The 230686-nt window shown below is 60.4% G+C and carries 197 protein-coding genes, 6 pseudogenes and 1 riboswitch; of the genes and pseudogenes, 95 read left to right on the top strand and 108 right to left on the bottom strand.

Annotated features, from left to right (window positions below; all coding sequences use genetic code 11):
- Positions 1–65 precede the first annotated feature (65 nt).
- The 3 genes from AB4N84_RS27160 (at position 66) to AB4N84_RS27150 (ending at position 3873) form a co-directional block, all read left to right on the top strand.
- Entirely contained in the window at positions 66–671 is a 606-nt protein-coding gene (locus AB4N84_RS27160) for an FMN-dependent NADH-azoreductase (protein WP_460044062.1), read from the top strand.
- A gap of 418 nt (positions 672–1089) precedes the next feature.
- Positions 1090–2130: an alpha/beta hydrolase family protein gene (locus tag AB4N84_RS27155; protein ID WP_460044061.1), complete on the top strand. Its 1041-nt coding sequence runs from the start codon at positions 1090–1092 to the stop codon at positions 2128–2130.
- A gap of 389 nt (positions 2131–2519) precedes the next feature.
- A protein-coding gene (locus AB4N84_RS27150; protein ID WP_460044060.1) for an IS3 family transposase occupies positions 2520–3873 on the top strand; the annotation gives its coding sequence in 2 pieces (ribosomal slippage) (positions 2520–2983 and positions 2982–3873; 1356 coding nt in all).
- 290 nt (positions 3874–4163) lie between these two features.
- Here AB4N84_RS27150 and AB4N84_RS27145 read toward each other — a convergent pair.
- From AB4N84_RS27145 to AB4N84_RS27120, 6 genes are all read right to left on the bottom strand, one after another.
- Positions 4164–5033 carry a TIGR03915 family putative DNA repair protein gene (locus tag AB4N84_RS27145; RefSeq protein WP_460044059.1) on the bottom strand — a complete coding sequence of 290 codons (870 nt, stop codon included), beginning with the start codon at positions 5031–5033 and terminating at the stop codon, positions 4164–4166.
- Positions 5030–6250 carry a putative DNA modification/repair radical SAM protein gene (locus AB4N84_RS27140; RefSeq protein ID WP_460044058.1) on the bottom strand — a complete coding sequence of 407 codons (1221 nt, stop codon included), beginning with the start codon at positions 6248–6250 and terminating at the stop codon, positions 5030–5032. The genes AB4N84_RS27145 and AB4N84_RS27140 overlap by 4 nt, the downstream gene beginning before the upstream one ends.
- Positions 6251–6374: 124 nt before the next feature.
- Positions 6375–7022 (bottom strand): HAD family hydrolase, encoded by a 648-nt coding sequence (locus tag AB4N84_RS27135; RefSeq protein WP_460044057.1) that lies wholly within the window; start codon positions 7020–7022, stop codon positions 6375–6377.
- Positions 7023–7173: 151 nt separating this feature from the next.
- A complete protein-coding gene (locus AB4N84_RS27130) occupies positions 7174–8127 on the bottom strand; it encodes a 2-hydroxyacid dehydrogenase (protein WP_460044056.1) in 954 nt (317 codons plus the stop codon).
- A 76-nt stretch (positions 8128–8203) separates the two neighbouring features.
- The gene (locus AB4N84_RS27125; RefSeq protein WP_460044055.1) at positions 8204–9607 is read right to left on the bottom strand and encodes a sodium:solute symporter family protein; all 1404 of its coding nucleotides are present in this window, start codon (positions 9605–9607) and stop codon (positions 8204–8206) included.
- A gap of 504 nt (positions 9608–10111) precedes the next feature.
- On the bottom strand, positions 10112–10663 hold the full coding sequence (locus AB4N84_RS27120; RefSeq protein ID WP_074756778.1) for a cysteine hydrolase family protein: 552 nt from the start codon (positions 10661–10663) through the stop codon (positions 10112–10114).
- Positions 10664–10789: 126 nt separating this feature from the next.
- On the opposite strand from AB4N84_RS27120, the gene AB4N84_RS27115 reads away from it, so the two are divergent.
- The 13 genes from AB4N84_RS27115 to AB4N84_RS27055 all read left to right on the top strand — a co-directional run bounded on the left by AB4N84_RS27115 (position 10790) and on the right by AB4N84_RS27055 (position 24405).
- Positions 10790–11914, top strand: coding sequence for a DUF1615 domain-containing protein (locus AB4N84_RS27115; protein WP_460044053.1), 1125 nt, complete (start codon positions 10790–10792; stop codon positions 11912–11914).
- A gap of 123 nt (positions 11915–12037) precedes the next feature.
- Positions 12038–12259 carry a hypothetical protein gene (locus tag AB4N84_RS27110; RefSeq protein ID WP_460044052.1) on the top strand — a complete coding sequence of 74 codons (222 nt, stop codon included), beginning with the start codon at positions 12038–12040 and terminating at the stop codon, positions 12257–12259.
- A 132-nt stretch (positions 12260–12391) separates the two neighbouring features.
- Positions 12392–12916: a hypothetical protein gene (locus AB4N84_RS27105; protein ID WP_074756861.1), complete on the top strand. Its 525-nt coding sequence runs from the start codon at positions 12392–12394 to the stop codon at positions 12914–12916.
- A gap of 171 nt (positions 12917–13087) precedes the next feature.
- Positions 13088–13363: a DUF1652 domain-containing protein gene (locus tag AB4N84_RS27100; protein ID WP_460044050.1), complete on the top strand. Its 276-nt coding sequence runs from the start codon at positions 13088–13090 to the stop codon at positions 13361–13363.
- 261 nt (positions 13364–13624) lie between these two features.
- The gene (locus AB4N84_RS27095; RefSeq protein ID WP_460044048.1) at positions 13625–14479 is read left to right on the top strand and encodes an STAS domain-containing protein; all 855 of its coding nucleotides are present in this window, start codon (positions 13625–13627) and stop codon (positions 14477–14479) included.
- A 4-nt stretch (positions 14480–14483) separates the two neighbouring features.
- Complete coding sequence (locus tag AB4N84_RS27090) at positions 14484–14846, top strand: STAS domain-containing protein (protein ID WP_062381930.1); 363 nt, start codon at positions 14484–14486, stop codon at positions 14844–14846.
- Positions 14843–15247 (top strand): anti-sigma regulatory factor, encoded by a 405-nt coding sequence (locus tag AB4N84_RS27085; RefSeq protein ID WP_074756768.1) that lies wholly within the window; start codon positions 14843–14845, stop codon positions 15245–15247. The genes AB4N84_RS27090 and AB4N84_RS27085 overlap by 4 nt, the downstream gene beginning before the upstream one ends.
- Positions 15238–16251, top strand: a complete 1014-nt coding sequence (locus AB4N84_RS27080) for an ATP-binding protein (protein ID WP_460044047.1) — start codon at positions 15238–15240, stop codon at positions 16249–16251. Before AB4N84_RS27085 ends, AB4N84_RS27080 begins: the two co-directional genes overlap by 10 nt.
- Positions 16244–17119 carry a sensor histidine kinase gene (locus AB4N84_RS27075; protein ID WP_074756766.1) on the top strand — a complete coding sequence of 292 codons (876 nt, stop codon included), beginning with the start codon at positions 16244–16246 and terminating at the stop codon, positions 17117–17119. Before AB4N84_RS27080 ends, AB4N84_RS27075 begins: the two co-directional genes overlap by 8 nt.
- Positions 17109–19049, top strand: a complete 1941-nt coding sequence (locus AB4N84_RS27070) for a response regulator (protein WP_460044046.1) — start codon at positions 17109–17111, stop codon at positions 19047–19049. The genes AB4N84_RS27075 and AB4N84_RS27070 overlap by 11 nt, the downstream gene beginning before the upstream one ends.
- 147 nt (positions 19050–19196) lie before the next feature.
- Entirely contained in the window at positions 19197–21452 is a 2256-nt protein-coding gene (locus tag AB4N84_RS27065) for an ATP-binding protein (protein WP_460044045.1), read from the top strand.
- Positions 21453–21471: 19 nt separating this feature from the next.
- Positions 21472–21933 carry a response regulator gene (locus AB4N84_RS27060; RefSeq protein ID WP_074756760.1) on the top strand — a complete coding sequence of 154 codons (462 nt, stop codon included), beginning with the start codon at positions 21472–21474 and terminating at the stop codon, positions 21931–21933.
- Positions 21934–22011: 78 nt separating this feature from the next.
- Positions 22012–24405: a response regulator gene (locus AB4N84_RS27055; protein WP_460044044.1), complete on the top strand. Its 2394-nt coding sequence runs from the start codon at positions 22012–22014 to the stop codon at positions 24403–24405.
- A gap of 2005 nt (positions 24406–26410) precedes the next feature.
- Here AB4N84_RS27055 and AB4N84_RS27050 read toward each other — a convergent pair.
- From AB4N84_RS27050 to AB4N84_RS27040, 3 genes are all read right to left on the bottom strand, one after another.
- A complete protein-coding gene (locus AB4N84_RS27050; RefSeq protein WP_074756756.1) occupies positions 26411–26752 on the bottom strand; it encodes an FKBP-type peptidyl-prolyl cis-trans isomerase in 342 nt (113 codons plus the stop codon).
- A 223-nt stretch (positions 26753–26975) separates the two neighbouring features.
- Positions 26976–28559, bottom strand: coding sequence for an aldehyde dehydrogenase (NADP(+)) (locus tag AB4N84_RS27045; RefSeq protein ID WP_460044043.1), 1584 nt, complete (start codon positions 28557–28559; stop codon positions 26976–26978).
- 257 nt (positions 28560–28816) lie between these two features.
- Positions 28817–29923 (bottom strand): Gfo/Idh/MocA family protein, encoded by a 1107-nt coding sequence (locus tag AB4N84_RS27040; protein ID WP_460044042.1) that lies wholly within the window; start codon positions 29921–29923, stop codon positions 28817–28819.
- Positions 29924–30113: 190 nt separating this feature from the next.
- Between AB4N84_RS27040 and AB4N84_RS27035 the strand changes: the two genes are divergently transcribed.
- Positions 30114–30566 carry a carboxymuconolactone decarboxylase family protein gene (locus AB4N84_RS27035; RefSeq protein ID WP_460044041.1) on the top strand — a complete coding sequence of 151 codons (453 nt, stop codon included), beginning with the start codon at positions 30114–30116 and terminating at the stop codon, positions 30564–30566.
- A 28-nt stretch (positions 30567–30594) separates the two neighbouring features.
- Here AB4N84_RS27035 and pdxR read toward each other — a convergent pair whose 3' ends face one another.
- Positions 30595–32028, bottom strand: coding sequence for a MocR-like pyridoxine biosynthesis transcription factor PdxR (gene pdxR / locus AB4N84_RS27030; protein ID WP_460044040.1), 1434 nt, complete (start codon positions 32026–32028; stop codon positions 30595–30597).
- A gap of 213 nt (positions 32029–32241) precedes the next feature.
- Between pdxR and AB4N84_RS27025 the strand changes: the two genes are divergently transcribed.
- The 7 genes from AB4N84_RS27025 to mnmH all read left to right on the top strand — a co-directional run bounded on the left by AB4N84_RS27025 (position 32242) and on the right by mnmH (position 40066).
- Positions 32242–32682 (top strand): carboxymuconolactone decarboxylase family protein, encoded by a 441-nt coding sequence (locus tag AB4N84_RS27025; protein WP_074756746.1) that lies wholly within the window; start codon positions 32242–32244, stop codon positions 32680–32682.
- Positions 32683–32822: 140 nt separating this feature from the next.
- The gene (locus AB4N84_RS27020; protein WP_074756744.1) at positions 32823–33470 is read left to right on the top strand and encodes a LysE family translocator; all 648 of its coding nucleotides are present in this window, start codon (positions 32823–32825) and stop codon (positions 33468–33470) included.
- Between the two features lie 288 nt (positions 33471–33758).
- Positions 33759–35828 (top strand): maltose alpha-D-glucosyltransferase, encoded by a 2070-nt coding sequence (gene treS, locus AB4N84_RS27015; protein WP_460044039.1) that lies wholly within the window; start codon positions 33759–33761, stop codon positions 35826–35828.
- 71 nt (positions 35829–35899) lie between these two features.
- Positions 35900–36970 (top strand): MFS transporter, encoded by a 1071-nt coding sequence (locus tag AB4N84_RS27010; RefSeq protein ID WP_460047160.1) that lies wholly within the window; start codon positions 35900–35902, stop codon positions 36968–36970.
- 112 nt (positions 36971–37082) lie between these two features.
- Complete coding sequence (locus AB4N84_RS27005; RefSeq protein ID WP_074756738.1) at positions 37083–37739, top strand: ATPase; 657 nt, start codon at positions 37083–37085, stop codon at positions 37737–37739.
- 192 nt (positions 37740–37931) lie between these two features.
- On the top strand, positions 37932–38966 hold the full coding sequence (gene selD / locus AB4N84_RS27000; protein WP_460044038.1) for a selenide, water dikinase SelD: 1035 nt from the start codon (positions 37932–37934) through the stop codon (positions 38964–38966).
- A complete protein-coding gene (mnmH, locus tag AB4N84_RS26995) occupies positions 38966–40066 on the top strand; it encodes a tRNA 2-selenouridine(34) synthase MnmH (RefSeq protein WP_460044036.1) in 1101 nt (366 codons plus the stop codon). The genes selD and mnmH overlap by 1 nt, the downstream gene beginning before the upstream one ends.
- Positions 40067–40287: 221 nt before the next feature.
- Here the strand turns inward: mnmH and AB4N84_RS26990 are convergent, their stop codons facing one another.
- From AB4N84_RS26990 to AB4N84_RS26945, 10 genes are all read right to left on the bottom strand, one after another.
- Positions 40288–41343, bottom strand: a complete 1056-nt coding sequence (locus AB4N84_RS26990; protein WP_460044035.1) for a permease — start codon at positions 41341–41343, stop codon at positions 40288–40290.
- 142 nt (positions 41344–41485) lie between these two features.
- Positions 41486–43084, bottom strand: coding sequence for an ABC transporter ATP-binding protein (locus tag AB4N84_RS26985; protein ID WP_460044034.1), 1599 nt, complete (start codon positions 43082–43084; stop codon positions 41486–41488).
- A gap of 9 nt (positions 43085–43093) precedes the next feature.
- Positions 43094–44116, bottom strand: coding sequence for an ABC transporter permease (locus AB4N84_RS26980; protein ID WP_460044032.1), 1023 nt, complete (start codon positions 44114–44116; stop codon positions 43094–43096).
- Positions 44116–45186 (bottom strand): microcin C ABC transporter permease YejB, encoded by a 1071-nt coding sequence (locus AB4N84_RS26975; protein ID WP_460044031.1) that lies wholly within the window; start codon positions 45184–45186, stop codon positions 44116–44118. The genes AB4N84_RS26980 and AB4N84_RS26975 overlap by 1 nt, the downstream gene beginning before the upstream one ends.
- Position 45187: 1 nt before the next feature.
- Entirely contained in the window at positions 45188–47029 is a 1842-nt protein-coding gene (locus AB4N84_RS26970) for an extracellular solute-binding protein (protein ID WP_460047159.1), read from the bottom strand.
- A gap of 247 nt (positions 47030–47276) precedes the next feature.
- Positions 47277–50009, bottom strand: a complete 2733-nt coding sequence (locus tag AB4N84_RS26965) for a TonB-dependent receptor (RefSeq protein ID WP_460044029.1) — start codon at positions 50007–50009, stop codon at positions 47277–47279.
- Positions 50010–50207: 198 nt separating this feature from the next.
- A complete protein-coding gene (locus AB4N84_RS26960) occupies positions 50208–50609 on the bottom strand; it encodes an ExbD/TolR family protein (protein WP_074756720.1) in 402 nt (133 codons plus the stop codon).
- Positions 50609–51316 (bottom strand): MotA/TolQ/ExbB proton channel family protein, encoded by a 708-nt coding sequence (locus tag AB4N84_RS26955; protein WP_460044028.1) that lies wholly within the window; start codon positions 51314–51316, stop codon positions 50609–50611. Before AB4N84_RS26955 ends, AB4N84_RS26960 begins: the two co-directional genes overlap by 1 nt.
- Before the next feature lie 50 nt (positions 51317–51366).
- A complete protein-coding gene (locus tag AB4N84_RS26950; RefSeq protein ID WP_460044026.1) occupies positions 51367–52194 on the bottom strand; it encodes an energy transducer TonB in 828 nt (275 codons plus the stop codon).
- A 792-nt stretch (positions 52195–52986) separates the two neighbouring features.
- Positions 52987–53133 (bottom strand): hypothetical protein, encoded by a 147-nt coding sequence (locus AB4N84_RS26945; protein ID WP_460044024.1) that lies wholly within the window; start codon positions 53131–53133, stop codon positions 52987–52989.
- Positions 53134–53430: 297 nt separating this feature from the next.
- On the opposite strand from AB4N84_RS26945, the gene AB4N84_RS26940 reads away from it, so the two are divergent.
- Positions 53431–54540 carry a DUF2817 domain-containing protein gene (locus tag AB4N84_RS26940; RefSeq protein WP_460044023.1) on the top strand — a complete coding sequence of 370 codons (1110 nt, stop codon included), beginning with the start codon at positions 53431–53433 and terminating at the stop codon, positions 54538–54540.
- Positions 54541–54583: 43 nt separating this feature from the next.
- Here AB4N84_RS26940 and AB4N84_RS26935 read toward each other — a convergent pair whose 3' ends face one another.
- The 3 genes from AB4N84_RS26935 to AB4N84_RS26925 form a co-directional block, all read right to left on the bottom strand.
- A complete protein-coding gene (locus AB4N84_RS26935) occupies positions 54584–55387 on the bottom strand; it encodes an NAD-dependent protein deacetylase (RefSeq protein WP_244165904.1) in 804 nt (267 codons plus the stop codon).
- 243 nt (positions 55388–55630) lie between these two features.
- Positions 55631–56038, bottom strand: a complete 408-nt coding sequence (locus tag AB4N84_RS26930) for a VOC family protein (RefSeq protein ID WP_460044022.1) — start codon at positions 56036–56038, stop codon at positions 55631–55633.
- Between the two features lie 43 nt (positions 56039–56081).
- Positions 56082–56849, bottom strand: a complete 768-nt coding sequence (locus tag AB4N84_RS26925; protein WP_074756714.1) for an MBL fold metallo-hydrolase — start codon at positions 56847–56849, stop codon at positions 56082–56084.
- Positions 56850–57107: 258 nt separating this feature from the next.
- On the opposite strand from AB4N84_RS26925, the gene AB4N84_RS26920 reads away from it, so the two are divergent.
- Positions 57108–58127 (top strand): branched-chain amino acid aminotransferase, encoded by a 1020-nt coding sequence (locus AB4N84_RS26920; protein ID WP_074756712.1) that lies wholly within the window; start codon positions 57108–57110, stop codon positions 58125–58127.
- A 136-nt stretch (positions 58128–58263) separates the two neighbouring features.
- Here AB4N84_RS26920 and AB4N84_RS26915 read toward each other — a convergent pair whose 3' ends face one another.
- On the bottom strand, positions 58264–59484 hold the full coding sequence (locus AB4N84_RS26915) for an MFS transporter (protein WP_460044020.1): 1221 nt from the start codon (positions 59482–59484) through the stop codon (positions 58264–58266).
- Between the two features lie 223 nt (positions 59485–59707).
- On the opposite strand from AB4N84_RS26915, the gene AB4N84_RS26910 reads away from it, so the two are divergent.
- Positions 59708–60958, top strand: a complete 1251-nt coding sequence (locus tag AB4N84_RS26910) for a serine hydrolase domain-containing protein (RefSeq protein ID WP_460044019.1) — start codon at positions 59708–59710, stop codon at positions 60956–60958.
- 50 nt (positions 60959–61008) lie between these two features.
- On the opposite strand, the gene gloA (AB4N84_RS26905) is transcribed toward AB4N84_RS26910, so the two are convergent.
- From gloA (AB4N84_RS26905) to AB4N84_RS26895, 3 genes are all read right to left on the bottom strand, one after another.
- On the bottom strand, positions 61009–61536 hold the full coding sequence (gloA, locus tag AB4N84_RS26905) for a lactoylglutathione lyase (protein ID WP_460044018.1): 528 nt from the start codon (positions 61534–61536) through the stop codon (positions 61009–61011).
- Positions 61537–61768: 232 nt separating this feature from the next.
- Entirely contained in the window at positions 61769–62347 is a 579-nt protein-coding gene (locus AB4N84_RS26900; protein WP_460047158.1) for a DUF1349 domain-containing protein, read from the bottom strand.
- Positions 62348–62486: 139 nt separating this feature from the next.
- Complete coding sequence (locus tag AB4N84_RS26895; RefSeq protein ID WP_460044017.1) at positions 62487–63425, bottom strand: LysR family transcriptional regulator; 939 nt, start codon at positions 63423–63425, stop codon at positions 62487–62489.
- Positions 63426–63593: 168 nt separating this feature from the next.
- On the opposite strand from AB4N84_RS26895, the gene AB4N84_RS26890 reads away from it, so the two are divergent.
- The 11 genes from AB4N84_RS26890 (at position 63594) to AB4N84_RS26840 (ending at position 74152) form a co-directional block, all read left to right on the top strand.
- The gene (locus AB4N84_RS26890; protein ID WP_460044015.1) at positions 63594–64928 is read left to right on the top strand and encodes a cation:dicarboxylate symporter family transporter; all 1335 of its coding nucleotides are present in this window, start codon (positions 63594–63596) and stop codon (positions 64926–64928) included.
- Positions 64929–64940: 12 nt separating this feature from the next.
- Positions 64941–65519, top strand: coding sequence for a carboxymuconolactone decarboxylase family protein (locus AB4N84_RS26885; protein ID WP_460044013.1), 579 nt, complete (start codon positions 64941–64943; stop codon positions 65517–65519).
- A complete protein-coding gene (locus AB4N84_RS26880; RefSeq protein ID WP_460044012.1) occupies positions 65512–66330 on the top strand; it encodes an SDR family NAD(P)-dependent oxidoreductase in 819 nt (272 codons plus the stop codon). Before AB4N84_RS26885 ends, AB4N84_RS26880 begins: the two co-directional genes overlap by 8 nt.
- Before the next feature lie 59 nt (positions 66331–66389).
- Positions 66390–67334 carry an amidohydrolase family protein gene (locus AB4N84_RS26875; RefSeq protein ID WP_460044011.1) on the top strand — a complete coding sequence of 315 codons (945 nt, stop codon included), beginning with the start codon at positions 66390–66392 and terminating at the stop codon, positions 67332–67334.
- Positions 67335–67361: 27 nt separating this feature from the next.
- The gene (locus tag AB4N84_RS26870; protein WP_460044010.1) at positions 67362–68297 is read left to right on the top strand and encodes an SMP-30/gluconolactonase/LRE family protein; all 936 of its coding nucleotides are present in this window, start codon (positions 67362–67364) and stop codon (positions 68295–68297) included.
- A 95-nt stretch (positions 68298–68392) separates the two neighbouring features.
- The gene (locus AB4N84_RS26865) at positions 68393–69115 is read left to right on the top strand and encodes a substrate-binding domain-containing protein (protein ID WP_460044009.1); all 723 of its coding nucleotides are present in this window, start codon (positions 68393–68395) and stop codon (positions 69113–69115) included.
- A gap of 16 nt (positions 69116–69131) precedes the next feature.
- The gene (locus AB4N84_RS26860; RefSeq protein ID WP_460044008.1) at positions 69132–70013 is read left to right on the top strand and encodes an alpha/beta fold hydrolase; all 882 of its coding nucleotides are present in this window, start codon (positions 69132–69134) and stop codon (positions 70011–70013) included.
- A 146-nt stretch (positions 70014–70159) separates the two neighbouring features.
- On the top strand, positions 70160–71038 hold the full coding sequence (locus tag AB4N84_RS26855) for an alpha/beta fold hydrolase (protein WP_460044007.1): 879 nt from the start codon (positions 70160–70162) through the stop codon (positions 71036–71038).
- A 160-nt stretch (positions 71039–71198) separates the two neighbouring features.
- Positions 71199–71810, top strand: coding sequence for a hypothetical protein (locus AB4N84_RS26850; RefSeq protein ID WP_460044006.1), 612 nt, complete (start codon positions 71199–71201; stop codon positions 71808–71810).
- Positions 71811–72011: 201 nt separating this feature from the next.
- Positions 72012–72572 (top strand): tat (twin-arginine translocation) pathway signal sequence, encoded by a 561-nt coding sequence (locus AB4N84_RS26845; RefSeq protein WP_460044005.1) that lies wholly within the window; start codon positions 72012–72014, stop codon positions 72570–72572.
- Positions 72573–72583: 11 nt separating this feature from the next.
- Positions 72584–74152 carry a GMC family oxidoreductase gene (locus AB4N84_RS26840; RefSeq protein ID WP_460044004.1) on the top strand — a complete coding sequence of 523 codons (1569 nt, stop codon included), beginning with the start codon at positions 72584–72586 and terminating at the stop codon, positions 74150–74152.
- 74 nt (positions 74153–74226) lie between these two features.
- Here AB4N84_RS26840 and AB4N84_RS26835 read toward each other — a convergent pair whose 3' ends face one another.
- The 6 genes from AB4N84_RS26835 to AB4N84_RS26810 form a co-directional block, all read right to left on the bottom strand.
- Positions 74227–74697, bottom strand: coding sequence for a DoxX family protein (locus AB4N84_RS26835; protein ID WP_074756681.1), 471 nt, complete (start codon positions 74695–74697; stop codon positions 74227–74229).
- A gap of 52 nt (positions 74698–74749) precedes the next feature.
- Positions 74750–75505, bottom strand: a complete 756-nt coding sequence (locus AB4N84_RS26830) for an HvfC/BufC family peptide modification chaperone (RefSeq protein ID WP_460044003.1) — start codon at positions 75503–75505, stop codon at positions 74750–74752.
- A complete protein-coding gene (bufB, locus tag AB4N84_RS26825) occupies positions 75490–76332 on the bottom strand; it encodes an MNIO family bufferin maturase (RefSeq protein WP_460044002.1) in 843 nt (280 codons plus the stop codon). Before bufB ends, AB4N84_RS26830 begins: the two co-directional genes overlap by 16 nt.
- Before the next feature lie 69 nt (positions 76333–76401).
- Entirely contained in the window at positions 76402–76671 is a 270-nt protein-coding gene (locus AB4N84_RS26820) for a BufA1 family periplasmic bufferin-type metallophore (protein WP_074756675.1), read from the bottom strand.
- A gap of 188 nt (positions 76672–76859) precedes the next feature.
- Positions 76860–77291: a hypothetical protein gene (locus AB4N84_RS26815; protein ID WP_460044000.1), complete on the bottom strand. Its 432-nt coding sequence runs from the start codon at positions 77289–77291 to the stop codon at positions 76860–76862.
- Between the two features lie 56 nt (positions 77292–77347).
- Positions 77348–78253, bottom strand: a complete 906-nt coding sequence (locus AB4N84_RS26810) for a LysR family transcriptional regulator (RefSeq protein ID WP_460043999.1) — start codon at positions 78251–78253, stop codon at positions 77348–77350.
- Between the two features lie 124 nt (positions 78254–78377).
- On the opposite strand from AB4N84_RS26810, the gene AB4N84_RS26805 reads away from it, so the two are divergent.
- Complete coding sequence (locus tag AB4N84_RS26805; RefSeq protein WP_460043997.1) at positions 78378–79136, top strand: SDR family NAD(P)-dependent oxidoreductase; 759 nt, start codon at positions 78378–78380, stop codon at positions 79134–79136.
- 39 nt (positions 79137–79175) lie between these two features.
- Here the strand turns inward: AB4N84_RS26805 and AB4N84_RS26800 are convergent, their stop codons facing one another.
- The 3 genes from AB4N84_RS26800 to AB4N84_RS26790 all read right to left on the bottom strand — a co-directional run bounded on the left by AB4N84_RS26800 (position 79176) and on the right by AB4N84_RS26790 (position 81659).
- The gene (locus AB4N84_RS26800; RefSeq protein ID WP_460043996.1) at positions 79176–80105 is read right to left on the bottom strand and encodes an AEC family transporter; all 930 of its coding nucleotides are present in this window, start codon (positions 80103–80105) and stop codon (positions 79176–79178) included.
- A 188-nt stretch (positions 80106–80293) separates the two neighbouring features.
- Positions 80294–80602, bottom strand: coding sequence for an RcnB family protein (locus AB4N84_RS26795; protein WP_460043995.1), 309 nt, complete (start codon positions 80600–80602; stop codon positions 80294–80296).
- Between the two features lie 199 nt (positions 80603–80801).
- Positions 80802–81659, bottom strand: a complete 858-nt coding sequence (locus AB4N84_RS26790) for an SDR family oxidoreductase (RefSeq protein WP_460043993.1) — start codon at positions 81657–81659, stop codon at positions 80802–80804.
- 84 nt (positions 81660–81743) lie between these two features.
- Between AB4N84_RS26790 and AB4N84_RS26785 the strand changes: the two genes are divergently transcribed.
- Positions 81744–82166 carry a winged helix-turn-helix transcriptional regulator gene (locus AB4N84_RS26785; protein ID WP_460043992.1) on the top strand — a complete coding sequence of 141 codons (423 nt, stop codon included), beginning with the start codon at positions 81744–81746 and terminating at the stop codon, positions 82164–82166.
- 79 nt (positions 82167–82245) lie between these two features.
- Here AB4N84_RS26785 and AB4N84_RS26780 read toward each other — a convergent pair whose 3' ends face one another.
- From AB4N84_RS26780 to AB4N84_RS26735, 10 genes are all read right to left on the bottom strand, one after another.
- The gene (locus AB4N84_RS26780; RefSeq protein WP_460043990.1) at positions 82246–83187 is read right to left on the bottom strand and encodes a carbohydrate kinase family protein; all 942 of its coding nucleotides are present in this window, start codon (positions 83185–83187) and stop codon (positions 82246–82248) included.
- A gap of 23 nt (positions 83188–83210) precedes the next feature.
- Positions 83211–84692, bottom strand: coding sequence for a xylulokinase (gene xylB / locus AB4N84_RS26775; RefSeq protein ID WP_460043989.1), 1482 nt, complete (start codon positions 84690–84692; stop codon positions 83211–83213).
- A 21-nt stretch (positions 84693–84713) separates the two neighbouring features.
- Positions 84714–86213 (bottom strand): mannitol dehydrogenase family protein, encoded by a 1500-nt coding sequence (locus AB4N84_RS26770; RefSeq protein WP_074756659.1) that lies wholly within the window; start codon positions 86211–86213, stop codon positions 84714–84716.
- Positions 86214–86247: 34 nt separating this feature from the next.
- A complete protein-coding gene (locus AB4N84_RS26765) occupies positions 86248–87351 on the bottom strand; it encodes an ABC transporter ATP-binding protein (RefSeq protein ID WP_074756657.1) in 1104 nt (367 codons plus the stop codon).
- A 174-nt stretch (positions 87352–87525) separates the two neighbouring features.
- Positions 87526–88359 carry a carbohydrate ABC transporter permease gene (locus AB4N84_RS26760; RefSeq protein WP_074756655.1) on the bottom strand — a complete coding sequence of 278 codons (834 nt, stop codon included), beginning with the start codon at positions 88357–88359 and terminating at the stop codon, positions 87526–87528.
- A 10-nt stretch (positions 88360–88369) separates the two neighbouring features.
- Positions 88370–89302 (bottom strand): carbohydrate ABC transporter permease, encoded by a 933-nt coding sequence (locus AB4N84_RS26755; RefSeq protein ID WP_460043987.1) that lies wholly within the window; start codon positions 89300–89302, stop codon positions 88370–88372.
- A gap of 78 nt (positions 89303–89380) precedes the next feature.
- Entirely contained in the window at positions 89381–90703 is a 1323-nt protein-coding gene (locus AB4N84_RS26750; protein ID WP_074756651.1) for an ABC transporter substrate-binding protein, read from the bottom strand.
- Between the two features lie 242 nt (positions 90704–90945).
- Complete coding sequence (locus AB4N84_RS26745) at positions 90946–91851, bottom strand: AraC family transcriptional regulator (RefSeq protein ID WP_460043986.1); 906 nt, start codon at positions 91849–91851, stop codon at positions 90946–90948.
- A 74-nt stretch (positions 91852–91925) separates the two neighbouring features.
- A complete protein-coding gene (locus AB4N84_RS26740; protein WP_074756646.1) occupies positions 91926–92246 on the bottom strand; it encodes a helix-turn-helix domain-containing protein in 321 nt (106 codons plus the stop codon).
- 84 nt (positions 92247–92330) lie between these two features.
- Positions 92331–92543, bottom strand: a complete 213-nt coding sequence (locus AB4N84_RS26735; protein WP_460043985.1) for a type II toxin-antitoxin system RelE/ParE family toxin — start codon at positions 92541–92543, stop codon at positions 92331–92333.
- A 178-nt stretch (positions 92544–92721) separates the two neighbouring features.
- On the opposite strand from AB4N84_RS26735, the gene cobF reads away from it, so the two are divergent.
- Positions 92722–93483, top strand: a complete 762-nt coding sequence (gene cobF / locus AB4N84_RS26730) for a precorrin-6A synthase (deacetylating) (RefSeq protein WP_460043983.1) — start codon at positions 92722–92724, stop codon at positions 93481–93483.
- Positions 93484–93505: 22 nt separating this feature from the next.
- On the opposite strand, the gene AB4N84_RS26725 is transcribed toward cobF, so the two are convergent.
- A complete protein-coding gene (locus AB4N84_RS26725; RefSeq protein ID WP_460043982.1) occupies positions 93506–94810 on the bottom strand; it encodes a glycosyltransferase in 1305 nt (434 codons plus the stop codon).
- Positions 94800–95162 carry a response regulator gene (locus tag AB4N84_RS26720; protein ID WP_074756638.1) on the bottom strand — a complete coding sequence of 121 codons (363 nt, stop codon included), beginning with the start codon at positions 95160–95162 and terminating at the stop codon, positions 94800–94802. The genes AB4N84_RS26725 and AB4N84_RS26720 overlap by 11 nt, the downstream gene beginning before the upstream one ends.
- A gap of 285 nt (positions 95163–95447) precedes the next feature.
- Here AB4N84_RS26720 and AB4N84_RS26715 point away from each other — a divergent pair, with 285 nt between their 5' ends.
- The 5 genes from AB4N84_RS26715 to AB4N84_RS26695 all read left to right on the top strand — a co-directional run bounded on the left by AB4N84_RS26715 (position 95448) and on the right by AB4N84_RS26695 (position 102149).
- Complete coding sequence (locus AB4N84_RS26715) at positions 95448–98945, top strand: response regulator (RefSeq protein ID WP_460043981.1); 3498 nt, start codon at positions 95448–95450, stop codon at positions 98943–98945.
- Between the two features lie 48 nt (positions 98946–98993).
- Positions 98994–99815, top strand: a complete 822-nt coding sequence (locus tag AB4N84_RS26710; RefSeq protein WP_460043980.1) for a CheR family methyltransferase — start codon at positions 98994–98996, stop codon at positions 99813–99815.
- Positions 99812–100429 carry a chemotaxis protein CheB gene (locus AB4N84_RS26705; RefSeq protein ID WP_074756632.1) on the top strand — a complete coding sequence of 206 codons (618 nt, stop codon included), beginning with the start codon at positions 99812–99814 and terminating at the stop codon, positions 100427–100429. Before AB4N84_RS26710 ends, AB4N84_RS26705 begins: the two co-directional genes overlap by 4 nt.
- Positions 100423–101604, top strand: a complete 1182-nt coding sequence (locus AB4N84_RS26700; RefSeq protein WP_074756630.1) for a hybrid sensor histidine kinase/response regulator — start codon at positions 100423–100425, stop codon at positions 101602–101604. The genes AB4N84_RS26705 and AB4N84_RS26700 overlap by 7 nt, the downstream gene beginning before the upstream one ends.
- A 167-nt stretch (positions 101605–101771) precedes the next feature.
- Complete coding sequence (locus tag AB4N84_RS26695; RefSeq protein ID WP_062381871.1) at positions 101772–102149, top strand: response regulator; 378 nt, start codon at positions 101772–101774, stop codon at positions 102147–102149.
- Between the two features lie 137 nt (positions 102150–102286).
- On the opposite strand, the gene AB4N84_RS26690 is transcribed toward AB4N84_RS26695, so the two are convergent.
- Together AB4N84_RS26690 and AB4N84_RS26685 are read right to left on the bottom strand one after the other, a co-directional pair.
- Positions 102287–104317: a response regulator gene (locus AB4N84_RS26690; protein ID WP_074756628.1), complete on the bottom strand. Its 2031-nt coding sequence runs from the start codon at positions 104315–104317 to the stop codon at positions 102287–102289.
- Positions 104314–105797 (bottom strand): annotated as a pseudogene (locus tag AB4N84_RS26685) (ATPase domain-containing protein). The gene AB4N84_RS26690 and the pseudogene AB4N84_RS26685 overlap by 4 nt, the downstream one beginning before the upstream one ends.
- A gap of 281 nt (positions 105798–106078) precedes the next feature.
- On the opposite strand from AB4N84_RS26685, the gene AB4N84_RS26680 reads away from it, so the two are divergent.
- Together AB4N84_RS26680 and nudC are read left to right on the top strand one after the other, a co-directional pair.
- Positions 106079–106891 carry a crotonase/enoyl-CoA hydratase family protein gene (locus AB4N84_RS26680; RefSeq protein WP_460043978.1) on the top strand — a complete coding sequence of 271 codons (813 nt, stop codon included), beginning with the start codon at positions 106079–106081 and terminating at the stop codon, positions 106889–106891.
- 92 nt (positions 106892–106983) lie between these two features.
- On the top strand, positions 106984–107832 hold the full coding sequence (gene nudC, locus AB4N84_RS26675) for an NAD(+) diphosphatase (RefSeq protein ID WP_460043977.1): 849 nt from the start codon (positions 106984–106986) through the stop codon (positions 107830–107832).
- Here nudC and AB4N84_RS26670 read toward each other — a convergent pair.
- The 6 genes from AB4N84_RS26670 to AB4N84_RS26645 form a co-directional block, all read right to left on the bottom strand.
- On the bottom strand, positions 107788–108567 hold the full coding sequence (locus tag AB4N84_RS26670) for a TSUP family transporter (RefSeq protein WP_074756620.1): 780 nt from the start codon (positions 108565–108567) through the stop codon (positions 107788–107790). The two genes, nudC and AB4N84_RS26670, sit on opposite strands and share 45 nt — an antisense overlap.
- 252 nt (positions 108568–108819) lie before the next feature.
- The gene (locus AB4N84_RS26665; protein ID WP_460043976.1) at positions 108820–109959 is read right to left on the bottom strand and encodes a Gfo/Idh/MocA family protein; all 1140 of its coding nucleotides are present in this window, start codon (positions 109957–109959) and stop codon (positions 108820–108822) included.
- Positions 109960–110440: 481 nt separating this feature from the next.
- Entirely contained in the window at positions 110441–111208 is a 768-nt protein-coding gene (locus AB4N84_RS26660; RefSeq protein ID WP_074756617.1) for an SDR family oxidoreductase, read from the bottom strand.
- A gap of 39 nt (positions 111209–111247) precedes the next feature.
- A complete protein-coding gene (locus AB4N84_RS26655; protein ID WP_460043975.1) occupies positions 111248–112315 on the bottom strand; it encodes a phosphotransferase family protein in 1068 nt (355 codons plus the stop codon).
- Between the two features lie 226 nt (positions 112316–112541).
- Entirely contained in the window at positions 112542–112856 is a 315-nt protein-coding gene (locus AB4N84_RS26650; RefSeq protein ID WP_074756613.1) for an SCP2 sterol-binding domain-containing protein, read from the bottom strand.
- 57 nt (positions 112857–112913) lie between these two features.
- Entirely contained in the window at positions 112914–113624 is a 711-nt protein-coding gene (locus AB4N84_RS26645; RefSeq protein WP_460043974.1) for a histidine phosphatase family protein, read from the bottom strand.
- A gap of 232 nt (positions 113625–113856) precedes the next feature.
- Here AB4N84_RS26645 and sohB point away from each other — a divergent pair, with 232 nt between their 5' ends.
- Positions 113857–114879, top strand: coding sequence for a protease SohB (gene sohB, locus AB4N84_RS26640; protein WP_460043973.1), 1023 nt, complete (start codon positions 113857–113859; stop codon positions 114877–114879).
- A 232-nt stretch (positions 114880–115111) separates the two neighbouring features.
- Here sohB and AB4N84_RS26635 read toward each other — a convergent pair whose 3' ends face one another.
- Both AB4N84_RS26635 and AB4N84_RS26630 read right to left on the bottom strand, forming a co-directional pair.
- Entirely contained in the window at positions 115112–115606 is a 495-nt protein-coding gene (locus AB4N84_RS26635; protein ID WP_074756607.1) for a DUF934 domain-containing protein, read from the bottom strand.
- Positions 115590–117248 (bottom strand): nitrite/sulfite reductase, encoded by a 1659-nt coding sequence (locus tag AB4N84_RS26630; RefSeq protein ID WP_460043972.1) that lies wholly within the window; start codon positions 117246–117248, stop codon positions 115590–115592. Before AB4N84_RS26630 ends, AB4N84_RS26635 begins: the two co-directional genes overlap by 17 nt.
- A 557-nt stretch (positions 117249–117805) precedes the next feature.
- Here AB4N84_RS26630 and AB4N84_RS26625 point away from each other — a divergent pair.
- Complete coding sequence (locus AB4N84_RS26625) at positions 117806–118894, top strand: ABC transporter substrate-binding protein (protein ID WP_460043971.1); 1089 nt, start codon at positions 117806–117808, stop codon at positions 118892–118894.
- 1 nt (position 118895) lies between these two features.
- Here the strand turns inward: AB4N84_RS26625 and AB4N84_RS26620 are convergent, their stop codons facing one another.
- Positions 118896–119138, bottom strand: coding sequence for a DUF2970 domain-containing protein (locus tag AB4N84_RS26620; protein WP_460043970.1), 243 nt, complete (start codon positions 119136–119138; stop codon positions 118896–118898).
- A 109-nt stretch (positions 119139–119247) separates the two neighbouring features.
- On the bottom strand, positions 119248–119943 hold the full coding sequence (locus AB4N84_RS26615; protein ID WP_346830554.1) for a pirin family protein: 696 nt from the start codon (positions 119941–119943) through the stop codon (positions 119248–119250).
- 278 nt (positions 119944–120221) lie between these two features.
- Between AB4N84_RS26615 and AB4N84_RS26610 the strand changes: the two genes are divergently transcribed.
- The gene (locus AB4N84_RS26610; protein ID WP_460043969.1) at positions 120222–122768 is read left to right on the top strand and encodes a UvrD-helicase domain-containing protein; all 2547 of its coding nucleotides are present in this window, start codon (positions 120222–120224) and stop codon (positions 122766–122768) included.
- A 77-nt stretch (positions 122769–122845) separates the two neighbouring features.
- Here AB4N84_RS26610 and AB4N84_RS26605 read toward each other — a convergent pair.
- From AB4N84_RS26605 to AB4N84_RS26580, 6 genes and pseudogenes are all read right to left on the bottom strand, one after another.
- Positions 122846–123559: pseudogene (locus AB4N84_RS26605) on the bottom strand (ABC transporter ATP-binding protein); the annotation flags it as partial.
- 104 nt (positions 123560–123663) lie between these two features.
- Positions 123664–124686 (bottom strand): FecCD family ABC transporter permease, encoded by a 1023-nt coding sequence (locus AB4N84_RS26600; protein WP_074756597.1) that lies wholly within the window; start codon positions 124684–124686, stop codon positions 123664–123666.
- Between the two features lie 5 nt (positions 124687–124691).
- Positions 124692–125705: an ABC transporter substrate-binding protein gene (locus tag AB4N84_RS26595; protein ID WP_074756595.1), complete on the bottom strand. Its 1014-nt coding sequence runs from the start codon at positions 125703–125705 to the stop codon at positions 124692–124694.
- A gap of 142 nt (positions 125706–125847) precedes the next feature.
- Positions 125848–126045, bottom strand: a riboswitch (cobalamin riboswitch).
- A 52-nt stretch (positions 126046–126097) separates the two neighbouring features.
- Complete coding sequence (locus AB4N84_RS26590; protein WP_460043967.1) at positions 126098–126826, bottom strand: aspartate/glutamate racemase family protein; 729 nt, start codon at positions 126824–126826, stop codon at positions 126098–126100.
- A 23-nt stretch (positions 126827–126849) separates the two neighbouring features.
- Positions 126850–128358, bottom strand: coding sequence for an NCS1 family nucleobase:cation symporter-1 (locus AB4N84_RS26585; RefSeq protein WP_460043965.1), 1509 nt, complete (start codon positions 128356–128358; stop codon positions 126850–126852).
- Between the two features lie 211 nt (positions 128359–128569).
- Positions 128570–129565, bottom strand: coding sequence for an aldo/keto reductase (locus AB4N84_RS26580; RefSeq protein WP_460043964.1), 996 nt, complete (start codon positions 129563–129565; stop codon positions 128570–128572).
- 228 nt (positions 129566–129793) lie between these two features.
- Here AB4N84_RS26580 and AB4N84_RS26575 point away from each other — a divergent pair, with 228 nt between their 5' ends.
- Together AB4N84_RS26575 and AB4N84_RS26570 are read left to right on the top strand one after the other, a co-directional pair.
- Positions 129794–130351, top strand: coding sequence for an ATP-dependent Clp protease proteolytic subunit (locus AB4N84_RS26575; RefSeq protein WP_074756589.1), 558 nt, complete (start codon positions 129794–129796; stop codon positions 130349–130351).
- A gap of 57 nt (positions 130352–130408) precedes the next feature.
- Complete coding sequence (locus AB4N84_RS26570) at positions 130409–130585, top strand: hypothetical protein (RefSeq protein WP_460043963.1); 177 nt, start codon at positions 130409–130411, stop codon at positions 130583–130585.
- Between the two features lie 64 nt (positions 130586–130649).
- Here the strand turns inward: AB4N84_RS26570 and AB4N84_RS26565 are convergent, their stop codons facing one another.
- The 4 genes from AB4N84_RS26565 to AB4N84_RS26550 form a co-directional block, all read right to left on the bottom strand.
- A complete protein-coding gene (locus AB4N84_RS26565; protein WP_074756587.1) occupies positions 130650–130850 on the bottom strand; it encodes a con-10 family general stress protein in 201 nt (66 codons plus the stop codon).
- 142 nt (positions 130851–130992) lie between these two features.
- Entirely contained in the window at positions 130993–131595 is a 603-nt protein-coding gene (locus AB4N84_RS26560; protein WP_460043962.1) for an SAM-dependent methyltransferase, read from the bottom strand.
- A complete protein-coding gene (locus AB4N84_RS26555; protein ID WP_460043961.1) occupies positions 131592–132353 on the bottom strand; it encodes a PIG-L deacetylase family protein in 762 nt (253 codons plus the stop codon). The genes AB4N84_RS26560 and AB4N84_RS26555 overlap by 4 nt, the downstream gene beginning before the upstream one ends.
- Positions 132350–133381 carry an acyl-CoA dehydrogenase family protein gene (locus AB4N84_RS26550; RefSeq protein ID WP_460043960.1) on the bottom strand — a complete coding sequence of 344 codons (1032 nt, stop codon included), beginning with the start codon at positions 133379–133381 and terminating at the stop codon, positions 132350–132352. Before AB4N84_RS26550 ends, AB4N84_RS26555 begins: the two co-directional genes overlap by 4 nt.
- Positions 133382–133639: 258 nt before the next feature.
- Here AB4N84_RS26550 and AB4N84_RS26545 point away from each other — a divergent pair, with 258 nt between their 5' ends.
- From AB4N84_RS26545 to AB4N84_RS26535, 3 genes are all read left to right on the top strand, one after another.
- Positions 133640–134017 carry a DUF2946 family protein gene (locus tag AB4N84_RS26545; RefSeq protein WP_074756579.1) on the top strand — a complete coding sequence of 126 codons (378 nt, stop codon included), beginning with the start codon at positions 133640–133642 and terminating at the stop codon, positions 134015–134017.
- 137 nt (positions 134018–134154) lie between these two features.
- Positions 134155–134763: an SCO family protein gene (locus AB4N84_RS26540; RefSeq protein ID WP_074756577.1), complete on the top strand. Its 609-nt coding sequence runs from the start codon at positions 134155–134157 to the stop codon at positions 134761–134763.
- The gene (locus AB4N84_RS26535; RefSeq protein WP_460043958.1) at positions 134763–135248 is read left to right on the top strand and encodes a copper chaperone PCu(A)C; all 486 of its coding nucleotides are present in this window, start codon (positions 134763–134765) and stop codon (positions 135246–135248) included. Before AB4N84_RS26540 ends, AB4N84_RS26535 begins: the two co-directional genes overlap by 1 nt.
- A 381-nt stretch (positions 135249–135629) precedes the next feature.
- Here the strand turns inward: AB4N84_RS26535 and AB4N84_RS26530 are convergent, their stop codons facing one another.
- The 4 genes from AB4N84_RS26530 to AB4N84_RS26515 form a co-directional block, all read right to left on the bottom strand.
- The gene (locus AB4N84_RS26530) at positions 135630–136904 is read right to left on the bottom strand and encodes an Nramp family divalent metal transporter (RefSeq protein WP_460047157.1); all 1275 of its coding nucleotides are present in this window, start codon (positions 136902–136904) and stop codon (positions 135630–135632) included.
- Between the two features lie 166 nt (positions 136905–137070).
- Positions 137071–137736: a glycosyltransferase family 2 protein gene (locus AB4N84_RS26525; protein WP_460043957.1), complete on the bottom strand. Its 666-nt coding sequence runs from the start codon at positions 137734–137736 to the stop codon at positions 137071–137073.
- 308 nt (positions 137737–138044) lie between these two features.
- Positions 138045–138608, bottom strand: a complete 564-nt coding sequence (locus tag AB4N84_RS26520) for a type 1 glutamine amidotransferase domain-containing protein (protein WP_460043955.1) — start codon at positions 138606–138608, stop codon at positions 138045–138047.
- A 141-nt stretch (positions 138609–138749) separates the two neighbouring features.
- Positions 138750–139085: a hypothetical protein gene (locus AB4N84_RS26515; protein WP_460043954.1), complete on the bottom strand. Its 336-nt coding sequence runs from the start codon at positions 139083–139085 to the stop codon at positions 138750–138752.
- A 501-nt stretch (positions 139086–139586) separates the two neighbouring features.
- Between AB4N84_RS26515 and AB4N84_RS26510 the strand changes: the two genes are divergently transcribed.
- The 9 genes from AB4N84_RS26510 (at position 139587) to AB4N84_RS26470 (ending at position 149458) form a co-directional block, all read left to right on the top strand.
- Positions 139587–140285 (top strand): hypothetical protein, encoded by a 699-nt coding sequence (locus AB4N84_RS26510; RefSeq protein ID WP_460043953.1) that lies wholly within the window; start codon positions 139587–139589, stop codon positions 140283–140285.
- Between the two features lie 465 nt (positions 140286–140750).
- Positions 140751–143576, top strand: coding sequence for a multicopper oxidase domain-containing protein (locus tag AB4N84_RS26505; RefSeq protein ID WP_460047156.1), 2826 nt, complete (start codon positions 140751–140753; stop codon positions 143574–143576).
- Between the two features lie 38 nt (positions 143577–143614).
- Positions 143615–144649: an SCO family protein gene (locus AB4N84_RS26500; protein ID WP_460047155.1), complete on the top strand. Its 1035-nt coding sequence runs from the start codon at positions 143615–143617 to the stop codon at positions 144647–144649.
- Between the two features lie 301 nt (positions 144650–144950).
- The gene (locus AB4N84_RS26495) at positions 144951–146033 is read left to right on the top strand and encodes a glycoside hydrolase family 3 N-terminal domain-containing protein (RefSeq protein WP_460043951.1); all 1083 of its coding nucleotides are present in this window, start codon (positions 144951–144953) and stop codon (positions 146031–146033) included.
- Between the two features lie 101 nt (positions 146034–146134).
- Complete coding sequence (locus AB4N84_RS26490; protein WP_460043949.1) at positions 146135–146542, top strand: hypothetical protein; 408 nt, start codon at positions 146135–146137, stop codon at positions 146540–146542.
- A gap of 94 nt (positions 146543–146636) precedes the next feature.
- Positions 146637–147401, top strand: coding sequence for a trans-aconitate 2-methyltransferase (gene tam / locus AB4N84_RS26485; RefSeq protein ID WP_460043948.1), 765 nt, complete (start codon positions 146637–146639; stop codon positions 147399–147401).
- A gap of 12 nt (positions 147402–147413) precedes the next feature.
- Positions 147414–147917, top strand: a complete 504-nt coding sequence (locus tag AB4N84_RS26480; protein ID WP_074756556.1) for a cupin domain-containing protein — start codon at positions 147414–147416, stop codon at positions 147915–147917.
- Positions 147918–148058: 141 nt separating this feature from the next.
- A complete protein-coding gene (locus tag AB4N84_RS26475) occupies positions 148059–148844 on the top strand; it encodes a sulfite exporter TauE/SafE family protein (RefSeq protein ID WP_074756554.1) in 786 nt (261 codons plus the stop codon).
- 41 nt (positions 148845–148885) lie between these two features.
- Complete coding sequence (locus AB4N84_RS26470; protein WP_460043947.1) at positions 148886–149458, top strand: GNAT family N-acetyltransferase; 573 nt, start codon at positions 148886–148888, stop codon at positions 149456–149458.
- A gap of 74 nt (positions 149459–149532) precedes the next feature.
- Here the strand turns inward: AB4N84_RS26470 and AB4N84_RS26465 are convergent, their stop codons facing one another.
- On the bottom strand, positions 149533–149862 hold the full coding sequence (locus AB4N84_RS26465) for a hypothetical protein (RefSeq protein ID WP_074756550.1): 330 nt from the start codon (positions 149860–149862) through the stop codon (positions 149533–149535).
- A gap of 652 nt (positions 149863–150514) precedes the next feature.
- Here AB4N84_RS26465 and AB4N84_RS26460 point away from each other — a divergent pair.
- Positions 150515–151498, top strand: a complete 984-nt coding sequence (locus AB4N84_RS26460) for a threo-3-hydroxy-L-aspartate ammonia-lyase (RefSeq protein ID WP_167362100.1) — start codon at positions 150515–150517, stop codon at positions 151496–151498.
- 73 nt (positions 151499–151571) lie between these two features.
- On the opposite strand, the gene tcuC is transcribed toward AB4N84_RS26460, so the two are convergent.
- The 4 genes from tcuC to AB4N84_RS26440 form a co-directional block, all read right to left on the bottom strand.
- Positions 151572–152873: a tricarballylate/proton symporter TcuC gene (gene tcuC, locus AB4N84_RS26455; RefSeq protein WP_460043945.1), complete on the bottom strand. Its 1302-nt coding sequence runs from the start codon at positions 152871–152873 to the stop codon at positions 151572–151574.
- 55 nt (positions 152874–152928) lie between these two features.
- Positions 152929–154086, bottom strand: a complete 1158-nt coding sequence (gene tcuB, locus AB4N84_RS26450; RefSeq protein WP_460043943.1) for a tricarballylate utilization 4Fe-4S protein TcuB — start codon at positions 154084–154086, stop codon at positions 152929–152931.
- Positions 154073–155527, bottom strand: a complete 1455-nt coding sequence (gene tcuA, locus AB4N84_RS26445; RefSeq protein WP_460043942.1) for an FAD-dependent tricarballylate dehydrogenase TcuA — start codon at positions 155525–155527, stop codon at positions 154073–154075. The genes tcuB and tcuA overlap by 14 nt, the downstream gene beginning before the upstream one ends.
- A 1010-nt stretch (positions 155528–156537) precedes the next feature.
- Positions 156538–157467 (bottom strand): LysR family transcriptional regulator, encoded by a 930-nt coding sequence (locus AB4N84_RS26440; protein WP_460043941.1) that lies wholly within the window; start codon positions 157465–157467, stop codon positions 156538–156540.
- Positions 157468–157704: 237 nt separating this feature from the next.
- Here AB4N84_RS26440 and AB4N84_RS26435 point away from each other — a divergent pair.
- Positions 157705–158532, top strand: a pseudogene (locus AB4N84_RS26435) (methyl-accepting chemotaxis protein); the annotation flags it as partial.
- A 165-nt stretch (positions 158533–158697) separates the two neighbouring features.
- Positions 158698–159090, top strand: coding sequence for a PDC sensor domain-containing protein (locus AB4N84_RS26430; RefSeq protein WP_460047154.1), 393 nt, complete (start codon positions 158698–158700; stop codon positions 159088–159090).
- 199 nt (positions 159091–159289) lie between these two features.
- On the opposite strand, the gene glgX is transcribed toward AB4N84_RS26430, so the two are convergent.
- The 6 genes from glgX to glgA all read right to left on the bottom strand — a co-directional run bounded on the left by glgX (position 159290) and on the right by glgA (position 170391).
- Complete coding sequence (glgX, locus tag AB4N84_RS26425; RefSeq protein WP_460043939.1) at positions 159290–161476, bottom strand: glycogen debranching protein GlgX; 2187 nt, start codon at positions 161474–161476, stop codon at positions 159290–159292.
- A 187-nt stretch (positions 161477–161663) separates the two neighbouring features.
- Entirely contained in the window at positions 161664–162092 is a 429-nt protein-coding gene (locus AB4N84_RS26420) for a DUF2934 domain-containing protein (RefSeq protein ID WP_460043938.1), read from the bottom strand.
- A 17-nt stretch (positions 162093–162109) separates the two neighbouring features.
- Positions 162110–164908 carry a malto-oligosyltrehalose synthase gene (locus tag AB4N84_RS26415; RefSeq protein ID WP_460043937.1) on the bottom strand — a complete coding sequence of 933 codons (2799 nt, stop codon included), beginning with the start codon at positions 164906–164908 and terminating at the stop codon, positions 162110–162112.
- On the bottom strand, positions 164905–166974 hold the full coding sequence (gene malQ / locus AB4N84_RS26410) for a 4-alpha-glucanotransferase (protein ID WP_460043935.1): 2070 nt from the start codon (positions 166972–166974) through the stop codon (positions 164905–164907). The genes AB4N84_RS26415 and malQ overlap by 4 nt, the downstream gene beginning before the upstream one ends.
- Positions 166964–168778, bottom strand: a complete 1815-nt coding sequence (treZ, locus tag AB4N84_RS26405; protein WP_460043934.1) for a malto-oligosyltrehalose trehalohydrolase — start codon at positions 168776–168778, stop codon at positions 166964–166966. The genes malQ and treZ overlap by 11 nt, the downstream gene beginning before the upstream one ends.
- Before the next feature lie 26 nt (positions 168779–168804).
- Positions 168805–170391 carry a glycogen synthase GlgA gene (gene glgA, locus AB4N84_RS26400; protein WP_460043932.1) on the bottom strand — a complete coding sequence of 529 codons (1587 nt, stop codon included), beginning with the start codon at positions 170389–170391 and terminating at the stop codon, positions 168805–168807.
- Between the two features lie 601 nt (positions 170392–170992).
- Here glgA and AB4N84_RS26395 point away from each other — a divergent pair.
- Both AB4N84_RS26395 and AB4N84_RS26390 read left to right on the top strand, forming a co-directional pair.
- Positions 170993–171484 (top strand): GNAT family N-acetyltransferase, encoded by a 492-nt coding sequence (locus AB4N84_RS26395; RefSeq protein ID WP_074750290.1) that lies wholly within the window; start codon positions 170993–170995, stop codon positions 171482–171484.
- Between the two features lie 462 nt (positions 171485–171946).
- Positions 171947–173494: a TerC family protein gene (locus AB4N84_RS26390; RefSeq protein ID WP_460043931.1), complete on the top strand. Its 1548-nt coding sequence runs from the start codon at positions 171947–171949 to the stop codon at positions 173492–173494.
- A gap of 127 nt (positions 173495–173621) precedes the next feature.
- Here AB4N84_RS26390 and AB4N84_RS26385 read toward each other — a convergent pair whose 3' ends face one another.
- Entirely contained in the window at positions 173622–175367 is a 1746-nt protein-coding gene (locus AB4N84_RS26385) for a phosphoethanolamine transferase CptA (protein ID WP_074750294.1), read from the bottom strand.
- Positions 175368–175715: 348 nt separating this feature from the next.
- Positions 175716–175889 (bottom strand): DUF6026 family protein, encoded by a 174-nt coding sequence (locus tag AB4N84_RS26380; protein ID WP_167362028.1) that lies wholly within the window; start codon positions 175887–175889, stop codon positions 175716–175718.
- Between the two features lie 314 nt (positions 175890–176203).
- Between AB4N84_RS26380 and gnd the strand changes: the two genes are divergently transcribed.
- The 4 genes from gnd (at position 176204) to AB4N84_RS26360 (ending at position 181529) form a co-directional block, all read left to right on the top strand.
- Positions 176204–177181: a phosphogluconate dehydrogenase (NAD(+)-dependent, decarboxylating) gene (gene gnd, locus AB4N84_RS26375; protein ID WP_460043929.1), complete on the top strand. Its 978-nt coding sequence runs from the start codon at positions 176204–176206 to the stop codon at positions 177179–177181.
- The gene (gene zwf / locus AB4N84_RS26370; protein WP_460043927.1) at positions 177181–178704 is read left to right on the top strand and encodes a glucose-6-phosphate dehydrogenase; all 1524 of its coding nucleotides are present in this window, start codon (positions 177181–177183) and stop codon (positions 178702–178704) included. Before gnd ends, zwf begins: the two co-directional genes overlap by 1 nt.
- Positions 178701–179519 (top strand): Cof-type HAD-IIB family hydrolase, encoded by an 819-nt coding sequence (locus tag AB4N84_RS26365; RefSeq protein ID WP_074750300.1) that lies wholly within the window; start codon positions 178701–178703, stop codon positions 179517–179519. The genes zwf and AB4N84_RS26365 overlap by 4 nt, the downstream gene beginning before the upstream one ends.
- Before the next feature lie 195 nt (positions 179520–179714).
- A complete protein-coding gene (locus AB4N84_RS26360) occupies positions 179715–181529 on the top strand; it encodes a glycoside hydrolase family 15 protein (RefSeq protein WP_460043925.1) in 1815 nt (604 codons plus the stop codon).
- 128 nt (positions 181530–181657) lie between these two features.
- Here AB4N84_RS26360 and alkB read toward each other — a convergent pair whose 3' ends face one another.
- The 3 genes from alkB to AB4N84_RS26345 all read right to left on the bottom strand — a co-directional run bounded on the left by alkB (position 181658) and on the right by AB4N84_RS26345 (position 182929).
- Positions 181658–182335 (bottom strand): DNA oxidative demethylase AlkB, encoded by a 678-nt coding sequence (gene alkB, locus AB4N84_RS26355; protein ID WP_460047153.1) that lies wholly within the window; start codon positions 182333–182335, stop codon positions 181658–181660.
- Between the two features lie 29 nt (positions 182336–182364).
- On the bottom strand, positions 182365–182544 hold the full coding sequence (locus AB4N84_RS26350; protein WP_074750304.1) for a hypothetical protein: 180 nt from the start codon (positions 182542–182544) through the stop codon (positions 182365–182367).
- Positions 182545–182623: 79 nt separating this feature from the next.
- Positions 182624–182929: a DUF1883 domain-containing protein gene (locus AB4N84_RS26345; RefSeq protein WP_074750306.1), complete on the bottom strand. Its 306-nt coding sequence runs from the start codon at positions 182927–182929 to the stop codon at positions 182624–182626.
- Between the two features lie 169 nt (positions 182930–183098).
- On the opposite strand from AB4N84_RS26345, the gene AB4N84_RS26340 reads away from it, so the two are divergent.
- Entirely contained in the window at positions 183099–183455 is a 357-nt protein-coding gene (locus tag AB4N84_RS26340) for a hypothetical protein (RefSeq protein WP_074750308.1), read from the top strand.
- A 29-nt stretch (positions 183456–183484) separates the two neighbouring features.
- Here AB4N84_RS26340 and AB4N84_RS26335 read toward each other — a convergent pair whose 3' ends face one another.
- Entirely contained in the window at positions 183485–183766 is a 282-nt protein-coding gene (locus AB4N84_RS26335) for a hypothetical protein (protein WP_074750310.1), read from the bottom strand.
- A 149-nt stretch (positions 183767–183915) separates the two neighbouring features.
- A complete protein-coding gene (locus tag AB4N84_RS26330; protein WP_074750312.1) occupies positions 183916–184095 on the bottom strand; it encodes a hypothetical protein in 180 nt (59 codons plus the stop codon).
- 358 nt (positions 184096–184453) lie between these two features.
- Here AB4N84_RS26330 and galU point away from each other — a divergent pair, with 358 nt between their 5' ends.
- The 3 genes and pseudogenes from galU to AB4N84_RS26315 all read left to right on the top strand — a co-directional run.
- Positions 184454–185296: a UTP--glucose-1-phosphate uridylyltransferase GalU gene (galU, locus tag AB4N84_RS26325; RefSeq protein ID WP_074750314.1), complete on the top strand. Its 843-nt coding sequence runs from the start codon at positions 184454–184456 to the stop codon at positions 185294–185296.
- 137 nt (positions 185297–185433) lie between these two features.
- The gene (gorA, locus tag AB4N84_RS26320) at positions 185434–186789 is read left to right on the top strand and encodes a glutathione-disulfide reductase (RefSeq protein ID WP_460043924.1); all 1356 of its coding nucleotides are present in this window, start codon (positions 185434–185436) and stop codon (positions 186787–186789) included.
- Between the two features lie 170 nt (positions 186790–186959).
- Positions 186960–188612: pseudogene (locus AB4N84_RS26315) on the top strand (hybrid sensor histidine kinase/response regulator); the annotation flags it as partial.
- On the opposite strand, the gene AB4N84_RS26310 reads toward AB4N84_RS26315, so the two are convergent.
- Positions 188609–189325, bottom strand: a complete 717-nt coding sequence (locus AB4N84_RS26310) for a DNA-binding protein (protein ID WP_460043923.1) — start codon at positions 189323–189325, stop codon at positions 188609–188611. The pseudogene AB4N84_RS26315 and the gene AB4N84_RS26310 overlap by 4 nt on opposite strands.
- Positions 189326–189674: 349 nt before the next feature.
- Between AB4N84_RS26310 and ahpC the strand changes: the two genes are divergently transcribed.
- Both ahpC and ahpF read left to right on the top strand, forming a co-directional pair.
- Positions 189675–190238, top strand: coding sequence for an alkyl hydroperoxide reductase subunit C (gene ahpC / locus AB4N84_RS26305; protein ID WP_062381274.1), 564 nt, complete (start codon positions 189675–189677; stop codon positions 190236–190238).
- A 138-nt stretch (positions 190239–190376) separates the two neighbouring features.
- The gene (ahpF, locus tag AB4N84_RS26300; RefSeq protein ID WP_460043922.1) at positions 190377–191939 is read left to right on the top strand and encodes an alkyl hydroperoxide reductase subunit F; all 1563 of its coding nucleotides are present in this window, start codon (positions 190377–190379) and stop codon (positions 191937–191939) included.
- A 159-nt stretch (positions 191940–192098) separates the two neighbouring features.
- On the opposite strand, the gene gloA (AB4N84_RS26295) is transcribed toward ahpF, so the two are convergent.
- Positions 192099–192620, bottom strand: coding sequence for a lactoylglutathione lyase (gene gloA / locus AB4N84_RS26295; RefSeq protein WP_074750322.1), 522 nt, complete (start codon positions 192618–192620; stop codon positions 192099–192101).
- Between the two features lie 109 nt (positions 192621–192729).
- Between gloA (AB4N84_RS26295) and AB4N84_RS26290 the strand changes: the two are divergent.
- Positions 192730–193321 (top strand): annotated as a pseudogene (locus AB4N84_RS26290) (DUF4946 domain-containing protein); the annotation flags it as partial.
- A 455-nt stretch (positions 193322–193776) separates the two neighbouring features.
- On the opposite strand, the gene AB4N84_RS26285 reads toward AB4N84_RS26290, so the two are convergent.
- The 6 genes from AB4N84_RS26285 to AB4N84_RS26260 form a co-directional block, all read right to left on the bottom strand.
- On the bottom strand, positions 193777–194139 hold the full coding sequence (locus AB4N84_RS26285; RefSeq protein ID WP_074750326.1) for a histone-like nucleoid-structuring protein, MvaT/MvaU family: 363 nt from the start codon (positions 194137–194139) through the stop codon (positions 193777–193779).
- 368 nt (positions 194140–194507) lie between these two features.
- On the bottom strand, positions 194508–195605 hold the full coding sequence (locus AB4N84_RS26280) for a tetratricopeptide repeat protein (RefSeq protein WP_460043920.1): 1098 nt from the start codon (positions 195603–195605) through the stop codon (positions 194508–194510).
- 156 nt (positions 195606–195761) lie between these two features.
- A complete protein-coding gene (locus AB4N84_RS26275) occupies positions 195762–197159 on the bottom strand; it encodes an efflux transporter outer membrane subunit (protein WP_074750330.1) in 1398 nt (465 codons plus the stop codon).
- Complete coding sequence (locus AB4N84_RS26270) at positions 197159–200350, bottom strand: efflux RND transporter permease subunit (protein ID WP_460043919.1); 3192 nt, start codon at positions 200348–200350, stop codon at positions 197159–197161. The genes AB4N84_RS26275 and AB4N84_RS26270 overlap by 1 nt, the downstream gene beginning before the upstream one ends.
- 12 nt (positions 200351–200362) lie before the next feature.
- Complete coding sequence (mexE, locus tag AB4N84_RS26265; protein ID WP_074750334.1) at positions 200363–201607, bottom strand: multidrug efflux RND transporter periplasmic adaptor subunit MexE; 1245 nt, start codon at positions 201605–201607, stop codon at positions 200363–200365.
- Between the two features lie 132 nt (positions 201608–201739).
- Positions 201740–202657 (bottom strand): LysR family transcriptional regulator, encoded by a 918-nt coding sequence (locus tag AB4N84_RS26260; protein WP_460043917.1) that lies wholly within the window; start codon positions 202655–202657, stop codon positions 201740–201742.
- A gap of 472 nt (positions 202658–203129) precedes the next feature.
- On the opposite strand from AB4N84_RS26260, the gene AB4N84_RS26255 reads away from it, so the two are divergent.
- The 8 genes from AB4N84_RS26255 to AB4N84_RS26220 all read left to right on the top strand — a co-directional run bounded on the left by AB4N84_RS26255 (position 203130) and on the right by AB4N84_RS26220 (position 213476).
- Positions 203130–204152, top strand: coding sequence for a zinc-dependent alcohol dehydrogenase family protein (locus AB4N84_RS26255; protein ID WP_074750375.1), 1023 nt, complete (start codon positions 203130–203132; stop codon positions 204150–204152).
- Between the two features lie 668 nt (positions 204153–204820).
- Positions 204821–206326 (top strand): hypothetical protein, encoded by a 1506-nt coding sequence (locus AB4N84_RS26250; RefSeq protein WP_460043916.1) that lies wholly within the window; start codon positions 204821–204823, stop codon positions 206324–206326.
- A gap of 102 nt (positions 206327–206428) precedes the next feature.
- A complete protein-coding gene (locus AB4N84_RS26245; RefSeq protein ID WP_460043915.1) occupies positions 206429–207826 on the top strand; it encodes an aminotransferase class I/II-fold pyridoxal phosphate-dependent enzyme in 1398 nt (465 codons plus the stop codon).
- 142 nt (positions 207827–207968) lie between these two features.
- Positions 207969–210257: an ATP-dependent DNA helicase gene (locus tag AB4N84_RS26240; protein WP_460047152.1), complete on the top strand. Its 2289-nt coding sequence runs from the start codon at positions 207969–207971 to the stop codon at positions 210255–210257.
- 173 nt (positions 210258–210430) lie between these two features.
- Entirely contained in the window at positions 210431–212077 is a 1647-nt protein-coding gene (gene pgm, locus AB4N84_RS26235; RefSeq protein WP_460043913.1) for a phosphoglucomutase (alpha-D-glucose-1,6-bisphosphate-dependent), read from the top strand.
- 201 nt (positions 212078–212278) lie between these two features.
- Positions 212279–212542: a DUF6021 family protein gene (locus tag AB4N84_RS26230; RefSeq protein WP_074750382.1), complete on the top strand. Its 264-nt coding sequence runs from the start codon at positions 212279–212281 to the stop codon at positions 212540–212542.
- A 172-nt stretch (positions 212543–212714) separates the two neighbouring features.
- On the top strand, positions 212715–213050 hold the full coding sequence (locus AB4N84_RS26225; protein ID WP_460043912.1) for a glycine zipper domain-containing protein: 336 nt from the start codon (positions 212715–212717) through the stop codon (positions 213048–213050).
- 225 nt (positions 213051–213275) lie between these two features.
- Entirely contained in the window at positions 213276–213476 is a 201-nt protein-coding gene (locus tag AB4N84_RS26220; protein WP_074750385.1) for a DUF2934 domain-containing protein, read from the top strand.
- Between the two features lie 60 nt (positions 213477–213536).
- Here the strand turns inward: AB4N84_RS26220 and AB4N84_RS26215 are convergent, their stop codons facing one another.
- The 3 genes from AB4N84_RS26215 to mltA all read right to left on the bottom strand — a co-directional run bounded on the left by AB4N84_RS26215 (position 213537) and on the right by mltA (position 216629).
- Positions 213537–213992, bottom strand: coding sequence for a MarR family winged helix-turn-helix transcriptional regulator (locus AB4N84_RS26215; RefSeq protein WP_208605133.1), 456 nt, complete (start codon positions 213990–213992; stop codon positions 213537–213539).
- A gap of 157 nt (positions 213993–214149) precedes the next feature.
- Entirely contained in the window at positions 214150–215364 is a 1215-nt protein-coding gene (locus AB4N84_RS26210; RefSeq protein ID WP_460043910.1) for an MFS transporter, read from the bottom strand.
- A gap of 107 nt (positions 215365–215471) precedes the next feature.
- Positions 215472–216629, bottom strand: a complete 1158-nt coding sequence (gene mltA / locus AB4N84_RS26205; RefSeq protein WP_460047151.1) for a murein transglycosylase A — start codon at positions 216627–216629, stop codon at positions 215472–215474.
- Between the two features lie 284 nt (positions 216630–216913).
- On the opposite strand from mltA, the gene AB4N84_RS26200 reads away from it, so the two are divergent.
- The 3 genes and pseudogenes from AB4N84_RS26200 to AB4N84_RS26190 all read left to right on the top strand — a co-directional run bounded on the left by AB4N84_RS26200 (position 216914) and on the right by AB4N84_RS26190 (position 219725).
- Positions 216914–217600, top strand: a complete 687-nt coding sequence (locus tag AB4N84_RS26200) for a hypothetical protein (RefSeq protein ID WP_425262196.1) — start codon at positions 216914–216916, stop codon at positions 217598–217600.
- Positions 217601–217730: 130 nt separating this feature from the next.
- A pseudogene (locus AB4N84_RS26195) lies at positions 217731–218804 on the top strand (cache domain-containing protein); the annotation flags it as partial.
- A gap of 75 nt (positions 218805–218879) precedes the next feature.
- Positions 218880–219725, top strand: coding sequence for a methyl-accepting chemotaxis protein (locus AB4N84_RS26190; protein ID WP_425262198.1), 846 nt, complete (start codon positions 218880–218882; stop codon positions 219723–219725).
- A 127-nt stretch (positions 219726–219852) separates the two neighbouring features.
- Here AB4N84_RS26190 and AB4N84_RS26185 read toward each other — a convergent pair whose 3' ends face one another.
- The 5 genes from AB4N84_RS26185 to ppnN all read right to left on the bottom strand — a co-directional run bounded on the left by AB4N84_RS26185 (position 219853) and on the right by ppnN (position 228057).
- Entirely contained in the window at positions 219853–220299 is a 447-nt protein-coding gene (locus AB4N84_RS26185; protein ID WP_460043908.1) for a CBS domain-containing protein, read from the bottom strand.
- Between the two features lie 163 nt (positions 220300–220462).
- A complete protein-coding gene (locus AB4N84_RS26180) occupies positions 220463–220909 on the bottom strand; it encodes a type III secretion system chaperone (RefSeq protein WP_074750396.1) in 447 nt (148 codons plus the stop codon).
- A 53-nt stretch (positions 220910–220962) separates the two neighbouring features.
- Positions 220963–225834, bottom strand: coding sequence for an AvrE-family type 3 secretion system effector (locus AB4N84_RS26175; protein ID WP_460043906.1), 4872 nt, complete (start codon positions 225832–225834; stop codon positions 220963–220965).
- Between the two features lie 82 nt (positions 225835–225916).
- Positions 225917–226510: an N-acetyltransferase family protein gene (locus tag AB4N84_RS26170; RefSeq protein ID WP_460043904.1), complete on the bottom strand. Its 594-nt coding sequence runs from the start codon at positions 226508–226510 to the stop codon at positions 225917–225919.
- A 173-nt stretch (positions 226511–226683) separates the two neighbouring features.
- A complete protein-coding gene (ppnN, locus tag AB4N84_RS26165) occupies positions 226684–228057 on the bottom strand; it encodes a nucleotide 5'-monophosphate nucleosidase PpnN (protein ID WP_074750405.1) in 1374 nt (457 codons plus the stop codon).
- 376 nt (positions 228058–228433) lie between these two features.
- Between ppnN and AB4N84_RS26160 the strand changes: the two genes are divergently transcribed.
- From AB4N84_RS26160 to AB4N84_RS26150, 3 genes are all read left to right on the top strand, one after another.
- Positions 228434–228961 (top strand): sterol desaturase family protein, encoded by a 528-nt coding sequence (locus AB4N84_RS26160; RefSeq protein ID WP_460043902.1) that lies wholly within the window; start codon positions 228434–228436, stop codon positions 228959–228961.
- A gap of 73 nt (positions 228962–229034) precedes the next feature.
- Positions 229035–229823, top strand: coding sequence for an SDR family oxidoreductase (locus AB4N84_RS26155; RefSeq protein ID WP_460043900.1), 789 nt, complete (start codon positions 229035–229037; stop codon positions 229821–229823).
- 133 nt (positions 229824–229956) lie between these two features.
- On the top strand, positions 229957–230676 hold the full coding sequence (locus AB4N84_RS26150; RefSeq protein WP_074750409.1) for a dienelactone hydrolase family protein: 720 nt from the start codon (positions 229957–229959) through the stop codon (positions 230674–230676).
- The last annotated feature ends 10 nt before the right edge of the window (positions 230677–230686 follow it).

Below are 230686 nucleotides of genomic sequence, written 5' to 3'. Positions count from 1 at the left end.
TAGCTTCCAAGGTAGGATTATCCCAATTGATCGCCAAGCGGCGATTCTCACTTGGGAAGCACGTTATGAAACTCTTGCACATCGATTCCAGCATCCTTGGCGACCACTCCGCTTCGCGCCAACTGAGCCGCAGCGTCGTTCATTCGTTCACCGCGACCCAACCGGACACGCAGGTTGTTTACCGTGACCTGGCCAACGATGCCCTGAGCCACTTCTCCGGCGCCACCCTGGCTGCCGCACGCACTCCGGCCGAAGGCCGTGACGCGGCGCAGACGCTGGAAGTGGAAACCAACGAAGCCACGCTGGAAGAATTCCTGTCGTCCGACGTCGTGGTCATCGGTGCTCCGATGTACAACTTCACCATTCCTAGCCAGCTGAAGGCGTGGATCGATCGCATCACCGTTGCCGGTCGCACGTTCCGTTACACCGAAACCGGTCCGGAAGGCCTGTGCAAGGCCAAGAAAGTGGTGATCGTTTCCACCGCAGGCGGTCTGCATCAGGGTCAGCCGACCAGCGTCGGTCACGAAGACCTGCTCAAGGTGCTGTTCGGTTTCATCGGCGTGACCGACCTGCAGTTCGTGTTCGCCCACGGCCTGGCTTACGGTGACGAGCCGCGCGCCAACGCCATGACCGCTGCACAGAAACACATCGAAGAAACCCTGTTTGCCTGATTGCCGGTCTGAGCGCTGTTAAGCGGTAAGCGCTCTTCGCCACCCGCTGAACGCGTTCTTCGAGCGACAAAAAGCCCCATCGCCCAAGGCCCCACGCCAAAAGGTGACGGGGCTTTCGTCGTTATGGGGCCTTTTGAAGCGTAGTGTTCAGCCTGGCGACAGCCTTTGCGCTTTCTTTGCGCGTAACCTTCAACGGATCGCAGTAAAATCGCCGCAGATTCGGCCACGACTCCCTTTGATTCGGCCAACGCCCTTTAATTTTCTGAGCTTGGCCCGCCTTGTGCACTATTGATCTAAGAACGGCTCTGAATGTTATCGATACTGATGTGTCAGATGGCTACAGGCAGCGTTTCACAAGGACCTCAGGCCACAGGCGTCTGAATCGGAAAAACGGATTGGCAAGGTGAGGGGCATTGCAATGATGCGTCTTTGTGCAGTGATGGTAATTAGCCTGTTAGGTAGCCTGCTTTCGGTGCAGGCCAGTGAACGGGAGACCTGGAGCGTAGGCTTTCACGAGCTGACCTTCCTTGATCCGCTGGATTCGCGGCCCATGCACGCCTACGCTTTTTATCCCTCGACCGACGACGAGAGGGTCACCCGCGTTCAGGGTTATCCCATCGAGGCGACCGAAGACGCGAAAATTGCCATGGGGCGTTTTCCGCTGCTGATGCTGTCCCACGGCAACACCGGCACACCCTTGGCGCAACACGACCTGGCGACTTCATTGGCTCGCAAGGGCTTTGTCGTGGTCGCCGTGTTCCATCCCGGCGATAACTACCTCGATCACAGTCGCCTCGGTAGCTTGAGCAATCTGTACGGGCGACCGCTGCAGATCTCCGAAGCCATCAGCGCGGCGTTGCTCGATCCGATGCTTTCTCCGTACATCAGCGCTCGACGTGTGGGTGTCATCGGCTACTCGGCGGGCGGCGAGACGGCGTTGATTCTGGCGGGCGCGCAGCCTGACCTGCAGCGTTTGCGGCATTACTGCACACAACGCCCTCAGGATCGCGACGCCTGTAAGACTCAGGGCGAACTGGTGGCTGACCGTGACGACCTGCACGCGCAAGCCGACCCTCGCGTTGGCGCATTGATGCTGATGGCGCCACTGGGTTTGATGTTTGGTCGCCATACCCTGGCCGACGTTCATGTGCCGGTGCTGCTGTATAGCGGTGACGGCGATGAACTGCTCGCCATCGACAAGAACGCTGAGGCGTTGGCGCGCAAATTACCCGATGTGTCGGACTTCAAACTGTTGGCCGGTGCCGGGCACTTTGTTTTCATGGCGCCTTGTGATGACGAACAACGTGCCACGCAACCGGTGTTGTGCACCGACGCCATCGGTGTCGATCGTGAGGACATTCACCGCAACCTGAGCAGCGAGGCGGTGCGGTTTTTTGGTACGGCGTTAGGCACACCGATCAGTACGGCTGGCATGCAGACGGCTGTGCATCGGCAGTAGGTCCTGCTGATGCAGCTTTGATTGGCGCACCCAGGCGTTTGATGTTGCTGACAGTCCTGTTGCAGATCGCGGGGAAGATGGAGCGCCACGCAGGGAAGCTCCCACGTCCTCCGGCGCCGCAGAGCGCGATCTGGCTTTTGATCTTCATACCGCAGCAGTCCAGACACCACAAAACGCGACTTGGGTGCAGGCTGAACGCATGCGATGCGGAGTGGGCCGAGCGGCATGGATGCCGCGAGAGCGCTGCTAGGACATGGATGTCCGTTAAGCGCGGGCCCACGGAGCGTCGCCGGAGTGAAGGAACTCCGACGAAGGAGGAGCCCAACCGGGAGCATAGACCTGAACTGACCCCCGAAAGTTGGACACCCAGTCCAACCGAGGGAACAGCCATGACGAAGTACGATCCAGCCTTCAAACTCAAACTGGTTAAACAATGCCTGGCCGGCAGCAGCACCAACGGGGTTGCAGTCAAAAATGGTATCGGTCATTCCATCCTGCAGCGCTGGGTGCGCAGCTATCAGCAACACGGTCTGCCCGGCCTTGCGAGGCAGTACAGCCGCTATGACGCCCAGTTCAAACTCAGTGTTCTACAGCGCATTGAGCAGGATGGATTGTCGGACCAGCAAGCCGCCATTCTCTTTGGCATCCGCGGGCAAAACAGCATCGGGGAATGGAAGAGGCTGTACCATGCCGGAGGTATCAATGCGCTGAAGCCGCATCGGGAGAGAGAGCCTGCCATGCCCCAAAAACCATCTGAAAAAGCTGTACAGCCTTGCCCTGGCGATGACGAGCGTACTCGCCAGGAACTGCTCGATGAGCTGGGTTACCTGCGAGCGGAGAATGCCTACTTAAAAAGCTCGATGCCTTGATCCGGGAGCAGAATGCAGCGCGAGCCAAAAAGCGCACATAATCCAGGGATTGAGGCATGAGCATTCGATGCAATGGCTGTTGCGTGCTGCCGGCTTGGCCCACAGCACGTTCTACTATCAGGCCAAGGCCGTTGCCCGCGATAAACACGCCGGGCTCAAGGCTCACGTGCGACGCATCTATGAGCAGCACAAGGGACGTTACGGCTATCGCCGTATCACCGCGGTCCTGAGACAGATAGGCGAACATGCCAATCACAAGACGGTACAGCGGTTGATGCAGATGATGGGGCTCAAGTCGTTGGTCAGGATCAAGAAATATCGCTCCTACAAAGGCCCGGAGGGCGAGACAGCGCCTAATCGGTTGGCGCGCCAATTCAAGGCCGACCTTCCCGACCAAAAATGGGTGACCGATGTCACCGAGTTCAAGGTCAACGGGCAAAAGCTTTACCTGTCACCAGTACTGGATCTTTGTACCCGGGAGATCGTGGCTTACCAGACCAGCAGGCGGCCGGTGTTTGAGCTGGTGTCAAAAATGCTGGAGAAGGCTCTGGCACGACTGGGGCCAGAGCAGACTCCTTTGCTGCACTCGGACCAGGGGTGGCAGTATCGTCAGGTTAATTACCGGCATCGGCTGGCCCAAAAAGGCCTTCAACAAAGCATGTCGCGTAAAGGGAACTGCTATGACAACGCTGTGATGGAGCGCTTCTTCGGCACTCTGAAGAGCGAGTTTTTTTACCTTGAGCGCTTCGACACCGTTGAGCAATTAGAAGCCGGGCTCGACGAGTACATCCATTACTACAACCACGAGCGGATCAGCATGAAGCTCAACGGCCTCAGTCCGGTACAATTTCGAAGCCAGATAATGAGTCTGTAATTTGTCCAACTTTCGGGGGTCAGTTCAGACCCTTGGTTACTTGGGGTCTTTTCAAGTAACCCGCCGAAGGCGGAACAGTTTGGCCGTTAGGACAAACCCAACCATCAGCGTCACCCCAATAGTGGAAATGCACACCTTGCAAGGCCGCCTTGCCGACGATAAAACCCTGCGACTCGGAAGTAACAACTCGACCACGTTCTTCAGATTGGGTGAAAGTCTCCACCAGATTACTCGCAGGCCAAATGCTCGCAGTCAGCGGCCCAACCGCAAAAACTCGCAAGCCTGTTCGATCAATGCCCCGACCGAATCACTTTCCCGCGCCGCTCGGCGATCTGCCGGGCCTGGCCGTCGCGCTGTTTGCCGGTGCGCGCTTCGCTGATCAGCGCAGGGATCAGTGGGCCTTCTGGCAAGTTCTTCCAGAATCGCGTCGGCAGGTGGCCTTGCATGACCTTCGGGTTCAGCCGCGCGGGGTTGAAGATGTGGCTGTAATAGGTCAGCCAGAGTTCGCCGTGCGGGTCATCGGCATTGCGCGCCAGTGACTGCCACGCAGCGGGGCACTGGCGTTTGTGGATCAAGCGCTCTCCGTCATAGAACACGCCATCCTTGGGCGTCGCGATCATCCAGCGATGCTTGCCCATTCGGCCGACGAAGTGCTGACTGGCGCTGTGCAGGATATCGTGGGCAGGCTCATGCCAGGCCACGTACTCGGGCAGCTTCTGTGTCTCCAGCAGCGCCGCCTTGACCTCAAGGTCCTTGCCCACGTTGCAGGGCGGCAGGGCGACAAAACGCAGGAAGGCATGCAGGTGATGCGCCTCGCGGCTGACTTGCTTGAGCCGACGGTGCACTTCGCTGCCCAGTTTGTCGCCCGCCAACATGGCCGTCCGGTCACCATGGCTCACTCGCCACAGCACTTCGTACAACAGGCTCCAGCGCTGATCGCCGCAATACTGCGCAGCGTTTTGCAGCAGCTCCAGCAGTTCGAGCGGGACGCGCGCCTGGAAGGGGCCGTTGTGTGGCGGATAGTGATCGTCGCTGGCAAACAGGTCGGCGTCCTCTTTAACGCTCCAGCTCACCTGATCCGGATCGATCTGATGGCTCAACAGCCAGCGGGCTTGCTGGCGCCAGGTCTCGAACAGGTCGTCGCAATCGAGAACGATCATGCCCACAGCGCCATTTGCTGAGGTTGTGGTCGATCGCGCAATTGCTCGCGCAACGCGATGCTGGACGTGTCTGCCTGACGCGGGTGGTAATCGCTGGTGATGATGAACGGCCTGGCTTTGGCCAACACGCAGCGCAAGCGCGTCAGGTCCTCGTACCGGATGCGCCGCTGACGACGCAATTCCACCAGCCGTTTGGTGGTGCGAATCCCGATGCCGGGAATGCGCGCGATCATGGCAGGCTCGGCGCAGTTCAAGTCGAGGGGAAACACATCCCGGTGTTCGAGCGCCCAGGCCAGTTTCGGGTCGATGTCCAGCGCCAGATGCCCGGGTCCGTCCAGCAGTTCCTTGGCGTTGTAGCCATAACTGCGCAGCAGAAAGTCGGCCTGGTACAGCCGGTGCTCGCGTAACAGCGGCGGCGCAGCCAGCGGCACGCTTTTCGGGCTGTTGGGGATCGGGCTGAAGGCCGAGTAATACACCCGCTTGAGACGAAAATCGCCGTACAGCGATTCGGCAGTGTGCAGCAGCGTGCTGTCGTCCGTCTCGTCGGCGCCGACGATCATCTGGGTGCTTTGCCCGGCGGGCGTGAAACGCGGCGCTCTCGGCTCGTTGAGCACGGTCTGCTGTCCGGTGTAGATGGTCTGCATCGCCTGCTTGATCGAGCCCATTTCCTTTTCCGGCGCCAGGGTTTGCAGGCCTAGCTGAGTTGCCAGTTCGATGTTGACGCTCAGGCGATCGGCATAACGGCCGGCTTCTTCGATGAGAGCAGGGTCGGCTTCGGGGATGGTCTTGAGGTGAATGTAGCCCCGGAATTCGTGTTCTTCGCGCAGCAGCTTCGCCACCCGCACCAGCTGTTCCATGGTGTAGTCGGCCGACCGGATGATGCCGGAGCTGAGGAACAGGCCGCTGACGCAGTTGCGGCGGTAGAAGTCCAGGGTCAACGTGACGACTTCTTCCGGGCTGAATCGTGCACGGGGGACGTCGCTGGAGCGGCGATTAATGCAGTACTGGCAGTCGTACAGGCAAAAGTTGGTCAGCAGGATTTTCAATAGCGAGACGCAGCGTCCGTCGGGGGTATAGCTGTGGCAAATGCCCATGCCGTTGGTAGAGCCGATACCGGACTTGCCCTCGGAACTGCGCTTGGGTGCGGCACTGCTGGCGCAGGAAGCGTCGTACTTGGCCGCGTCAGCGAGGATGCTCAGCTTGTCGATCAGCTGCATGGGAATTCTCGATACTGTTTTTATATACAGTATCGAGATGTTGCGCGATGAACAAGGGCCGAATGAATAGATAAGGGTGGAGGGTTACACCCGGGCATGAGCGGCAACCCATCCTGCGTCACGCCTAACTGATGCGTTGCACCAGATCCTTCAGTTCGCCGAAATTCTTCACCCGGTGAAAGTTTGCGTGGTCCAGGAATGCAGAGAAGTCAGTGTCGTGGCCATAGCCGGCAACCTGTGCTCCGGCACCTAAACCCGCCTGAACGCCGGGCACGCTGTCTTCGACCAGCAGGCATTCTTCGGGTTTCAGGCCGAGCAGGTCAGCGGCGTGTTCGATGAGGATCGGCGACGGCTTCCAGGCGTCCACTTCGTAGGCGCTGACGATCAAACCGTGAAACACGTCCAGCAAGCCCACGGTGCTCAGGCAGGTTTCGATCTTGCTGCGCGGGCCATTGGACGCCACGCATTTGGGCAGCGACAACCCGCGGACAAATTCCACGGCGCCCGGCATTTCCTCAAGACGTTCCTGCAGCAAGGGCAGGGTCCGCGCTCTGAAGGTGTTGACGATTTCGCTGTTGGGCAGCCACGGGTATTCGCGGCATAACCCTTCCATGCACAGGGCGAACTGCACGCCGCGAAAGCGTTCCAGCACCTGTTCGAGGCTCAATGAAACCTGATGGTCTTCCAGGATGTCGCGCAGAAGCCCGGCAGCGAGTCGCTCGCTGTCCACCAGGGTTCCGTCACAGTCAAAAATGACGCCGGCAATGTTCAAACAGGATTCTCCCGAGTTGCGTGATCGTGTTTGGGGCGGTTCGACCGGCATTATCCAGAAAAGTTGAGAAAGGGATGTGAAGACTGACCTACGGTCGCAAGAAGCGCGCCGAACGACAACGCCGTTCGGCGCGCTTCCCGCGACGTCCAGGTTAAAGCTGAACGGGCGTGACGAGTGAGCCGTCAGCGAAGTAGGCGCTGACGTTGGCGAACACCAGATCGGCCATGGCCTGGCGCGTTTCGTAGGTGCCGCTGCCGATGTGCGGCGTCAGCACGACGCTGTCCAGCGACATCAGTTCGGCGGGCACATTCGGCTCGTCTTCGAACACGTCCAGGCCCGCGCCTGCAATCTCCGATTCCAGCAACGATGCCACCAGGGCTTTTTCGTCGACCACCGAACCGCGTGCCACGTTGATCAGGTAGGACTTCGGCCCCAGGGCCCTGAGTACGTCACGGTTGATCAGGTGCTGGGTGTCGGGACCGCCGGGCACGATGACGATCAGGTAGTCCGACGCCCGCGCCAGTTCCTGCAAGTCGGCGTAGTGGGTGTAGTCCACGTCAGCGTACGGCGCGCCGCGACGGAAATAGGCAATGTTCATGTCGAATGCTGCGGCACGCTTGGCGATGGTCTTGCCGATCTTGCCCAGGCCGACGATGCCGCAGGTTTTACCGCACAGGTCGTTGCCCAGCGGAAATTTACCCGAGGTCCACTGGCCTGCACGCACGAACCGCTCGGCCTGGCTGATGCGCCGCGAAACGCACAGCATCAGCGCCATCGCCGTTTCGGCAACGGCATTGTTCAGCACGTCGGGCGTATTGCTCAGCTGGATGCCGCGGCGGGCCAGGTAGGCTGTGTCGACGGCGTCGTAGCCGACGCCGAAGCTGTTGACGACTTGCAGGTTCGGCAGGCGGTCCAGCAGGGCGTTGTCGGTGCCGTACACGCCGCTGGTGATCACGCCTCGGACCTTGTCGCCATGCTCGGCGGCCCAGGCGTCGAGGTCCTTGATTTCCCAGCGGTTGTGGACGGTGAAATCGCGATCCAGGTTCTGCGTCAATGCCGCATGCATCGGCCCCCAAACCAGTACGTCGGCTTTCTTGTCGCTCATGTTTCCTCCTTGCGGCGCACCGTCGATCAGTCGAGGTCACGCCTTTTTTTACACGGCTTTGACTGACGGATTCGCTTCAGCCGTTCTTGTTTAACACAGGTTGTGCGTCGCAACGCCCGGTTTTGAGCAGTTCGGCGATGGCCATGGTGAGCAGGGGCGCGAACAACGCGAAGTACGAGCTGTCGATTCCGAAAGGGTTGCCCGCCAGAAACCAGCCGATGGTCGAGAACACCGACAGAATCACCCCGGCCAGCGCGCCACGACCGGTGCCGAATTTCGGTGCGTAGAAACACATCAGCACGATCACGGCCAGGGTGGCGCGCAGGGCTTTGCCCAAGAACGCGATCAGCAGGATCTTGTCGGCGTACAGCGCCAGGATCAACGGCAGGAAACCGATGACGATGATGGCCAGACGGATGAAGATCACCGATTTGCGATCGTTCTTTTCCTTGTTGAAGAAGGGGTCGTAGAAGTCCTTCATCGCCAGCGTGGCGGAGGCCAGGGTGTTGGCCGAGATACCGCCGAACAGCGCACCGGCCAGACCGATCACCACCAGGCTCGCCGAGAAGGTCGGCATGTGCGCGATGAGGGCAGGAAATGCGTCGATGGACTTGATGCCTGGGTAAAGGTAGGCGCTGCACATGCCGATGCCCGCCGCCATCAGGCCGAAGGGGATCATCAGGGATGAAACATAGAAGCACGCGCGTTTGGCGGTTTTTTCGTCCTTGGTGCTGACCAGGGCTTGAATCACGTACTGGGTCGCGAAGATCGAGCCGATACCGCCGATCATCCAGGCAAAGATCTGGCCCCAGCCCACGCCTGTGAAGTCGAACATGGTCGCAGGCAGCCTGGCTTGCATGGCCCCGATGCCGCCGGTGGCATTCAGGGCGAACGCCAGCGCGAGCACAATGCCGATGTACTTGATGACCGCGTGCACGAAGTTGGTGTAGACCACCGAGCGCATGCCACCGACGCTGACGTAGAACACCGTAATGACCCCGACCAGCAGGATCGCCAGGGTCTTGTCGATGTTCAGCACCGCTGCCAGCACGGCGCCGCCGCTGGCATACAGCGCGACGGAGACGATGCTCAGGGCGCAAATCGTCAGCACCGAGGCCGCGTAGCGCGTGCCTTGGCCGTAGTTCTGCGCGAGGATGCCGGAGATGGTGTTGAGGCCGGTGTCACGGTATTTCTTGGCGAGCACCAATGCCAGCAGCAAGAAGCCCAGGGACAACGCAACCAGGTTCCAGGCAGCGGAGATACCGGCTTCGAAGCCTTTTTGCGCCGTGCCGATGCTCACCGAGCTGCCGATGAACTCCGAGAGCAGCAGGGCGCCGATCAGGAAGGGTGGAAAGCTGCGTCCGCCGCCGGTGAATCCGTCACTGCTCTTGGCGTGTTTACGCACGCTGTAGCCAATGTAGGACATGACGATGAAGTAGCCCGCGGTCAGGCAAAGGATGATTGTTATTCTTGGGTCCATGTTCTCTCCGTCCCCTGGTGGCAGGGTGCGTGGTCTGGTGTGTCGAGCATGTGCGTGGCGTGATCAAGTGTCTGTTATCAGACAAGATGGTCAAATTTCGGGTGCAGGCGTTGGTGTCCCGGTGAAGCTACTGCGAACTTCGGGCGCGGCTGGAAGGGGAGATGTTGAACAAAGAAGCCGCGTATACGGCGGGGTATGGGCAAGGGCGTGTCTGTGTGTTCATTGTTATTAGAGGCTCGTGATCAACGTTGGAAGGCAACTCAATACGAATGCTTTCTTATACGTCATCGTACAACACAGGGCAATCGCACGCGTGCGCGTTTGCTAATCAAGTGCCGGTGATCTGTGCGAAAAGACGCCAGGCGTTGGCGGGTTCATCAAGGATTGGACGCTTTGAGGCGATTGCAGGACCTGCGGGTATTCAGGTGCTGACGAGCGCGGTGGGTCAGCGAACAAATCGCGACTGAACCACCGCCTTCGCGAGCACGCTTCTTATGCGTGCGCTTACTGTCCGTTCAAAAGCGTTTCGGTTGATATCACTTCGGCATAGGCAAACCCCAGCGCTGACATGAACGCTGCATGCACCTGTGCGGCCGGCACCGTGGTGCCACTGAACTCAAGATCTCGGCTGGCGCAGGCGTCATGAATGACCCTGACCGTGTACCCCATGTCTGCCGCTGCACGGGTGGTGGCGTCGATGCACATGTGGCTCATCGAACCGATCACTACCAACGCCTCGACACCTTCCTTATCCAGCAGCGCTTTAAGGCCCGTGTCCCGGAACGAATTGGGGTAGTGCTTGAGGATGACGGGCTCTTGCCCCTGGTTCATAACCTTGGGGTGCAGCTTCGCGCCTTCGGAATTCGGCGTGAAGAACGGCGCATCGTCCCGGGTGAACTCGTGACGGATATGGACTACAAGGCCGTTGCTGTCCCGTGTGGCCTGAATGATCCTTGCCGCGTTGTCGGCAGCGGCATCGGCTCCGACCAGAGGCCATTTGCCCCCTGGGAAGTAGTCGTTCTGGATATCGACTACGATGAGCGCTGATTTGGACATGTCTGCTTCCTCGATTGGGGTGGAGTGGGTGTGGGGTCCAGTATTGACCCTGTTCGTGGCTGATGCATGAGTCACTCTATTCTCGACGTTGTCCAACCCGGCAACTTACCTTGCGAAGGAGCGGCCATGCCTGCGAACGGATTCACCCGCCACGCCACGGCGTTTATCACGGTCACCTTGCTGGCAGTGCTCGCCGGTTGTGGCACCCAGCGAGGCCAGACGTCGCCGCCGCCACCTCCGGAGCTGGTGCGCAGCGAGATCGTGCGGCTGTTGCCAGCGGGCGCGTCAGATCGACAGGGATGGGCACAGGACATCTATACCGCGTTTGAGACGCAGAAGATTGATCCCACGGTCGAGCACCTCTGTTCAGTGGTGGCGGTGACCGAGCAGGAATCGAATTTTCGGGTCGACCCGGTCGTGCCGGGCATGGGCAAGATCGCCCAGGACGAAATCGATCGTCGGGCCAGCAAGGCGCATATTCCCAACCTGGTGGTGCGCAGTGCGCTGGACATCCGGTCACCCACCGGCAAGACCTATAACCAGCGATTGAGCCTGGCACGCACCGAAAAAGACCTCAGCGCGATTTTTGACGACTTTATCGGCATGGTGCCTTTGGGGCGAACGTTGTTCGGTCAGTTCAATCCGGTGCACACGGCCGGACCGATGCAAGTCAGTATCGAGTTCGCCGAGCGTCAGGCGCAGGGTTACCCCTATCCGGTTGAAGGCTCGATTCGACACGAGGTGTTCAGTCGGCGAGGCGGTATGTACTTCGGTATCGCCCACCTGTTGGGGTATCCGGTCAGCTATGACAAACCGATCTACCGGTTTGCCGATTTCAACGCCGGTTGGTACGCCAGCCGCAATGCAGCCTTTCAAAGCGCGGTGGCGCGTGTGTCGGGCAAGCGACTGGCACTGGATGGTGACCTGATCAGCTACGGCTTTGGGCCGTCGTTGGGGCAAACCGAGTTGGCGGTCCGCAGCTTGCACACGCAACTGGGCATGCGCAACCCGACGATCCGCAGCCAGCTGGAGAAGGGCGAAACCCTCGCGTTCGAGGACACCGACCTCTATAAACAGGTGTTTGCCCTCGCGGACAAGGCCGCAGGCAAACCGCTGCCGCGCGCGATTCTGCCGGGTATCGTGCTGGAGAGTCCGAAGATCACCCGCAAGCTCACGACGGCCTGGTTTGCCCAGCGCGTTGAAGAGCGCCGAGTGCGCTGCATGACGCGGGCGTCGGGCAAACTCAGGTAGCGGCAGTCGTCAAGGGCTCGACGCCGCACATGACCGCTGGTCCAAATCTCGGCACCCCTTGGCGCTGCGCGTCTCGAACCTGTAACCGCCCTGTGCATCAGGGCCTTTACAGCAGAGGTGCCTATGCCAGTCGATTCTGAATTCCCCACCAGCGTCCCGCCCGTCACGCCGACGTCTCCTGCTGAAGCCGACCTGGATCCGGATGCCATGGATGACGAAGACTTTCGCGAAGAGCAGCAACGCGAGGAAGAAAAGCAGCAGCGTCCGGTGGATTGGGACGAGCCGCCTTCGGACGAAGTACCGCCTGCCGATGAACCCACTCCGCTTTCCGACGACTTGCGCTAGCACGATGCTGTCGGCGGCCGGAGCAGGGTGAATGCCTTGTCTTCGGCTTTTTTGAGTCATTTTTTCAAGGAACCACTGGTTTTGAGTCCCGACCCCGTTATTCCCACCATCATTACGAGCAGTCAGGGTGGCGTGCCCGTTACGGACACTCAGTCGGCTGAACAGGCTGCTGAGGCACTTTTGTTCGGATCCCCCAAGGACCGTCTGGATTTCTACCGCAAGGAAATCCAGTACGAAACCGCCATTCTTTCTAACCGAACAAACGCCTATCTCTCTGCCCAGTCCTTTCTGGTGATCGCGTTCGCCTCATCAATGGCCAACCTCAACCCGGAGTGGGGCAAGTTGTTCACGCTGGTGGTGCCGCCTTTTCTCACGCTGCTGGGCATGATCAGCTCGATGCATGCGTGGCCTGGGATCCGCGCTGCGTACGAGATCATCGACCACTGGCATTTCAAGCAAAGCCAGTTGTTGCACAGCCAGCCTGCGATGGGGCTCGCTTACGATGATTCGCCGCTGTTCTGTGAGCATGAGTCAAGCGAGAAGGGCTATCGCAAATCGCTGTTGTTTTCCATGCGTACGCCTTGGCTGTTCAGCGTGTTCTGGTTTCTGCTCGGGGCATTTTCCATCTATGCGCAAACCACTGACATGGCGTTTTGAGCCAGCCCGTTCCATTTGCAGACGCCTCTGGCATCCGGGTGAAGTGTGACTCAGCGCACATCGGTATCACGATGGGCGCAGGGGATTGCGAGGCGTGACTACACTGGTTTATCGGTCAGGTGTCAGACGGGCAGGCGGGTGCCCGGCTCCGCTCTACATGGAGGTGGTGGAATGCTGTTTACCCCTGAACTGCGCAGGACCCTGGAAAGTGCGTTCCTGCCACTGGCGTGTGAGTGCACGCTGATGCCAGGCGGTGCGCTGATGGTGAAAATCTTTGACCCCCAGACCGGCACGGTGGCCATGCAGGTCGAAAACGTGGCCATTGCCAACGTGACGACCGTCCGCGGCGTCGCGGAACTGGTGGCCGAACTGCGTTACGACCTGCGAACCTGTGTCACGCCTTTCGGTTCGACCCCGGCCTTCTTCGGGGCCTCTCGAGGGGCGTGAGCCCCAGGCGTCGGGTCGAAAGCGCTCCCCTCTAAATTATCTACACTCTCGACGGAACCTTTGCCGAGCGGTGATGTTAACTTGACACCAAGGGTGGCGGGCAGGTATTTCGTCTCCATCCTTTGGCGTTAAAAAGCGCTTTGCATTTAACAGGTTAGGGACTGCCCTTCATCGTGGAGGCACTGCCTGACCCGTTCTCTGGTGTCTGCCCTCGCCGGATCACCACCGTACCGGCGTCTAAAAAATTCAGGAGCCAACCTCATGGCAGTACTGCAGCAAACCACCGTCGACGCCCTGCGCCGTTCCGAAGCCCAATTGTCCGCCCGTTGGCTCGCGGACCTCGAAGCCAGCGGCGCCACGCGCAATCTGAAGGCCGAAGACCTTCATCAGCAGGCGTCGGAGTTTCTGCGTTTGCTGACCGCCGTACTGGAAAAGGGCGGTACGCACAGCATCACGACGGCTGAATGGGACGAGACCCGTCAGTTTCTGGAGAAGCTTTCCCATCAACGTGCATTGGCCGGACAGGACTCGCAGCAGACCGCCCATTTTATCTTTGCGCTCAAAGGCCCGTTGTTCACCCTGTTGCAGCATGCATATGCCGAGCAGCCTGCGTTGCTCGCCGAACAGCTCTGGGAAATCTCCCAACTGCTGGACACCTTGGGCATGCACACCATCCGCACCTTTCAGAAGTCCCGCGAATCGGTGATCAAGCGTCAACAGGAAGAGCTGCTGGAGCTGTCCACGCCCGTGGTCAAACTGTGGGACGGCGTGCTCGCCTTGCCAATGATCGGCACCCTCGACTCTCAGCGCACCCAAGTGGTGATGGAGTCTTTGTTGCAACGCATCGTCGACACCGGCTCGGAAATCGCGATTATCGACATCACGGGCGTGCCCACCGTCGATACGCTGGTGGCCCAGCATCTGCTCAAGACCGTGACCGCGATCCGCCTGATGGGTGCCGACTGCATTATCAGCGGCGTGCGTCCGCAGATTGCGCAAACCATCGTTCACCTGGGGCTGGACCTTCAGGGGGTCGTGACCAAGGCCAACCTGGCCGACGCGCTGGCGTTGGCGCTGCGCCGTCTGGGTCTGACGGTCTCCAAGGCTGCGGTATAAGGCCATGGAGCGCATTCCAATCCTGCAAATGGGCGACTTTCTGCTGGTCACCATTCAAGTCGACATGCATGACCAACTGGCGCTGACGCTGCAGGACGACCTGTCTGAGCGGATCAGCAAAACCTCTGCACGGGGCGTACTGATCGACATCTCGGCGCTGGACATGGTCGACTCGTTCATCGGTCGAATGATCGGCATGATTTCGGGCCTGTCGCGCATCATGGATGCCGAGACCGTCCTGGTCGGCATGCAGCCGGCGGTCGCGATCACGCTGGTGGAATTGGGCATGACGCTGCCAGGGGTCAGCACGGCGCTGAATGTCGAGCGTGGCATGACGCTGTTGCGTGAGCGGGCCTATTCCCAATGAACGTGCGCAGCAGCGGCACACAAGGCATTCATATCGAGCAGGATGTAGTGCTGGCACGGCAGCTGGCGCGCAAACTGTCGCAAGAATGTGGCATGCGCCTGATCGATCTGACCAAGCTGGTGACGGCGGTCAGCGAACTGGCCCGCAACACCATGACCTATGGCCGTGGCGGCGACATGGACTGGCAAATCATCGAGGACGGCGCGCGCACCGGTTTGCGCCTGACGTTTCGTGATGAAGGTCCCGGCATTCCCGACCTGAAACTGGCGATGACGGACGGCTGGACGTCGGGCGGCGGTTTGGGCCTGGGCCTGACCGGGGCCAAGCGACTGGTCGATGACTTCGAGCTGGAGACGGCGCCCGGCGCGGGCACTCGGGTGACGATCTGCAAATGGACCTGAGATTGCACAGCAGCCTGACGCACGTGTTGCCCATTGAGGACAGCAGCCAGGTAGGTTTCGCCCGTCGAACCGCGCAGAAACTGGCGGAGCAGTCGGGCTTCGATGCCACGGACGCCGGTCGCGTGGCTTTGGTGGTCACCGAAGTCGCCAGCAATATCCTCAAGCATGCCAGCAATGGCGAGCTGCACCTGCGTGTGCTGCCGGGCAGTGCCTCGGGCATTGAGGTCATCGCGATTGATCGCGGCAAGGGTTTCGATCTGCAGGACTGCATGGCCGACGGATTCTCCACGCGCGGCACGCAAGGTATCGGCTTGGGTTCGATGCTGCGCCAGGCGCAGGTGTTCGACGTGCACACCGACGCCAGTGGCACCGTATTGCTGACGCGCTTTTACCCCCGTGGGGCCACGATCAAGGACCTGCGCGTGGGCGTGACCCAGCACTCCCTGCACGACGATCCGGCCTGTGGCGACGTTTGGGAACTGGCAATCAAGGGTTCGCACGTGAGCATCCTGATGATTGACGGCCTTGGCCATGGCCCGGAGGCCGAAGACGCGGCCAAAGCCGGCGCCACGGCGTTCAATCGCGAGCCCTTCGCCGACCCGGGCGTATTGCTGGAAGAAATTCACCACGACATGCGCGGGACCCGCGGCGGCGCGGTTGCGGTGACGCAATTCAATGCCGAACAGGACCGGTTGCGCTTTATCGGCATCGGTAACATCGGCGCCACGCTGATCGGCGAGGACAAGCCTCGCGGCCTGGCGTCGCACCCCGGCATCGTCGGCCTGCAGTACCGGAAGGTCCCGGTGGTCGACTACGCTGAGTGCACCGGCAAGCTGTTGATCCTGTACAGCGACGGGCTGCAATCGCGATGGAATCTTCGCGACTATCCAGGTCTGATGTACCGACACCCGGCGATTATCGCGGCCGTGCTGCATCGCGATTTTTGCCGGGGCAGGGATGACGTAACGGTACTGGTGATTGCTCTGGAGACGCTTGATGACTGACAACGCTGTCCACGGTGCCCCTGAGGCATGCGCGGAGCTTTTGCAACTGCGAGAGGAGTCGGCCGCGCTGCGTGCCGAACTTGATGAAACCAATCAGGGTGTTCTGGCGCTCTACGCAGAACTCGACATGCAGGCAGAGCAGTTGCGTCAGGCGTCAGATCTGAAAAGCCGGTTTCTCTCGTACATGAGCCACGAGTTTCGCACGCCGCTGGGTTCGATACTGAGTATCGCCAGCCTGCTGACGGATGAGCTCGACGGCCCCCTCAGCCCGGAGCAGCACAAGCAGGTCGCGTTCGTCCGAACCGCCGCCCGCGAGCTGAGCGACATGGTTGATGATCTGCTTGATCTGGCGAAGATCGAGGCGGGGCGCATCAGCATCTCGGCGGCGTGGTTCGACATGTTTGACCTGTTCTCCGCCTTGCGCGGCATGTTTCGACCGATTGTCGACACCTCGGCAGTGGACCTGATTTTCGAAGAGCCGATAGGGTTGCCCCGGCTCTACACCGACGACAAGAAGCTCGCGCAGATCCTGCGTAACTTCATTTCCAACTCCCTGAAATTCACTCAGCGCGGCGAGGTCCGAATTTCCGCCCGTCTGGAAGGTGAACACGCGGTGCGCTTCGCGGTGACGGACACCGGGATCGGCATTCCAGCCGAGCTTCACGGTACGCTGTTCGAAGACTTCGCGCAGGTCGACTCCCCGCTGCAAAAGCGCCTGCGGGGCACGGGGTTGGGGTTGTCGCTGTGTAAACGATTCGCTGAGCTGCTGGGTGGCACGGTGGGTATGGAAAGCCAGCCTGGCGTCGGTTCGACGTTCTTTGTGGTCATCCCCCTCGCCTTGGCGCAGGAGCACGTTGATGAAAGCTGAAACCCGGTTGCTGATCGTCGACGACAACGCCGCGACGCGCTACGCGTTGCGGCGGCGAATGGAGCGCCATGGGTTCACAGTGCTGGAAGCGGGAACCGCCACCGAAGGCCTGGACCTGATCGCCGAGCAGATTCCGGATGCCTTGATCCTCGACGTCAATTTGCCCGACATGAGCGGTTTCGACGTCGTCCGCCAGTTACGCGCCGAGCCTCGTACGGCGTTGTTGCCTGTGGTTCACGTGTCGGCGGCGTCGATTCAGACCGGCGACATCGTCACGGGGCTTGAGGCGGGCGCCGATGCCTATCTGGTGCATCCGGTAGACCCCGATGTCCTGCTCGCCACCCTTCGAACACTGTTGCGCGTGCGCGATACCGAATTCGCCCTGCGCGACAGCGAGAACCGTTTCCGCGAAATTTTTGTCAACGTGTCGGCGCCTATTGGCGTGATGGACGGCCAGTTGAAAGTGCATGAGTGCAACCATGCCTTTGCGCGTCTGATCGCTCAGAGTTTCACCGAAAGTTCGGTGCTGTCGTGCTTTGCAGAGGATCAGGACTCTGTGATCGCGGGTTTGCGTGAGGCGCTGGTGTCGGGAGAGCGCTGGAAGGGCACGCTAAGCATGCGGGTCAAAGGCGACGTGCGGGAGACGGAATGGCAGGTCTCGCCGTACCGCGCGACCGGGTTGAGCCTGGTGTTCATCGAGGACGTCACCGAGCACCGGCGCCGCGAACAGTCGCATCTACTGCAGTTGGATTCGGTCAATACCCAGCTGGCGCACGAGGTCGCGGAGCGCGCCAGAACCGAGCAGCAGTTACTTCAAGCGCAAAAAATGGACGCCCTCGGCAAGCTCACGGGCGGCATCGCACACGATTTCAACAACCTGTTGACCGGCATTGTCACCGGACTCGAATTGATCAAGAAGCGCACCGAAGACGCGCGGCCCGAGAAAGTCCTGGCCTATGCCGACGCCGCGCTGGCTTCGGCCAGGAGTGCGGCGACGCTGACCCATCGATTGTTGGCATTCGCACGGCAGCAACCGCTGGATACGCGCCCCATCGACGTGAACCAGAACGTACGCTCACTGGAGGACCTGATCAGCCGGACCGTGGGTAAACGCATCGGGCTGACGCTTGAGCTGACGTCGCGCAGTGCCGTGGCGTTGGTCGATTCCGGACAGCTGGAGAGTTCGGTGCTGAACCTGGTCATCAACGCGCGCGATGCGTTGCCTGAAGGCGGCAATATCTGGATCAGCACCTACGAGGCTTATTCTCAGGGTAACGCTCGCCTGGAGGACGGCCCCTATATTGCGCTGACGGTGCGTGACGACGGGGTCGGTATTGAGCATCACCTGATCGACAAGGTATTCGACCCGTTCTTCACCACCAAGCCGATCGGTGAAGGCACGGGGCTGGGGCTTTCCACCATCTACGGCTTTGCGCGCCAGACCGGCGGCGATGTGCACATCCGCAGCGTCGTGGGGCACGGGACTGAGGTCACATTGATGTTGCCGGCTGCCGCCGACCAAACGGTGGCGCCGCAGCGTGTGCAGCAAAGTGTCGAACTTGGCGCCGGCGAGCATGTCCTTATTGTCGAGGACACGGCGTCGGTCCGTATGTTCGTCAATGAAGTCCTGACCGACTCGGGTTACCGCTGTACGCAGGCCGGCGACGTGATGACCGCGCTGTCGATGCTAGAACATGACACGTCCATCGATCTGCTGCTGACAGACGTTGGCATGCCGATGATGAACGGCCGGGAGCTGGCGCAGCGCGCGCGTGGCTGGCGTGCGGAGTTGCCAGTGCTGTTCATGACCGGCTACGCGGAAAATGCCCTTAACCGGCAACACTTTCTTGGGGAAGGCATGGACATGATCATCAAGCCTTTTCAGATGATTGAATTCCTCGACAAGGTCAGAAAGATGCTGGATGGCTGACCCGTAAACCTGAAAAACAGCGCAAGGCGTACATACGAATGCGTAACTTTTGTTAACCTGCACGCCAATTCATTCGGTGCCGTCCATCGGGCACACACCTCCGGCGATTGTTTGCAAGACTCGCCGGCGGGTGAAGGAGATCCAGTTTTGACCCTCAGCCAGGAACTTCACCAGAGCGCAATCGACAACTGCGCCCGTGAGCCGATCAAGATTCCAGGCAGTATTCAGCCTCAAGGCTTCTTGCTGGTCATCGATGAAGCGACGATGACCATCGGGCAGGTCAGTGCCAACGTCACCCATTGGCTGGGGCTGGCGCCCGAGACGCTGATCGGTGCGCCACTGACGCGGGTGTTCGACGATTGCCAGCATCTGCTGGCTCGGCTGGCTGCGCTGCCCGAGGACGACCAGAACCCGTTCCATGTGGGCGATGTCCGCTTTCTGGAAGGTGGTCGTGCAGGCTTGCCGACGGCAATGATGGTTCACCGGCATGATCAGGTCCTGATTGCCGAGTTCGAGCCCTCCAGCGACATGACGTCTGCGTATGGCAACGTTTATCCGTTGATGCGCACGTTCATCAGCCAGATGGAAGAGTCCGAAAGCATCGACGCGCTCTGCCAGCGTTCTGCGTCTGAAGTCAAACGCATCACCGGTTTTGGCCGGGTGAAGGCGTACCGGTTCGACGCTGACGGCAACGGATGGGTGAACGCCGAGATCGCCGACGCGGACTATCCGAGTTATCTGGGGCTGAGTTTTCCGGCGTCCGACATTCCGTCGCAGGCGAGGGCGCTGTATCTGGCAAACCGCATTCGCGTCATTGAGGACGCGAACTATCAGCCGTCGCCCCTGGTCCCGGTCAATAACCCGGTCACCGGCGCGCCGCTTGACCTGAGTTTCGCGACGCTGCGCAGTGTATCGCCCGTGCATTTGCAGTACATGCGCAACATGCAGACCCTTGCCTCGATGTCGATCTCTATCGTGGTGCGTGGGCAGTTGTGGGGGTTGATTTCCTGCCACCACGCGACGCCTCGCTCGGTGAGTTTCCAGACCCGCACTGCCTGCGAGTTGCTGGGCAGCGTGTTGTCTCTGCAGATCGAAACCAAAGAAGCGCAGGCCAGGACCCAGCGAATGCTCAGCCTGCGCCGGCAGATCGTGCAGATGCTCGCCGCGATGGCGGACCTGGACAGCGTGATCGGTGGCCTGCGCTCACTGCCTGACGTGCTGTTGGCGTTTGTCGATGCCACCGGTGCCGCGGTGATTTCCGAATCCACGGTGGATGTGTACGGCGAAACGCCAGACCGCGAAGAAATCAAGGCGCTGACCCAATGGCTCAGTCAGCGGGAGACTCACGAGGTGTTTCAGTCCGATAACGTCGGCCGCGACATTCCCGAGTTACCCCAGCTTGCCCAGTCGGTCAGCGGCGTGCTGGCCATGGCGATCTCCGAGCTGCATTCCAATTACATCATCTGGTTCCGCCCGGAGCAGACCCGCGTGGTGAACTGGGCCGGTAAACCGGAAAAAGCCGTCAGCGACGACGGATCCCTCAGCCCGCGTCACAGCTTTGCACAGTGGCAGGAAACCGTTCGCGGATACTCCCGCCCTTGGGACGATCTGGACACCGAAGGCGTGGTGGAATTACGCGCGGCGGTGCTGGGTATCGTGCTGCGTAAGGCCGAGGAAATGGCCTCCCTGGCTGAGGAACTGAAAAAATCCAACAAGGAACTCGAAGCCTTCTCCTACAGCGTGTCCCATGACTTGCGAGCGCCGTTGCGGCATATCGCCGGTTACGCCGAACTGTTGGGGGATATCGAGGGCAGCAAGTTGTCCGACCGTGGGGTGCGTTTCCTGGAAAACATTGGCGAGTCGGCACGTTTCGCCGGCACGCTGGTGGACAACCTGCTGAGCTTTTCACAGATGGGCCGCTCGGCCATGCGTTACTCGCAGGTGGATCTGAACGCGATGGTCGACGCCATCCGCAAGGAAATGCAGCCCGATTACGAGGGTCGTGATCTGCGATGGTCGGTCCCTGAACCCTTGCCGGTGGTGATCGCTGATGCGGCGTTTTTGCATCTGGCGATGCGCAATCTGTTGTCCAATGCCATCAAGTACACCCGAAACCAGACCGCTGCCGTGATTGAGATCGGCAGCTACGAGGAAGACGGCAAGGTGGTGGTGTATATCCGTGACAACGGTGTGGGCTTCGATATGAATTACGCCGGCAAGCTGTTCGGTGTGTTCCAGCGCCTGCATCGCATGGAGGAGTTCGAAGGCACCGGCATTGGGCTTGCGAGCGTGCGCCGTATCATCGAACGGCACGACGGTTCGGTGTGGGCAAACAGCCAGTTGGGGCAAGGAGCCACATTTTACTTTGCGCTGCCCAAGCGCAGTCTCACCGTAACCCTTTGAGTGTCCGAGGAGACGCCCAATGTTAAAACCCATTCTTCTGGTGGAAGACAATCCCAACGATCTTGAGCTGACCCTGGTCGCTCTCGAACGTAGCCAGTTGGCCAATGAAGTGATCGTCCTGCGTGACGGCGCCGAGGCGCTGGATTACCTCTTTCGGCGAAATCAGTACCAGGACCGTGCGGCGGGTAACCCGGCGGTGCTTTTGCTCGACCTGAAACTGCCCAAGCTTGACGGCCTGGAAGTGCTCAAGGCAATTCGCGAAAGCGACGACCTGCGCAGTATTCCCGTGGTGATGCTGACCTCTTCGCGTGAAGAACCCGATTTGCAACGCGCGTATTCGCTGGGAGTGAACGCTTACGTCGTCAAACCGGTCGAATTCAAGGAATTCGTCTCGGCAATCTCCGATCTCGGGGTTTTCTGGGCCGTTCTCAATGAGCCGCCGCCAGGCTCCCTGCGATTGGCACGCCGCCCAGGCTCTTGATTCAAGCGCTCCGTTGGCCTGTGCTGTGCTGCTTCGGGCTGACGGCGCAGGCCTTTTTGAAATGAACGACGACTATTCATGCCGCTATCGCTGCTCAAATTGCTTCTGGTTGAAGACAGTCCGCATGATGCCGAACTGACGCTGCTCACACTGGAAAACAGTGGGCTCAAAATCGACGCCACCCTGGTCTACAACCATCAGGACGTGGAACGGGAGTTGCTGGCTCAGCATTTTGATCTGATTCTCAGTGACTACCTGCTTCCCGGATCTTCCGGGCCCGAAGTGCTCAATTGCGCGTTGCGCCTGGCGCCGCAAACCCCGTTCATTTTCCTTTCCGGGATTTTCGGCGAACAGCATGCCGTCGAGATGATGCGCATGGGCGCCATCGACTACGTCCTCAAGCAAAACCTGAAAATGCTGCCCAAGGCGGTCGTCCGTGCTGTCTCCGAGGTGCGTGAGCGGGAAAAGCGTCGGCGGGCTGAAGAGACTCTGCAGGATGCCGAGGTGCGAGCGCATTTGGCGATCGATGCCGCCGACATGGGCGTCTGGACCTACGATCCTGCAACCGACACGCTGCTGTGGGATGAGCGCTGCAAGACCCTTTACGGATTGCCCGCCGATGCCCAGGTCAGCATGGCGTTCATGTTTGCCCGCTGTCATCCCGATGACCGTGATCTTTTACAGAGCAAGGTCGCCGCAGCGCTCGCGGCGGACACCGGTTTTCAGATCGAACACCGGCTGCATGTGGAAGGCGATGGCGAGCGCTGGGTCTTTTCCAACGGCCGCTCGTTATTCGAAGACGGTAAATGCGTGCGCTTTACCGGCGTCATGCAGGACATCAGCGAGCGCAAGCAGGCGACTCAGGCACTGCACCAGCTCAACGAAATTCTGGGTGAGCGGGTGGTGCAGCGTACCCGTGAGCGTGACCGCACCTGGGAGCTTTCACGTGAATTGCTCGGGGTGTTCAGCTTCGATCTGACGCCTATTGCGCTCAATCCGGCCTGGGAGGCGACGCTGGGCTGGACGCGGGCAGAGTTCACCGAGCACAGCCTGGGCGAGTTGATTCATCTGGACGATCTGGAGGCGACCCTGCGTGAAACCGCCAGCGTCTCCAAAGGCAATGTCACGACGCGTTTCGTCAACCGCATGCGCCACGCCGAAGGCGGCTATCGCTGGTTGTCCTGGACCATCGTACCGGACGAAGGGCTGATGTATGCCGCCGTGCGCGACATTACCAGCGAGCGGGCGGTGGTCGATGAACTGGCCGCCACCAATAAGCGTTTGCGTGATCAGATCCGCGAGCGTGAGCGGGTCGAAGCGGCGCTTCAGCAGATGCAGCGGCTGGAAGTGGTCGGGCAGCTCACGGCAGGGGTCGCTCACGACTTCAATAACTTGCTGACCGTGATTCTCACGAGCGCCAACTTCCTCGGCCGTGATCTGGAAAAAGGCGTGTTCACCAAGTCGCCCCAACGGTTGCAGAACATCCGCGAAGCCGGCGAACGTGGCGCCAAGCTGACCAGCCAGTTGCTGTCGTTCTCACGGCGGCAGCGTCTGGAGCCGGTCGCGCTGAACCTCAACGACACCATCGGCGGCATGCGCGAGTTGTTGGGACGTGCGCTGGGGGGCAGCGTTTGGGTCGAAACACAACTGGCTGACGATCTGTGGAGCGCGCTGGTCGATCCGACGCAGACCGAAATGATCATCCTCAATCTGGCGATCAACGCCCGTGACGCCATGGCGCAAGGCGGACAACTGCACCTGAGTACCGGCAACGAGATTATCTATCGCCTGCCGCAACGGCCTGAAGATCCGGATCCCGGCGCTTACGTGGTGCTGTCGGTCACCGACACCGGCTGCGGTATGAGCGAAGAGGTGCTGGCCAAGGCGTTTGAACCGTTCTTCACCACCAAGGCGGTGGGGAAGGGTTCGGGGCTGGGCTTGGCGCAGGTCTTCGGTTTTGCCAAGCAATCCGGCGGTGGCGTACGCATCGACACCGCCGAGAATGCCGGCACCACCATCAAGGTGTATCTACCCAGCATCGCCCGGTCCCCGACGCCTGCTGCCACCCTCTCTGACTTGCCCGGCCATGCAGACGCGGACGATCTGCACCGCACCATTCTGCTGGTGGACGACGACCCGGATGTGCGCTCCGTGACTGCCATGATGCTCAGTTCGTTTGGTTACGCGGTGGTGGAAGCCGAGAACGGCAGCGACGCGTTGAAACAGATTGATGGGAGCATTGATCTGGTGCTGACCGACTTCGCCATGCCGAACATGACCGGTGCCGAGCTGGCCGACATCGTCCGACGCGATCACCCTGAATTGCCGGTCATGTTCATCACCGGCTTCGCGGATATCGACATCCTCGAGGTCGATCAACAGTTGATCGTGCAGAAGCCGTACAAGGAAGAGGAACTGGCAAGGAAGCTGGCGAATATATTGATGAAGGCCGGAGCAGGCGCCGTGTCTTAGGTGCAGCCGCACAGGGCCGCCAGCAATCTGATGTCCGCCGCGAAGGGTATGTGCAACGCGATATTTTTGGGGGACTCTTAGCTGTGTTGAAGCATGCCACAGAGCTTGGGTGCAACGCAGGACCTGTGGGAGACGTCCGAGGTTACGAGGGCAGCGAATGCGGCGTGTCAGTCACCGATGATGTAACTGTCCCACTGCATTCGCCACTGTCGTAACCTCCAGCAGCTCCTACAGGTCTTGCGGCGGTCATGACACCTAGGCCTGCCCGATCTGGGCGGGAGACTTCCAGCTGTGTGATGAGTGCCACAGAGCTTGGCTGCAACGCGATACTCTCGGCAACTTCCAGCGGCTTGATGTCCGCCGCGAAGCATGGTTGCAACGCAGGCCCTGTAGGAGACGTCCGAGGTTACGAGGGCAGCGAAAGCGGCGTGTCAGCCACCGCCGATGTACCTGTCCCACCGCATTCGCCACTGTCGTAACCTCCAGCAGCTCCTACAGGTCTTGCGACAGTCTGACACCTTGGTCTGCCCGATCCGGGCGGGAGACTTCCAGCTGTTTGAGGCATGCCACAGAGCTTGGCTGCAACGTAGGCCCTGTGGGAGACGTCCGAGGTTACGAGGGCAGCGAAAGCGGCGTGTCGGTCACCGCCGATGTACCTGTCCCACCGCATTCGCCACTGTCGTAACCTCCAGCAGCTCCTACAGGTCTTGCGGCGGTCATGACACCTAGGCCTGCCCGATCTGGGCGGGAGACTTCCAGCTGTTTGATGAGTGCCACAGAGCTTGGCTGCAACGCGATACTCTCGGCAACTTCCAGCGGCTTGATGTCCGCCGCGAAGCATGGTTGCAACGCAGGCCCTGTAGGAGACGTCCGAGGTTACGAGGGCAGCGAAAGCGGTGTATCAGTCACCGATGATGTAACTGTCCCACCGCATTCGCCACTGTCGTAACCTCCAGCAGCTCCTACAGGTCTTGCGGCGGTCATGACACCTAGGCCTGCCCGATCTGGGCGGGAGACTTCCAGCTGTTTGAGGCATGCCAAGAGCTCGGGTGCAACGTAGGCCCTGTAGGAGACGTCCGAGGTTACGAGGGCAGCGAACGCGGCGTGTCGGTCACCGCCGATGTACCTGTCCCACCGCATTCGCCACTGTCGTAACCTCCAGCAGCTCCCACAGGTCTTGCGACAGTCTGACACCTTGGTCTGCCCGATCTGGGCGGGAGACTTGCAGCTGTTTGAGGCATGCCACAGAGCTTGGGTGCAACGCAGGACCTGTAGGAGACGTCCGAGGTTACGAGGGCAGCGAATGCGGTGTGTCGGTCACCGCCGGTGTACCTGTCCCACCGCATTCGCCACTGTCGTAACCTCCAGCAGCTCCTACAGGTTTTGCGGCAGTCATGACACCTTGGTCCGCCCGATCTCGGCGGGAGACTTGCAGCTGTTTGAGGCATGCCACAGAGCTTGGCTGCAACGCAGGCCCTGTAGGAGACGTCCGAGGTTACGAGGGCAGCGAAAGCGGCGTGTCGGTCACCGCTGATGTACCTGTCCCACCGCATTCGCCACTGTCGTAACCTCCAGTAGCTCCTACAGGTCTCGCGGCAGTCAGGACACCTTGGTCTGCCCGATCTGGGCGGGAGACTTCCAACTGTTTGAGGCGCGCCACAGAGCTCGGGTGCAACGCAGGCCCTGTGGGAGACGTCCGAGGTTACGAGGGCAGCGAAAGCGGTGTATCAGTCACCGATGATGTAACTGTCCCACCGCATTCGCCACTGTCGTAACCTCCAGCAGCTCCTACAGGTCTTGCGGCAGCCATAACACCTTGGTCTGCCCGATCCGGGCGGAAGACTTCCAGCTGTTTGAGGCATGCCAAGAGCTCGGGTGCAACGCAGGCCCTGTAGGAGACGTCCGAGGTTACGAGGGCAGCGAATGCGGCGTGTCGGTCACCGACGTTGTACCTGTCCCACCGCATTCGCCACTGTCATCAACGTCAGCAGCTTTCCAACGGTCCTCAGTCATCCCGCGTCAGCACTTCCAGGAGTTCGATTTCGAACGTGAGGTCCGAATGCGGCTTGATGTGTGCGCCCATCGAGCGTTCGCCGTAAGCCAGGTGCGATGGCACCTTCAGTTGACGCTTGCCGCCGACTTTCATGCCCATGAGGCCGATGTCCCATCCCTTGATGACGCGACCGGTTCCGATCACGCACTGGAAGGGTTTGCCTCGGTCCCAGGACGAGTCGAACACGGTGCCGTCTTCCAGCGTGCCGGTGTACTGGGTGGTGATCAGCGCGCCTTTGACCGCCGCTTTGCCGGTGCCTTCCAACAGGTCGATGATCTGTAATTCTTCGTTCATGGCTAAATCCGTTACCGCGTGAGTGAGCTGGCGACGATGCTAAAGGCGCTCTCCGTGACTGGCAATGCCTGGTCGCAGCCACCCCTGCTCACGGGCAGGGAATTCATTCACGAGACGAAGGTTCATCCACTGCAGCGATATCACCCGATGATGATCACCGAATAAAAAACGGCGCGTCCTCTGCAGGACGCGCCGTTTTTCGTTTCAGCGGATCAAGACCTCATCATGCGATGACGTCGCTGCTCCACTCGCCATTCACCAAGCGCTTGAGGCCCAGCGGGTTGGCGTTTTGCAGGGCAGCCGGCAGCAGGCTGTCCGGGTAGTTCTGGTAGCAGACCGGGCGCAGGAAGCGATCGATCGCCAGCGTGCCGACCGAAGTGCCACGCGCATCGGAGGTTGCCGGGTACGGACCGCCGTGAACCATGGCGTCAGAGACCTCGACGCCGGTCGGGTAGCCGTTGACCAGAATGCGGCCCACTTTCTCTTCCAGCACCGGAACCAGCCATTGGTATTTCTGCAGGTCGGCGGTTTCACCGATCAGGGTCGCTGTCAGTTGACCGCGCAGGGCCAGCAGCGCGGCGTTCAGTTCAGCGTCGTCAGCCACTTCGATCAGCAGCGTGGTCGGGCCGAAGACTTCTTCCTGCAACAGCTCGTCACCGTTGAGCAGCATGCTCACGTCAGCCTTGAACAGCTGCGCCTGCGCCTGACGGCCTTCCTGCGGCTTGCCCGCCAAGTGAGTGACGCTCGGATGCGCCATCAGCTTCTGAACGCCTTTGCTGTAGCTGCGCAGACCGCCCTCGTTGAGCATGGTCTGCGGCGCTTGGCCACCCATGTGCTCTTGCAACTGCTCGGTGAACGCGGTCAGGGCAGGGGAGCGAATGCCGATGACCACGCCCGGGTTGGTGCAGAACTGGCCGGCACCCATGACCACCGAAGCCGCCAGCTCGCCCGCGATCGCAGCGCCACGGGCCGACAGCGCGCCTGGCAACAAGACAACCGGGTTGATGCTGGACATCTCGGCGAAGACCGGGATGGGCTCAGGACGCGCGGCGGCCAGTTTGCACAGCGCGTCGCCGCCGTGCAGCGAACCGGTGAAGCCTACGGCTTTGATGGCCGGGTGCTTGACCAGACCTTCACCGACACCGCTGCCGAAGATCATGTTAAACACGCCTTTAGGCATGCCGGTTTTTTCAGCGGCGCGAACGATGGCCTGACCGACCAGATCCGCGGTCGCCATGTGGCCGCTGTGCGCTTTGACCACGACCGGGCAACCGGCGGCCAGTGCCGACGCGGTGTCACCACCGGCGGTGGAGAACGCCAGCGGGAAGTTACTGGCGCCAAACACGGCAATCGGACCGACGCCGATGCGTTGTTGACGCAGGTCAACGCGCGGCAGCGGCTTGCGATCAGGCAGTGCCAGGTCGATACGCGCACCCAGGAAATCCCCGCGACGCAGGATTTTCGCGAACAGGCGCATCTGGCCGCTGGTACGACCGCGCTCACCCTGGATACGACCGGCCGGCAGCGCCGTTTCCTGGCAAACGAGGGCAACGAAGTCATCACCCATTGCGTCGAGTTCGTCGGCGATGGCGTCAAGGAACTCTGCACGGCGCGCCGGGCTCAGCTGGCGGAATTCAGCGAAGGCTTCTTTGGCCGCCAGGGCCGCAGCGTCGATTTCGCCGTCAGTGGCTTGGTGAAAGGTGTAGGGCAGGGCTTCGCCAGTGGTGGCATCGAGGCTCTTGTGGCGTGCTTCGCCGAGCCCGCTGCGGGCGCCGCCGATAAAGTTCTGGCCGAGAACGGTAGGCATCTGCTTCTCCTGTTATTTTTGGGTCGAAACGATCAGGCAACGCGCCTGACAGGGAATCTCTGGACGTGCATGAAGCAAAGCGACGATAGCCCAAGGGTTATCGAATGTTGACAGACATCATACAACTGCATGTTTTTACCCGCAAGGCGTGGACTGTCCGCAAAACCACGCGTGTCGATAGGGGAGCGAACTTGCTTGCGAACACCTCTTCACGCAGCTTACTCAGCGCGCAAGTGCTCCCCACCGTAAACGTTTACTTACGCGTTAGGCTCATCGGTATTGATATACGGCGGCACCTTGGCCAGCGGCAGGCGGCGTGCCTGCTCGATGCCGATGCCCGGACGTTCAGGCAATGGCTCAAGCTTTTGCGGTTTGCCGGTGAGCAACGCACGCTCGACGGCCTCGACCACGCGGACATCGCGCCAACCTTCGTCGCCATCGGGCTCCGGTTCGCGGTTTTGCAGGATGCAGTCGGAAAAGTATTGCGTCTCGCCGCCAAACTGATCGACGACCGAATGGCTGTGTTCGGTGGTGGTGCCATCAATGATCGCGCGGTAGGTGATCGCCACGCCCTTGCCAAAGCCGAAGCAGGGCGATGCCTCAAACTCACCCCGCGTGCCAATCAGCTGAAAGCGCTCCGTGGAGGGCAGGCTGTAGCTGACGGTAAAGGTGGCCAGGCGTTCTTCGGCGAAGCGCAGGGTAACGTTGACGGTGTCGAACGTGTTGATTTCACGGCCCGGCGTCTTGATACCCACCGCGTGGACTTCCAAAGGCTCGGCGGCGAACAGGTTACGCACGGCGTTGATCGGGTACGGCCCCATGTCGGCGACCGGGCCGGCATCGAAACCACTCTGCATGCGGTGATTGGCGGGGTCGGTGGTCTGCGCAAACGTCGCCGTGAACAGCCGTAGGTCGCCGATATCGCCGGCCCTGACACGACTGATCATCTCCACTGTGCCCGGCTCGAAGTGCAGTCGGTAAGCGACCATCAATTTTGCGCCCGAGCGTTTGGCCGCTTCGGCAATGGCCAGGCAGTCTTCCTCGTTGCTCGCCATCGGTTTCTCAAGCAGCACATGGATGCCGGCTTCGAGCGCAGGCACCGCGAATTCGCGGTGACGAAAATTCGGCGTTGCCAGGTAGATCGCATCGATCTCGCCCGACGTCAGCAGTGTCTGAAACTCGTCATAGTGATAGCTCTTGAGGTCATACAGCGCGGCGAGTTCGTCGGCTTTCACCGGGTCACCGGTGACCAGCGCGGTCATCACCGAATTGTCGGTCTGCTCTAGTCCGGGCATGAAAGCGCCCTGAGAGATCCAGCCCCCGGCGACCACCGCGTAGCGAACCTTGCCGTTTGAGTCAGGCATGTGAAAAGCCTCCTTTATTCAGCGGACGAAGTGTCCGGCGCCTCTGTAGTCGGCAGGCGAGCGCCGCGGAAGTTCCCTTTCACCGCGTACCGAGGGGCAATGGCCACTTGATCTTTTCCGGTATTGGCTATTGGGACAAGACGCGTGCGGCGCATAAGCTGGCGGTCTGTCTTTGACAACGAGTGTCGCCATGCGCACCCCAATAGACCGTCCCCGCCTCGACTCTCCCTCGGTTTCTCCGGTTGCGATCAAGGCCATGCTAGCGCTGGAGCAGGCGGTGAATCGGCTGCCCCTTGAGCCGTCGCTGGTTGCGTTGGTCAAGGTGCGTGCGTCGCAGCTCAACGGGTGTGCCTGGTCGGTGGACCGTTACACCCACGAGGCGAGTTTGCAGGGCGAATCCGAGCGCAAGCTTTACGCAGTGGCGCTGTGGCGGGAGTCGCCTTTGTTCAGCGAGCGTGAGCGGGCGGCCCTGGGCTGGACCGAAAGCGTTACTGGCATCGCCCGCAGCCATGCCCCGGATGCCGATTACGCCTGGTTGTCGACTCAGTTCATTGAAAGTGAACGCGTGGACCTGACGCTGCTGATTTCGACGGTCAACAGCTGGAACCGATTGAGGATCAGTTTCGGACAGGGCCTGGAGTGACGACACGCTGACAAAATAAGGCTGGCCCTCATGCGATCTGAGTCAGCACATCGCGCAGCCGGTCCAGCGCCGGATCGATGTCCAGGGTTTCGATTGCACCAAACCCGAGAATCAGGCCGTCCCGTGGCGCAGCGTCGGTGAAGAACCCGGTCAGCGGATACAGCCCGATCTCGACCTTGCGCGCCAGTTCAACCAACAACGGCACATTGATCGGCACTTTGAACATGACCGCCATGTGGAACCCGGCGGTCGATGGAATCGCCTCCATCCATGGCGACAGATCTCCGGCAAATCGGGCCAGAATCCGGTCGCGACGGCCGGCGTAAATGGAGTGGCAGCGGCGAATGTGTTTGTTCAACAGGCCTTCGCTGATGAACTTGGTCAGTGCCCATTGCGGCAACGTGCTGGTATGCCAGTCGGTCAGTTGCTTGGCCTTGATGACGGCTTCACGAATGGCCTCCGGCAACACGGCATAACCCAGTCGCAACTCCGGCAACAAGGTTTTGGAGAAGGTGCCGACATAGGCCACGACACCGAATTGATCCATGCTCTGCAGGGAGTCGGTCGGCCGGCCTTCGTAGCGAAACTCGCTGTCGTAATCGTCTTCGATGATGATCGCGCCGATGCGACTGGCCTTGTGCAGCAGGGCCTCGCGGCGTGCAAGGCTCATGGGCATGCCCAACGGCATCTGGTGCGACGGCGTGACGTAGATCGCATGGGTGTTTTCGGGAATCTGCTCAACGACGATGCCTTCGCTGTCCACCGGGACGCTGACCACCTCAGCGCCTTGCGCCGCGAACAATTGGCGCGCCGGTGTGTAACCGGGGTCTTCCATGGCCACGGTGCAACCCGGTTCGATCAGCACCCTGGCGATCAAGTCGAGCGCCTGTTGCGCGCCGTTGCACACCACAATGTCGTCGGCCGTGCATTTCACCCCACGGGCAAACGCAATGTGACCCGCGATAGCACTGCGCAAAGCCGGCAAGCCTTCTGGCTGACTGTAAAAACCCCGGGCTTGACTCATCTGGCGCAACGCATATTGCGTGCAGCGTCGCCACTCGTCGTGGGGGAACTGAGTCTTGGCGGTGGCGCCGCCGATAAAGTCGCAACGCAGCGTGCCTTCCAGCGTCGGGTGACGCAGTGGCAGCGAGATGTCCTGCCATTTGCTTATCCGCGTCGCGCTGGCGAGTTGTGAGGTGGTCTGGCGGCGCTGGGTCGGCGCGTTCAGCGCGTTGACGAACGTGCCGCTGCCGATTTTGCCGACCAGGTAGTTCTCATAGGTGAGACGGCTGTAGGTGTCTGAAATGGTCTTGCGCGACAGGCCCAGTTGCGCGGCGAGGAGACGACTGGGCGGCAGTTGTACCCCGGCGGCCAGACGCCCTGATTCGATGTTGTCGCGTAACTGCTCATACAACTGGTTCGCCAGGTCTTTGCGGCCTTGAATGACGATATGAAGTTCCACGACCGGCTCCCGAACGAGATGAGCGACGTTGGCCCACGATCTGGAATTCTAGTCAGCCGCCGTCAAAGCGGTATAGCTGCGCATTCAAAAAAGCCAGGATTGGTCTCCTGTGCGGGGGCATTGGTCAGGTGAAAACAACCGGGATTGGCCGTCGCGTGGAGCAGGGCAGGCGGTTAACGTTGAGGCTCCGAGCACCCGAATGAAGGCCGCCCCGTGGAACCTCGCCTGGACTATTACACCGCCTCGCCCGAGGCGCTCAAGGCAATCATGCTGCTGGAAGCGGCCAACTTCGACTTGTGTGTTGAAAAGGGCCTGATGGAGCTGATCAAACTTCGGGTGTCGCAACTCAACGACTGTGCGTTCTGTGCCGACATGCATGCGACGCAAGCGCGCAAGAACGGTGAGAGCCCGCGCCGCCTGCACAGTCTGGTGGTGTGGCGGACTTGCAGCCTGTTCACCGAGCGCGAACGTGCGGCGTTGGCGTGGTGCGATGCGGTGACGATGCTGGATCAGCCTTCCATGCGGGATGCGCTGTATGAGCAACTCTGCGCGCATTTCAACGAGCGCGAAGTGGTCGATCTGACGGTGGGCATCGCGACGATCAATTGCTGGAATCGGATTGCCGTCAGTTTTCGCAAACAGCCGACGGTTTAAGCGTTGATGTTGCGGGCAGGGTTCGGTCGGTAATCCTGACCTTCGCGACAACCTGGCCATCGGCAAAATCATTCAATCCCGCTATCCTGCGCGCTGTTTTTAAATCGCACCCACACAACAGCTTTCGACGGATATCAAACATGGAGTTCACCAGCGGCTTTTTGCTGAGCCTTTCCCTGTGCCTGGACATCGGCGTCGCCAACATCGCAATGATCACGCTCGCCATGCAGCGCGGGTATCTGCAAGGGTTCTGGCTGGGGTTGGGGACCTGCTTTGGCGATCTGTTCTACGCGATTCTGGCGCTGGCCGGGATGACGGTATTGTTGCAATACGAGTGGGTGCGGTGGGCGCTTTGGCTTGGCGGCTCGGTGCTGCTGATGGGTTTCGCCGTGAAGATGGTGATGTCGGCGTTGAGCAGTCACAGCGGGCTGGTGATGGCCAATGACGTCGACAATCGTTCAGGGCTCAGGGAGTTTTCGCGAGGGGTGTTTTTGGCGGTGTCCTCGCCGACTGCGATCCTGTGGTTTGCCGCCGTGGGTGGGACGTTGATCTCGCGGGCGGGTGGGCATGGCAGTCTGAGCACGGCGTTGTTTCTGTCAGGCTTTTTCAGTGCGGGTGTGGCGTGGTGTGTGTTTATCTGTTTCGCGGCCAGTCATGGCGGGCGGCTGCTGGGTGACAAGCTGTTGAAGGTGTCCTATTGGGTGTCGGCGGCGATTTTCTGTTATTTCGCGGTGTATGTGATTTTTTCGGGGTATCAGGAGTTTATCGTTAACGCGGCGCGGTATTGAGGTTGGGCTTTTTCGTGTTGGTAGGGCTTGCTTGTGAGTGGGGTGGCGTTCCACCTTGCCCGCGATCTGCCGGGAACCGGCAGTAAGATCTGTGCATGCGCAGTATCAGGCATTCCCGAGTCACCCCATCCCCGCAGGCAGCCCCTCATTTCCGTTCTTCATGCAACGTTTACGTCGGTCAACGCTCATAGACATAAGCAACGGCGTAGACAGGATCGTCCCGACCGCGCGCGTGAGCGCCTGGGGCGACCTCTCCAAACCTCATTTGAAGACGGAACCCTGGACCCTATGACCACACCGGACAAGCAGTACGTGGAATGGCTGGTTGAGCAGTCGATGCTCAACGCCGCAAAGCAACGCGCCAAACTTTATGGTGGCCAGGGTCGTCTCTGGCAACGGCCTTATGCACTGGCCCGGCCGCGAGATGCATCCGCCATTGCATCGGTGTGGTTCACCGCGTATCCGGCGTCGATCATCACCCGTGAAGGCGGTTCGGTGCTGGAAGCGCTGGGCGATGAAACGCTGTGGCACGCCTTGTCCGAAATCGGCATTCAAGGCATCCATAACGGTCCGCTCAAGGCCTCGGGTGGCCTCAAGGGTCGGCAGCGTACGCCGAGCATTGACGGCAACTTCGACCGCATCAGTTTCGAAGTGGATGGCGACCTGGGCACCGACGCGCAATTCCTCAACCTGAGCCGTATCGCCGCCGCGCATAACGCGGTGATCGTCGATGACGTGATCCCGTCTCACACCGGTAAAGGCGCGGATTTCCGACTGGCCGAACTCGCCTACGAGGAATACCCGGGCCTGTACCACATGGTCGAAATCAAGGAAGAGGACTGGCCACTGCTGCCCGAAGTCCCGGCCGGGCGCGATGCGATCAACCTGCCACCCGCGACCGTTGACGCATTGCGCGACAAGCATTACATCGTCGGTCAGTTGCAGCGGGTGATTTTCTTCGAGCCGGGCGTGAAAGAGACCGACTGGAGCACCACACCGGTGATCACGGGGGTGGACGGCAAAGCGCGGCGATGGGTGTATTTGCATTACTTCAAGGAAGGTCAGCCTTCGTTGAACTGGCTGGATCCCAGCTTCGCTGCTCAACAGATGATCATCGGCGACGCCCTGCACGCGATCGACGTCATGGGCGCGCGGGTGCTGCGTCTGGATGCCAACGGCTTCCTGGGCGTTGAACGCAAGGCCGAAGGCACCGCCTGGTCCGAGAGCCATCCGTTGTCGATTACCGGTAACCAGCTGCTGGCAGGCGCGATTCGCAAGGCGGGTGGTTTCAGCTTCCAGGAGCTGAACCTGACTATCGACGACATCGCTGCCATGTCTCACGGCGGTGCTGACCTGTCTTATGACTTCATCACCCGTCCGGCTTATCAGCACGCGCTGCTGACGGGCCGGACTGAGTTCCTGCGCCTGATGCTGCGCCAGGTACATGACTTCGGCATTGATCCGGCGTCACTGATTCACGCGCTGCAGAACCATGACGAGCTGACCCTGGAACTGGTGCATTTCTGGACCCTGCACGCCCACGATCAGTACCTGTACATGGGCCAGACCTTTCCGGGCAACATCCTGCGTGAGCACATCCGTGAGGAAATGTACGAGCGCCTTGCCGGCGAGCACGCGCCGTACAACCTCAAGTTCGTGACTAACGGCGTGTCCTGCACCACCGCCAGCATCATTACCGCTGCGCTGGGCATCCGTGATCTGGACAGCATCACGGCGAAAGATATCGACACCATCAAACATATCCACCTGCTGCTGGTGATGTTCAACGCCATGCAACCGGGTGTCTTTGCCCTGTCGGGCTGGGACCTGGTGGGCGCCTTGCCGCTGCCTGCCGAGCAAGTGGCGCACTTGATGGGGGATGGCGATACGCGCTGGATTCACCGTGGCGCTTACGACCTGGTGGACATGGACCCTGAGGCCGATGTCTCCACAGGCGGCATGCCGCGGGCCAAAACGCTGTACGGCAGCCTCGTGGAGCAACTGCAAAGCCCGGACTCCTTCGCCTCGCAGTTGAAGAAAATACTCGCCGTGCGCCGGGCATACGACATCGCTGCCAGTCGGCAGATCCTGATTCCCGATGTCGAGCATCCAGGCCTGCTGATCATGGTGCACGAGCTGCCCGCCGGGAAAGGCACCCAGATCACCGCGCTTAACTTCAGCGCTGAAGCCATCGTTGAAACCCTGCACCTGCCCGGCATTGCTCCGGGCCCGGTGGTGGACATCATCAACGAGCGTGTCGAAGGCGATCTGACGGAGGAGGGCGAGTTCACCATTACCCTCGACGCCTATGAAGGCCTGGCATTGCGGGTGGTGAGCATGGCCTCGCCGATGATGTAACCGTGCAAGCCGTGAACGCCCCGACGCTTGTCCACCTCTGGAGTTACCGCCTGACCTTCCTGCTCTCCGGCATGTCGTTGGGCGCCTGGGCGCCACTGGTGCCGTTTGCCCGTGAGCGGGCAGGGCTCGACGAGGCTCAACTCGGGTTGCTGCTGTTGTGCTTTGGCCTGGGCTCCATGCTGGCGATGCCGCTGGCGGGGGCGCTGACCACCCACAAGGGCTGTCGGTTCGTGTCGCTGATCGGTGGGGCGTTGATCTGCAGCATGTTGCCCCTGTTGGCGACGCTTTCATCCTTCACCGCACTGGCAATGACGTTGGCGCTGTTCGGCGCGGGACTGGGCAGCATCGACGTCGCGATGAACGTGCAAGGGCTGATGGTCGAGCGTGACCATCGTCGCCCGCTGATGTCCGGATTTCATGGCTTGTTCAGTCTCGGCGGCATTGCCAGTGCGCTGTTGATGAGCGTCTTGCTGTGGGGCGGTGCGTCGCCGCTGTTCGCGGTTTCGGTCGTCGTGGCGATCGTCGGCGGATTGCTGCTCTGGCATGCCCGGCATTTGCTGCCGTATGGCGCCGACGACCCCGCAGCGCCTTTTGCCTGGCCGTCTGCCAAGGTGCTGGCGGTGGGCGTGCTCTGTTTCATTGCGTTGCTGGTCGAAGGGGCGGTGCTCGACTGGAGCGCCGTGTTTCTCAACCGGGCCCATCAGATTGACCTGTCGGTCGCCGGGAGCGCCTACGCGGTGTTCTCCCTGACCATGGCCGCCGGGCGTTTCTCTGGGGACGCGCTGCGAAAACGGTTTGGCGCTGTGTCGCTGCTGATCGGCGGCGGGTTACTGGTCATGGTCGGTTTTGCCATGGCGGTGCTGTTGCAGCCGTGGCCGTTGTTCCTGTTGGGTTTTGCGCTGATCGGACTCGGGCTGGCGAACGCGTTCCCCGTTTATTGCTCGGTGGTCGGCGCGCAGACTGCGATGCCGGCCGGGCTGGCAATCGCGGTCATCACCGGTATCGGTTATTGCGGCATCCTGCTGGGGCCCGCCCTGATCGGTTTCGTTGCTCACCTCATCGGGCTTCGCGACGCCTTGTTGTGTGTCGGCGTGCTGATGTTGGCGCAAGTCCTGAGCGCACGCCGCGTCGCCAGGCCCTGATCCCACTATTGCTTTGATCAATGTTCAACATTGATCGGCTCAAGTTCTGCTTTTTCCTCCAGAGGCTCAGCATGGCGGCACGCCTACTGAGCCTCCCCTTGGAGAAAGCCGAATGAATCTTCGAATTGTTGCCCTGTTGACACTGGTCGCCGCCCTGGCCGGTTGTGCCGTTCCTGGCGCTCCGCGCTATTCCGATGCGCCTGACGGGCCGTTTCGAGCTTCTGCGGTGACCTCCAGCGTAGCGCTCAAGCATACCCAGACCGTTGGGGTGATTTTCACTGAGAACACCGTGGCCAATCTGGCCTACATGGCGCGCTACAACGCCACGGCGCAAGACGGCCTGGCCGCCAAACTGACGGACAGCCGCATCACTGAGGCCTACGTGAACAGCTCGGACCCTGAGCTGGCGATCAACTGGTTCGCCCAGTCGCTGGAGAAACAGTTCGCGACCGTCGATTTCTACGAAAACCTGGACGACGTCCTGGCCGCCCGGCCTGATGTGATCGTGTTGCTCGACACCCGCAGCAAGCTGGTGACCGAGCGCAGTTCGGACGTTCAGGCCAGCATCTCTGCCGAGTTTTTCGACGGTGATTTCAAGTTCATCGGCAAGGCTGAAGGCAGCGACGCCAAGTCGATGTCGCCGATCTGGAGCCACACCAAACGTGCTCCCGAAATTGCCGCCGACATTAATCAGCAGCGTCAGGTGCAGATCAATGCGTTGCAGAAGTTCGACGCCTCGCTGGAATCGCTGATCAAGGCCGAGTCCTGATTCGTGACAAATCCACGGTAGAAGCGCCCTTGCCGCGATCACGATGGGTCCTGTGACTGATTCGTCACAGGACCCATCGTGATCGCGGCAAGGGCGCTCCTACAGGTCGATGCAGATCCCGACCATCCACCCGAAGCACCAACGCGCCCCGGCTCTGGTAGACTTCAGCGCCTTGAATCCAAGGGGCCTCCTATGAACGACACCGTTCGTCTTACCCAATACAGTCACGGCGCCGGGTGCGGCTGCAAGATTTCGCCCAAAGTCCTGGAAACCATTCTCGCCGGCAGTGGCGCACAGAACCTCGACCCGCGTCTGTGGGTCGGTAACGCCTCGCGTGACGACGCTGCTGTCTACGCCATCGATGACCAAAAGGGCGTGGTCTCCACCACCGACTTCTTCATGCCCATCGTCGACGACCCGTTCGATTTCGGCCGTATCGCGGCCACCAACGCCATCAGCGACATCTACGCCATGGGCGGTGACCCGTTGATGGCGATCGCCATTCTCGGCTGGCCGGTCAACGTGCTGGCCCCCGAAATCGCCCGAGAGGTGATCCGCGGCGGCCGCGCAGTGTGTGACGCTGCGGGTATTCCATTGGCAGGCGGTCACTCCATTGACGCACCCGAGCCGATCTTTGGCCTGGCCGTCACCGGCCTTGTCGAAAAGCGCTTCATGAAGCGTAACGACACCGCCACCGTGGGCTGCAAGCTGTTCCTCACCAAGCCGCTGGGCATCGGCATTCTGACCACCGCCGAGAAGAAAGGCCTGCTGCGCGACGAAGACGTGGGCCTGGCCCGCGACGTGATGTGCACCCTGAACAAACCCGGCAGCCGCTTTTCCAGGCTGGCAGGCGTCACGGCCATGACGGATGTCACCGGATTCGGCTTGTTGGGGCATCTGGTGGAAATGGCCGATGGCAGCCAGCTGACCGCACGCTTGAATGCCGCCGCAGTGCCGCGCCTGGGCAGTGTCGATTTCTACATCGAGCAGGACTGCATTCCCGGCGGCACGCACCGCAACTACGACAGCTACGGCGAACGTATCGGCGCGCTGACCGAAGCACAGAAACTGCTGCTCTGTGACCCGCAAACCAGTGGCGGGCTGCTGATCGCGGTCGAGCCGTCCGAGGAGGCCGCGTTCCTGGCCATGGCCGTTGAGCTGGGCTTGAGCCTGTCGCCGATTGGCGAACTGGTCGAGCGACAGCGGCTCGCCGTCGAGGTGTCTTGATGCGCGACAACAGCGCCCACTTTCGCGACATCTTTCTCCACGACATCCCGATGATGGACGTGCGCGCCCCGGTGGAATTCGTCAAGGGCGCGTTTCCGGGCGTGATCAACCTGCCGCTGATGAACGATGTCGAGCGGCAGAAGGTCGGCACCAGCTACAAGCAGGAAGGGCAGCAGGCGGCCATCGAGCTCGGCCACCAACTGGTGTCCGGCGAGCTAAAGCAAGCGCGCATCGAAGCGTGGGCGGCCTTTGCCAACGAGCACCCGGAAGGCTTTTTGTACTGTTTTCGGGGTGGACTGCGTTCGCAGATCACCCAGCAATGGCTCAAGACCGAGGCGGGTATTCAGTACCCGCGCATCATCGGCGGCTACAAGGCCATGCGTAACTTCCTGATCGGGGTTACGGAGCAAGCCGTCGCCGAGTGCGATTTCGTGCTGATTGGCGGCCTGACCGGGACCGGCAAGACCGAAGTGCTGCAGCAACTGGACAACGCGCTGGACCTGGAAGGCCTCGCCAATCATCGTGGCTCAAGCTTCGGCAAACACGCGACGCCGCAGCCGGGGCAGATCGATTTCGAAAACCAGCTCGCCATCGACATTCTGAAGAAGCGCGCCACACACCTGCATCAGTTCGTGATCGAGGATGAAGGCCGGATCGTCGGCAGTCGTGCGGTCCCGCTGGAGCTGTACCGGATCATGCAGGCTGCGCCGCTGGTGTGGCTGGAAGACAGCTTCGAAGGCCGGGTCGAGCGGATTCTCAAGGATTACGTGATCGACTTGTGTGCCGAGTTCATTGAGGTGCAGGGTGTCGAAACGGGCTTCGCAGGCTATGCCGAACGCCTGAAACAGAGCCTGTCGAGCATCGTGCGCCGCCTGGGCGGAGAGCGTTATCAGCGGCTCTCAGCGATCATGGACAGTGCGCTGGAAGAGCAGGCGCGCAGCGGCGACGTTGATCAACACCGGGCCTGGATCAGCGCCATGTTGAGCGAATACTACGACCCGATGTACGTCCATCAGCGCGACAGCAAGAACCCGCGCATCGAATTCGCCGGTGAGCAAGCGGCGGTGGTGGAGTACCTGAGGCACAGAGCGGCTCGGTAACCTGCCGATCTGTAAGGCGGTCGAGGTTCCTGTTGGGCAATGATATGCCCTGTGGGAGCGAATTCATTCGCGAGAGGCCAGTACGGTCGACACGCATTCGTGGCCTGAACCACCGCTTCACGAATGAATTCGCGCCCACAGTCCGGGCTGGGTGTAACACAAGTACCTGGGCCAGACCGCCGCACTTAAAGACAGTCTGGACGCAGGTCCTGCGTCCACTTTTACAACACCGCAGCCCCAATCAAGCCGCTGACGACGCCTACCACCATGGTCAGCACGCCCACCGTCACCAGCACTTTGCTGTCGAAGGATTTACGCAGCATCAGCAGCGACGGCAGGCTCACGCTCGGCAGGGTCATGAGCAAGGCCACGGCCGGTGCGGTGCCCAGGCCGAGCGTCATCAGGGTCTGCACGATCGGGATTTCGGCGGCGGTCGGGATCACGAACAGCGTGCCGACGATGGCCAGCGGCACCAGCCACAGCAGGCTGTTGCCCATCGCGCCATCCACATGCGGGAACAGCCACACGCGGGCAGCCCCCAGTACCAGCACGGCCACGATGTAGATCGGGATGGTGGTCCAGAACAGTTGCCAGATTGTCTTGCCCCAACGGCTCAGCAGGCTGCCTTGCTCCGGCGCTTTCGCTTCAACCACGGCTTCCACGGCCGGTTCCGGCAATGCTTCGGGCCGTGAAATACGTTGCGCCACCAGCGAAACGCCGATCACCAGCACAATGCCCGCCACCAGGCGCAACGCGGTGAAACCCCAGCCCAGCACGAAGCCCATGAACACCAGCGTCGCCGGGTTGAGCACCGGGTTGGCGATCCAGAACGCCAACGCCGCGCCTACCGAGACGTTCTGCTTTCGCATACCCGCCGCGACCGGCGCCGCGCAGCAACTGCACATCATGCCGGGCAGGGCGAACAGGCCGCCGCGTACGGTAGAGCCCAGGCCGGCACGACCGAACATGCGCAGCAGCCAGTCACGCGGGATCAGCACTTGCAGCAGCGAACCCAGGATCACCGCCAGCACGGCCGCTTTCCAGATCGCCAGGAAATACACCTGAGCGTAAGCCAGCGCAGCGGCCCACGGGTTGGCGGGGTTGTCGTTGATGATCGAGCCGCCAATGTTGTGCGTATCGGCAGCGACGAAGGACTTCAGGTAATACGGCGACCATTTGACGTAGTACAGACCGATGGCGGCCACCAGCAGAAACACCAGAGGTTTCCACCAGAATGACCAGCCACGGCGTTCAGTGGCGAGTGGGAGTGTGGACATGAGGGGCACCGAGGCAAGAAAACAGGGGCGCGATGATACGCTTTCGCAAACCAGTGTAGTAGCTGTTGCAGGGTGTGTCGGGTATGCACAGCAGCGTTCTGCCAGACTGAGGCAACCGATCAGCGTCAACAGACTCAACGTGTCAGCCTCCGAATACCAATCCCGACGCTTTCAGCAACTCCTGCGTATAGGGCTGCTGCGGATGAGCGAATATCTGCCGGGAGGAACCTTGTTCCACGACCTTGCCGTCCTTGATCACGATCAGGTCGTGGGCCAGGGCATGGACCACGGCCAGGTCATGGCTGATGAACAGGTAGGTCAAGCCGTGGCGGATCTGCAAATCCCTCAGCAAGGCGACAATCTGCTTCTGCACGGTGCGATCCAGAGCCGAGGTCGGTTCGTCCAGCAGGATCAGGTCCGGCTCCAGCACCAGCGCGCGGGCAATGGAAATGCGCTGGCGTTGCCCGCCGGAAAACTCATGGGGATAGCGATGACGCGTTTCCGGATCCAGACCGACTTCGCGCAACACCCGAATGACCGTTTCTTCGCGCGTCTGCGGCGTGCCGATGCCGTGCGTCAACAAGCCCTCGGCGATGATCTGCTGAACGGTCATCCTCGGACTGAGGCTGCCGAACGGGTCCTGAAACACCACCTGCAAGCGTTTACGCAGCGGGCGCATCAGGTTCTGGCTGTGCAGGCTGAGTTCCTTGTTGCCGAAGCGAATCCCGCCTTCGGAGTCGATCAGTCGCAGGATCGCTTGCCCGAGTGTGGATTTGCCCGACCCTGATTCGCCGACGATCCCCAGCGTCTTGCCTTTGACCAGCTCGAAACTGACACCGTCCACGGCCTTGATGTACTGCCGCTCGCGGCTGAACAGCGGCTTGGGCAGTGGAAACCAGACCTTCAGTTCATCCACCGAGAGCAGCGTTTGCGCGTGCACGCTGGGCACGGGCTCGCCGTCCGGCTCGGCATTGATCAGCAACCGGCTGTATTCATGCTGAGGGTGGCTGAACAGGGTTTGACAGTCCGCCTGTTCGACGATTTCGCCAGCACGCATCACGCAGACCCGCTGCGCGATGCGCCTGACCAGATTGAGGTCGTGGCTGATCAGCAGCAATGACATCCCCAGTCGAGCCTGCAACGACTTCAGCAACTCGAGGATTTTCACCTGCACGGTCACGTCCAGGGCGGTGGTGGGTTCGTCAGCGATCAGCAGGTCGGGCTCGTTGGCCAGCGCCATGGCAATCATCACCCGTTGCCGTTGACCGCCGGACAACTGATGGGGATAAGCTTTGAGCCGATGCTGTGGGTGGTGGATGCCGACCAGCTCCAGCAATTCAAGCGTTCGCGCACGCGCCGCCTTGCCTTTGAGGCCTTTGTGCATCGCGAGGATTTCACCGATCTGTTTTTCCACCGTGTGCAGCGGGTTGAGCGAGGTCATCGGCTCCTGAAAGATCATGGCGATCCGGTTGCCGCGCAGGCCGCGTAACTGGCTGTCGCTGGCATGCACCAGATCGATGCCGTTGTACCAGATGTTGCCTTGCGTGGTGACGGTCTTCTTCGGCAACAGGCGCAGGATCGAGTGGGCCGTCACCGACTTGCCCGATCCTGATTCACCCACCAGTGCCAGGCATTCACCCCGGAGGATGCTCAGGTCGATGGCGTGGACCACCTCGGTGCCATTGAAGGCCACTCGCAGCTGGCGGATCTCGATCAGGCTCTCATGTTTAGCGTCGTTCAAGGTCGCACCTCAGGTTCTGGGATCGAAAGCGTCACGGCAGGCTTCGCCGATGAACACCAGCAGCGAAAGAATCAGCGCCAGCGAACAGAACGCTGTCAGGCCCAGCCACGGCGCCTGCAAATTGCGCTTGGCCTGGCCGATCAGTTCGCCCAGCGATGCGCTGCCCGCCGGCATGCCGAAGCCCAGGAAGTCCAGCGCGGTCAGGGTGGCAATGGCCCCGGTGACGATAAAGGGCAGGTAGGTGAGGGTGCTGGTCATGGCGTTGGGCAGGATGTGTCGCAGCAGCAGGGCGCTGTCGGTCAGGCCCAACGCGCGAGCGGCTTTGACGTACTCCAGATTGCGTCCGCGCAGGCATTCGGCGCGCACCACGTCGACCAGCGCCAGCCAGGAGAACAGCGCCATGATGCCCAACAACCATCCGAAACTCGGCTCGACGAAACCGGACAAAATGATCAGCAGGTACAGCACCGGAAGCCCCGACCAGATTTCCTGCAAGCGCTGGCCGATCAAGTCCGCCATTCCGCCGTAATAGCCCTGAATCGCGCCGGCGAACACGCCGATCACCGTGCTGATGGCGGTCAGCAACAAGGCAAACAGAATCGACACCCGCGTGCCGAACAACACCCGTGCCATCACATCGCGTGCCTGATCGTCGGTGCCCAGCCAGTTGCGTGCGCTCGGTGGGCTGGGCGAGGGGGCCTTGAGGTCATAGTTGATGGTGTCGTAGCTGAACGGGATCGGCGCCCAGAGCATCCAGCCGCCTTGGGATTGAATGAGGTTGCGCACGTAATCGCTGGCGTAGTCCGGCTCGAAGGGCAGTTCGCCGCCGAAATCGGTTTCCACGTACTGATGCAGCGTCGGGTAATAAAGGTTGCCCTGGTAACTGACGATCAGCGGCCGGTCGTTGGCAATCAGTTCGCCGCACAGGCAGATCAGCAGCAGGGCCATGAAGATCCACAATGACCACCAGCCACGCCGGTTGGCCTTGAAAAGCGCCATCCGGCGTCGGCTTTGCGGTGAAAATTCGAACATCAGGCGCTCCTCGCGGAAAAGTCGATGCGTGGGTCGACCAGGGTGTAGCAAAGGTCGCCCACCAGCTTGATCAGCAGGCCGAACAGGGTGAACAGGAACAGCGTGCCGAACACCACCGGGTAGTCGCGGGACACGGCGGCCTCGTAGCTCATGCGGCCGATGCCATCGAGGCCGAAGATGGTCTCGATCAACAGGGATCCTGCGAAGAACACGTCGATCAACGCCTGGGGAATCCCGGCCACTACCAGCAGCATCGCGTTGCGGAACACATGCCCGTACAACACCCGGTTTTCGCTCAGGCCTTTGGCCCGCGCGGTGACCACGTACTGGCGGCTGATCTCGTTGAGAAAGCTGTTTTTGGTGAGGATGGTCAGGGTGGCGAATCCGCCGATCACCAACGCACTGACGGGCAACACCAGGTGCCACAGGTAGTCGCGCAGCTTGCCGAAGGTCGAGAGGCTGTCGAAGTCGTCCGACACCAGCCCTTGCGCCGGAAACCAGCTCAGGTAGCTGCCGCCGGCGAACACCACGATCAGCAGGATCGCGAACAGAAAGGCCGGAATGGCGTAGCCGATGATGATCATCGTGCTGCTCCAGACATCGAACCGGCTGCCGTGGTGCACGGCCTTGCGGATGCCCAGCGGGATGGAAATCAGGTAGGTGATCAGCGTCGCCCACAGGCCCAGCGACAGGGTCACCGGCAGTTTCTGGGCAATCAGGCCAGTCACCGTCGCGCCGCGAAAGAAGCTGCTGCCAAAATCCAGCTGTGCGTAGTGGGTCAGCATCAGCCACAGGCGTTCGTGCATCGGCTTGTCGAAACCGTACTGGTGCTTGATCGCCTCCACCAGCGCCGGATCCAGCCCCTGCGAGCTGCGGCTGACGCTGCCGCTGGCGGCGACTTCACCACCGCCCCCGCCAATCCCGGCGTGGGTACTCAGCCCCTGGACCCGCGCAATGGCCTGTTCCACCGGGCCACCGGGCGCGGCCTGCACGATGAGAAAGTTGACCACCAGAATGCACAGCAGGGTGGGAATGATCAGCAACAGGCGACGCAGTGCGTAAGTCAGCATCTCAACGCCCCTCGTTCTGAATAGCGGACGCGGATGGCGCGCTGGTTTGGGGTGCAAGGCGCGCGGCCATGGCCTCGTTGGTCAGGGCCACCGGGCTGACTTCCCACCAACTGTCCAGCCCGACGTCATAGATCGGCTCTACCTTCGGCCGGCCAAACCGGTTGGCAAACACCACGGGCGTGCCTTGGGAGTAATAATTCGGAATCATGTAGAAGCCCCACAGCAGCACCCGGTCCAGCGCACGTGCGTAATGCAGCATGTCGTTGCGGCTGTTGGCGGCCACCAGCCGGTCGATGAGCGTGTCCACCGCCGGATTGCGCAGCACCATGGCGTTGGAGCTGCCGACCTGCCGCGCGCTCTGGGAGCCGAACAGGTTGTACAGTTCGCGACCGGGCGAGAGGATCGGATTGCCGTTGTTGGGCAGCGTGACCACGATCATGTCGTAGTCCCGCGCGTTCAGACGGTTGATGTATTGCGCTGAATCGACGAGGCGAAAGTTCAGGGTGATGCCGATTTGCGCCAACACACGCTTGTAGGGCAGCACCAGGCGGTCGAAACCGCCCTGGCCGTCGAGAAAGGTGAATGTCAGCGGCTGGCCTGCCGCATTGACCAAACGGTTGTTCTTGGGATGCCAGCCAGCCTCGGCCAGCAACTTCAGCGCCTTCATTTGCTTGTCACGGATGTAGCCGCTGCCGTCGGTTTTCGGGGCTTGCCAGACCTGGGTAAACACTTCGTCGGGGACCTGTCCGCGCAGCGGCTCGAGGATGTTCAGTTCTTGCGCATCTGGCAGCGCGGTGGCGGCCATCTCGCTCTTGGGGAAATAGGTCTGCTCGCGCACATAAAAGTTGCGCATGATCTGCCCGTTGACCCACTCGAAATCCCAGAGCATGGCCAGCGCCTCGCGCACGCGGCGGTCCTGAAACATCGGCTTGTCGAGGTTGAACACGAACCCTTGCCCGGCAACCGGGCGCCGTTTGGCCAGGATGGTTTTTTGCAGGCGGCCGTCGAGCAGCGCGGGCGCGGTGTAGCCGACCACGTAACCGGAGGATGAAAATTCGCGGTTGTAATCGAAGCTGCCGGCCTGAACCAGCTGCCGGGCGACGTCGGTGTCGCCGTAGAAATTCACGGTCAGGGTGTCGAAGTTGTACAACCCGCGGCTGACCGGCAAGTCTTTGGCCCACCAGTCTTTAACGCGCTGGAAACTGACACTGCGCCCGGCGTCGACGCGGGACACGCGGTATGGCCCGCTGCCCAACGGCGGCTCGAAACCGCCGCCTTTGGTGAAGTCGCGGGTTTTCCACCAATGTTCGGGAAGAATGCGCATGCTCGCCAGGTCCAGCGCGAGGGTGCGATTGAGGGTGTTCTTGAAGTCGAAACGGATCTGGCCAGGGGCTTCGATCACCACGTCCTTGACGTCGCCGTACAACGGCCGGTAGCTGAAGCTGCCTTGCGTGATCAGGGTCTGGTAGGTGTAACGCACATCCTCGGCGGTGATCGGCGTCCCGTCATCGAAGCGCGCCTTGGGATTCAAGTAGAAACGCACCCACAGGTTATCGGGGTCGCGTTCCAGCTTTTGCGCGACCAGTCCGTACACGGTGTAGGGTTCGTCGAGTGAGCGATACGCCAATGGCGCGTAGACCCAGGTGTCGATCTGGCTCACGGAAATCCCCTGATCCACATAGGGCGTCAGGTAGTTGTACTGGCCGATCTCCTCGGCCGCGCGGCTCATCGACCCGCCTTTGGGCGCGTAAGGATCGACGTAATCGAAATGGGTGAAGTCGGCCGGGTATTTCGGCGGTTCGCCGTACACGGTCAGGGCATGCGCGGGGGCGGCAATGGCCATCGGCACGCCGGACAGCAGCGAGATGAAAAACACCACGGTGTAGAGCAACGCGATGCCGGGCAGCAGGCGTCGCAACGAAAGGGGGAGGCGCACATGTTCGGACAATCCTTGGTTTGCAGGTCGACGCACGTCCAGCGCTGGAAAAAATCCCCCGGCCGGGGAAGGTGGACGAGACCTGAAAGCCGGGGGCGCGATTTCGCAGAAGTACCCTGACGCGCCGGAGCATGAGCGCGTCAGGGGCGGTCACTTAGAAGTGGTACGTGGCGCGGGCGAACAAGGTACGGCCCAGCGGGTCGGCGTAACGCGGGTCATAGCCGGACTGGAAGTTGTAGGCCTGGTTGGTGAACGGCGGATCGCGATCAAAGAGGTTTCTCACGCCGGCGTCGATGTCCAGCACCTTCTCGAAGGTATGCCCGACCGACAGGTCCCACAGCGAGTACGACGGCACGGTGCCGTTGGTGCTGCGGTCATAGTCGTTGTAACCGCTGGTGAAGCGGTTGGTCAGGGACGCGCGGCTGTCGCCCAGGTTCCAGGTGGCCACCAACACGTGTTTCCAGCGCGCGATCACGCCGTCGCCCTGGAAGTCGCCGACCTTGTCGGTGTACGGGCCGTTAATGGTGTTCTGGAAGTCATAGCGATCCACGTAGGTGCCGGTCAGACCGACGCCGAACTGCCCGTATGGCGTGTTCGGGAAACGGTAGTCCAGTGTCACGTCGACGCCGCTGGTCTTGACGATGCCCAGGTTGGAGTTGCCGGTCACGATATTGGCGATGGAGCCGTCGGCGTTGCGGATGATGCGGTCGCCGTAAAGGTCCGACTGGTTGAACACGGTCGATTCAGGGAACGACTGAATCTGGTTGGAGATGTGAATCCACCAGAAATCCAGCCCCATCGACAGGTTGTTGATCGGCTGATAGACGAAGCCCAGTGTGACGTTGCGGGCTTTTTCCGGCGCCAGGTTGGCGTTGCCGCCGCTCAGGTTCAGGAACTGCTGGTTACAGTCGCGACCGGTCTGCCCGCCAGGCTGCACAGTGCCGCCAGCGCAGAGGGTCGGGTCGTCGTAGTAACCCTGGCTGTAGCTCAGGCTCTGCGGGGCATACAGCTCATACAGCGACGGCGCGCGGAAGCCTTCGCTGTAGGCGCCGCGCATCACCAGTTCCTTGAACGGCTGGAAGCGGAACGAGTATTTCGGGTTGGTGGTGCTGCCGAAGTCACTGTACTTGTCGTGGCGCACGGCGGCGGTCAGTTCCAGGCTGTCGAGCACCGGCACGTTCAGCTCGGCGTATTCGGCCTTGACGCTGCGGTCGCCGGACACGCTGCCGGCCGAATCCAGACCCAGGCTGCTGATGTCGTCGACGAAAGCCTCGTAGTCCTGATGCAGCTTCTCTTTGCGGTATTCGCCGCCCAGCGCCAGGCCGGCCTGGCCTGCACCGAACCAGTCGCCGATCTCGCGGCTGACTTTGCCGTCTAATCCGTACACGCGACCGACCGCGCTTGAGTACTGGCCGTGGTAGGCCGCGTTTTCGATGTATTGCTGACCCGCTGCCGATTGCGGGCCGAACGGATTGAGCAGTCCGCTGGCCAGACCGGCCCGGAGCGCCGCATCACTGACGTAGCCCGAGGTGACCGAGGACAGCACCTTGTTCTGGTTGTAGTTGGCGCCGACGTTGTAGTCCCAGCCGCCGACGGTGCCGTCGAAGGTCAACAGCAAGCGCTGGCTGGTGTTCTGGTCTTTGCTGCCACGCGGACCTGCCGCAGTTTCGCGCCAGGCAGTGTCCACCGGCTGGGTCGGGTCCAGGGCGAAGTTGGTCGGGGCCGGGGTGATGCCGTTGCCCGGGTAGTAAGGCGAGGTGGGGTCGATACTCAGGTCGGTCAGCGGCGCAGGGCCGATGCTGGTGGCGTTGTTGTTACGCGCCCAGAAGTATTCGAGGCTGACATTGTGGTCCTCCGCCAGCTTGCCGGTCGCACGGCCGAAAAAGGAAGTCTTCTCGGTTTGCGGCATCAGGTCGATGTACTCACGGGTACTGAACCGGCAGACGCCGTCGACGCCCACCAGACTTGGGCCGGCGCAGTTCGGACCGAGGGGGTTGGCGCTGTTGTCGCCTTGATAATAGTTGCCGGGAAAGGCGGTGCCGGACGTCTGATTAAGGCCGCGTCCCGGTACGTAATCCTTGTCGAAAGAACGGTCGTTGGCGTCCAGGTTCTGCTGCTTGTTGTAGTTGAACACACCCATCACGTTGAAACGGTCTTCGTCCAGATCTCCGAAGCCCCAACTGGCGCTCATGTCCTTGCTGGCGCCGCCACCGCTGGCGGTCGGCGTGTCGCCGCCCAGGCTCAGGGTGCCGTCGGTCATGGACTTCTTGGTGATGAAGTTGATGACGCCACCGATGGCGTCGGTGCCGTACAGCGCAGAGGCGCCGTCGCGCAAGACTTCAATCCGGTCGATGGCGGCAAACGGAATCATGTTCAGGTCGATGGCGCTGCCGTTCGGCGTGCCGACACCCGACAGCGCATTGTTGGCCAGACGACGGCCATTGAGCAGCACCAGGGTCTTGTTGGCGCCGATGCCGCGCATGTCGGCATAGGACGCACCGCCGGTGGACGCGCCGACCGAGCCTGCGCTGTTCATCATCGACTGGCTGCCGGTGATGCGCTGCACCATCTGTTCGGTGGTGGTCACGCCCTGTTTTTTCAGCTCGTCAGCACGCAGGATCGTCACCGGCACGGCGGTCTCGGCATCGGCGCGACGAATCGCCGAGCCGGTCACTTCCAACCGTTTGAGCTGGGTGGTTGCGGGCACTGCGGCGGCAGCCGGAACGGCGGCCTCGCTGGCCGGTGCTGCCTCGACGGCGGTATCGGTGCTGTCCGCCGCGTGTGCCGTGCTCATGCCCACGGCGAGCGCGCAGATCAACGCGCGCGGGTGCCGTCGTACTGCAACAACAAGAGGCTTGAGGGTAAAACCAGGAAAACTCATCAGCATGGTAATTTCCGACTTATTCCAGATGTTATTGAAATGGCCTTGTGAGCCCTCGTTGCTCCGACGCGGTTGTGGCGGTCGGGAAATCCGTTTTTCAAGCAAGCCGCTCCCCTCCATGGCAAAACCACGGACGGCCGTTACATCGGGAGTTGGGTGCGAAGGGCTGCGTTCGGACGCAGCCCTCAGGTCATGGCGCGTTGATCATTTGGAGGTCATCACCGAAATCTTCGTGATCCCCGAGCGCTCGATCGACGCCATGGCCTTGGCCACCTGGCCGTAGTTGACGCTGGTGTCCGCCTGCAATTGCACGCGCACTTCAGGGTCCTTGGCCTTGACGTCCTTGAGGCTGATCTCCAGTGACTCCGGGGCAATCTCGGATTTGGCGAGGTAGAACTTGCCGTCCTGATCGACGCTGACCACCACCGGATCCTTCTTCTCGGCGGGTGCCACGGCGTCGGTTTTCGGCAGGTTGACCTTGATCGCGTTGGTCATCAGCGGCGCGGTGACAATAAACACCACCAGCAGCACGAGCATCACGTCCACCAGCGGCGTGACGTTCATCTCGCTGAGCACTTCATCGCTGTCTTGAGTGGAGAAAGACATCAGCTCGCCTCCCGCACGGACTGGCCGTGCTTGTGGGCGATGGGCTGACGGCTGACAGCGAAGGCGCTGCGTTGCGCGAGCGAGTCGAAGTCATGGGCGAAGTCGTCCATGTCGGCCACGGCCAGCTTCAGGCGCCGCAGGAAAAAGTTGTAAATCAGCACCGCGGGTACCGCGACTGCGATGCCGACGCCGGTGGCGATCAGCGCATGGCCAATGGGACCCGCCACGGTTTCCAGGCTGGCCGAACCGCTGGCGCCGATGCTTTGCAGCGCTTCCATGATCCCCCAGACCGTGCCGAACAGACCGATGAAGGGCGCGGTGCTGCCGATACTGGCGAGGATGGCCTGACCGGCTTCCAGCGCGCGGCGCTCTTTCTGAATCTGTTGGCGCAGGTTGCGTTCCAGACGGTCCGAGCGGTTGATGGTGTGGGCCAGTTGCTGAGTGGTGCGCGGCGATTCGTCGACCGCCATGGCTTCGAAGCCACTGTTGGCAATACGTGCCAGCGAGCCTGGGTATTGGGTGGCGTGTTCGGCAGCGGTGAGCAGGTCCGGTGCTGTCCAGAAGGCTTTGGTGAACTGTTTGTTCTGGGTTTTCAACTTCAGGTACTGCGCAGATTTGATCAGCAGCAGTCCCCAGCTCAACACCGAGAACACCACCAGTGCCCAGAGCACGCCAGGGACAATCATGGAAGAGAGCGATTCGTTCATGGTTACACCTCACCAGCTATTTAAGAGTTGTCAGTCGTTTGCCTGCCGGGTCATTCCGGCAACTTGAAATCGATGGTCTGGGTCGCGAAGCCTTCAATCGGTGTATCGCCGCGCTTGGCCGGAACAAACTTCCAGTTGCGCACCGTTTCCACTGCCGCATCGTCGAGCACTTGCTTGCCGCTGGACTTGGTCACCTCGACACTGCCGGCGCGGCCGTTGGGCAGCACTTTGATGCGCAGAATCACGCGACCTTCCATGCCTTTACGCAGTGCCGCGCCGGGGTATTCCGGTGGCGGGTTGCCCAGGCTGGCCAGCCCTGAAATCGCTGCCGACTCCTTGACCGGTGCCGCTGGAGCAGCAGGTGCCGCGGGTGCGGGCGTCGGTGACGGAGCCGGCGGCGCTGGCGTGCTCGGTGCGGCGGGCACGGGGGGCGCGGGCGGCGTTGGCTTTTTCACCGGCTCCGGCTTTTTCACCGGTTTGGGCTTCTCGACCTTGGGCTTTTCAACGGGCTTGGGTGGCGGCTTGACCGCGTCCAAATCTTCCACCGGTTGCTCCGGTTCAGGTGGCGGCGGCGGTGGTGGAGGTGGCGGCGGTTCGGGCGGCGGAGGCTCCGGTGTGGGCGGCGTTGGGCTGCTCAACTCGACCGTCATCTCGGGCACTTGCGGCGCAACTTCCGGAACGTCGGCTTTCGCTGTTTGCATGTACCACCAGATGGCCCCGTGAATAAGGACCGAAGCGGCAATCAATAACAACACCTGTGGCCGGTTCAATCCGCCAGGGCGTGAAGTGTTTTCCGTGAAAGGAATACTCGGCCAGACCCCGGAAAGTTCTTCCGGGGACGGCTCGGGCAAGGCTTTCATGTTTACCGCGTCGTTCATTAAAGCTCCCTCGGGTCATTGAAGGGCAATAAGGTTCCGTTCAAACATTTCGTGAATGTTCGAATCCCTGATGCTTGCACTTTCATGAGGCGCAAAACACCCGTGAGCAGACAGAGGTGCGTCAGCTCTTTATCGGAAGTGAGGGTGCAGAGTGGGTTATGGAGACGACATGGATATTCCCTGTTTTCTTGTTGTGTACCTGGATGTACAGCGATGTGTCTGCGTCACTACAGAGGTTCAATAGCAACCGCTATGCCAGCAGAGCCCTCTGCAATGGGGTTTTTGGCCCATTCGGCGCAGATGTCGCATTACTGTAATTTTTTATCGATTCTACGATTAAAGCGTTAGCGAACAACGGTGAACCTTTGGAACCAAGGTTAACGTTGGCGCGAGTGCGTCCGCCGAGCCAGGCGAATACTGTTCGCGAAAGCCCGTATTTATATAAACGGCCGGCGGTGCACCAAACTCGGTAATTGAGGTTCGAATTGGTGCGTGAAGGTTTAACTGTGCATGGTGAACGTCCAGGTTAAAGGTGACTGTAGGGTCATTTAATTATCGAGTGTCTTTTTAACGGGTGAGCAAGAGTGTCCATCGGTAAGTGATGGCTATTTAATGTGTGTGCCGTTTCTTATACGGGAATGTCCCGTTTATATAATTGAGAAGTGTGTGATCGTTAGTGTCTTTTCCATCATCAAGAGCTGGAGTGGATTATCACGATTAACGGACAGCAAAAAATAAAGGAATGGCCCGCGTGAAAACGCGACCGCTCCGGGTGTTGTAAGAATTAAAAAATCAGACGCTGAACAAGGAAGGTTCGACGACGAGGTGACGCACCTGCGGCGAGGTGCACAGGACGGCTTGAAACAGAGCAACGGGCACCGACGGGAACGGCAGGGTGTGGCGGGGTGTGGCGCAAGACAGCAGGGACAGGTCAGACACGAATCGAATTCCTTATCGACGGACGACAAACGGCGGGTTTGCGTCCTGCACTGTTAATGGACAGGGTGCTGTCCTTTTCCTGCACGTTGGTGCGTGTTGCGCACCGATTGGCAGCGTAGACTCACGGCTTTGTGGGGCGTTTGGGTCTATTGGTGGTACTGGCGTTCCACTTGTGAAATACCTTGAAAGAAATGTGCCAAAAAGCTGTCCTTTTGTAACAATTTTGATGCGGCGGTCGATTGACAGCGTTCACGCCTGCATCGACTGCCCATGTTCCTGAGTCTTGAGAGGGTCCTGATGAGCCAGTTTTTTCCTGAGCAGCCCGGTTACCGTCAACTGCGTGAACGTTTTCTGAAGGCTGCGAGCGGTGTGGGTGCGGCACTGAGTGAATACCCGCATCCGCTTCAGGGGCCGTTCGGCGAAGCGTTGTTCACCGACGTGGCCTGGATCGGTGCACCGGATGCCAGCAAGGTGCTGGTGGCGTTAAGCGGCACACATGGCGTGGAGGGGTATTACGGTTCCGACTGTCAGAGTCGCTGGCTGGAAAGCTTGAAGGGCCGCACGCTGCCTGAAGGCGTGGCGGTGCTGATGATTCACCTGATCAACCCGTGGGGCACTGCGTGGATGCGCCGCGTCAACGAAGACAATCTCGACCAGAACCGCAATTACCTGGATTTCAGCCAGCCGCTGCCTGACAACCGTGCCTACCACGATGTGCATGCCTTTTATAGCTGCGAGCAACTGCGCGGGCCGCAGCGTGATCAGGTCGACGCGCGGTTCAACGCCGCTGTCGCGCAGCGGGGCTGGTCAGGCTTGATGTCGGTGGTGGAAGCCGGGCAATACGCGTTTGCGGACGGGCTGTTCTATGGCGGGACTGGGCCGAGCTGGTCGAACCGGACGTTGCGCGCCATTGTCGACAAACACCTGAGCGGCGTCGAGGTGGCGGCGTGCTTCGACCTCCACACAGGGGCGGGGGATTACGGTCATCCGATGCTGATGAGCATTGTGGAGTCAGCCTATCCCGCGCTCGCCGATGCACAAGCGCTGTTCGGTCCGTGGCTGTTCACCCTGATTACAGGGGCCAATCAGGTCAGTGAGACCGGTGTGGCAGCGACTTCCACGGGTTACACCTCACAGATGCTGCTGGACGCATTGCCGGGTGTTCATCTGATGCCGTTTGTCATCGAGTGCGGGACCTACGCCGGCGAGATCGTGCATGGGCATCTGCGTGACGATCACTGGTTGCACCTTCACGGCGACCCGCTGGACGCAACCGGTCGCGCGATCAAGCAAGGGTTGCTGGAGCAGTTTTACCCCGCCGACCCGGACTGGCAGGAAGTGGTGTGGGTGAGGACGCGGCAGATCTGGGAGAAGGCGCTGGCCGCGCTGCCGGGCATCGCACGCTGAGGCTTTGCAGGCGCACGCTGGGTCTGGGTGGAGTCCGCGCCGCTCAGGCCAGCCCGTCAACGAGGCGCTGGGTCAGTGCTGGCAGCAACACCTCGCACGACGCCCCGATTTTCAGATCCAGCAGATCATCCGCGCGGGTTTTGCCCAGGTTGATGGCGATCAGCGGTTTGCCCTGATCGGCGACGGCGCGGCACAAGCGAAACGCCGAATACGCCATTAGCGACGAGCCGACCACCAGCAGCCCCTCGGCCTGTTCGACCCGGGCCATGGCTTTGGCGGCGGTGGGCGGCGCGACGTTTTCCCCGAAGAACACCACGTCCGGCTTCATTCTCTCACCACCGCAGTGCGGGCAATGTGGGACCTGGAAGCGTTCTTCAAAGGCCGGCTCAAGAAGGGTGTCCCCGTCGGGCGCCTGAATGGCGTCGACACCGGCGAGGTAGGGATTGTGTTCCAGCAGCGTGACCTGAACGAGGTCGCGCTCGGTGCGCTGCCGACAGTCCAGGCACAGCACCCAGTGCAGGCTGCCGTGCAGTTCGACCACATCATGGCTGCCGGCCTGATCGTGCAGGGTGTCGACATTCTGGGTAATCACGCCGCTGATGATGCCGTGACGTTGCAGCGTGGCCAGCGCTTCATGCGCGGCGTTAGGCTGAGCGGCGCGCACCCGTGGCCAGCCGAGCATGGCGCGGGCCCAATAACGCCGGCGTGCCTCGGGGGCGTTGAGGAATTCCTGGAACATCATCGGTTGCCGACCGCGACGCACACCGTCGCTGTCGCGATAGTCAGGGATGCCGGAAGAGGTGCTGATGCCCGCGCCCGTCAGGGCGACGAATGAACGCTCGTTCATCCAGTGCAGCAGGGATTTGACATCGGTGTGGGCAAAGGTATCGGACATGCACAGGTCCTCGTGAAAGCGGCGGTGCGCCGATACTAAACGAGGTGGGTGATTTGTGCTTTGAGCGAATGCGCGGTCTTGCGATTGAAATCGACCCTGTGGGAGTTTGCTCGCGAAGGCGTCGGCCCAGTGACGGTGAAGTCGACTGACATGCTGTTTTCCTGAACAAGCTCGCTCTTGCAGGCCATCCGGTGTTCACCAGATCGGCGCTGCCTCACGAAACTGCACCACATTGCCCTCCGGATCGAAGCCGTCACACGCCACAAAACCTCGGGCGGCGAACTGGGTGCCAGGCGCATCGATCTGGCCACCCAGCGCAGCGGCAGCGGTCCGGGCGTCGGCCAGTCGGGCGACGGGAAACACCAGCTTGGTCGGCAGATCGACCCGCCGTTCGGGGGGCGTGGTGATGTTCAGGCGGTCGGCGACGTTTTTTGGGATGCCATGGATGACCAGTTGATAGGTGGCCGATTCCAGCACGATCAACCGGGTCTCCGTGACCGTCTGCGTCATGCCGACCACCTCTCGGTAAAAGGCCGCGACCCGTGGCAGGTCTTTGGCGAACAGCACGGCGCCGTGTTTGGGCAGGTCAAGGGGTGTGGTCATGGTTCTTCCTTGAAGGTGAACGTTGGGCGCGCGGGAGGCGCATTCAGTCGAATTTTTTCAAGTAGCCGTCTGCCAGCTCGATCAACCGTTCGCGGCCGAAGCTCTTGCAATGCCCGCCATGCACCACCCGGGCGGGGAGTGCTCGCAGGCGTCGCATGGTGCGTACGTAGTCCTCGACTGAGGAGTGGACGAGGTTGTCCAGCAGTTCGCCATCGTAAATGGCATCGCCGGAAAACAGCGTTTGGGTCGATGCCTCCCACAAGCCGATGCTGCCCGGTGAATGGCCGGGCAGGTGCAGCACCTCGAAATGGCGATTACCCAAGTCCACGACATCACCTTCTTCCAGCGTGCGTGTGACGTGGGCGGCCTGGATCTTCCAGCTGTTCAAGTCGTAGTCGGGTGAGGGCAGGGCGCTGATGATCGGCCCCAGCCGCTCGCCGCCCAGGGTCGCGAGGCTGAAGTCGTTTGGGTCGAAGTCGGGCTCGACCAACGTGAAATAGCCGTCCGACCCGCGCAGGCCATCGGCTTCGGCGCTGTGAACCAGGCACTGATCGAACTCATGGTGACAGCCGACGTGGTCCAGATGCACATGACTGGCCACCGCACTGATGCGCTGGCCGAAGAGGTTCTTCGCGGCCTCGCGCAGGCTGCAGATGCCCATGCCGGTGTCGACCACGACATCCTGATCGCGCCCGCGAATGTGCCAGATATTGCAGCGCAACCACGGGGTGACATGGGGTTCGGTGATCAGCGTGATGGCGTCGTCGATCTTCTCGAGCGAATACCACTGGTCTGCGACTTTTCTCAGCATGGCGCGTGCCTCGGTCCCGGTGAAAGAGGAGAACCGCCGTCAGCGTCGCAGGTTGTCCGGTTTTTTTGAACCACCTTGGCGGGTCTTTGGCGGTTCTTTTTAAGGTCGTGTGCGTTGGAGGCGGTTTGTCGGGCAAAAAATCAGTAATATGGCGCAACATCGGTGTAGGCCAGTCCTGTGCCGGGCCTTCACGACCATATTGATGAAACACCAGCCCCCGCCAACGCCGGGCGCGCTGGTCAGGAAATAGAGGGTGTCATGGGTAACGAGAGCATTAATTGGGACAAGCTGGGTTTCGACTACATCAAGACCGACAAACGCTTCCTGTCCACCTGGCGTGATGGCCAGTGGGAAAAGGGCACCCTGACCGAAGACAATGTGCTGCACATCAGCGAAGGCTCGACCGCGCTGCACTATGGTCAGCAGTGCTTCGAGGGCCTGAAGGCCTATCGCGCCAAAGACGGTTCGATCAACCTGTTCCGCCCGGACCAGAACGCCGCGCGCATGCAACGCAGCTGCACGCGTCTGCTGATGCCACACGTACCGACCGACATGTTCATCGAAGCGTGCAAGGACGTGGTGCGTGCCAACGAGCGCTTCATTCCTCCCTACGGCACCGGCGGCGCCCTGTACCTGCGTCCGTTCGTGATCGGTGTGGGCGACAACATCGGCGTGCGGGCTGCCCCTGAATTCATTTTTTCGGTGTTCTGCATTCCGGTCGGCCCTTACTTCAAGGGCGGCATGAAACCACACAACTTCGTGATCTCCAGCTACGACCGCGCCGCCCCTCAGGGCACCGGTGCGGCCAAGGTCGGCGGCAACTACGCCGCGAGCATGATGCCGGGCGCCGAAGCCAAGAAGAACGGCTTTGCCGACGCGATCTACCTCGACCCGCTGACCCACTCGAAAATCGAAGAAGTCGGTTCGGCCAACTTCTTCGGCATCACGCATGATGACCAGTTCATCACGCCGAAATCGCCGTCGGTGCTGCCAGGCATCACTCGCCTGTCGTTGATCGAACTGGCGGAGAGCCGTCTGGGCCTGAAAGTCACCGAAGGCGAAGTCTTCATCGACAAGCTGGATCAGTTCAAGGAAGCGGGGGCGTGCGGTACCGCCGCAGTGATCACCCCGATCGGCGGGATCAGCTACCAGAACAAGCTGCACGTGTTCCACAGCGAGACCGAAGTCGGTCCGGTGACCCAGCGCCTGTACAAGGAACTGACCGGCATCCAGTTCGGCGAGATCGAAGGCCCGGCGGGTTGGGTCGTCAAGGTCTGAACCTGACCGAAGCGAACGCTTAATAAAACCACCGCCTTATGGCGGTGGTTTTGTTTGGGTGGCGTTAGCGGTTTGCTCATGCGGTCGGGGCGCGCAGGTGCAGTGTGGGGACTGCACGTAGGTACATTACGCGCGGTCAACCTTCGAGAGGCCGTGCAGAGACCGCATTACGCCGCCACACCAGCCGCCCCACGGTAATCAACCAGTTCACCACCGCCACGCCCAGCAAGATCGTCAGCATCACTGACATCCCGTTCTCGACGATCACCTTGCCCGCCAGCAAGGGAAAACCGAACACTCCGATGAAGTACGCCAGGCTGAACAACAACAGCGACTGGGTCGTTTTGCCCGCGGGGGCTTCGTTGGCCGCCAGGCCGTTGATCACCGAATAGGTCAGGCCGTATCCGACGCCCAGCACGATCGCGGCCAACAGATAGCCAAGGCTGCTGGCGACGACGTACTGAAACATCAGCATCGAGACGACGATCAGCCCTGACAGCAGACACGCCATGACGTAGGGATCGCGTCTGACGACGATGCCGGCCACCAGCATCCGCCCGGCAATCGCGGCGCTCATGAAACCGATGAAAAACAGTGAGTAATCCAGTGAGTGGTCATGTGCGTAGCGGGTCTGGAAGCTCGACAGCCCGCCGAAGATGGCACCGCCCAGCCCGACCATTACAATCGCGAACATCGCTTTGGAGCGCAGTACCGCGACCGCACCTGTCAGCGAAAGCTTCGACGCCACGGCGCCCGACCGGTCAGGCAGTCGGTTGAGGTCGCCTGCCAGACGCCAGAACAGCATCACCCCGACCACGCTTGCCAGGGCTGACATGAAAAATGCCGAGGAAACGGGCAGCCCCGATTGAGTGGCCAGCCGCCCCAGCAGCGGTGCGGACCCGATCCCGCTCATCATGCTGCCGGACAACAACGCGAAGTAACGGGCGCGCTGGGCGGGTTCGACGATCATCGCCACGATGATCGGGCCCAAGGTGTAGAACACGCCCCAGCCAACCCCGAGCACCAGGCCAAACAGCATCATCAGGTGCAGGTGGTTCGCACTGACGGCAAAGCCGATGTTGGCGATGACCAGCGCGATGCCGCAAAGCGCAATCGAGCGCGCAGCGCCCAGGCGGTCGCACAAATGGCCTGAAAACACCACGGCGATGAAGGTGCTGATCATGGCCGCCGAAATGACAGAACCTGCATCCTTTTCATTACCGCCGTGGTTGCTGATCAGCAGTGCTAGCAGGAACGTCGAGCCATACGCCATCGAGAGCAGGTAACTGGCAAGGCAGAACAGGCTGAACAATCGCGGTGAAGGCTTGGCAGTCTGGTGGGTGATGGGGGCGGTCATGTGCAGTCCGTTGTGTGAGAAAGGCATGTTCAAGAAAAACGACGCCAGTGTGAAAGGCATCGACATTGCGTCGCGTACAGGATTTCACACCTCAGGTTCTGCAAACGCTTAACTGACGGTGGGGTGGATTGCTAGCCAGTGGACTATGGTTCAAGCGGGCAGAAGTCCCGACCTCGCAACAACGTCAATAAACAAGAAGGTCAATTAAGAAGAAGGAAGCTTTATGTTCACACGCGCTGTTTCTCGTCCCTTTCAGCGACTCAAACCGCTGACCCTTTCCTTGAGCCTGCTCGCGACAGGCACCGTTTCGGGTGTCTGGGCCGCAGATGCCGAATACCCCCATGCCCATGAAGCCATCGGCACCGTCGAGCAAATCTACGACGGTGCCATGTTGCCGGACCTGGCCGTAAGCACCTATCGCAACATTGACCGGCTGTTCCCGACCCACACCATCAAGGCCGGCGGTCACCCGTATACATTGCCCAAATCCGACAAGCAGTTGGGCAACGTGCATTTCACGTATGAAGGCAAGCAGTACGACCTGTATGATTACGTCGCGCTGGACAGTGTGACCGCGATGCTGGTGATCAAGGACGGCAAGATCGCCTACGAAACCTATCAGCGCGGCAACACCGAGAAAACCCGCTGGATGTCGATGTCGGTCGCCAAGTCCATCACCTCGACCCTGGCTGCCGCCGCCATTCATGACGGCCTGATCAAAGGCCTCGACGCGCAGGTGGTCGACTACGTGCCGGAACTCAAGGGCAGCGCGTATGAGGGTGTGACCGTGCGCGATGTGCTGATGATGTCATCAGGGGTGAAATGGAACGAGACCTACACGGATCCGAAGTCAGACCGTCGCGCGTTGCTCAATGCGCAGATTTCACAGAAGCCGCGGTCGGCCGTGGCGCTGATGGCCAAACTGCCCAGAGCCGCGGAACCCGGCACGGTGAACAACTACAGCACCGGTGAAACACAGATCCTGGGCGAAATCGTGCGTGGCGCGGTGAAGATGCCGCTGGCCGATTACCTGTCGCAGAAGATCTGGCAGCCGTATGGCATGGAAAGCGACGCCAAATGGTGGCTGGATTCCACGAACGGCGTGGAGATTGGCGGCAGTGGCATCAGCGCCACGCTTCGCGATTACGGTCGGTTCGGCTTGTTCTTCATGAATAACGGCAAGGTTGACGGGAAATCGATCTTGCCGGAGGGCTGGGTCAAGGAAGCCACAATGCCGACGACGCTAAAGGGCGGCAAAAAGCTGGATTACGGCTACATGTGGTGGACCGCCTGGACCGATCCGTCGAAGAAGGACGGCGCTTACGCGGCGGTGGGCATCCAGGGGCAGAACATCTACGTCAACCCGGCCAACAACGTGGTGATCGTCACGTTTGGCGCGCAGCCCAAGCCGGTCGACAAAGAACCCATTGACCCGATGGTGTTCTTCGATGCGGTGGTCGCCGAGCTGAAATAGCCGTTCAGCGGACCGGAGCCGCCCGGATCAGGGCGGCTTTTACCAGACGGTTACTGACCCAGGTTGCCGAGCAGGTCAGCCTGGACGATCTCGATCCAGTACGCGTCCGGATCGGCGATGAACGCCACGTGCTTCATGCCTTTGTCCAGCCGTTTGACGAAGGGCACGCCAAGGCCTTCGAACCGTACGCAGGCGGCTTCGATGTCCGGGACCGAGAAGCAGATGTGGCCGAACCCGCGAGGGTCCTTGTTGCCATTGTGGTACTGCGAGTCATCGCTTTCCGTGCCCCAGTTATGCGTGAGTTCCAGCACCGATTCGCGGCTGAAGGTATGGCTCATGCGCGCCGACGTTTCGTCCGGCACCTCACCGCCTTTGGTCATCGCCAGAAACAGCAGCGAGAACTTCGCCTCGGGAAAATCCACCTTGCGCAGCAGCCGCATGCCCAACACTCGGGTGTAGAAATCCAGCGAACGCTCGGGATCCTTGACCCGCAACATGGTGTGGTTGAACACGTAATCCTGGGTGACGGCATCAGGCGTCAGGCAGACACCGGGTTGAGATTCGCTGACGAAGGACATGGCAGGCTGCTCGTAGTGAGTGGTCTTGCAGTGTAGTCAACCTGCTTCGCGGGCGGGTAATACCGGATTACTACGGTTTTTCAGAGGCTACGCATGACCCTATAGGAGCCGTCGGAGGTTACGACGGTCGCCATGGCGGTGCGTCAGACAGAACGCATTCGCGGCCGTCGTAACCTACGATGGCTCCTACAACGATCGCTGTCGACTGGAGCGTCGCATCACCACCGATTGGCTAGCTCAAATCATGCAGGTCTCGTCCGAGAGGCTGGTTCAGCGACCATTCAGAAAACCTTACTTTCAAACCCTGCCGCTGCGGTGTGCAGCACATGGGTCCAACCGTATAGCTTTCTGCCCTTGGAAATGGGGCAAGCCTGAGCAAGGGCCAAGTCTTGCCATCTGTTGAATATTGCAAGCGCAGCACACCCTCGGAAACGGTCAGACGAAGCCAAAAATCGTTTGGGTCGCCCGAAAAGCCGCTGGGTGCCCAGTCTGACTTGCCCTGGGTCAGTACGCTGCAGATCATTGGGCTTCCATCGTTATGCTCTATCCCGGCTTTGAGCCAGGTGTGCTCATTGAGCCTGACCATGATTCCCGCTTGATCATAAAGCTCGCGAAAATCGGCGTTGACTCTGACCTGGGCGGTAAAATCTCCAGCGGTTTCGAATCCCAGGAAATGTCCGCTATCTCGAACGAACCCGTAATGAGTTTCGCGCCAAAAATCGGTTTGGAAATCAGTGACAACCTCTAAAGAATCGTCAGACAGGCGTTGGCAAAGGCCTGGTTTATTCAGCCAACTGGCCGCTTGCCAAATGGACACTTCAACGTCCTGAGTGACCGCTGCAATCTGCTTTTTACACACCGTGCTACCTCACCATTGATTAGCTGAATCCTGCGTTGAGCCCCCGTTTTCCTCTGCGCTGGACCGGGGACAATCTGGTCGGTCAAAAAACCTATTGGCTTGCGTCGCGAACGAGCCAGTGGGTCGCGTCCGCCCAGGCACCAACGGTGACCAACTCCTCCAGGGTTTCCAGTACGATTTTTTCCCAACTCAGCGCCAGACGGCTCAACCGACGGTCCTTGAGAGTCGTCATGGAAACGGTGGATCGAATGCCAGGACGCTCAATAGGATGTCCTACCAAAAGGCCTTTAGAAATGTCTTCCTGCACTGCCGCGTGGGCAATGATTGAATAACCCATCCCCTCAGAGACCAGCTTCTTGGTCAGGCTGACGCTATCGACCTCAAATATGATGTTCAGCTGCAAGCCATTTTGGACGGCAACCTGCTCTACAAGCCGACGATTGCTGTGAGGTAAGCCTGGCAATATCAACGGATATTCCGAGAGCGCACCGATTCGCACGCTTCGAGAGACTTCTTCTGGTGGGCCGACCAATATCATGCGCTCACTGAAGAGCGGTCTCACATCGAACGCTTCCAAAAGCGGCTGGTTATAGACAAGGGCGACTTCAATTCGTCCGGAAAGTAACCATTCCTGCAGAGAGGTACTCTGGCCTTCCAACGCATGCAACGACGCTTTCGGCCAGCGCTCTCGAAACCGGCGAATCAGCTGCGGCCCCACCGTTGCTCCAATGGACGGAGGCAACCCGATTGCGAGGTGGCCGCGCTCTTCAATCGCGCTATTGCGGACATGATCGGTCGTTTCTTCCATGTATCGCAGCATCACTTCTGCACGCTCGAGAAGCCTGGAACCGGCCGCAGTCAGCTCGACGCCTCGACCATGACGGTTAAATAGCTCTACCTGGAGTTGCTCCTCCAGTTTCGCAATCTGCCGACTCAGCGCAGGTTGCGCGATAAACAGCTCTCTGGCAGCCCTGCTGAATCCACCCGCGTGCGCGACTTTTACAAATGAACGTAGCTCTCTTATGTCCATCACAGGACTCCCATGCCTTTTAAGCATAGCTTTTTATCAAAATAAGGTTTTTGCGCCTAGCTCTGCTTTTTTCTATGCTCCTGACAAATACCTCGCCTGTTCGCAAGTTGCCACCGCGACAGACGAAATCACAAGAACAATGACGCCCTCCAAGGGCGAGGAAACGCCATGAATCAGTTGAAGAAACTGCATGTGCAAGTGCTCATCGCACTCGTCGCTGCGATCATCCTCGGCTTCGCCGCCCCGCAATGGGCCATCGCCATGAAGCCCATCGGACAAGCATTCATTGCACTGCTGAAAATGATGCTCGCGCCCATCGTGTTCGTCACGCTCGTACACGGCCTGACCCACGTTCAGGACATGCGCAAGCTCGGACGCATGGGGATAAAGTCGCTCCTGTACTTCGAGGTTGTCAGCACCATCGCGATGATCGTTGGCTTTGTTCTGGTGAACGTCGTCCAGCCAGGCGTCGGCCTGCATGCGACAGGCATGAATGAGTCTGCAGAAGCCGTTAAAGCCACCTCGGCGGCGGGCAGTGTGTCGATGGTTTCGTATCTGCTTAGCCTGATTCCTCATACCCTCGTAGACGCTTTCGCTAAAGGCGATATCGTCCAGGTGTTGCTGATCTCGGTGCTGGCCGGCATTGCCATCAATCGTGTCTGCGGACAGGACTCGGTCGCCGTTCGAGCGATAGGCGAAGCCCAGGACATTCTGTTCAAAATGCTCAGTTTCATCATGAAGCTTGCCCCGCTCGGAGCATTTGGCGCGATGGCTGCGGCCATTGGCAGCTATGGCGGTGACACGCTTCTCTACCTCTTGAAGCTGATCGCGGTTTACTACGCAGCGTCGCTGTTCTTCGTTTTCGGCGTGCTGGGTACGATCAGTTGGTCAATCGGTCTTCCATTCGGCAGCGTTCTTCGCCTTATCAGAGAAGAGATCCTCCTGGTCTTCGGAACGGCATCCGGAGAGGTGGCATTCCCACGCCTGGTGGAGAAGCTCAAGCGCAGCGGCTGCGATGAAGTCGTGGTGGGTTTCGTGCTGCCAGCGGGCTACAGCTTCAACCTGGACGGCACAGCCATCTACATGGCCATCGCCGTCGGCTTTATCGCTCAAGCCACCGACACACCTTTTTCGCTGTGGCAACAGCTTGGGCTCCTGGCAATCCTCAGCGTGACGTCCAAAGGGGGCACCACCGTCGCCGGCGGCGCATTCATCAAGCTCGCTGCAACCCTCCAGTCCGTGCAAACCCTGCCTCTCAGCGGCCTTGGGCTGCTGTTCGGTATTGACCGAATCATGGCAACTGCCACAGCCCTCACCAACATCGTTGGCAACACCATCGCCGTGTTCGCAATTGCCCGATGGGAAGGTGCCTTCGACCCCAAAGCCTTTGAGCGTGAGACCGGCCGCACTCCATCGCGAACCCTTCTGCGTCCTTCACCAGACGCCATTACTCGTGAAGGCGCCATCGAGGCGACCCGCAAACCTCAATCTCAGAACTCCTGACAGGAATAAGTCATGAATCGACTTTTGCCAATCGATCCGCAGCAAATGAGTGATGCCCAGCGGTTGGTTTATGACCGCATTGCAAACGGACCCCGCAAAGGTGTACGCGGCCCTCTTGCGATATGGCTGCATCGCCCGCAGCTCGCGGAGTGCTCCCAGGCACTGGGACGTTATTGCCGGTATGACAGCAGCCTGGAGCCGCGTCTCTCTGAACTCGCGATCCTGCTCATGGGTCGCCACTGGCTGGCTGAGTACGAATGGGCCGCGCACAAGCCATTTGCGTTAGAGGCCGGCCTGGCCCCAGAGATCATCGACGCGATCCGGGAGGGGGTTGAGCCTGCATTCAAAAAAGCAGATGAGGTGTTGGTGTACCGCTTTATTCGCGAACTCCATGCCCAGCGCGGCATCAGCGACGCACTCTACAGCGAGTTCACGAACCTGTTGGGCAATGACGCCATCGTCGACCTGGTGGGTATTGCCGGGTACTACACCCTCATTTCCATGACCATCAAGGTGTTCGAGGTTCCACCTCCGGCAGGCGCCGCCCCCGAACTCCCTACTCACTTAAGCGAAGGAATTTCCCATGACTGATACGCTTCCAACCAGTGATCGCCTGAAGGGCAAAGTCGCTATCGTGACCGGCGCAGGCTGTGTGGGCGCAGGCTGGGGCAACGGGCGCGCCGTTGCAGTCTTGTTCGCCTCTTCTGGCGCAAAGGTGTTCGCAGTGGATCGAAACCTGGATGCGATGGAAGAGACGTTAGGGCGCATTCGGGAATTTGGGGGGGAGGTCACCTCTTATGCCTGCGACGTCACTGACAGCCACGCCGTCGCTGCCATGGTTGCGGCCTGCAAAGAGACGTACGGCCAGGTAGACATTCTGGTGAACAACGTCGGGGGCTCTGCTGCAGGGGGGGCGGTCGCCCTGACCGAAGACAAGTTCGATGCCCAGATTGCGCTCAATCTCAAGAGTGTTTTCCTGACCTGCAAGCACGTACTGCCGATCATGGAGGCGCAGGGGAGTGGATCGATCATCAACACCGCTTCAACGTCCGGCATTCGCTTCACCGGCTCGGCACAGGTTGCATACGCCGCGAGCAAGGCCGGTGTTATTCATCTATCCAAGGTCACTGCAGTCGAATACGCCCCGAAAGGCATTCGCGTGAACACCGTTATCCCTGGCCAGCTGCACACCCCGATGGTTGAAGTGCGCCTTGCGGGGCAACGCACCGGCGGCGATGTCAGCAAGCTCCTCGATTCTCGCCTCGCGCGGATCCCGCTGGGTTTCATGGGGGACGGTCGCGATACCGCATTTGCTGCGCTTTATCTGGCCAGCGACGAGTCCCGTTTTGTCACTGGAACCGAGATCGTTGTGGACGGCGGCATGAGCGCTCGTTGCGACTGATACGCCCGGGGCTTCGCACGCCGTTGCCCTCGTCCCTATAAGAATAAGAGTGAAGCACCATGGATGAACTGTCCTCCAGCCAGGCGGCGCGCCGCCTGTTTATCAAGCAGACCGCAGTGGCTGCCGCAGGCGTTGGCTTGCTCGGCGGCGCGGTGAAAGAGTCCCTCGGAGCTACTATGTCTACTCCCTCCAACTTAACGGGTATGTGGGATTGCCATACGCATATCTACGGCCCGTGGGAACAGTTCCCGCTACCGGCGAACGCCGCGTACACCCCACAACCGGCTCCATTTTCCGAATTGCTGGCCCTGCATAAACGTCTGGGCATCAGTCAGGGCGTGCTGGTACAGGCTGCCCCTTATGGTACAGATCATTCCGCAATCCTGGCCGCAATCAAAAGCAGCGGTGGACGCTATCGCGGTGTAGGGATCATTGATGACCACACCACCGACGACCAACTCCAGTTGTTGCACGACGGTGGCCTGAGGGGGATCCGCTTCAACCTGATGGGACACCTTCCTGGGGCCCGGGATCCGATCAAGCTTCGCCGAATGGCTGAACGGGTTGCGCCACTGGGATGGCACGTGCTCGTGCATGGCGAAATAAAGGGCCTGATGCCGTTTCTGCAGGCTTGGCAAGATCTCGACACACCGCTGGTGATCGATCACATGGCCCGGCCGGACTTCACCAAGCCTGTGGACAATGACGTGCTGTCTGCACTTGAGACTGAGCTCGGGCGACCGAACCGTTGGATCAAACTCTCCGGTATTGATCGGGCGATGCAAGGCGCGCCAGGGCCATGGCCACACGCAATGGATCAAGTCAGGACGCTGCTCGATTGCGCGCCTGATCGGGCGATCTGGGGTTCAGACTGGCCTCATCCAAATATCAAGGGCCCGGTCCCCGACGACGCTCAGTTGATGGAATTCATCCTGCAGGTGTGCGGCACACCTGCCTTGCAGAAAGCAGTCATGGTCGACAACCCGGCTCGCCTCTACGCCTGATTACGTTTGATCTGAAAGGGGTAAGTAATGGACGAAATCAGTTGGCGTCCAAGCACCCGCGTGCCCGATCCACGGGTACGCGTGCTTGATTCGAGGTTCGAACACTACCGGCTGCCCCACGCCAAAGTGGAGCGCCTGGGCACAGGAATGCGGTGGGCAGAAGGCCCCGCCTGGTTTGGAGACGGTCGTTATGCCTTGCTCACCGATCTGCCGAACGACCGAATAATGCGTTGGGATGAAGTGACCGGCGCCATGAGTACGTTCAGGCAGCCCTCTAACCAGGCAAACGGGATGACCCGAGACCGCCAGGGCCGTCTGATTGTCTGTGAGCACGGGGGGCGCAGAGTCACACGCACAGAGTATGACGGCAGCATCACCGTGTTGGCCGACAGCTATGCAGGCAAGCCTTTGAACTCCCCGAATGACGTCGTAGTGAGGTCTGACGACAGTGTGTGGTTCACCGATCCACCCTTCGGCCTGGTCAGTGATTACATGGGTCAACAAGGGACTCCATCGCTGCCAGCCAACCTCTACCGAATTGACTCCACCGGGACTGTCCAGTGCATCGCCGAGGATCTGGAAGGCCCTAACGGACTCGCGTTTTCACCCAATGAAAAAACCCTCTACCTGGTCGAGTCCAGAGCTCGACCGCGCCGGATCGTTGCATACGACGTTGATCGCCTGGGCGAGGTCAGCAATCGTCGCGTCCTGATTGATGCCGGCGAGGGGCTGCCTGACGGGCTGCGTATAGACGTTGACGGCAACCTTTGGTGCGGTTGGGGCGCCCCCGACGCAGCGCTCGACGGTGTGAGGGTCTTTGCACCTGATGGCACTGCAATCGGTCATATCGAGCTGCCCGAGCGGTGCGCCAACCTGTGCTTCGGCGGCCCTCGAAATAACCGGCTGCTGATGGCCTCCACGACCTCTCTTTATTCGTTGTTCGTCAACACTCGCGGCGCCTGAAAACGCCCCGCCATGAAGGAAGCACTATGAAAAAAACAACATCCGCGCCCCTTTTACTGTCGACTGGCCTGGCCAGCCTGCTGACATTCACCCAGGTGGCCGACGCCACCGAATTGAAGATCATCGCCAGCGGTGCCCTCAGAGGTGCGATGGCTGCGCTGCAACCGGCATACGAAAAGGCCAGTGGTAATACGTTGTCTATCAGTTGGGGCCCGTCCATGGGCGAGTCTCCAGAGTCGATTCCCCAGCGCATTAAGCATAAAGAACCCATGGACCTGGCCGTCATGGCCGATGAGACCCTTGAGCTGCTCGCTCCATCGGGCGCGTTTGATATGGCGACACGCCGGGAGATTGCCGATTCGCGGATTGGTGTCGGCGTACCTCACGGCAAACCTAAACCGGATATCTCGACCGTTGCCGCGCTGAAATCGGCTTTGCTTAACGCTGACAAGATCGCTTACTCCCAAGGCGCGAGCGGCGTCTTCATCAGGACCGAGCTCTTCAAGCAGCTAGGCATTTCCGATCAGGTCAAAGGCAAAACGGTTGAAGTTGAAGGGAAGGAGCTTGTAGGAACAGCGCTGGCCCGGGGTGAAGCCGACATCGGCATGCAGCAGGTGAGTGAGCTGAAGGTTACACCTGGCGTGGACTATCTGGGCCCGCTTCCCGACGCAGTTCAAAAGGTCAGCCGCTTCTGTGCGGCCGTCGCCGGGCAATCACCGAACTCAAAACCTGCCAAGGAATTCATTGCCTTTCTTAATAGCGACGAAGCCCGCGAACTGCTCGTGAAAAGCGGCCTTGAACCTGCCAAATCTCACTAAACCGAGGAACATGACAATGAAAAAAATCTCACGTTTTCTGTTTGCTGCAACCTTGAGCCTGACCGCTGCCGTTGCGTTGGCGGGTACTCCAGTCAAGCAAGAGGTTGTCCGCTACGACAATGTCCAGATCGAGGTCAATTCACAAGGTAAAGGGCCGATCATCGTAATGCTCCCCTCGTTGGGCCGTTCCGGTCGTGACTACGATCAAGTCGCCAACTATCTGCAAGCGGATGGTTTCCGGGTAGTGCGCCCGGAACCCCGCGGCATTGGTCAGAGCAAAGGCCCGATGGAAAATCTCTCGGTGCATGATTTCGCGAAGGACGTGGCAGCGGTCGTTGAACACGAAAATAAAGGGCCGGTGGTTGTAGTAGGGCACGCGTGGGGCAACTTCCCCGCTCGCATGCTCGCTGCCGACCGCCCTGACCTGGTGCGTGGCGTCGTGCTGGCCGCTGCATCGGCGGGGAAGGTGCCACCTGGATCAACGGAAAAACCGATCAATGCGGAAATGCGCCAGGCAATCGATGGCGCCGGTGACCTGAGTCTCAGCAAGGAGCAACGTCTGATCTATCTGCGCAAAGCGTTCTTTGCACCTGGCAACGACCCGGCCGTGTGGCTGAACGGCTGGCATGACGAAACTCATGAAGCTGAGTCCCACGCCCGTAATACCACGCCGGTCGATGATTACTTTGCAGCCGGCACCGTTCCTATTCTGGATTTGCAAGGTGAGGCAGATACCGTGGCGCCTCGACGGTTCTCTGGTGTGCTGAAAAGCATGCTGGGTGATCGGGTGCAGATCGTGGTGCTCAAAGATGCTGGGCATGCCATGGCGCCTGAGCAACCCAAGGCGATGGCCGATGCCATCGCAACCTTCGCTAAAACGCAGTACGCCAAGCAGTAATTCCACCTTGGTTCAGGACAGGTAGCCACTGCTGCCTGTCCTGTCGATGAACGCGTATTTGTACTCAAGCTGATGTCGGCGGTGCAGGGCACTCCAGTCGTTAGCCGATTCATTTCTCTCTTGAACAAAAACAACAAGGTCCACGCATGCGTTTGAATCCGGCTTTACCTATATTGATGCTTTCTGGTTTGTTCGCTATCAGCTGTTCAGCGGAGGAAGCTCCTGTGGTTCGAATGATCACTGCTGAAAAAGGGGACGTTCACATTGAGGCGTTTGATCAAGGTAGCGGTAATGTGATCGTGATTCTGCCCTCAAAGGGCCGGGGCGCTCATGACTATGATCGCGTAGCCAGCTTCCTTGCTGATGACGGTTACAGGGTCATCCGACCTGAACCGAGAGGTGTGAACGGCAGCAGCGCACCCATGGAGAATCCAACGCTGCATGACTTCGCAGCCGACGTCGCGTTGATCATGGATAAGGCGCATACCGGGCCGGCAATCGTGGTGGGGCACGCCTGGGGCAGCCAGCCCGCACGTGTCCTGGCGGTAGACCGACCGGATTTAGTGAAAGGAATCGTGCTGGCAGCGGCTTCCATCGGCAAGCTCCCGCCAGGCTCATCGGAAAAGCCTTATGGGCGGATGATCGAAGCGATCAAAGGCGCAGGCGACTATTCACTCCCTGAAGCAAAGAGGATCGCTTACCTGCAGGAAGCTTTTTTTGCGCCTGGCAATGACCCAAGAGCCTGGCTGACCGGATGGTACGACAAGACACACAAAGCTCAGGATCATGCGCGTGATTCCACCCCCGTCGAGAGCTATTGGTCAGGCGGCAACAGCGTCCCCATTCTTGATCTTCAGGGTCAGCACGATGCCGTCGTGCTGCCGAATATTTTGAAGCCAATGCTGGGTGATCGGGTTGAGCACAAAGTCATTGCAGGCGCTGGCCACGCCATGGCACCTGAGCGCCCTAAGGAAATGGCAGATGCTATTGCTGCGTTTGCGAAAAGGGTGAACGAGCCGCGCTGAAGGTCGTCGCTCACACCATCACCACCTGTTTCACCGCACGGCTCAGGACGTTCGTATAGTCGCGCGCAAAAGCCCAAATACGCTTCTCCCCCGGACACGGTCTACGCCCTGTCTGCTGCCGGGGAGAAGCGCAGGGCCTGGCACACATCCGAGTTTGAACATGACCCATTCGCCTGATCGTCTCCAGGAAATTCCACAAAGCGCAGCGCTACTGCTGGTGTTGCTGGAACCTCCTGCTCCGCTGGAGGAGGAGTTCAATGACAGGTATGACTTTGAACACTTCCCTCAAAGGATGGGGGTGCCGGGATTCGTCAGTGGAGAACGGTGGGTTGCAATCGCCGGCTGGCCTCGATACCTGGCGCGTTATAAGTTGAGGGATTTCGGCGTGTTCGATTCGCCTGATTATTTGGCGATCTCGGGCTCGAACAACAGTCCCTGGAGCAAGCGTGTTCTCCCAAGAACCCTTGGAAGGCAACGACTTGCTCTGGAGGTGTTTTCTCAAAAAGCGACCCATCTGAATGCCACCTGTCTCTGCCTCATCATGTGGACGCTTGATGACGCGGGGCATTTTGAAGGGTTTCTGCAGCAAGCCCTCACCAGGGTCGAATCGTTAACGGGCGTGACGGAAACTCAATGGTGCAGAAGCGAAAAGCAAGTGGTGGGCGTGCTCGGTTTTGATCACATCATCACTCAGCAGGACCTAACCCTTCTTTCCCGAGTTGAAGGCGCGGGCACCCTGATGATCAACATCTACATTCGCTACCAACGCTGACCCTTAACCCGCCGAGTGACAGGCAGCCAGGGGCCGCTTCGGCTCCGCGTGGAGCCCAGGCACACGCCACGTGATTGTAACCGGGTCTGCGCTGCGCTCTTATAGCGACGTAGTAGCTCGCTATTACCTTTCCGCCGATGGCACTACTACTATCCAGTGAGGTTGACTGCACCGACAAAAAAAATAAGAAGGACAAAAGCCATGACAGACCTGAAGCTCGATCGTCGCCGCTTTTTGCAAGGAAGCGGCGGACTGCTCCTGGGAACCCTGCTGTTTGGTTCCGGACCTATTGCATTGCTTGCTCCAAGCCGGACCTGGGCGTTGGAGATGAACACGCTGGACAGCGCCACCGGCAGCAGGCTGTTGCTGGTCATCCGTCGCATATTCCCTCATGACACCATGGAAGACGCGGTTTATGCGTTTTCCGTCAAAGCCCTCGATGAGAAGGCCTCCCAGGACCCGAGCGTCGCCGACACCCTGAAAAAAGGGCTGGCCGATCTCGACCAGCGTGCCGGCGGCGACTGGAGCAAGTTGCCCGAAGACAAGCAGGTCGGGTTTCTCAAAGACATTCAATCCGACCCTTTCTTCGCGCTGGTTCGCGGTGTCTCCGTCAACAGCCTGTACAGCAACGAACTGGCCTACAAACACTTCGGTTATGAAGGCGCTTCCTTCCCCAAAGGCGGCTACATCCATCGCGGTTTCAACGACCTGAAATGGTTGCCGAACCCGCCTGTCGATGCCAGCCCGAATGTCCCTGCCTGAGGAGCGCAATCATGACGACCTACAACTTTGACGACGATTCAGTGGTGGTAATCATCGGCTCCGGCGCGGGCGGCGGAACCCTGGCAAACGAGCTGTGCCAGAAGGGCGTGCCGGTGGTGCTGCTGGAAGCGGGGGCGCGGCAATCGCCGGGCACGTTCATCAACGACGAATGGCCTTCGTTTGCACAGCTGGCATGGGGCGACACCCGCACCACGTCAGGCAGCTGGCGCGTGGCGAAGGATTTTCCGAATCTGCCGGCCTGGATCTGCAAGACAGTAGGCGGGACGACCACGCACTGGGCGGGCGCGAGCCTGCGCTTTCAGGAACACGAGTTTCGTGCGCTGGATACCTACGGCAAAGTCGAGGGCGCCAACCTGCTGAACTGGCCTGTCACCCTGGCGGAACTCGAGCCGTACTACGCCCGTGCCGAAGACAAGATGGGCGTGACCCGCACCAACAACATCGAAGGTCTGCCGGGCAACAACAACTTCAAAGTGATGTACAACGGCGCGCAGAAGATGGGTTACAAGGAGTGCTCGACCGGGCACATGGCGATCAACAGCGCACCGCGTGCCGGGCGCGCCGGCTGTCAGCAACTGGGCTTTTGTTTCCAGGGTTGCAAGATGGGCGCGAAATGGTCGACGCTCTACACCGAAATCCCCGCCGCCGAAGCCACCGGCAAGCTGGAACTGCGGGCCCAGTGCCACGTCGCTAAGATCGAGCACGACGACAAGGGGCGGGCGAGTGCGGTGGTGTATTTCGACGCGCAGGGCAAGGAGCAGCGCCAGAAGGCGAGGGTGGTCGCGGTGGCCGGTAACTCCATCGAAACCCCGCGATTGCTGCTCAATTCGTCCAGCAGTCAGTTTCCGAATGGTCTGGCCAACGGTTCGGGGATGGTCGGCAAACACTACATGCGTCACACCACGGGCAGCGTTTTCGCCTCGTTTAACGAGGAGGTCCACTTTTATCGCGGCACGATCATGGCCGGGCTCATCGGTGATGAGATTCATCACAAGCCCGATCGCGGGTTTGTGGGCGGTTACGAGATGGAAACCGTCTCCTTGGGGCCATCGTTTCTGGCGGCGTTTTTCAACCCCGGCGCATGGGGCCGGGAGTTCACCGATGTCATGGAGCAGTACAGCAAGCTGGCGGCGATGTGGATCGTGGGCGAGGACATGCCCCAGGAGAGCAACCGCATTACCCTCAATGACAGCGTCAAAGACAAGTACGGCTTGCCGGTGCCCAACGTGCATTACGACGATCACCCCAACGATTTGGCCATGCGCGAGCATGCGTTCAAGCAGGGTGAGGCGTTGTATTCGTCGGTCGGCGCCGTCAAGACGTTTCGGGTGCCGCCGTACCCGTCGACGCACAACCTGGGCACGTGCCGCATGAGTGAAAAGGCGAAGGACGGGGTGTGCAACAAGCATGGGCAGAGCCATGAAATCCCCAACCTGTTCATCTCCGACGGCAGCCAGTTCACCACCAGCGCCGGAGAAAACCCGACGCTGACCATTGTGACGCTGGCGATCCGGCAGGCGGAGTTCATTGCGCAGGCGCTGAAGACCCGGGCGGTCTGAGTTTGCTTCAGCCCCCGTTTTCGCGGGCGTGCTCTGGGTCGCAGAGCACGCCCGCGCCTTTAACGGGCGCTGTACTACTTGATCCCCAGTCTGTGGTCCAGCGACAGTTTGCCCGCGCCCTTGGCGATGATAATCAGCAGCAGTCCTGCCCAAGTCAGGTGCGTGGCCCAGGCATCGGGGTAGACGAACACCTCGATCACGGTGGTCATGCCTAGTAGCGCAAACGCCGACAACCGTGAAAACAAGCCCAAGATCAGCAGCACTGGAAACAGATGCTCGGCATAGGCCGCCATGTGCGCGGCGATTTCCGGGGGCACCAGCGGCAGTTTGTATTCGGTGCGGAACAGCTCGTAGGTGCTGTCGGTGATGGTCAGAAAACCTTCCACCTTGGTCCGGCCGGACATCAGGAACACGCCAGCAATGGCAAAGCGTGCCACCAGTGACAGCAACGAATCGTTGATCAGCAGGTGCAGGCGGTCTGCGGCACGGCCCCAGATGGCGCGCAGGGATTTATGCCCCGCATAGTCGGTGCGTACGGTGTCCATGGTGTTCTCCATTTGCCCTTGGGTAAGGGCTTTCAGGTTCGGGGGTGGGCCGTCAGGCAGGCTCGTTTGTTGTAAACGCGTCGGCGCCGACCAGCCGTGTCATCAGGTCAAGCATGTCCAGCGACGGCTCGACCTCGGTCGCCTGTTGCGCGGCGTGCTCCAGCGGTGCACCCGCTTTGCAGGCATCGAGAAAGGCACATTCGCCGACCGTCAGCGCGTGCCAGGTGACGACACCGCCACTGCGGACCAGCAGCGCGCCTTCGCCGTGCCAGGCAAGGTCTTCGGGCATCGGAACCTGTTCGCGGTTGTGCCGCCAGATCGTGAAGACCGGTTGCTCGGCAAACCAAAGCCATTGCGCGGCACGACGGGGTTTGAGCACGAGCGTGGCCAACTCTTCAGGCGCCAGACTGGCAAGGCGGGTGACATCGACACCGGGTTCTTCATGGGCGGTATGGCACTGGTTCCACAGCAGATCGAGCCGCGCGACGTTGCCGAGATAGGGCATCTGCTGCGCGTGTTCGAAGCGGTCGAGAAACGCGGGAAATCCGCTGCCGTGGTACACCAGCCGCGCATCGACCGGCGGCGCGTGACGTGCGTGAATCGCAGCCGCCGCCAGAAACCATTCGCTGCCTACCAGACGCTCCACCGTAGGGAAGTTGGCTTGCAAAGCGTCCACGGCGCCCTTCATCACCGTGTTGCGGTACACCGAAAAACCAGGCTGGTCGGTGAGCAGGGTGAGGCTGTCCGCTTCGGGGTTGTACAACGCCTCGACGAAGAGGTCCTGAAAATCGGTCAGAGACGGTTGCATGACAGACCCTCCAGCAGGGTTTGAGCACGGTCGCGTTCCAGCAACAGCTCACCGAACGCAGGGATATGGTCGTCCCGTTCGATCAGTGTCGGCCGTGGGCCCACGCGCTGAATCAAGCGCTGGTACAAGGCCCAGACGGGCTCTGCCACCGGGGCGTCGTGGGAATCGATCAGCAAGCCAGCACCTCCAGGGTCGGTGCTGTGCCCGGCCAGATGAATTTCCATAATGGCGTCGCCGGGAAATCCGTCGACGTAGGCGTTGGCGTCATAGCCCATGTTGTGGGCGCTGAGAAACACGTTGTTGATGTCCAGCAACAGGCCGCAGCCGGTGCGCGCGCTCAGTTCGGCGAGAAACTCAGTCTCGCTGAACGCGTGACCTTCAAGCTGCACGTAGTGACTCGGGTTCTCGACGGCGATGCGCCGCTGGAGAACGTCTTGCGTGCGCTGAATGTTGTCGGCAATCCGCTGCAGGGCGTGCTCGGTGCGAGGGAAGGGCAGCAGATCGGGATGGTACTGACCCCGCCAGGTGGACCAGGCGAGGTGTTCGGAAACAAGGGCTGGCTGAACGCGGTCGGCAAGTGCCTTGAGCCGCTGCAGGTGTTCGACATCGGGCGGACAATCGGCCGCCAGGGACAGTGACACACCGTGCAGTGACAGCGGGTGACGGCTGCCAATCGTTTCCAGCCATGCCAGGCGCGGGCCGCCGTCGATCATGTAGTTTTCCGGATGGACTTCAAACCACACACCCTTGGCAGCGCAGTCGAACGCGGCTTCGTAGTGGTCGGCCTTGAGGCCCAGTCCGGCACCCAGTGTGAGTGATGTGTTCATGATCGACGCCTGCCCTTGCGATGGTGTTGACGGTATTGCTTCGCGCGTTCGCTTTCGCGAGCGCTCGAACTACATCGAGGTCAGCGAGCCCATGCCGTGTGGGGTTTTGATCGAGGTGCAGGTGCCGGCTGGAACGTTCTTCCAGGCGTTGGTCTGGTAGTCGGTCTTGGCGGTGCCTGCGCAGGTTGTGCCAGCGCCAGCCTTGCAATCGTTCTTGCCGGCCATGGCCACGCCGTAGCATTTTTCCATGGCAGGAGCGGCCATCTTTTCAGCGGCCATTGCGCCGGAAGCCATGGAAGCGAAAGCCAGAGCAGCGGCAGCGAGTTTGATGTTGTTCATGTTGTTTCTCCAATTACCTTGATTGAGGGTGGTCGCAGCACCGGCGTTTAAGTGACGCTGTGCATCTGATCCGAAAGGTAGTTCGCTGGAGAAACGAAGACGGTTACAGCAGGTTGCAAATATTTTTTTTAAGCAAAAAAAGCGTTCCTGGTGATATCCCCGAAACGTGGTGACGCACTGCGCTCAGCTCACCATATGGGATTATCCGGGCGCTTGCTGAAAAGCTTGTAGGCAATGTAGGCCATTTGCAGCCCCATTAGCATGAACAGTACGCCAGCAAGGGCGCAGTAACCGTGGGTCTGGATGAAATCCATGAGCATTCCCAATATTCGATGGGAGCGCCTGCCAGGTTCGCACAATCCGCTGGTGATAAAGGCAACGCCCTGCCAGATCATGCATCCCCCTGTCACAAGGATAATAACGCTCATGCCTTGGCGTTTGCCTTTGTCCTGACGTGAACCTTGGGTGAAATAGGCGTGATACCAAATCAGTGCAAGGCCCGAAAATACGAGGTTGAATGGCACCAAAAAACCAATGTCCGGGAGTAATAACTCACGCAGAAAGAGACTGTTCACCACTCCGGTTGTACCTACCAGCATGAAAAGAAAAAACCATCTCACGCGTCCTCCCTCCATTGAGATGACAAAGGCGTGGATCATAGCCCACGGCAGAGGTATTACCGCACCACGCCATATTCCACCAGCAGGCCTTCCATCCAGTCCATGAACACCCGGCAACGTTGCGGCAAGTGGCGGCGATGGGCGTAGAGCAGCGAGACGGGCATCGGTGCCGGTCGGTAGTCGGGCAGGATCTCTACCAGGCCGCCCCGTTGCAGTTGATGTGCCTTGGACAAAAGCGGCGACTGGACGATGCCCAGTCCGCCGAGGCAGGCGGCTTCGTAGGCTTCAACGTTGTTCACCTTGACGCTGCTGGGCATGGCGATGCGATGGTCCTTGCCGTCGCGGTGGTATTCGAACATCGCGTTGCCTGCGCCGAAGGCGCTGACGTAATCGATCAACAGGTGCTGCTGCAGGTCTTCCAGCGTGTGTGGCACGCCATAACGCTCGGCGTAGCCTGCGCTGACGCAATTGATCATGTTGAAGTGGCCGACGTTGCGCGCGACCAACGAGGTGTCAGGCAGCTCGCCCACGCGTATGACGCAATCGAAGCCCTCGCGCACGAGGTCGACGCGGCGGTCGGTGCTGCTGATTTCCATTTCAATGAGGGGATGCCGGTCGATGAACTCCCTCAGGCGTGGCAGCACCAGCCTGCGTGCCATGGCAGTGGGCATGTCGACCCGCAGGCGCCCGCTGAGCGCCGCATTGTCCTGGCGAAACAGGCTTTCGACTTCGTCCATCTGCGCCAGCAGGTCTTTGCTGCGCTCATACAGCACCTGACCGTCCGGGGTGGTTTGCACCTTGCGGGTGGTGCGCAGCAACAGGCGTGTATTCATCAGTTGCTCAAGGGCACGAATCTGCTCGGACACACTGGAGCGGGGCAGGCCGAGTGCGTCACTGGCCAGGGTGAAGCTTGAAAGCTCGGCCACGCGAACGAAGGTCTTCAGCAGTTCGAGTTTGTTCATCGGCATCACCCTCGATTGTTCGTCTGTGACGATCAGTCATTTCGTTAGGTGGGCGTTTATCAATGCCCGATCGAACAATACTCTGCTCCTCACTGACTGAACACAGCCAATCGAGGAAACACCGATGAGCAACAAGATCGCGATTATCACTGGCGCCAGCCGTGGCCTGGGCAAGAGCACCGCGCTGCATTTGGCCAGACAGGGCATCGACATCATTGGCACCTACCGCAGCCGTGAAGACGAAGCGCGCAGCGTTGTCGCCGAGATTGAGGCGCTGGGCGGCAAGGCCAGGATGCTGCAACTGGACGTTGGCGACAGCGGTGGGTTCGAGACCTTTGCCACGCAGGTGTCGGCGCTGCTCAGTGAGTATTTCAAAGCGGAACGTTTTCACTACCTGGTGAACAACGCGGGTATCGGCCTGTACGCCAGTTGTGCTGAAACCACCGAGGCACAGTTCGATCAATTGATGAACGTGCACTTCAAAGGCCCGTTCTTCCTGACCCAGAAACTGCTGCCACTGATCGCCGATAGCGGTCGCATCGTTAACCTGTCGTCGGGTCTGGCGCGCTTCTCGCCAATCGGCTACGCCGCCTACGCCTCGATGAAAGGCGCTGTTGAGGTCTGGACACGTTATTTGGCCAACGAGCTGGGTCCTCGAGGCATTACGGTGAACGCATTGGCCCCTGGCGCCATCGAGACCGATTTCGGCGGCGGCACCGTGCGCGATAACAAAGACGTCAACGCCTGGGTGGCCGCGAACACTGCGATGAAACGCGCCGGTTTGCCTGATGACATCGGAGCGGCGATTGCGATGCTGCTGAGCGACGGCGGGCGCTGGATCACGGCGCAACGCATCGAGGCGTCTGGCGGGATGTTCGTGTGAGCTGACGGCAATTTCGTCTCGCGTGGGGACGTCTGAGGTCTAGCCGTTGATGTAATAGATGCACAACGACAAGGTCACCAGCGAGCCCAGGGTTGAGATCAGGATCGTGCTGGACACCACCGACGCTTCGCGTTTGTAGAATTCGGCCAACATGAAAGGGCCGGTGCCGGTGGGCAGCGCGCTGAGCAGCAGCGCGGAGTTGGCCCACAATGGCGGCAGGTGAAAAACGTGAAACGCCAGGACCCAGGTCAGCAGGGGATGGGCGATCAACTTGATCAGCACCAACAGGCTCGTGCCATGGCGCGGGCCTTGGTGTTTGTGGGCCAGAAACAGACCGAGGGAAATCAGCGCGCACGGCGTCGTTGCCGCGCCCAACAGGCTGAGAAACTTGTCCAGTGCCCCGGGCAGCGGCATGCCAGTCGAGGCCCAGCACGCCCCGAGAATAGGCGACACCACCAGCGGATTTTTCGCCAGCGCCTTCAGCACTTTGAGGACGATGCGATGCACCTGCGCTTCGCTTTGCAAGCCGATCTCGATGCACACCAGCGCAATGCCGAACAGCACGCAGACCACCAGCAGCGAGGCGATCAAGGCCGGTTCGAGGCCGTTGTGCCCAAGCACCATCACACACAGCGGGATGCCGATGTAGCCCGTGTTGGCGTAGGAAGCGCTCAGTGCGTCAATGCTGGCGTCGGCAAAGTGCCCGGCTTTCTTGCGCCGGATGAGCAGGGTGATGACGAACATCGCCATCGTGGAAAGAGTGAACACCGCCACGAACCCGGGGTGCCAGATCTGTTCCCAAGTGGCGGTTGCGGTTGCCGTGAACAGCAAGGCGGGCAGGCACAGCCAGACCACCATCCGGTTGATTTCGGACGCGGCAGTCGGGCCCAGACGATTGGTGCGGCGGCAGAGGTAGCCCACCAGAATCAAGGCGAAGATCGGCAACAGGACATTTAAAACGGATGACATCGGATCTCGGCCCTTGGTGTTTGACGGCAACACGCTGAAACAAGCGGCAAAGATTAAGGTCGGAAATCGTTAGCGTCCAACCTTTCTTGCCTGATGGGCGTCGATTTAATTGGCGCGGAGCCTTGGTCCAGAGCGCTCGGCGTAAGAGGCGGGCAGGGTGCCCGAATGATGTCGGGCACCCAGAAGGCCTATTTCTTGACGGGGATGATGTCGGTGATCTGGCCGTTGGTGGTTTGCACTTCGACGTATTTGTCGTTGATGCGCACCCATTGGCTTTGCTTGGAAGGCTCTTTCAGACCTTTGGCCTTCCAGTCCTTGATGGCGGCGTCAGGACGCTGGAATTTTTCCGGCGCGCGGTCACCCTTTTCGAGATCGCGCAGGTTGTCCTTGGAGGATTGAACAGTCTGCGCAGGTGCGTCTTCGGCCTGCACCGCGAAACTGGCGAGTGAAACACAGCCCAGAATCGTCAGACCGGCGATGAGCGATTTGTTTTTCATTCGAAGCTCCTTATCCAGTGCGTAATGCGCTGTTCACAACCTCCGACCTTGCCAGGCGTGAATCATTCCGTGGTTTACAACGGTGTCGCAGGCACACATGACCCTGTGGGAGCGAATTCATTCGCGAAGCGCTGGTGAATCTGGCCCGTCTTTCTCGCCTGCACGCTCCCGCGAATGACTTCGCCCCACAGGGCAGGTATCAGCTCTGCAAAGCGGCGGCCACGCTCACGGCCAACGGTGTCGTCGCCCGGCCGAGCAGTTTGCTCAACTGGCGCCCGTCGTCGAACAACGCGCCCTTGGCCGCTGCCGCATCGGAGTTGGCCAGCAACTGCGCCACGAACTCCGGCAGGCCGGCCTGCAACAGCGCTGTCTTGTAGCCAGCCTCCGGCAGATCGGTGTAGACCACCGGTTTGCCTGACTGACGACTCACCTGCGCTGCGAACTCCGCAAGGCTATAGGATTCGTCGCCCGCGAGCTCATAGACACGGCCGACCTGATCGTCACGGGAGGTCAATACGGCCACCGCAGCGTCGGCATAGTCAGCGCGCGCCGCCGAACTGATTCGCCCGTCGCCAGCGCTGCCGAAATGCGCGCCGTGGGCGAGGTCTCCCGCAATGCCAGCGGTGTAGTTTTCGTGGTACCAGCCGTTGCGCAACACCACGCCAGGGACGCCTGAGGCGGCGAGCGCCACTTCGGTCTGGCGGTGCTCTTCGGCCAACCCCAACAGTGACGTGTCGGCGTGCAGCACGCTGGTGTACGCCAGCAGTTCAACCCCGGCGCGCTGCGCCGCGTCGATCACGGCCTGATGTTGAGCGACGCGCTGGCCGACTTCGCTGGATGAAATCAACAGAATCTTTTTCGCGCCCGCAAACGCGGCCTCCAGCGTGGCGGGTTGTGCGTAATCGGCCTGGCGGACCTGTACGCCCTTGGCCGCCAGGTCTGCGGCTTTTTCAGGGCTGCGCACCGCTGCGACAATCTCTGACGCAGGGACTTTTTGCAGCAGTCGATCAATGACGAGGCGGCCAAGCTGGCCCGATGCACCGGTAACGACAATCATGATGATTTCCTGCAGACAATGAATGTGCGATCAGCATAGACATCATGCTAACCTTTCGTAAGTACGCACAAAAAGGTAAGTGTCATGAACGATATTTCCAGCCCGTCGGCGGAGAATGTTTCGCTGCTTGAGCGCATTCGCATGGGCGAAATCCTGGCGCGCGATTGCCCCTCGCGGGAAGTCCTCAACCATGTGTGCAGCCGGTGGGGCGTGTTGGTGTTGGTGGTGCTGCTCGATGGCATGCACCGCTTCAGTGAACTGCGACGCAAGATCGGCGGGGTCAGCGAAAAGATGCTCTCGCAAACCCTGCAAAGCCTTGAACAGGACGGGTTCGTTGATCGCAAAGCGCTGCCGGTGGTCCCGCCTCACGTCGAATACCGGCTCACACAGCTGGGTGAAGAAGTGGCGATGCAGGTGAACGGGTTGACCACCTGGATCGAACAGAACCTGCTGCGCATCATGGACGCACGACAGGCCCGCACGACGACGGCGGCTGAAGACTCATAACGTCGCAGCGAGATCGATGGCGGCTGTTTTTGCAGCGTGACGCGATCACGACGACCTTACGACATCCGCGCGCGTGATTTTATAGAACCACCTGATCCCGGTACGGCAAATCCGGTCCCACCCGTGTGCAGGTCACCGCTGCGGCCGCTACGGCAAAGTCGAGCATCTGCGTCAGCGTTTCGCGGTCCAGCGACGGCAGGCTGGCCGGGGTGTCAAGTCCACGCTCGGTGAGGTACGTGATCAGCGCCGCCTGAAAGGTATCGCCGGCGCCCACAGTGTCGGCGGTTTTCACTTCGCGGGCCGGGACGGACCAGGTGCCCAACTCGCGGGTGAAAACCGTCGCACCCTGACGACCCCGGGTCATGATCACCAACTGGCAATTGTTCTTGAGCCAGCCCTTGGCGACGGTTTCGGCGTCGATGTCGGGGTACAGCAGGTGCAGGTCCTCATCGCTGACTTTGATCAGGTGCGCGTGCTCGGCGAATTTCGACACCTGACTGCGCCACAGCTCGATGCTCGGTGCCGGATTCAGGCGTACGTTGGGGTCGAAGGTGATCAGGCGTTTGCCGCATTCGCGTCGCACCAGCGTGAGCAGGGCATCGGCCACCGGCTGCACCACCAGCGAGAACGAACCGACATGCAGGCCGCGCACTCTGTCGTCCAAAACAGGGAGGTGCTCCACGGTCAGCAACCGGTCGGCGCAACTGTCGCCACGGAAGCTGTACTGCGGCGAGCCATCGGCACCCACGGCGACCATCGACAGCGTCGTCGGGGCGTCGAAGTGAATGAGGAAGTCGCCACGCACGCCTTCTTCTTCAAGCACGGTCGCCAGACGCTTGCCCAGATAGTCGGTGGACAGGCCGGCAAAGAAACCGGCTTCCACGCCCAGCCGGCGAAGGCCCACGGCAACGTTGAAGGGTGAGCCGCCCGCGACGGCCTGGTAGCCGATGCGGTTGCTCTTTGCATCGACGTCCGGCTGACTGAAAAAGTCGAACAGTGCTTCGCCACAAACCAGGTACATAGGTGCTCCATAAAGGGCGTTCGTTAAACGCCCTGCAATTGATTGCGGTAGTGCTGATAAACCTGTTGATACGCTGCCACGTGCTCGGCCACTGGCAGGGTTTCGCTCTCGGGGTCCAGGCTCACGCAACGCTCACTCAGGGCGTGCAGTGAATCGCCGGTGCCCTGGGCGTGCGAATGACACCAGGCGGCCTGGATCGCAGCGCCCAGTGCCGCGGCTTCGGTGCCCGTGGTGCAGACAACCGGGGTGTCCATGATGTCGGCGACGATCTGCCGCCAGATCGCGCTCTTGGCGCCGCCGCCGATCAGGCGGATGTTGGCGCTTTTGATGCCGCTGTCGCGCAGCAGGTCCAGGCCGTAGCGCAGCCCGAAGGTCGTGCCCTCGACCACAGCGCGGCACAGGTTGGCCTGATTCAGGTTGGTGCTGTCCAGCCCAAGAATGCTGCCGGTGGCATGGGGCAGGGCCGGCACACGCTCGCCATTGAGGAAGGGCAGCATGAGCACGCCCTGTGCGCCGATGGGCGAGGACGCGATGGCGGCGTTGAACGCACCGATGTCCAGCGCAAACAGCTCGCGGATGGCGCTGGTGGCGTTGGTCAGGTTCATGGTGCAGATCAGCGGCAACCAGCCACCCGACGACGAACAGAACGTCGCCACCGACGGTTGCGCACTGACGTTGGCTTCATCGGCAAACGCGTACACCGTACCCGAGGAGCCCAGGCTCATGGTGATCGAACCCGGGGCAATGTTGCCGGTGCCGATAGCGCCCATCATGTTGTCGCCGCCGCCGCTGGACACAATGGCGTTGGGGTTGATGCCCAGACGTTCGGCAATCGCCGGCAGAATCGTGCCGACCGCCTCATGGGCTTCCAGCAATTGAGGCAAGGCGTTGACCAGGCGGCCTGTCGGGTCAATGTGTTGCAGGATGTCGAGGTCCCATTCGCGGGTGCGGACGTTGAAATAGCCCGTGCCCGAAGCATCACCGAACTCGCTGCAGCAGCGGCCGGTCAGCCAGTAATTCAGGAAATCGTGAGGCAGCAGGATCTTGTCGATACGCGCAAACAGCTCGGGGAACTGCTCCTTGGTCCAGAGCAGTTTCGACACGGTGTAGCCCGGCGCGATGGCAATACCCAGGCGCTCCAGCGAACCCGCTTCGCCACCCAGGTAGTCCAGCAGACGGTCGTTTTCCGGTGCCGACTCGGTGTCACACCACAGTTTGGCCGGGCGCAACACATGGCCGAGCTCGTCGATCATCACCAGCCCGTGTTGCTGGCCGGACACGCCGATGCCCTGAATCTCGGCACCGGAAATGCCGGCCTGCGCCAGCGCGGCGGCGGTGGCCTGCTCGAACGCGTTGAGCCATTCCTGCACGTCCTGCTCGCGGCGCCCGTTGGCACCGCTGATCATGTGATGCGCGCCCGAGCCTTCGCCCAGGACCTTGCCGCTGACGGCGTCAAGGACGATTGCCTTGGTGCCCTGGGTGCCGCAATCGATGCCAAGAAACATGTTCACCTCTTCCCTATGCGCTCAGACGGTTTTCGCTAACAGGTTTTCCAGGGTTTTGCTGACGCCCAGTTGCTTCAGGCTGTTCAGGTTGTGCTCGAACGATGCCACGAATTCAGCGGATTTCGGAATCGCCGCGCCAAAGATTTCTTCGACCTCCAACAGGCGTTGCGTGACCAGTACGTCATCGGCCACCAGCGCCTTGCAGAAGTCCGCGCGCGGGTCGACCACCTTGTATTCAACGCCGTTCTCGCCCTTGAAGTCGCGGTTCTTGTTGCCTTGCAGGTACAAGGCCCAAGCCGCAACCACCAGCGAGGCACGGTCCATGTTGCCGCCGTCAACGATCAAACGGTTGAGGGTCGGCACGGTGAACTTGGGAAACTTCGACGAGCCGTCGGAGCACACCCGCTCCAGTTGATCTTCGATGGCCTTGTTGGAGAACCGGTCGATCAGCGTCTGCTTGTAGTCGGTCAGATCGATGCCCGGAACCGGCGCCAGTTGCGGGGTGACGTCCAGGTCCATGTAGGTGCGGATGTAGTCAACAAACAAAGGGTCGTTCATGGTTTCGTGAACGAAGCGATAGCCCTTCAACGCACCCAGGTACGTCAGGGCGAGGTGGCTGCCGTTGAGCAGCTTGATCTTCATGTCTTCGTAAGGCGTCACGTCGTCGGTGAACTGCACGCCGACTTTTTCCCAGGCAGGGCGGCCGTTGACGAACGTGTCCTCCAGCACCCATTGCACGAACGGTTCGCAGACCACTGGCCAGGCGTCATCGATGCCTTTTTTGTCGTGCAGTTGCAGGCGGTGCGCCGTGCTGGTCATCGGTGTGATGCGGTCGACCATGGCGTTGGGGAAGCTGACGTTTTCGGCGATCCAGTCATGCAATTCGGCATCGCGCTGTTTGGCGAACGCCAGCAGCGCCTTGCGGGTCACGGCGCCGTTATGCGGCAGGTTATCGCAGGACATCAACGTGAACGCCGGGGTGCCTTCGGCGCGGCGTCGGCTCAAAGCGGCGCAGAGATAACCGAACACGGTTTTCGGTGTGGCCGGGTGCTGCAGGTCGTGCTGGATCTGCGGCAGGTGACTCATGAACTCGCCGGTGCTGTCGTCGATGCAGTAACCGCCTTCGGTGATGGTCAGCGAAACGATACGAATCTCGGGGCTGGCGAGCTTGTCGATCAGCGCCAGGTCATTGTCGGTGGACATCAGCATCTGGCTCATGGAACCGATGATGCGGGTTTCGGTGTCCGGGGTATCGCCCAGTTCGAACAGCGTGAACAGAAAGTCCTGGCTCTTCAGGGCCTCGAAATTGGCGCGGTCTTCCTCGCGCAGACTGACGCCACAGATGGCCCAGTCCAGCCCCTCACCGGTGTTCATCAAGGCGTCTGTGTAAAACGCCTGATGCGCGCGGTGGAAACCGCCGACACCGATGTGGGCGATGCCCTGACGACGGTCTTCAAGGGCGTAGGTCGGCAATGCGATGCCAGCACCCAGGTTGGTAAGATTCTGCTTGTTCAGTTTCATGACGGCGGTCTCTGATTCTGTGATGTTCGTCGGCTCAGGCGGCGGCTTGCAGGGCCTTGCGAATGACCTGGCCCTGGGCGTCGAACAGATGGCAATGGGTGCTGTCCAGGTGCAGGTTCAGGGTTTCCCCGTACTGGCTGGCAAGGTCTCCGCGAATCCGCAGGGTCAGGGGTTCGCCGGAGGTCGTGCGCACGTGGCAATAGGTGTCACTGCCCAGGCGTTCACTGACGTCGGCGACCACTTTCAGCTGGCAATCACCTTCTTTGGCGAGCTCAAGGTGTTCGGGGCGAATGCCCAGGGTCACGGCATCGCCGACGCTCTGTTGCGCGTTGGTGAACGGCAGGCTGATGGTGGCGCCAGCGTCCAGCGTGACGTCGCAGCCGGTGCTGCTGACACGGCTGACCTTGCCTTTGAGAAAGCCCATTTTCGGCGTGCCGAGGAAGCCGGCGACGAACAGGTTCGCCGGGTGGTGATACAGCTCCAGCGGCGAGCCGACCTGCTCCACGCGTCCGCCGTTGAGCACGACTACCTTGTCGGCCAGGGTCATGGCTTCGACCTGGTCGTGGGTCACGTAAATCATGGTCGCTTCCAGCTCTTTGTGCAGGCGCGACAGTTCCAGACGGGTCTGCACGCGCAGTGCGGCGTCGAGGTTGGACAGCGGTTCGTCGAACAGGAAGATTTTCGGGTTGCGCACGATGGCGCGGCCGATCGCCACGCGTTGACGCTGTCCGCCGGACAGCTGCTTGGGCTTGCGCTCCAGCAACGGTCCCAGTTCCAGGATGCGGGCGGCTTCGGCGACTTTCTTCTCGACCTCGGCTTTCGGTGTGCCCGCCAGGTCCAGCGCGAACGACAGGTTCTTGCCCACGGTCATGTGCGGGTACAAGGCGTAGGTCTGGAACACCATCGCCAGGTCACGTTTGGCCGGGGTGACTTGAGTGATCTCTCGGCCATCGAGTTCGATGCTGCCGCTGGTGACGTCTTCAAGGCCTGCGATCAGCCGCAACAGGGTCGATTTGCCGCAGCCGGACGGACCGACGAAGACGACGAACTCACGGTCTTTGACGTCCAGGTCGATGCCTTTGATGATCTGGTGGCCGTCGAAGCCTTTTTGCAGATTTCTGATTGTCAGGTTAGCCATGTGGGGCTCCAGTTTTATTCTTCAAGAATTGCTGTAGATGATCACTAGACCTCTACACCGACTGTAAGAGCGCGCTTGCCCGCGATTGCGGTGGCTCAACGCAGAATTTATCGCTTGATGCACCGCAATCGCGGGCAAGCGCGCTCCTACAGGGTGGATGTCATTTCACTCCGGCTACTTCACCGCACCAAACGAAAGCCCGCGGACCAGTTGTTTCTGGCTGATCCAGCCGAAGATCAGGATCGGTGCACAGGCCAGGGTCGACACCGCCGACAACTTGGCCCAGAACAGACCTTCAGGGCTTGAGTAGGAGGCGATCAGGGCGGTCAGTGGCGCTGCGTTGGACGAGGTCAGGTTCAAGGACCAGAACGCTTCGTTCCAGCACAGGATCAGCGACAACAGCGCCGTGGAAGCCAGGCCACCTTTGCAGATCGGAATCAGCACCCTGAAAATTTCCTGGCGCGTGGTGGCGCCGTCCAGCCGCGAGGCTTCGAGGATCTCGCCAGGGATGTCCTTGAAATAGGTGTAAATCATCCAGACCACGATCGGCAGGTTGATCAACGTGTAGATCACGATCAGGGCGATGCGCGAATCCAGCAGGCCAAACGTCTTGGCCAGCAGGTAGATCGGCATCAGCACGCCCACCGGCGGCAGCATCTTGGTGGAGAGCATCCACAGCAGGGTGCTTTTGGTGCGTTTGGTTTCAAAGAACGCCATCGAGTACGCGGCCGGCACCGCGATCAGCAGGCACAGGAGCGTGGCGCTGAAGGAAATCAGGATCGAGTTCCAGGCAAAGTGAAAGTAATCGCTGCGTTCCTGAATGTGCAGGTAGTTTTCCAGGGTCGGCGTGAAGATGAACTGTGGCGGCGTGGCGAAGGCGTCGATCTCGGTCTTGAAGCTGGTCAGCACCATCCAGAAGATCGGGAAGAAAATCAGCGCCGCGATCGCCCACGACAAGGTGCCGAGCAGCACGCTTTGCAGGCGACGGGATTGTTTGAGCGTCATCATGACCTTGCCCTCAAGACTTGTCGGTGAGGTTTTTGCCGATCATCCGGATCAGGATGATGGCGGCAATGTTGGCAATGACCACGGCAATCAAGCCGCCTGCCGATGCCATGCCCACGTCGAATTGCAACAGCGCCTGGTTGTAGATCAGGTAGGCGAGGTTGGTCGAAGCGAAGCCCGGACCGCCGTTGGTGGTGGTGAAGATTTCCGCGAACACCGACAGCAGGAAGATGGTTTCGATCATGACCACCACGGCGATGGGGCGCGCAAGGTGAGGCAGGGTCAGGTGCCAGAAGATCGCGATGGGGCCTGCACCGTCCAGCCGCGCGGCTTCTTTCTGCTCCTGGTCCAGGGACTGCATGGCGGTCATCAGGATCAGGATGGCGAACGGCAGCCACTGCCAGGACACGATGATGATGATCGACAGCATCGGGTAATTCGCCAGCCAGTCCACGGGCTGTGCGCCGAACAGCTTCCAGACCGAGGCAAGAATCCCGGAAACCGGGTGAAAGATCAGGTTCTTCCAGATCAGTGCACTCACCGTGGGCATGATGAAGAACGGCGAGATCAGCAACACGCGCACGATCCCGCGACCCAGAAACTCACTGGCTTCCAGCAACGCCGAGATCAATACGCCGAGGATCACGCTGATGGCCAGTACGCTGCCGACCAACAGCAGGGTGTTCAGGGCGCCTGGCAAAAAGCCTGCGTCGGTCACGAAGAACTCGAAGTTCTCGAGCCCTACGAATTCGTTCTCGCCCGGGTTCAGCAAGTTGTAACGAATCAGCGAGAAGTAAATGGTCATGCCCAGCGGGACGATCATCCAGACCAGCAGCAACAACACCGACGGGCTGACCAGAAACCAGCCGGGTTTGGTGACGCTGCCTTTGGAGGAGGACTTTTCGTCGGCCGAGGCCGTACGAGGGGTAATGGTTGACGTGTTCATGATGACTCCGAACCGGGGCAAAAGCGTGAACGTGGCAGCAGTGGCGGGTTGCCGACTGCTGCCTTGAAGCAGCGGGCGTTATCCCTTTTTCGGGTAACCGGCTCGCTTCATTTCACGCTCGGACACGCTTTGCGCGTTGGTCAGTGCCTGATCGACGGAAGAGGTGCCGACGAGTGCCGCAGAGAACTGCTGGCCCACGGACGTACCGATCGATTGGAACTCAGGGATGGTCACCAACTGGATGCCGACATAAGGCACAGGCTTGAGGGTCGGCGATTTTGGCGTCACGGCCTTGAGCGATTCCAGGGTGATGTTGGCGAACGGCGCGGCTTGTTTGTACGCATCGGTGTAGGTCGACGCGCGTGTGCCTGGCGGCACGTTGGACACGCCGTCTTTCTCGGCCACCAACGCCGCGTACTCTTTGGACGTCGCCCACTCGGTGAAGGCGCGTGCGTCCTTGTCGTTCTTGGCGCTGGTCGGAATGGCCAAGGCCCACGAATACAGCCAGGCCGAGCCCTTGTCGGTCACTTCGTGTGGAGCGTAAGTGAAGCCTACGTTATCGGCCACCTTGCTCTGGGACTTGTCGGTGACGAATGAACCGGCGACGCTGGCGTCCACCCAGATGGCGCATTTGCCACTGTTGAACAGCGCGAGGTTTTCGTTGAAGCCGTTGCTCGAAGCGCCAGGAGGGCCGTCTTTCTTCATCACGTTGGTGTAGAAGGTCAGCGCGTTTTTCCATTCAGGCTGATCAAACTGCGGTTTCCACTGTTCGTCGAACCAGCGCGCCCCGAAAGCGTTGGCCACGGTGGTGATCAACGCCATGTTTTCACCCCAGCCGGCCTTGCCACGCAGGCAGATGCCGTACTGTTCTTTCGATTTGTCGGTGAGCTTGTCGGCGAATTCGGAAATCTGCGTCCAGGTCGGACGTTCCGGCATGGTCAGGCCGGCCGCCTTGAACAGGTCCTTGCGGTAGTAGGTGATCGAGCTCTCGGCGTAGAACGGCAGGGCGAAGAGTTTGCCGTCGACCGACAAGCCGTCGCGCACGGACGGAAAAACGTCATCCAGCGCATAGGACGCTGGCAGGTTGTCCATTTCTTTCAGCCAGCCTTTTGCGCCCCAGAGTGAGGCTTCGTACATGCCAATGGTCAGAACGTCGAACTGACCGCCCTTGGTGGCGATGTCCGTGGTCAGGCGCTGGCGCAGTACGTTCTCTTCGAGGACGACCCACTTGAGTTTGATATCGGGATGCTGTTCTTCGAAGGTTTTCGACAGCCGCTGCATGCGGATCATGTCGCTGTTGTTGACGGTGGCGATGGTCACGTCGCCAGCTTCGGCCAGGGTGGCCAGGGTTGAGAGTGTCAGACAGGTGCCAGCCAGCAGAACTTTTGCAGAGGTCTTCATTTATCACTCCTCTTCTGTGTCCCGAAGGACGGCAGAAGCTTGGTTATTGTTTTTGTTCCTTCCGGAGACATGGAAGAAGGTCAGTTGATTACAACGGTCTGCAGGGACGTTGACAAATCCTGCGACGCACTGGAACTGATACTTTCTTGCACTGGGAGTTCAGGCGGCGGCACACCGAAACGGCGTTCCGGCAGGGCCTGGCGCAGTTCCAGCGTAGTAGACGAAGGCGGGAAGTGGGTGAATCAGTACAGGTTTTGCTCAGTCAGCCGCTGCACGGCGAGGCGCCGATAGTGCGAGGGTGTCATGCCTTTAAGCTTCTGAAAGCGCCGGTTGAAGTTGGAAATATTGTTGAAACCGGACTCGAAACACACGTCGGTCACCGGCTTCTCGCCATCGGCCAGCAGTTCACAGGACTTGCTGATGCGCAGGCGATTGACGAACTCGACGAACGTGCGTCCCGTGGCCTGTTTGAACACACGGGAGAAATAGGTGGGTTTCATCCCCAGATGGTCGGCGACCTCTTCCAGGGTCAACTCCCGGGCATAGTGAGCGAAGATATATTCAACGGCCTTGTTGGTGCGCTCGACTGCATGATCGTCCGACAGCTGCGAGGCCGTGGTGCCGGACAGCAGCTGGAAGTCGTCACTGGCGGCCAGTAACTCCAGCAGAATGAAGAAATGGCCCAGGCGGGTCATCCCGGAGGAGTCGGCGATCTTCTGCATCAGCTTCATGGCCTGACGGATCGTGCGCTTGCAGCGAAACTCGATGCCGTATTGCGCACGCTCCAGCAGGGGCGTCAGGGTCTTGAGCTCGGCGAACACCTGATTACCGCTGTTGAGCAACTCCTCGGTGAAGTTCACCAGCATGTCGCGCTTGGGCACGACCTCGTCCTCCTCGACCTGGCTGATCCAGTTATGCGGCAGGTTGGGCCCGGTGAGAAACAGCGTGCCCGGATAGAAGTTGCCGATGTAATCCCCGACGAACACCTTGCCAGAGCTGGCCACGATCAGGTGCAACTCGTATTCCTTGTGGAAATGCCAGCGCACCAGCGGGCAGGGAAAACCGTGTTCGCGGTAGATGATCGACAGGCCGTTGTGGTCGTCCATCAGCTCGTAGGAAGGGTCGGTGATTTTTGTTGTTTTGGTCATGCTGTAGCCGGGATTCAGGGAAGAGCCTGGGCGTAATGTGCACTAATTAACCCAAGTAATACAGAGACGAGGCCTCAAACGAAAACCACTTCGACCTTACCTTCCTTGCGTGAGCGTGGCGCTGGTTTCACCACAATCTGAACATCACGCCCAAGGCGCGCCAGGCATTCAATCATTTTAGTTTCGCTGATGCCCCTGAACTTTCCTCGCAACATTTCCGACACCTTGGGCTGTGTGATGCCCAGGATTTCTGCCGCCTGGGCTTGAGTCAGATGTCGCGCCTTGAGGATGCTGCCGATCTTGGCGGCCAGTTGCGCCTTGACCAGCATCTCGTTCGCGTCGGCGATCCCGAGGTCGGCATAAACGTTACCGCTACCCTGTTCCATTTCAGTCATGGGTCAGTCCTTTCCAATGAGCTTCCGCTGCCAGCAGTCGACTTTTGACGAGAGCGATGTCGTGTTGAGGTGTTTGCGTTTTTTTCATGGATTTTTTTGGAAGCAGTGAAGTACGTAGACCGCATCGCCGAAACGCACTGTGTAGATGGCGCGATAGGTGTTCCCATGAAAGTCCTCGACAATCTCCAGAACACCGGCATGGCCAAAACCTTTAAGTGGTTTGGTTTCCGAATGTTTGCCACCCGTTTGCGCGAGGTACAAGGCATATCCGAACGTGTCTTGCACAACCGAGGGCATGCTGCTGAGATCCTTTCTGGTACTGGCCACCCAAAAAAGCGGCTTTTCAAATCCGTATGACATGCTGGAAATTATACCTATATGGGTATGAGGTCAACCTGTTGACTTTGCTCCAACGGGCCGGGGCCGTCACTATTGCGACTCGTCACCTTCAACGCTACGTCGGAACTGTAAGCATATGAAAACAATCCTCGTCATCGGCATCGGCGCGGGCAATCCGGAGCACATCACGGTTCAGGCCATCAAGGCGCTGAACCGGGCGAAGGTGTTTTTCATTCTCGACAAGGGTTACGCCAGCGACGATCTGGTGCGGTTGCGCCGGGACCTGTGCGAGCAGTACATCCAGAGCGATGATTACCGGCTGGTTCAAGTGCGTGACCCTGAACGCGAAGACGACCCGCAGTCCTACCGCAACGGCATTGAGCAGTGGCATGAGCAGCGTGCGGCGCTGTTCGAGCAACTGATCGCCGATGAGGTCGGGGAAGAGGGGATTGGCGGGTTTCTGGTCTGGGGCGATCCGGCGTTGTACGACAGTACGTTGCGGATCCTTGAGCGCGTGCTGGCGCGAGGCCGGCAGGCGTTCGATTACGAGGTGATTCCAGGCATCACCAGTATCCAGGCCCTGGCCGCACGACACCGCGTGCCCTTGAACCGCATCGGTGAACCCATCCAGATCACGACCGGCCGGCGTCTGGCTCGGCAGCCAGGCGCCGAACTCGACAACGTGGTGGTGATGCTGGATGCGCGCACCACCTTCGAACAGTTCCTCGACCAGGACCTGCACATCTATTGGGGCGCTTATCTGGGGACGCCGGATGAAATCCTGATTGCCGGTCCGCTGCGCGAGGTCTGCGAGCAGATCAAGCGCACCCGCGAAGCGGCGCGAGCAGAGAAGGGCTGGATCATGGACACCTACCTGCTACGCCGCCCGCTGGATTGAACGCGTCCTGAACGCCTGGCGCTCAGGCGTTTTTGTTTTTCGCCTCGATCCACTGCGCCATGTACTGCGTGCTCTTGTGCTGGTGATGACGCAGCATCGCGCCGGTGAAGTTGGCCGTACGGTGGGCCGACAGGTTGTCCCGCAACTGGTTGATACGTTCGATCAGCGTGGCCGCGTGCCGGTCATGCTGGAACCGCGCCTGCAATACCGCCCAGCCGGCCCGTTGAGCCTCTTCCCAGCGCGATGGATCTTTGTACAGGCGAACCGCGGCGTCGGCGATTGTCTGCGCATCGCTGGCGATGGCACCGGGAAACGGCAGGTCGCCATGCATGGCCTCAGCGCCAATCGGGGTGGTCACCGTCGGCGTGCCGCAGGCCATCGCGTCGATGATTTTGCCTTTGATGCCAGCGCCAAAGCGTATCGGCGCAAGGGACACTCGGGCTCTGGACATCACCTCCAGCGCATCTTCGGCCCAGTTCATGATGTGGAAGCCCTGAGCGGCGTTATGCAGGGCCGTGGCCTTGGGAGGGGTGTAAGCACCGTAGACGTGCACATGCGCGGTGGGTAGCTGCTGACGAATCAGGGGCCAGATCGTGTTCTTCAGCCAGAGCACGGCATCCCAGTTGGGCGCATGTCGAAAATTGCCGATGATCAGGAAATGCTCCCGCGCCTCGAAACGCGGGGCCTGCTCGGAAACCTCGCGCACCAGTAACGGGGCCCAGTGCAGCAGGGAGGCGGGCATGCGGAACTGTTCAGTCAACAGCTCGATTTCCATGTCCGACACCATCAGGCTCAGGTCGCAGCGATAGATCGCGGCGATTTCCCGCTGGGCGATGTCGGTCCCCGACATGTGCGAGAACAGCGTGTCTCGGGGCATCTGAAAGTAGTCCGCGAGTTCGCTGTCCGCCTGGCCTTGCAGCAGGTCCTTGATCAACTGATGGCGGGTGTGACGCATGCTTTGCAGGTCGGACGTTTCGAGTACACGCACGGCGTTTGGGCAGTGTTTCTCGACCCGCCAGCCGAATTGCTCCTCGATGACGTACTGGTCGAACACCACCACATCCGGCTGCAGTTCAGCGACAAAACTGTCGAAACTGCTGTTGTTCAGCTCGATCGCGACTTCCGTGATGCCCAGTGCCGCCAGATCAGCCTTGTGCTCGCCCTCGGTGGCAGGGCTGGCAAAGGTGATTTGCCAGCCCTGCTCGAGGAAACAGTCGATCAATTGCATCACATGACCGCTGGCGGCCGACGAACGCGGCTCCGGCCATACGTAGCCGATGATCAGGACATGGGTGTGGCGGGCGGCGGAGAGGTGTTCACTGGCCAAGAATGCTTTTCACTTTGTCGCGCAGCTGGTCAATGGAGAACGGCTTGCCGATCAGGTGTGTGCCTGGCGGCAACTCTATGTTTTCGGCGTAACCGCTGGCAAACAGAATGGGCAGAGAGGGTCGCAGTTCGGCGGCGTTTTTCGCCAATTTGATGCCGTCCATGTCTGGCAACCCTTTGTCGGTCATCAGCAGATCGATCTTCTCGTCTGTTTTTTGCAGAAAGGCCATTGCCTCTTTACCGTCGGCCGCTTCGAGCACGCAGTATTCGAGTTCTTCGAGCACGTCGACGATCAGCATCCGGACGATGCCGTCATCTTCAACCACCAGAATCGTGCTGGCTGGGTCGGACATGAAAATTTTCCTTGGAAATGTCGGGGTCCTGATCGGGCAAGGTACGTCCGATCAGCTAAGTAACGACTCAATAAATGACCTGGCAATTGTGACAAGTTCCCGCCGTCAACGACACAATTCAAATGAGTGTGATGGCGCTAGGGAATCACTCAAACGTATAGTACGCCGAGTTTTGTCCTACAGCTAAAGTCTGAAAATACAATCTTGTATGTAAGAAGCTGGAGTTTTTTGCTGAAGTTTACGGCAAACTCCGTCGTTTAGCCGAATTCGCCCTGGGGCCTTGCGATGATCCAAAACTCTGCAGTCGATGAGCAACGTTTCCGCAAACTTCTAAGCCGCAACGTCAGTTTGCCCTTGGCAGTCGGTGTGCTCAGCGGCGCTTTTTTCGTTGTGCTGATCTCGTACCTGCTATCGGTCATCCAGTGGGTCGAACACACCGATCGGGTGATTAACAACATCAACCGTTCCCTGAAGCTGTCTGTGGACATGGAAACCGGCATGCGCGGCTTCCTGTTGACGGGCGATGAGCGCTTCCTCGATCCCTATGAAGTCGCCAAGCCGAGCATCATTGCCGAGCTCAAAGGCCTGGAAGACCTGGTGGCGGACAACCCCGATCAGGTCGATCGCTTCAAACGTCTGGCGGCGATGCAGGAGACGTGGAACCAGTTTGCGCAGGAGATGATCACCCTGCGGCGTACCAACGGCGATTACGCGACACCGATTCTAAACCGCCGTGGCAAGCGGCTGGCCGACGAAATTCGTGAACAGTACGAGCAGGCAACGAATATCGAGCATCAGTTGCGTCTGACGCGTAATACCGATGTGACCCACACCACGGTAATCTCGGTCTCGCTGTACATCGTATTCATTCTGATTGTCAGCGGTATCCTCGCCTGGGTAGGGCGCCGTGACATGACCACGCTGTCCAGCACCTACACCGCCAACCTCAAGGCCCAGCAGGAAGACGCCGATCGTCTGGCCCACGTTGCATGGCTGCGCAATGGTCAGAGCGAGCTTGCCGAGCAAGTGATCGGGCAACTGACGTTGAACCTGCTGGGGCGCAACGTGCTGCAGTTCTTTGCTCAATACCTGGGGGCCGTGGTAGCGGCGGTCTACGTGCGTCAGGAGCACGGCGGCCTGGTGCGTGTTGCTTCTTACGGGTTTTCGCGCCAACAGGAGCTGCAGGAACAGTCGATCTACAACGGTGAGGGCGTGGTGGGCAAAGCGGCCGAGCAGGACCAGATCATCAGGCTCGACGACGTACCGCAGGATTACTTCAAGGTCTCCTCAGGCCTGGGCGATGGCTCACCGCGCAGCGTGGTGGTGGTGCCGACCAGCAACGACGATCAGGTCAACGGCGTGATCGAGCTGGGTTTCCTGCGCGAGCTGACCGCGCGTGACCTCGAATTCCTTGAACTGGTGGCTGAAAACGTCGGGACGTCCATCGAAGCGGCGCGTTACCGCCAGCGTCTCCAGGAAGTGCTGGCTGAAACCCAGCAACTCAACGAAGAACTGCAGGTGCAGCAGGAAGAACTGCGCACCGCCAACGAGGAACTGGAAGAACAGTCGCGGATCCTCAAGGAATCCCAGGCGCATCTGGAGACCCAGCAAGCCGAGCTTGAGCAAACCAACGAGCAACTGGCCGAACAAGGCAAGGCGCTGGCAGAGCAGCGTGATGCGCTGGACCGCAACAACGAAGAACTGAGCGTGGCGCAAGTCGAGCTCGAAGCGCGGGCCGACGAACTGCAGCGGTCGAGCAAGTACAAGTCCGAATTCCTCGCGAACATGTCGCACGAGCTGCGCACACCGCTGAACAGCTCGCTGATCCTGGCCAAGCTGCTGGCCGAGAACCCGCAAGAGAACCTCACCGAGGAGCAGGTCAAGTTTGCCGAATCGATCTATTCCGCTGGCAACGACCTGTTGAACCTGATCAACGACATTCTCGACATCTCCAAGGTCGAGGCGGGCAAACTGGACATGCGCCCGGAAAACAGCAGCGTCAGCCGTCTGGTCGATGGCCTGCGCATGACGTTCGAGCCGCTGGCGGCCGACAAGCAATTGCAGTTCTCGGTGGAAGTGCAGCCGGGCGCGCCGGTGTCGCTGTACACCGATCGCCAGCGTCTGGAGCAGATCCTCAAAAATCTGCTCTCCAATGCGGTCAAATTCACCGAAGCGGGCGCGGTCAGCCTGACCGTGTCGCGTCAGCCGGGCGAGGGCATCGCCTTTACCGTGCGCGACTCTGGTATCGGCATTGCTGAAGACCAGCAGGAAAGCATTTTCGAAGCCTTCCGCCAGGCCGACGGGACCACCAACCGCCGCTATGGCGGCACGGGCCTGGGTTTGTCGATTTCCCGTGACTTGGCCAAGCTGCTGGGCGGTTCGATTTCGGTCACCAGTGCGCCGGGGCAGGGCAGTATCTTTACCCTCGTCTTGCCTGAGGAGTATGTGGAACATCCGCTGAACCCGCATGTGGATACGCCGCCGGCCGCCGTTCAGGCGGCACCCAAGCCTGCGCCGGTTGCCCCGGTTCCGGCGCCTGTACCGGTCAGCCAACCCATTCCGCGATTTGCCGATGACCGCGAAAAGGCCCCGTTCAACAAGCGTTGCATTCTGGTGATCGAGGATGAGGTGCGTTTTGCCCACATTCTCTACGACCTGGCGCACGAGCTGGGCTACAACTGCCTGGTGGCCCATGGCGCAGACGAAGGGTTCGATCTGGCGTCGAGCTTCTTGCCGGATGCCATTCTTCTGGACATGCGTCTGCCGGACCATTCCGGTCTGACCGTGTTGCAGCGCCTGAAAGAGATGCCGAGCACCCGGCACATTCCGGTGCATGTCATCTCCGTCGAAGACCGTCAGGAAGCCGCGTTGCAGATGGGCGCCATTGGCTATGCGGTCAAGCCGACCACGCGCGAAGAGCTCAAGGACGTGTTCGCGCGCCTGGAGGCCAAGCTGACTCAGAAAGTCAAGCGCGTGCTGCTGGTCGAAGACGATGCCTTGCAGCGCGACAGCATCGCGCGCCTGATCGGCGACGACGACGTCGAGATCACTGCGGTGGGTTTTGCGCAGGACGCCCTGGAGCTGCTGCGCGACAATGCCTATGACTGCATGATCATCGACCTGAAACTGCCCGACATGCTCGGCAATGACCTGCTCAAACGCATGTCGACCGACGAGATCTGTGCGTTCCCGCCGGTCATCGTTTATACCGGGCGTAACCTGACCCGCGATGAAGAAACCGAACTGCTCAAATATTCGCGCACGATCATCATCAAGGGCGCGCGTTCACCGGAGCGTCTGCTCGACGAAGTCACCCTGTTCCTGCACAAGGTCGAATCGCAACTCTCCAACGAGCGGCAGAAGATGCTCAAGACTGCGCGCAGCCGCGACCGGGTGTTCGAGGGCCGCAAGATCCTCGTGGTCGACGACGACGTGCGCAACATCTTTGCCCTGACCAGCGCGCTGGAGCACAAGGGCGCCATCGTCGAAGTCGGCCGGAACGGCCTGGAAGCCATCGAGAAGCTCAACACGGTCGACGACATCGATCTGGTGTTGATGGACGTGATGATGCCTGAGATGGACGGTTACGAAGCCACCGCCGAGATCCGCAAAGACCCACGCTGGCGCAAGCTGCCGATCATTGCCGTCACCGCCAAGGCCATGAAAGACGATCAGGACCGCTGCATGCAGGCGGGCTCGAACGATTACCTGGCCAAGCCGATCGATCTGGATCGTCTGTTCTCGCTGATTCGCGTGTGGCTGCCGAAAATGGAACGTATCTGAATGGATCGGATCAATTGACCACGCCCGCAGAAAGACCAGGTTTTATCGATGGCCAATGAGCGAAATACCGATATCGAATTGCGCTTGTTGATTGAGGCGATCTATCTGAAATACAGCTATGACTTCCGCGATTATTCGGGCGCGTCGGTCAAACGACGTGTCGCCCATGCCTTGCGTCAGTTCGAGTTGAAGACCATCTCCGCTCTGCAGGAACGTGTGCTCCATGATCCTTCGGCCTTTATGCAGCTGTTGCAGTTCCTGACGATACCGGTCAGCGAGATGTTTCGTGACCCGACCCACTTCCTGGCGATTCGTCAGGAAGTGGTGCCACTGCTCAAGACCTATCCCTCGCTGAAAGTCTGGATCGCCGGATGCAGCACGGGTGAAGAGGTCTACTCGATGGCCATTCTGCTGCGTGAGGAAGGACTGCTCGACCGCACGATCATCTATGCGACCGACATCAACCCGACGTCTCTGGAAAAGGCCAAGCAAGGCATTTTCTCGATGGAGAACATCCGCGCCTATAACGAGAACTACCTCAAGGCGGGTGGCAAACGGTTGTTTTCCGAGTACTACACGGCTGCGTACGATCACGCGATTTTCGACAAGACGCTGCGGGAAAACGTGACCTTCGCTGACCACAGCCTGGCCACTGACAGCGTGTTCTCCGAAACCCAGTTGATCTCCTGTCGCAATGTGCTGATCTACTTCAACAAGAAGTTGCAGGACCGGGCGTTCGGCTTATTTCATGAGTCCTTGTGTCACCGCGGATTTCTGGTGCTCGGCAGCAAGGAAACCCTGGAGTTTTCCGGCTATAAAGATCACTTCGAGCCCTTGGTCAAGCAAGAGCGGATCTACCGAAAATCATGAGAACGTCCTTTCCGGGCACCGCCCCGGATCAGCCTGCGCTGCCCAGGGTCGACGTAATCGTCGTTGGCGCGTCTGCGGGCGGTGTCGAGGCGTTGCTAAAAATTTTTCGCCCGTTGCCGAAGGGGTTCGGGCTTCCGATCATTGCGGTCCTGCATCTGCCCGAGGAGCGTCGCAGCTTGCTGGCGGACGTGTTCCGCGCGCAGTTGGCAATACCGGTCAAGGAAGCGGACGACAAGGAATCCATCGTCCCCGGAACCCTCTATTTTGCCGCGCCCGGTTATCACCTCTCTGTGGAGTCGGACTTCACGTTGTCGTTCAGCCAGGAGGAGCGTGTGTATCACTCTCGCCCCAGTGTCGATTTTCTCTTCGAATCGGCGGCCGATGCGTATGACGGCAGGCTCGCAGGGGTGTTGTTGACCGGTGCCAACAACGATGGTGCCCAGGGAATGGCACGAATCAAGGAATACGGTGGTCTTACCGTGGTCCAGGACCCGGCCCTGGCGTTGGCGCGTACCATGCCCGACGCAGCGCTGGCCTTGCACACACCAGACTTTCTCCTGCCTTTGCCCGACATTGGTCTATTGCTTGTCGAGCTGGAACGAATTGCATGTTGAGTGAAATCAAAGCGAAGTTGCTGATCGTCGACGATCTGCCTGAAAACCTGCTCGCGCTCGAAGCGTTGATCAAACGCGAGGACCGGCAGGTGTACAAGGCGCTGTCGGCCGACGAGGCGCTGTCGTTGTTGCTGGAGCACGAGTTCGCCATGGCGATTCTCGATGTGCAGATGCCAGGCATGAATGGCTTCGAGCTTGCGGAAATGATGCGCGGTACTGAAAAGACCAAGAGCATTCCGATCGTCTTCGTCAGTGCCGCCGGGCGCGAATTGAACTACGCCTTCAAGGGCTACGAAAGCGGCGCGGTCGACTTCCTGCACAAACCGCTGGATATCCACGCGGTGAAAAGCAAGGTCAATGTCTTCGTCGACCTGTATCGCCAACGCAAGGCGATGAAGCAGCAGGTCGAAGAGCTCGAGCGTAGCCGTCAGGAGCAGGAAGCGCTGCTGCGCGAGTTGAAATCGACACAGAACGAACTCGAGCACGCGATCCGCATGCGCGACGATTTCATGTCGATCGTTTCCCATGAGGTGCGCACGCCGTTGAACGGCCTGATCCTCGAAACCCAGCTGCGCAAGTTGCACCTGGCCAAGGACAACGCCTCGGCGTTTACCATGGACAAGCTCAAGGCGATGGTCGATCGCGACGAGCGGCAGATCCAGAGCCTGATTCGCTTGATCGAGGACATGCTCGATGTGTCGCGCATCCGGACCGGCAAGCTGTCGATCCGCACCAGCCCCTTCGATCTGTCGGAACTGGTGGTTAATCTGGTGGAAAGCTACGCTGCGCAGATTGCTGCGGCCGAAAGCGTCGTGACCCTGCACGCCAGCGAGCCTGTGATCGGTGTCTGGGACGAGTTCCGCATCGAGCAGGTGGTGGCGAATCTGCTGACCAATGCCCTGCGTTATGGCGCTCACAAGCCCATCCAGGTGCGCGTGTACAGCGAGGGCAGTGAAGCTCGGGTGGAAGTGAAGGACCAGGGGATCGGCATCAGTGCCGAGAACCAGAAGCGCATCTTCCAGCAGTTCGAGCGCGTGTCGGCCAGTCATGCGGTGTCGGGACTCGGATTGGGGTTGTTCATTTCCGATCAGATTGTGGCGGCTCACGGCGGCACGATCAGCGTTGAAAGTGAAGAAGGCTGCGGTTCGCTGTTCCGCGTCAGCTTGCCGCTTTAAAGGCGTTCCTGGCCCTGCAGGTACGGGCCAGAGCGGTGCAGGTCGGGTTTTCTGTCACCGGCGCCGGGCACTCAAGACCATTAAGATAAATAACTGATTTTTCTGCGCAACCTCCAGCGCGGCCCATGGTCGTAATGGCAGCTATCTACAAGATCGAAGGCGTTCCAATGAGCTCTGATGCAGAAAATGTCGTACTCATCGTCGAGGACGAGCCGCTTATTCTGATGCTGCTGTCCGACTACCTGTCGGGCGAGGGGTATCGGGTGTTGCAGGCGGAAAACGGCGAACAGGCATTTGAAATACTCGCCACCAAACCGCACCTGGACCTGATGATCACCGACTATCGCCTGCCCGGCGGTGTCTCAGGGGTGATGATCGCCGAGCCTGCGGTCAAGTTGCGACCCGAGCTGAAGGTGATCTTCATCAGCGGTTACCCGGCCGAAATCGTCGAGTCCGGCAGCCCGATTGCGCGCAAGGCGCCGATTCTGGCCAAGCCGTTCACCATGGACACCTTGCACTCGCAGATTCAGCAGTTGTTGAATTAGTTTGCCGCGCCTGGCCGCTGCCCCGGTGGGAGCGAATTCATTCGCGAAAAGGGTCCAGACGATAGAGAGTCATCGACTGTACGGACTCTTCGCGAATTAATTCGCTCCCACAGCAGGCACGCGTAGCGCCTCAGCGCTCAATCCTCAATCATCTCCCGCACCTTGGCGGTCAACTGATCGAATGCGAACGGTTTGGTGATCATCTGCATGCCGGTGTCGAGAAACCCTGCGCGTACGCCCGCGTTCTCCGCGTAGCCGGTGATGAACAGCACCTTGAGGTCCGGGCGCATCTGGCGGCCGATATCGGCCAGTTGGCGCCCGTTCATGCCGGGCAGGCCGACGTCACTGATCATCAGGTCGATGCGCTGACCGGACTCCAGGATCGGCACTGCACCCACCGCGTCTGCGGCTTCCAGCCACGCATAGCCCAACTCGCCCAGCACCTGGCTCACCAAGGCGCGGACCGCAGGATCGTCCTCGACGATCAGAATGGTTTCGCCTGCACGGGCTTCGACTTCCTGGCTCTGAGCGTCGGCTTCGTCTTCTTGCTTGTTGCCGTGGAAACGCGGAAGAAACAATTGCACCGTGGTGCCGTGCCCGACCTGGCTTTCGATGGACACATGGCCGTGTGACTGCTTGGTAAAGCCATAGATCATCGATAACCCGAGCCCGGTCCCCTGACCGATGGGCTTGGTGGTAAAGAACGGGTCGAACGCGCGGCTGATTACGTTCTCCGGCATGCCGGAACCGGTGTCGGTCACGCTGAGCACCACGTAATCACCCGGCAGCAGGTTCTCGTAGGCATTGGTGAAGTCACGGTCCAGCTTGCGATTGAAGGTCTCGATCATCAGCATGCCGCCGTTGGGCATGGCATCCCGGGCGTTGAGCACCAAGTTGAGCAGGGCGCTTTCCAGTTGGTTGGGATCGGCCTCGGCCGTCCACAGCTCCGGCTCCAGACACATGTCCAGGCGAATGCTTTCGTTGACGCTGCGATGCAGTAACTCGCCCATGGAATTGACCAGCTCGTTCATCTCCACAGGCTTCGAATCCAGCGATTGCCGTCGAGAGAACGCCAGTAAGCGGTGGGTGAGGGCAGCGGCGCGATTGGCGGAGGTCACACCCAGGTCGATCAGGCCGTCCAGGTCTTCGGTTTTGCCGCGCGCCAGTCGGCGCCTGAGCAATTCAAGGCTGCCAATGATGCCGGTCAGCATGTTGTTGAAGTCGTGAGCGATGCCGCCCGTGAGTTGCCCGACGGCTTCCATCTTTTGCGATTGACGCAGGACTTCTTCGTTGTGCCGCAGTTGCGAGGTGCGCTCCTCGACCTGTTGCTCGAGGGTTTCGTTAAGGCGGCGCAACTGGGTTTCAGCAAGTTTTCGTTCGGTGATGTCCGAGGTGACGCCGGCCAGCAGACTGACCCGGCCATTGCGCGCCCGGATCGCTCGGGCGCGTACGTCCACCCAATGCAGAGAACCGTCGGCCCACACATTGCGAAACTCAATGATGAAGTCATCGCCCGTATCCAGGCTGTGCTGCAAAGCGGACTGCATGCGCGGCTGGTCTTCGGGGAATACCGACTCGAGCCATTCGGGGTAGGTAAAGGGCGTCTGTTCGCTGCGCCCGAAGTGGACCTTGCTGATGTCTGAGCAGGCCAGTTCGAGGAACTCGGCTTCCAGTTGCCAGGACCCCAGCCGTCCGGCCTTGAGCGCGTGCTGAAGACGCTGCTCGCCTTCGACCAGGTCTTCCATGCGGCTGCGCGCTTCGTACTGACGTCGACGGCCCCGGACAGCGGTGGAGACCAGGCTGACCAGCGTTGCCGGATGAAAGGGACGTTCAAGAAACGTGACGTTGCCGAGCATCTTGCCCAGTCGTGAGGAAGGATTCTGCTCCGGCCCGCCGTGGTGGGTCAGGAGCACGATCGGCACATCCGACCATGCAGGCTGGTTGGCCAGCAGGCTCAGCAAGGGATTGAGGTCGGCCCCGCGTAGGGCCTCGTCCGCAACGATGGCGAGGCCTGCGCCGGACATGAGCTCCTTGCACAGGCCGGCCAGGTCGTGGGTGATGAGTGCCGGGAAACCTGCTTCCTGCAGGATCATCAAGGCAATCTGGCTATCCCTCCCGCGAGGCGCCAGGATCACTGCGCGTTCCGATAGCTGTCCCGGTGTACTCACACGTCCTCATCCCGCAGCAGCGGATTGCTCTCGCCGGAATAATGCGGCACGCCGCGTAATACGCCTTGAAAGGCTTCCAGTGGGGCGCCGATCTTCAAACCGGTGCCACTGATGCGGTATTCACGGATGGTCGATTCATGGGTACCCGTACGTTTCTTGATGATGGAGATCGCGCGACGCACTTTGCCCAGCGCTTCGAAATAACGCAACAGCACCACGGTGTCAGCCAAGTAGGTAATGTCCACCGGAGAGCGCATGTCACCGACCAGGCCGTGTTGCGCTACGGTCATGAACGTCGAGGCGCCTTGACGGTTCAGGTAGAGCAGCAGTTCGTGCATGTGCAGCACCAGAGCGTTCTCTTCCGGCATCGCCGCCTGATAGCCGTTGAGGCTGTCGATGACCACGGTACGAATGTGTTTCTCATCCACACTGCGGCGCACGCGATGCGAAAATTCGCCCGGTGACAGTTCGGCGGCGTCGACTTGCTCGATCAGCAGGTTGCCGGTGCGCTGCAAGGCGTCCAGATCGATGCCAACTTTTTTCATGCGCTCGAACAGCAAGCCCAGTTCTTCATCGAAAATGAACAGCCCGACTTTTTCACCCCTTGCCACGGCCGCGGCTGCGAATACCAGAGAGATCAACGATTTGCCAGTGCCCGCAGGGCCCAGAATCAACGTGCTGGAGCCGCTGTCAATACCGCCGCCCAGCAGCGCATCCAGCTCGGGAATGTTGCTGCTGATCGTCTTGCTCTCGTATCTGCTGCGGTGTTCGGCTGCCACGAGGCGGGGGAAGACGTGGATACCGTCTTCCATGATGTTGAAATCGTGGTAACCACCACGGTACTTCTGCCCTCGGTACTTGACCACCCGCAGACGGCGACGCTCGGCACCGTAAGTGGGCGTCAACTCTTCAAGGCGGATCACGCCGTGCGCCACACTGTGCACGGTCTTGTCCAGAGCCTCGGTCGTCAAGTCGTCCAACAGGATCACCGTGGCGTCGTAGCGGGCAAAGTAGTGCTTGATCGCCAAGATCTGCCGGCGATAGCGCAACGAGCTTTGCGCCAGTAGACGGATTTCCGACAGGCTGTCGATGATGACTCGCTTGGGCTTGACCCGTTCAACCACCTCGAAAATCTGCCTGGTGGCTTCGCCCAGTTCAAGGTCCGACGAATACAACAGGCTTTGCTGGTGCTCCGCATTGAGCAGATCTTCAGGCGGCGTCAGCTCGAACACGTGGATGTGTTCACCCAGGTCCCAGCCATGGGATTTGGCGCCGTCGCGCAGCTCGCGTTCGGTTTCTGACAGCGTGATGTAAAGACAGCGTTCGTCCGCCGCCGCGCCCGCCAGCAGAAACTGCAGCGCAACGGTGGTCTTACCGGTTCCGGGTTCTCCCTCAAGAAGAAATACATGACTGCGTGAAAGCCCCCCGCAAGGATGTCGTCCAGGCCCACGATGCCGGTTGCCGCTTTTGATGTAGTCAAGAATCGCCCTCTTGCGACCTGAGAAAGGGTGGGTGCCGAAGGTTGCACGGCTGCCCGTGGCAGCGGCGATGACCAGGAGATTCTGGTTCTGCACTGCCATCACTCTGGACCGTAGCCATTTGTAACCGTTCAGTTTTTCCAGTGGCAAACTGCGATCTGTCCCGACGAAACGCCCGTTGGAGTCCGGCAAATGGCGCAACCGTGGCCTGCGACGGTTATCGGCTGTTGATATAGTCCGGCGTCATGGATTTCTCCCTACAGACCCCTCAAGGATTCTCGCCGTGTCTGATTACAGCGCTTTCAAGGTCGAGCTCACCGATCACATCGCCCACGTGCAGATCAATCGTCCGGAGAAGATCAACGCCATGAACGCGGCGTTCTGGCGCGAGATCATCGACATATTTCAATGGATCGAAGACACGGACGACGTGCGTGTGGTGGTGCTCAGCGGTGCGGGCAAGCATTTTTCGTCGGGCATTGACCTGATGATGCTTGCCTCGATCGCCAATGAGCTGGGCAAGGATGTAGGTCGCAACGCACGGTTGTTGCGTCGCAAGATCCTGCAGATGCAGGCGTCATTCAGTGTGGTGGACCGTTGCAGCAAACCGGTGCTGGCCGCCGTGCAGGGCTATTGCATCGGCGGCGCCATCGACCTGATCAGCGCCTGCGACATGCGCTACGCGGCGGACGACGCGCTGTTTTCCATTCGCGAGATCGACATGGGCATGGCGGCCGACGTGGGCACCCTGCAGCGACTGCCACGCTTGATTGGCGACGGCATGATGCGCGAGATGGCGTACACCGGACGTAACGTCAAGGCCGACGAAGCTTTGCGCATCGGCCTGGTCAACCGCACGTTCGCCGATCTGCAGCAGTTGCTGGACGGCGTCTTCGAGATCGCCCGTGAAATCGCCGCCAAATCCCCGATCGCCATCAGCGGCAGCAAACGCATGATCGGTTATATGCGCGATCACAGTGTGGACGATGGTCTCGAATACGTTGCCACGTGGAACGCTGCCATGTTGCAATCGGCGGACCTGAAGCTGGCGATGGTTGCTCACATGGGCAAACAGAAGCCGGTCTTCGATAATTGACCGGCGAACCCGATTTCGCCGGCGCCTGTTGCCGTTGAGCCTCGCGTGCGGAGCCTCGGGCGGTGCAGGTCGCTGACTAGAGGAGTTCTTGCATGACGCGCCCCAGGCGTTGGACCACCGCTGTGCTGGACACACAGGCAGCGGGCGGGTGGGCCGTGGTCCACAGTGATCAGGGTTTTCTGCGGGATGGCAACGGGGTGATGTTCCCCCGCGAGTGGCTCAAACGTCAGGCGTTGCCGCTGATCAGCGAGCACGGTATCGGCCATTTCGACGGCGAGCCCGTCTACGTGCAGGTCCTCAGGCACTCGGTGGAGCTGGAGGGCACGAGTTGGCATACGTTGCGCCAGTTCATGCTGGCCGACGATGCGGATGTTTTTCAGAAACTGGGTTATGCGGCGCAGATCAGCACCTGGGCGCGGGAACATCGATTCTGCGGCAGTTGCGGTCAGCCGATGCAGCAAGTACCGGGCGAGCGCGCGATGTATTGCAAGGACTGCGACCTGCGTTCGTACCCGCGTATCTCACCCAGCATGATCGTGTTGATCACCCGCGGCGACGAGGTGTTGCTGGCCCGTTCGCCGCGTTTTGTGCCGGGCGTGTACAGCACGCTGGCCGGCTTCGCCGAGCCGGGCGAGTCCGCCGAGGACTGCGTGCGGCGTGAGGTCATGGAAGAAGTGCAGATCAAGGTCAAGAACATCCAGTACAAGGGCAGCCAGTGCTGGCCGTTCCCGCACTCGATGATGCTGGGCTTTCATGCCGAATACGACAGCGGCGAGATCGTGCCGCAGGCGGACGAGATCGAAGATGCGCAATGGTTCAGCATTCACGACATGCCGCCTTTACCGGCCAGCCGCTCCATTGCGCGTTACCTGATCGACCTGTACCTGGCGCAGAAATCAGGCGCCGCCGAACCAGTGTTGCCAGGCCAGGCGGACGGTTAAACCCAGCACCACGGTAATAAAAACAGGGCGGATGAACTTCGCGCCGCCCTGAATCGCCGTTCTGGCGCCTAGAAACGCGCCGACCATCAAGGCTGAGCCCATGCACAGGCCGATGGCCCAGTCCACCGACCCATTGATGGCGAATATCGTCAGGGCAGCTGCGTTGCTGACGAAGTTCATGCTGCGCGCCACGCCGCTGGCCTTGACCAGATCGACCGGGTACATGAGCAACGTGCTCACCGTCCAGAACGCACCGGTTCCCGGCCCCGCGACGCCATCATAGAAGCCCAGGCCGAGCCCTTGCGGCAGTTGCCATTTGGTGTTGATCGGGGCGTCACTGTCGAGCGGTGCTTTGGGCGTTCCGCCGAACAACAGGTAGAGCCCGCAGCCGAAGACGATGACCGGGAGCATCTGGTTCAAAAGCTCGGCGGGCAGGTAATGCGCGACGACTGCACCGATCAACGAACCGACCGCAGTGCCAATCAGGCCGCGCGTCCACTGCTTCGGGTGAAACAGTTTGCGCCGATAGAACGTAAAACCTGCGGTCGCCGAGCCAAACGTCGAGCTGAGTTTGTTGGTGCCCAGCACCAGGTGCGGCGGCAGCCCAGCGGTCAGCAGAGCAGGGGTGGTCAACAGACCTCCGCCACCGGCAATGGCATCGATGAAGCCGGCGACAAAAGCGACAAGGGCGAGCACCACGAGCGTGGTGGGTTCAACGGTCAGTTCAAACGGCATGGATAAGGGCTTACTGGGCAGTCAGGCAGAATGGCTGCCCGGAAGCGCGGCATTCTACCTATAACGCGGAGCGTATTGCAGGGCGAATCGACCTGTCAGGACGAACACCTTAGTTGTGGAAGCCAATTCATTCGCGAGAGGCCGGTACATCCGACGGAAATGCATCGACCATCAAACCGATTCGCGAATGAATTCGCTCCCACAGGGGGATGCATTCCCATACCGATGCCAGCGTTGCTGGCTATGGCGGGTTCAAATATCCGACACCTTCACCCAACGCATCTCTTTCGCCGCCACGCGAATCGCGGTCGCCAGACGCTCTACCTCAAGCGCTTCGGCGAAATCGGGGCCTTCATTGCCTTGTCCGCACAGCGCCTGAATCAACGCATGCACTTCCAGTGTCTTCAGTTCGTTGTAACCCAGTTGATGCCCGGGCGCGGGGCAGAAGGCGGCATAGCCCGATTGCGTCGGCCCCGCCAGAATCCGTTGAAAACCATCGCGGCCCGGTGCGCCAGCGCGATACAGCCGTAACTCGTTCAGGCGTTCCTGATCGAAGGCGAGCGTGCCTTGGGTCCCGCTGATCTCGAAGCTGAGATGGTTTTTGTAGCCGTGCTTGAGCCAGCTGCTGCCAAACGTGCCCCGCGCACCGTTGGCAAAGCGCAGCAGGGCGTAGGTCTGATCGTCGATGGCGATCGGCCGCTGCTCCTGACTGCCGTGGGTGGCCGGGCGCTGTGCATGCACCGTCTGGGAATCTGCGCACACCGCTTCGACATCACCCAGCAGGTAGCGGGCCATGGCTAGCAGATGACTGCCGAGGTCTGCCAGTGCGCCACCGGCATGGGCCTGTTCGCAGCGCCACGACCAGGGCTGCTGGGGATCGCCCATGAAGTCTTCGCTGAACTCGCCTTGAAAGCTGACGATCTGCCCAAGATCGCCGCTTTCGATCATCTGCCGGGCCAGGCCAATCATCGGGTTGTGCTGATAGTTGTAACCGACCCGCGTCACCACGCCGGCAGCCTTTGCCGCGCGTTGCATCTCCCGCGCCTGTTCAAGGCTGACGGCGAGTGGTTTCTCGCAGTACACGGCTTTGCCCGCCTCGAGCGCGGCCATCGCCATGGGAAAGTGCAGGTGATTGGGCGTGGTGATGGCCACCAGTTGCACGCTCGGGTCGCTGATGAGCTGTTGCCAGTCAGCATGACTGCGATCAAAGCCCCAGGATCGGGCACACTGCTCGGCGCGGGCGGCATCCGCATCCGCCAATGCGACCAGTTTGAGGTTGACCGGGAGTTCGAACGTGGTGCGGGCATTGTGAAAAGCCAAGGCGTGTGCCCGTCCCATGAAACCCGTACCGATCAGGCCGACGCCAAGATCCGGAAGAAACGATTCGCGCATAACAGCGTGTCCTTGAAGGATTGTTGTTGTGCGGAAAATGTATTCGCTGAGAAGGTGGGATGGAATCTTTATTCCATCAGAAAAGCCTCACATTGACCTCAATCTGAAAGGCAGTCAGCGAATGAGCAGGTTTGGAACACCTCTGCGAGATTCTGTGGTTCTCAAGCCAGTGGTATTAGTCCGCCTCTTGAGGGTCGCAACGCCTGACCGCATGCGCCACATCCCGGATGACGCAGAGCGTCATTGAATGTGTTACCACGCGGAGCGTCGCCGGAGTGAGGGTACGACGACGAAGGAGTCGCCAAACCAGGAGCGTAGGACTCTTGGTGACTTGGGGATGGTCCGGCATTCCGGTTTTCAAGTAACCCGCCGAAGGCGGAACAGTTTGGCCGTTAGGACAAACCAAACCATCAGCGTCACTGCGAATAGTGGAAATGCACACCACTCCCATAGTTAATCGTCGGTGTTATCGAATCCAGTTTCAGGACAGAAACCCGCCATCCACATTCAGCGCCACGCCGGTCGTATAGCTCGACGCATCGCTGGCGAGGTACAACACGGTGCCCGCCATCTCGCTCGGCGCTGCCACGCGCTTGAGCGGAATCTGCTGCAGCGCGGTGTTGAGGATTTTCTCGTTGCTGACCAGCGCCGAGGCAAATTTGGTGTCGGTCAGGCCTGGCAGCAAGGCGTTGCAGCGGATACCGAACTGCGCGCACTCCTTGGCGAAGACCTTGGTCATGTTGATCACGGCAGCCTTGGTCACCGAGTAGATGCCCTGGAAAACACCCGGTGACACGCCATTGATCGACGCCACGTTGATGATGCTGCCGCCGCCGTGCTCGCGCATCAGCTTGCCTGCTTCCACCGACATGAAGAAATAGCCGCGGATGTTGACGTCGACGGTTTTCTGGAACGCGCCGAGGTCGGTGTCGAGGACGTTGCAGAACTGCGGGTTGGTGGCGGCGTTATTCACCAGAATGTCCAGCCGGCCAAACTCTTCACGAATGCGCGCGAACACGCCGCTGATTTGTTCCATTTCACCGATGTGGCAGGCAATGGCCGTGGCCTTGCCACCGTCGGCAATGATCGCATCAGCGACATGCTGGCAACCTTCGATCTTGCGGCTGGAGACGATCACGTGCGCGCCTTGCTGGGCGAGCAGTTTGGCGATGGCCTCACCGATGCCGCGGCTGGCGCCGGAAACGAAGGCGATCTTGCCGTCGAGGTCGAACAGTTGGGTTTTGGACATGTTGTTTTCCTTATCGTGTCGCAATCTGGGAGTGTCGCGTCAGAGGCTGGAGCGATCGATCACTTGCAGCGCCATGTGTTCCAGCAGCTTGTTCATGTGGATGAACTGGGCAAAGCGTTTGTCCTGGGTCTGGCCGTGGAAGAAGCGGTAGTAGATCTGTTGCACGATGCCCGCCAGACGGAACAAACCGTAGGTGTAATAAAAGTCGAAGTTGTCAATGCGGATGCCCGAACGTTCGGCGTAGTAGGCGACAACCTGCTCACGGGTGAGCATGCCCGGCGCATGGCTGGGCTGACGGCGCATCAATTGCACCGGCGCCGGATCGTCGGCCTGTATCCAGTAGGCGAGGCTGTTCCCCAGATCCATCAACGGATCGCCCAGCGTGGTCAGCTCCCAGTCGAGCACGCCGATGATCTGCATCGGGTTATCGGGGTCGAGGATCACGTTGTCGAAGCGGTAGTCGTTGTGCACCAGGCTGGAGCGCGGGTGGTCCGCAGGTTTTTTCTCGTCCAGCCAGCGCGCGACCATCTCCCAACTGGGCGCATCCGGCGTGCGGGCTTTTTCGTAGCGTTCGGTCCAGCCACGAATCTGCCGTTCGACATAACCCTGTGGCTTGCCCAGATCGCCCAGGCCGCAGGCGGTGTAATCGACTTGATGCAGCTCCACCAGCTTGTCGATGAAGCTCTTGCACAGGGCTTCGGTTTGCGTCGCGTCAAGGTTCAGTTCGGCGGGCAGGTCGGAGCGCAGAATGATGCCCTTGACCCGCTCCATGACATAGAACTCGGCGCCGATCACCGATTCGTCGATGCAGTGCACGTAGGCCTTGGGGCAATAAGGGAAGGCATCTTTGAGCTGATTGAGAATCCGGTATTCACGGCCCATGTCGTGGGCGCTTTTTGCCTTGTGGCCGAACGGCGGCCGGCGCAGGACGAACTCCTGTTCCGGGTATTTCAGCAGGTAGGTGAGGTTGGAGGCCCCGCCCGGAAACTGACTGATGTGGGCGGTGCCGCTCAAGCCTGGAATATGGGTTTTCAGGTAAGGGTCGATCAACGCTGCGTCGAGTTCTTCGCCGGATCGAACCTGAGTGGACTGGTCGGTGAGCGCCATGCTTATCCCTGCTGGTTATTTTGGATGGCCAGGATCATTGGCTAATCTAATGCGCGCGCGACGCTTTGAACAAGCAATGCATGGCCTTATTGGCGAGCGTGTTACAGGTCGATCAGCCGTTTTGATCAGCGCTGTTTGTAAAACCGTCGAGCAAAAAAAACCGAAGCCGCGAAGCTTCGGTTTTGAAGGTGAAAGCGCAATTCGGGGAAGAGCGCGCTTCACTGCCTTACGACGGGAAAAGATCGCTCAGCTTCATCGCCAGCATCATGTCGCCTTCAGCGCGCAGCTTGCCGGCCATGAACGCCTGCATACCGTCGGTCTCGCCGCTGACGATGCCTTCCAGTGTTTCGCCGTCCATCACCAGCGTGACTTGTGCGTCAGGGTTTTCACCCTCCTGCAGCTCGCAGGTCTTGTCTTTCACGATCAGGGAGAAGTTTTTTGTGTCATCGATACGGAAACCGAATACCAGGTCCAGGCCCGCAGCGGCTTCAGGGTTGAACTTGGCTTTCATCGCTTGTACGGCATCGGCTACGGAGGTCATGGTGTCATCCTTTTATATGAGTGATTGCAGGCACCTTGCGGGTGCGATTGGCCGGGCTCAACGGTAGGTGATGAGCTCCGGCGCCTTCATCAGTTGCAAGTGTGCGTGACTGTTGAAGGAAGCCAGGGACACCTCGCGACCACGGAATTTCAGGTGGTTGAGCGAGGTGTTGACGATTTGCCAGTTGAGTTCGAACGCCTGGGCTGCAGGCATCCGAGTGATCAGGTGGAGCAGGGCAGTGATGGTGCCGCCGGACGTGAACACGGCGATGCGATCGCTGGGGCCTGCGCTGTCGAGAATCCTTTCGAGCCCCGACTGGACCTGCGCGACGAAGGCCAGCCAGCTTTGCAGCGCTGGGGTGTCGTGTTGGCCACCGAGCCAGCGACCGATGATCAGCGCGAACAGCCGCTGGAATTCCGCGCGGTTGTGGGCGGCGTTGCGCATGACTTCGAGTGCTTCGGGTTCGTCCGGCAACATCGCGGGCAGCAGCGCACGAATCACGGCTTCGGCGTCGAATTCATTGAACGCGCTGTCGGTTTCCAAGGCAGGGGTTTTCAGGCCGGCGGCGTCCAGTTGGGCCATTGCGGTTTCGGCGGTATGACGCTGACGGAACAAGCTGCCGGTGATGCATCGATCAAACGTTAACTCAAGGTGCGCCAGGTGCGCACCGAGCACTTCTGCCTGGCGAAAACCGGTGGGCGACAGAACGTCGTAGTCGTCTGCACCAAAGGAGGCCTGGCCATGTCTTATCAGATAGATGCTGCCCACGTCCGCGTCATCCCGGTACGCTGAAAGTGATGGGAGGTTATGAGGACGGTGCAGGGTCTGTCAATAAAAAAACATACGCTTGTTTGAATTGTCCGATTGTCATGTTCCCAAGCCGTCGGGCGCTGGCTCCACGCGGGGCGCGCCGGTATGCTGGGCTCATTCGCAATTCTGTATATGACGTGCGTCAACGAAGGTTGACTCAGGTTTCAGGCATGTAGGCAAAGGAGCTTTTGTGGAGTTTATGTTCGATTACGCCAGCTTTCTGGCAAAAACCGTCACGGTGGTCATCGCGATCGTCGTGGTGCTGGTGGTCATTGCCTCCATGCGCGGCCGGGGTCGTCGCGGTGGTGGCGGTCAGCTGCACGTGACCAAGCTCAATGACTTTTACAAAGGCCTGCGTGATCGTCTGGAAGGCTCGCTGCTGGACAAAGCGCGGCTCAAGGCGCTGCGCAAATCGCAGGCCAAAGACCTGAAAAAAGAGAAAAAGCAGGCCGACGTCAAGCCGCGTGTCTACGTGCTGGATTTCGACGGTGACATCAAGGCGTCCGCGACAGAAAGCATGCGCCACGAGATCACTGCGGTGTTGAGCCTGGCGACCGACAAAGATGAAGTGGTGCTGCGCCTTGAGAGCGGCGGCGGCATGGTTCACAGCTATGGCCTGGCATCGTCGCAACTGGCGCGGATTCGTCAGGCCGGCATCCCGTTGACGATCTGCATCGACAAGGTGGCCGCCAGCGGTGGGTACATGATGGCGTGCATCGGTAACCGCATCATCAGCGCACCGTTCGCCGTGCTGGGTTCGATCGGCGTGGTGGCTCAGTTGCCGAACGTCAACCGTCTGTTGAAAAAGCACGACATCGACTTTGAAGTGCTGACGGCGGGTGAATACAAACGCACGCTCACTGTGTTTGGCGAAAACACCGAGAAAGGCCGCGAGAAGTTTCAGCAAGATCTGGATATTACCCACGAGCTGTTCAAAAACTTCGTCGCCAGCTACCGCCCGCAATTGCAGATCGATGAAGTGGCCACCGGTGAGGTCTGGCTGGGCATGGCCGCGAAGGACAAACAACTGGTCGACGAGCTGAAAACCAGCGACGAATATTTGTCCGAGAAGGCGAAAACCGCCGAGGTGTTCCACTTGCACTACGCCGAGCGCAAAAGCTTGCAGGAGCGCGTGGGGCTGGCAGCCAGTGGTTCGGTTGATCGTTTGGTGACCAGCTGGTGGAGCAAGCTCACGCAGCAGCGGTTCTGGTAGACCGGACACCGTTTTTGTAGGAGCGTGGCTTGTCCCGCGATCGGTTGCGCAGCAACCGTAATAGCTGCCAAGTTGGCAGTAACTGATACACCGCATTTACTTTATTTACTGCCGCTTCGCGGCAGGTCGCGGGACAAGCCACGCTCCTACATGAAGTGTTCACTGATTCAAATAAAAAGCCCCGGCTTCTCACGAAACCGGGGCTTTTTGTGGCCTGTCGATCAGCGTCGAATCAACGACGCCGGAACAGCGGCAGTGGCTCGTCGGTCGCCGCCTGATAGGTGACCGAGAAGTCCCGAAGGCTTTGCAGCGCTTCGTACGGGTCTTTGTCGGCACGAATCGCGAAAGCGTCGAAGCCACATCGATGCAGGTAGAACAACTGGTCGCGCAAGACGTCGCCAATGGCGCGCAGCTCACCTTTGAAACCATAGCGGTCACGCAGCAGACGGGCGTTGGAGTAGCTGCGGCCGTCGGTGAACGCCGGGAAATTCAGGGCAATAACCTGGAACTGGCCGGCGTCATCGCCGATTTCCTCAGCTTCTTCATCGCTGTCCAGCCAGACACCCAGACCGCCATCGCGCGCTTTGAGTGCGTGACCGTGCTCGCGCCACAGAGACAATGGCACGATCAGGTCGTCGCAGTTGGACAGGCTGTCGAACTCGGTGTCCTTGGGCAGCAGGTGCCAGGTTTCGTCGATGACTTCGTTGTTCTTAATGATTCGCTGCATAGACGCGCTCCTTGAAAGGGTCGATGCCGATACGCTGGTAGGTGTCGATGAAGCGCTCGTCTTCGTTACGTTTTTCGACGTAGACGTTGATCAGCTTCTCGATCACATCCGGCATGGCGTCCTGAGCGAACGACGGGCCAAGGATCTTGCCCAGGCTTGCATCCCGGCTGGCGCTGCCGCCCAGGGAAACCTGGTAGAACTCTTCACCTTTCTTGTCCACGCCCAGAATGCCGATATGGCCGACGTGGTGGTGACCGCAGGCGTTCATGCAGCCGGAAATGTTCAGGTCCAGCTCGCCGATGTCGAACAGGTAATCCAGGTCGTCGAAACGGCGCTGGATGGATTCGGCGATCGGGATCGACTTGGCGTTGGCCAGCGAGCAGAAGTCACCGCCAGGGCAGCAGATGATGTCGGTCAGCAAGCCGATGTTCGGCGTGGCGAAACCTTGCTCGCGCAATTCGCCCCACATCGTGAACAGCTGGCTTTGCTCGACGTCGGCCAGAATGATGTTCTGCTCGTGGGAGGTGCGCAGTTGGCCGAAGCTGTAGCGGTCGGCCAGGTCGGCGATGCCGTCCAGTTGCTTGTCGGTGACGTCGCCCGGTGCGACGCCGGTCGGCTTCAGCGACAAGGTCACGGCCGCGTAACCCGGCTTCTTGTGGGCCAGGACGTTACGCGAACGCCAGCGCGCGAAGCCCGGGTGCTCTTTGTCCAGTTGAGCCAGCTCTGCGCTGTAATCCGGCAGTGCCTTGTACTCAGGGTCGATGAAGTGCTTGGCGACACGGTGAACTTCAGCCTCGGTCAGCGTCGTCTGGCCCCCGCGCAGGTGGGCCATTTCCGCTTCGACTTTTTCGGCAAAGACTTCAGGGGTCAGTGCCTTCACCAGGATCTTGATCCGGGCCTTGTACTTGTTGTCGCGACGACCGTAGCGGTTGTACACGCGCAGAATGGCGTCGAGGTAGCTCAACAGGTCCTGCCACGGCAGGAACTCATTGATGAACGCGCCCACGACCGGCGTACGGCCCAGACCGCCGCCGACCAGCACGCGGAAGCCCAGCTCGCCGGCAGCGTTTTTCACCGGCTCAAGGCCGATGTCATGGACTTCGATGGCGGCACGGTCAGACGTAGAACCGTTGATCGCGATCTTGAATTTGCGTGGCAGGTAGGCGAACTCCGGGTGGAAGGTCGTCCACTGACGCACGATCTCGCACCATGGGCGCGGGTCAACCAGTTCGTCGGCGGCGACGCCGGCAAACTGGTCCGTGGTGACGTTGCGCAGGCAGTTGCCGCTGGTCTGGATGGCGTGCATCTGCACGGTGGCCAGTTCAGCGAGGATGTCGGGAATGTCTTCCAGCGCCGGCCAGTTGAACTGAACGTTCTGGCGGGTACTGATGTGCGCGTAGCCCTTGTCGTAGTCGCGGGCGATTTTGGCCAGCATACGGGTCTGGCGCGAGGTCAGCTGCCCGTAAGGCACAGCAACGCGCAGCATCGGCGCGAAGCGCTGGATATAGAGGCCGTTTTGCAGGCGAAGCGGGCGGAACTCTTCTTCGCTGAGCTCGCCGGCCAGATAGCGGCGGGTCTGGTCGCGGAACTGCTTGACGCGGTCCTCGATGATCCGCTGATCGTACTCGTCGTATACGTACATGGTGGTCCTGTTCTCAGGCGGTTCACTGCTGCTTAGACGGCCAGAAACAGGCGATGCGTTGTCGCGAAGGTCTCAGGCCGCTGAACAAATCTGCGCGCACGGTCGCGCACTCCTGACGGAGCCGGGGGAGGTTACCAGTTTGCGAATATGCGCAAAAGTGATGTTTGAGTATATGCAAAGAACCAAAAGTGATAAGCATCACGTCGGCTGCCCATGTCCACACTTGTGATAAGGACAAGCCTCGACTTTACTCTGCTCAAGGCCCGGGTCAACCGTCCTTGGCCTGCTTCATCTGCAATCACCAATAAGACTGACAAGAGGCGATGCAATGAGTAACCACCACCCTAAAGTTGCCAAGTCCGACAGCCATGTGGATGCCTGGGCGATCTTCTTCATCATCGTTCTCGTCGTGGGAGCGGCCGTTTTCTGGGTCAGCCACCAGTAGCGCAGGCACCGCGTCTTCACGTGGGGTAAGCCTTACCCGACGGCAGCCGATAAGGTATAAGCAGGCCTGATACAGGTCGTTATGCACTTAGGGGTGGTGAGGCTCGGTGTCCATGATCAGGTTTTTCAAGGGCTGCCTCATTCTTGTCGTGGGTGGGCTGTGGTCCAGCGGTGCGTGGGCGGCGTCGGTGGTGTTTCTCAACCCCGGATCGGCGCCGGATCCGTATTGGTCCAGCTATTCGCGCTTCATGCAGGCAGCGGCCGATCGCCTGGGCATGAATCTGCAGATCTATTACACCGACCGTGACACGCGCACGTTGTTGACGCTCGCGCGCAAGACGCTGCAAGGCAGCGACCGACCGGACTATCTGGTGTTCTCCAACGAGCTGAACGTTGCGCCGGAGGTGCTGCGTCTGTCAGTCGGCAGCGGGGTCAAGCTGCTCGCGGTCAACAACACCTTCACGGCCGATCAACTGAGCATTCTGGGCGACTTGCGCAGCCGTTATCCGGACTTTCTGGGCAGCGTCGTGGCCAACGACGAAGAAGGCGGCTACCTGATCGCCAAGCGCCTGATTGAATCCCGTGCGCCCGTGCTTCCCGGGCAGACCCTCGAAATGCTGGCGTTTTCCGGCACCAACAGCACACCGGTTTCCCTGCAGCGCGAACGGGGCCTTTACCGTGCGTTGGCCGAGAATCCTCACGTCCGACTTCGGCAGATCGTTCTGGGTGGCTGGCGCCGTGACCGGGCGTACGAGCAGGCGCAGATGTTGATCAAGCGTTACCCCAACGTGAGCCTGGTCTGGGCCGCCAGCGACTTAATGGCGTTCGGGGTGATGGACGCTTTGGGCGAGGCGGGCAAACAACCGGGCAAAGACGTGTTGGTCGGCACCATCAATGATTCGACCGCCGCGTTGCAGGCGCTGCTGGAGGGCCGTTTGAGCGTGGTTGCCGGTGGCCACTTCACGCTGGGTGGCTGGGCGCTGGTGTTATTGCATGACTACGACAACGCCGATAAAGCGGCGCGTCAGCCCATCGGCACCTGGCGGGTCCGCGCGATGCAGATCAGGGAACGCAGCGACAGCCTAGGCTTCATGCAGGCCAATAGCCGCGACGACTACGGTATCGATGTTCGTCAGTTCACCGAGGGGCACAGCCCGAAGGGCGTCGCTTACCCGTTTGTGCGCGTCGGGGCGGCGAACTGAGTCACGGCACCGCGAAGTGCAGGACCAGTTGCACGATGCCCATCAACGCCAGCGCGAAGAGGGCCGTGAAAGCAACGCCCATGATCACGAAGTGCGACGGCTTGCCATGGGTGAAGTCTCGGGCGCGATTCTTGTGGCTTTGTACGCCGAAGGCGGCGGCCATGACGCTGTGCAGCATCTGCCAGAAGGTCGGCGGCTTTTTATCGTCGGGGTGTTGAGGTGAGTCATCGGATGGCTTGTCCATGGGCCTGCTCAAAAGAGGAATGGCCCCGTGAAGGATAGACGTCATCCCAATAAAAAAGCCCCGGCGTCTGACGAAGCCGGGGCTTTTCGATTACAGCATCAGCGCGCTATCACGCCACATCCACCAGAACGATCTCACTGTCCTCGATGGCGGTGACCCGCAAGACGCGCTCGTCTTCAACCGCCACGCCGTCCCGCGCTTCAGCGCGCAGGCCGTTGACTTCGATGATCCCGGTTGCAGGCACCAGGTACGCCCGGCGACCCTCATCCAGCGTGTATTCAGCGGTCTCGCCGGCTTTCAGGTTGGCCGCGACCAGGCGGGCATTGGCACGAATACGCAGTTCGATGTCGTCGTCCGCTTTACCGCTGGCCAAGGTGACGAAACCTTCGCGGTTGCCTTTCGGGAACGGTTTGGCGCCCCAGGAAGGTGGAGCACCGACTTCGTCCGGCATGATCCAGATCTGGAAAATGCGCGTCTCTTTCGACTCCAGGTTGTACTCGCTGTGGGCCACGCCGGTCCCGGCGCTCATCACTTGCACATCGCCTGCTTCTGTGCGGCCACGGTTACCCAGGCTGTCCTCGTGGGTGATCGCGCCTTCACGGACGTAGGTGATGATCTCCATGTCGCGGTGCGGGTGGCGTGGGAAGCCCGTGCCCGCCTGGATCACATCGTCGTTCCACACCCGCAGCTGGCCCCAGCTCATGCGGGCGGGATCGTAGTAGTTGGCGAACGAGAAGTGGTGATGAGCGTTGAGCCAGCCATGGTCTGCGCCGCCAAGGGATTTGAAAGGTCGAAGTTGCAGCATGATCAGTTCCTCCATTAGTAGGGCCGGCCTAAGCAGCAGCGCCGCTGGTGATGACTCTTCAGTCGATGGAGCAATCATCTATCAACCATGTATCGATAAAAAGCGTAAGTTTTGCGTCATTACAATCGAAATATTAAATATGTCATAGCGGCCTTTTATGCCTCTTTACCTGCACTTGATCGGCTAACTCCATGACCGCAAAGCATTTCGCTGGAGCTCGCGGACGAATGGGGTGACCATAGGCGCCTTCTCGTTCAACGCTGATAGATGGAGCCCGCGTGTCGCACGATTTTCCAGCCGAGCCACCCCACGAGCTAACTGCTGATTTGCCCCCTGACCTGACAACGCCCGAGCGCTTGCCCTTCTTCAAGCGCCTGTTGGCGCGGGTGATGGGTCGCGGTTTGTCGCGCATGCAGGCGCAGCACGTTCCGTCCTGGAGACAGGGACATGCGGACGGCTTTCTCAATGGTCACGCCGAAGGCATGGACGAGGGTTACGCCGAGGGCCGTCTGGACGGTATCGAAGAAGGGCGTCGGGTCTTGGTGATCCGGGATACCCGTCCTGGGGAACACCGGGGACCGAGGGTTGACGATCATCTGTTCGATGACTGGCGCCTGCCGCTGACCAACGAGCTGAAAAAGCGCATCAAGGCCGATGTGGCGCAAAAGCTCCCGTCCCATGCCCAGCCAACCGCCGCTCAGTGGAAGATGATTTTCAGTGATACGCCGTCGACCTATGTCATCGCCGGTGCCGGGGCGGGCAAGTCGACATCGCTGGTCTTGCGTGTGCTGCTGCTCAATCACTACCTGGGCTTCGAGCTGGACTCGATGACCGTGGTGACGTTCACCCGCGAGTCGCGCAAGGACTTCATCAACAAGCTCATCGAGATCATGGGGCTTTGGGGGCACGACCTGTCACTGCGCCAGGCACGCGCGGTGGTGCGCACGTTTCACTCGCGCATTCTGCCGCTGGTGCGCAGCCTGCCGGGTTTCGAGCAGCTTCAGGCCTTCGAAAACCTGAGCAGTCAGCAGGGCAATCCGGCGGGTGGCGACCTGTTCGGCCACAAACTGCTGGACGATGGGGCGGACAGCAACCCGTTCGACCTGCGCATCAACGATGCCCAGCGCCAGCAGATGAACCTGTGCTATCGGGACCTGTACGCCGCCAACCCGCGCTTTCGTGAAGTGATGGCACCGCTGTATCGGCATTCACTGCAACTGAAGGAACTGGATCGCGATCATCCGGATGTGCAAAAGCGCATCACCGTCATGGGGCTGTCGTCCAAACGTGATGAGGAACTGTGCGACGTCATCGAGGACCTGTGGATTCGCGCAGGCGCCTGGCCGATTCAGGGCGTCGAGCCCATGCGTCAGACGGTCGAGGTCAGCGGGCTGACATTCCACGTCCATGGCTATGCCGCCGAGCTGGACGCCTGGATCGTGCTCGGTTTCGACCCGAGTGAAGACCAGCACCTACGCCGCCCGGACGCCAAGCTGCCGGTCTGGGCCGAGTGGGTGATCAAGCGCACGTTGTTCCAGGCGTTCTGCCGCAAGCCGGTGATCTGGCTTGAGCACTACGAGGCGTCCCGCGGCATGATGCAGTCACTGTCGGGGGCGGCGGTGGCCGGGCCCGGCTTCGATTACAAGGTCAAAGGTGAACTGAGCGCCGCGCCGTTGCTGGACTGCTTCGTGGCTGCCGCCGGTTTCATCGAAAACCTGGGGCTTGATGTCCCTGACGCCGTGTCGCAGATGAGTTTTTCGGATCAGGACCCGGACCGCTTTTTCTTTGAAGCCCTGAGCCTGTTCTGGAAGGCGTTCGAGGACCATCTGCTGGAGCAAACCCCACCTGTCATGACCTACAACCGGATGTTCTCGCTGTTTGGCGAACATTCGCCGGAGAACCTCAAGCTGGTCAGCGACGAGGGCCTGCGCCCGCTGTCGCACTTGATGATCGATGAGTTCCAGGACGTCTCGCCGCAGATCGTCTCGTGGATCCGCGCCAGTCTTCGAGAGATTCGCGGCCGTGGCCCTGCGTTGCATGTCGGCCGAGGTGCGCAGCGCTCTTCGCTGTTGTGCGTGGGAGACGACTGGCAGTCGATTTACGGCTGGCGTGGCAGCTCGCCGAAATTCTTCATGGAGTTTCCCAAGGAATTCCCGTCGCCGGGCACCACCAAGGTCATGCTCAGCGATAACTTCCGCAGCCATCAGCACATCATCGACGCGGCCGAGCACATCGTGCGCGCGGCACCGGCGATCAGCGGCAAGAAGGCCCGAGCCAGCGGGCCGGTGCAGGAATTGCTGCCAGTCAGCGTGTTCGATCGCGATGACGATCAACTGGTGGCCCGTTTGATCGAGCATTACAACGCCGGTGACTCGGTGTTGCTGCTGTACCGCAAGGGGAGTGAACGCAGCAAGTTACCGGAGGCGCTGCAAGCGGTGATGAATGCCGACTACGCGTTGCCGCCCGGCGAGCGGCGCCTTAAGCAACTGACGTATCACAGCTCCAAGGGTTTGCAGGCCGACGCGGTGTTCCTGCTCGGCGACTGCCAGCACCTGACCCAGTCTCCGTACAAGAATCAGGTCTATCAAATGGCGGGGCTGGGCAAGGAGGACGACCTTGAAGCCTTCGACAACGCGCAGAAGGATGAGGTGTTGCGCCTGGCGTATGTCGCGATCACGCGGGCCGTGCGTCATTGCTACTGGTTCATTGACGCGGCGGGCAATGACGATGCCGCGGTGCCCAAGGCCTCGTCGAGGATTGCCACAGACAAGGCGTTCTTTGAGGATCGACGAGGCGCCGTGCGCAGCGATGAGGCCGCCGTGTAGCCACGCGGTCTGTCGGCGGTGGCGGTCGTGAAGCCGCTGTCGCGCGGGCGGGCTGTTTGGCGGGGCTGCTTGGGAGGCTAAGCCGCGCCGTCTTGAACCGGACGCAGACGCAACAGCTTCGCGCCATCGAAAGGGTCGGTCAGCCAATGCCCTGCAACGCCGAACGTCGTGTGCAGGCGTTCCGGTGTCAGCACCTCAAAGGGCGAACCCAACGCCACCAGTTCTCCTGCATCGAGCACCGCCAGGCGGTCGCAGGCCAGCGCCTGATTGAGGTCATGAAGGGCGATGACGGTGGTGACAGGTAATTGATGAACCCGCCTGAGGATCGACAACTGCTGCTGGATATCCAGGTGATTGGTCGGCTCGTCCAGCAGCAGAATGTGCGGCCGCTGCGCCAGCGCCCGGGCAATATGCGCGCGTTGCCGTTCGCCTCCCGACAGCGAATGCCAAGCCCGCTGTTTCAAGTGCTGCAGGTTCACGTCGGCCATGGCTTGCTCGACGATCTGCCGATCGACGTCGCTCCACGGAGCGAGTGCCGACAGCCATGGCGTACGGCCCAGTTCCACCGCCTGCTGCAACGTCAGGTGGTCGCTGGTTTGCGCCTGCTGTTCAACCACCGCCAGGCACTGTGCGATGTCCCTTCGGCGCAGGGTCGACAGAGGTTTGCCCTGCATCAACACGTCGCCTTGGGTGGGCGTTTTCAGCCCGGCCAACAGCTTGAGCAGGGTCGACTTGCCCGATCCGTTGGGCCCCACGACGCCCAGGTTTTCACCCGGCTGAATCGTGAGGCTGACGTCCTTGAGCAATTGAGCCCCTTTTATGGCGTAGCTCAAGTTGACCGCGCTGAGCAGGGGCGTGCCCTCGCGGCTGGCCGTGAGAGCCGGATTGGACGCGTTCATTGGAGACGGTTTCCACGGATCAGAATAAGGGCGAACACCGGCGCGCCGACCAGTGCGGTGATCACGCCAATGGGCAGCACTTGTCCTTTGATCACCGTGCGGGACAGTGCGTCAGCGGCGATCATGAACAGTGCGCCGCTCAAGGCACTCAGCGGCAGCAGACGGCCATGGCGGACGCCCGTGACCATGCGCACGGCGTGGGGGACGACCAGCCCGACAAACCCGATCGAACCGACGATGGACACCATGACGGCGGTAATCAGTGCGGTGGTCGCGATAAGTGAGGCCTGCACCCGGCGCACGGGAATGCCGAGGGACGCCGCCGAGTCGGCGCCAAAGGTGAACGCGTCCAGTGAGCGGCGATGCCACAAGCAAACCACCAGGCCGAATAGCACAACGGGCACCGCCAGGCTCACCGACGACCAGCGCACGCCGCTGAGGTTGCCGAGCAGCCAGAACAGGATGCCGCGCGCCTGTTCGGCGTTGGCGGAGCGGGTGATCAGAAAGGACGTGAGGGCGTTGAACAACTGTGAGCCGGCAATGCCCGCCAGGATGATCTGTCCGGCCGCCGTCTGGCCGCGAGAGGCGCGGGCAAGCAAGGCCACCAGTGCAAAGGCGGCCATTGCGCCGGCGAAGGCACCGGTGGAGAGGGAAATCGCCCCGGCGCCCACACCGATGATTGCCACCAGGACAGCGCCGGTGGAGGCACCCGCCGATATGCCCAGCAGATAAGGGTCGGCCAGCGGATTGCGCAGCAGCGATTGCAGCACCACGCCGGAAATCGCCAGCCCTGCGCCACACGCCGCCGCGACGATGGCGCGGGTCAGGCGGTAGTTCCAGACGATACCTTCATCGATGGGGTCTACCAGGTAACCGGCTGCCCACAGCTTGTTTGCCAACACCTGAGCGATGACAGGCAGGCTGATCGACGTCTCGCCAATCGCGACGCCCGCCATGATCGCCAGGCACAGCACGGCGCTGACCCACAGGCCGTGGCCCAGCAATCGACCCACACGCATACGGTTCATGGCGCAGGAGTGGCGCTTTGAACGGCAGCGCCGAGTTGCTCGATGCCGTCGAACAGCCGCACACTGGATTCCATCGCGCTGGCGTCCATGATCACGATGCGATCGTGCTTCACCGCGTCCATGTTGCGCGTCACCGGATCGGATGTGAGAAACGCCAGTTTCTTCTCATGATCGTCGGCCGGGAAACGGCGACGATCCATCCGAGCGATCACCAGGATGGTCGGGTTGGCCTTGGCGATGGTTTCCCAGCCGACGGTGGGCCACTCTTCATCGGAATCAATGACATTGCGCATGCCCAGCGTGTCGAGCATGAAATTGGGAATGCCCTTGCGGCCCGCGACAAAAGGATCGGAGTTGAGGTCAGGGCTGGAGAACCAGAACACCGCCGAAACGTTGTGGCTGCCTTGGGTTTTCGCCTGTTCGACGGCCTTGGCCAGACGCGCCTGATAGCCCGTGATCAGCTGTTGGCCGCGATCCTGCACGTCGAAGATCATGGCCAGTTGAGCCAGGGTCTTGTACAGCGTCTCGACTTTAAAGGCCGCCAGGCGCGTGCCATCGGCGCCGACCCGATTGTTCTTGCCCTCACAGTCGGAAGGCAGGATGTAGGTCGGGATGTTCAGGTCGTGAAACTGTTGTCGGGTGCCGACCGCGCCTTGAGGGCCGACCATCCACTCGAACTGCACCGGGACGAAATCCGGGCGTTTGCCGGTCACGGACTCGAAGCTGGGCGTGTTGTCGGCCAAACGGGCAATGTGGTCGTTGGCGTCCTTGAATTGAGGCAGTACGTCGTTGAACCACAACGATGTGCCGATCACCTGTTGGCTGAGGCCCAAGGCGTAAAGCATTTCCGTTGCGGCCTGGCCAATGGTCACGGTTTTTTGCGGTGGCTGGGCGAACGTCAGCGGCACGCCGCAATTGTCGACCGTCAGCGGGTACTGCGTTGACGCGGCGAGGAGGGGGCTCGAGAGCATCAGACCGGTGAGCAACAACGAAAGGCGGCGCAGCGACATGAGCGGGATCTCCAGTAAACCTGATGGCCGAAAGGGCAGGTACTGGAAAGCACATCCCGGCTCGCCGCTGAAAAGACAGGGCAAGTGCAGATCACGCCAACGAAGGCGCGCACGGGTGTCCTTCCCGGACACCCCGCCGGTGAATGATTGACGCTTGCCGGCAGGTCTCCTGACTGGCGCGTCCTCGCCAGGCTTCAGCCTTCCCGGGCTGACCCAGTGGCATTCTTGAAGCAGGGCTCAGCGCCTACAGTTGCGGGGACAGTTCCATTTGAGCCTGACAGAGCAGGGCTCGTGGATTCCCTATTAATTCCGAGTGGAAACCGGCGGCGGGGATACTAAACGATTCGCTGGCGTGAGGCGAATGCACCGCCGATCTATCGCTCAACGACCCTTCAATCCTGCAGACGAAACGGCCAGCCAACGACTTTCTTCGGCCGCGGTGTGGCGTAAGTGCGGACTTTCGAGGTCTTGAGGCCCAGACGCACCAGCGATTCGGCCAGTGCCACGGCCGCCGTCACGCCGTCGACCACCGGAACGCCGGCGCGGTCGCGAATCATCTGGTCCAGGCCGGCCATCCCGCCGCAGCCCAGGCAGATCACTTCGGCTTTATCTCGCGTGACCGCTTCAACCGCCTGTTCGGCGATGGCTTCCAGGGCGCGGTCCGGCTTTTCCTCCAATTCCAGCACGCTCATGCCGCTGGCGCGTACCGAGGCGCAACGCTCGAAGACACCCGCCAGTTTCAACCGGTCTTCGATCAACGGCACCGCCCGATCCAGCGTGGTCACCACCGAGTACTTGTGGCCCAACAGCATCGCCAGGCTCGCAGCCGCCTCGGTGATGTCCACCACGGGCACTTCCAGCAGCTCCTGCAGGCCTTCGCGCCCGTGCTCGCCATAGCCGGCCTGAATCACCGCATCGTAGGGCTGGTCGTAGGACAGCACCCGGTCCATCACCGCGATGGCCGCCAGGTAGCTTTCGAAGTTGCCTTCCACCGACTCCGCACCGAAGCGCGGCGTCAGCCCGATGATTTCCGTTCCGGGCGAGGCAACGCTGCGGGCCTGCTCGGCGATGGTCTGAGTCATCGATTCGGTGGTGTTCACGTTGACGATCAAAATACGCATGGGTGGACGTCTCTCGCTTGCGATCAATGCTGGGTGTTTTGCACGGCAATGGCCTGGCCACTGACGTCTTTGAAGGTCTTGCGCCGGTCGGCCAGCAACAGGTACAGCGCTGCGCCAATGGCGGCGCCCATCAGCCAGGAGAACGGCGACACCGAATCAAAGGCCGGGACCAGCGCGGTAATCGTGGAAATGATTGCCGCCGGAATAAACGCCCAGACGGCACGCAGGTTGACCCCGCGTGAATAGTGGTAGGCGCCGGCCGGATCTTCGGTGTAGAGCTGCGGCACGTTAACGCGTCCTTTGCGCAGCAGCCAATAGTCGGCGGTGATCACGCCGTACAGCGGGCCGAGCAGGGCGCCCAGGCCCGACAGGAAATACACGATCACCAGCGGGCTGTTGTAGAGGTTCCACGGCAGGATCAACACCGCCACGGTCGCGCTGAGCATCCCGGCACGGCGGAAGGTCAGGTAACGCGGCGCCAGGCTGCTGAGTACGAAGGCGGGCGCGACAAAGTTCGCCATGATGTTCACCGCCACGGTGACGATGAGAAACGCCAGGCAACCCAACACCAGGAAAAAGGTGCTCGGGATGCTCTTGATGATGTCCGTCGGGCTCTGGATGATCTGCCCGTTGATGGAGAACTGGGCGCCGCAGAGGATCACGGTGATGAACGCGAACAACAGCACGTTCACGGGAAGTCCCCAGAAATTGCCTTTGCGGATGGTTTTCTTGCAGGGGGCCGAGCGCGAGAAATCGCAGAAGTTAAGGATCAGCGTGCCGTAGATCGCCAGCCACAACGCGCTGCCCGCGAAGATACTGCGCCACATCTGAACGCCTTCCAGCGGCGTTTTCGTCGACCAGGCGATCTGACCGTTGGCCTGGGTGAACATCCAGATGGCGAGGCTGGCGACGGTGAGCAGGATCACCGGACCTGCGAACGCTTCATAGCGGCGCACCATTTCCATGCCGTACGCAAGAATCACGAATTGCACGGCCCAGATGCTGACAAAGCACAGCCAGCCCAGGGTCGAAAGGCCGAGCCAGGCATCGTGATCATAGGCCGCCAGCGCAGGGTCCAGGGCGGTGAGCAGCACCCGCAGCACCACCGAGGCCAGGTAGGTCTGAATGCCGAACCAGGCGATGGCGATCACGGCGCGGATCAGCGCAGGAATGCGTGCGCCGAATATGCCGAAGCTGACTCGACTGATCACCGGGAACGGCACGCCGGTCTTTTGGCCCATGTCGCCGGTGAGGTTCATGCACAGGTACACCAGCGCTGCACCGATGGCCAGGGACAGCATGATCTGCCAGCCCCCAAGGCCCAGCGCATAGAGGCCAATGGCGAACGAATAGTTGGCGAGATTGTGTACATCATTGGTCCACAGGGCAAAGATACTGTATCCACCCCATGTTCGGCCTTCCGTCTTGCTGGGAGCCAGGTCAGGGTTGTACAGACGAGGACTGAGCGCCGGGTGATCGACGGTCGAGGCCTGGGCGGCAAGGGCTGAATCCAGGGTGTTGTCTACTGGCATGTTCAACAATCTCCGGCGCTATTTGTATTTGTTTTTGTATACAGTGCGCAGGCAAGACTATCGGAAATGACAGATGAGTCAACGAGAAGGTTACAGAGGGGCGTGGGGGCTGCCTTAAACGGTCACAGGATTCAGGGGCTGTCCAGAGGGTAGGGAAAGCGGGATTGCTTTCTATAGCCTCTGGCCAGCATCAAGCGGTTGTTGTGTGCGGTCAGGGTTTAGCGGGTACCGGTGCCTGTGCGGCAATAAATCCCTGGTCCCGCATCGCTTGCCAGAAGCCATCCGGCACCTGAGCGTGAAGCGCGGTGACGTCTTCGACGATGCGTGAAGGCCGGCTGGCGCCGGGAATCACAGCGGCGACCAATGGGTTGGCGAGCACGAACTGCAACGCCGCCGACTTGATATCGACCTGATACTGTCGGGCAATCTCCTGAATGTGCGCGACCTTGTCGAGCATTGCCTGCGGCGCCTCCTGGTACTCGAAATGCTTGCCACCCACGAGCACGCCGGAACTGTAGGGACCGCCGATGACGAATTCGGCGCTGTGCTCACGGGCTTTGGCGAACAGGCGCTGCAGCGGCTGATCGTGATCCAGCAACGAATAGCGTCCGGCCAGCAGGAACCCGTCGGGTTGCGCCTCGGTGAGGTCCAGCGTCAGTTCGCAGGGTTCGACCCGGTTCACCCCCAGTCCCCAGGCCTTGATCACGCCTTCTTCGCGCAAGCGTGTGAGGGTACGGAAGGCGCCTTTGCGGGCAACGTTGAAGTGCTCGATCCATTCGTCGCCGTGCGCATCCTGCGCCACGTCATGCACAAACACGATGTCCAGTCGGTCGGTGTTCAGCCGTTCGAGACTGGCAGCGATGGAGCGCAGGGTGGCATCGGCCGAATAGTCGGTAACGATCTTGTTTTTCAACCCGTCGCTGAAAGGACCGCTGCGCGCGTCCGGGTCCAGTTCTTCGGAGACCAGCCGGCCAATTTTTGTGCTCAGGGTGTATTGATCTCGTGGCACGTGGGCCAGTGCCTTGCCCAGGCGCTGTTCGGACAAACCCGCCCCGTAGATCGGTGCGGTGTCGAAATAGCGAATGCCCTGATCCCAGGCCGCTTGCACGGTGGCAGTGGCCTCTTCTTCGCTGATCTCACGAAACATGTTGCCCAATGGCGCGGCGCCGAAGCCGAGGCGGCCGATGATCTTGTCGTGCAGACTCATTGAGGTGTCCTGTCTGTCGTCATGGAGAGCCGGGTGTACGCTGTGAAGTCAGCGCCCGGTGTTGTGTACTGATCGTTCATTGAAGCAGGAGTTCTGGCAGGCAGAGTCTGAGACTGCGCAATGCACCCGACGCCGGTTGCACCCGCAACTCCACCATGCAACTTTTCCCGGCCGTGGGGCTTCCAACGTTTCAGGCCGCATCGATTATCCGGAAAGGGAGGGCAGTAGATGAGCGAGCACATCGTCCATTTCCATTGTGGGGTCGACCAGACCAGCACCGAGCATTTCCGTGATCGCTGCCTGGAGGCCCTTGGCAAGGGCGCGACCGGTCTGCTGCTGAACCTGTCGACGGCAGGCGGCAGTACGGCACTGGGGTTCACGCTCTATAACTTTCTGAAATCCCTGAAGGTGCCGATTCGTGCGCTCAACAGCGGCAACATCGAGTCGATGGGCATCGTCATCTACCTGGCCGCCGAAGAGCGCATCGCCTGCCCGCATTCGCGATTCCTGATTCATCCGATGACCTGGTACTTCAGCCAGAGCTCCGTCGATCACTCGCGCATGCGCGAATACCTGCGCAGTCTCGACAATGACTTGCAGCGTTACGTGAATATCTACCTGAGCGAAACCGAAGGGGCGGCGCACCCGCTGGACATCGGTCGGTGTCTGTCGGCGGAGGAAAAGGTCATCCGCGCCGAAGATTCGCTGGGCTGTGGCATTGCTCATCGTGTCGAGCAACTGCAGTTCCCCGAAGACGCGGTCCACTGGACCGTCAGCGGGAGCTAAGCTGAACCTGTCGAAACCGGGTCGCGATCGACCCCACCTGAACGTGAGGAACCTGCCATGCACACCCATTCACAGAAAGGCCCGGACACAGCGCCTCAGCGCGCCGCCCATCCGGCGGAAGAAGTGGAAGTGGACATTGATAACGATCCGGGCAATGAAGACCCCGGTTCGCAATTTGATCGAGATGCCACCGTGCCGCTGATCGATCCGCGTGAAAAAGGAGAGCAACGGTAAGGCGAAACTGGAAACAAAAGAGCGAGAGCTTTCGCCCTCGCTCGGTTCCCTGATCAGCAGTTAATCAGGATTTGCGGCCTGCGCCACCTTGTGGCATGGAGCCACCTTTTTTGCCGGCGTCATCGCGTTTTACGTCTGACGTTTTTTGACGGTCGTCTGCGACATTGCTGCCACCCGAAGCCTGGCCGCCTTTTTTGCCTGCGTCGGAGGCTTTCTGGCGATCGTTGGCGAAGTTCCCAGGGTTCGATTTTCCGGTGTTAGCCATGATTACGTACCTCTTGTTATGAGAAGGGCGAGTCATGTGGCTCGCACTATGTGGGATATAACAAGCGGTGGTTGGTTTAAATAATTGCACGCCTACCGGACCAGCGGCCTGGTGGCACGGTGCTCACAAACGCTTCGGTGCGTCACCGGCGAACCTGTTCCGACAGATCGATTCCTGCCGTGTGATTGCTCCACATCTCCAGTAAAAAGTCCGTCTCTTCGTGCCGCAACGTGCGCGTGAGCGGCAGGTGTTGGGTGAGGAGTGCGTGAGCCTCTGCGCCCTGCATGGGGCAGCCGTCGATCGGATGCAGCCAGTGGCACGCCAATACGGCGCCGTCTGGTGTCAGGCACGCGGCGAGCCGTTCGATGACCTGGATGAACAACGCCGGCTCCAGGTAATACGCCCACTCGCTGATCACGATCAGATCGAACTGACCTTCTGGCCAATCCTGGGGCAAGCATCCCTCCACGACCTGCGCTCGCGGATACTCGCGCAGCCGTGCGCGCGCCAGTTCAACCGCGCGGGTGCTCATGTCCATGCACAGCAGCTGGTCGCAGCGCTCCGCCAGACGCAGGCTCAATTCGCCGTTTGCGCACCCCGGTTCAAACACGCGTTCATAGCGTTGGCGGGGCAGCGCCGCGAGGGTCAGGTCGCGCTTGCGTTGTTCATACCAGCGAGTGCGGAAAGCCCAAGGGTCATCGCTGTCGGCGAACAGTTCGTCGAAATAGTCGGCAGGCAAGCTCACAGGAACACCAATTCGAACGGTTGAAGCAGTCGCTCCAGGGTGACGGTGTCGAGCACGGGCGCCGCGCCGGTGCTGACATCGTCGTGTAACTGGCTGGCGTGGGCGTTGATTGCCCGACGCTTGCGTTGCAACTGGGCGTCGCTGAGCATGAATTTTCGCGCCTGCTGCCAGGGAATCCGCGGGTCGTTGGGTTCGGCCCAATGCCAGGCCCACACCGGAATCTCCAGCAAGGTGGCGCCCGTGTTCGCGGCGGCCTGGGCAGCACAGTGACCGACGGCCTCATGGTCGCAGTGGCCGTCATGACGCCAGGTGGTCACGAGCACGTCGGTCGAGCGTAAATCCTCGCTCAGCAGTGCTATCAGAGCATCAGCGCGGTCAGCGACCTGACCGTCGCTCATCCCCAGCCGCTGCCAGGCGAGGCGCGGCAGATCGAAGCCCAGCGCGGTGACGGCCCGCTCGCTTTCCCGACGCCGTTCGGTACGCAGCCGCGAACGCGGCCATTGCGCGGAGTCCGGGTGACTGCCCTCGCCATCGGTGACGGAAATCAACTGCACGTCTTCCTGGCGGTTGGCCATGGCTGCCAGCAGTCCGCCGCAGGCGAGCACTTCGTCGTCGGGATGGGGCGCCAGCACCACCAGTCGTGCCCCCGGTGGAACCAACTCGTCGACATCAATGGGCCGAACGCCGCTCAAGGCGACGCTGCTGCGCCACTCGCTCAACGGGGTGCCACTGACGCCAAAGGGAGCTGCCTGATTCATAACGACCAATCCTCGGTTGTGCTATGGGTCAGGAGTTGACCCAATTGCGCCAGATCACGTTCCGCGTGGCTTTGCCGGATGAACACCGGCAGGTCCACCGCCAGGCGCGCAAAATGCGGATCGCGGCAGAATGGCGTCGCCCCCAGCGCACGGCCGACATGCCGACACACCTGTTCAACCGCCATTTCGACGTGGGCGCGTACGCGTTGAACGGGCAGTCGAGCATCAGCGTGCGGATGGGCGTCGATCCATGCCGCACATTCTCTGAGTGCTGCAGCGGCCCCGAGCAGCGCGGCGTCCACCGATCCCAGATGGGCGTCGGCGTGCGGGTCAGCGCGACCCTGCTGACGTTGTCGGTGAAGTGATCGCGCCAGCGCAGCGGCAGCGCCATACCAGGACGCCGCGATACCCGCGCCGCCTTGCCAGAAACCTGGACGCTCCAGATAAGCGCCGGATTCTCCGACGCAGTGACCTGTCACGTGCTCAAAATGGACATCGACGCTTGCGGTGCTGCCCATGCCTACCGCCTGCCAGCCTCGCCCATCAACACTGACTCCGTGTTCATTGAGGCGGACAGCAATAAGTTGCGGTTGACCCTGTTCGGTCCAGGCGGTGATCAGTGCGTAGTCGATCTGTTGTGCACCGGAACACCAGGCTTTGGTGCCATTCAGGCGCACTTGATCGCCTTGCCGCTCACTGACGATCACCCGCGCGTTTGGCGGCTCGGCAGCCCAGACACCCCAGATGCCCGGGTCGGAAAACGGCGCGCAGCCGAGTTCTTGAAGGATGGCCAGCGCATCGGTATGGCCCTCGTACAGTTTGAGCAGCGCGAGGTCGAGTCCGGCCACGTGGGCCAGTTGCTGCCACCGTGCCAAGGTTTCTCCGCTACCGGGTAACGGCAAGCGGTCCAGGCCGCGCGCGATGCACAGACGCATCGCTTCACAGAGTCGTTCATCGGTCATGGGCGCATTGGGACGGCGGGCGAAGGCTGCCAGCACCGATTCAAGGCTATCTACGTCATCACGCATATTCAGTGTCTCCGCCAGGTTCAACGTCGACGCGAGGTGCGTGCGCTGTTCATGAAAGCCTGCTCATGAAATGAGGCACCTGGCGCGAGGTGGGGTTCAAAAAAACTTCGGCGGCTGCGTTTGCGGCGGACGGCAGGTGCGCAGGCCTTGGTGTCGCCAAGGTCTCTGCGCAGAAGAATGGCCCTGCGCGGTTTTGTCGCACCCGACAGTCCGGCCCGGGCGGATGCCATGGGGCGTGGCGAGGTAGAATGTCGCCCCATGAAATTCGTCCGAACCCATCAATCGCTTATCGCCTGGATGCTGTACGGCATCGTGCTGTTCAGTGGGCTTGTGTGCAGCCTCAGCCACGGGCAGATGCTGCGGGCGTTCAATCAACTGAACGCGGGCGTCGAGTGCAGCGAGCACCATGAGCTTTCGGGGCGCATGGACATGGCGCAGATGGGCGATCATGCGCAATTGATGAAGCTCTCAATGACCGATTGTGCGTTTGCCGGCACGGCCGTATTGGCGCTGGTGTTCTTCATCGGGCTGAGCTGGCGGACGCGCCCTACGTACAAATCCCTTCCACGGTCCGATTACCGGCTGCGCAGGCCACCTCGACAGACCTTTCCCGGAATCGCCCCGCAGGCGCCCTGAGCGTGGCGTGGCATGAACACGGTGTTTAGCGTTCGTCACTTCTTCGCCATTTCAGGCAGGGCTCTGCCGTCAGGGCGAGAAGCGAGACGAGTCAAGGCCGGCGTTGGCGCTGGCTGCCGCTTCAGAGAGTTCGTCACATGAATGATTTACTGACCCGCCGTCAGGTGGTCTCGGGTCTGGGGCTTTTGGGCCTCGGGCTTCTCGCGGGTTGCGATGGTTCGACCACCGCGCTCGATTTCAAATACGGCAAGGATCTGAGCAACAAGATCATGGGCCGTACCTTCAAACTCACCGACACCCAGGGTGAGGTCAAGACACTGTCCAGCTATCGCGGACTGATGCCGGTGGTGTTCTTCGGGTTCACCCAGTGCCCGTCGGTCTGCCCGACTGCGTTGGCCCGTGCTGTCCAGGCCAAAAAGTTGATGGGCGAAGATGGCAAGACCATGCAAGTGATCTTCATCACCGTCGACCCCGAGCGCGATACGCCCGAGATACTCGACGCTTACGTCAAGCAGTTCGATCCAGGCTTCGTGGCCTTGCGCGGCACGCTGGAGCAAACCCGGGCAGTGGCGAAGGAGTTTGGCGTGTTCTATGAGAAGGTCCCTGTCGGCGACACTTACACCATGTCACACACCGCCACCAGTTTCGTGTTCGATTCGCGGGGTAATCTACGCCTCGGCCTGTCGCCCTCACTCTCCGCGAAGCAATGCGCGGAAGATCTGCTCACTGTCATGGAGGTCTGCTGATGACTGCTCTGTTGTCCAAAACTGCCCGGGTTCTGTTGGCGTCGCTGTTGGCGGGTTGCAGTCTGTCGGCCATCGCACACACCAAGGTGGAAGACGCCTGGGTGCGCACCTCGGTGCCCGGTCAGCCGTCCTCGGGGGCGTTCATGCGTGTCACGGCGGACAGCGACAGCAAGCTGCTCAGCGTCAGCTCGCCCGCCGCGAAGGACGTGCAGATTCATGAGATGAGCATGACCAACGACGTCATGCGCATGGGGCCGGTGGATTCGGTGGCGTTGCCTGCCGGCAAGACCGTCTCCCTTGACCCGGACGGCTACCACGTGATGCTTATGGGGCTGGTCAAGCAGATCAAGGAGGGCGATCAGGTCCCGCTGACCCTGACAGTCGAAAACGACAAGGGCGTACGCGAAACCATCGAGGTGCAAGCCCCCGCCCGCGCGATGATGGAAAAGATGGACATGGGCCACGATCACGGCGCCATGAAGTGAAGTAAGCACCTGTGCCGGTTGCAACGACCGGCACCTTTTTTCGTTGCAAACAAGGCCTGTCAGCGGAAGTTGAAGTGTCAGCTCCACCGCATTCGCGAGCACGCTCGCTCCCACCGTATGAGCGTCCTCCTCAAGTCGTCAGAACGACACGGACCTTGTAAGACGTCCGAGGTTACGAGGGCAGCGAATGCAGTGGGTCATCCACGGGCGATGTCGCCGACCCACCGCATTCGCGAGCAAGCTCGCTCCCACCGTATGAGGGTCTTCCTAAAGTAGCCAGAACGCCACGGACCCTGTAGGAGACGTCCGAGGTTACGAGGGCAGCGAATGCGGTCGCGCCGGCGGCATTGATTCTGTGTTCTGCCCCTCTTGAGTCGAGCCTCACGCCCGAAACATTCCCACCAGCAGCACCAGATTCAAGCCGATGATCAACAGCGTGATGGCGCAGGACAGCGTCGTTAACACCGGGCCGGTCACGAAACTCCCCATCAGCTTGCGATCGGACACGAAACGCACCAGTGGCACGATGGCGAAGGGTAGTTGCATCGACAGGATCACCTGGCTCAGTACCAGCAGTTTTGCAGTGCCTTCGGCGCCGTACAGGCTGGTGACCACGACCACGGGAATGATCGCCAATCCTCGGGTCAGCAAGCGACGGACCCAACCGGGGAGTTTGAGGCTGAGAAAGCCTTCCATGACAATCTGGCCGGCCAGCGTCGCGGTGACCGTCGAGTTGATCCCCGATGCCAGCAGCGCCACCGCAAACAGCGCCGATGCGATCCCGACCCCCAGCATCGGCGACAGCAGATGATAGGCTTGCTCGATTTCCACCACATCGGTCTTGCCGGCCTTGTGGAAGACCGTTGCGGCCGTGATCAGGATCGCGGCATTGACGAACAACGCCAGGGTCAGGGCGATGGTGCTGTCGGTGACCGCCCAGCGCAGGCCGATCCGGCGGCCTTCGTCGGTTCGGGGATACGCCCGGGTCTGGACAATGGAGGAGTGCAGGTACAGGTTATGCGGCATGACCGTGGCGCCGATGATGCCGATGGCCAGGTAGAGCGCTGCCGGGTTGGTGACCACCTCTGCCCGGGGGATGAACCCGGCAAACAGTTCGGCCATGTCCGGACGGGCCAGGACCATCTGAATCGCGAAGCAGCCGAAGATGATCAGCAACAGCGCAATGACAAAGGCTTCCAGCGCCCTGAATCCTCTGCCCATCAGCAAGAAAATCAGAAAGACGTCGATGGCGGAAATCACTGCGCCCCACACCAGTGGAATCCCGAACAGCAGGTTCAGGGCAATCGCGGTGCCGATCACCTCTGCCAGGTCGCAGGCGATGATTGCGATTTCGCAGGCGATCCACAACGCGATGCAGACGGGACGGCTGTAGCGTTCGCGGCATGCGCGGGCCAGATCCCAGCCGGTCACGATGCCCAGGCGTGCAGACAACGCCTGCAAGACGATTGCCATCAGATTGGAAAACAGAATGACGGAGAGCAGCAGGTAACCGAATTGCGATCCGCCGGCGAGGTCCGTTGCCCAGTTGCCCGGGTCCATGTACCCAACCGCAACCATATAACCGGGGCCGGTAAACGCCAGCAGGCGCTTGAACCAGCTCCCGGTCTTGGGCACGGCGACACTGGCACTGGGCATGCCCCCACCCAAAGTGTCGTCGCCGGGGTTGGCCCGGTTCTTTATCGGTATCGGTTGCATCAGTTGCTGTCCCGCTCAGGTGAGGGCCGCTGTGCGCACAGATCAAGGTTGCACAGATCAAGGCCGGTCAGTGCCGTGTGCGCAGCTTCAGTGTGCGTAGTCAGGGTTAGCCCAATAACGCCTGGGTCGCCAGTGAATTCAGATAATCGCCAAAGCCTTCCCTGCACCGGGAATGCTTGCGCGCGCTGGTCATGACACTGTTTCGAGCGGTCCAGACAATGGCCGCGCCAGTGCGCTCCAGGTCGTTGACGAGGTGCACGTCCTCATGGGCCTTCAGCGCCCTGAACCCTCCGGCACGCCGGTACGCCGCCGAGGATACCCCCAGGTTTGCGCCGTGAATGTGCCGGTGTCCGTCGACCGGACGGTACAGCGCGTTGTAACGCTGGCGAACCTGGTCGGAGTGCTCGGACCAGTCACTCACTTCGACAATCCCACAGACAGCATCAGCCCCGAACGCCACCTGCTCGGAGAGCCACGCATACGGCACCACGGTGTCGGCGTCAGTAAACGCCAGCCAGCGAGCGCCGCGCTCGAGCATCAACTGCGCCCCGGCAGCGCGCGTCATGCCGACATTGCGGTGTTGGCATGTGTGCACCGACACGTCATGGCTGCGTGCAATCCGTTCGGAGTTATCGGAGCAGTCATCGAGCATGATCAGGATCTCCACCGCCTCGCCCCCCAGGCCTTCGTGACCGGAAGCGGCAACCAACGACTTGATGCAGTCATCCAGAAAATCTTCTTCGTTGTGCGCGGGGACGATGATTCCAATCATGGGCAAGTCTCATGTCGGGGCTTGCGACGATCGCGTGGGCCTATCCATCTCGACGAGACGGTTAAATATTGGTTTCAAGTTTTTTCGTTTACGAAGACGAGTTGTTACCGTGAGCGAGTTAATTGAACGCCGAGCAAAAAAAGATTGAATTAGTTGCGCCAGGGCCGCTCATACACCGTGAGTGCGAGAGCTCCCCCGGTGGTCTGTACGTCGCTGTCTTCCACCGGGGTTATAGACTTCCCAAACGCATCGACGCCGCTTAAAGCGGCGTCGATGCGTTTTTCGTTTCAGCGCTATGAAAAACCGGTTCAGGCGGCCTGCAACGACTTGCCGATGGCTTCGTTGAACGCTGGCAGGTCATCCGGGGTGCGCGAGGTGATCAGCGTCCAGCCGTTGGCCGGGCACTCTTTGACCTGCGCGTCGACCCAGTCAGCGGCGTCAGCGTTCAGCAGATCGGTTCGCACGCTGGGGTAGGAGGTCAGTGTCTTGCCGGCGATCACGCCTGCATCGATCAACAGCCAAGGCCCGTGGCAGATCGCGGCGACCGTTTTGCCGGCGTTGGCGAATTCGTTGACCAGACGTTGTGCGTCGTGGTCCTGACGGAGGGTGTCAGCGTTGACGGTTCCGCCTGGAATCACCAGCGCATCGAATTGATCGGCCGACAAGCCTGCCAGTGTGGTGTCCGAGGTCACGCTGGTGTCTTTTTCGGTGTCCTGGAGAAAGGTCTGGGCGGCGCCGCCCTTGATGGTCGCGTGCGTCACCGTTGCGCCCATGCCTTTCAGCGCTTGGAGTGGCTTGAGCAGCTCATCGCGCTCGATGCCGGTGTTGGCGGTGATGATCAGGACCTTCTTGCCGTTCAGTGTGCTGCTCATGATGTGATTCCTCTGTGGTGAGATGGCACCCGCTAAAACGGGTGGTGTCGGCTCTCAGAGGGAATCGTAAAAATGAAGTTCAGCCCGATTGCATCGCCGGTATTGGCGCCGATCAGCCAAGCCCCGGACGGGCGGCCCGGTTCACAAGCACTCGCGTGCTGCTTTTTCCAGGGTGCTTTGACCGAACGCCGAGGCAAGCGGCGCACGCTGGTACAGGAACACGCGGGTGTTGGGGTTGCCTTTGAACACTTCGAGAATATCGTCCTGCGACAACTTGCCGGAGATCAGCAGTTTGTAGTGTCCCTTGCCCTCGGTCATCGTGGTTTCGGGCCTCAGCTTTTGCCATTTAGGGAAAACGCATTGGGCGTAGTCCGCAGCGAGCTTGGGGGTTTCCAGCTTGACGGAAGGATTATTGGGGGTAGAACCGCAGCCCGCGAGGCTCACGGCCAGCACACTTGTCAGCAGTAAAAGACGCATCTATTTCGTCCTGAAATCAGAGAGTGAGATCACTTTAGAGGGCCGCACGCGTTAGCGCCATGTCAATTCAACATCATTGATGATCTAGGCAACGGGCATTCGGAAGTGTTTGTTCTGTCTCTATTTAATACAAAAGGCGACGTCAGGAAACGCGATCATTTGCGTTTATTAACGTCGAGCCCGTTATGAGTGGGCGCGTATGTTGACGAGCTAATGCGCAAATGAAAAGAGCGCTGCCGAAAAAATCCTGAATGACCGTTCGTAGGCGTAAATGAATATTAGCCGCCGTTGGCGTGTTCACCCCAAGAACACCGTCCGGCACTGGATGATCCAGCCGCCGGATCTCACGGTACCTGTGCGCACACGGTCTCTGGGGGCCACACGCTGTTGTCTGCGTTGTCGCGAGATGTGCTGAAGCGTTGATTGCCCTGGGGCGATGGCCTTCGTTTTGCACCGGCTCTGTTTGCGGTTTATGACCAGAACAAGAAGGTGGAGGTAGTTATGCAATTCAGACAAGCAATTCTGGCACTTGCGATTGGAGGGGTGCTGTCCGCATCCACTGTCCTGATCCCCGACTCGATTTCTCATTCCAGCGCGTACGCCAAAGACGGTGGTGGTGGTGGTGGTGGTGGTGGTGGTGGCGGTAACGGAGGTGGCGGCGGTAATGGTGGCGGAGGCGGAGGTCACGGAGGTGGCGGCGGCGGTAATGGCGGCGGTGGCAACGGCGGTGGCGGCAGCGGTAACGGGGGCGGAGGAGGCGGTCACGGCGGCGGTAACGGTGGTTCTGGAGGCGGCAGTGGCGGTGGTGGCTCGGGTGGTTCCGGCGGCGGCCACAGTGGCGGCGGGAACAGCGCCGGCAATGGTCACGGCGGCAACGATCACGGCAACGATCACGGCGCTCGCGGCGACGACCATGGCAATCACGACGCTGGCCATCGCGGCGAACACGCACAAGCGGGCGATGACCACGGAGGCGTTCATCGGTCTGGCGAAATCGGCGACGACCACGGCGTGCACAGGGCCGGCGAGATCGGTGACGACCACGGTGTGCACAGGGCCGGCGAAATCGGCGACGACCACGGTGTTCACAGAGCCGGCGAGATCGGCGATGACCGAGGCAACCATGCCTTGGGTGAGGTGGGAGACGACCGCGGCAATCATGCCAGGGGCGAACCGGGCGACAATCGCGGCGGTGCCTGAGGCGTAACGACCGGACCGGGCGAAGCCGCGAGCGTCGGCTTCCCGGGCCGGTCATGACCCATTCAAATCCCCAACATCTTGTGAATTTCCCCATGTCTGCGGGGCAAGGTCCCCGCAGCCGCCAACCTCCATGCCAACTTTCCTCATTAAATTGTTACGACATCTTTCAGTGAAAGCCCCGACTTAGCCGCGTTGGCTTGCCATCGTTTTGCCTTTATCAAGCCGTGCTTCAACTCTGGCAAGGGATTTGCCCCTTCACCCACTACCTGCAGGCGCTTCTCCGTGCGACGGGCCGCTAAAAGCCTTCGACACGCAGCGCTTAACCAGGGCAGTCGGATGAAACACAAATGCCCCTGTGCATGAGTTGAAGGTGAATCACATGAAACAACCTGCGCGTTTAAAGTTTCCCCCCTCCACGGGCTTCAGCTTTTGCGCGGATCTTCCGCGGTATTGATCGCCCTGACCATGGGGCTGACCGGTGTCCAGGCCGGGCCGATCGACAACGAAGATCAACCCCCTCCCACTGACCCCTCGGCGTATTACGACCCGCCTGCCGATCCGGCCGCCGCACTGAATAATCTGCTGACACTGCCGGAAGCCAACGAAGGCGCCATCGACCTGCCGAACGACGTCAAAGGCACGCGGGCCATCACAAGGATCGAAAACGTCCTGCCGCCTTCGGCGCAAACCAGTTTCAACTTCCCCACCAATGGCAAGCCAAGCCCGTTGTTCGGCGCTCAACCTTTCACCCAGGCAGTGTTGCTGTTTGAAGAGTTCGGGCCGACCAAGCTCGACCCGACCGCCTCGCCGTCGCTGATTCCGTTCCCGGTTCCAACGCTCGGCCCAGGGCCTGCGCAGGACCCCACCAACGTGGCTCGCAGTGGCCCCTCCCCTGAAGCGTTGGCCGCCTTTCTCGCGCAACCGGGTCTGACGCCATTCCCGACGCAGTTCGCCAACTCACTGGACCGCAACCCGTGGCAGGCCCAGATTCAGGATTTCCTGAACCGTCGCGTGGACGCGCCCGCCGAAGGGCGTCCGCCAGGAAAAGGCTGGTCACATCAGCGCTGGAATGAGTTCTACCCGCAGATTGCCTACAAGACCGTGCAAACCGGCGCTCACTCGAACAGCGGTTTTCGCGATCACCTGCAGTTACACGATTACAAAGGCGGGGAGTGGGGGCCAGGCGGGTTGAACTACTACCCCGACGGCAGCACCAACCACGGCGGTAGCGCCAGTGGCATCGGCGTGCGCCTTCACCCGCTGATGCCGGTTCAGGAACACAACTCGGTGTGGACATTTGACGGCACGCTGCCGCCCAAACTGCTGATGGTGCGTTACGGCCAGCCGGTGTTGATGCGTCACTACAACGGCTTGCCGATCGATCCGTCGGCCAACAAAGGCTTTGGGCTGCACACCATTTCCACCCACGAACACAATGGTCATAACCCGGCTGAAAGTGACGGCTACGCCAACGCGTTCTTCTTTCCGGGCCAGTACTACGACTATCGCTGGCCGATGCAACTGGCGGGTTACGACACCATCAACACCAACGCCAAGGACCCACGCGCAGCGTTTCCGTGTGCGCCGGGTGAAACCCTGTGGGTCAACGATGATTCGCCCGGTATGAAGACCTGTGATCACGGGACGATCAAGATCCGGGGTGACTGGCGCGAAACCATGAGCACCCACTGGTTCCACGATCACATGATGGATTTCACTGCCCAGAACGTCTACAAGGGCAACGCGGCGATGATGAACTACTACAGCGCCCTGGACCGTGGCAACGAAGCCATCGACGACGGCGTCAACCTGCGATTCCCCAGCGGCTCAACCCTGGCGTGGGGCAACCGCGACTACGACGTCAACCTGACCGTCGCCGACAAGGCGTGGGATCAGGCCGGGCAACTGTGGTTCAACCCGTTCAACACCGACGGTTTCCTCGGCGATGAAATGGTCGTGAACTGGAGCTACAAGCCTTACTTGGACGTGCGCGCTCGCAGTTACCGTTTCCGCATCCTCAATGGCTCGGTTTCGCGATACGTGAAGATTGCCGTGGTGCGGGAAATCAAAGGCAACAGCGGAGAGTTCCCTGGGCCGAAAGACTCCGGCGTGTCCTACGCCCGGGTGCCTTTCCACATGATCGCCAACGACGGCAACATCATGGAACACACCGTGCCATTCGACGGCACCCTGGACCTGGACGGTGACGGCGACCTGAAAAACAACTTCGGCATTATGCCCAATCAGGGCATCGCCGAACGCTACGACATCATCATCAACTTCGGGAAGAACGGCATCAAGGCGGGGGACAAGCTGTTCTTCGTCAACGTCATGGAGCATGACACCGGTAAGGGGCCCAAAGGCGAAGTGCCGCTGGCGGACGTGTTGTCCGAGAAGTACCTGGCCGTCATCAAGCAAGGCAGCAAGGGGCCGCAGTGGGACAAGGGGGACCCGGTGGTGGGCAAGTTCATGCAGATCAACGTCAAGCCTTATACCGGGCAGGACCTGAGCATGGATCCGGTGGCGTACGAGCCGGCCAAACCGGGCAAGCCTGAAGGCAAGACGATGATTCCGCTGACCCTGCACCGAGACAACGCCGCTGACATCGCGCTGCTGGGCCAGGCACGTCACCGCACCTTCATCTTTGGTCGCTCCGACGGCACGGATTCGGTGCCCTGGACCATCAAGACCGACGGCGGCCTGGGCTTCAACATGGACCCACGCAGATTGTCTGCCGGCCTGCACCTGGCCAACGGCGCAGAACCGTCTGGCTATCAGGGCACCGGCACGCTGGAAGTGTGGAAAATCCAGAACGGCGGCAACGGCTGGACCCATCCGGTGCACGTGCACTTCGAGGAAGGGATCATCCTCAGTCGGGGCGGCAAGGCGCCACCTGAGTGGGAAAAATGGGCGCGCAAGGACGTTTACCGCATCGGCACCGACAGTGGCGACAACGTTGAGATGGCGATCCATTTCCGCGAGTTCGCCGGGACCTACATGGAGCATTGCCACAACACCCAGCATGAGGACAACTCGATGCTGCTGCGTTGGGACATCGAGCACCCGGGTCAATTCCAGCTGATGCCGACACCGATGCCCACCTGGGATGGCGTGGGGTATGTCGCCTCTGCCGCGTTGCCTACCTACCACGACGGCGACGGCAGCGGTCCTTCGGTCAAGCTGGCGGCAGCCGTGACCACGCCCACTACAGGTTCGGGTGGTTCGAGTGCCGGCGGGTCCGGCTCTGGGGGATCGGGTTCCTCGGGTTCCGGCAAAGGCAAAGGCAAATAGCGATCCGCGGGATCGGGGAGGGTGCAGTCATGTTCCAGATGCTTCGCAGCGCGGCCATTGCAGTGACCGTTTTTATAACCGTCATGGTCTGGGGCAGCCTTCCCGGCGTGGCTGGTGAAACACCGTCGGCCACGCCGTGGGGGCAGGACTTCTTCCCCAACACGGTATTGATCAACCAGGACGAACAGCCGGTGCATTTCTACGACGACCTGATCAAGGGCAAGGTGGTGGTGATCAACTTTATCTTCACGTCGTGCACCGACTCCTGTCCGCTGGAGACCGCCAGGTTGCGGCAGGTGCAGAGGCTATTGGGCGACCGGGTCGGCAAGGACGTGTTTTTCTACTCGATCAGTATCGACCCTGAAACCGACACGCCAGCAGTGCTCAAGCAGTACGCCGCCAAGTTCAAGGTGGCGCCGGGCTGGCAGTTTCTGACCGGCAACAAGGACGACATCGTCGAGCTGCGCCGCAAACTGGGGTTGTTCATCGAAGGCGTCGACAACGGCAGGACCACCGACCATAACCTGAGCCTGATTGTCGGCAACCAGACGACCGGGCGCTGGATGAAGGCGTCCCCGTTCGAGAACCCTTACATTCTTGCGGACCATCTGGGCAACAGCCTGCAGAACTGGAAGGTCGCCAGCGAGCACCTGGACAGCTACGCGAATGCACCTGACGTGCGCGCGCCGAGCCTGGGGGAGCAGATCTTTCGCACCCGCTGCAGTGCGTGTCACACGTTGGGTCATGAAGGCGAGGAAGCGACCGGTTTGCGGGGTGTCGGACCTGATCTGCTCGGCGTAACCCGGCAACGCGACGGCCTGTGGCTGGGGCGCTGGCTCAAGGAACCGGACGTGATGCTGGCCGAGAAGGATACGCTGGCCATGAGTTTGTACGAGGCCTACAACAAGGTGGCGATGCCCAACCTGCGGATGGCCGACAACGACATCGCCGAGGTCGTGCGGTATTTGCAGGAAGAGACGGACCGTCAACAGCCGGTGACTCACATGGCCGGTGATGACATGCATGCCGGGCATGAGGGACACGCGGGTCATGAAGGGCATCACATGCAATAAGTCGTTTGCCTGGAAATCCGGATCAGCCGAGTGATCGGCGTCCGCGATTGCTTTTGCCATTAGAAAAACGGCTGCCTGAATGGCAGCCGTTTCTGTTCTTCAATAGGCCAGCCCGAGACTTTAGGTGGGCTTCAGGCGCACTCCTCTCGATGGTGGCCCGGTTAGGTGCGCACGGCATGGCCCTCTTATGCTTCGCCCTGCTCGTTGTTGATGACTCCAAGCTTTTAACGAGCATTGACATCGCTCGTTTTGGGGGTAAAGTGAGCACAAACGAGCAGATAGGCACAGGGTGGGTAAATACATGTCAACCGAACTGCAACGCGCCGCGTATGCGGTCCTGCTGCCTGCATTCGCCGGGCTGGAGCTGGACGATACCGTGCGCCGCTATTTAAACCGGGGCGGGGTTTCGATCCTGCTGGGTGAAACCCGCGATGAGTACCTGGCCCGCAACATGAGTTTCGAGCGCCGACGCTCCGAGACTCAGGCGCACTTCATGGGCATCGCCGAACAGGCCGCCGCCTGTGCGGGCTCGCCGGTCTTGGTCGCAGTGGATCAGGAGCTGGGCGGCATCCAGCGCCTGCACCGGCTGGTGCCTGGCATGCCGTCGGCCGATGCGCTGAAAGACATGAGTGCTGACGTCATCGAAGCGCGCAGCTACGAGATGGCCAGTTCGGCGCGGGTCATGGGTGTGAATCTATTCCTGGCCCCCATTGTCGACGTGGTCACGGGTGTCAATCCGTGGTTGCATCATCGCAACCTGGGGCCAGACCCGGTCGAGGTTTCGCGCATCGCGTGTGCGTTCATTCGCGGTGTGCAAAGGGCCGGTGTCATCGCCACCGCCAAGCATTTTCCCGGCCACTACCAAACCGAGCATGATCCCGCAGTGGCGCGCGCAATCGTGTCCGGCCCTGTTGAGGCACTGGAGGACGGCCTTGATGTGTTTCGTCAGGTGATTGCAGCGGGTGTTCAGGCCGTGATGCCGGGCCCGGCAGTGTTTCCGGCGCTCGACCCGTCGCAATCGGCAAGCACCTCGCAGAAGATCATTGGTTTGTTGCGCGACACGCTGGCATTCGATGGGCTGATCATTTCCGATGACCTGGATGCCGTGTCGATTCTGCGCGACAACAGCCTCACCGAAACCGCCGTGACCGCCCTGAAGGCGGGTGCGCACCTGCTGCTGGTATCAAGCGAGGCGGGCCTCGATGGCATTGCCGAGGCCATCGTCGCTGCCGTGGAAAACGGCGAGCTGGATCGACAGCAACTGCTCAATGCAGCGAACAGGGTCCGCCGTCTCGCGCAGGTTTCCCGAGCGCAGGTCGATTCCGGGTTGTATGTGTCGTACCCGATTTCCGGTGGCCATCTGACCCGTCGGGTGACGTTGTGAGCGAAGGGCAGCAAGACACCGTTTTGCAGTAGGCAGCAGGAGGGTTGCGCTGCACAATGCACCCACGCCAAAGGACCTCACCCGCCAAGAGTCTGTTGCCCATGTTCACCCCGCTTACCTATGCACAGCTGCTGCACATTGCTCATCGTTCCAGTGCCGTGACTCACCCCTGCGCCTGCCTGGCCAAACCCTTCGCGGGATGGGAGGGGCTGCCGGTCTCGATCAAGGAAAGCCAGTTGCGGGAAACCGGCTCATTGATCGCTGCCGAGGAAGAAGACCTGACCCTGGATGAATACCACCCGGACGGCACCTCTTATTGGTCTGAAAAGGCGCCCATCGCCCCGCAATTCTTTCCGTACAACCGGTGCAAAGTCTGCGAGTGCGTCGACTGCAGTCGCGTCTATTTGCGTTACGCGGAAGCCGGGGCCTACCACATCGAGCAGCGTATTCGCAGCCTTGATCCAGCGTTGATGGTCGATGTGGCGTTCGACGGCGTCGGGCGCGCCTGAGGTCGCGGCGTCCAGTTACGGCTCTTCATTTGTGCTCCGCCTACGCAGGCTTTAACCTTCGCGGCACGCCTTTCATAACAAAAGGAAACGCCTGATGAGTTGGTCAGCGAAGCAGTATTCGATGTTCGAGCAGCAGCGTACCCGTCCGGTCCGCGACCTGGTGGCGGCAATCCCGACCCAGGAAGTCAAGACGGCGATCGATCTGGGCTGCGGGCCTGGCAACTCCACCGAAGTGCTGGCTGCGCGTTTCACCGATGCATTGATCACCGGTCTGGACAGCTCTGAAGACATGCTCAGCGACGCCCGTCACCGCCTGCCAGACCTGGCCTTCGAGCTGGCTGACATCGCAAGCTGGAATCCGCCGCAGACCTACGACGTCATCCTGGCCAACGCATCCCTGCAATGGGTGCCTGATCACGCGCAACTCTACCCGCGTCTGGTCAGCCGCTTGAATCCCGGCGGTAGTCTGGCCGTGCAAACCCCGGACAACCTTGAGGAGCCTGCACACCGACTGGCGCGCGAGATCGCCGCCCACGGCCCGTGGGCGGACAAGATTGCTTCGGTCAAACACCCTGACCGGCATCCGGCGGCCTCTTACTTCGAGCTGCTGCGACCGCACTGCACGGAAGTCGATGTCTGGCGCACGACCTACCATCACCCGTTGGCGGGCGGCCATGCCGCCGTGGTCGAATGGTTCAAGGGCTCTGCGCTGCGGCCTTATCTGCAAAAGCTCGATGAAAGCGAACAACAGGCCTTCCTCGCCGCTTACCTGAAGGCGATCAGTCAGGCCTATCCAGCGCTGGATGACGGCACTGTGCTGTTGCCGTTCCCGCGTTTGTTGATCGTTGCTGTGCGCTGAGGGGAGCCCGCCATGACCGATGCCGAAAGCACGCTGGCCTCGCGCCTGATTCGCAACTTCAACGAAGTGCCCTTGCAGGACGAGCGCCGCGAGCCGCTCTATCAGAGTCAGGCTGCTCGCCTGGGCACGGGCACGGCGGCGCAGAAACTGGGTGCGTCGGTGGACATTGTCCCTGCGGGCAAACGTTCATGCCCCTACCACTTTCATTACGCCCAAGAGGAAATGTTCGTGGTCGTCGAGGGGCAGGGCACACTGCGGGTCGCCGGGCAAATGCTGCCCATCAAAAGCGGTGATGTGATCTTCATTCCTCCGGGTCCTGAGTACCCGCACCAGATCATCAACACCTCGAACGCGCCGCTCAAGTACCTCTCCATCAGCACACGGGAAACGCCGGAAGTCTGCGAGTACCCCGACTCCGGCAAATATCAGGCGATGGTCACGATCAACGGCGCGCGAGCGTTCACCGCCATGCACCGTCCTGAAACCCGACTGGACTATTGGGAAGGGGAGCCCTGATTCCCGTTATTTGAGCCTCGATATCGACTTCAGGGCGATTGGTTATAACGATAGATCGTTTCGGTCTACTCTGTTCATAAGAAAGGTCGCTATCCTGCGCGCCAGTTTTTTCTCGCGTTTGCGCATTCGTTAGGCATGACAATGGATTTTGGCAATATAGGTTTCGTCGTTGCAGGTTTGCTGGTCGGGTTCATTGTCGGCATGACCGGTGTCGGAGGCGGTTCGCTGATGACCCCGATCCTGTTGTGGTTCGGGATCAATCCGGCCACCGCCGTCGGCACCGATTTGCTGTACGCCGCCATCACCAAAAGCGGTGGCGTTCTGGTGCACAAAAAGAACGACAACATCGACTGGGGCATCACCGGCTGGCTCACCCTCGGCAGTGTCCCGGCGGCGGGGCTGACCCTGTGGTTCCTCAGCAGTCTGCACACCGCGCCCGACGCGATGAACTCGGTCATCAAGCAGGCGCTGGGTTTTGTACTGCTGCTGACCGCACTGGCGATCTTCTTCAAACAGCGCTTGCTCGCCTTCGCACATCGTCATGCCGGTGATCACTACCGTCTGAGCGACAAGAGTCTCAATACCCTGACCGTGGTGACGGGTGTGGTGCTGGGTGTCATGGTCGCGTTAACCTCCATCGGCGCGGGCGCCCTGGGCACCGTCGCGCTGTTCATCCTCTATCCTTTCCTGGATACACGTCGACTGGTCGGGACAGAGATCGCCCACGCTGTTCCGCTGACCCTGATTGCAGGGCTCGGTCACGCCAGCATGGGCAACATGAACTGGTCGATGCTGGGCTTCCTGTTGATGGGGTCACTGCCGGGCATCTACATGGGCAGCCATCTCACCGGCCGAGTTCCAGACTCAATCCTTCGTCCGTGTCTGGCGGTGATGTTGATCGCCATCGGCTACAAACTGGCGTTCTAAGCCAGACGTCGCCGTGCCCTCAGCTTCAGGAGATCTGACGGATGGAGATCATCGCCGAGCCCCACCTGATCCGTCTGGTTACGGAGCGCCTTGTTCTTCGCCCGGCTTTGGGCGGTGATGCTGCGCAGATCCAGGCGTACCACATCGGCAACCGCAAGCATCTCCAGCCCTGGCAGCCGATGAGACCCCCTGGTTTTTATGCGATCGAGAACATCATTCGTCGCATCAGTTTCATCGAGCACGAACGGCTCGCCGGGCGCGGCTTGCACCTGTTGATCTGTGAGCGCGACAGTGGCGAGATGATCGGCGAGTGCAACTTCAGCAACATCGTCCTCGGCGTGTTCCAGGCCTGTCATCTGGGCTATTCACTGGCAGAGCAGGCGCAGGGCAGGGGGCTGATGACGGAGGCGCTGCACAAAGCCATCGCCTACGTATTCGAGGACCTGCAGTTGCATCGAATCATGGCCAACTATCGGCCGGAAAACGAACGCAGTGCCCGGGTGCTGTCAGCGTTGGGGTTCCAGCGGGAAGGTTTTGCCCGTTCCTACCTGAAGATCAACGGCGAGTGGGCAGATCATGTGCTGACGGCGCTGGTGAATCCCGCTCAGCAATAAGTGCTTTGAGAGCACCGACAAAAATGCCGCGGATCATTCGGCGATTCGAATGACCCGCGGCGCGCGGTTACCCATCAGCAGAGCTTGTCGATGACGCGTAAGCCAGGCTCTTGCTGTGCGCTGCCCCATTCACTGCTCAGGGTATCGAGTACCTGTCCCAGGAACTGCTTGTCGGCGGCCGCTTTCTTGCCGACGTAGCCTTGGCCCTTGCGGTACATCTTCAGTCGCGCACGCATATGCGGGTGCTGTTCGTCGAACTGTTGCTCCTCGGTGCACGCACCCAGGCTGTCCATATGCACATCACCTTTCTCACAGACCCAGAGAATGTGGCTATCGAGGGAGTCCTTCTGCGCCGCGAACAGTCGAGCCAGTTGATCAATAGTAGGTTGATTGTTCAGATTCATGGTCGGATACCCCTTTGTGCCTATTCGTTAATCTATCTGGTTAGTTCAAACGTAATGGCGAATCGTCCATCGATCCGCAGTCCTTTCCATCGCTGACAAACAAGGTCCGTCGGTACACAGAGCCGGTGCCGGGTGTTGTGGATGTAGTGGGAAGAAGAGGCTGCTACGGAATGAATCGATCCAGAGGAGAGAATCAGCGGGCGTCAAGAGGACACTGGCGACGATGCGTGGTCGACCACAAGTGTCATGAGGACGTTTCGCCAGCGCTCGGCCTATGGGTCGATCATGCCGGTTCAGCTCTTCAATCTGCCTTGTGGGCAGCACACATCCAGAGGATGTTCGACGGCTACGTCGAACGGGCCCGGAATACTTTTGCCAGCTCTCCCGATCGGGGAGACGCTTGAACTATGCCGTTACGAAAAAGCTTCGTCAACCGTTTTGTAGTGAATATTTTCGTGCGCTACATATTTTGTAGTTTCAATACACAAAGGTCGATTCGTGACTACAAAGTCAGTGAAATCGGGGCCTCTCTGGGCGTGGGAAGCTGCCTGGGGAAAATCAGCAGGAGCGGAAGATTGCGTGTCAGGGCGAACTCGATACACAGTAATCGATGCCCCTGCCTGTTGGCTCAACCCGACCTTTGAGGATGAATATGGATACCCTCGCTATTTCGAACCCCGTGCTTCCCAGCTATGACGACGTGGTCGCTGCCGCCAGACATATTGAAGGCCATGCCCACAAGACACCGGTGCTGACGTCGCGCACGGCGAACCGTGAGCTGGGCGCCGAGGTGTTCTTCAAGTGTGAAAACTATCAGCGGATGGGCGCCTTCAAGTTTCGTGGCGCCTTCAACGCGTTATCGAAGTTCGATGCCACGCAACGCAAACACGGAGTAGTCGCGTTTTCCTCAGGCAATCATGCGCAAGGTATCGCGCTGTCGGCTCAACTGTTAGGCATTCCGGCCACCATTGTCATGCCCCACGATGCACCGGCTGCCAAGGTCGCCGCAACGAAGGAGTATGGCGCGACGGTCGTGGTCTATGACAGGTACACCGAAGACCGCGAGGCGATTGGGCGGCAACTCGCTCAGGAGCACGGCCTGACCTTGATCCCGCCTTACGATCACCCGGACATCCTTGCCGGGCAGGGCACGGCAGCGAAAGAGCTGTTCGAGGAGGTCGGCAGGCTGGACTCGCTGTTCGTCTGCCTGGGCGGCGGTGGGCTGCTCAGCGGGTCGGCGTTGGCGACGCGGGCGCTGGCACCCGAATGCAGGTTGTACGGTGTCGAGCCCGAGGCCGGTAACGATGGTCAGCAATCGCTGCGCAGCGGGAACATCGTCAAGATTGACACCCCGAAAACCATCGCCGATGGCGCGCAAACCCAGTACCTGGGCAACTACACTTTCGGCATCATCAAGCGCGATGTCGACGACATCCTCACCGTCAGCGACGCGCAACTGGTCGAGGCCATGCGCTTCTTCGCCGAGCGCATGAAAATGGTCGTAGAGCCTACCGGTTGCCTGGGGTTTGCAGCCGCTCGCGCCATGGCGAGCGAACTGAGGGGGCAGCGGGTCGGTGTGATCATCAGCGGCGGCAACATCGACCTCAACACTTACGCGAAGCTGCTGGCGCGTTAGCACCCGCAGCGAGCGGCGTCTCTGTGGCGGTCGGCGGGAACGCCTGGAGCGCGTTGCCGCCGACGTGCGACGATCAGACGGATTTGGCCACCCAGGCTTTTTGACGGCGGTACAACACCAGCGTCGCTGACAGACCGCACACCGCGGCGAACATCAGCCAGTAGGCCGGGGAAGCCTTGTCGCCAGTGGCTTGTACCAGAAATGTCGACATGGCCGGTGTGAAGCCGCCGAAAATCGCCGTGGCCAGGCTGAACGCTAGCGAGAAGCCCACCACGCGCACGTTCTGCGGCATGACCTCGGTCAGCGCCGCCACCATCGCACCGTTGTACATCCCGAAGAAGAACGAGAAATACAGCAGGACCACGAGCAAACGTTCGAAGCTGGCGGCTGCCGCCAGCCAGTGCATGGCCGGGTAGGCGGTGAAGATACACAGCAACGAAATGCCCAGCAGCAAGGGTCGGCGACCGATGCGGTCGGAAATCGCACCACCGATCGGCAGCCAGATGAAGTTACTGAGCCCCACGAACAGCGTCACGATCAGGCTGTCAGTGGTGCTCAGGTGCAGCACCGATTTGCCGAACGTCGGGGTGTAGACGGTGATCAGGTAAAACGTAGTGGTGGTCATAGACGCCAGCAGTCCGCCCGCGAGCACCGTGCGCCAGTTGTCACGCATCGAACGGAACACCTCACGGGCGCCTGGGTGATGCGTACGGGCCTTGAACGCCTCGGTTTCCTGCAACGAACGACGAATCACGAAGATGAACGGGATGATCACGCAGCCGATGAAGAATGGCACGCGCCAGCCCCACGCGGCGATCTGAGTGGCGTCCAGCCAGGCATTGATGCCGTAGCCCAATGCCGCCGCCAGAATGATCGCGATCTGTTGACTCGCCGACTGCCAACTGGTGTAAAAGCCGGTGCGACCCGGTGTGGCGATTTCCGCCAGGTACACCGAAACTCCCCCCAGCTCGGCCCCTGCCGAGAATCCCTGCAACAGACGCCCCAGCAACACCAGAAAGGGTGCTGCCAGACCGATGCTGGCGTAGCCCGGAACCAACGCAATCAGCACGGTGCCGCACGCCATGATCGACAGCGTCACGATCAGTCCCTTGCGACGTCCGACCCTATCGATGTACGCGCCCAGGATAATCGCGCCGAGCGGTCGCATCAGGAAACCCGAACCGAACACGGCGAAGGTCATCATCAGCGAAGCAAATTCGCTGGTGGCCGGGAAGAAGGTCTGGGCGATGTACGTGGCGTAAAAGCCGAACAGAAAGAAATCAAACTGCTCAAGAAAGTTGCCGCTGGTGACCCGCACGATGGCGGCGAATTTCGCCGCTCTCGGTTGGGGCGTTATCGGTGTGGTGTTCATCATGGCGTCGGTATGCTCGATATTGTTATTGGAATGAAAGGTCGGTCTGGAATCGGGATCAATCGCTGCCGGCGTTGATCGGGTTGGGTTGGCGTTTTTCGATGGAATACTTGAGCAGCGCCGCGCTGCGGAAAATGCCGTGGGCGAATTTGCTGTAAGGCATCGTCAGGAAGAACGCCATCACGAAGCCCAGGTGCAGGGCCAACAGCAGGCCAAGCGCCGTCGTTTCGCGAAATGCCAGCAAGGCCAGACCACTGATGCTCAGGGCCAGCAGCAGGGCGATGAACCCTCGGTCCATGGGCTTTTGATGCGCGTCGCCTTGTTCGGGATTGCGCCGCACGTTCAGCCAGAGCAAACCGGCAGGGCCGATCAGCAGACCGATGCCACCGGCGGTGCCGAGCATCACGGGGAGGCTGAGAATCGGGTAAGGCGCGTGCCAGTTCAGCAAGAAGTGGTAAAGCGTGGCGACACCGGTTGCGGCGAAGCACAGCATGAAGCCGTAAAAGGTCAGGTGGTGGAAACGCCGCCGCCACAGGGTGAACCGGTCGTCCTCGTTGTTGCAGCCCTGGCCGTGGCCGCCGTCCAGATACTTCAGTTGCGCGACGTTGGCCGTGGCCTCCAGCGCGGCGGACGTTTTGATGGACCCTGATACGGCACCCGGTGTCAACTCGCGCCAGAACCGACGTACGCCTATGCCGAGCGCAAGCACGGCAAAGCCGAACACCGCGCCGAACACCATCGCCAGCGTGTTGTGCGGGAAAATGCCGTAGAAATTGCCGCCAGGCATTGCGGTGAACTGGTTACCCATGACCAGCAGCGCCAGGCACAGGAACAGCGCCAGCCCCGCACCTGTCGCCAGCGCGAGCGTAAGGCCGTTGCGTTGATACAGCGTGCCGAACGGTTTAGGCCAGGCGTACTCGGCGTACGTCTGCAGACGCACCTTGGCCATGGCTTTCGGCACGTTGACCGCGAACTCATGGGGCGCGGCGTATTGGCAAGCGCTCAGACAGGCGCCGCAGTTGTGGCACAGGTTGGCCAGATAGTGGATGTCCGCCTGGGCGAATTCCAGACGCCGGGTCATCGCCGGGAACACCGCGCAAAACCCCTCGCAATACCGGCAGGCGTTGCAGATGGTCATCTGCCGCTGCACTTCGCTTTCGTCCAGATTGAGGACCGGGATCAGGTCGCCCGGCGTCGAAGGATCAAACAGCTGCATGGTGCGATTCCGTATTCGTCGTAGAAGAGGAAAACCCCGCCGAGGCAGCGGCTTGCGTGCCGGCTATTCGCCCAAACGCGGTGCCGATGGCCATGCCGATGCCGGCGGTGTAGCCCTTGCCCAACACGTTGCCGGCCATCATTTCTCCGGCGACGAAAAGGTTGGGGCTTGCCTTGCCGTTGAAGTGCACGGCGGCCGTTTCATCGGTTGCCAGCCCCAGATAGGTGAAGGTCACGCCGGGCTTGAGCGGGTAGGCGTAGAAAGGCGGTTTACTCAGCGGGCGGGCCCAATGTGTTTTGGCCGGTGTCAGGCCCTCGGTGTGGCAATCGTCCAGTGCCGTGTGGTCAAACGTGCCAACCTGACAGGCGCGGTTATAGCGCTCCACGGTGTCCACGAACGCGGCTACGGGCAGACCCAGTTTGCCTGCGAGTTCTGCCAGCGACTGGGCCTGGGTGCCTGGAAATACAGGCGGCATGAAACGGCCGATGGCCTGTTGATCGATGATCGAATACGCCTGCTGCCCCGGTTGCCCGGCCACCAGTCGACCCCAGATGGCGTAGCGTTTGGGCCAGAAGTCTTCGCCTTCGTCATAAAAGCGTTCGCCTTCGCGGTTGACCACCACGCCCAGCGACACGCAGTCGATGCGGGTGCAGATGCCGCCGTCGTACAGCGGCGCGCGGGCGTCGATGGCGACCATGTGCGCCTGGGTCGGGTCGCCGATGATGTCGGCGCCGAGGTCGATCATGCGGCGCAGCAGTACGCCGGTGTTGAAGCGCGTACCCCGGATCAGGAAGTTATCGGACGGCCATTCGCCGCGCTCATTCTGCCCCCAGGCTTCGCGCAGCCATTCCCGGTTGGATTCAAATCCCCCGGCCGCAAGCACACAGGTGCGGGCTTCGATGCGTTCAGCGGGCAGGCGCTGCCCGTCGACCTCCCGTTCGGCGAGATGCGCAGCGACAAACACGCCGTCCTTGAGCTCGATATCGCTGACCTGGGCGTTGTAGCGCACCCTCACGCCCAAGCGTTCGGCACTGCGGAAGTAGGCGTTGACCAGTGCCTTGCCGCCGCCCATGAAAAACGCGTTGGTGCGCGCAACATGCAGGGCACCGGACAGCGGTGGCTGGAAGTGCACGCCGTGGGAACGCATCCAGTCGCGGCACGATGACGACGCGCGAATGGCCATGCGGGCCAGCGTTTCGTTGGTCAGGCCTCCTGTCACTTTGAGCAGGTCCTGCCAGTATTCTTCTTCGGGGTAAGCGTCCACCAGCACGTCTTGCGGGGCATCGTGCATGCAGCGCAGGTTGCGTGTGTGCTGCGAATTGCCACCCCGCCAGACCTTGGGCGAGCCTTCCAGCAGCATCACGCTCGCACCGGCTTCGCGTGCCATCAACGCAGCGCACAACGCTGCGTTGCCGCCCCCTATGACTAGAACATCGATCATTGTGTCTCCTCGAACGCTGGCAGTCAGACTCAGGCGCTGCAAGCGATGGGGGCACAGTAGGGAAAAGCGGCGCAGCCTCGAAAGACCGGATCCACCTTGAGGTGTTTAGTTTTAGTAAAGGGGCGGGCATGCGCCGCGCCCTGATCACGCCGAGCGCTTTCGTGAGCGGGGCATCGCGCTGACGGTGGGAGTCGGTACGATGCCGAATGCGGGCTGTCATCACCACTGATGCAGCTGACCCATCGCTTTCGCTGCCCTCGTAACCTCGGACGTCTCCTACAGGTCCTGCGTTGCACCCGAGCCCTGTGGCATGTCTCAAACAGTTGGAAGACTCACGCCCAGATCGGGCAGACCAAGGTGTCTGACTGCCGCGAGACCTGTAGGAGCTGCTGGAGGTTACGACAGTGGCGAATGCGGTGGGACAGGTACATCGGCGGTGACTGATACACGGCTTTCGCTGCCCTCGTAACCTCGGACGTCTCCTACAGGTCCTGCTTTGCAATCAAGCCCTGTGGCATGTCTCAAACAGTTGGAAGACTCACGCCCAGATCGGGCAGACCAAGGTGTCTGACTGCCGCGAGACCTGTAGGAGCTGCTGGAGGTTACGACAGTGGCGAATGCGGTGGGACAGGTACAACGTCGGCACCGACACACCGCTTTCGCTGCCCTCGTAACCTCGGACGTCTCCTACAGGTCCTGCGTTGCACCCGAGCTCTGTGGCATGCCTCAAAGAGTTGGAAGACTCACGCCCAGATCAAGGTGTCTGACTGCCGCGAGACCTGTAGGAGCTGCTGGAGGTTACGACAGTGGCGAATGCGGTGGGACAGTTACATCATCGGTGACTGATACACCGCGTTCGCTGCCCTCGTAACCTCGGACGTCTCCCACAGGAACCGCGTCGGCCCACTCATCAGTGTCCAGGCTTCAACTGTTAGCGAAGCGAATGGTTGCACAAACAGGTGCCCATACTTCCGATCGGTGAGCGCCTGCTCGCTGGCCATCGGGCGGTGTCAGCCTTCCCCGATCCAGCTCGCGCCTGGCCACTGTTGCTGACTGACCAGTTGCCGGGCGACGTCGGTGATGACCACACGGGTCGCCAGCGCCGCCGGTGAGAGTTCATCGTCGGCCAGGGTCGCCAGCAGATTGCGTCGTCCCACATGCTCGTCGGCGATCTGAACCAACGAAAGCCCTGATTCACCCTTGAGCGCCGCCGCCGCGCCCGGCTGGATGGTCGCTGCATGCCCGGCACGCACCGCGTTCATCAATACAGCCAAGCCGTCTATCTCCATGATGATGTTCGGCACGACACCGGCACGTTCGAAGGCCGTCATCAAGGTCGAGCGCAAGCCATGCTGCGCACTCGGCGCCACCAGCGGCAGGTGCCCGAGTTCAGCCAGATGAACGCTGTCGCCGCGGGGGGAATCGGGCAGCGAAGGCGAGGCGATGACGAACAGTTTTTCGTCGAGCAGCGGGGTGACGCTCCAGCGCTTTCCGCCTTCGAGTTGAAACAGGATCGCCAGGTCGATCTGCCGTGCATTGAGCTGTGCGGCCAAGTGCCCGGAAAGCATTTCCACCAGATGCAGCTGAATGTCCGGGTAGCGCTCGCGCATGGCATTGATCAGCGGCAGCGCCAGCACGGTGGCAGTGGTGGGCGGCAGACCGACGCTGACGTAGCCGCTCATGCGCCCGCGATGCGCCGCCAGAATGGCGTTGTCGGCCTGACGCAAGGTCAACTGCGCGTGGTGCAGGAACGCCAGACCCGCGCCGGTAGCGGTCACGCCGGTGGTGGTGCGATTGAGCAGACGGGTGCTGAGTTCGCTTTCCAGTTTTGCGATCTGCTGGCTCAACGCCGAGACGCCGACGTCGAGTTCCAGCGCGGCGCGGCCCAGGCTGCCGAGTTCGACGATCTTCACGAAGTAACGCAGTTGGCGTAGTTCCACAGGGACGGGCTCCATAAGCGTTGAACACGCTGTAGCGTAGAAAAGCGCACAGAGTGTACATGCACAGGTCATCGCCATTTCCGATGCAATGCACCAATACGCGCCTGCCGGGCGCGTCTGACGCCGCAATTCGGGCATTTTTCTGGGCGGATTTTCGATGAGGCAGCGCAGACCCACGAAGAGCATTGATGGCACTCTGCTTGCAGTGCTCCCGCTACACACGGAGGGAGATGCCGAATGTTTTCACTGCGCGCCAACAAACGCCGGGCTCATGACGATGATGCCTTGAACCTGTTGTTCGATGACCTGGACCTGACGGTACAGCTCTCCGGGCATTCGCCGCTGAATGCGCGTTTGAACGGCTTCAGCAAGACGTTGCACGAGCGTCTGGCCGAGAGCCTGGCGGCGTCGGTGGACATCGCCGCCCACGCGCCGGAACTGGCGCGGATCGCTCGGGCCACCGAGCAGAGCGGGCAGATGCTCGCCCAAGCCTCAGAGCTGATCGCCAGCGCCAGCGAACAGGTCAGCACTTCGCTGGACACCGAGCTGGTTCCCGGCGCGGCACAGGTGGCCAAACTGTCCAGCGAAGTAACGCTGACCTTGCGCCAATGCCAACAGACGGGCGAACAGGTACTGGATCAGGTTGACGCCATCGGCGCGAGCGAGCAGAAGCTGGAGTCGGTGATCGGGCAGTTGTTCGGTCAGCTCGAGGAGGTCAGCCAGGTGCTCGGTGTGATCGCCAGCATCTCGCAGCAGACGAACCTGCTGGCGCTCAATGCCGCCATTGAAGCGGCGCGTGCCGGTGAGCATGGCCGTGGGTTTGCAGTGGTCGCCGATGAGGTCAGGCGGCTGGCTGGACACACCACAGAGTCCACTGCCCGTGTCAGCCAGATCATCGAACGCTTCCGTGCCGACATGGACCAACTGGGCGCTGCCGGCAAGACCATGCACGCCGCCGTGGCCGATGGGCGCGAGGGCATGACCCGTATGGGCGAGGACCTGCTCAGCACTCAGGCGGCGATGGATCAACTGGATCAGCGGGTCGGTCACATCGCCTCGGGCACCGAGCATATCGGCATCGCCGTTCACGCCATCAACCGCGACGTGCAGAACATCGCCGGGGTGGCGGCCGAGCTTCTCGGCAACGCAGGTCAGGTGTTGACCCACAGCGATGCCGTGCGCACCAGTGGTGATCACCTGTTGAATGGACTGGGCGGGTTCCGCCTGCAGATGCACAAGGCAATACAGGCCAGCGTCGAGCGTCTGGGCAGCGAGGCGGCGATGCACGGCGACGTGCAGGCCGCCGAGCGCTTCATGTCTGACACCCTGCAACGCGATCAGCGTTTCGAGTTGTTCTACATGGTCGACCGCAACGGCACGCAGATCAGCGAGAACATCGGGCTGGAGAAGGACAGCGCGTCACCCAGTTGCAAGGGCCGTCACTGGGCTCAGCGGCCGTGGTTCCGGGAAGTCGCCGAACAGCTCACCAGCCACATCACGCCGGTTTACCGGTCTTCGGCAACGGATGCGTTCTGCATAACGGTGTCGGTGCCGATCTTTGCCGCGAACGGGCAATTGCACCGGGTGTTGGCGGCGGACGTGAGGCTGTCGGCGTTATTGTGAGACGGACAAACGGGACTTGGCAGGAGGGATGCAAAGCTTGTGGGAGCGAATTCATTCGCGATGCGTCAATACAGACGACAACACTGTGTCGTCTGAAAGCCTTTCGCGAATGAATTCGCTCCCACAGGGTGACAGGAGATGCCGTCGGAACGGTTCTTGAACCCAAGAAACTCTTGAACCCAAAAAGCGTGCGAAGCGGTTAAGCCTGGTCTTCCTTCTGCAGTTCAAACAGCAGCAGTGAACGCGGCGTCACGGTGTACTCGGTGCCGAATTCAAACGTGTCCTTACCTTTGATGTCGGGCTGATTGGTGTCGATCAGGCTAGTCCAGTTCACACCTTCCGGTACTTCCGGCAGGGTGAAATTGACGCCTTCATGGTGCGAGTTCACCACCACCAGCAAGGTCGCTTCTGAGCCTCGACGACGAATCCCGGTTTCTTGCGCGCGGCCGTCCATCAGCATGCCCAGGCAGCGACCATTGGCGTCTTGCCATTGCTCGATGGTCATCTCATCGCCACTGGGCGACAGCCAGGTGACATCTTTCACGCCAAGGTCTTCGTTGTAGTCACCGACCAGGAAACGCCCGCGACGCAGAATCGGATACGCCATGCGCAGCTTGATCAGACGTTTGACGAATTTATGCAGCGCCTTGCCGTCTTCATCCCAATCCCAGTTGACCCAGCCAATCTCGCTGTCCTGACAGTAGGCGTTGTTGTTGCCGTGCTGGGTGCGGGCAAACTCGTCACCGGCCACCACCATCGGCGTGCCTTGCGAGAACAGCAACGTGGCGAAGAAGTTGCGCATCTGACGCAGGCGCAAGGCGTTGATGTCCGGGTCTTCGGTCGGGCCTTCGACGCCGTGGTTCCAGGAGCGGTTGTCGTTGCTGCCGTCCTGATTGTTCTCGTCGTTGTCCTCGTTGTGCTTGTCGTTGTAAGACACCAGATCGTGCAAGGTGAAACCGTCGTGTGCCGTGACGAAGTTGACCGAGGCGTACGGCCGACGACCGCGCTGGTTGAACATGTTGCCCGAAGCCGTGAGGCGGCTCGCAAGGTCGGCCAACTGACCCTCGTCGCCTTTCCAGAACGCGCGCACGGTGTCGCGGAACTTGTCGTTCCATTCGGCCCAGCCCGGCGCGAAGTGGCCGACCTGATAGCCACCAGGCCCGCAGTCCCAGGGCTCGGCAATCAGCTTGACCTGACGCAACACCGGGTCTTGGCGACAGGCCACAAGGAAGCTGTGGCGCTCGTCGAAACCGTCGTGATAACGGCCGAGGATGGTTGCCAGGTCGAAACGGAAACCGTCGACATGCATCTCGCTGGCCCAGTAGCGCAGCGAGTCAGTGACCATCTGCAAGACGCACGGGTGGCTCAGGTCGAGGGTGTTGCCGGTGCCGGAATCGTTGATGTAGAAACGCTTGTCGTCCGGCATCAGACGGTAATACGAGGCGTTGTCGATGCCGCGCATCGACAGGGTCGGGCCGCGTTCGTTGCCTTCGGCGGTGTGGTTGTAGACCACGTCGAGGATGACCTCGAGCCCCGCATGGTGCATGTGCGCAACCATTTCCTTGAACTCGGCGATCTTGCCGTGGGCCAGGAAACGCGGGTCAGGCGCAAAGAACGCGATGGTGTTGTAGCCCCAATAGTTCGTCATGCCCTTTTGCAGCAAATGCTGGTCGTTGACGAACGCATGGATCGGCAGCAGCTCGACCGACGTCACGCCAAGGCCTTTGATGTGCTGGATGACATCGTCGACCATCAGGCCTGAGAACGTGCCTTTGAGCTCTTCCGGCACGGACGGGTGACGCATGGTGAAACCACGGGTGTGGGTCTCGTAGAAAATGGTTTTTTCCCACGGCACATTCACTCGCTGATCGCGGCCCCAGGTGTAGGCAGGGTCGATGACCTTGCATTTGGGCACGAAAGGCGCGCTGTCGCGTTCGTCGAAGCTCAGGTCATCGTCCGGGTGGCCGATGGTGTAGCCGAACAAGGCTTCGGACCACTTCAGTTTGCCCACCAGTTGCTTGGCGTAGGGGTCGATCAGCAGCTTGTTGTGGTTGAAACGGTGGCCGTTTTTCGGGTCGTAAGGGCCGTACACGCGATAGCCGTAAACCAGGCCTGGGTGAGCGTCGGGCAGGTAACCGTGGAAAATCTCGTCGGTGTATTCGGGGAGCTCGATGCGCTCCAGTTCCTCTTCACCCGTGGAGTCAAACAGGCACAGTTCGACCTTGGTCGCGTTGGCCGAAAAAATGGCGAAATTGACGCCCAGACCATCCCAGTTAGCGCCGAGCGGGAAGGGCAGGCCTTCACGAATGCGTGTCGCATTGACCTGCGGGCTGTCAGCCTGGGCGGATTCATTCTGGGGTGTAGTGTTCTTCTCTTGCTTGCTCATGTGTATTCCTGACGTGCGAATGATTTCCTGAGGGCGAACAAAGCCTGTGTCGCAGGCTGGGACTGCGCCATTCCTGATCCATTGATAAAAGCAGGCGGATGGTTGCCGCAGGGGGTAACGATCGTTTTCAGGCGATCCCTGCGGCAAAGGTGTTGCAACGCGATGGTGATTCGTCGAGGACGAATGCTCAGGGCGCGGGCGGCTTGGCAGCCGGTGGTGCTTTTTTCGCTGCCGGCTTGGCTGCAGGTTTTGCAGCAGGTTTTGCAGCAGGCTTGGCGGCGGTCGCCTCGGCGCCGCTGGCGGCTACCTTTGGCTTGGCAGCTGGTTTGCCCGGTGCCTTGGCAGCAGGCTTTGCCGCCGGTTTAGGCGCGGCTTTTTCAGCGGGTTTGGCTGCAGCCTTCGGCGCAGGTTTTGCAGCAGATGCCTTGGGGTCGGCCTTGCTGTCTGGCTTGGCCTTGGCGGCTTTACCGGCAGCAGGTTTCTTCGGCGCTTTGGCCTCGGCATCTGCCAGTTTACGGGCCATTTCCCAATGACGCGCATCCTGACCGTGCGGCTTGCCTTCCGTTTCCCAGATCTGGTGGGCTAGCTCGCTGATTCTCTTTTCGTCGGCACTCATCTCGACACTCCCGGGTATTACAAGGTTTGAATAAGCAGGTTTACAGAAAATTCCTTGAGCGCTGCGCTGAGCGACAATTCCTTGTTGGTTGTGACTGTAGCCTGCGAAAAAAGTCCCTTCCAATTTGGATTTGAATCAGCGAACGGCAGGAGGATTCGTGTATCGCCCCAATGTGCTGCGTTGATCAATGGAGTTTGCGCGGTGCCCATTAGTTCAGCCGGCAAACGTGGAACCACAACAATAGCCCGCGCACCTCCTTTTTCCCGGGCAAATGCCAGGACGTGCGCGGCCTGTTCGCCGATCACGTCGAGCGGTTGGTATCGACCTTCACTGAACAGGTCAGGGTATTGATTGCGCAGCATGAGCACCTGCGCAATCAGGGCCTGTTTGATCCGGCCGTCCTGCCACTGGGCAAGCAACTCGGTGAGCGCTACGGACTCGCTCAAGGCGCGTTCGCGAGCGGGGTAATCCACCGGACGACGATTGTCCGGATCCACCAAACTGAAGTCCCAGAATTCAGTGCCCTGATACAGATCGGGGACACCGGGCACGGTCATTCGCAGCAAAGTTTGCGCCAGACTGTTCAAGGCGCCTGCCGGGGCGATTCGATTGGCCGTGGCACCGATGGACTGACGCAGCGCGAGGCCGTCGGGGCTCAACAACAAGTGCTGCAAGAACTCACGACAGGCCGTCTCATAGGCTTCGTTGGGCGCACTCCAGCTGCTCTGGAGTTTGGCTTCACGCAGGGCTTTTTCCTGCCACTGCGTGAGGCGTTTGGCGTAGTCCTGAAACGCGCTTTCACCTTCCAGGCCCAACGGCCAACTGCCCAGTATCGCTTGGTACAGCATCAACTCGTCGCCAGGACTGATGGGGGTGTCGGCGGCCTTCAGCGGTGCGGACAGTTGCTGCCAGCGCTCGACCTGCTCGGCGTACCAACCCGCCTGTTCACTGAGCACAGCAAGGCGCGTGCGGGTATCCTCGCCGCGCTTGTGGTCGTGGGTCGCTGTGGTCAGCAGGTTGTCCGGAAAGTGTGCACCGCGTTCGATGCAGACCTGGTGGAACGCTTCCACCGGTGCACTGAAATGTTGCGGATGAAAGCCCACGTCGTTGCGCGACAGCAGCACTGCAGAACGGTAGAACGAGGTGTCTTCGACCGACTTGGCCGCGACCGGCGAGGTCAACTGCTGGAAGCGGTTATGGACCTTGCGGCGCATCTCGCGAAGAGGACCCGTCGGGTAGTCGCGCAGGCGCTCGCCCCCCAGCCAGCGCTGAAGGTAATCGAGCACCGGCCAGTCGCCCTCATTGAGCATCTCCCGCGCGCCTGCCATCGCTTGCTGGAAGAACCGCTCATCTTCCTCGGAACGTCCGCTGGCGGTGATGTAGGTGCGATACACCGGGAAGTTGCTGACCAGCGCCAACAAACAACGGCGGATCGCGCCCAGCGTCAGGTCGCGGCTCATGACGTCACTGCGCGCGACTTGCAGCAACGCCTGCGCCAGGTTTTCGAAGTCGCCGGCCAGCGTCCCGTGGAGGACCAGATCGCGAGCCTCCAGCACCTCTTGATTGAAGTCGGCCGTGCGCCCGCTGATCCGGCTCCACAGCTCGCCCAGTACGGCTTCGCCTTTCGGGTCGTGTTGCAGCAGCGAGACCTGGTTCATGAACTCATACCCGGTGGTGCCATCAACGTTCCAGTCCTGGCGCAACGGCTCATCGGCGCCGAGGATCTTCTCGACGAAGATCGGCACATGATCCAGTTCGGTGCCTGCCGGGCGCTGACTCAGCAGGCTGTCGACGCGTCGCCGCAGCTTGCGGCAATAGCCACGGGGATCGGCGAGCCCGTCGATATGGTCAATGCGCAGGCCGTCTACCAGGCCCTCAGCGATGAGTTCGAAAATCTTCGCATGGGTGGCTTCGAACACCTGCGAACGCTCGACCTTGAGGCCGCCCAGTTCGTTGATGTCGAAGAAGCGTCGCCAGTTGATATCGTCGCCGGCAGTCCGCCAACTGGCCAGACGATAATCCTGATGCTCCAGCAGGCGGTGCAGCGTGTTGAAGCCTTCGGGCTGACGAGCGTCGAATTGCGCCAGGCCGGTGTCGATGGCGTGCGAAAGGTCCGGTTTGGCCTTGAGCAACTTCACCAGCTCCGCTTTGACGTTCAACGCTTCTTCATAGGCGTCTGAACGTTCGTCGAGCCGCGCGAAACGCTCAGCCAGTTGATCGAGCTCCGGACGGTTGGCGGCCTTTAGCAACGGGCCGTAGGTGCCTGGGTTGATCGGGAAATGATGCTGGTAATGCTCGACGCGGAAACTGCCGTGCTCACTGTCGAAACGCAACGGAACCTCGCCGTTCTGCAGCACGGTGCCGTAGTCGGTGCTCAGAAACGGCAGCAGCAATTGCCCCTTGAGCAGCGGGTCAGGTGAATTCCACTGGATGTCGAAGAATTTCGCGTACGGGCTGCGTTGGCCCCATTCCAGCAGGTCCAGCCACCAGGGATTATCCGCGCCACCCACGGCCATGTGGTTGGAAACGATGTCCAGAATCAGGCCCATGCCGTGTTCACGCAGCGCGGCAACCAGGCGGCGCAATGCCGGTTCGCCACCCAGTTCAGGGTTAATGACCCTCGGGTCGACCACATCGTACCCGTGCATCGAACCCGCTCGGGCCTTGAGCAACGGCGAGGCGTACACGTGGCTGATGCCGAGCCTGGCGAAGTAGGGCACCAGCTTCGCGGCATCGTCCAGTGTGAAGTCTTTATGAAACTGCAGACGTTGCGTCGCGCGCAGCGACTTGAGTGGTGGATTGACAGGCAGACTCATCGATCACGCTCCGCAGCCTGTTGACGCGCCGATGCCAGGATTTCCAAGCGTCGTGCCGCGTTGGTGTTGTCCAGCAGGGATGCGCTGTCGCCGGGTAATCGACGACGCCAGTTGGGGTGGCTGTCGATGGTGCCGGGCAGGTTGGCTTGCTCCTCGATACCCAGTGCGTCTTCGATGGGCAGCAGCACCAGCGGCGCACGGGTGTGGCCCAGGTAACGCACGCTGCCATCGATGAGGTCGCTGTCGTTGCTGTCGTGCATCCCGTAGTTTTCCTTCAGCGCCGCGCGCAGGCCATGACGCTCGCGTTCGCGGCCTTCACGCCAGTGACGTTCAGTGTCGTCGTCGATATGGCCCAAGGTTTTGTTCCACTCGATGTCCAGCTCGCTCAGCCAACCGGTCAACGTGGGCAGGTCGTGGGTGCTGGTGGTCGCCAACGCGTCGTCGGACCATTTGATGATCGGCTTGAACCGCCCGTTGTCTTGTTCAAACAGCAGCACGCGCATGCCCAGGATGCCTCGGGTAGAGAGTTTTTCGTGCAGGCCTTCGGGCACCGTGCCGAGGTCTTCACCCAGCACGACGGCCTTGTGGCGCCACGATTCCAGGCACAGCAGGCGCAGCATGTCGTCCAGCGGATAGTTCAGGTAAGCGCCTTCGCTGGGCGGTGAACCCAATGGCACCACCCACAGGCGTTGCAGGCCCATGACATGGTCGATGCGCAGACCGCCGGCATGGGCGAAGTTGGCCCGGAGCATTTCGATGAACGCCCGGAAGCCGTTGCGTTTGAGGCCCGTGGGCGAAAACGCAGAGATGCCCCAGCTCTGACCTGAACGATTAAGGATGTCAGGTGGCGCGCCGACGGTGAGCGCCGACAGTAACTCGTCCTGACGGCTCCAGGCCTGACTACCCGCACCGTCGGCGCCAACCGCCAGATCGCCGATCAGGCCGACGCTCATGCCGCTGCTGCGTGCAGCCGTTTGTGCACGCTCCAACCCTCGGGCAATCAGCCACTGGGCGAAGGCATGGAAGCCGATCTGATCGCTGTGGCGGGCGGCGAATTCCTCAATCGCCGGGCTGCGAGGGCTCTTGTATTGCTCTGGCCACTCGTGCCAGTTGCCGCTGATGCCGAGTAATTCACACTGATCACGCATGGCCTCGAACCGGCAGTGGTTCTCCAGCGCTTCGCCGCCCGCATGGCGAAAACTGTTGAAATCTTCGTGCAGCGGATGGTCGCTGCCGATAAACGCAGCGTACAGCGCGCGGAACATCTTCCACTTGGCTGCGGCCGCGGCGGGCCAGTCGATCAAGGGCAACGTTTCAAGGCGCTTGAGCTCATCGCCAAGGCCGGTCTCCTCAATGGCCATCCGCACGGCGCGCTCACCCAGGATTGCACCCGGTGCGGCGTACAGCGCGTTGAGGAACAGGCGGCTGGAAGGGGAATACGGACTGAAGCGTTCGCTGTCATTGGCGAACATGGCGTGCACCGGACTGATCGCGATCGCCGACGCGCCACGCTCACCGGCCGAACGGGCAAAGGTTTCCAGGGCCTGAGTATCGCCAAACCCGCCATCGCCCTCGCGGCGCAAGTAATACAACTGCAACGTCAGGCCCCATGCACGGGGCACGGTGACGTCGGTGGCCATGGCCAGGGTGTAGGCCGATGTCGGGGCGACAGCGATGGTCAGGTGTTGGCCATCGATCGCCAATTGCTGATAACCCACGGTCGCCAAGGCGGGCAACTCGGCCTTGGCGGTAAGTTTTGCATCGAGGCGAGCGCCGTCCGCAAGCTCCAGCACGAAGGGCGTTTCAGGCTTGAACCAGGGTGAAAGGTCAAGGTTGGAACCGTGGTCGACCGTCAGCAGCGGTGGAGGGGTTGTGGAAAGGCTCTGGTCTTGCAGGCGCTTGAGGCTTGCGGTGATCTGTTCATCGTTTTCAGCCGGATAACCGAGGCCGTCGAGGACTTTGCGTAATACCTCTGGGCTCACCCGTTGCGGTCGTGCGTTGGCGTCTTTCCAGTCGACCGACAATCCTGCCTCGGCCGCCAGCATTTCCAGTTGCTCATTGCTCATCCTGTTCCTCCACAACGTCACTCGATATCAGGCTGACAATGGCCGTGTATGGATTGAGGTTGCCGTGTTGGGAAAGTTCTGCCGATTTTGGATGGGATTCATGAAGAACATGCTGCACCTGATGCTCGTCGATTTTCACCCCGTGAGCTCCGAGGTTGAGATCGATGCGCAGGGTGCTGCCATCGCCCAGCTGCCAGCGTGCGCTGACGGCCTTGTCGGCGAGTACGTCGGCACCGAGGGCCTTGGCGCCCGGCAGACGCGGCACGATGTGCTCGCGACGGATGTCCAGCAGCGTTCGATACAGTTCCAGCCAGCTGCGATGGTCCTGACCCTTGTCGGTTTCCAGCAGGAGGGCATCCACGGCAGGGCGTGACGCCTCAAAGGTCTGCTCCGCGTTCGGGTCAGGAATGCGTTCGCGCTGGGCCGGGTCTGCGAAGGCCGCGAAGTCGGCGAATTCCCCGCGACGGCCTTCACGCACTGCGTCCGCAAGTTCGTCATGGAAGTCGGTGAAAAACAGGAATGGCTCGCTGGCACCCCATTCATCGCCCATGAACATCAGCGGGATCATCGGTGACAGCAGCAGCAGGGCGGTCGCCGCGCGCAACGCTTCAGGCGGACACAGCTGCGCCAGCCGCTCGCCGAGGGCACGGTTCCCGATCTGGTCGTGGTTCTGCAGGAACAGCACAAAGGCGGTTGGTGCCAGATGCGCGCTCGGTTCGCCCCGGGCGTGGCCGTGGCGCGTGGACTCGCCCTGATACACGAAGCCTTCGCTCAACAGGCGTGCGAGCTTGTGGGTGGGTTGCTGGGCGAAATCGGTGTAGTAAGCATCCGTTTCGCCCGTCAACAGGACGTGCAGGGTGTTATGGCCGTCGTCGTTCCACTGCGCGTCGTAACCCTGATCCATGCGGCTGGCTTCGTTGAACTCGTTCTCCAGCATCAGCCAGACATGGCGCTCCTGCGGCGTGTTCTGCCGGACCCGCTCTGCCAGCTCCGAAAGGAACGTCGGGTCTTCAATGGCGTGTACGGCGTCAAAACGCAGGCCATCGAAGCGATAGTCCAGCAACCACATGAGGCTGTTGTCGATGAAAAAGTCGCGCACTTCTCGACGCCGAAAATCAATGGCGTCGCCCCATGGCGTCTTCTTGTCGCTGCGGAAGAAGTGCTTGGCGTAGCTTCCCAGGTAATTGCCGTCCGGTCCGAAGTGGTTGTAGACCACGTCCAGAATGACCATCAGACCCAGCCCGTGGGCGGTGTCGATCAGGTGCCTGAGCTGTTCGGGTGTGCCATAGGACGACTGCGGGGCGTACGGCAAAACGCCGTCGTAGCCCCAGTTGCGGTCCCCGGGAAATTGCGCGATGGGCATCAGCTCGATGGCCGTGATGCCGGTATCCGCAAGGCGCTGCAAATGGCGTTCGACCCCGGCGAAACCGCCCAAGGCGCCCACGTGCAATTCGTAGATGACTGCCTCGTGCCAGGGGCGGCCGCGCCATTCGGCGTGGTGCCACGGGTAGGCGTCCGGGTCGATGACCACGCTGTGGCCATGCACCTCGCTGACCTGAGCCCGGGAAGCCGGGTCAGGTACCAGAAGGTTTTCATCGATTTTGTAGCGGTATCGCGTGCCCGCCGGGCATCGTGTTTCGAGGACAAACCAACCGTCTTCCTGCGGCAACAGGGCCAATGACGGCCCATCCTCTATCTCGACGCTGACGTAGTAGGCATCCGGCGCCCAGAGGGCAAACCGGGTGTGTTCGGGATCCAGCAAGACGGCGCCGTGGCGCCAGCTCTTATCCGTGCGCGAAGGCATCCGTTACCCCTTTTCCAGTTCATGAATCAGTATTGCAGCGCAGCACCCACGTTCTTCTTCAACAGTTCCTGATAAAGGTCGGCATAGGGTTCAACCGCTTTGTGCCAGTCGAACGGGGCAGCCATGGCGCGGCAACGCATGGCGTTAAGCAGTGGCGGGTTGGCAAAGACTTTGAATGCGCGGGTCAGGGCTTCGGTGTAGCTCTCCACCGTGGACTCGTCGAACAGAAAGCCGGTGCAGCCGTCTTCGATGGTGTCGGCCAAACCGCCCGTGCGGCGCGCGACCGGCAATGACCCGAAACGCTGGGCGTACATCTGGCTCAACCCGCACGGTTCATAACGTGATGGCATCAGCAGAAAGTCGCTGCCAGCGAACATGCGACGGGCATCTGTTTCGTTGAAGCCGACACGCACGCTGATCTGACCGGGGAAACGGGCGGCGAGGGCGCGCATGGCGTCTTCTTCGTCCGGTTCGCCGCGACCGATGATCGCGATCTGGCCACCGTTGTTGACGATGTGTTCGGCGACGCCGATGGTCAGGTCCAGACCCTTCTGATAAACCAGACGGGAAACGACCGCGAACAGCGGGCCGGTCGACGGTTCAAGTTCGAACAGCTCGCGCACGTGATCGGCGTTGATCTCTTTGCGGGTCCACTCATTGGGGCCGAAGCGGCAGATCAGGTGTTCGTCGGTCGCGGCATCCCAGCTTTCGTCAATGCCGTTGGGGATCCCGCTGAGCTGACCACGGTTGGCCTTGCTTTGCAGGAAGCCTTCCAAGCCGCAGCCGAAGTCCGCCGTGGTGATTTCCTTGGCGTACGTCGCGCTGACGGTGGTGATGTGACTGGCATAAGCCATGCCGGCCTTGATGAACGACAGACGGCCATAGAACTCCATGCCGTCCGGCCCCAGCGCCTCATCCGGAATACCCAGCTCGCGGCTCGACGCCGTGCTGACAAACCCTTGGTACGCCAGGTTGTGAATGGTGAAGATGCTTGGGGTGCTTTGGCCGCGCCACTTCATGTAGGCCGGTGCAAGGCCGGCCGGCCAGTCGTGGGCGTGAACGAGTTCCGGGCACCACTGGGTTTTCACAGCACCGGCGGCGAAGTCGGCAGCGGCCAGGCCCAGACGCGCAAAGCGAATGTGGTTGTCCGACCAGTCGCGACCCTGGTTGTCGCCATAGGGCGTACCTTCGCGCTCGTAGAGTTCGGGGCAGATCAGAACATAAATGACCAGGCCGTCTTTCATGTCCATCCGGCCAATCTTGCAGGGAGGCAGTGCGGCATGACCGCTCAGTTCGCTGATGATGTGAATCGGGTTACCGCTATTGATGACCTGTGGATAGCCGGGTATCAGCACGCGTACATCGTGCAGGTGGCGCATGGCGCGCGGCAGTGCAGCAGACACATCACCCAGACCGCCGGTTTTCACCAGATCGGCCATTTCCGATGTCACGAACAGGATTTTCTTTCTGTTCACCGTCGACATGCCTGGTTGTACAGGGGGCAGTTGCAGCAAAGGTGCGCTCGTCGTTGCGAAGACCGGCAGATGGGTCAGCTCGCTGGCCGGCTGATTAAAACTCTCTCCCTTCTGGGTTTTGACAGCGGCACTAATCATCGTTTTCTCCCATTCGATACGCAGTGTTGGTACAGCACTTGAGTTGTAATTGGCCATGTCCGTTGGCCACGCACACAAGACCTACGCAAAATCGATACCCATTTACCGACTGCATAGTGAAGGACAGGGTGAAAGCGGCCTCTGCTCGGGCTTCAACCAATAGCATAGGCGCTCTATTGTGCTGACCCAGCGCATTTGCAGAAGTTTCGACTTTTTTTCTGGGAAATGTCTGGCATGCGGGCTGGCACCTTTTTGTAGGAAAAAATTCATCGCGCTACACAAACTCCCTGACCGCGCAGTGCGCCGTTCTGGCGCACGCTGAGGAGATAAAAAGCACCGATTACCGTCGGTCGGATTGTTCGACAATCAAACCAGTGCGGCTCGGCAAGCATAGCCCCCGCTGGCTTTTTTGCGACCGGGCGGTCACAAACGGGAGCTATCGCCTTTTCTCGGTGCATCAGGGATCAAATCTTGTGCGTATCGAGAAATTTCCTACTTCTGTATAGGGATATCTTGGTGCGCACCACGGTAGAATCCTCGCCACGCGGCAAACGGCATTTTGGCCTGTTGCCTGATACCCCCTGAGTTGTAGAGGAAGTCAATGCAAGCCCCTGAGGTTCTGGTCCTGCAAGCCAGCTACACCAATCCGGTCCACGCTGAAGCCATCGGCTTCCTGCTTAATCAATACGCTGAAGACGCCATGGGCGGCGGAGAGTCCTTGTCGCTGGACACCCGTCAGCAACTGGCAATCGAGCTTGCCAAGCGGCCTCACGCGTTCAGCGTGCTGGCGTTTATCGCGGGTGAGCCGGTCGGGCTGGTCAATTGTTTCGAGGGTTTTTCAACCTTTGCCTGCCGCCCGCTGGTGAACATCCATGATGTGGTCGTCATCGCGTCCGCACGAGGTCAGGGCATCAGCCAGAAAATGCTCACCAAGGTCGAAGAAATCGCCCGGCAGCGCGGCTGCTGCAAGATGACCCTGGAAGTGCTCGAGGGTAATGAGGTGGCGCTCGGCGCCTATCGCAAGCTGGGGTTCTCCGACTACCAGCTCGACCCGCAAATGGGCAGGGCGTTGTTCTGGCAGAAGGCGTTGTAAGCCTCGACAGGGAGCGAGCACTGGATGCATACCTGTGTGCGGATTTAGTTGCGATGCATTCGTACGGACGAGATATCTTTTTCGGATGTCCCAGTGCTTCGCGAATACATTCGCTCCCACCGATAAACTGCAGCGCAGGCAGTGCCATCCGATGTCGGGCGGTGACCTGACCCTGGTGTTGCTCTGGCAACACCGCTCAAAACATTTGTAACAGTTATGTCCTGTAAGACACTTCCCGCAGCGAGATAGGATCGCCTCCCGTATTCAACTCAGGACGCTCATGTCTCTTTCACTGGAACCTCCCAGTTGCCGATCCCGTTCGCTGAACGGTAACGGCCATCTTTCGTTACTCCGCGCTGATCTGCGCCTCTCCAAAACCCGATTTTTGTGCACCGTCCCGCTGAACAGCGCTTCGGTCGTGCGTGTGCCTGTCCTGTTGCCGTCGAAAAGGAATCACTGACCATGGAATGGATTGCGGACCCTACGGCCTGGCTAGGCCTGCTGACGCTGATCGTTCTGGAACTGGTGCTGGGCATCGACAATCTGGTGTTCATTGCCATCCTGGCCGACAAACTGCCGCCGGAGCAGCGGGATCGGGCGCGGGTGCTCGGGTTGTCGTTGGCGTTGATCATGCGGCTGGGCCTGCTGGCGAGCATCTCTTGGATGGTGACGCTGACCGAGCCCTTGTTCGAGGTCTTCGGCAAGAGCTTTTCAGGCCGAGACCTGATCATGCTGTTCGGCGGTATCTTCCTGCTGTTCAAGGCGACGATGGAGTTGCACGAGCGGCTGGAAGGGCATGTCGCGCAGAAAAGCGGGAGTACAACCTACGCACTGTTCTGGCCGATCGTCGCGCAGATTGTCGTGCTCGACGCCGTGTTCTCGCTCGATGCAGTGATCACGGCGGTGGGCATGGTCGACGAACTGTCCATCATGATGATTGCGGTTGTATTCTCCATCGCCATCATGATCATCGCCAGCAAACCCCTGACCGCCTTCGTCAATGCGCACCCGACGGTGATCATGCTCTGCCTGGGCTTTTTGATGATGATCGGCTTCAGCCTCACAGCCGATGGTCTGGGTTTTCACATACCCAAAGGCTATCTGTACGCCGCGATCGGTTTTTCAATCCTCATCGAGGTGTTCAACCAGATCGCGCGTTCGCGGCGCAAGCGCAGTCTCAAGGGGCATCTACCCCGTCGCGAGCGCATGGCTCACGCCGTCTTGCGCCTTTTGGGTGGGCGCAAGCCGGGCGTTGAGGAGGTGGGCGAGGACATCGTCGACATGCTGGAAGGCGATTCGGAGGAACCTGTCTTTGATCGTCGCGAACGCGTGATGATCAGTGGCGTGTTGCAGCTCGCGCAGAAGCCGATTCGTAGCGTGATGACCGCGCGGACTGATGTCGACATGATCGATCTGGATGACGATGACGCCGCTATTCGCCAGCGGCTGTTGGCTTCGCCTTATTCCCGGCTGCCGCTGATTCGTGGCGGGCGGGTGGACGAGCCCCTGGGCTTCGTGCACAAGAAAGAGTTGCTCAATGGGCTGCTCTCGGGCGTAAACCCGAACCTTGAGCACTTGGCGCGCACCACGATCAATCTGCTGGACAGCTTTTCCATTCTCAACGCGCTTGACCAGATGCGTGCCGAGTCCACCCACATTGCTTTTGTGGTGAATGAGTTCGGCGACTTTGTCGGCATTCTGAGCATGACTGACATCCTAGAGTCCATCGCGGGTGAGCTGCCGGATGCGAGTGAGGCGGAAGGTCCGGATCTGGTGGAAGAGGGTGACAGCGTGCAGGTCAATGCCGCGATGAACCTGACTCACTTGCGCGACCGAATCGGCTTCAAGGCGCCCGTCACCGATGAATATCAGACGCTGGCGGGGTTGGTCGTGAGCTTGCTGGACCGCCTGCCAACGTCGGGCGATGAGGTGATCTGGGACGGCTGGAGCCTGAAAGTGGTTCAGGTGCAGGAGCGTCGGGTGACCCGCGTGCGGATGCGCAGGCTGTAAAGGCGTTGGCGTCGATAGCGTAGATAAAAAGAAGGCCTGCATTGCGCAGGCCTTCTTTTTAACATCGGATTAACAGCGGAGCTCATTAACGTCGGAGCTCATTAACGTAGAGCTCAGTGCTGACCGATTACTGGCTAGCGACCTCGGGGGTCGCTTGAGGTTGTTTGGCAACCTTCTCCATCACGGCGAAGTCACTCAGACCCTTCTGCGCATAGGGATCGCCAATCAGACGTGGACGAGCCTTGAAGTCCAGGCTGACAAGGCTCTTGGTGCTGTCCAGCTCATCGAAACTCAGGCCCGCCAGCTGTGCCCAAGTGTGGACCAGATTGGAACTGGTATACGGGCGGTCATGAATGCTGTCGAAGTTCCAGTCATGTGTCTGACGCCATTTGGGTGAGGCGTAGGCAATGAAAGGCACTGTGTACATCGGGATCGTCGGCTTGGCTTCGTTTCTGCCGAGGGTGTTATGCCCAGCGGAATCGTAAACGTCCTCACCATGGTCGGACAGGTACAGCAGGAAGCCGTTGGGGTCTGCCTTGCTGTAAGACTTGATCAGGCTGGACACCACGAAGTCGTTGTACAGCACAGCATTGTCGTAGCTGTTATAGAGCTCGAGTTTGCTGTCGTCGATCGCAGCTGGCACGCCGTCACGGCCGGTGAATTTTTCGTAGTCCTGCGGATACCGGTACTGATAGCTCATGTGCGTGCCCAGCAGGTGGACGACGATCAGCTTGCGCGGTGCGGCATCGGTCAGGGCCTTGGCAAACGGTTCCAGCACATCGCCGTCGTACTGGCGCGCGTTCTGGTTGCGGTTGTTGTTCAGGTAAACCTGCTCGTCAGCCTGTTCGGAGAACGTGGTGAGCATGGTATTGCGCTTGGTCATCGTCTGCTGGTTGGTGATCCAGAAGGTTTTGTAACCCGCCTGCTTCATCACACTGACGATTGAAGGCGTCTTCAGGTAAAGGTCCGGGTTTTCTTCGTCGGCGAACGTCAGCACCTGCTGCAGCGCCTCGATGGTGTAGGGGCGCGGGGTGATCACATTGTTGAACACCTGCAGCTGGTCTTTCATCGCGTCCAGGTTTGGGGTGGTCTGGCGTGGATAGCCATAAAGGTGCATGCGACCCCGGTTGGTGGATTCACCGATCACCAATACCAGCGTGGTGGGAAGGCCGGCCTGCTGGTCCTTGAGATTCTTCAACGGCGGGATGTTGCTGCTGCTGGTCAACATGCTCTGCATGCTGTCCAGTTGCTGCGTGTAGCGGTGGTAGGCCACCAGCATTTGCCATGGCACTGCCGGTTCGATACGTGACTCGAACGCTTCGAGGCCCGAGGCGGCGTCATCGTGACGCGCCATCTGCTTGGCCAGCGGGTAGCCGATGATGGCCACCAGCAGCGCCGTCGAGACCACCCAGGCCCGGCCGCGCGGCATGTAAACCGGGCGCAGACGCGTCCACAGGAAAATCGCGAAGGCGGTGTGGGCGATGAACGCCAACACGATCCACCAGGCGAAATACTGGGTCATGTACTCGCCCGCTTCAGAGATGTTCGACTCGAACATGATGAAGATGACGCTTTGCGAGAACTCTTGCTGATAAATGAAGAAGTAGCCGAGGCTCGCCATCGAACAGGCCCACAGCACAACGCCTATGACGGCCGCCATGATTCGGGTCTTGTTGGGGAACAGAAGCATGGGCGCGAGCCAGATGCCGCTCATCACGAACGCCTGACGAAACCCTGCGAAGCCGGTGATGCCGGTCAGCTGAATCAGCAGTTGGGTAATACCGGAAAAGTACCAGAAAAAGACGAACAGCCAGACCAGGCCGGTCCAGTCGAAACCCTTCGGAGCCGGTGAGCTCCCTTTCATAGTTGCCATCAAGCGCTCCAGCTATGGATCTTTCGCGCGACTCAGAGAGGCTGTCGCGTCGTGCAAGTGTGAGGACCGGTCTGAACGACAGTGATCGGCAGACGGCTCACAGGGGAGCGGGAGTATGGTGATCGGCAGGTGAAAAAAATGTGAGCCAGGCGTGACGTTCGAGGCCGAATGCGCTAAATCGCGAATTTCAAAGAAGCAGGAACGTTACAGAGTGTGTCTGGTCCGACCAAAGGCACCTGTCAAAGGCGGCTGTCGTGTCAGCAGGGAGTCACTTGGGCGGGAGGCGGGCGGGAGGCGGGCAAGCCATCGGATCGGGCTTGCCGCGAACAGTCAGGGGAAACGGGGTAATCAGGCGTGCAATGCGGTGCCGGGGGACGCGAGTTGGGCGTGCTGCAACATCAACGTCAACTGGGCAACTTTCTTTTGCAACTGATCACGTTCGGCCTTCAGCTGGCTCAGCTCGTCGCGACGAACGGTAACGTACAGAGTCTGTGGAACGTTTGCAGGTAGTACTGTGCCCATTGCTCACCTCGCAAATGGCGGGATTCAACTTCGTAAGGTTCAAGCAATGACGCTATCGCTACCCGACGTGTCCATGCTCCTACCTCTATCGGCGCGAATTCTGATTTCTTTTGAGGAAAAAAGGAACTTTTTTATTTTTTAATGTCGCGAACGTTTCCTGATCGCGAAAACCGGCGTCATAGGGCAGGCTTGACGCTTGAACATGAAACTATTTTCACCGGGAAACCTTCGTTTGCCTCCCCGGACTAACCCTACATGCGGCACTGGGCTATAAAATGAGGCACCCCTGTTTACGAATTAAGGAGCACCTCTACATGCAACTCGGGATTGTTGGACTAGGCCGCATGGGCGGCAACATCGCACGTCGACTGATGCTCAATGGCCACACCACTGTGGTCTATGATCGCGATGAGCAGTCTCGCACCGTGCTCGCCAACGAAGGTTCGACGCCTGCCAATGACCTCAAATCACTGGTCGCCGCGCTGGAAAGACCGCGAGCCGTCTGGGTGATGTTGCCTGCTGGCGCTCCAACGGAAGACACGATCAATGTGCTTGCCGACCTGCTCGATAAAGATGATGTGATCATCGACGGTGGCAACACCTTTTATAAAGACGACGTTCGTCGTTCCATCGCGCTCAAAGAAAAAGGCCTGCATTACGTCGATGTCGGCACCTCCGGCGGCGTCTGGGGCCTGGAACGCGGTTATTGCATGATGATCGGCGGTGAGACCGAGGTGGTTGATCGGCTGGACCCGCTGTTCAAGACGCTGGCACCTGGCATCGGTAATATTCCGCGCACCAAGGACCGCTCCAAGGATGCTGATCCGCGTGCCGAGCATGGTTACATCCACGCCGGACCACCGGGTGCCGGGCACTTTGTGAAGATGATCCACAACGGCATCGAGTACGGAATGATGCAGGCCTTCGCCGAAGGCTTTGACATCCTGAAGACCAAGAACTCGGACAACCTGCCGGCCGAACAACGCTTCGATCTCAACCTGGGCGACATTGCCGAAGTGTGGCGTCGTGGCAGCGTGGTGTCTTCCTGGCTGCTGGACCTGACGGCCGACGCACTGGCAACCGATCCACAACTGAATGCGTACTCCGGCTCCGTGGCCGACAGCGGTGAAGGCCGCTGGACCATCGAAGCCGCCATGGAGCAGGCGGTACCGGTTCCGGTGCTGTCGACTTCGCTGTTTGCCCGCTTCCGCTCCCGTCAACAAAGCACGTACGGCGACAAAATGCTGTCCGCCATGCGTTTCGGATTTGGTGGTCATAAGGAACCAAAATAATGGGTTTATCCCGCAGCAAGCAAAAGGCTCCGGTCGCTCCGGCGACCACGCTGTTCCTGTTCGGCGCCCACGGCGACCTGGTCAAGCGGCTGTTGATGCCGGCGCTCTACAACCTGTTCCGTGACGGACTGGTGGGCGAGAACCTGCACATCGTCGGCGTTGACCACAACACCGTCAGTGACGCCGACTTCGCCAAGAAGCTTGAGGACTTCATTCGTCAAGAGGCGGCCAACAAGGTCGCCCAAGGTGGAGAAGAACCCTTGGATCCGGCGCTGTGGGGCAGCCTTGCCAAACGGATCACCTACATCACAGGCGATTTTCTCGACGATGGCACCTACGCGGACATCGACGCGAAGATCAAGAACACCGGCACGCAAAATGCGGTGTTCTACCTGGCGACCGCGCCGCGTTTCTTCAGTGAAGTGACCAAACGGCTCGGCTCCTCGGGGCTGATGGTCGAGGGCGACGACTATTTCCGTCGCGTGGTGATCGAGAAGCCGTTCGGTCACGACCTACCGAGTGCGGTCGCGCTGAACAGCTGCTTGCTGAAGGTGATGAGCGAGAAGCAGATCTACCGGATCGACCACTACCTGGGCAAGGAAACGGTTCAGAACATTTTGGTCAGCCGGTTCTCCAACGGGCTGTTCGAGTCGTTCTGGAACAATCACTACATCGATCATGTGCAGATCACCGCGGCTGAAACCGTAGGCGTCGAAACCCGCGGCAGTTTCTATGAAACCACCGGTGCGCTGCGGGACATGGTGCCCAATCACCTGTTCCAACTGCTGGCCATGGTTGCCATGGAACCTCCGGCAGCGTTTGGCGCCGACGCGGTGCGGGGCGAGAAGGCCAAGGTGGTCGGCGCGATTCGGCCCTGGTCGGAAATGGAAGCGCTGGCCAACTCGGTGCGCGGTCAATACAGCGAGAGCACGATCGGCGACAAGAGCGTGCCCGGCTACCGCCAGGAAGACCGGGTTGACCCTGAGAGCAACACGGAAACCTACGTGGCGCTCAAGGTCATGATCGACAACTGGCGCTGGGTCGGCGTGCCGTTTTATCTGCGCACCGGCAAGCGCATGAGTGTGCGTGATACCGAGATTGCGATCTGCTTCAAACCTGCACCGTATGCCCAGTTCCGTGACACGGACGTGGACCGGGTGGAGCCTAACTTCCTCAAGATCCAGATCCAGCCTGACGAAGGCATGTGGTTCGACCTGCAGGCCAAAAAGCCGGGGCCGACCCTCGACATGCAGACTATCGAACTGGGTTTCGCCTACAAGGACTTCTTCGAGATGCAGCCGTCGACCGGGTATGAAACCCTGATCTACGACTGTCTGACCGGAGACCAGACCCTGTTCCAGCGTGCCGACAACATCGAAAACGGCTGGCGTGCGGTGCAACCGTTCATCGATGCATGGGCCAAGGATCCGCACGTCGAGATGTACAACGCCGGTGAAGACGGCCCGTCAGGTGCCGACGAGCTGCTGGCGCGTGACGGTCGCAGCTGGCAACGACTCGGATGAGTGATTCCACGCAACCCCTCATCCGTTTCCTGTTGTCAGACATTGATGGCACGTTGCTGCGGCCCGATCACAGCCTGAGCCAGGCCAACATCGACGCTGTGCGTCAATTGCGCGAATCCGGCATCCATTTCACCATTGCCAGCAGCCGTCCGCCGAGGGCCATGCGTCAGCAGATCGAAGCCTTGGGCATCGATCTGCCGACCGTGGCGTTCAACGGCGCCAACATCATCAGGCCCGATGGCAGCCTGCTCAAGGCTCACCGCATCGCGCCCGAAGCGGCACGGACCAGCCTTGAGCTGTTCGCCGCAGAGCGCGTGTCGGTGTGGGTGTTTGCCGACGATCAGTGGCTGTTGCTCGACCCGCAAGGGGATTACGTCGAGCATGAGCGCAACACGCTGGGGTACGACTTCGTTCAGGTCGAGCATTTCGAGGGTTACATCGATCGCATCGACAAGATCGTGGCCGCCAGCAAGGATTTCGAGCTGCTCAAGCGGCTTGAAGTCCAGCTCAATCCTTTGATTGCGGACGCGGCGCGCGCCGCCCGCTCTCAGTCCTATTACCTGGATGTCACCGCGCTCGATGCCAATAAAGGCACGGCGCTGGAGACGTTGTCCGAGGAATTAGGCGTGGCGCTGGCCCATACGGCGGCCATAGGTGATGCGGGGAACGATGTGGCGATGTTCCTGCGTGCCGGGCTGTCGATTGCGATGGGTCAGGCAGAAACAGCCGTCAAAAGCCAAGCCAGCTACGTCACCGGGAGCAACCTCGAGGACGGTCTGGCCACGGCCATTGAGCGCTACATCCTGCCGCGCTGACGGCAGTACCCGGATGATCTGCGGGCGGGAGTGTGCTCTCGAGGCCGGCACTTCGTTGCCTCTCTGGCAGTGAAGCGTCGGCATTGATGCGCACGCTGACGTCCGCCGGTTCTCCGGTTTCTTCGCGACCGAAGTCGTCGGCACAGCGTCTTGCTGTGACCGATGGTCGTGTACACCAAGAGGGAACATTGCCCCATGGCTGTATTGATTGAAGATTACGCGCTGCTCGGCAACTGCCGGACGGCGGCGCTGGTGGCCCGCGACGGGTCGCTGGACTGGTTGTGCTTTCCGCGCTTCGACGCACCTGCCTGCTTTGCAGCCCTGCTGGGCGACAGCGACAACGGTCGCTGGAAGATCGCGCCCACTGAGCCTGGATGCCAGTCACGGCGCAGCTACCGCGACGGTACGCTGATTCTCGAAACCCTGTTCACTACTGACACCGGTCAGGCGATGCTGATCGACTTCATGCCCATGGAAATGGAGAGCAGCGTTGTCCGTGTGGTGGTGGGCGTGGAGGGGACCGTTGATTTCACGATGGACCTGGCGATCCGCTTTGACTATGGCAGCACCGTGCCGTGGGTGGAAAAGCGAGACCCGCACACCATGACCGCCGTGGCAGGTCCCGAGATGCTGGTGCTGCGCACGCCTGCAGAACTGCACCCGCTCGATCACCACACGCAAAGCCGGTTCACTGTAAGTGCGGGGCAGCGCCTCGGCTTTGCGCTGGCGTGGCAAGCGTCCCACGAGCCTGTGCGGGCGGCGTTCGATGTCGAGCAGGCGTTGAAGCAGACGGAAACGTTCTGGCGAGAGTTTTCGGACCGCTGCCCCGATGTCGGGCCCTGGACCGATCAGGTCAAGCGCTCACTGATCACCCTCAAGGCCATGACCTACGCGCCTACCGGCGGTATCGTCGCGGCGGTCACCACCTCGTTGCCGGAGCAGTTGGGCGGCGAGCGCAATTGGGATTATCGGTTCTGTTGGTTGCGTGATGCGACCATGACGCTGCTGGCTTTCATGAACCTGGGCTATTACGAAGAGGCCACGGCCTGGCGCAACTGGCTGTTGCGGTCGGTGGCGGGGAACCCGGAACAGGTTCAGATCATGTATGGCCTGGGCGGCGAGCGGCGTTTGCCGGAGTACCAGCTGCCGTGGCTGAGCGGCTATGAGGGATCGCGCCCGGTGCGGATCGGTAACGCGGCGGCCACGCAGATACAGCTGGACGTGTACGGGGAAGTGGCCGATGCCATGACGCAGGCGCTAAAAAGCGGCTTGCCCCGTCTGCCGCGCAGCACGGAGATCCAGAAAGTCATCATGCCGTTTCTGGAAAGGGTCTGGCACCTGCCGGATGCGGGGATCTGGGAAATTCGTTCCGAGCCTCGGCACTTTACGCACTCCAAGGTGATGGCGTGGGTGTCTTTTGATCGCAACGCCGGCGTGTTGGCGCAGAGTGATCACCCGGAAGCCCGCGAGCGCGGTCTGCATTACCGCAGGGTCGCCGATGAGATCCATGCCGATGTCTGCATGAACGGGTTTGATGCCGAGCTGGGCAGTTTTGTGCAGACCTACGGCGGCAAGGAACTGGACGCCAGTCTGTTGCAGATCGCGCTGACCGGATTCTTGCCGGTGGACGATCCACGCGTGAGCGGCACCGTGGTCCAGATCGAGCGGTCTCTGATGCAGGACGGCTTGCTGCTGCGCTATGACGGTGAACGCAGCACCGATGGCGTGTCGGGCAGTGAAGGCACGTTTCTGGTCTGTTCGTTCTGGCTGGCGGACGTGTATGTACTGCAGGGTCGCGACAAGGAAGCGCGCGATCTGTTTGATCGCCTGTGCGGTCTGTGCAACGACGTCGGCCTGCTCGCCGAACAGTACGACCCCCGCGATGGCCGCATGTTGGGCAACTTCCCCCAAGCGTTCAGCCATATCGGGATCATCAATACGGCGTTGAACCTGCATCGGGTGGTGTGCCCGGTCAAGACCCGGGCGACGGCAGAAGTCGTCACCCCCTGATGCGACGCCAAGCCTGTAGGCGTGAGCGTGCTCGCGATGACGTCGGCACGTTCAACACCGAAATCGTCTGACGTTTCGCAATCGCGAGCAAGCTCACTTCCAAAGGGAGTGCGCCTTACTCGCGACGTTCACCGTGCCTTGCGAAACGTGAAGTTGATGCGCTGTTCGCCCAGTTGAGGGTGTTCGGCCTGCTTGACTGGCATCACGCCATGAAACCTCAGGCGGTCTTCACCGCCCCATACCACCACATCGCCATGAAACAGCGGTACGCGTTGAGTCGTGTCGCTGCGGGCGTGACCGCCGAACAGGAACATCGCCGGGATGCCGAGCGATACCGACACCACTGGCCATTCATACCCTCGCTCGTCCTTGTCTTGGTGCAGCGACATTTTTGCGCCCGGAATGTAGCGGTTGATCAGGCAGGCGTCAGGAACAAAAGCGGCGAAGCCCGCAGCGTCAGCAGCCGAGCGCGCCAGCTCCATGAACACCTCGGGCATCTCGGGCCAGGGCTTTCCTGTTTGCGGATCGATTCGGGTGTACTGGTAGCCGCTGCGATCAGTGGTCCAGCCAAACTGCCCGCAACTGCTCAGTGCCACAGACATGGTGTGCCCACCGGGCGTGATCATGTTGCGGAAGGGCGCGCGGGTGAGCACTGACTCAAGCGAGGGCAGCAAGCGGTCAATGAGCGGCAGGGCGAAGCCGCGAAACACAAAAGACCGAGGGCCAATCTGCTCGGACGCTGAGGATTGCGGCGTGTCGTCGGCAAACAGGTCGAAGGTGGCGGGTGTGGTGCCTTTGCGTTGCATCATCGCGGCGTTACCGGTTATCAGGTGTGTCAGAGTGCCTTGCTGACTTTGACATCGCTGATCACATCATCGCTGCCGCTGTGCATTTTCTGCAATGCAGCCAGGGCTTCTTCGGCGGAAGGCGATTGCAGCAAAGCAAACTCGAAGCGGCGCTCGCCATTCAGTTTGTAGCTGATGGCATATTTGACGACAGGGGCGGATGCGGTCACGTTGTGTTCCTTGAAAACGGAAGGAGGAGGGCGTGGCAACAAAGCTTTCACGCCTTACGGTGGTTAATGAACGACAGGATCAGCTCAGCCGCGAAGATGTCCGGCGTACGATTTTGATCGAATGAGTGAACGTCGTTTTGCGGCCGCCATTCGTGTCCAGCTTGCGCCCGGCGGTGTCGATGGTGATGTTCCAGAACCCGGTGCTGGGCACCGCGATCTTGGCCGGGAAGCGGTCGAATGCGCCGCCGTGATAGGTGTGGCGTCCGCCGTTTTTGAAGCTGCGGAAATTCGCGTCGCTCATCAGGCGTATGTTGCAGAGCTGGGAGCACTCGATGACGACCAGGTCGTCTTCGTTGAGGTGCTCGCGCTGGTGTACGAATTTCATGGGTGTCTCCGGAGACAGGGCATTCTCGAAAACCCGAAACGATAGCACGGTGGGCACTGGCATTGTGCGCGAGCGCGGTGTAATCGCCGCATTTGCGGCTAAAAAAGTGAGACGGGCACGGACTTTATCGAGCTCCGGCTTGTCGTAGGACCTTTACTGGAGGGATTGTATGAAACTCGCTGTTGTTGTTCTGGCTCTGGCGATGACCGGTTGTGCTTCGGTGGCAGACATCGAGCACACGCCGCCCACCATGAGCGTGATGTCGGGCAAGAATCCTCAGGAATACACCGAGTGTTTTATCGCCAGGATAGGTGACAGTCGCAAGCCTCCACAGATTGAGGCTCACCACGAGGGTATGCGCATCATCGTCCCGCAAAAATTCACCAGCGAGACACCGACTGCGATCGTGGATGTCGAAAAACGCTCAGGGGGCAGTTCAATCAAGTTGTTTGAAAGTGGCGGCAACAACCCGCTGAGACCCAAGGATATTCAGCATGCGGTGACCGCCTGCATTTCAGGGGAATGACGCTGCGTTGATCGTCCGCCCACCGCAGGCTACTTGCACACCACGAGTACGTTGCGCGTCTTGTAGTTGCCGACATCGACCCCCAACGTCTTGTCGGCGTCCTTGGGCTGGGGCGTGCCGTTGGTGCTGACGATGTTGTAGCCGGTTCCCGCGCACGAGGCGTCGGCTTTTTCATAGCAGGCGGCCCAGGACATGGCCTCGCCGGAGCAATCGATGCTCAGGGCTTGTTTACCGTCTTTCAGGTAAGTGTCTTGCGCAGTGGCGCAGCCGGTCAGGCCCAGTACAACAATGAGGGACAGGTTCTTGATCATTTCTAATGCTTCGCGATGAGGGCCGGGTTGATAAGCAGCTTTCGTGAGACTGACGGGTTGTGCCATCGTTCCGGCATCACCCAATAAATTTCAGGTTGAAGCCCGATCAGGCCCGCTGGCCAGGCCTGATCGGCAGCCTGCCAGGCAGACTATTTATCGCTGCGACGACGGGGCGCAGGCGTGTCTTCGAACACGGCGGCGACTTCGACAGCGCTGCTTTCGCTGTCGAATGGGCCGGCAACGGCTTCCTGGTCGTGGCCGACAAGCCACCATTTGCCATCCTGGAGTTTCTTGATCTGGTACCCGTTTACAGTTTTGACTTCCGACATCGATCCATCTCGATTAGTGATTCAGGTCGCCATGATACGGCGCAACGGCATTATTTTCCTACGCAAACGGATGAAGCGGGCTACGCTTGCTCCTGTCATGAACCGGTGGTTTTGAGGGGAGGGATGTCCTCATACGCGTGACGCGACGGACAATGAACGGCCATTCGGCGAGCAAACGTCTGCGAGCAATTTCCGGCGGTTTGCAGATGTTCTGTGGTCGCAATATCCGTAAACGTGCGGAACTATCTGCGCAACTATTCCTCTACCATGGCAGCGAACGGCCAGTGGCGGGCATTGTAAGGTGATCAACGCCTGATTAGACTGCGCCGCAACACCCCCAGCCCCATCAAGGACTTATATGATCAAGAAATGCTTGTTCCCTGCAGCCGGTTACGGCACTCGCTTTTTGCCAGCGACCAAAGCCATGCCTAAAGAGATGCTGGCAGTTGTCAACAAGCCACTGATCCAGTACGGCGTGGAAGAAGCACTTGCTGCGGGTTTGAATGAAATTTCCATCGTCACCGGTCGCGGCAAGCGCGCGCTGGAAGATCACTTCGACATCAGCTATGAACTGGAACACCAGATCAAAGGCACCGACAAAGAAAAATACCTGGTCGGTATCCGCCGTCTGATCGACGAGTGCAGCTTCTCCTACACCCGTCAAACCGAAATGAAAGGCCTGGGTCACGCGATCCTCAGCGGTCGTCCGCTGATCGGCAACGAAGCATTCGCCGTGGTATTGGCGGACGACCTGTGCGTCAACCTTGACGGCGACGGCGTTCTGGCCCAGATGGTCGCGCTGCACAAGCAATACAAGTGCTCGATCGTGGCCATCCAGGAAGTCGATCCGAACGAAACCAACAAGTACGGCGTGATCGCAGGTGAAGAGATAAAGCCGGGCCTGTTCCGCGTGACTGACATGGTCGAGAAGCCAAAGCCGGAAGACGCGCCGTCGAACCTGGCGATCATCGGTCGCTACATCCTGACGCCGGACATTTTCGAAAAAATCGAAAACACCGAGCCGGGCAAAGGTGGCGAAATCCAGATCACCGACGCCCTGATGAAACAGGCGGCCGAAGGCAACGTGCTGGCTTACAAGTTCAAAGGCCAGCGTTTCGACTGCGGTGGCGCTGAAGGCTACGTCGAAGCGACCAACTTCTGCTTCGAGCACTTCTACAAAACCGGCAAATCCACTCAGTGATTTGGCTGTGTCGGTGAATTGACCGACAGCTGTACTGCAAACAAGGCCACCTTCGGGTGGCTTTGTCGTTTCTGTCCTACAGACCTTGCCGAGCGCGCTGGAGCGGTTATGCTAGCCCTCCTGTCAAGGAGAAAGAAATGAGCTACGACTTCGACCTGTTTGTGATCGGCGCCGGTTCCGGTGGTGTTCGCGCTGCACGTTTTTCCGCAGGCTTCGGTGCCCGCGTGGCGGTCGCTGAAAGCCGCTATCTGGGGGGGACGTGTGTCAACGTCGGGTGTGTGCCAAAAAAGTTACTGGTCTACGGTGCGCATTTCTCCGAAGACTTCGAGCAGGCCAAGGGGTTTGGCTGGACCAGCGGTGAAGCCGAGTTCGACTGGCCGACCCTGATCGCCAACAAGAATCACGAAATCCATCGCCTTAATGGTGTGTACCGCAATCTGCTGGCCAACAGCGGTGTGACCCTGATGGAAGGGCACGCGAAGTTGCGCGGTCCGCACGAAGTCGAAATCAACGGCCAGGTGCACACCGCCGAGCACATCATGATCGCCACAGGTGGCTGGCCGCAGACGCCGGATATCCCGGGCCGCGAGCACGCCATCACCTCCAACGAAGTGTTCTTCCTCGAGCAGATGCCCAAGCGTGTCGTGGTGGTGGGCGGCGGCTACATTGCCGTCGAGTTTGCCTCGATCTTCAATGGCCTCGGTGCCGACGTCTCGTTGATGTATCGCGGTGAATTGTTCCTGCGCGGCTTTGACGGCAGCGTGCGCACGCACCTGCACGAAGAGCTGGCCAAGCGCGGCATGGACATTCGTTTCAAGACCGAAATCGAGGCGATCGAGAAGCTCGCGGACGGCACCTTGCAACTCACGCTCAACGACGGCAGCAGCTTCAATACCGATTGCGTGTTCTATGCCACCGGACGCCGTCCGATGCTGGACAACCTCGGCATGGAAACCGTCAACGTCCAGCTCGACGAGAAGGGCTTCGTCAAGGTCGATGAGCGTTATCAGACCACCGAGCCGTCGATCATCGCCGTGGGCGATGTCATCGGCCGGGTTCAGCTGACGCCGGTGGCGTTGGCTGAGGGCATGGCGGTTGCTCGACGCCTGTTCAAACCCGAGCAGTACCGTGCTGTGGATTACAACCACATCCCCACTGCGGTGTTCAGCCTGCCCAACATTGGCACCGTCGGCTTCACCGAGGAAGAAGCTAAAAAAGCGGGCCATGACGTGCAGGTGTTCGAAAGCCGCTTCAGGCCGATGAAGCTGTCGCTGACGGATAACCAAGAGCGCACGCTGATGAAGCTGGTGGTCGACACCCAGACGGATCGCGTATTGGGCTGCCATATGGTCGGTCCGGATGCGGGTGAGATCATTCAGAGCCTGGCGATTGCGCTGAAGGCTGGCGCAACCAAGCAGATTTTCGATGACACCATCGGCGTGCACCCGACGGCCGCCGAAGAGTTCGTCACCATGCGTACCGCCACACGCTGACACTGGCGTCATGGCGCTGATGTAGCCCGGCCTCATGGACGAGGACCGGGTGAGCACTTGTTTTTGAAGGACGGACCCACTTTTTGACCAGCAAGAGTTTTTCGGCATCCATGCCCTTGAATCCCTCTGCGCCTGACGATCCATCGACCGATCAGCCGTCGCTCGCCGTTGAAAAAGCGTTGCACGAAAGTGAGCGGCAGTTCCGCACGCTCGCCGACAACATGAGTCAGTTGGCGTGGATTGCCGATGCTGGCGGATGGATTTATTGGTACAACGCGCGCTGGTACAGCTACACCGGCACGTCCCATGAGGCAATGATGGCGTTGGGGTGGCGATCGCTTCATCATCCCGATCATCTGGAACGTGTCGACTCGCGTTTTCGCCGTTGCTTTGCAACAGGGTCTATCTGGGAAGACACCTTCCCGCTGCGTGGCAAGGACGGTTTGTACCGTTGGTTTCTCTCGCGAGCACTCCCCATTCGTGACGACTCCGGGAGTATCACTTACTGGATCGGCACAAACACGGATATCACTGCACAGGTCAAGGCCGAAGACGCTTTGCGTGAGCTCAACGAGAGTCTTGAGCTTCGCGTTGCGGAGCGCACCCGCGAACTGGCCGACATCAACGAGCGTCTGCAGGTTGAGATTGCCGAGCGCGCTCAGGCCGAAGAAGCATTACGCCACGCACAAAAAATGGATGCCATCGGGCAACTCACTGGCGGCATTGCCCATGACTTCAACAACATGCTCACGGGCGTGCTGGGCGCATTGGACCTGATTCGGCGCCGAGTCGCGGCCGGGCGAGTGTCGGAGATTGACCACTACATCGAGGCTGCGATGAGCTCGGCGAATCGTGCGGCCTCGCTGACCCATCGACTGTTGGCGTTCGCCAGGCGCCAGTCGCTGAATACGCGCGCGGTGGACATCAATCACATGGTCGTGTCCATGGAGGAGCTGCTGCGGCGAACCATTGGTGAAAGCATTGAGCTGGAAATCGACCTGAACAGCTCGCTGCGTTTGACCCACACCGACGAACACCAGCTTGAAAACGCACTGCTGAATCTGGTGATCAATGCGCGCGACGCCATGCCTGACGGCGGCCGCTTGCTGATCCAGACCGAAGTGGTGCACGTGGCCGTGCTGCACGATGCGCTCACGCCGGGCGATTACGTGCGCCTGAGCGTGCAGGACACCGGCACCGGTATGTCCAGCGATGTGATCGCCCGCGCCTTCGATCCTTTCTTCACGACCAAGCCGATCGGCCAGGGCACAGGGCTTGGGTTGTCGATGGTGTACGGCTTCATCAACCAGACAGGTGGCCAGGTTCAGATCGACAGCGTTGAAGGGCAGGGCACGCGCATCGACCTGTATTTGCCGTGCCACTTCGAATCGAATGAGCGGCAGGTCCCCACGAATGAAGATCCGGCCCCGCCTCGTGCCAGTCAGGGCGAGCGTGTGCTGGTCGTTGAGGACGAGCCGGATGTGCGGATGTTGGTGGTCGATGTGTTGCGCGAGCTTGGCTATTCGGTAGAAGTGGCGCCGGATGGCGCAGCGGCGTTGCCGATCCTGCTGGGGGCTGGCCGTATCGATCTGTTGGTGACCGATGTCGGCCTGCCGGGCATGAATGGAAGGCAACTCGCGGAAATCGCCCGCCAGCACCGGCCTGAGCTGCGCGTGCTGTTCATGACGGGTTACGCGCGCAATGCCCAGGTGCGGGGCGATTTTCTAGACGCTGGCATGGACATGCTGACCAAGCCATTCAGCATCGATGAGCTGGCACAGCGGGTGCGTGGGCTGATCGAGGCGCCGTCTGACAGTGCTTAGCCCTCGCGGGAGGGTGGCGCGGCAGGCTGCCCCGCTCGTACGTTTTCCAGTGCCACTTCGGTCTTGATCAAGATGAGTTCCAGCACCCGGTTCTGCTGGTCGCGTTCGGTCAGGCGCTCCTGAATTTTTTCGCTTTCCTTGATCGCGTTATTCAATCGCTCCTGAAGCAATGCGCATTGGGTGTGGGACTGCAGGTGCTGTTCTTTCAACGAACGAATCTGCTCGTCCTTGTCTTGCAGGCGAGACTCAACGTCTTTGGCTGCTTGAACCAGGCGCGCGTTGTGTTTTTGCTCTGTTTGCAATTCGTGTTGCGTGCTGAGCAAGGTGGCTGTCTGGGTGCCCAGCTTGGTGGTTTGCAAGGCGTGGCGCTCAATCAGGTCGGCCAGTTGGCGTTGGGTCTGTTGCAGCGTGTCTTGCAATGCTTTCTTTTCGGCGTCGAGTCTGGCCTGTGCTTTGTCAATGTGTTCCTGCGCCTGTTCCCGCAGGCGACTGGCCAGGCGACTGACGAGGGCCAGTAACTCGTCGTCGATCTGTGAAGGTGAGGCGCCAGTATCATGCTCATCCAGTTCACGCATGAAACGGTGGATGGTAGTCTTGGAGCCAGTATTGCCCATCTCGATACGTACTGCATCGATACTGGGATTTTCGCCACGCGCGACCAACGCCAGCCTTGCCGCCTGAACTTCTGCCCTGCTTACACCGCTGCGCGCCATGCATGCCCCTGTCAAAACGTACTGTGTTACGTATGTAGTGTTACATACCATCAATGCGCGTCATTGTGCGTGATCTTTGTCCAGATGTCCTAGTGACTTGAACACATCAGGAAGAACTCGCTAGGCTGTGGGCGCGTTCAAAGGGCGGCGGAGGACGGGGCCATTCGTCTTGATAGGAGCGAGGCACGAAAAGGTGTCACTGATTTCTTCTATTAATAGAGTGGTTCTATAGCGAAAACCAATCACCAGCATGAGGTTTGCCAATGAGCCATCTCAGGTGATTGTGAGTAATATCCTCCCCATCGATTTGACACACACCCAATTTTCCAACCCTAAGGAGATCCACCCGATGCCTATCATTAACAGCCAAGTAAAACCGTTTAAAGCGACCGCTTTCAAGAACGGCTCTTTCGTTGACGTTTCGGATGCTGACCTCAAAGGCAAATGGTCTGTGGTGTTCTTCTACCCAGCCGACTTCACCTTCGTCTGCCCAACCGAACTGGAAGACCTGGCTGACAACTACGACGCGTTCCAGAAACTGGGCGTGGAAATCTACTCCGTTTCTACCGACACCCACTTTGCTCACGCTGCCTGGCACAACACCTCGCCAGCGATCGGCAAAATCCAGTACACCATGATCGGCGACCCAACCCTGACCATCTCCCGCAACTTCGACGTTCTGATCGAAGAAGCAGGTCTGGCTGACCGTGGCACCTTCGTGATCAACCCTGAAGGTCAGATCAAAATCGTTGAACTGAACGACGGCGGTGTCGGCCGTGACGCTTCCGAGCTGCTGCGCAAGATCAAGGCTGCTCAGTACGTGGCTGCTCACCCGGGCGAAGTCTGCCCAGCCAAGTGGAAAGAAGGCGAAGCGACTCTGGCTCCGTCCCTGGACCTGGTCGGCAAGATCTAAGTCCCCATGACACTCATGGCCGGACCGGGAGCGATGAGCTCTAGCACGTAAACCGCATCGCCCCCAAAAAACGCCCGGGCGGTTATCGCCTGGGCGTTTTTATTTCCAGATTTAGAATATTGAAAAGGAAGCCGAATCATGTTGGACGCCAATCTTAAAGCTCAGTTGAAATCGTACCTGGAGCGGATCACTCGCCCAATCGAGATCGTCGCGTCCCTTGATGACGGCGCGAAATCGCAAGAAATGCTGGCACTGCTCAATGACATCGTCAGCAGCTCCAATCAGATCACCCTGAATACCGATGGCAACGATGCACGCACACCGTCTTTCGCCCTGAACAGCCCGGGCCAGGACATCAAGCTGCGTTTTGCCGGCCTGCCGATGGGCCACGAATTCACCTCGCTCGTACTGGCCTTGCTGCAAGTCGGCGGCTATCCGTCGAAATCCAGTGAGGACACGATCGAGCAGGCGCGCGCTTTGACCGGTGAGTTCAAGTTTGAAACCTACTTCTCGCTGACCTGCCAGAACTGCCCTGACGTGGTTCAGGCGCTGAACCTGCTGGCCGTGCTGAACCCGAATGTGCAGCACGTTGCGATCGAAGGCAGCCTGTTCCAGCAAGAAGTCACTGACCGCCAGATCATGTCGGTCCCCAGCATCTACCTGAACGGCGAGCTGTTCGGTCAGGGCCGCATGAACCTGGAAGAGATTCTGGCGAAGATCGACACCAGTGCCGGTGATCGTCAGGCCGAAAAGCTCAATGCCAAAGAGGCGTTCGATGTGCTGGTCGTCGGTGGTGGCCCGGCGGGGTCCGCTGCGGCGATCTACGCAGCGCGTAAAGGTATTCGTACCGGTGTCGCGGCTGAGCGCTTCGGCGGTCAGGTGCTGGACACCATGGCGATCGAAAACTTCATTTCGGTGCAACACACTGAAGGCCCGAAACTGGCGGTCGCCCTTGAAGAACACGTCAAGGAATACGAAGTCGACATCATGAACCTGCAGCGCGGCGACCAGCTGATTCCTGGCAAGGATGGCGAGCTGCATCAGGTCAAGTTCGCCAGTGGTGGCGTGCTCAAGGGCAAGACCGTGATTCTGGCGACCGGTGCCCGCTGGCGCGAAATGAACGTGCCGGGCGAGCAGCAATACCGCAATAAGGGCGTGGCTTACTGCCCGCACTGCGACGGTCCGCTGTTCAAAGGTAAACGTGTCGCCGTTATCGGTGGCGGCAACTCGGGCGTCGAAGCGGCGATCGATTTGGCCGGTATCGTGTCGCACGTGACGCTGCTCGAGTTCGACACCACCCTGCGCGCTGACGCCGTGTTGCAACGCAAACTGCACAGTCTGCCAAACGTGACCGTGCTGACCAGCGCGCTGACTACCGAAGTGACGGGTGATGGCCAGAAGGTCAATGGCCTGCGCTACAAGAACCGCACCACCGGCGACGAACTCAACATCGAGCTGGAAGGTATCTTCGTGCAGATCGGCTTGCTGCCGAACACCGAGTGGCTCAAGGGCACGATCGAGCTGTCGCCACGGGGTGAGATTGTTGTCGATCAGCGCGGTGAGACGTCGATCCCCGGGGTCTTCGCGGCCGGTGACGTGACCACGGTGCCGTACAAGCAGATCGTGATCGCGGTCGGCGAGGGCGCAAAGGCTTCCCTGAGCGCATTCGACCACTTGATCCGCACCAGCGCACCGGCTTGATGCCTGGCTGAGTCAGCAGAAACAAAAAAACCTCATGAGCGATCATGAGGTTTTTTTATGCGCGATTGCTTTTGCAGGCGCGCGGTCAGTCAAGGCCGAGTGAGCTGATCCGGCGCCATTGCGGGCAAGCACGCGCCCACAGAGCGCGTTACGCGGGGCTTAAACCGGCGTTGGCTGGATGATCTCGACCCAGTAGCCATCCGGGTCCTTGATGAAGGCCAGGCTCTTCATCCGGCCGTCGGTCAGACGTTTCTGGAAGTCGACACCCAGTTCTTCAAAGCGCGCGCAGGCGACGTGCACATCCGGTACGGAGATGCAGATGTGGCCAAAACCGCGTGGATCGGTGTTGCCGTTGTGGTACGAGAATTCGGGATCTTTCTCGGTGCCATGGTTGTGGGTCAGTTCCAGAATGCCAGGGATGCCTTTCATCCAGACATTGCGTGCCGCGTCGTCGGACGGGATCTGCGCCTTGTCGACCAGGGCCAGGAAGTAGAGGCTGAACTCCGCTTCGGGAAAGTCACGCTTTTCGACCAGGCTGAACCCCAGCACGCGGGTGTAGAAATCCAGCGAGGCGGTGATGTCCTTGACGCGTAACATGGTGTGGTTAAACACGAATTGCGCAGTGGCCGCGTCAGGTTGGGCAGTGACGCCAGGGAAAGTGTTCAGTTCGTGCAGGCTCATCGATGACTCCAGGGTGGTCCTGTAAATGTTGCCTCATGATACGGGACGCGGCGCGTGAGCCAAAACCCAATGTGCAGAGTGCGACGCCGGGCCTTGTGACCGTGGCGCGTCTGGCTCACACTTTCGGGCTCGACGTTCAGGTATCGGTCATGTTCTTTACGTTACGCACGTTCTTCCTCGCAGGTCTGTGCCTGCCCCTGGGTCTCAACTTCGCGTCGGCGTCCGACGCCATGATCGTCTGGCCGAGTGACTGGGAAGTGGAAGCCTTGCCTCAGCCGCCTTCAACGCCTGACCATCCCTCGGTGCAAATCCGTCAGCGAGCCGTCAAGAATGATCAGAACGGTAATCCGGCGATGGTGGTGGAGCTGACGCAGACCCGATTGCAACCCGGTCATGACGTCAATGTACAAGGCGTATTGCTGGAAATGCGCAAGGCCGTGCAGGTCAATTTCGTCCGCAGCGGGTTTCAGAGTGTCTGCACAAAGATGAAAGACAGCACGCTGAGCGAGGTTCCCGCCATGGAGACGACCTGCACGATCACGCAGAATGGGGCGCACGTGATGACCCAGACCCTCGTGGCGGCAGCCAATAAGGAGATGGCCTGGTCGCTGTCCTACGCGGGGTCGGCGGATGGCTATGCGGCCAACAAGGAGGAAGTTCTACGGATCCGCGACAGCCTGCGTCTGGATGTAACACCGTGATCGAAAGTGAACGGGTTCAAATCGCAGGCATTAAGAAGCCCGCCGAAGCGGGCATGGGGTGCTAATCCTTTAGCTGTGTCCATCGTGTAGAACCGCATGTGAAAAAAGTGTGAAGATTCGCGCCCTTTGCCAGCCAAACAGATGAAGGGGCCTTCATCGTCAATAATGCGCGTGTCAGCGAATTATTTTGGCGCCTGAAATCAGTCTGGCTGATAACACGAATTCATTACTCCTTGTATAGGGTGCAATGGGGGGTATGAACATCAAAGTGTCGAACAGTGAGTCGGCGCGCCTCGACGGGATTTATACGAAGTTGAACTCTGGCTCGCAAACCATCCACTATCCGGACTTGCCGTTTCACCGCCTGTCAATTATTTGTCTGCTTAAATACGCTTATAAAAAAACCCCGAAGAACGGGGCTTTTTTATAAGGCTTTGGTCGTGCAGCCGTGACGATCAGCCACGCAACCAGGAATCGACAGTCTCGGCACCGTACTGTTCTTTCCAGGACTTCAGGCCGCGGTGGTTTCCACCTTTGGTTTCGATCAGTTCGCCGGTGTGCGGGTTCTGATAAACCTTGACCACACGGGCGCGGCGGCGTTTTGGGCCCGCCGGTGCAGCGGTGGCGGTGGATGGGTTCGGGTCGAGGATGGCGATGATGTCACGCAGGCTCTTGTCGTACGTGTTCATCAGGGCCTGGAGCTTCTGCTCGAACTCGATCTCCTTTTTCAACCCGGCGTCATTCTTCAGGCTCTCCAGCTGAGCCAGCTGTTCCTGAAGGGCTTTTTCTGCTGCGCGAAACTCGGCAAGTCTGGACAAATATAGTACTCCGGCGATAAATGGCTGTTATCAGCCCAACGCAAGCTACATGGACGCACGTCAGGGTCCTGTGCTCATTTTGTCACTACCCCGATGCCTTGACGGATCAAGATTTGAAGAAACTAACGTTGCGCTGTCAGCTTCACGTCCGTGGCGGGGGTAGTTGTGATGCGCGACGGACAAATAATGCACGTTTTTTTCGAGTTGTAAAATAGGTGAGGTGCAATTGTTAAATGAAAGATCACGGCAAACATAAACCGGTCTGACAAAAACTGACAACACGGGTGTAAAGCCTTGTAAGTAATTTCTCAAACTAGGCCAATACGGGAAACTATCGGTGCTGCGCCCAATGCCGCTGTTTTCGCCATCTACAGGCCTTGTTGCAAGGCCGGGTCATCGGGATTGAGCTGCTCGAGCTCTGCGAGGAGTACCTGAACTTTCTGCAATTGACCGTTTTCCTGCCAATAACGAATCAACAGCGTTCGGGCGCGCCGATTGGCCGGTTGCCGCTGCAGGATGTCTTCAAGCTGACGCTGCGCCGGCTCCAGTTGGTGAAGGTCATGCAGAGCCACCGCGAGATCGTATCGATAAACAGTGTTCTCGGGTTCCAGCTCCACCGCTTTGGCCATGGCCAGCAACGCATACTCATTTTGCTGATGCCGCAACAGCCATTTGCCGAGCTCATATTGGAGTAATGCCGACTGTGGGTGCTTCTCGAGCAACTGAGCGAGTTGTTGACGCGAACGGTCGGTCTGGCCGCGCTGGTCCAACAGTTGAACCTGGGCGACTGCTGCCTGAAGGTTGTTGGGCTCCAGTTTCAGCGCAAGGTCCAGCGCATCGAAGGCTTTTTCAAACGCGCCCGTGTTCACGAACAGCTTCGCCAGTTCCAGCTGGCTTTCACCGTTGGGCGGTTGAGAGGCCAGGGTGTTCTGGTATTGCTCGGCGGCGTCCTGAACGCTTGCGTAATACAACCCCAGATCATCAGGGGTCAGGCCAAGCAGTGCGCGGACGGCGCAGAAGCGCACGCTCTGATCGGGATCGTCCAGTAAGGGACCTATCAGGACGCTGCGTTGAGCGTCTGGCACCAGGGCGGCCACGGTGTCGATGGCGGTTTGCTGGACAAGCGGAGCAGGGCGCTTGAGGTCGCCGTCGAGAATTTTCAGCGCCTGGGGGCTGGGGTAATTGGCCAGCTCAGTGAGCAGGCCTGAGCGCCGAATGTCCGACAGGTCGGTTCGGCTCAATTGCTGATAAAGGACACGCGCCGCGCCAGGTTTACCGTTGTGGGCTTGTTCCAGTGCTTCGGCATAGCTGTGATTGACCACTGGCGCGGGTGGCGGTGCCCGCCAGCCATGGACCAGCAAACCGACAGCGATGATCAGCGCCAATGCGCCCAGTGCGATCACATTCAGCCAACGGCGGCGAGTTTTTAGAGGGGCCGGAGGGTGCGGCGAAGACGGGATAGGCATACCGATTTCCGTTTCTGCGTGAGCAGCAGCTTCGGGGAGAGTGGGGCGAGTGTCAAACAGCAATAACGCCCCCGGCGAAACGGAAAAGCCCCGAACCTTGTGAGCCCGGGGCTTTGAGGGGCGGTGGGTGAACCGCCCCGCAATGGTTTCCGTGTGTCAGGCGTTTGGCTGCCAGCCGCCACCGAGCGCTTTGTAGATCGCGACGATGCCGCGATACAACTCGATCTCGGCCTGGGCCTGACTGTCCTCAGCCGCCAGACGTTCACGTTCGGCATCCAGCAGTACCAGGAAGTCAGCCGTGCCTTCCTTGTATTGAATGCTCGCCAGGTTGGCCGCCGAGCGACTCGCCTCGCTCTGACGCACCAGCGACACCAGACGTTGCTGGCGCTTGTCGTAATCGCTGAAGGCGTTCTCGGTTTCTTCCAGTGCCAGCAACACCTGTTGCTCGTAATTGGCCAGGGCCCCTTCGGCATCGGCGTTGGCGCCCCGGATGCGCGCTTTCACGCTGCCCAGGTCAAATGCCGCCCACGTGATGCTCGGGCCGAGGCCCCAAGCTTGGGCGGCACCGGAGCCGATCTGCGAACCACGGCTGGCGGTGAAACCCAGGAAGCCGCTGAGGCTGACCCGTGGAAACAGGTCGGCGGTCTGCACGCCGATGCGCGCGGTCTGAGCCGCCAGTTGCCGCTCGGCGCTGCGCACGTCGGGACGGTTTTCCAGCAGTTTGGTGGGATCGCCAATCGGCAATGCCTTGGAGATCGCGGGCAGCTTGGCAGGCGCCAGGCTGACGGTCATGGCATCCGGGCGCTCACCGAGCAGGGTGGCGATACGGTTGCGCTCACGGACCTGTTCGGCCTGCAACTGCGGAATGGTCGCCTCAACAGCGGCCAGCCGTGCATCGGCACGCACCACATCGATTTCGTTGCCCACGCCTTCATCACGCAGTTGCACGGTCACGTTGCGCGAGTCCTGCTGGTTTTTCAGGTTGTCCCGGGCAATGTTTTCGCGCAGTTGCGCGCCACGCAGCTGGCCATAGGCATCGACCAGCTCGGCGATCATGGTGACTTGCAGCTGATACAGGTTGGCCTCGGCCACTTGCTGATCGGCCTCGCTGGCTTCCAGTTCGCGCTGGATGCGACCGAACAGGTCGATTTCCCACGCCATGTCCAGGCCCAGGTCATAGCGTTCCTGGTTGACCCGGTGCTCGGTTTCACCCGGCACCTGAGCGCGGCCGATCTGGCTGCTGGCGCGGCTGGTGACCACCGGCATGGCATCGTTGCTGATGTCATCGCGGATAGCGCGAGCCGCTTTCAGGCGGGCGAATGCCACACGCAATTCACGGTTGCCTTGCAGGGATTGCGCAACAAGCTTGTTCAGGGTCGGGTCGTCGAACTGCTGCCACCAGATGGTTTCGGTACGGCTGCGGTCGTAGGCGCCCTGGGCAGCGGCCTGAACATTGGCCGCCGCGGTGTCCGGCTTCTTGTAGTCAGGGCCGACGGCACAGGCCGCCAGCGCCAGGACCAACAGGCTCGGCAGGAAGAGTTTTGCAGCCTTCATCAATGAGCCTCCGAAGAGATGGTCTGAACCCGTTGAGCCTTGGCCGCCTTGCGTGCCTCTTTGCGTCCAACGTAGTTACGAATCAGCACATAGAACACAGGTGTCAGCAGCAGACCAAAGAAGGTCACACCGAGCATCCCCGAAAACACGGCCACGCCCATGGCATGACGCATCTCGGCACCGGCACCGCTGGACAGAACCAGGGGCACCACACCCATGATGAACGCGAAGGAGGTCATCAGGATCGGACGCAGACGCAGGCGGCACGCTTCCAGAACGGCTTCCAGCGGGGTTTTGCCTTTTTCCTGTTCATCCTTGGCGAACTCGACGATAAGGATCGCGTTCTTGCACGCCAGGCCCACCAGTACGATCAAGCCAATCTGGGTGAAGATGTTGTTGTCGCTGCCCGCGATGATCACACCGGCAATGGCCGACAGCAGGGTCATCGGTACGATCAGGATCACCGCCAGTGGCAGGCTCCAGCTTTCGTACAGCGCTGCCAGTACCAGGAACGCCAACAGTACGCAGAGCGGGAAGACCAGCAGCGCCGTGTTGCCCGACAGGATCTGTTGGTAGGTCAGGTCGGTCCACTCGTAGGTCATGCCGTTAGGCAATTCCTCTTTAAGCAGCTTGTTCATGGCCGCCTCTGCCTGACCCGAGCTGTAGCCAGGGCCCGCCGCGCCGTTGATTTCGGCGGTGATGAAACCGTTGTAGTGCATCACGCGGTCCGGGCCGGACGTGTTGGTGACGTGCAGCAGGGTCGCCAACGGGATCATCTCACCCAGGTTGTTACGCACTTTCAGCTGACCGATCTGCTCGGCGTCCTGACGGAACTGTTGTTCTGCCTGAACGTTGACCTGATAGGTACGGCCGAAACGGTTGAAGTCGTTGGCATACAGCGAACCCAGGTACACCTGAAGGGTGTCGAAGATGTCGCTGATGGCCACGCCGTGAGTCTTGGCTTTCTCGCGGTCGATGGCGGCGTCCACTTGTGGCACGTTCACGGTGTAGCTGGTGAACAGGGCTGCCAGTTCCGGCACGCTGCGGCTCTTGGCGATGACGTTCATCGTCTCTTTATAGAGTTCGTCGTAACCCAGGTTGCCACGGTCTTCGATCTGCAGACGGAAACCGCCGATCGTGCCCAGGCCCTGTACCGGCGGCGGCGGGAAGATTGCCATGTAGGCTTCCTGGATCGACGCGTATTTGCCGTTGAGCGCACCGGCGATGGCGCCGGCGGACTCACTGGCGTCCTTGCGCTCGTCGAACGGCTTGAGCGTCACGAACACGATGCCGGAGTTCGGGCTGTTGGTGAAACCGTTGATCGACAGGCCCGGGAAGGCCACGGCGCTTTCGACGCCCGGTTGCTTCAGGGCGATATCGGACATGCGCTTGATCACGTCTTCGGTGCGGTCAAGGCTCGCGGCGTCCGGCAGTTGCGCGAAGGCCACCAGGTACTGCTTGTCCTGCTGCGGCACAAAGCCGGTTGGCGTGCTCGAGAAACCCAGCCATGTCATGACGATCAGGCCCGCGTAGACCACCAGCGCCACGCCGCTGATGCGGATCACGCGGCCAACCGTGCTGACATAGCCGTTACTGGCTTTGACAAAGAAGCGGTTGAAGGGACGGAACAACCAGCCACCTAACAGTTTGTCGAGGAAGCGCGAGAAGCCGTCTTTCGGGGCATCGTGAGAACGCAGCAGCACGGCAGCCAGGGCGGGCGACAGGGTCAGGGAGTTGAACGCCGAGATCACCGTCGAGATCGCAATGGTCAGGGCAAACTGTTTATAGAACTGCCCCGTCAGACCGGAGATGAAAGCCGCCGGGACGAACACGGCACACAGCACCAGCGCCGTCGCGATGATCGGGCCCGTCACTTCGCGCATGGCGATCTGCGTGGCTTCCATCGGCTCGTGGCCGAGTTCAATGTTCCGCTCGACGTTTTCCACTACCACGATGGCGTCGTCCACGACGATACCGATCGCCAGTACCAGGCCAAATAGCGAGAGCGCGTTGAGGGAGAAGCCGAACAGGTGCATGACGGCGAACGTACCGATCAGCGACACCGGCACAGCAGCCAGCGGGATGATCGAGGCGCGCCAGGTCTGCAGGAACAGGATCACCACCAGCACCACCAGAATCAGTGCCTCGAACAGCGTGTGAACCACCGCTTCGATCGAACCACGGACGAAGATGGTCGGGTCATAGACGATGCTGTAGTCCATGCCTTCCGGGAAGTTCTTCTTGAGCAGTTCCATCTCGCCGCGCACTTCATTGGAAATGTCGATGGCGTTAGAGCCCGGACGCTGGAAGATCGGAATCGCGACCGCAGGCTGGTTATTCAGCAGCGAACGCAGCGCGTACTGGCTGGAGCCCAGTTCGACCCGTGCGATATCTTTCACGCGGGTGATTTCGCCGTTTTCGCCAGCACGAACGATGATGTTTTCGAACTCTTCCTCAGAGACCAGACGGCCTTGGGTGTTGATCGACATCTGGAAGCTGGTGGCGCTCGGAGAGGGCGGCGCGCCCAACTGGCCGGCGGCGACCTGACGGTTCTGTTCGCGGATCGCGTTGACGACGTCGGTGGCGGTGATGTTGCGCGAAGCGGTTTTGTTCGGGTCAAGCCAGACGCGCAGCGAATAGTCACCCATACCGAACAGCTGCACGTCACCGACACCGTTCAGGCGAGCGAGCTCGTCCTTGATGTTCAGCACCGCGTAGTTCGACAGGTAGAGCATGTCGTAACGTTTGTCCGGCGAGGTCAGGTGGACCACCATGGTCAGGTCAGGGGAGGCCTTGTCCACGGTGATACCGATGCGGGTCACTTCTTCCGGCAGTTTCGGTTCGGTCCGGGTGACACGGTTCTGCACCTGTACTTGCGCGGTGTCCAGGTTGGTGCCCAGCGCGAAGGTAATGGTCAGGGTCAGTTTGCCGTCGGCGGTCGCCTGCGAGGACATGTACAACATGTTCTCGACACCGGTGATCGCCTGTTCCAGTGGCGCGGCCACGGTTTCACCGATGACTTTCGGGTTGGCGCCCGGGAAGTTGGCGCGCACGACCACGGTCGGCGGCACGACTTCCGGGTATTCGCTGATCGGGAGCTGGAACAGCGAAATGGCACCAGCGATCAGGATCAACAGCGACAGCACCGCTGCGAAGATCGGCCGCGTGATAAAGAATTTGGAGAAATTCATTGAGTGAGTCCCTTAACCGCGTGGCGTAGCGGCAGCGGCAACCTTGGCGTCCAGTTTTGACTGGGCTTTGGGCTGATTGCTGGCTTCAAGTGCTTGGCGTTGTTGTTGCAGCGCAGCGAGTGTTTCAGCACTGGCCATCGGGGTGTCTTGCGGGTCGATCGGCGAACCGGGGCGCACACGCTGCAGGCCGCTGACGACGATGCGGTCGTCCTTGGCCAGACCGCTGCGCACGATGCGCAGGCCTTCAAGCTTCGGCCCCAGGTCAACGTTGCGATAGGTCGCTTTGTTGTCCTTGTCGACCACCAGCACGAATTTCTTGCCCAGGTCGGTGCCGACCGCTTCGTCTTTGATCAGCATGGCCGAGTAGGTGCCGCTGCCCACCAGCTTCAGGCGAGCGTACAGGCCTGGGGTGTATTCACCCTTGCTGTTGTCGAACACGGCGCGACCGCGAATGGTGCCGGTCCGTGGATTGACCTGGTTGTCGATGAAGTTCATCTGGCCCAGGTGCGGGTTCTCGACTTCGTCGGACAGTCCCATGTACACCGGCGTGGTGGCGCCACGTTTGCCATCGCGCGCCAACTGGTTGTATTTGAGGAACACGCGCTCGTCGGCGTCGAAGTAGGCGTAGACCTTGTCGGTGGAAACGACGCTGGTGAGGATGCTCTGATCGGCGGTGACGATGTTGCCGGCGGTGATTTCCGCACGGCTGACGCGACCGGTGATCGGCGCGGTCACGCGGGTAAAGCTCAGGTTCAGACGGGCCAGATCAAGCTGGGCCTGAATGGCCGCGACTGCCGCCTTGGATTCTTGTGCGGTGGTGGTCCGCGAGTCGGCCAGTTCGGCCGAGATGGCGTTGTTGGTGCGCAGACGTTCACCACGCTGGGCTTCGTTGTTGCTGCGCACCGACGCGGCCTTGGCCTGTTGCAGCTGTGCGTCCAGGCGATGAACTTCGGCTTCGAACGGGCGAGGGTCGATCTGGAACAACAGGTCGCCTTTCTTCACCAGTGCGCCGTCAGTGAACGCTACCGAGTCGATCTGACCGGAGACACGAGGACGAACCTGCACGGTTTCCGGCGCTTCCAGACGCGCAGTGACTTCGTCCCATTCATTGACCGGCTGCTCAAGCACCTTGGCGACGTTGACTTTGGCCGCAGCCGGCGCCTGAGCTGCCGATTCCGGGCCTTTTCCGCAAGCGCTGAGTACCACCAGAGCCAACGCGGCAAGGGGATAGCGCAAAGGAGTAAGTGACTGAACCATGGGAAAATCCGCCGATGTTATTTGAGATGGGCGGATTCTGTTCCCGGGGGTTTTATTGCACGAATCGAATACGACGAAGGTAACTATCAGTGGGAATGATATTTGCCAGCGTGAAGGCTCTGGGACGGGCGATTAGACGAGACTGTCCGGGTCGCCAAAAAACATCTGAATCCGCGAGCGCAGCCAACGCTCGCCGGGGTCGTTGTCCTGGGAGCCGCGCCAGGCCATATGCAGCTCAAACGTGCGCGTTTCAACGGGGACTGTCTCGGCCCTGACGCCGCCAGCAGCCGCGAGCACGTCGGCCGCGTAATCAGGCACGGTGGCGACGATGTCGGTCCCGGCAATCAGCGTTGCCAGGCCGTTGAACTGTGGAACCGCGAGCACGACATGACGCTTGCGGCCGATCTTTTCCAAGTGCTCGTCGATGAAGCCACCCAGGTCGCCGGCAAAGGACACCAGCGCATGAGGCCGTGCACAAAAGTCATCCAGCGTGATTGCACCGGGCATGGTGTCCGCGCGCAGCAATTTAGGCGTGCTGCGACGCAAGACCTTGCGCTTGGCGTTGGCCGGCAGGTCGTCGGTGTAGCTGACGCCGATGGAGATTTCGCCGGACGACAGCAGCGAGGGCATCAGGATGTAATTGGTGCGACGCACCACCAGCACAATGCCGGGTGCTTCCGAACGCAGGCGTTTGAGCAGTGACGGCAGCAGGGCGAACTCGACGTCGTCGGACAGACCGATGCGGAACACGGCGGTGCTGGTGGCCGGATCGAAATCGGCCGCGCGGCTCACGGCGGTGGAAATGGAATCCAGCGCAGGGGAAAGCAGGCCGAAGATCTCAACGGCACGCGCCGTCGGTTCCATGCTGCGGCCGGTGCGCACGAACAAGGGGTCATCGAACAGGCCGCGCAGGCGGGAGAGGGCCGCACTGATCGCCGGCTGGCCAAGGAACAGCTTCTCGGCCGCACGCGTGACGCTGCGTTCATGCATAAGGGTTTCGAACACGATGAGCAGGTTGAGGTCGACGCGACGCAGGTCGTTGCGATTCATGACGGGGGTCTCAGGGACATTGGTCAATACGTTGGCCGCCAAGGCGGCAGGCCAGTGTTCAGCTCAGGTGCGAATATTACGGGGAAAAATTGATTCTCCGCACTGTTAAATTCATCCGCAAGCATACAAACGTGTTACCCATCAAGCCCGTCGATAATTTGTGCTGAACCTTTTTGTCGGGCGTCTGCCCCAACCATAGGTCTGGCTGACGGCGCAAACGTCCACGCCTGCGGCAGTTTTCGCGCCAGTCGGGGGTACGTTCATCCGGAAATTGCCCATCGGGTTGCAATGTCAGGAGGAGAAAAGAACAATGGCCGCGCTTGAATACGTGAGCATTCGATGGTTATCTAATGACCGCCTTTCAGCAACAGAATCGATGACAGGCATGTCGACTATTAATAGCCACTGATAGTGTTACCGGCAGAGCCCGGATAGAGTTCATGGCATCAAGGTTCATAAGGCGAGGTTCGAAATGTCCCGCACGATCCGTTTTCATCAGTTTGGCCCGGCCGAGGTGCTCAAGGTAGAAGAGCAGCAAGCCGCGTTGCCAGCACCCGGAGAGGTGCAGATACGCGTCCAGGCGATCGGTGTGACCTGGTACGACGTGCTGTGGCGACAAAATCTGGCTTCATCCCAAGCTCGGCTGCCTGCCGGTCTGGGTTCTGAAATGGCCGGCGTGGTGACTGCCGTCGGTGACGGTGTGGCCGATCTGAAAGTGGGCGACAAGGTGGCCAGCTTTCCATCCGCTGACCCTAACGTACACCCGGTGTATGGCGAGCTGATCACGTTGCCGCACACCTCTGTTACCCGTTATCCGGATGTACTGACGCCCAATGAAGCGGCTGTTCACTACACCCCGATGCTGGTGGCGTACTTCGCATTCGTGGAACTGGCCCGTGCCAAGCCTGGCCAGACCGCGTTGGTCACTGACGCCAGCCATTGCGCAGGTCCTGCGTTTCTGCAACTGGGCAAGGCGCTGGGCATCAAGGTCATTGCGGCGACCAAGACCGAGTCGTGCCGTGAATACCTGTTGAAAATGGGCGCGGACAAAGTGGTGGTCACCGAGGAGCAGGACCTGCTCATGGCGATCAACAAATACACTGACAACCGTGGCGTGGACATCGTCCTTGACGGCCTGGGTGGCCCGCAGATGTCGATGTTGGGCGACGTATTGGCGCCTCGTGGCAGTCTGATCCTTTATGGTCTGCAAGGCGGGAATCAGACTCCGTTCCCGGCGTGCGCGGCGTTCCAGAAAAACATTCAGTTCTTCGTTCACTGTGTCGGCAATTTCACCGGCAAGCCTGAACTGGGCATCAAGCAGGACGAAGAAGCGGTTAAACGTGCACTGCGTGACATCAACCAGATGACCGCTGATCGGGTTCTGGTGCCGCAGATTACCAAGGTGTTTTCGTTCGATCAGATCGTTGACGCGCATCGCATGATGGATGGCTGCCCGGTGGGTGGTCGTGTGGTGGTGGAAGTCGAGCCTGCCTGAGCGCAATTCACCGCGCTCAGCTGACTGTTCGACGCCTTTGGCCGGGCGTCGAGTGGGAGATCCGGTCACCGTTCAGAGGTGTCTGCCTTCGCTGTCATTTACCGGCCACGCAATACCCGACGAAGCCTTCCTGAAACTTCAGGAAGGCTTTTTTGTTTATGCAATGGTTATTAATAAACACGGTCGGCGGTGAGCAGTCTGTTGTGATGTCTGGCGTTTGAACGCGTCAGCGCCGATACGTTAAACAGTTCTGTTTAAAAGACAGCAAAGTTTATTCTTTGACTGACAGGCAATACGTCATTGATCTGTACCTTGTAATTGTTTTTCAGATACCGATAATGAGGCGATCATTGATACTCAAGGAACGAGTCATGCCTCATGCATTACCGTGGCCGGTTGTTTTGCCGTGCCGAACACCCGTCCTCACGGGCGCATACTCCCTGTCCGGCCCCATTCCAATCCCCATCTGCAGGTGCGAAAGGGCTGCAGCATCAATCTTTCGTGGACAAGGTCCCAGTATGACTTTGCTCCCAAGCCGTTGTTGACGGTCAATGCACGGGAGGCTGTTGTTACATAACAACAATGACAAAGTATCGACTCTGATAGTACGACGCGTGTCGTAGCCGAATCGATGTGTTCGCTGTACTGGGTTATTCAGGTGTTGAAGTATGGGTTCTATTCACGAGCAGGCCATGAACTATGTCTATCAACAAGTGCTGCAACGCTTGTTGAGTTATTTCAATCGCGCAGAGCGCACCGCGCTGCAATTACTGATTCAACGCTTGATCGTCGCCGCCGGCGGTATCGAGAACATCGGAACCTATAAAGTATTGGTGGCGTTCAGTGGCGGTAAAGACAGCGCCTACACCGTGGCGCTGATGCGTGCCGCGCAGTTGAGCATCGCCGGCCGGGCACCCGCGACGTTCAATCTTCGGGTCGCCAATATGCGCCACGCGGGCATGACGTCGGCGGTCATGGCCAACATTCATCGCTGCTACTCCGCGCTGTTTCTGCACGACGATCCACGGGTCGAGTTGCTGGTCGTCGATCATCAGTATGTACAGGCGTTTGAGCCTGACCTGCCATTTTCCAGTGCGGGGCGGGAGCAAAACCGCTCTGACATGCTGCTCGGCGGGCACCTGACCGCAGGCGATGCGAGAACGACATTCTGCAACAGCTGTTATCTGGGAATGGCCGAGTTCCTTGGCCGTGCCGCCTGCTGGGGCGACGGCGTGGATGCTGTCCTCAGTGGCGACTCGCTCAAGGAGCAGAAGCAGTACGCGACCTGGATCATGCGCCTGGCACGCCATGAAGGGCAGGCGGTCGAGAATTGGCACACGCTGGGGTTCATGACCGCGTTGAACACCATCGACAGTGTGGGGCGCGCGTACTACCGGGAACTTTACGGCGAAGAAACGCAACCCGCCGGGTTCATGCTGCGACCGCTCGGGTATCCGAACAAGCCCGTTGCGCCTGCGTTTCTGACGGTGGCCGACCTGATCGGGTTCCGGCTTGAGGAACACTGGGCGTTGCTCACGGATTTCCTGGGGTTTCGTTTCGATGATCTGGCCTTCAGTTTCAGTGAGTCGGACTGCGCCAACCCATTGCTGATGGCCCACATGCGAGGCCTCAAGGCGCTATTTGTGCAGGGGCGCGCTTACGCCGATGGCATTGCCGAGTACCTGGAACTGGCGGCCGAGATGATGCGCCGTAAGCGCATGCCCAGGCGCCTGATCGACCAGGCGCTGGCAGCTTACGATCATCCCGACAAGCTCGAGGAGCGCCGTGCGCTGGCGGCGGGCTACGCGCAGGAGGCCTTTGGCCTGAGCGAGGCGCAACTGGTGTGCCTGATGTTCGCACCCTTCGTCGACGCGGGAGCACAACTGGAAGCGTTCTTACGGGTGTGTCACCCCGGGATGCTGGTGGCACTCGCGGACCTGCACAGGGCGCTGTCGGGGCATTCGGCGCCGGATCAGGTCATTCAATGGCTGGTGGATGTCAGCGGGTTGAGTCTCAAAGGGCTGCAAAACCTGTACGAAAAACGTCGTGTGGACTTCAGCGACGACAGCTCGATCATCGCGCGGGTACGAGCCAGTGACCCGGACAAGGGCCACGTGATGACGGTCGATCTGCACACCGGCGAAGCGGTCTCGGAGCTGATCTCGGGGCGTTGAGCATGTCCTTTCACACGCCGGGCGCGCGAGCCTGCATTCAACCGCTGCCCGGTGCTTTTCTGTCATTGACCCTGCGCCTTGCGCATGGATGGGGTGTGTCCAATGAATAATAACAAGACCGATTTTGCCTACCAGATGGTGTACCGCTACCTGTCGAGGCTGACCAATGAGCTGCCCGAAGGCCCGGCAGTCAAGTTGCCGTCGCTGCGGTTGCTGGCCCGCCGACTGCGGGTGTCCATTTCCACCGTACAGAACGCTTACTCATTACTGGAAAAAGAGGGCCGCATCTGCTCGGTGCCCAAGTCCGGCTATTACGCCTTGCCCCAGCCGTGCAACGACATCCATTGCGAAGGAGACGATGTGCTCGAACGCTATCAGGCGAGCGCCCGCCGCTCGGACATGTTTGTTTTCGGCGCCGATGAGCCGACGCTGCTTCAGTCTCTGGACGGCGCCTTGTTGAACCTCGAGCGCGACCTTATGCGCCATTACCCTTGTCAGCCCGATCCGCGCTTTCAACCGTTCGGCGACATCGAGCTGCGTACCGCACTGGCGGCGTCCTACACCTCATCCACAGAACGCTGCTGGCACCCGGACAACGTGTTTATCGGCCCGGACAAGACCGGTGTGTTGAAGACCGTTCTGAAAGCCCTTCAACTCCGTGACAGCGCGGTGCTGGTCGAATCACCGTGCGGCTGGAGCGTCCTGCGTACGCTGCAATCCTTTGGCATTCGGGTGATCGAGTGGTGCGCGAATCCCGAGGGTGTGGTCGACACCGATGAGCTGAGCGGATTGTTGCGCCACGGCGAGATCAAAATGGCGATTCTGTCGTCGCGCATGGACCCTGTTCGCGGGCGCGTCATGGCACTGGATCAGCGTCAGCGGCTGGCGCAGGTTCTGAACCGGCATGGGCTCTGGGTGCTGGAAAACGACAGCCAGGGCGGGCTGTGTTTTGACGGGCAGGTCGAGCCGCTGCACAACTTCATCGACCCTGAGCGGCTGATGATCCTCGGGGCGTTCGACAAGACGATCGGTCTTGAAGCGCCTTTCGGTTACCTGTTGAGCCGCCATTCGCGGCCCCTCTGGCATCAGCAGATGCTGCTGCGCTCGTTTCGTCTGCCGCCGATCAGACAGAAAGCCATCGCACGTTTATACAGCTCCGGGCAGTTGGACCGTCATCTGCAGGGCCTGCGCATCAGCCTTCAGGAACGGACCACCCAATTAGGCATGATGATCGAACATTACCTGGGTGACGACGTACGTTTCGAGCGCCCCGGTGGTGGTGCGACGCTCTGGCTGGACAGCGCGCACCGCGTCGACATGACGCGGGTGTTCGAGCGTTTGCTGGATCAGCGCATCGTCATCGCGCCCGGGGAGCTGTTCAGTGTGCGCGGTCTGCATCAGCAAAGCCTGTGCCTGAGTGGCGCGGCGGACTGGAGCCAGAACATCGAATCGATGCTGGTGATCATCAGGAATGCGCTGATGCAGGAACGTTTGGTGTAGCGCTCCGCCGATCCGTTTTGTTTGCCAGAGACGGCATACAGCTGTTATCTGTATGCCTGTCCAGTATTCAACCTTCGGCCAGCTTTACTTCGTGACTTCTATTCTCCCGTTCGATCCCGGTTCTGGTCCTGTGGCCAGTGAGCTGCCTGTTGCTGCGCCGAGCCCTGTTGTCGACCCGCAAGCCGGGTATACCGTCGCCGTGCGGGCGCTGTGCGAGTTCACTGCCAAGGCTGGGGATCTCGATCTGCGCTTCACCCCATCGCCCACCGCGCTGGAAGGCATCGCCGGGCATCGCACGGTCGCCGCGCGCCGGGGCCCGCAGTACCAGCCCGAAGTGGCCGTCAGCGGTGTCTACCATGAATTGACCGTGCGGGGCAGGGCAGACGGCTATGACGCCGCGCTCAATCAGCTGGAAGAAATCAAGACCTACCGTGGCGACCTTGAGGCAATGCCCGACAACCATCGGCAGCTGCACTGGGCGCAGGCCAAGGTCTACGGCTGGCTGATCTGTCAGCAATTACAGTTGCCTGAGGTGAACGTTGCGCTGGTCTATTTCAATATCGTCAGCGAGCAGGAGACGGTGATTCGCGAGCGGTATTCAGCGGCGCAACTCCAGACGTTTTACGAGGCGCAATGCGAGATTTTCCTGCGGTGGGCGCGGCAGGAAATGGCTCACCTTCAGGGGCGCAATCAGGCGCTGACCGAACTCAGGTTTCCGCATTCCGAGTTTCGCAGCGGGCAGCGGGTATTGGCCGAGTCGGTCTATAAGGCTGTCAGCACCGGGCGCTGTCTCATGGCGCAGGCACCGACCGGCATCGGCAAGACCATCGGTACCGTGTTTCCGATGCTCAAGGCCGCGCCAAGTCAGAAGCTGGACAAGGTGTTTTTTCTGACCGCCAAAACCCCGGGCCGCAAGCTGGCGCTCGACGCGTTGAGCGTGATCGGTCGAAGCGCGCCGCAGCTCACGCTGCGCGTGCTGGAAATGGTCGCGCGGGACAAGGCCTGCGAGTACCCGAACAATGCCTGCAACGGTGACGCCTGCCCGCTGGCCAAAGGGTTTTATGATCGGCTCCCGGCCGCGCGCAGCGAAGCGTTGATCTCGCCCTGGCTGGATCAGGCAGGTCTTCGTGATGTCGCCTTGCGGCATCAGGTCTGTCCGTATTACCTGAGCCAGGAGCTGGCGCGATGGGCGGACGTGGTCATCGCCGATTACAACTATTACTTCGACCTCAACGCCTTGTTGTTCGGGCTTTGCCAGTTCAACCAGTGGCGCGTTGCGGTGCTGGTGGACGAGGCCCACAACATGGTCGAGCGCGCCCGTCAGATGTACAGCGCCGGTCTCGATCAGCACGCGATGAACCTGGTGCGACAGGTGGCGCCGGAGCCATTGAAGAAATCCCTGCAACGGGTCAATCGCGAATGGAACGCGCTGCACAAGGATCAGGTCGCGCCGTACCAGGCGTACTCCGGTATGCCCGAGAAGTTTCTCGCCAGCCTCGCGCTGTGCGTCGCGGCGTTCGGCGATTACTTCAATGACCATCCGCAGGCGGCGAATGGCGAGCTGCAGCGTTTCTATTTTGACGCCATTCAGTTCGGGCGCATTGCCGAGCTGTTCGACGCGCATTACCTGTTCGATATCAGTAAACGTGAATCCGGCAAAAAAGCCCTGTCGCGGTTGACCCTGCGCAACGTAGTGCCAGCGGGATTCCTGCGCCCGCGCCTGACCGCCGCACGCAGCACGGTGATGTTTTCTGCCACGCTTAACCCTCGTCACTACTACCGTGACTTGCTGGGTTTGCCGGATAGCACGGTGTGGGTTGACGTCGAATCGCCGTTCCAGCGCTCGCAGCTGGACGTGCACATCGTCAGTCGCATTTCCACGCGTTATACCCATCGCCAGGCCTCGCTTGGGCCGATCGTCGCGTTGATGGCCGAGCAGTTTCAGGCGCGGCCGGGCAACTACCTGGCGTTTTTCAGCAGTTTCGATTATTTGCAGCAAGTGGCCGACTTGATGGCGGCAACCCATCCGCACGTTCCGATGTGGCAGCAGTCACGCGGGATGGCCGAGGCCGATCGGCAGGCCTTCCTCGACCGATTCACGCCGGACAGCCAAGGCATCGGTTTTGCGGTCCTGGGCGGTGCCTTCGGGGAAGGGATCGACCTTCCAGGCGCCCGCTTGATCGGCGCGTTCATCGCGACGCTGGGGCTGGCGCAGATCAACCCCGTCAACGAGCAACTTAAACACCGCATGAGCCTGTTGTTCGGCGCCGGTTACGACTACACCTATCTTTACCCCGGCATGCAGAAAGTGGTGCAGGCCGCGGGGAGGGTGATTCGTGGGCAGGACGACCGCGGTGTGGTGATGCTGATCGACGACCGTTTTGCCGAGCGCAAGATTCAGCAATTGTTGCCCGCCTGGTGGCAACTTTGAGTGCGCTCTGCTAATTGTCTCAAGCGTTTACGGATCGATAGCCGAGCAGGGCGGTCCAACTGCCAGTAAACTGCCGCGCTACAGCTGTTTTCAGGCTTTTTTCGCTTGGCCGAGCATCTTTTATTTTTCGTCAGTCATGACTAATCACGGTTTTCCATCCACGGAGGTTTCGCATGAGTATCAGTCCATTCGCAGGCAAACTGGCGCCTGCAGAATTGCTGGTCGATCTTCCTCGTCTGGTGACGGCGTATTACACCGGTCAGCCGGACGCGTCGGTTGCCACCCAGAAGGTTTCGTTTGGTACGTCAGGCCACCGTGGCAGCTCGTTTGACCTGAGTTTCAACGAGTGGCATGTGCTGGCAATCAGTCAGGCCATCTGCCTGTATCGCCAGGCGAACGGTATCGACGGCCCACTGTTTCTCGGTGCCGACACCCACGCGTTGTCCACGCCTGCCGCTGCATCGGCACTGGAGGTGCTGGCCGCCAACGGTGTCAACGTGATGATTTCCGAGGGTGACGAGTACACGCCGACGCCCGCCGTGTCCCACGCCATCATTTGTTATAACCGTGGTCGCACAACGGGCCTTGCGGACGGCATCGTCATCACGCCGTCGCACAACCCGCCGGAAAGTGGCGGCTTTAAATACAACCCTACCAATGGCGGTCCGGCCGATTCCCACATCACCAAGTGGATCGAAAACAAGGCCAACGAGCTGCTCGCCGAGAACATCGCCGGCGTGAATCGCGTGACCCTGGAAAAGGCGCTGCGCGCCAACACCACCCACCGGCATGACTACCTCAATACGTACGTCGCCGACTTGAAAAACGTCATCGACATGGACGCGATCCGTGGCGCCAACCTGCGTCTGGGCGTCGATCCGCTGGGCGGCGCGGGTGTGCGCTACTGGTCGGCAATCGGTGAGCACTACGGCCTGAACCTGGAGGTGGTGAATAAGTTCGTCGACCCGACCTTCCGCTTCATGAGCGTCGACTGGGACGGCAAGATCCGCATGGACCCGTCGTCGAATTTCGCCATGCAGGGCCTGATCGGTCTCAAGGACCGTTTTCAGGTGGCCTTCGCCTGCGACCCTGACCACGACCGCCATGGAATCGTGACCCCCACCGGTGGCTTGCTGGCGCCGAACAACTACCTGGCGGTGTCCATCGACTACCTGTTTCAGAACCGCCCCGACTGGCGCGCCGACGCGGCAGTGGGCAAGACCGTGGTCAGCAGCGGCATGATCGACCGCGTGACCCAGCGTCTGGGTCGTCGCTTGTACGAAGTGCCGGTGGGTTTCAAGTTCTTCGCTGAAGGCTTGTACGACGGTTCGCTGGGCTTCGGTGGCGAGGAGAGCGCGGGTGCGTCGTTCCTGCGCCGCGACGGCACGGTCTGGACCACGGACAAGGATGGCTTGATCCCGGCATTGCTGGCGGCGGAAATCCGCGCTCGCAAGGGGCGTGATCCGAGCGAAATGTACAAGGCGCTGACCGATGAGTTGGGCGAGCCTGTGTCGACCCGCGTCGAGGCCAAGGCCAACTTCGAGCAGAAGGCGTTGCTGAGCAAGCTGTCGCCGGAGCAGGTGACCTCGACGGAACTGGCGGGCGAGAAGATCACCACCATCCTGAGCAAGGCGCCGGGCAACGATCAGGCGATTGGTGGTTTGAAGGTCATGACCGAGAACGGCTGGTTCGCGGCGCGTCCTTCGGGCACTGAAGACATCTACAAGATCTATGCCGAGAGCTTCAAGGGCGAGGAACACCTCAAGCGCCTTGTGGCCGAGGCGCAGGTCCTTGTCGACGGTGCGATAGCGCCAAAATAAGTCCGTCTCCGGCACCGGTTTCCCGGTGTCTGGCGCAGGTCGGGGGTGGCGTATAGCGTGCGCCATCGTCGACTTGCGTAACCTTGCGTCACTGCTCGCAGCGGCATTTACCACCGCTCGTCCATCTCCCGGCACTCCTGATTTCCTCACGCATCCCAACTCTACGTGTGCTTATCGCGCGCATTGACGAGGAGAGTCGAGATGGAGATGAATCACAACGCACCCGGCAATATTTCCCAGAAGGGCGTCAACAGCGAAGCCGACAACGAAACCGGCTTTGACTCGAGGGCCCAGGGCGTGGCCGGTCGACCCGACGACGGGGACGAAGAACTGGGTTTCGATCCTGAGTCGCCCGATGTCTCGGATCCCGCCGTTGACCCTTTGCATCCTGCCCGAACCAGCAACGACCCCGATCCGTCTGCGGACGATCACGAGAAAACCACCTCCGGTCCTGGCGCTCGTTAATCCGGACTGTCGTCTGCGAGCCCGGCATGGTGTCGGGTTTACGGACAGAGTGTCTGACGGCGCTCGCGGCGGCCGGTTTTGCCGCGATCAATTCGTTTGTCTGTTTCGTTCGGAACGAATTGAATCGAGCTTCGGTCAACCCATTTCGATACCCTGAATTCGGAAAGCCTATATGAACCAGACGATCAACAAACTGACCGACACCTTGAGCGACGATTTGTATGAGAAGACCCGCGCTCAGTTGAATACGTTTCTCGACGAAACCAACGCGTTGCTGGCTGCAGGCGATGCGTTGCAAGAAGATCGCACGGCACTGGCACACGAGCGTCTGGCCGAGTTTCTCAAAGGCTCTGCGGCGGCTGTGATCGATACGGAAGGGCTGCCGCCGGTCACTCGGGTGTTGAACGATGCCAAGCAATATGTAAAAGCCAATCCGTGGATGGCGATTGGCGCAGCGGCGGGGGTTGGTCTGCTCGTCAGCGTCTTGCTGAAACGTAACCATCGTTGAGGAGGACTCTTCGTGAAGCGCCATCGCGGAATCTCAACGATGCGCAGAGAACCTGGGGGTAGGTTCTCGCTTGCCAGTGCTTATAAACGCTCTGAGAGCCTGTCCGTGCTCTCCGCTCATTACCGACTGGTCTGCGGTTCATCATCGGGACATCGGGTCGATACGGATCTTGAGGTGTATCCGGGGCTGGGGAGTGGTCGGCAGCGATACGAAAGGGGGACCTGCATGAATGTCGACGAAGAGACTGTTCGTCAACTGGCTCAATTGATATGGGAAACCGAAGGCCAGCCAGAGGGGCAGGACGCGCGACACTGGGAGATGGCGACCAAACTTGCCGAATCGGCCGCCATGGCCCCAGTGCGTACGTCTCATCGGGCCACGGTCAATACGCTGTTTCCGGCGCCGGATGAGGAGCCGGAGGGTTAGTCGGTAGGTATCGCCACCAAGCGGGGCATCTGACCTGACGACCGGCTTAAACCAGGCCGGTCAGGTTTCGCTCGACTGCAGTTCGTCAAGCAGCGACCGGGCGAACTCTTCAGAGGCGATGAAGTCCAGCGCTTCACGCAGCTTGACGGTTTCCTCCACGCCAAACGTCTTGTCGAATACCTGAGACACGCGTTCGGAAATCTTGCGGGCTTCGGCGTATTTCTGCTGACCCGCTTCTGTCAGCAAGACGCGACGGCTGCGACGATCGGATTCGTCGACTTGCAGCGCTATCAGGCCATCGCGGACCAGCGGTTTAAGGGTGTGGCCCAAGGCAGAAAGGTCCATGACCAATACTTGAGCCAGATCACGCATCTTCGGCTGTTCGCTGCGCGCGATTTGCGACAGCAACGAATACTGGGTGGCCTTCAAACCACAGGCCAGGAAGGCCTCATCGTAGATTTGACCCAAGCGGCGAGAGGCCCGGCGCACTGAGCCATTGGCGCAGCTGCTGGCCATGGCGGGATCTGAACAGGTCGTCGCGTGTTTCAAAGCCTTGTTACTCACTGCGGACAAAGACAGGCGGAATTATGCCTGCCCAGCCAATCGGGACAAGGTTTTTTCGGCCAGCCGGTTGATGACAGGGTGTCGCAGTGGTGTCAGGCCGCACCTGTAATCAAGCCTGATTGGCCGCGTCGGACGTAAAGCGCATCGCTGCGCGACGGGCATCGGTAACCGCCCAATACCACATTCCCAGCCCGCCCAGTGTCAGCGCCGCAGCGGCATAGCCGGTGGCCGGCAAGCCAAAACCGGCGGCGATGACGATTCCGCCGACCCAAGGCCCGATGGCATTGGCGAGGTTGAATGCACTCTGCACCAACGCACCGGCCAGTGATTGAGCGTGGGGGGCGACGTCCATCAGGCGGGTCTGCAGGATCGCCGCCAGCCCCACGCCGCAACCGATGAAGAATACCAGTGGGATCAGGAGCCACAGGTTGTCCGTGGACGAGGGGTAAAGGGCGAGCACCAGTGCCGTGAAGCCCAGCGAAATACCGGCGGCGCGCATAGTGGCGCGATCCGCCGCCCAGCCGCACACCAGGTTACCGACCGTCGTGCCCAGGCCGAACACGGCCATGACCACGGGAATCATGAAATCTGACGCGTGGGTGACTTCGATCAGCGTCGCGGCCAGGTAGGTGTAAACGCAAAAAATGCCACCGAAACCGATACCCGCGATGCCCAGCGTCAGCCACACCTGCCGGGAGCGCAGCGCATTGAGTTCGCGCAACGGGCTGGCATCGGCTTGCGCAGGGGAGGCCGGCGCCAGGCTGCGAATCAGCAACGCGGTGATTGCCGCCAGCACTGCGACGATGGCCATGCCCCAGCGCCAACCGACTGTCTGGCCGATCCACGTGGCGAATGGCACGCCGATGATGGTCGCGATGGTCAGCCCCATGAATACGCGCGACACCGCCTGTGCTCGCTGGTTTTTAGGGACCAGCGAGGCGGCGAGAAGCATGGCGACACCGAAGTAAGCCCCATGTGGGAAGCCACTGAGAAACCGGAAGAACACCAGCCATGGCAGGCTCGGTGCGACCGCGCTCAGGGCGTTAGCGACGCCGATGAACGCCGCGAGCCCCACCAGCAATGCCCGGCGTGGCAGCCTCACGCCCAGCACCATGATCACCGGAGAGCCAACGACCACCCCCAGTGCGTAGGCGCTGATGGCATGTCCGGTCAGCGGTTGAGTGGTCTGGAAGTCGTTCGCAATGAACGGCAGCAGCGTCATGGACGCGAATTCGGTGGTGCCAATCGCGAACGCGCCCATGGCCAGCGCGAACAGCAGCCAGCCCATATGAAATTCATCGGAGGTGTTGGAAGGGGTATTCATCTGAAAACTGACGTAAGAATGAAGGAAGGCGAGCGTCCTGTTATACCTGAAACCGGTTTCAGATCAACCGGAACCTGGATTGCAAACGGAACGCTGCCCGGAACCGATCATTGCTTGGGTTTCGCGTTAGGCAACGCTACGCCCTTGGGCCACAACATCCAGATCTGTCCCTGTTGCTTCATGTTGCCCGCCAGTTCGCCTGCGGCATCGCCGGTGCCCCAGAACATGTCGGCGCGGACTTCGCCGGCGATGGCGCCGCCGGTGTCTTGCGCGGCAACGGGCCGAACCAGCGGCGTGCCATCAGGGCGGGTCGAAGACAACCACAACAGGCTGCCCAGTGGAATCACCTTGCGGTCGATGGCCACGCTGTAACCGGCGGTCAGAGGAACGTTGAGCGACCCGCGAGGGCCTTCGTTGCTGTCAGGGCGCAGGGTGAAGAACACGTAGCTCGGGTTGCTGCCCAACAGTTCATGGACGCGCTCGGGGTGGGCAATGGCCCAGTCACGAATCCTGCCCATCGACACTTCGTCCTTGGTCAGCTGGCCTTGTTCCACCAGCCAGCGACCGACGGGTTTGTACGGATGGCCGTTCTGGTCGGCGTAGGCGATGCGCAGTTGCCGACCGCTGTCGAGCTGCACCCGGCCCGACCCCTGAATCTGAAGGAATTGCAGGTCAATGGGGTTTTCCAGCCAGGCGAGAACAGGGGCGTTGACGCCTTTCTCACCGATGGTGGCGGCGTCGTCGTAAGGGCGCAGGACCCGGCCGTCCAGACGACCTCGCAGGCGCTTGCCTTTGAGTTCCGGGTAGATGCTGTCGAGATTGACGATGATGAGGTCATCAGGCACGCCATAGATCGCGACGGGATGCTGATCGTTTTGTTGCTCGCTGCCTTTATAAATGGGCTCGTAATACCCGGTGATCAGGCCGTTGGCGCCATGCTCCGACGACCGCAGGCTATAGACTTGCAGCTGGTTCTTGAGGAACTCGCGGACGGCGGCAGGAGTGGGTTGCACCTGCGCGGCCATGGCACAGGTGGGGCCCCAGACCGGGTCTTTGGCCAGACGCTTGCACGCTGAAAACCAGCTGTTGTAGCCCGCCATCAAGTCCTGGTCGCTGACAACAGGCAGCTTGTCCCATTCCACGCTGACGTACGTCGTGGCCTCGGACGGTTTGGTTTTGGGCGCGCCGCCGTCGCAGGCAGCGAGCAGGGCGATCAGCGGAGCGAGGCAGAATAAAAAGCGGCGCCAGTGCAGGCTTGTGGTCATCACGCGGGGTGTTTCCTGAAAACAGAGTGAAGGCGGCTAGCTTGGTGAAAGGCGAGGGCGGCGTCAAATCTTCAAGCCGTCACGTGGCTGAATGTAATGAGTATTTATGCGCCTTTGAGCGGCATATCGTCCCCTTGTCGCACTTTTTGCCGATTTACGGCTCTATCCATGGCCAGGACGTGGCGATCCGCGCAACGTCCAGATGCTGAAGCTCGTGATAGATGGTCTGTGTTTCTTACGTTTCTTGTGTACTCCGCAACGCGCTCGCAGCGCTGGCGGTGGCCATGCTGATGCTCGGCGTCGCCGGTTGCACCCGTCAGGACGGGCGCGACGTGGCGACGCAGTTCAGCGAAACCCGCCCTCAAGAGTTTTTCCAGACCAGCGTGGATCGCATGGCAACGCTGGCCATGCATGACAACCTGGAAAGTTTGTATCTTTTGATGAACAAGCTGTACCTGCGCAACCCGGCAGAGTGGCGCAAGTCAGGGTTCGTCGACGCCCGGTCCGCCGAGCGCAATGTGCGCAACGCCATCGAGCAGAGAACACCCTTGGCGCAGTTAGGCAATCGTCGTGATCTCGCGGCCTTGAGCTACGCCCTGAGCCCCGAATTCCTCGGAGACCGCGTCGGTGCCTTCATCTACGCCATCGGCAGTATGTTGGTCACTGCGCACGGCGGACGGCTAGAGTTTTTCATGACCGATCAAATCGACCCTAAATTCGTCAGCAACGCCGCCCGCAATATCGAGAAGGCCACCTGGTTGCTGAGCCAGCGGCAGAATGCCAACGGCGAGTTGATGCTGTTTTCCAACGAGATTTCCGAGGAGGGCAGCAACCTGAGTTTCGCCACCGAGTTCGGCAAGATCGTCGCGCGCCTGGATTTACTGACTCAGATGCTCGACGAGCGCTACCGACGGATCGGTCTTAATTATGCCCAGAGCCTGCTGTTCCTGAATTTTCTGCCGGTGCAGTGATTGGCTGAATGACCTTTCCAGCGGCAGTGAAACCTTTCATCGCCGAGGCTCATCCTTCCTTTTTTTCAGTCGATAACCCCTTTGGCGTTGTGCAAAAACAACAACAAATTTTCAAGCCAAGGGGTCGACGATGTTTAAAACAGTGCAGGCGCGCTATACGGTCATATTTGTGGCGCTGATCGTCGTGATCGCGGTCATTACCGAACAGGGCATCGAATACCTCGTTACGCCCAAGGTTCGTGCCTCGCAAGAACAGTTGGTGCTCAATCAGGTCGATCAGATCGGCACGCGGATCCTCTCTGACCTGGCCAGGGTCGAAGCCCAGTCCCGGGCCATTACTCAGGCTGTGCCGCTGCTGGACAGTGATGCCATCGACAAGGTGCTTCCCGGTCTAGTCGACCAATACGGTGACGCCAAGGTCTTCGGCGGCGGCGTCTGGCCGATGCCAGACAAGCGCACGCCGGGCCGTAATAAACACAGCACGTTCTATCATCGCGATGGCAGCGGTCAGTTGGTGGTGAGCACCTACTGGAATTCCGATCCGGCGCCAAACTACTGGGAACAGCCGTGGCACCGCGCCGGACAGAACGCGCCCAAAGGCAGGTGCGCCTGGGCAGCGGCCTATCAGGACGAAGCCAGTCCGCAGCCGCGCACCAACTGCGCCACGGGCATCTACAAGGACGGCGCGTTGTATGGCGTATCGACCATCGACGTCACGCTGGGCTTCTTCAACGGCCTGATTCAGGAGAAGGAAAAGGACATTCAGGGGCAGGTCATGATCGTCGAGCGTGACGGCAAGGTGCTGACCAACCAGAGCCGCATCCCCGGCGAAATCATCCTCAAGAACATCTCGGCGTTCAGCGGTCAGTCGATGTTCGCCAAATCCATTCAGGACGGCCTGACCCAGGTTTCCGGCGACGCCGTGTATTCCCGCGAATACCAGGATCCGCAACTGGGCGACCTGACGTTCTTCCTGCGCCCGGTCGTCGGCACGCCCTGGTTGATTGCCACGTCGCTGCCGACGTCGATGCTCACCGCCAGCAGCACCGATGTGATGAAAACCCTCGGCTGGCTGCAGATCCCGCTGGTGATTGTGCTCCTGGCGGTGCTGGGTTTCGCTTTCAGTCGCCTGCTGGGCCGGCTGACCGTGCTGCGCAACAACATCGATGCGCTGTCCTCGGGTGAGGCCGATCTGACCCGGCGTATCCCGATCAAGGGCCAGGACGAACTGGATGCCGTGGGACAGTCGGTGAACAAGTTCATCGCTTTCCAGCAGGCCATGATCGTCGAGGTGCGCAGCGGCACCGAACAGATCTCTGCAGGCCTGGCGCAGTTGCAGGATCAGTCACGCAACATTAACCAGATCCTCAATCGCCACGCGTCGGAAACCGATCAGGCTGTCACCGCGATCAACGAAATGAGCGCCACTGCCGACAGCGTTGCCGAAAACGCCACGCAGACGGCCAGCTTTACCCAATCGGCCAACGATGCCGCGAAACGCTCGCGGGATGTGGTGGATGAAGCGTCGGTCAGTGTTCTGGCGCTGGTGGCCGAGGTTGAAGACGCGACCCAATACGTGCAGGAGATGCAGGTCGATGCCAAGCGCATTACCGATGTGCTCGGGGTGATCGGCGGGATCGCCCAGCAAACCAACCTGCTGGCGCTCAACGCGGCCATCGAGGCGGCGCGGGCGGGCGAGCAGGGCCGGGGCTTTGCCGTGGTGGCCGATGAAGTGCGGGCACTGGCGGGGCGTACCCAACAGAGCACGTCGGAGATCAACGAGATGCTGGCGCGACTGGAACAGGGCGTGAGCACTGCGGTGGGCGCCATGGAAAAAACCAAGGTCAGTTGCCAGTCCACTGCCGACCGTACCTCGCGGGTCAACGAAGGGCTCGATGGCATGGCAGGTTCGGTGCTGCGCATCCACGACCTCAGCGCTCAGATCGCCACGGCCGCTGAACAGCAGAGTGCGGTGACCGAGGAGATCAACCAGAACATGGTCGCGATCCGGCACATGGTGGGGGAGCTGGTCGGTTGCGGTCAGCAGACCGATACCAGCGTCGACGCGCTGGTGGCATCCAACGAAAGGCTGGTGGCGATGATTGACCGTTTCAAGGTGCGTTGAAACGATTCAGGCGTTAACCCTGCAGGCGTGAGCTTGCTCGCGATTGCGTTTATTCAGCCACCTCAACGTGTCTGATGTACCGATCGCGAGCACGCTCGCGCCTGCAGGGCTGGGTGCTGCGGTTAACTCAATAACTCTCGCCGCGAATGTATTCCTGCATTTTGTCGATCAGTCTGGCCTGTTCGGCGATGGCGGCCTTGACCAAGTCACCGATGGACAGCAAACCCACCAGATGGCCATGTTCCACCACCGGCAGGTGGCGCAGGCGGCGGTCAGTCATGATCTGCATGCAGTGATCGACCGTCGCGTGCGGATCCACCGTTTTCACATCATGGGTCATGATTTCACTCACCGGCGTGCCCACCGAGGCTCTTCCGGCCAGTTCCATCTTGCGGGCGTAATCACGCTCGCTGATGATGCCGACCACCTTGCCGTCAATAACCACCGGAACGGCACCGATATTCTTATCGGCCATCAGCTTGATCGCTTCGATGACCATCTGCTCAGGGCTAACGGTATGAACTTCACCGTGGTGCTTGTCTTTCAACTTCAGTAGTTCGGCTACGGTCGTCATGCTGGCCTCTCCGGCGCGTATTTGTGAGCTTGGCCACCTTGTGTCGGGCGGTGCATACAGAATCGTAGAGAGATGGCATTCCGGCAAGTTTCGAAAGCGCCGCGCAGAGGTTGAAAAGCGTCATGCCCGGCCTGGATGAACGAAGCAGCCCCGGAATCCCGGATCAACTGATCATTGGGCGTGCCGAACCTACGGGAAGAGGTCGTGGGGCGGCCGGTTTCGCCGGCGCTGTGTGGGGCATCCTCAACATGGTCGGGATTTCCCGGGTTTGTTGCACAAAACCCTGCACCCAATGAACGAACGTCAGTTCGCTCAACGCCTCTATGGGCAACTCTGCACACAAGCGGACGTGGGACTGCTGGTCCAGCGCCAGCCAGCAGCCACTCATGGCAGCGGTATCGAAGTTCAGCCGCAGCAGGCGTTCATGGAGCCGGGGATCGGCGGGCAGCGGCAGCTTGCAATGCAGGATCGCCACGTCGCCAGCGCCTGGAATTTCAACGATGACCACCTCGCGGCTGCCGTCGAAGAGGGCGCACACCCCGTTCTGCAGCTGCAAAGGGGTGCCTAGTTGCTTGCCCAGCGCGTTGATCAGTGCGGTTGCGGTGGCCATGTTTCACGTCCTGTCAGTCAATGTCGGTGGGGTTGAGGGCCTGAGCCGTGGCATCAGCGTGGGCGGAATGTGCCATGGGCGGCGTCAGCCATGTCCAGCGCCGGCTGGCTGTCGCCCTTGTCGGCCAGTTCGCCGTCCAGGGTGAATGTCTTCGGTTTTTCCTGATCCAGTCCGTATTCGAACGTCACTTCCCCGCGCAGACGCTCGATACTCAGGTTGCTGCCGCTCTTGAAACTGACATACGGCAACGGCACACCCAGCGAGTCGTCCTTGGCGGCGGTGCGGAACACGGCGATGCTTTTGATCCGCAGATTGCCGCGATCCGACAGCGTGTTCTTGAGCGCCTCGTTGGTCAGCGTGCCTTTGATCGCCGCGTCCTCAATGTGCTTCTTGACCGCGTCCTTGACCTCAAGCTTGATTTCGGCCCGCGTCGTGCCGGTGGCGCTCTTGAGGTCATCGAGCAGCGTCTTGAGCTGGGGATCTTCGCCCAGCAGCTCATGAATGCATTCGGCATTGCCCGGATGGACATCCCTGCCCAGCATCTGCTTGACGGCGTCGATGCCACGCTTGCTCAGCGCGGCCTGATCAATGCGGTTGACGTTGTTGTGCTTGACCAGCATGTCCATCAGGGACATCAGCGGCAAACCCTGTTTGCTGGCTGTTTCCTGGCGCTGGGTCTGCGCCAGGCTGGTCAGGGCCGAATGTTGTGCATCGTTTTCGACCGTCTGGCCTGCGTACTGCCGCTGCATGGCGGCCAGGCGCTCATCGACGCTCTTGCCGTCGGGTTTTTCCTGCCTGATCGCCGGAAAGGCTTTTTCCAGGCTGCTTTCCAGACTCTTCAGGTCACTGCTGTGTACCGGCAGTGCATCCTTGAAACGCACGTCGTAGGTCTTGCCGGTCTTGTTATCAAACGACAGGCTGGCCGTCACCCCGGTGGGCGCGCCGCCTGCGATGAACAGATCGTTGGGGCGGGAGGTGAACAGAGTGCTGAACAGGCGGCCGTAGCCGGCCACCGAGCCTTTTTCCAGAAAGCGCGCGCGGTTGCTGCTGTAGATGTCGGTCTTCAGGCCGTCGTTGCCTCGGCCCCGGGTGCGTTCGCGCTCGGCGTTCAACAGCGCCAGGTTGGCCAGCAGGCCGACGCCGAAGCGCATGAAACCGGCCACAGGCTCAGCGTCGGTCTGGCCATAGTTGGTGCGCGATTCGACATTGGCGTTGAGCTCCAGATCGAAGTTGTGTTTGCCGGTGGTGCGCACTTCGTGCTCGACGCCACGGTTCATCAGCTCCATGGGCTTGAGGCCGTTGGCGACCGTGCGCTGGCTGCTGTGCAGGGGCTTGTTCAGCAAGTCCTCCATGAAGGCGTCCATTTCATCCTCACGAATGAAGAAGCTCAGCGCCGTGTTCTCGGTGTATTTGTGCTTGGCGTCCAGACTACCGCCGAACCAGCCGCCGTTGGACTGAACGTTCTGATGGCTGTCGCCGGGTGTGGTTTTGGTGTCCGACAGGCCGCCACCAAAGCCGAAGCTGGCGGTGCCACTGAGGGCGCCTTCGCGGTTCATGGAGACTTTCAGGCCGCGATCGAAGCGGGTGAAGGTCATGCCATAGGTGCGTTCCGGATCGATGGCCCCTCGAAAGCCGAGGAACGCGTCGCCAGCGGGCCCGGTGATGCCGCCCGTCACACCGCCGCCGTAGTTGCGGTTGATCTTCAGGCTCTCCCGGGGCTCCAGGTCGCGCAATGCCTTGGTCAGGTTCTCGGTCAGTTGTCCCGGAGTGGTTTGCAGCCCCTCCAGGACATTGCGCTTGACCGGATGATTCTCCTTGCGCATGTATTTGAGCAGGCTCTTGGTCGCGTCGTAACTGGCTTCCAGCGACGAGTAACTGCGAAAGCCTGCGTCGGTGTAGCGCTTGAGCGGGTTGTTGTCGTAAGTGTCGTTGTGCAAGGTCGCCAGCCGGCCGGCGAGAAGGTCGATATCGGCCTTGGGCCGGTGTGGGTTGGCAACCAGTTCGTCGAGCATGTCGCTGATGCTGCGCATCACCTGTGCGTTGGCAGCCAGCCGGGCGCAGAGCAATGTCTGGTTGTCGCCACGTTTGCGCGAGTCGCCGATCATCGAGGTCGGATTGCGGTGCTCAAGGGTGAAATGGTTGTCCTGCAAGTCCTTGACCATTTTGCCCAGAGGGTCATCGGCGGGGATGCCGCTGCTTTTGAGGAGTTGGGAGACTTCATCGAGCAGGTCGGTCTTCGGCGGCTTCCTGGCCCGATACGCCATATTGACGTCGCCATTCTTGAGCATCGCACCCTGATCCTGAGCCAGTTCGCGCAGGGTTTTCTGCATGTCGTCGCTGACCGTCTTCTGGAACCATTCGAACAGCTCGGAGAGTTCGGCCACCGGCTCGGTCAGCGGCCGCTGACCCAGGGTCTGCAGGCGTTCAGCCATGGGCGCAGGATTCACGGCCGGACGGTTTCTCACCGCTTCGCTGAGCTGACGCAACGTCTCGATTTCGCGGTCATACACCGGCCTGAGACCTTCGCGGCCACTCCAGGCATGCTGAATGCTGTCGGCGGGGACCTTGAATGCGCCGGTCGACGCCAGATGCGCAGTGACGTAGTTCTGGGTCAGAGAATGAGGCGCGTAGTGTGTGGGCGTTGCGGTCTCCACATTGTTGCGGCCCAGCACGTTGAAACTGGTCTTGATATTGCCCCGACGGGTGAATGCCGGCTCGCCGGCGGCAAGGTTGTCGAAGTGCTGGTGGGCAGGCGTGTTGGCCCTCGCCGGGGAAGGGGTGGCGGGGGACCAGTCGCCGGCATCGCCGCGCACATAGTCGTTGCTGACTGCAGCATCACCCGGATTCGCACCGGGCGTGCTCGCGGTGAGGCACAGACGGCCCTCGTTATCCGTGGTCAGATTCTCCAGCGTCGCGCCAGCCGGCAGGCCATTCACCGCAGGCTGCGTCCATTGGCGAGCGCTGGGGCTGGACAGGCGCTTGGGATCGGCGGCGGCTCCACTCATCTGGTGCAGGGTGCCGTCCTTCAGGGCGAACCAGTCCTTGCCGTCGCTGCCGATCCCGGCGATGTCGCCCTCACCGGGGATCTGGGGCAATTTTGCCCGCTCGCCATTCTGATCGTGCAGGCGCAGCACGCCTTCGCTCAGGGTCATGTAGCGCTGGTCGTTCTGGATGGCCGCTTTTTCCACGGCCACGTGTTCGGCGCCACGCATGATCGTGCCTTTGGCTTCGGTCGTTCTGCCCGGCAGCGTCAGATCGACGCCGTTACTCATGCTGTGCGCAGTGGCCTGGGGTACGACTTTGAGCTGTTTGAGCGTGTTGTCCTTGTCGATCACGTAAGCGAAGCCGTCGCGTCCTGCAATCAGGCCCTTGATGCCTTTCTCGCTGGTTTTCTTCCATTCCCCGGTCCGCGGATCTTGCGCCAGCAGGTCGTCTTCGTGCCGGGCGATACGCCCCCGAGGCAGCTGAATCTGCTCGCTCGCGGCAGGGGCCAACTGCGGCAAACCCTGTTGTCGGTCGAGCATGAGCACCTGACTCAGGTTCCAGCCCGGCACGAAGGCGTTGGCCTGGGCGTTCCAACTGGCGCTGTGTTCGTCGCCGTGCCTGTCTTTGATCTTGGCGAACAGCTGGTCGTCGTCAGTGAAGAATTCGCCATAGCGGTGTTGCCCCAACACCTTTTGCAGCGCGTTCGAGGCCGGTGCATCGGTCAGTTGCAGCGGCTCCAATGCGTGGGTTTCGCCGGTGCCGATGCTGTCGAGTCGTTCGGCGAGCAGGTCGTCGGGCAGCTCGGCGCGACGTAACGCACCGGTTGCCGTGCTGACCAGCAGTTGATTGCCCTGCAGGACGATGGCTGTCGGTTTAGCGGTGTCATCGTCGTCCAGCGGGCCATGGTCGTCAGTCAGCGCGTGGATGGCGTGATGGCCATTGCCCAGGCCGTCCCTGCGCTCCAGATGCAGGCGTTTGTCGCCATCGGCGGTCAATGCGATCAGGGCGCCATCGACGTGGGTCAGCGCCTTTACGTCATGCTCGAACGGCACCGCAACGCCTGGATGGCTCAGCGCCCGGACGCCGCCGCTGCTGTCGATGGCATACACCTCACTGCCGAGTTTTTGCAGGCTTTTCAGGTCGTCGGTGAAGGCGTGTGGCTGCCAGTCGTCGCCATTGAGGGTGTACAGCTTCTTTTCATGGATGCGGAAGGCATTGCCGTCGGCGTCCAGGTGCACGCCCGTGATGTGCGCTCGGTGGGCGTCGCCCGGCATCTTCATGGTCGAAGCGTTGGCCTGGTGGTCGCTGCTTTTAAACACCGAGACGGCCAGGTCGCTGGCGTGGGCATGGACCAGTCGGCTGCGCCCATCGCTCAGCAGATACTCGGTCTTGTCAGTGGCGTTTTTGAGCTCCGCCAGGCCCTGGTAGCGCTCGCCAGGTTTGTTCAGCACGCTATCGAGGAGGTTTTCCGTGCGATTGGTGACGCCGAGTTCGCCGAACACCAGGCGCTGATTGTTCAGCGCCATGGTCAATCTGGGTGTCAGCGGTATGGCGACTTCGGGCGCTGCGGCCCCATGCTCTGGCCCGACAGGCGTGGGTGCTTGCGGTGGCGCATGCTCGGAGGCCAGGGAGGGTGCCCGCGATGGCAGCGACGGCCCGCCGATGGCTTGTCCCTGAGGCGCGGCGACGGTAGGGGTGGTGGCATTTGTCGGCGACGGCGCACGTGAACTGCGCGTGACCGAAGAGGCATCTGCTGAGCGAGCCCTGAACAGCCCGCCGGTGAAGTTACGGCCCTTGCTGATCGCCGACTGGCTGGCGCTGGCCATTTTGGCGAACACGCCGTTGCGCTGTTTCGGTCCCGAGGTTTCAGACGCACCGCTGTTCAGTGAAACGTTGCTGACGTGTGAAGTCTGGCCGAGGGAAACGGGTGGTAAAGCCATGTTGACGCCTTCCCTGCAAATAGATGCTTTGGGCAGTGAGTGGCGTCAGGGCAACGGTGGTTCCAATGTGTCGGGAAAATAATCAGGCGGGTTTGTCCGGGGCCTTGCGCCTTGGCCGCGAGATCACTGATTCGATGTTTTTGCGCCCGATCAGCAACGGGCTCTTGGCCTTGCGCGAGGCGGGCATGTCGGCCAGCCATTTGTACATCACCAGGCAATCGACCATTCCCAGTTTTGCGTGGCGATAGGCGCGGGGCAGACGCCCGACCGTTTCGAAACCCAGCTTGTGCCACAGGGCTACGGCGACCTCGTTGGTCGACACCACTGAATTGAACTGCATCGCAGAAAAGCCGCTGTCCACCGCCAGTTGTTGGGAGTGTTCGCACATCAGTCGGGCGACGCCGCGCCCTCTGGCTGCCGGAGTGACCATGTAGCCACAGTTGGACACGTGACTGCCCGGCCCGGCGGCATTGGCCTTAAGGTAATAGCTGCCGAGCAATTCGCCGTCTTCCTCGGCGATCAGCGTGTGCAGTGGGTATTCCAGCCACAGGTACAAGGCCTGTTCATAGGTCAGGTCGGGGTCGTAGGCGTACGTTTCCTGCGCTCGAATCACGGCCTGGAAGGTAGGCCAGAAACGCTCGAAGTCTTCGGCGGTCATGGTGCGGAGTTGAATCATGGGGGTTCCGTCGGTGTGTGAAGGTCCAACTGTAGGAGCCGGCTTGCTGGCGAATGCAGTGTTTCAGTCACCCAATAGGTGACTGGGCGGACGCTTTCGCCAGCAAGCCGGCTCCTACAGAGGTTGCGTTTTACATCGGACAGCGTGCAAAGCCGCCGGGGGAGAGGCCGCCGTTACGATACGACTCGATAACACGGCACATAGGCTGCGCCGCCCGGCAGTTTCATGCGGTGTTGCTCCACGAAGGACTGGAGTAGCTTGTCCAGCGGCTTCATGACTTCAGCATCGCCATGAATCTCATACGGGCCGTTTTCTTCGATCAGGCGGATACCCTTGTCCTTCACGTTACCGGCCACGATGCCGGAGAACGCCCGACGCAGGTTCGCCGCCAACTCGTGGGGTGGCAGATCGCGACGCAGTTGCAGGCTGGACATGTTGGCGTGGGTCGGGTCGAACGGGCGCTGGAAGCTTTCTTCAATCTTCAGCAGCCAGTTGAAGTGGAAGGCGTCGGCACGTTCACGGCGGAACAGACGTACCTCCTTCAAACCCTCGGTCATCTGACGAGCCACTTCGGCCGGATCGTCGATGATGATCTGGTAGTGCTTGTGCGCTTCTTCACCCAGGGTGGCGCTGACGAAGGCGTGCAATTGCTCCAGGTACGGCGCGGTGCTTCTCGGTCCGGTCAGGATCACCGGGAACGGCAGCCCCTGGTTGTCCGGGTGCATCAGGATGCCCAGCAGGTACAAAAATTCTTCAGCGGTGCCGGCGCCGCCCGGGAAGATGATGATGCCGTGACCCACGCGAACAAAGGCTTCCAGACGTTTTTCGATGTCCGGCAGGATCACCAGTTCGTTGACGATCGGGTTCGGCGCCTCGGCGGCGATGATGCCCGGCTCTGTCAGCCCCAGATAACGTCCACCACTGATACGCTGCTTGGCGTGGGCAATGGTTGCGCCCTTCATCGGGCCTTTCATCACGCCGGGGCCGCAACCGGTGCAGATGTCCAGTTTACGCAAGCCCAGTTCGTGGCCGACTTTCTTGGTGTATTTGTATTCTTCGGTATTGATCGAGTGCCCACCCCAGCACACCACCATCTTCGGTTCGACGCCGGGACGCAGGGTGCGGGCGTTGCGCAGCAGGTGGAAGACGTAATCGGTGATGCCTTGCGAGGTGCTGAGGTCGATGCGCTGGCTGTCCAGTTCGCTTTCGGTGTAGACGATGTCGCGCAGGGCGCTGAACAGCATTTCACGCGTGCTGGCGATCATTTCGCCGTCGACGAAGGCATCGGCCGGAGCGTTCAGCAGCTCCAGGCGTACGCCACGGTCCTGTTGATGAATGCGGACTTCGAAATCCTTGTAGGCCTCGAGAATGGTTTTGGCGTTGTCGACATGGGCGCCGGTGTTGAGGATGGCCAGGGCGCACTGGCGGAAGAGGTTATAGATACTGCCTGAGCCGGCGGCGCTGAGTTGCTGGACTTCGCGTTGCGACAGCGTCTCCAGGCTACCTTTTGGACTGACCGAAGCGTTGATTACATGTCTTGGAGCCATTCTGAATTCCTTGAAAGCGATGCCGGCGAGCCGTTGTCGGTCGCGGGCATTAGTACAGTGAACGAACCAACCGTTCACCCATGGGGCCATTTTTTACATCGGTCGGTCAGGAAAGCAAACGTTGTGAGTGAAATCTTCGTGTTGAGCCTGCCGAGGCAGTCCGACGCAGATCCCTGTGGGCGCGAATTCATTCGCGAGAGTCCGGTACAGGCGACACTCGCTGTCGTCTGACACATTGCATCGCGAATGAATTCGCTCCCACAGGGTATCCATCTTCCTTTTGGTCAGCGGTTTTTTGATTTTCAGCGCCGCCCCGGTATGCTGCACGTCGACGTTCAGACACCCGCGGCATCCTCGACACCATGTGCTCAACTTCATGATCCTCAACGCTGCGATTTTCCTCATCACCCTGTTCCTCATGGAGGGTGTCGGCTTTCTTGTGCACAAGTACGTCATGCATGGCTGGGGCTGGTTCCTGCACCGCTCGCACCATGAAGAGCACCTGGGCGCGTTCGAGACCAACGACGTCTATCTGCTGGCACTGGGCATGGTCGCGGTCGGTCTGATCGTGCTGGGCAACAGCGGCTTCGACCCGCTCCAATGGGTGGGCGCGGGTGTTGCCGCCTTTGGCCTGATCTACGTGCTGGTTCACGATGGCATCGTCCACCGTCACTGGCCGGTGCGCCCCCAACCCCGCAATCGCTACCTCAAGCGCCTCTATCACGCCCACTTGATGCACCATGCGGTGAAGGGGCGCCGTAACAGTGTGTCATTCGGCTTTCTCTACGCGCCGTCGGTGCCGGCGCTGAAAAAGCAGCTGCGCGCCATGCGTGAAGCGGAGCGGGCGGCCTCTCGTGCCGATCTGTGCACGCCCTCTATCACCTCCGATCTGCAAAACGGCTGACCGCGCTCAACCCTTCACTTGATGCTAAGTTTGACGCCTGAGTTTTCATCATCGAATGAACAGGAGTCGTGTCATGGATCTGGGAGTGTCGGGACGCTGGGCGATTGTCTGTGCCGCCAGCAAGGGCCTGGGATTGGGCTGCGCAAGAGCGCTGGCCAAAGAAGGCGTCAATCTGGTGATCAATGCGCGGGGCGATGAAGCCTTGCAGGCCGCCGCCGCCGAGTTGCGTACGCTGGCGCCAGGCATCGAAGTGCGCACGGTCGCCGGTGACATCAGCCAGACGCCGGTGCGAGACGCGGTGCTGGCTGCCTGTCCGCAGGTCGATATTCTGGTCAACAACGCCGGAGGCCCGCCGCCCGGCGATTTTCGCGACTGGCAGCGCGAGGACTGGATCAAGGCGCTGGACGCCAACATGCTCACGCCCATCGAACTGATCAAGGCCTGCGTCGACGGCATGGCCTCGCGCGGGTTTGGCCGCGTGATCAACATCACCTCGGGCGCGGTGAAGGCGCCAATCGACACCTTGGGCCTGTCCAACGGTGCCCGCAGCGGCCTGACCGGCTTTATTGCAGGTCTTGCGCGTCAGCCGCAGCTGGCGGGCAAGAACGTCACGATCAATAACCTGTTGCCAGGGCCGTTCGACACCGAACGTTTGCAGAAAAACATCAGCCTGGCCGCCGACAAGCAGGGCGTCAGCGTTGACGCGTTGGCCGACCAGCGCCGCAAGGCTGTGCCGGCACAGCGCTTTGGCACCGCCGATGAATTCGGGGCGTTCTGCGCATTCCTGTGCAGCGCGCAGGCCGGGTTCATGACGGGCCAGAACCTGTTGCTGGACGGGGGTGGCTATCCCGGTACGTTCTGATCAAAGGTTTCATTGAGCAAACGCATTTCGTTCTTTCAAGCGACAGGCAAGTGACGTAGAACAGAGAACCCGGGCGGCATAGTGACCCGCAAACAGCCGTCCAGACGCTTTCTTTCACCTTTGGGAGATCAACGTGAATCAATCCGCGAAACAGCCAGCAGGTACAACCATCAGCTACAAACGTCCGGACGGTAAGGATGTGAACGGATACCTCGCCAGCCCGGCGAAGACCGAGGGCGCGCCCGCCATTGTGGTGATTCAGGAATGGTGGGGCCTTAACGATCAGATTCGCGGCGTCGCCGACCGCCTGGCAGCGGCCGGTTATCTGGCGTTGGTGCCTGATCTGTACCGGGGGGAGATGACGGTCGAGGAAGAGGAAGCGCATCACCTGATGAGCAAACTCGATTTCGCCGACGCGGCCTCGCAGGACATCCGCGGCGCCGTGCAATACCTCAAAGGCCACACCCGGAACGTGGGCGTCACCGGTTTCTGCATGGGCGGGGCGCTGACCTTGCTGGCATTGAACTTCATCCCTGAACTGTCAGCGGGCGTGGTCTTTTACGGCATGCCGCCGCTGGAATACCTCGATCCCAAGGCCATCAAAGTGCCGGTCCAGGCGCACTGGGCGACGCAGGACGAGTTCTTCCCGGCGGAAAACGTCGACAAACTGGAAGAAAAACTCAGCGAGGGCGGAGTGGACATCGAGTTCCATCGCTATCTGGCGCATCACGCGTTCACCAACGAAGAAGCCGTGGGTTACGGGCGGATCCCGGGCACTCAATACGACCCGGTCTGGGCGCAATTGGCGTGGGACCGCACGCTGACGTTCTTTGGGCGCACCCTCTGGGGCTGATGCCCGGTTA

This window comes from Pseudomonas sp. S2_H01 (assembly GCF_054668305.1).
Note: the sequence above shows the minus strand (reverse complement) of the source record. Positions and strands in the feature narration are given on the sequence as shown.

Excerpts from the sequence above, each read along its gene's own strand:
- AB4N84_RS26735 (WP_460043985.1), bottom strand. The coding sequence starts at position 92,543 with ATGCCCTCGGTTGTGCAAGACACGTTCGGATATGCCTTGTACCTCGCG.
- gloA (WP_460044018.1), bottom strand. The coding sequence starts at position 61,536 with ATGTCCTTCGTCAGCGAATCTCAACCCGGTGTCTGCCTGACGCCTGAT.
- AB4N84_RS26510 (WP_460043953.1), top strand. The coding sequence starts at position 139,587 with ATGCAATTCAGACAAGCAATTCTGGCACTTGCGATTGGAGGGGTGCTG.
- AB4N84_RS26795 (WP_460043995.1), bottom strand. The coding sequence starts at position 80,602 with ATGAAAAACAAATCGCTCATCGCCGGTCTGACGATTCTGGGCTGTGTT.
- glgX (WP_460043939.1), bottom strand. The coding sequence starts at position 161,476 with ATGAGCAAGCAAGAGAAGAACACTACACCCCAGAATGAATCCGCCCAG.
- malQ (WP_460043935.1), bottom strand. The coding sequence starts at position 166,974 with ATGAGCAATGAGCAACTGGAAATGCTGGCGGCCGAGGCAGGATTGTCG.
- AB4N84_RS26755 (WP_460043987.1), bottom strand. The coding sequence starts at position 89,302 with ATGAACACGTCAACCATTACCCCTCGTACGGCCTCGGCCGACGAAAAG.
- AB4N84_RS26580 (WP_460043964.1), bottom strand. The coding sequence starts at position 129,565 with ATGAGTCTGCACGACAAGATCATCGGCCGCCTCGGCTTCGGCGCCGCG.
- AB4N84_RS26310 (WP_460043923.1), bottom strand. The coding sequence starts at position 189,325 with ATGGCGCGCAGCGGTGTAAGCAGGGCAGAAGTTCAGGCGGCAAGGCTG.
- AB4N84_RS27040 (WP_460044042.1), bottom strand. The coding sequence starts at position 29,923 with ATGCCTGACTCAAACGGCAAGGTTCGCTACGCGGTGGTCGCCGGGGGC.
- glgA (WP_460043932.1), bottom strand. The coding sequence starts at position 170,391 with ATGATTAGTGCCGCTGTCAAAACCCAGAAGGGAGAGAGTTTTAATCAG.
- AB4N84_RS26250 (WP_460043916.1), top strand. The coding sequence starts at position 204,821 with ATGGGTTCTATTCACGAGCAGGCCATGAACTATGTCTATCAACAAGTG.
- AB4N84_RS26870 (WP_460044010.1), top strand. The coding sequence starts at position 67,362 with ATGGACGAAATCAGTTGGCGTCCAAGCACCCGCGTGCCCGATCCACGG.
- AB4N84_RS27080 (WP_460044047.1), top strand. The coding sequence starts at position 15,238 with ATGGACCTGAGATTGCACAGCAGCCTGACGCACGTGTTGCCCATTGAG.
- AB4N84_RS26785 (WP_460043992.1), top strand. The coding sequence starts at position 81,744 with ATGAACGATATTTCCAGCCCGTCGGCGGAGAATGTTTCGCTGCTTGAG.
- AB4N84_RS26380 (WP_167362028.1), bottom strand. The coding sequence starts at position 175,889 with ATGGGCACAGTACTACCTGCAAACGTTCCACAGACTCTGTACGTTACC.
- AB4N84_RS26720 (WP_074756638.1), bottom strand. The coding sequence starts at position 95,162 with ATGTCCGACCCAGCCAGCACGATTCTGGTGGTTGAAGATGACGGCATC.
- AB4N84_RS26570 (WP_460043963.1), top strand. The coding sequence starts at position 130,409 with ATGCACACCCATTCACAGAAAGGCCCGGACACAGCGCCTCAGCGCGCC.
- AB4N84_RS26390 (WP_460043931.1), top strand. The coding sequence starts at position 171,947 with ATGGAATGGATTGCGGACCCTACGGCCTGGCTAGGCCTGCTGACGCTG.
- AB4N84_RS26245 (WP_460043915.1), top strand. The coding sequence starts at position 206,429 with ATGAATAATAACAAGACCGATTTTGCCTACCAGATGGTGTACCGCTAC.
- AB4N84_RS27100 (WP_460044050.1), top strand. The coding sequence starts at position 13,088 with ATGCTGTTTACCCCTGAACTGCGCAGGACCCTGGAAAGTGCGTTCCTG.
- tcuB (WP_460043943.1), bottom strand. The coding sequence starts at position 154,086 with ATGCAGCTGTTTGATCCTTCGACGCCGGGCGACCTGATCCCGGTCCTC.
- AB4N84_RS26420 (WP_460043938.1), bottom strand. The coding sequence starts at position 162,092 with ATGAGTGCCGACGAAAAGAGAATCAGCGAGCTAGCCCACCAGATCTGG.
- AB4N84_RS27050 (WP_074756756.1), bottom strand. The coding sequence starts at position 26,752 with ATGAACGAAGAATTACAGATCATCGACCTGTTGGAAGGCACCGGCAAA.
- treS (WP_460044039.1), top strand. The coding sequence starts at position 33,759 with ATGACCACACCGGACAAGCAGTACGTGGAATGGCTGGTTGAGCAGTCG.
- AB4N84_RS26920 (WP_074756712.1), top strand. The coding sequence starts at position 57,108 with ATGGGTAACGAGAGCATTAATTGGGACAAGCTGGGTTTCGACTACATC.
- AB4N84_RS26255 (WP_074750375.1), top strand. The coding sequence starts at position 203,130 with ATGTCCCGCACGATCCGTTTTCATCAGTTTGGCCCGGCCGAGGTGCTC.
- AB4N84_RS27090 (WP_062381930.1), top strand. The coding sequence starts at position 14,484 with ATGGAGCGCATTCCAATCCTGCAAATGGGCGACTTTCTGCTGGTCACC.
- AB4N84_RS26340 (WP_074750308.1), top strand. The coding sequence starts at position 183,099 with ATGAAACTCGCTGTTGTTGTTCTGGCTCTGGCGATGACCGGTTGTGCT.
- AB4N84_RS26665 (WP_460043976.1), bottom strand. The coding sequence starts at position 109,959 with ATGCGCGAATCGTTTCTTCCGGATCTTGGCGTCGGCCTGATCGGTACG.
- tcuC (WP_460043945.1), bottom strand. The coding sequence starts at position 152,873 with ATGATGAACACCACACCGATAACGCCCCAACCGAGAGCGGCGAAATTC.
- AB4N84_RS26850 (WP_460044006.1), top strand. The coding sequence starts at position 71,199 with ATGACCCATTCGCCTGATCGTCTCCAGGAAATTCCACAAAGCGCAGCG.
- AB4N84_RS26530 (WP_460047157.1), bottom strand. The coding sequence starts at position 136,904 with ATGCCCAGTGCCAGTGTCGCCGTGCCCAAGACCGGGAGCTGGTTCAAG.
- AB4N84_RS26800 (WP_460043996.1), bottom strand. The coding sequence starts at position 80,105 with ATGTCATCCGTTTTAAATGTCCTGTTGCCGATCTTCGCCTTGATTCTG.
- AB4N84_RS27110 (WP_460044052.1), top strand. The coding sequence starts at position 12,038 with ATGCCAGTCGATTCTGAATTCCCCACCAGCGTCCCGCCCGTCACGCCG.
- mnmH (WP_460044036.1), top strand. The coding sequence starts at position 38,966 with ATGCGCGACAACAGCGCCCACTTTCGCGACATCTTTCTCCACGACATC.
- AB4N84_RS26855 (WP_460044007.1), top strand. The coding sequence starts at position 70,160 with ATGCGTTTGAATCCGGCTTTACCTATATTGATGCTTTCTGGTTTGTTC.
- AB4N84_RS27160 (WP_460044062.1), top strand. The coding sequence starts at position 66 with ATGAAACTCTTGCACATCGATTCCAGCATCCTTGGCGACCACTCCGCT.
- AB4N84_RS27060 (WP_074756760.1), top strand. The coding sequence starts at position 21,472 with ATGTTAAAACCCATTCTTCTGGTGGAAGACAATCCCAACGATCTTGAG.
- AB4N84_RS26655 (WP_460043975.1), bottom strand. The coding sequence starts at position 112,315 with ATGGCGCTCACCGACCAGTCCACTCAGGTTCGATCCGGCGAAGAACTC.
- AB4N84_RS26155 (WP_460043900.1), top strand. The coding sequence starts at position 229,035 with ATGGATCTGGGAGTGTCGGGACGCTGGGCGATTGTCTGTGCCGCCAGC.
- AB4N84_RS26515 (WP_460043954.1), bottom strand. The coding sequence starts at position 139,085 with ATGCGTCTTTTACTGCTGACAAGTGTGCTGGCCGTGAGCCTCGCGGGC.
- AB4N84_RS26185 (WP_460043908.1), bottom strand. The coding sequence starts at position 220,299 with ATGACGACCGTAGCCGAACTACTGAAGTTGAAAGACAAGCACCACGGT.
- AB4N84_RS26175 (WP_460043906.1), bottom strand. The coding sequence starts at position 225,834 with ATGGCTTTACCACCCGTTTCCCTCGGCCAGACTTCACACGTCAGCAAC.
- AB4N84_RS26975 (WP_460044031.1), bottom strand. The coding sequence starts at position 45,186 with ATGCTGACTTACGCACTGCGTCGCCTGTTGCTGATCATTCCCACCCTG.
- AB4N84_RS26545 (WP_074756579.1), top strand. The coding sequence starts at position 133,640 with ATGAAATTCGTCCGAACCCATCAATCGCTTATCGCCTGGATGCTGTAC.
- AB4N84_RS26780 (WP_460043990.1), bottom strand. The coding sequence starts at position 83,187 with ATGTACCTGGTTTGTGGCGAAGCACTGTTCGACTTTTTCAGTCAGCCG.
- AB4N84_RS26260 (WP_460043917.1), bottom strand. The coding sequence starts at position 202,657 with ATGAATCGCAACGACCTGCGTCGCGTCGACCTCAACCTGCTCATCGTG.
- AB4N84_RS26520 (WP_460043955.1), bottom strand. The coding sequence starts at position 138,608 with ATGAGCAGCACACTGAACGGCAAGAAGGTCCTGATCATCACCGCCAAC.
- AB4N84_RS26225 (WP_460043912.1), top strand. The coding sequence starts at position 212,715 with ATGAACCAGACGATCAACAAACTGACCGACACCTTGAGCGACGATTTG.
- AB4N84_RS26660 (WP_074756617.1), bottom strand. The coding sequence starts at position 111,208 with ATGTCCAAAACCCAACTGTTCGACCTCGACGGCAAGATCGCCTTCGTT.
- AB4N84_RS26705 (WP_074756632.1), top strand. The coding sequence starts at position 99,812 with ATGAGAACGTCCTTTCCGGGCACCGCCCCGGATCAGCCTGCGCTGCCC.
- nudC (WP_460043977.1), top strand. The coding sequence starts at position 106,984 with ATGACGCGCCCCAGGCGTTGGACCACCGCTGTGCTGGACACACAGGCA.
- AB4N84_RS26555 (WP_460043961.1), bottom strand. The coding sequence starts at position 132,353 with ATGAATCAGGCAGCTCCCTTTGGCGTCAGTGGCACCCCGTTGAGCGAG.
- AB4N84_RS26715 (WP_460043981.1), top strand. The coding sequence starts at position 95,448 with ATGATCCAAAACTCTGCAGTCGATGAGCAACGTTTCCGCAAACTTCTA.
- AB4N84_RS26415 (WP_460043937.1), bottom strand. The coding sequence starts at position 164,908 with ATGAGTCTGCCTGTCAATCCACCACTCAAGTCGCTGCGCGCGACGCAA.
- AB4N84_RS26585 (WP_460043965.1), bottom strand. The coding sequence starts at position 128,358 with ATGCCAGTAGACAACACCCTGGATTCAGCCCTTGCCGCCCAGGCCTCG.
- AB4N84_RS26505 (WP_460047156.1), top strand. The coding sequence starts at position 140,751 with ATGGGGCTGACCGGTGTCCAGGCCGGGCCGATCGACAACGAAGATCAA.
- AB4N84_RS26180 (WP_074750396.1), bottom strand. The coding sequence starts at position 220,909 with ATGGCCACCGCAACCGCACTGATCAACGCGCTGGGCAAGCAACTAGGC.
- AB4N84_RS26385 (WP_074750294.1), bottom strand. The coding sequence starts at position 175,367 with ATGGCAACTATGAAAGGGAGCTCACCGGCTCCGAAGGGTTTCGACTGG.
- AB4N84_RS27055 (WP_460044044.1), top strand. The coding sequence starts at position 22,012 with ATGCCGCTATCGCTGCTCAAATTGCTTCTGGTTGAAGACAGTCCGCAT.
- AB4N84_RS26575 (WP_074756589.1), top strand. The coding sequence starts at position 129,794 with ATGAGCGAGCACATCGTCCATTTCCATTGTGGGGTCGACCAGACCAGC.
- AB4N84_RS27045 (WP_460044043.1), bottom strand. The coding sequence starts at position 28,559 with ATGCCTACCGTTCTCGGCCAGAACTTTATCGGCGGCGCCCGCAGCGGG.
- AB4N84_RS26565 (WP_074756587.1), bottom strand. The coding sequence starts at position 130,850 with ATGGCTAACACCGGAAAATCGAACCCTGGGAACTTCGCCAACGATCGC.
- AB4N84_RS26860 (WP_460044008.1), top strand. The coding sequence starts at position 69,132 with ATGAAAAAAATCTCACGTTTTCTGTTTGCTGCAACCTTGAGCCTGACC.
- xylB (WP_460043989.1), bottom strand. The coding sequence starts at position 84,692 with ATGTTTCTTGGCATCGATTGCGGCACCCAGGGCACCAAGGCAATCGTC.
- AB4N84_RS26190 (WP_425262198.1), top strand. The coding sequence starts at position 218,880 with ATGATCGTCGAGGTGCGCAGCGGCACCGAACAGATCTCTGCAGGCCTG.
- AB4N84_RS26475 (WP_074756554.1), top strand. The coding sequence starts at position 148,059 with ATGGATTTTGGCAATATAGGTTTCGTCGTTGCAGGTTTGCTGGTCGGG.
- AB4N84_RS26230 (WP_074750382.1), top strand. The coding sequence starts at position 212,279 with ATGGAGATGAATCACAACGCACCCGGCAATATTTCCCAGAAGGGCGTC.
- AB4N84_RS26760 (WP_074756655.1), bottom strand. The coding sequence starts at position 88,359 with ATGATGACGCTCAAACAATCCCGTCGCCTGCAAAGCGTGCTGCTCGGC.
- AB4N84_RS26910 (WP_460044019.1), top strand. The coding sequence starts at position 59,708 with ATGTTCACACGCGCTGTTTCTCGTCCCTTTCAGCGACTCAAACCGCTG.
- AB4N84_RS26875 (WP_460044011.1), top strand. The coding sequence starts at position 66,390 with ATGGATGAACTGTCCTCCAGCCAGGCGGCGCGCCGCCTGTTTATCAAG.
- AB4N84_RS26365 (WP_074750300.1), top strand. The coding sequence starts at position 178,701 with ATGAGTGATTCCACGCAACCCCTCATCCGTTTCCTGTTGTCAGACATT.
- AB4N84_RS27145 (WP_460044059.1), bottom strand. The coding sequence starts at position 5,033 with ATGATCGTTCTCGATTGCGACGACCTGTTCGAGACCTGGCGCCAGCAA.
- AB4N84_RS26990 (WP_460044035.1), bottom strand. The coding sequence starts at position 41,343 with ATGTCCACACTCCCACTCGCCACTGAACGCCGTGGCTGGTCATTCTGG.
- AB4N84_RS26750 (WP_074756651.1), bottom strand. The coding sequence starts at position 90,703 with ATGAAGACCTCTGCAAAAGTTCTGCTGGCTGGCACCTGTCTGACACTC.
- AB4N84_RS26935 (WP_244165904.1), bottom strand. The coding sequence starts at position 55,387 with ATGAACGAGCGTTCATTCGTCGCCCTGACGGGCGCGGGCATCAGCACC.
- AB4N84_RS26890 (WP_460044015.1), top strand. The coding sequence starts at position 63,594 with ATGAATCAGTTGAAGAAACTGCATGTGCAAGTGCTCATCGCACTCGTC.
- cobF (WP_460043983.1), top strand. The coding sequence starts at position 92,722 with ATGAAAACAATCCTCGTCATCGGCATCGGCGCGGGCAATCCGGAGCAC.
- AB4N84_RS26590 (WP_460043967.1), bottom strand. The coding sequence starts at position 126,826 with ATGCGTATTTTGATCGTCAACGTGAACACCACCGAATCGATGACTCAG.
- AB4N84_RS26845 (WP_460044005.1), top strand. The coding sequence starts at position 72,012 with ATGACAGACCTGAAGCTCGATCGTCGCCGCTTTTTGCAAGGAAGCGGC.
- AB4N84_RS26210 (WP_460043910.1), bottom strand. The coding sequence starts at position 215,364 with ATGAATACCCCTTCCAACACCTCCGATGAATTTCATATGGGCTGGCTG.
- AB4N84_RS27115 (WP_460044053.1), top strand. The coding sequence starts at position 10,790 with ATGCCTGCGAACGGATTCACCCGCCACGCCACGGCGTTTATCACGGTC.
- AB4N84_RS27075 (WP_074756766.1), top strand. The coding sequence starts at position 16,244 with ATGACTGACAACGCTGTCCACGGTGCCCCTGAGGCATGCGCGGAGCTT.
- AB4N84_RS26280 (WP_460043920.1), bottom strand. The coding sequence starts at position 195,605 with ATGCCTATCCCGTCTTCGCCGCACCCTCCGGCCCCTCTAAAAACTCGC.
- AB4N84_RS27085 (WP_074756768.1), top strand. The coding sequence starts at position 14,843 with ATGAACGTGCGCAGCAGCGGCACACAAGGCATTCATATCGAGCAGGAT.
- AB4N84_RS26840 (WP_460044004.1), top strand. The coding sequence starts at position 72,584 with ATGACGACCTACAACTTTGACGACGATTCAGTGGTGGTAATCATCGGC.
- AB4N84_RS26460 (WP_167362100.1), top strand. The coding sequence starts at position 150,515 with ATGGATACCCTCGCTATTTCGAACCCCGTGCTTCCCAGCTATGACGAC.
- AB4N84_RS26490 (WP_460043949.1), top strand. The coding sequence starts at position 146,135 with ATGTTCACCCCGCTTACCTATGCACAGCTGCTGCACATTGCTCATCGT.
- AB4N84_RS27005 (WP_074756738.1), top strand. The coding sequence starts at position 37,083 with ATGAATCTTCGAATTGTTGCCCTGTTGACACTGGTCGCCGCCCTGGCC.
- AB4N84_RS26345 (WP_074750306.1), bottom strand. The coding sequence starts at position 182,929 with ATGAAATTCGTACACCAGCGCGAGCACCTCAACGAAGACGACCTGGTC.
- AB4N84_RS26495 (WP_460043951.1), top strand. The coding sequence starts at position 144,951 with ATGTCAACCGAACTGCAACGCGCCGCGTATGCGGTCCTGCTGCCTGCA.
- AB4N84_RS26790 (WP_460043993.1), bottom strand. The coding sequence starts at position 81,659 with ATGATTGTCGTTACCGGTGCATCGGGCCAGCTTGGCCGCCTCGTCATT.
- AB4N84_RS26970 (WP_460047159.1), bottom strand. The coding sequence starts at position 47,029 with ATGGCCATTGCCGCCCCCGCGCATGCCCTGACCGTGTACGGCGAACCG.
- AB4N84_RS26470 (WP_460043947.1), top strand. The coding sequence starts at position 148,886 with ATGGAGATCATCGCCGAGCCCCACCTGATCCGTCTGGTTACGGAGCGC.
- mltA (WP_460047151.1), bottom strand. The coding sequence starts at position 216,629 with ATGACCACAAGCCTGCACTGGCGCCGCTTTTTATTCTGCCTCGCTCCG.
- AB4N84_RS26950 (WP_460044026.1), bottom strand. The coding sequence starts at position 52,194 with ATGAACGACGCGGTAAACATGAAAGCCTTGCCCGAGCCGTCCCCGGAA.
- AB4N84_RS27155 (WP_460044061.1), top strand. The coding sequence starts at position 1,090 with ATGATGCGTCTTTGTGCAGTGATGGTAATTAGCCTGTTAGGTAGCCTG.
- AB4N84_RS27095 (WP_460044048.1), top strand. The coding sequence starts at position 13,625 with ATGGCAGTACTGCAGCAAACCACCGTCGACGCCCTGCGCCGTTCCGAA.
- AB4N84_RS26540 (WP_074756577.1), top strand. The coding sequence starts at position 134,155 with ATGAATGATTTACTGACCCGCCGTCAGGTGGTCTCGGGTCTGGGGCTT.
- AB4N84_RS26635 (WP_074756607.1), bottom strand. The coding sequence starts at position 115,606 with ATGCAGCGAATCATTAAGAACAACGAAGTCATCGACGAAACCTGGCAC.
- AB4N84_RS26630 (WP_460043972.1), bottom strand. The coding sequence starts at position 117,248 with ATGTACGTATACGACGAGTACGATCAGCGGATCATCGAGGACCGCGTC.
- AB4N84_RS26625 (WP_460043971.1), top strand. The coding sequence starts at position 117,806 with ATGATCAGGTTTTTCAAGGGCTGCCTCATTCTTGTCGTGGGTGGGCTG.
- AB4N84_RS27070 (WP_460044046.1), top strand. The coding sequence starts at position 17,109 with ATGAAAGCTGAAACCCGGTTGCTGATCGTCGACGACAACGCCGCGACG.
- pgm (WP_460043913.1), top strand. The coding sequence starts at position 210,431 with ATGAGTATCAGTCCATTCGCAGGCAAACTGGCGCCTGCAGAATTGCTG.
- tcuA (WP_460043942.1), bottom strand. The coding sequence starts at position 155,527 with ATGATCGATGTTCTAGTCATAGGGGGCGGCAACGCAGCGTTGTGCGCT.
- zwf (WP_460043927.1), top strand. The coding sequence starts at position 177,181 with ATGGGTTTATCCCGCAGCAAGCAAAAGGCTCCGGTCGCTCCGGCGACC.
- AB4N84_RS26550 (WP_460043960.1), bottom strand. The coding sequence starts at position 133,381 with ATGCGTGATGACGTAGATAGCCTTGAATCGGTGCTGGCAGCCTTCGCC.
- AB4N84_RS26895 (WP_460044017.1), bottom strand. The coding sequence starts at position 63,425 with ATGGACATAAGAGAGCTACGTTCATTTGTAAAAGTCGCGCACGCGGGT.
- AB4N84_RS26525 (WP_460043957.1), bottom strand. The coding sequence starts at position 137,736 with ATGATTGGAATCATCGTCCCCGCGCACAACGAAGAAGATTTTCTGGAT.
- AB4N84_RS26740 (WP_074756646.1), bottom strand. The coding sequence starts at position 92,246 with ATGACTGAAATGGAACAGGGTAGCGGTAACGTTTATGCCGACCTCGGG.
- AB4N84_RS26160 (WP_460043902.1), top strand. The coding sequence starts at position 228,434 with ATGATCCTCAACGCTGCGATTTTCCTCATCACCCTGTTCCTCATGGAG.
- AB4N84_RS26880 (WP_460044012.1), top strand. The coding sequence starts at position 65,512 with ATGACTGATACGCTTCCAACCAGTGATCGCCTGAAGGGCAAAGTCGCT.
- ppnN (WP_074750405.1), bottom strand. The coding sequence starts at position 228,057 with ATGGCTCCAAGACATGTAATCAACGCTTCGGTCAGTCCAAAAGGTAGC.
- AB4N84_RS27020 (WP_074756744.1), top strand. The coding sequence starts at position 32,823 with ATGGAGTTCACCAGCGGCTTTTTGCTGAGCCTTTCCCTGTGCCTGGAC.
- AB4N84_RS26650 (WP_074756613.1), bottom strand. The coding sequence starts at position 112,856 with ATGACCTCCGTAGCCGATGCCGTACAAGCGATGAAAGCCAAGTTCAAC.
- AB4N84_RS26395 (WP_074750290.1), top strand. The coding sequence starts at position 170,993 with ATGCAAGCCCCTGAGGTTCTGGTCCTGCAAGCCAGCTACACCAATCCG.
- AB4N84_RS26170 (WP_460043904.1), bottom strand. The coding sequence starts at position 226,510 with ATGATTCAACTCCGCACCATGACCGCCGAAGACTTCGAGCGTTTCTGG.
- AB4N84_RS27035 (WP_460044041.1), top strand. The coding sequence starts at position 30,114 with ATGCGCACCCCAATAGACCGTCCCCGCCTCGACTCTCCCTCGGTTTCT.
- gorA (WP_460043924.1), top strand. The coding sequence starts at position 185,434 with ATGAGCTACGACTTCGACCTGTTTGTGATCGGCGCCGGTTCCGGTGGT.
- AB4N84_RS26465 (WP_074756550.1), bottom strand. The coding sequence starts at position 149,862 with ATGAATCTGAACAATCAACCTACTATTGATCAACTGGCTCGACTGTTC.
- AB4N84_RS26595 (WP_074756595.1), bottom strand. The coding sequence starts at position 125,705 with ATGTCGCTGCGCCGCCTTTCGTTGTTGCTCACCGGTCTGATGCTCTCG.
- AB4N84_RS26980 (WP_460044032.1), bottom strand. The coding sequence starts at position 44,116 with ATGTTCGAATTTTCACCGCAAAGCCGACGCCGGATGGCGCTTTTCAAG.
- AB4N84_RS26535 (WP_460043958.1), top strand. The coding sequence starts at position 134,763 with ATGACTGCTCTGTTGTCCAAAACTGCCCGGGTTCTGTTGGCGTCGCTG.
- AB4N84_RS27130 (WP_460044056.1), bottom strand. The coding sequence starts at position 8,127 with ATGAGCGACAAGAAAGCCGACGTACTGGTTTGGGGGCCGATGCATGCG.
- AB4N84_RS26430 (WP_460047154.1), top strand. The coding sequence starts at position 158,698 with ATGCACAAGGCAATACAGGCCAGCGTCGAGCGTCTGGGCAGCGAGGCG.
- AB4N84_RS26480 (WP_074756556.1), top strand. The coding sequence starts at position 147,414 with ATGACCGATGCCGAAAGCACGCTGGCCTCGCGCCTGATTCGCAACTTC.
- AB4N84_RS26200 (WP_425262196.1), top strand. The coding sequence starts at position 216,914 with ATGCTGATGCTCGGCGTCGCCGGTTGCACCCGTCAGGACGGGCGCGAC.
- selD (WP_460044038.1), top strand. The coding sequence starts at position 37,932 with ATGAACGACACCGTTCGTCTTACCCAATACAGTCACGGCGCCGGGTGC.
- AB4N84_RS26810 (WP_460043999.1), bottom strand. The coding sequence starts at position 78,253 with ATGAACAAACTCGAACTGCTGAAGACCTTCGTTCGCGTGGCCGAGCTT.
- AB4N84_RS26335 (WP_074750310.1), bottom strand. The coding sequence starts at position 183,766 with ATGATCAAGAACCTGTCCCTCATTGTTGTACTGGGCCTGACCGGCTGC.
- AB4N84_RS26930 (WP_460044022.1), bottom strand. The coding sequence starts at position 56,038 with ATGACCACACCCCTTGACCTGCCCAAACACGGCGCCGTGCTGTTCGCC.
- alkB (WP_460047153.1), bottom strand. The coding sequence starts at position 182,335 with ATGCAACGCAAAGGCACCACACCCGCCACCTTCGACCTGTTTGCCGAC.
- AB4N84_RS27125 (WP_460044055.1), bottom strand. The coding sequence starts at position 9,607 with ATGGACCCAAGAATAACAATCATCCTTTGCCTGACCGCGGGCTACTTC.
- galU (WP_074750314.1), top strand. The coding sequence starts at position 184,454 with ATGATCAAGAAATGCTTGTTCCCTGCAGCCGGTTACGGCACTCGCTTT.
- AB4N84_RS26835 (WP_074756681.1), bottom strand. The coding sequence starts at position 74,697 with ATGGACACCGTACGCACCGACTATGCGGGGCATAAATCCCTGCGCGCC.
- AB4N84_RS26695 (WP_062381871.1), top strand. The coding sequence starts at position 101,772 with ATGAGCTCTGATGCAGAAAATGTCGTACTCATCGTCGAGGACGAGCCG.
- AB4N84_RS26220 (WP_074750385.1), top strand. The coding sequence starts at position 213,276 with ATGAATGTCGACGAAGAGACTGTTCGTCAACTGGCTCAATTGATATGG.
- AB4N84_RS26820 (WP_074756675.1), bottom strand. The coding sequence starts at position 76,671 with ATGAACAACATCAAACTCGCTGCCGCTGCTCTGGCTTTCGCTTCCATG.
- AB4N84_RS27120 (WP_074756778.1), bottom strand. The coding sequence starts at position 10,663 with ATGTCCAAATCAGCGCTCATCGTAGTCGATATCCAGAACGACTACTTC.
- AB4N84_RS26805 (WP_460043997.1), top strand. The coding sequence starts at position 78,378 with ATGAGCAACAAGATCGCGATTATCACTGGCGCCAGCCGTGGCCTGGGC.
- AB4N84_RS26940 (WP_460044023.1), top strand. The coding sequence starts at position 53,431 with ATGAGCCAGTTTTTTCCTGAGCAGCCCGGTTACCGTCAACTGCGTGAA.
- AB4N84_RS26710 (WP_460043980.1), top strand. The coding sequence starts at position 98,994 with ATGGCCAATGAGCGAAATACCGATATCGAATTGCGCTTGTTGATTGAG.
- AB4N84_RS26500 (WP_460047155.1), top strand. The coding sequence starts at position 143,615 with ATGCTTCGCAGCGCGGCCATTGCAGTGACCGTTTTTATAACCGTCATG.
- gnd (WP_460043929.1), top strand. The coding sequence starts at position 176,204 with ATGCAACTCGGGATTGTTGGACTAGGCCGCATGGGCGGCAACATCGCA.
- AB4N84_RS27010 (WP_460047160.1), top strand. The coding sequence starts at position 35,900 with ATGTCGTTGGGCGCCTGGGCGCCACTGGTGCCGTTTGCCCGTGAGCGG.
- AB4N84_RS26615 (WP_346830554.1), bottom strand. The coding sequence starts at position 119,943 with ATGCTGCAACTTCGACCTTTCAAATCCCTTGGCGGCGCAGACCATGGC.
- AB4N84_RS26965 (WP_460044029.1), bottom strand. The coding sequence starts at position 50,009 with ATGCTGATGAGTTTTCCTGGTTTTACCCTCAAGCCTCTTGTTGTTGCA.
- ahpC (WP_062381274.1), top strand. The coding sequence starts at position 189,675 with ATGCCTATCATTAACAGCCAAGTAAAACCGTTTAAAGCGACCGCTTTC.
- AB4N84_RS26830 (WP_460044003.1), bottom strand. The coding sequence starts at position 75,505 with ATGCAACCGTCTCTGACCGATTTTCAGGACCTCTTCGTCGAGGCGTTG.
- AB4N84_RS26600 (WP_074756597.1), bottom strand. The coding sequence starts at position 124,686 with ATGCGTGTGGGTCGATTGCTGGGCCACGGCCTGTGGGTCAGCGCCGTG.
- AB4N84_RS26360 (WP_460043925.1), top strand. The coding sequence starts at position 179,715 with ATGGCTGTATTGATTGAAGATTACGCGCTGCTCGGCAACTGCCGGACG.
- AB4N84_RS26330 (WP_074750312.1), bottom strand. The coding sequence starts at position 184,095 with ATGTCGGAAGTCAAAACTGTAAACGGGTACCAGATCAAGAAACTCCAG.
- AB4N84_RS26915 (WP_460044020.1), bottom strand. The coding sequence starts at position 59,484 with ATGACCGCCCCCATCACCCACCAGACTGCCAAGCCTTCACCGCGATTG.
- AB4N84_RS26770 (WP_074756659.1), bottom strand. The coding sequence starts at position 86,213 with ATGAAACTGAACAAGCAGAATCTTACCAACCTGGGTGCTGGCATCGCA.
- AB4N84_RS26955 (WP_460044028.1), bottom strand. The coding sequence starts at position 51,316 with ATGAACGAATCGCTCTCTTCCATGATTGTCCCTGGCGTGCTCTGGGCA.
- mexE (WP_074750334.1), bottom strand. The coding sequence starts at position 201,607 with ATGGTTCAGTCACTTACTCCTTTGCGCTATCCCCTTGCCGCGTTGGCT.
- AB4N84_RS26765 (WP_074756657.1), bottom strand. The coding sequence starts at position 87,351 with ATGGCTAACCTGACAATCAGAAATCTGCAAAAAGGCTTCGACGGCCAC.
- AB4N84_RS26620 (WP_460043970.1), bottom strand. The coding sequence starts at position 119,138 with ATGGACAAGCCATCCGATGACTCACCTCAACACCCCGACGATAAAAAG.
- AB4N84_RS26700 (WP_074756630.1), top strand. The coding sequence starts at position 100,423 with ATGTTGAGTGAAATCAAAGCGAAGTTGCTGATCGTCGACGATCTGCCT.
- AB4N84_RS26215 (WP_208605133.1), bottom strand. The coding sequence starts at position 213,992 with ATGGCCAGCAGCTGCGCCAATGGCTCAGTGCGCCGGGCCTCTCGCCGC.
- AB4N84_RS26270 (WP_460043919.1), bottom strand. The coding sequence starts at position 200,350 with ATGAATTTCTCCAAATTCTTTATCACGCGGCCGATCTTCGCAGCGGTG.
- treZ (WP_460043934.1), bottom strand. The coding sequence starts at position 168,778 with ATGCCTTCGCGCACGGATAAGAGCTGGCGCCACGGCGCCGTCTTGCTG.
- AB4N84_RS26275 (WP_074750330.1), bottom strand. The coding sequence starts at position 197,159 with ATGAAGGCTGCAAAACTCTTCCTGCCGAGCCTGTTGGTCCTGGCGCTG.
- tam (WP_460043948.1), top strand. The coding sequence starts at position 146,637 with ATGAGTTGGTCAGCGAAGCAGTATTCGATGTTCGAGCAGCAGCGTACC.
- bufB (WP_460044002.1), bottom strand. The coding sequence starts at position 76,332 with ATGAACACATCACTCACACTGGGTGCCGGACTGGGCCTCAAGGCCGAC.
- AB4N84_RS26745 (WP_460043986.1), bottom strand. The coding sequence starts at position 91,851 with ATGACCAAAACAACAAAAATCACCGACCCTTCCTACGAGCTGATGGAC.
- AB4N84_RS26925 (WP_074756714.1), bottom strand. The coding sequence starts at position 56,849 with ATGCTGAGAAAAGTCGCAGACCAGTGGTATTCGCTCGAGAAGATCGAC.
- AB4N84_RS26670 (WP_074756620.1), bottom strand. The coding sequence starts at position 108,567 with ATGCCGTTTGAACTGACCGTTGAACCCACCACGCTCGTGGTGCTCGCC.
- AB4N84_RS26960 (WP_074756720.1), bottom strand. The coding sequence starts at position 50,609 with ATGTCTTTCTCCACTCAAGACAGCGATGAAGTGCTCAGCGAGATGAAC.
- gloA (WP_074750322.1), bottom strand. The coding sequence starts at position 192,620 with ATGAGCCTGCACGAACTGAACACTTTCCCTGGCGTCACTGCCCAACCT.
- AB4N84_RS26885 (WP_460044013.1), top strand. The coding sequence starts at position 64,941 with ATGAATCGACTTTTGCCAATCGATCCGCAGCAAATGAGTGATGCCCAG.
- ahpF (WP_460043922.1), top strand. The coding sequence starts at position 190,377 with ATGTTGGACGCCAATCTTAAAGCTCAGTTGAAATCGTACCTGGAGCGG.
- AB4N84_RS27140 (WP_460044058.1), bottom strand. The coding sequence starts at position 6,250 with ATGCAGCTGATCGACAAGCTGAGCATCCTCGCTGACGCGGCCAAGTAC.